This window comes from Pseudomonas sp. (assembly GCF_035554175.1).
GTDB lineage: Bacteria > Pseudomonadota > Gammaproteobacteria > Pseudomonadales > Pseudomonadaceae > Aquipseudomonas.
In genome coordinates this window covers 57,672-288,357 of record NZ_DATMIV010000050.1, presented here as the reverse complement: position 1 = coordinate 288,357, position 230,686 = coordinate 57,672, and the positions used below count along the sequence as shown (strand labels likewise).

General features: G+C 60.6%; 172 protein-coding genes and 4 pseudogenes (2 of these 176 only partly in view). 79 read left to right on the top strand and 97 right to left on the bottom strand.

Translation table 11 applies throughout. The features are described 5' to 3' along the window. From VNV36_RS22710 to VNV36_RS25860, 10 genes and pseudogenes are all read right to left on the bottom strand, one after another. Positions 1-1,862, bottom strand: the 5' portion of a protein-coding gene (locus VNV36_RS22710) for a malto-oligosyltrehalose synthase (protein WP_325720770.1). The gene continues 913 nt to the left of window position 1, outside the view; 1,862 of the gene's 2,775 nt are visible here — the first part of the coding sequence; its start codon is at positions 1,860-1,862; its stop codon lies off the left edge, out of view. Beyond that, positions 1,859-3,937, bottom strand: a complete 2,079-nt coding sequence (malQ, locus tag VNV36_RS22705) for a 4-alpha-glucanotransferase (RefSeq protein ID WP_325720768.1) — start codon at positions 3,935-3,937, stop codon at positions 1,859-1,861. Before malQ ends, VNV36_RS22710 begins: the two co-directional genes overlap by 4 nt. Continuing rightward, positions 3,934-5,736, bottom strand: a complete 1,803-nt coding sequence (treZ, locus tag VNV36_RS22700) for a malto-oligosyltrehalose trehalohydrolase (RefSeq protein ID WP_325720766.1) — start codon at positions 5,734-5,736, stop codon at positions 3,934-3,936. The genes malQ and treZ overlap by 4 nt, the downstream gene beginning before the upstream one ends. A 17-nt stretch (positions 5,737-5,753) precedes the next feature. Beyond that, positions 5,754-7,340 (bottom strand): glycogen synthase GlgA, encoded by a 1,587-nt coding sequence (gene glgA / locus VNV36_RS22695; protein ID WP_325720764.1) that lies wholly within the window; start codon positions 7,338-7,340, stop codon positions 5,754-5,756. A 589-nt stretch (positions 7,341-7,929) separates the two neighbouring features. Beyond that, positions 7,930-8,883 (bottom strand): D-2-hydroxyacid dehydrogenase family protein, encoded by a 954-nt coding sequence (locus VNV36_RS22690; RefSeq protein ID WP_325720762.1) that lies wholly within the window; start codon positions 8,881-8,883, stop codon positions 7,930-7,932. A gap of 12 nt (positions 8,884-8,895) precedes the next feature. After that, on the bottom strand, positions 8,896-9,942 hold the full coding sequence (locus VNV36_RS22685) for an alpha/beta fold hydrolase (RefSeq protein ID WP_325720760.1): 1,047 nt from the start codon (positions 9,940-9,942) through the stop codon (positions 8,896-8,898). 86 nt (positions 9,943-10,028) lie between these two features. Further along, positions 10,029-10,463 carry a YqaA family protein gene (locus tag VNV36_RS22680; protein ID WP_325720758.1) on the bottom strand — a complete coding sequence of 145 codons (435 nt, stop codon included), beginning with the start codon at positions 10,461-10,463 and terminating at the stop codon, positions 10,029-10,031. Further along, positions 10,463-10,909 (bottom strand): DUF411 domain-containing protein, encoded by a 447-nt coding sequence (locus VNV36_RS22675; RefSeq protein WP_325720756.1) that lies wholly within the window; start codon positions 10,907-10,909, stop codon positions 10,463-10,465. The genes VNV36_RS22680 and VNV36_RS22675 overlap by 1 nt, the downstream gene beginning before the upstream one ends. Positions 10,910-11,146: 237 nt before the next feature. Further along, positions 11,147-11,674 (bottom strand): annotated as a pseudogene (locus VNV36_RS25865) (methyl-accepting chemotaxis protein); the annotation flags it as partial. 333 nt (positions 11,675-12,007) lie between these two features. Further along, positions 12,008-13,138 (bottom strand): annotated as a pseudogene (locus VNV36_RS25860) (HAMP domain-containing protein); the annotation flags it as partial. A gap of 367 nt (positions 13,139-13,505) precedes the next feature. Between VNV36_RS25860 and VNV36_RS22665 the strand changes: the two are divergent. Continuing rightward, positions 13,506-14,033 carry a hypothetical protein gene (locus VNV36_RS22665; RefSeq protein ID WP_325720752.1) on the top strand — a complete coding sequence of 176 codons (528 nt, stop codon included), beginning with the start codon at positions 13,506-13,508 and terminating at the stop codon, positions 14,031-14,033. A 45-nt stretch (positions 14,034-14,078) separates the two neighbouring features. On the opposite strand, the gene VNV36_RS22660 is transcribed toward VNV36_RS22665, so the two are convergent. From VNV36_RS22660 to VNV36_RS22640, 5 genes are read right to left on the bottom strand one after another with little or no spacing between them, the layout of a single operon-like run. Further along, complete coding sequence (locus VNV36_RS22660) at positions 14,079-15,014, bottom strand: GNAT family N-acetyltransferase (RefSeq protein WP_325720750.1); 936 nt, start codon at positions 15,012-15,014, stop codon at positions 14,079-14,081. Further along, positions 14,983-16,293, bottom strand: a complete 1,311-nt coding sequence (locus VNV36_RS22655; protein WP_325720748.1) for a phenylacetate--CoA ligase family protein — start codon at positions 16,291-16,293, stop codon at positions 14,983-14,985. The genes VNV36_RS22660 and VNV36_RS22655 overlap by 32 nt, the downstream gene beginning before the upstream one ends. 44 nt (positions 16,294-16,337) lie before the next feature. Then, positions 16,338-18,740 carry an aldehyde dehydrogenase family protein gene (locus VNV36_RS22650; protein ID WP_325720746.1) on the bottom strand — a complete coding sequence of 801 codons (2,403 nt, stop codon included), beginning with the start codon at positions 18,738-18,740 and terminating at the stop codon, positions 16,338-16,340. 1 nt (position 18,741) lies between these two features. Beyond that, the gene (locus VNV36_RS22645) at positions 18,742-19,863 is read right to left on the bottom strand and encodes a LuxE/PaaK family acyltransferase (protein ID WP_325720744.1); all 1,122 of its coding nucleotides are present in this window, start codon (positions 19,861-19,863) and stop codon (positions 18,742-18,744) included. 9 nt (positions 19,864-19,872) lie between these two features. After that, the gene (locus VNV36_RS22640) at positions 19,873-21,120 is read right to left on the bottom strand and encodes an MFS transporter (RefSeq protein ID WP_325720742.1); all 1,248 of its coding nucleotides are present in this window, start codon (positions 21,118-21,120) and stop codon (positions 19,873-19,875) included. A gap of 358 nt (positions 21,121-21,478) precedes the next feature. On the opposite strand from VNV36_RS22640, the gene VNV36_RS22635 reads away from it, so the two are divergent. Then, positions 21,479-21,667, top strand: coding sequence for a hypothetical protein (locus VNV36_RS22635; protein WP_325720740.1), 189 nt, complete (start codon positions 21,479-21,481; stop codon positions 21,665-21,667). A gap of 18 nt (positions 21,668-21,685) precedes the next feature. On the opposite strand, the gene VNV36_RS22630 is transcribed toward VNV36_RS22635, so the two are convergent. Then, positions 21,686-22,063, bottom strand: coding sequence for a fe2+ zn2+ uptake regulation protein (locus VNV36_RS22630; protein ID WP_325720738.1), 378 nt, complete (start codon positions 22,061-22,063; stop codon positions 21,686-21,688). 243 nt (positions 22,064-22,306) lie between these two features. On the opposite strand from VNV36_RS22630, the gene pvdQ reads away from it, so the two are divergent. Then, positions 22,307-24,652 carry a bifunctional acylase PvdQ gene (gene pvdQ / locus VNV36_RS22625; protein WP_325720736.1) on the top strand — a complete coding sequence of 782 codons (2,346 nt, stop codon included), beginning with the start codon at positions 22,307-22,309 and terminating at the stop codon, positions 24,650-24,652. 49 nt (positions 24,653-24,701) lie between these two features. On the opposite strand, the gene VNV36_RS22620 is transcribed toward pvdQ, so the two are convergent. Beyond that, entirely contained in the window at positions 24,702-25,703 is a 1,002-nt protein-coding gene (locus VNV36_RS22620; RefSeq protein ID WP_325720734.1) for a FecR family protein, read from the bottom strand. A 152-nt stretch (positions 25,704-25,855) separates the two neighbouring features. Here VNV36_RS22620 and VNV36_RS22615 point away from each other — a divergent pair, with 152 nt between their 5' ends. Beyond that, positions 25,856-26,125: a PepSY domain-containing protein gene (locus VNV36_RS22615; protein ID WP_325720732.1), complete on the top strand. Its 270-nt coding sequence runs from the start codon at positions 25,856-25,858 to the stop codon at positions 26,123-26,125. A 63-nt stretch (positions 26,126-26,188) separates the two neighbouring features. On the opposite strand, the gene VNV36_RS22610 is transcribed toward VNV36_RS22615, so the two are convergent. After that, positions 26,189-31,045 (bottom strand): dermonecrotic toxin domain-containing protein, encoded by a 4,857-nt coding sequence (locus tag VNV36_RS22610; protein WP_325720730.1) that lies wholly within the window; start codon positions 31,043-31,045, stop codon positions 26,189-26,191. Positions 31,046-31,250: 205 nt separating this feature from the next. Between VNV36_RS22610 and VNV36_RS22605 the strand changes: the two genes are divergently transcribed. Then, on the top strand, positions 31,251-32,279 hold the full coding sequence (locus VNV36_RS22605) for an Ldh family oxidoreductase (protein ID WP_325720728.1): 1,029 nt from the start codon (positions 31,251-31,253) through the stop codon (positions 32,277-32,279). A gap of 60 nt (positions 32,280-32,339) precedes the next feature. On the opposite strand, the gene VNV36_RS22600 is transcribed toward VNV36_RS22605, so the two are convergent. Continuing rightward, the gene (locus VNV36_RS22600) at positions 32,340-32,657 is read right to left on the bottom strand and encodes an ElaB/YgaM/YqjD family protein (RefSeq protein ID WP_325720726.1); all 318 of its coding nucleotides are present in this window, start codon (positions 32,655-32,657) and stop codon (positions 32,340-32,342) included. 154 nt (positions 32,658-32,811) lie between these two features. Here VNV36_RS22600 and VNV36_RS22595 point away from each other — a divergent pair, with 154 nt between their 5' ends. Then, on the top strand, positions 32,812-33,066 hold the full coding sequence (locus VNV36_RS22595; protein ID WP_003224595.1) for a hypothetical protein: 255 nt from the start codon (positions 32,812-32,814) through the stop codon (positions 33,064-33,066). A 6-nt stretch (positions 33,067-33,072) separates the two neighbouring features. Here VNV36_RS22595 and VNV36_RS22590 read toward each other — a convergent pair whose 3' ends face one another. Next, positions 33,073-33,987, bottom strand: coding sequence for a LysR family transcriptional regulator (locus VNV36_RS22590; RefSeq protein ID WP_325720714.1), 915 nt, complete (start codon positions 33,985-33,987; stop codon positions 33,073-33,075). An 84-nt stretch (positions 33,988-34,071) separates the two neighbouring features. On the opposite strand from VNV36_RS22590, the gene VNV36_RS22585 reads away from it, so the two are divergent. Then, positions 34,072-34,995 (top strand): carbon-nitrogen hydrolase family protein, encoded by a 924-nt coding sequence (locus VNV36_RS22585; RefSeq protein ID WP_325720712.1) that lies wholly within the window; start codon positions 34,072-34,074, stop codon positions 34,993-34,995. Positions 34,996-35,133: 138 nt separating this feature from the next. On the opposite strand, the gene VNV36_RS22580 is transcribed toward VNV36_RS22585, so the two are convergent. Both VNV36_RS22580 and VNV36_RS22575 read right to left on the bottom strand, forming a co-directional pair. Next, entirely contained in the window at positions 35,134-35,607 is a 474-nt protein-coding gene (locus VNV36_RS22580; protein ID WP_325720710.1) for an LEA/WHy family protein, read from the bottom strand. A 69-nt stretch (positions 35,608-35,676) separates the two neighbouring features. Beyond that, entirely contained in the window at positions 35,677-37,143 is a 1,467-nt protein-coding gene (locus tag VNV36_RS22575; protein WP_325720708.1) for a nucleobase:cation symporter-2 family protein, read from the bottom strand. A gap of 274 nt (positions 37,144-37,417) precedes the next feature. Between VNV36_RS22575 and zapE the strand changes: the two genes are divergently transcribed. Beyond that, positions 37,418-38,536, top strand: coding sequence for a cell division protein ZapE (gene zapE / locus VNV36_RS22570; RefSeq protein WP_325720706.1), 1,119 nt, complete (start codon positions 37,418-37,420; stop codon positions 38,534-38,536). Between the two features lie 17 nt (positions 38,537-38,553). Next, the gene (locus VNV36_RS22565) at positions 38,554-39,135 is read left to right on the top strand and encodes a DinB family protein (protein ID WP_325720704.1); all 582 of its coding nucleotides are present in this window, start codon (positions 38,554-38,556) and stop codon (positions 39,133-39,135) included. A 225-nt stretch (positions 39,136-39,360) separates the two neighbouring features. On the opposite strand, the gene VNV36_RS22560 is transcribed toward VNV36_RS22565, so the two are convergent. The 3 genes from VNV36_RS22560 to VNV36_RS22550 all read right to left on the bottom strand — a co-directional run bounded on the left by VNV36_RS22560 (position 39,361) and on the right by VNV36_RS22550 (position 41,847). Beyond that, a complete protein-coding gene (locus VNV36_RS22560) occupies positions 39,361-39,561 on the bottom strand; it encodes a hypothetical protein (RefSeq protein WP_325720702.1) in 201 nt (66 codons plus the stop codon). A gap of 150 nt (positions 39,562-39,711) precedes the next feature. Beyond that, positions 39,712-41,454 carry a phosphoethanolamine transferase CptA gene (locus tag VNV36_RS22555; RefSeq protein WP_325720701.1) on the bottom strand — a complete coding sequence of 581 codons (1,743 nt, stop codon included), beginning with the start codon at positions 41,452-41,454 and terminating at the stop codon, positions 39,712-39,714. Positions 41,455-41,664: 210 nt separating this feature from the next. Then, complete coding sequence (locus VNV36_RS22550) at positions 41,665-41,847, bottom strand: DUF6026 family protein (RefSeq protein ID WP_325720699.1); 183 nt, start codon at positions 41,845-41,847, stop codon at positions 41,665-41,667. A gap of 275 nt (positions 41,848-42,122) precedes the next feature. Here VNV36_RS22550 and gnd point away from each other — a divergent pair, with 275 nt between their 5' ends. From gnd to VNV36_RS22535, 3 genes are read left to right on the top strand one after another with little or no spacing between them, the layout of a single operon-like run. Beyond that, entirely contained in the window at positions 42,123-43,103 is a 981-nt protein-coding gene (gene gnd / locus VNV36_RS22545) for a phosphogluconate dehydrogenase (NAD(+)-dependent, decarboxylating) (RefSeq protein ID WP_325720697.1), read from the top strand. Next, a complete protein-coding gene (gene zwf / locus VNV36_RS22540) occupies positions 43,100-44,623 on the top strand; it encodes a glucose-6-phosphate dehydrogenase (protein ID WP_325720695.1) in 1,524 nt (507 codons plus the stop codon). Before gnd ends, zwf begins: the two co-directional genes overlap by 4 nt. After that, complete coding sequence (locus tag VNV36_RS22535) at positions 44,620-45,441, top strand: HAD family hydrolase (RefSeq protein ID WP_325720693.1); 822 nt, start codon at positions 44,620-44,622, stop codon at positions 45,439-45,441. Before zwf ends, VNV36_RS22535 begins: the two co-directional genes overlap by 4 nt. A 124-nt stretch (positions 45,442-45,565) precedes the next feature. Here VNV36_RS22535 and nhaB read toward each other — a convergent pair whose 3' ends face one another. The 3 genes from nhaB to VNV36_RS22515 all read right to left on the bottom strand — a co-directional run bounded on the left by nhaB (position 45,566) and on the right by VNV36_RS22515 (position 49,232). Beyond that, positions 45,566-47,068, bottom strand: coding sequence for a sodium/proton antiporter NhaB (gene nhaB, locus VNV36_RS22525; RefSeq protein ID WP_325720691.1), 1,503 nt, complete (start codon positions 47,066-47,068; stop codon positions 45,566-45,568). A 342-nt stretch (positions 47,069-47,410) separates the two neighbouring features. Further along, positions 47,411-48,700: an NHL repeat-containing protein gene (locus VNV36_RS22520; protein ID WP_325720689.1), complete on the bottom strand. Its 1,290-nt coding sequence runs from the start codon at positions 48,698-48,700 to the stop codon at positions 47,411-47,413. Between the two features lie 265 nt (positions 48,701-48,965). Next, complete coding sequence (locus tag VNV36_RS22515; RefSeq protein WP_016774677.1) at positions 48,966-49,232, bottom strand: hypothetical protein; 267 nt, start codon at positions 49,230-49,232, stop codon at positions 48,966-48,968. A gap of 378 nt (positions 49,233-49,610) precedes the next feature. Here VNV36_RS22515 and VNV36_RS22510 point away from each other — a divergent pair, with 378 nt between their 5' ends. After that, positions 49,611-50,936, top strand: a complete 1,326-nt coding sequence (locus tag VNV36_RS22510; protein WP_325720687.1) for a sigma-54 dependent transcriptional regulator — start codon at positions 49,611-49,613, stop codon at positions 50,934-50,936. Between the two features lie 99 nt (positions 50,937-51,035). Here VNV36_RS22510 and fapF read toward each other — a convergent pair whose 3' ends face one another. From fapF to VNV36_RS22465, 9 genes are all read right to left on the bottom strand, one after another. Next, positions 51,036-52,352 (bottom strand): fibril amyloid transporter FapF, encoded by a 1,317-nt coding sequence (gene fapF, locus VNV36_RS22505; protein ID WP_325720685.1) that lies wholly within the window; start codon positions 52,350-52,352, stop codon positions 51,036-51,038. A gap of 45 nt (positions 52,353-52,397) precedes the next feature. Then, complete coding sequence (gene fapE / locus VNV36_RS22500) at positions 52,398-53,144, bottom strand: fibril amyloid subunit FapE (protein WP_325720683.1); 747 nt, start codon at positions 53,142-53,144, stop codon at positions 52,398-52,400. A gap of 43 nt (positions 53,145-53,187) precedes the next feature. Further along, the gene (fapD, locus tag VNV36_RS22495) at positions 53,188-53,868 is read right to left on the bottom strand and encodes a fibril amyloid maturation endopeptidase FapD (protein WP_325720681.1); all 681 of its coding nucleotides are present in this window, start codon (positions 53,866-53,868) and stop codon (positions 53,188-53,190) included. 65 nt (positions 53,869-53,933) lie between these two features. Next, positions 53,934-54,923, bottom strand: coding sequence for an amyloid-like fimbrin subunit FapC (fapC, locus tag VNV36_RS22490; RefSeq protein WP_325720679.1), 990 nt, complete (start codon positions 54,921-54,923; stop codon positions 53,934-53,936). Between the two features lie 69 nt (positions 54,924-54,992). Continuing rightward, positions 54,993-55,565 (bottom strand): fibril amyloid subunit FapB, encoded by a 573-nt coding sequence (fapB, locus tag VNV36_RS22485; RefSeq protein WP_325720677.1) that lies wholly within the window; start codon positions 55,563-55,565, stop codon positions 54,993-54,995. Position 55,566: 1 nt separating this feature from the next. Then, positions 55,567-56,016 carry a functional amyloid chaperone FapA gene (gene fapA, locus VNV36_RS22480; RefSeq protein ID WP_325720675.1) on the bottom strand — a complete coding sequence of 150 codons (450 nt, stop codon included), beginning with the start codon at positions 56,014-56,016 and terminating at the stop codon, positions 55,567-55,569. 339 nt (positions 56,017-56,355) lie between these two features. Beyond that, on the bottom strand, positions 56,356-56,880 hold the full coding sequence (locus tag VNV36_RS22475) for an ATP/GTP-binding protein (protein ID WP_325720674.1): 525 nt from the start codon (positions 56,878-56,880) through the stop codon (positions 56,356-56,358). Further along, a complete protein-coding gene (gene pnuC, locus VNV36_RS22470) occupies positions 56,877-57,440 on the bottom strand; it encodes a nicotinamide riboside transporter PnuC (RefSeq protein ID WP_325720673.1) in 564 nt (187 codons plus the stop codon). The genes VNV36_RS22475 and pnuC overlap by 4 nt, the downstream gene beginning before the upstream one ends. A gap of 149 nt (positions 57,441-57,589) precedes the next feature. Beyond that, positions 57,590-59,224, bottom strand: coding sequence for a methyl-accepting chemotaxis protein (locus VNV36_RS22465; RefSeq protein ID WP_325720671.1), 1,635 nt, complete (start codon positions 59,222-59,224; stop codon positions 57,590-57,592). A gap of 306 nt (positions 59,225-59,530) precedes the next feature. Here VNV36_RS22465 and VNV36_RS22460 point away from each other — a divergent pair, with 306 nt between their 5' ends. Beyond that, complete coding sequence (locus VNV36_RS22460; RefSeq protein WP_325720669.1) at positions 59,531-60,361, top strand: undecaprenyl-diphosphate phosphatase; 831 nt, start codon at positions 59,531-59,533, stop codon at positions 60,359-60,361. After that, positions 60,358-60,786, top strand: coding sequence for a DUF1294 domain-containing protein (locus VNV36_RS22455; protein ID WP_325720667.1), 429 nt, complete (start codon positions 60,358-60,360; stop codon positions 60,784-60,786). The genes VNV36_RS22460 and VNV36_RS22455 overlap by 4 nt, the downstream gene beginning before the upstream one ends. A gap of 135 nt (positions 60,787-60,921) precedes the next feature. Here VNV36_RS22455 and VNV36_RS22450 read toward each other — a convergent pair whose 3' ends face one another. Both VNV36_RS22450 and VNV36_RS22445 read right to left on the bottom strand, forming a co-directional pair. Then, positions 60,922-61,281: an MmcQ/YjbR family DNA-binding protein gene (locus VNV36_RS22450; RefSeq protein WP_325720665.1), complete on the bottom strand. Its 360-nt coding sequence runs from the start codon at positions 61,279-61,281 to the stop codon at positions 60,922-60,924. Beyond that, on the bottom strand, positions 61,278-62,186 hold the full coding sequence (locus tag VNV36_RS22445) for a LysR substrate-binding domain-containing protein (protein ID WP_325720663.1): 909 nt from the start codon (positions 62,184-62,186) through the stop codon (positions 61,278-61,280). Before VNV36_RS22445 ends, VNV36_RS22450 begins: the two co-directional genes overlap by 4 nt. Positions 62,187-62,313: 127 nt before the next feature. Here VNV36_RS22445 and VNV36_RS22440 point away from each other — a divergent pair, with 127 nt between their 5' ends. Both VNV36_RS22440 and VNV36_RS22435 read left to right on the top strand, forming a co-directional pair. Beyond that, complete coding sequence (locus VNV36_RS22440) at positions 62,314-62,925, top strand: FMN-dependent NADH-azoreductase (RefSeq protein ID WP_325720661.1); 612 nt, start codon at positions 62,314-62,316, stop codon at positions 62,923-62,925. Between the two features lie 168 nt (positions 62,926-63,093). Continuing rightward, a complete protein-coding gene (locus tag VNV36_RS22435; protein WP_325720659.1) occupies positions 63,094-64,131 on the top strand; it encodes an alpha/beta hydrolase family protein in 1,038 nt (345 codons plus the stop codon). Positions 64,132-64,270: 139 nt separating this feature from the next. Here VNV36_RS22435 and VNV36_RS22430 read toward each other — a convergent pair whose 3' ends face one another. Further along, positions 64,271-65,455, bottom strand: a complete 1,185-nt coding sequence (locus tag VNV36_RS22430) for an MFS transporter (RefSeq protein ID WP_325720657.1) — start codon at positions 65,453-65,455, stop codon at positions 64,271-64,273. A 309-nt stretch (positions 65,456-65,764) separates the two neighbouring features. Then, on the bottom strand, positions 65,765-67,351 hold the full coding sequence (locus VNV36_RS22425; protein WP_016774693.1) for an ABC-F family ATPase: 1,587 nt from the start codon (positions 67,349-67,351) through the stop codon (positions 65,765-65,767). Positions 67,352-67,724: 373 nt separating this feature from the next. On the opposite strand from VNV36_RS22425, the gene VNV36_RS22420 reads away from it, so the two are divergent. The 4 genes from VNV36_RS22420 (at position 67,725) to VNV36_RS22405 (ending at position 72,337) form a co-directional block, all read left to right on the top strand. Next, the gene (locus tag VNV36_RS22420) at positions 67,725-68,951 is read left to right on the top strand and encodes a zinc-dependent alcohol dehydrogenase (RefSeq protein ID WP_325720650.1); all 1,227 of its coding nucleotides are present in this window, start codon (positions 67,725-67,727) and stop codon (positions 68,949-68,951) included. Between the two features lie 19 nt (positions 68,952-68,970). After that, entirely contained in the window at positions 68,971-69,900 is a 930-nt protein-coding gene (locus VNV36_RS22415; protein WP_325720648.1) for a ZIP family metal transporter, read from the top strand. A 110-nt stretch (positions 69,901-70,010) separates the two neighbouring features. Beyond that, complete coding sequence (locus VNV36_RS22410; protein WP_325720646.1) at positions 70,011-71,378, top strand: iron-containing redox enzyme family protein; 1,368 nt, start codon at positions 70,011-70,013, stop codon at positions 71,376-71,378. A 14-nt stretch (positions 71,379-71,392) separates the two neighbouring features. Next, positions 71,393-72,337 carry a methyltransferase gene (locus VNV36_RS22405; RefSeq protein WP_325720644.1) on the top strand — a complete coding sequence of 315 codons (945 nt, stop codon included), beginning with the start codon at positions 71,393-71,395 and terminating at the stop codon, positions 72,335-72,337. 33 nt (positions 72,338-72,370) lie between these two features. On the opposite strand, the gene VNV36_RS22400 is transcribed toward VNV36_RS22405, so the two are convergent. Then, positions 72,371-72,805 (bottom strand): short chain dehydrogenase, encoded by a 435-nt coding sequence (locus VNV36_RS22400; protein ID WP_325720642.1) that lies wholly within the window; start codon positions 72,803-72,805, stop codon positions 72,371-72,373. A 310-nt stretch (positions 72,806-73,115) separates the two neighbouring features. On the opposite strand from VNV36_RS22400, the gene lpxO reads away from it, so the two are divergent. Beyond that, the gene (lpxO, locus tag VNV36_RS22395) at positions 73,116-74,015 is read left to right on the top strand and encodes a lipid A hydroxylase LpxO (protein ID WP_325720640.1); all 900 of its coding nucleotides are present in this window, start codon (positions 73,116-73,118) and stop codon (positions 74,013-74,015) included. 158 nt (positions 74,016-74,173) lie between these two features. Here lpxO and ku read toward each other — a convergent pair whose 3' ends face one another. Then, complete coding sequence (gene ku / locus VNV36_RS22390) at positions 74,174-75,040, bottom strand: non-homologous end joining protein Ku (protein WP_325720638.1); 867 nt, start codon at positions 75,038-75,040, stop codon at positions 74,174-74,176. Positions 75,041-75,230: 190 nt separating this feature from the next. Between ku and VNV36_RS22385 the strand changes: the two genes are divergently transcribed. The 4 genes from VNV36_RS22385 (at position 75,231) to nudC (ending at position 78,603) form a co-directional block, all read left to right on the top strand. Beyond that, positions 75,231-75,551: a hypothetical protein gene (locus VNV36_RS22385; protein WP_325720636.1), complete on the top strand. Its 321-nt coding sequence runs from the start codon at positions 75,231-75,233 to the stop codon at positions 75,549-75,551. Between the two features lie 52 nt (positions 75,552-75,603). Then, a complete protein-coding gene (locus VNV36_RS22380; protein ID WP_325720634.1) occupies positions 75,604-76,749 on the top strand; it encodes a PQQ-dependent sugar dehydrogenase in 1,146 nt (381 codons plus the stop codon). A gap of 204 nt (positions 76,750-76,953) precedes the next feature. After that, positions 76,954-77,766, top strand: a complete 813-nt coding sequence (locus tag VNV36_RS22375; protein ID WP_325720632.1) for a crotonase/enoyl-CoA hydratase family protein — start codon at positions 76,954-76,956, stop codon at positions 77,764-77,766. A gap of 6 nt (positions 77,767-77,772) precedes the next feature. Then, positions 77,773-78,603 (top strand): NAD(+) diphosphatase, encoded by an 831-nt coding sequence (nudC, locus tag VNV36_RS22370; protein ID WP_325720630.1) that lies wholly within the window; start codon positions 77,773-77,775, stop codon positions 78,601-78,603. Here the strand turns inward: nudC and VNV36_RS22365 are convergent. Then, positions 78,571-79,350, bottom strand: coding sequence for a TSUP family transporter (locus tag VNV36_RS22365; protein ID WP_325720627.1), 780 nt, complete (start codon positions 79,348-79,350; stop codon positions 78,571-78,573). The two genes, nudC and VNV36_RS22365, sit on opposite strands and share 33 nt — an antisense overlap. Positions 79,351-79,602: 252 nt before the next feature. Here VNV36_RS22365 and VNV36_RS22360 point away from each other — a divergent pair, with 252 nt between their 5' ends. Then, a complete protein-coding gene (locus tag VNV36_RS22360) occupies positions 79,603-79,806 on the top strand; it encodes a hypothetical protein (protein ID WP_325720626.1) in 204 nt (67 codons plus the stop codon). 154 nt (positions 79,807-79,960) lie between these two features. Here VNV36_RS22360 and VNV36_RS22355 read toward each other — a convergent pair whose 3' ends face one another. After that, positions 79,961-80,440 carry a nuclear transport factor 2 family protein gene (locus tag VNV36_RS22355; protein WP_325720624.1) on the bottom strand — a complete coding sequence of 160 codons (480 nt, stop codon included), beginning with the start codon at positions 80,438-80,440 and terminating at the stop codon, positions 79,961-79,963. A 54-nt stretch (positions 80,441-80,494) separates the two neighbouring features. Continuing rightward, a complete protein-coding gene (locus VNV36_RS22350; protein WP_325720938.1) occupies positions 80,495-81,058 on the bottom strand; it encodes a TetR/AcrR family transcriptional regulator in 564 nt (187 codons plus the stop codon). Between the two features lie 214 nt (positions 81,059-81,272). On the opposite strand from VNV36_RS22350, the gene pssA reads away from it, so the two are divergent. Further along, complete coding sequence (pssA, locus tag VNV36_RS22345; RefSeq protein ID WP_325720622.1) at positions 81,273-82,616, top strand: CDP-diacylglycerol--serine O-phosphatidyltransferase; 1,344 nt, start codon at positions 81,273-81,275, stop codon at positions 82,614-82,616. 105 nt (positions 82,617-82,721) lie between these two features. Here pssA and efeO (VNV36_RS22340) read toward each other — a convergent pair whose 3' ends face one another. From efeO (VNV36_RS22340) to efeU, 4 genes are read right to left on the bottom strand one after another with little or no spacing between them, the layout of a single operon-like run. Next, complete coding sequence (efeO, locus tag VNV36_RS22340) at positions 82,722-83,546, bottom strand: iron uptake system protein EfeO (RefSeq protein WP_325720620.1); 825 nt, start codon at positions 83,544-83,546, stop codon at positions 82,722-82,724. A gap of 26 nt (positions 83,547-83,572) precedes the next feature. After that, complete coding sequence (gene efeB, locus VNV36_RS22335; protein ID WP_325720618.1) at positions 83,573-84,871, bottom strand: iron uptake transporter deferrochelatase/peroxidase subunit; 1,299 nt, start codon at positions 84,869-84,871, stop codon at positions 83,573-83,575. 15 nt (positions 84,872-84,886) lie between these two features. Beyond that, positions 84,887-86,086: an iron uptake system protein EfeO gene (efeO, locus tag VNV36_RS22330; RefSeq protein ID WP_325720616.1), complete on the bottom strand. Its 1,200-nt coding sequence runs from the start codon at positions 86,084-86,086 to the stop codon at positions 84,887-84,889. 8 nt (positions 86,087-86,094) lie between these two features. After that, positions 86,095-86,934, bottom strand: a complete 840-nt coding sequence (efeU, locus tag VNV36_RS22325) for an iron uptake transporter permease EfeU (RefSeq protein ID WP_325720614.1) — start codon at positions 86,932-86,934, stop codon at positions 86,095-86,097. Positions 86,935-87,224: 290 nt separating this feature from the next. On the opposite strand from efeU, the gene VNV36_RS22320 reads away from it, so the two are divergent. From VNV36_RS22320 to VNV36_RS22290, 7 genes are all read left to right on the top strand, one after another. Then, a complete protein-coding gene (locus tag VNV36_RS22320; RefSeq protein WP_325720612.1) occupies positions 87,225-88,241 on the top strand; it encodes an AraC family transcriptional regulator in 1,017 nt (338 codons plus the stop codon). Between the two features lie 295 nt (positions 88,242-88,536). Continuing rightward, a complete protein-coding gene (locus VNV36_RS22315; protein WP_325720610.1) occupies positions 88,537-90,201 on the top strand; it encodes an AMP-binding protein in 1,665 nt (554 codons plus the stop codon). 18 nt (positions 90,202-90,219) lie between these two features. Then, positions 90,220-90,981 carry an SDR family NAD(P)-dependent oxidoreductase gene (locus tag VNV36_RS22310; protein WP_325720608.1) on the top strand — a complete coding sequence of 254 codons (762 nt, stop codon included), beginning with the start codon at positions 90,220-90,222 and terminating at the stop codon, positions 90,979-90,981. 12 nt (positions 90,982-90,993) lie between these two features. After that, on the top strand, positions 90,994-92,187 hold the full coding sequence (locus VNV36_RS22305) for an acetyl-CoA C-acyltransferase (RefSeq protein ID WP_325720606.1): 1,194 nt from the start codon (positions 90,994-90,996) through the stop codon (positions 92,185-92,187). A gap of 128 nt (positions 92,188-92,315) precedes the next feature. Continuing rightward, complete coding sequence (locus VNV36_RS22300) at positions 92,316-93,443, top strand: acyl-CoA dehydrogenase (protein WP_325720604.1); 1,128 nt, start codon at positions 92,316-92,318, stop codon at positions 93,441-93,443. A 15-nt stretch (positions 93,444-93,458) separates the two neighbouring features. Continuing rightward, on the top strand, positions 93,459-94,232 hold the full coding sequence (locus tag VNV36_RS22295) for an enoyl-CoA hydratase (protein ID WP_325720602.1): 774 nt from the start codon (positions 93,459-93,461) through the stop codon (positions 94,230-94,232). A gap of 154 nt (positions 94,233-94,386) precedes the next feature. Then, complete coding sequence (locus tag VNV36_RS22290) at positions 94,387-95,262, top strand: NAD(P)-dependent oxidoreductase (RefSeq protein WP_325720600.1); 876 nt, start codon at positions 94,387-94,389, stop codon at positions 95,260-95,262. A 128-nt stretch (positions 95,263-95,390) separates the two neighbouring features. On the opposite strand, the gene VNV36_RS22285 is transcribed toward VNV36_RS22290, so the two are convergent. From VNV36_RS22285 to VNV36_RS22265, 5 genes are all read right to left on the bottom strand, one after another. Continuing rightward, positions 95,391-96,542: an acyl-CoA dehydrogenase family protein gene (locus tag VNV36_RS22285; RefSeq protein WP_325720598.1), complete on the bottom strand. Its 1,152-nt coding sequence runs from the start codon at positions 96,540-96,542 to the stop codon at positions 95,391-95,393. Between the two features lie 3 nt (positions 96,543-96,545). Beyond that, positions 96,546-97,652: an enoyl-CoA hydratase/isomerase family protein gene (locus tag VNV36_RS22280; protein ID WP_325720596.1), complete on the bottom strand. Its 1,107-nt coding sequence runs from the start codon at positions 97,650-97,652 to the stop codon at positions 96,546-96,548. 242 nt (positions 97,653-97,894) lie between these two features. After that, entirely contained in the window at positions 97,895-98,581 is a 687-nt protein-coding gene (locus tag VNV36_RS22275; protein ID WP_325720594.1) for an HPP family protein, read from the bottom strand. A gap of 156 nt (positions 98,582-98,737) precedes the next feature. Beyond that, complete coding sequence (locus tag VNV36_RS22270; protein WP_325720592.1) at positions 98,738-99,916, bottom strand: MFS transporter; 1,179 nt, start codon at positions 99,914-99,916, stop codon at positions 98,738-98,740. 243 nt (positions 99,917-100,159) lie between these two features. Beyond that, positions 100,160-101,539: a UDP-glucose dehydrogenase family protein gene (locus VNV36_RS22265; RefSeq protein WP_325720590.1), complete on the bottom strand. Its 1,380-nt coding sequence runs from the start codon at positions 101,537-101,539 to the stop codon at positions 100,160-100,162. Positions 101,540-101,784: 245 nt separating this feature from the next. Here VNV36_RS22265 and VNV36_RS22260 point away from each other — a divergent pair, with 245 nt between their 5' ends. Continuing rightward, complete coding sequence (locus VNV36_RS22260) at positions 101,785-102,723, top strand: site-specific integrase (protein ID WP_325720588.1); 939 nt, start codon at positions 101,785-101,787, stop codon at positions 102,721-102,723. Positions 102,724-102,729: 6 nt separating this feature from the next. Here the strand turns inward: VNV36_RS22260 and VNV36_RS22255 are convergent, their stop codons facing one another. The 5 genes from VNV36_RS22255 to VNV36_RS22235 form a co-directional block, all read right to left on the bottom strand. After that, entirely contained in the window at positions 102,730-103,281 is a 552-nt protein-coding gene (locus tag VNV36_RS22255) for a PqiC family protein (protein WP_325720586.1), read from the bottom strand. A gap of 17 nt (positions 103,282-103,298) precedes the next feature. Beyond that, a complete protein-coding gene (locus VNV36_RS22250) occupies positions 103,299-104,954 on the bottom strand; it encodes a PqiB family protein (RefSeq protein ID WP_325720584.1) in 1,656 nt (551 codons plus the stop codon). Positions 104,955-105,194: 240 nt separating this feature from the next. Next, the gene (locus VNV36_RS22245; RefSeq protein ID WP_325720582.1) at positions 105,195-106,496 is read right to left on the bottom strand and encodes an NAD(P)/FAD-dependent oxidoreductase; all 1,302 of its coding nucleotides are present in this window, start codon (positions 106,494-106,496) and stop codon (positions 105,195-105,197) included. Next, the gene (locus VNV36_RS22240; RefSeq protein ID WP_325720580.1) at positions 106,493-107,581 is read right to left on the bottom strand and encodes a polyamine ABC transporter substrate-binding protein; all 1,089 of its coding nucleotides are present in this window, start codon (positions 107,579-107,581) and stop codon (positions 106,493-106,495) included. The genes VNV36_RS22245 and VNV36_RS22240 overlap by 4 nt, the downstream gene beginning before the upstream one ends. 157 nt (positions 107,582-107,738) lie before the next feature. Beyond that, on the bottom strand, positions 107,739-109,097 hold the full coding sequence (locus tag VNV36_RS22235; RefSeq protein WP_325720578.1) for a glutamine synthetase family protein: 1,359 nt from the start codon (positions 109,095-109,097) through the stop codon (positions 107,739-107,741). A gap of 162 nt (positions 109,098-109,259) precedes the next feature. On the opposite strand from VNV36_RS22235, the gene VNV36_RS22230 reads away from it, so the two are divergent. Next, the gene (locus tag VNV36_RS22230) at positions 109,260-110,156 is read left to right on the top strand and encodes a helix-turn-helix domain-containing protein (RefSeq protein ID WP_325720576.1); all 897 of its coding nucleotides are present in this window, start codon (positions 109,260-109,262) and stop codon (positions 110,154-110,156) included. Between the two features lie 87 nt (positions 110,157-110,243). On the opposite strand, the gene VNV36_RS25940 is transcribed toward VNV36_RS22230, so the two are convergent. The 4 genes and pseudogenes from VNV36_RS25940 to VNV36_RS22215 all read right to left on the bottom strand — a co-directional run bounded on the left by VNV36_RS25940 (position 110,244) and on the right by VNV36_RS22215 (position 113,641). Further along, complete coding sequence (locus VNV36_RS25940) at positions 110,244-110,330, bottom strand: small membrane protein YohP (RefSeq protein ID WP_442087941.1); 87 nt, start codon at positions 110,328-110,330, stop codon at positions 110,244-110,246. Positions 110,331-110,597: 267 nt separating this feature from the next. Continuing rightward, positions 110,598-111,134, bottom strand: a pseudogene (locus VNV36_RS25855) (methyl-accepting chemotaxis protein); the annotation flags it as partial. Positions 111,135-111,458: 324 nt separating this feature from the next. Continuing rightward, positions 111,459-112,541: pseudogene (locus tag VNV36_RS25850) on the bottom strand (cache domain-containing protein); the annotation flags it as partial. Positions 112,542-112,789: 248 nt separating this feature from the next. Further along, a complete protein-coding gene (locus tag VNV36_RS22215) occupies positions 112,790-113,641 on the bottom strand; it encodes an NmrA family NAD(P)-binding protein (RefSeq protein ID WP_325720570.1) in 852 nt (283 codons plus the stop codon). A 110-nt stretch (positions 113,642-113,751) separates the two neighbouring features. On the opposite strand from VNV36_RS22215, the gene VNV36_RS22210 reads away from it, so the two are divergent. The 4 genes from VNV36_RS22210 to VNV36_RS22195 all read left to right on the top strand — a co-directional run bounded on the left by VNV36_RS22210 (position 113,752) and on the right by VNV36_RS22195 (position 118,126). Continuing rightward, positions 113,752-114,657 (top strand): LysR family transcriptional regulator, encoded by a 906-nt coding sequence (locus tag VNV36_RS22210; RefSeq protein ID WP_325720568.1) that lies wholly within the window; start codon positions 113,752-113,754, stop codon positions 114,655-114,657. Positions 114,658-115,875: 1,218 nt separating this feature from the next. Further along, entirely contained in the window at positions 115,876-116,391 is a 516-nt protein-coding gene (locus tag VNV36_RS22205) for a GNAT family N-acetyltransferase (RefSeq protein WP_325720566.1), read from the top strand. A 36-nt stretch (positions 116,392-116,427) separates the two neighbouring features. Then, on the top strand, positions 116,428-117,468 hold the full coding sequence (locus tag VNV36_RS22200; protein ID WP_325720565.1) for a GSCFA domain-containing protein: 1,041 nt from the start codon (positions 116,428-116,430) through the stop codon (positions 117,466-117,468). Further along, on the top strand, positions 117,437-118,126 hold the full coding sequence (locus VNV36_RS22195; RefSeq protein ID WP_325720564.1) for a hypothetical protein: 690 nt from the start codon (positions 117,437-117,439) through the stop codon (positions 118,124-118,126). The genes VNV36_RS22200 and VNV36_RS22195 overlap by 32 nt, the downstream gene beginning before the upstream one ends. 43 nt (positions 118,127-118,169) lie before the next feature. On the opposite strand, the gene VNV36_RS22190 is transcribed toward VNV36_RS22195, so the two are convergent. The 7 genes from VNV36_RS22190 to VNV36_RS22160 form a co-directional block, all read right to left on the bottom strand. Beyond that, positions 118,170-119,039 (bottom strand): TauD/TfdA dioxygenase family protein, encoded by an 870-nt coding sequence (locus VNV36_RS22190; RefSeq protein WP_325720562.1) that lies wholly within the window; start codon positions 119,037-119,039, stop codon positions 118,170-118,172. Between the two features lie 15 nt (positions 119,040-119,054). Next, positions 119,055-119,261, bottom strand: a complete 207-nt coding sequence (locus tag VNV36_RS22185; protein WP_325720560.1) for an MbtH family protein — start codon at positions 119,259-119,261, stop codon at positions 119,055-119,057. Continuing rightward, entirely contained in the window at positions 119,254-119,937 is a 684-nt protein-coding gene (locus tag VNV36_RS22180) for a hypothetical protein (RefSeq protein ID WP_325720558.1), read from the bottom strand. Before VNV36_RS22180 ends, VNV36_RS22185 begins: the two co-directional genes overlap by 8 nt. Then, a complete protein-coding gene (locus VNV36_RS22175; protein ID WP_414705533.1) occupies positions 119,934-129,029 on the bottom strand; it encodes a hybrid non-ribosomal peptide synthetase/type I polyketide synthase in 9,096 nt (3,031 codons plus the stop codon). The genes VNV36_RS22180 and VNV36_RS22175 overlap by 4 nt, the downstream gene beginning before the upstream one ends. Beyond that, positions 129,029-133,141 (bottom strand): non-ribosomal peptide synthetase, encoded by a 4,113-nt coding sequence (locus VNV36_RS22170; RefSeq protein WP_325720554.1) that lies wholly within the window; start codon positions 133,139-133,141, stop codon positions 129,029-129,031. The genes VNV36_RS22175 and VNV36_RS22170 overlap by 1 nt, the downstream gene beginning before the upstream one ends. Next, positions 133,138-142,146 carry a non-ribosomal peptide synthetase gene (locus tag VNV36_RS22165; protein WP_325720553.1) on the bottom strand — a complete coding sequence of 3,003 codons (9,009 nt, stop codon included), beginning with the start codon at positions 142,144-142,146 and terminating at the stop codon, positions 133,138-133,140. Before VNV36_RS22165 ends, VNV36_RS22170 begins: the two co-directional genes overlap by 4 nt. 826 nt (positions 142,147-142,972) lie before the next feature. Beyond that, positions 142,973-143,617 carry a dTMP kinase gene (locus VNV36_RS22160; protein ID WP_325720552.1) on the bottom strand — a complete coding sequence of 215 codons (645 nt, stop codon included), beginning with the start codon at positions 143,615-143,617 and terminating at the stop codon, positions 142,973-142,975. Positions 143,618-143,719: 102 nt separating this feature from the next. Between VNV36_RS22160 and VNV36_RS22155 the strand changes: the two genes are divergently transcribed. The 6 genes from VNV36_RS22155 to VNV36_RS22130 all read left to right on the top strand — a co-directional run bounded on the left by VNV36_RS22155 (position 143,720) and on the right by VNV36_RS22130 (position 148,863). Continuing rightward, entirely contained in the window at positions 143,720-144,781 is a 1,062-nt protein-coding gene (locus VNV36_RS22155) for an SDR family oxidoreductase (protein ID WP_325720550.1), read from the top strand. Positions 144,782-145,297: 516 nt separating this feature from the next. Further along, a complete protein-coding gene (locus VNV36_RS22150) occupies positions 145,298-145,813 on the top strand; it encodes an HvfX family Cu-binding RiPP maturation protein (protein ID WP_325720547.1) in 516 nt (171 codons plus the stop codon). A 105-nt stretch (positions 145,814-145,918) separates the two neighbouring features. Further along, on the top strand, positions 145,919-146,338 hold the full coding sequence (locus VNV36_RS22145) for an organic hydroperoxide resistance protein (RefSeq protein ID WP_325720545.1): 420 nt from the start codon (positions 145,919-145,921) through the stop codon (positions 146,336-146,338). Positions 146,339-146,452: 114 nt separating this feature from the next. Continuing rightward, the gene (locus tag VNV36_RS22140) at positions 146,453-147,337 is read left to right on the top strand and encodes an HvfB family MNIO-type RiPP peptide maturase (protein WP_325720543.1); all 885 of its coding nucleotides are present in this window, start codon (positions 146,453-146,455) and stop codon (positions 147,335-147,337) included. Beyond that, positions 147,330-148,121, top strand: a complete 792-nt coding sequence (locus VNV36_RS22135; protein WP_325720541.1) for an HvfC family RiPP maturation protein — start codon at positions 147,330-147,332, stop codon at positions 148,119-148,121. Before VNV36_RS22140 ends, VNV36_RS22135 begins: the two co-directional genes overlap by 8 nt. A gap of 274 nt (positions 148,122-148,395) precedes the next feature. After that, positions 148,396-148,863: an HvfA family oxazolone/thioamide-modified RiPP metallophore gene (locus tag VNV36_RS22130; protein ID WP_325720540.1), complete on the top strand. Its 468-nt coding sequence runs from the start codon at positions 148,396-148,398 to the stop codon at positions 148,861-148,863. A 105-nt stretch (positions 148,864-148,968) separates the two neighbouring features. On the opposite strand, the gene VNV36_RS22125 is transcribed toward VNV36_RS22130, so the two are convergent. Further along, positions 148,969-151,563, bottom strand: a complete 2,595-nt coding sequence (locus tag VNV36_RS22125) for a bifunctional diguanylate cyclase/phosphodiesterase (protein ID WP_325720538.1) — start codon at positions 151,561-151,563, stop codon at positions 148,969-148,971. 279 nt (positions 151,564-151,842) lie between these two features. Between VNV36_RS22125 and VNV36_RS22120 the strand changes: the two genes are divergently transcribed. After that, positions 151,843-152,646, top strand: a complete 804-nt coding sequence (locus VNV36_RS22120; protein ID WP_325720536.1) for a DUF1206 domain-containing protein — start codon at positions 151,843-151,845, stop codon at positions 152,644-152,646. Positions 152,647-152,688: 42 nt separating this feature from the next. On the opposite strand, the gene VNV36_RS22115 is transcribed toward VNV36_RS22120, so the two are convergent. Further along, positions 152,689-153,981: an Nramp family divalent metal transporter gene (locus VNV36_RS22115; RefSeq protein ID WP_414705537.1), complete on the bottom strand. Its 1,293-nt coding sequence runs from the start codon at positions 153,979-153,981 to the stop codon at positions 152,689-152,691. Positions 153,982-154,369: 388 nt separating this feature from the next. On the opposite strand from VNV36_RS22115, the gene VNV36_RS22110 reads away from it, so the two are divergent. Together VNV36_RS22110 and VNV36_RS22105 are read left to right on the top strand one after the other, a co-directional pair. Then, positions 154,370-155,611 carry an MFS transporter gene (locus VNV36_RS22110; RefSeq protein WP_325720532.1) on the top strand — a complete coding sequence of 414 codons (1,242 nt, stop codon included), beginning with the start codon at positions 154,370-154,372 and terminating at the stop codon, positions 155,609-155,611. A 153-nt stretch (positions 155,612-155,764) separates the two neighbouring features. Next, positions 155,765-156,541 carry an alpha/beta fold hydrolase gene (locus tag VNV36_RS22105; protein WP_325720530.1) on the top strand — a complete coding sequence of 259 codons (777 nt, stop codon included), beginning with the start codon at positions 155,765-155,767 and terminating at the stop codon, positions 156,539-156,541. Between the two features lie 15 nt (positions 156,542-156,556). Here VNV36_RS22105 and VNV36_RS22100 read toward each other — a convergent pair whose 3' ends face one another. Together VNV36_RS22100 and VNV36_RS22095 are read right to left on the bottom strand one after the other, a co-directional pair. Beyond that, complete coding sequence (locus VNV36_RS22100; protein ID WP_325720528.1) at positions 156,557-157,477, bottom strand: LysR family transcriptional regulator; 921 nt, start codon at positions 157,475-157,477, stop codon at positions 156,557-156,559. 155 nt (positions 157,478-157,632) lie between these two features. Then, positions 157,633-158,262 (bottom strand): glutathione S-transferase family protein, encoded by a 630-nt coding sequence (locus tag VNV36_RS22095; protein ID WP_325720526.1) that lies wholly within the window; start codon positions 158,260-158,262, stop codon positions 157,633-157,635. 283 nt (positions 158,263-158,545) lie between these two features. Here VNV36_RS22095 and VNV36_RS22090 point away from each other — a divergent pair, with 283 nt between their 5' ends. Further along, entirely contained in the window at positions 158,546-160,597 is a 2,052-nt protein-coding gene (locus VNV36_RS22090; RefSeq protein WP_325720524.1) for a 2Fe-2S iron-sulfur cluster-binding protein, read from the top strand. Positions 160,598-160,615: 18 nt separating this feature from the next. Next, positions 160,616-160,828 carry a hypothetical protein gene (locus VNV36_RS22085; RefSeq protein WP_325720522.1) on the top strand — a complete coding sequence of 71 codons (213 nt, stop codon included), beginning with the start codon at positions 160,616-160,618 and terminating at the stop codon, positions 160,826-160,828. Here VNV36_RS22085 and gabP read toward each other — a convergent pair. Both gabP and VNV36_RS22075 read right to left on the bottom strand, forming a co-directional pair. Beyond that, complete coding sequence (gabP, locus tag VNV36_RS22080; RefSeq protein WP_325720520.1) at positions 160,825-162,231, bottom strand: GABA permease; 1,407 nt, start codon at positions 162,229-162,231, stop codon at positions 160,825-160,827. The two genes, VNV36_RS22085 and gabP, sit on opposite strands and share 4 nt — an antisense overlap. Before the next feature lie 235 nt (positions 162,232-162,466). Next, the gene (locus tag VNV36_RS22075) at positions 162,467-164,593 is read right to left on the bottom strand and encodes a TonB-dependent siderophore receptor (protein ID WP_325720518.1); all 2,127 of its coding nucleotides are present in this window, start codon (positions 164,591-164,593) and stop codon (positions 162,467-162,469) included. 241 nt (positions 164,594-164,834) lie between these two features. Between VNV36_RS22075 and VNV36_RS22070 the strand changes: the two genes are divergently transcribed. Beyond that, positions 164,835-165,158, top strand: coding sequence for a hypothetical protein (locus tag VNV36_RS22070; RefSeq protein WP_325720516.1), 324 nt, complete (start codon positions 164,835-164,837; stop codon positions 165,156-165,158). A gap of 379 nt (positions 165,159-165,537) precedes the next feature. Here VNV36_RS22070 and curR read toward each other — a convergent pair whose 3' ends face one another. Further along, entirely contained in the window at positions 165,538-166,122 is a 585-nt protein-coding gene (gene curR / locus VNV36_RS22065) for a TetR family transcriptional repressor CurR (protein WP_325720514.1), read from the bottom strand. Between the two features lie 211 nt (positions 166,123-166,333). Between curR and VNV36_RS22060 the strand changes: the two genes are divergently transcribed. The 3 genes from VNV36_RS22060 to VNV36_RS22050 all read left to right on the top strand — a co-directional run bounded on the left by VNV36_RS22060 (position 166,334) and on the right by VNV36_RS22050 (position 169,950). Next, the gene (locus VNV36_RS22060; RefSeq protein ID WP_325720512.1) at positions 166,334-167,011 is read left to right on the top strand and encodes a type 1 glutamine amidotransferase domain-containing protein; all 678 of its coding nucleotides are present in this window, start codon (positions 166,334-166,336) and stop codon (positions 167,009-167,011) included. Between the two features lie 87 nt (positions 167,012-167,098). Beyond that, on the top strand, positions 167,099-168,220 hold the full coding sequence (locus tag VNV36_RS22055; RefSeq protein ID WP_325720510.1) for an alkene reductase: 1,122 nt from the start codon (positions 167,099-167,101) through the stop codon (positions 168,218-168,220). A gap of 191 nt (positions 168,221-168,411) precedes the next feature. Further along, the gene (locus VNV36_RS22050) at positions 168,412-169,950 is read left to right on the top strand and encodes a cryptochrome/photolyase family protein (RefSeq protein ID WP_325720508.1); all 1,539 of its coding nucleotides are present in this window, start codon (positions 168,412-168,414) and stop codon (positions 169,948-169,950) included. Positions 169,951-169,956: 6 nt separating this feature from the next. Here VNV36_RS22050 and VNV36_RS22045 read toward each other — a convergent pair whose 3' ends face one another. The 3 genes from VNV36_RS22045 to VNV36_RS22035 form a co-directional block, all read right to left on the bottom strand. After that, positions 169,957-171,459, bottom strand: coding sequence for a sensor domain-containing diguanylate cyclase (locus VNV36_RS22045; RefSeq protein ID WP_325720506.1), 1,503 nt, complete (start codon positions 171,457-171,459; stop codon positions 169,957-169,959). A gap of 142 nt (positions 171,460-171,601) precedes the next feature. Then, positions 171,602-172,516 (bottom strand): LysR family transcriptional regulator, encoded by a 915-nt coding sequence (locus VNV36_RS22040; protein ID WP_325720504.1) that lies wholly within the window; start codon positions 172,514-172,516, stop codon positions 171,602-171,604. A 240-nt stretch (positions 172,517-172,756) separates the two neighbouring features. Further along, entirely contained in the window at positions 172,757-173,959 is a 1,203-nt protein-coding gene (locus VNV36_RS22035; protein ID WP_325720502.1) for an MFS transporter, read from the bottom strand. A gap of 178 nt (positions 173,960-174,137) precedes the next feature. On the opposite strand from VNV36_RS22035, the gene VNV36_RS22030 reads away from it, so the two are divergent. The 5 genes from VNV36_RS22030 to VNV36_RS22010 all read left to right on the top strand — a co-directional run bounded on the left by VNV36_RS22030 (position 174,138) and on the right by VNV36_RS22010 (position 180,073). Next, positions 174,138-175,523 (top strand): c-type cytochrome, encoded by a 1,386-nt coding sequence (locus tag VNV36_RS22030; RefSeq protein WP_414705532.1) that lies wholly within the window; start codon positions 174,138-174,140, stop codon positions 175,521-175,523. Continuing rightward, positions 175,520-175,993, top strand: coding sequence for a (2Fe-2S)-binding protein (locus VNV36_RS22025; protein ID WP_325720500.1), 474 nt, complete (start codon positions 175,520-175,522; stop codon positions 175,991-175,993). The genes VNV36_RS22030 and VNV36_RS22025 overlap by 4 nt, the downstream gene beginning before the upstream one ends. After that, on the top strand, positions 175,990-178,224 hold the full coding sequence (locus tag VNV36_RS22020) for a xanthine dehydrogenase family protein molybdopterin-binding subunit (protein ID WP_325720498.1): 2,235 nt from the start codon (positions 175,990-175,992) through the stop codon (positions 178,222-178,224). The genes VNV36_RS22025 and VNV36_RS22020 overlap by 4 nt, the downstream gene beginning before the upstream one ends. A 171-nt stretch (positions 178,225-178,395) precedes the next feature. Continuing rightward, positions 178,396-179,508 (top strand): alkene reductase, encoded by a 1,113-nt coding sequence (locus tag VNV36_RS22015; RefSeq protein WP_325720496.1) that lies wholly within the window; start codon positions 178,396-178,398, stop codon positions 179,506-179,508. A gap of 88 nt (positions 179,509-179,596) precedes the next feature. After that, on the top strand, positions 179,597-180,073 hold the full coding sequence (locus tag VNV36_RS22010) for a helix-turn-helix domain-containing protein (RefSeq protein WP_325720494.1): 477 nt from the start codon (positions 179,597-179,599) through the stop codon (positions 180,071-180,073). Positions 180,074-180,423: 350 nt separating this feature from the next. Here the strand turns inward: VNV36_RS22010 and VNV36_RS22005 are convergent, their stop codons facing one another. Next, on the bottom strand, positions 180,424-185,583 hold the full coding sequence (locus tag VNV36_RS22005; RefSeq protein ID WP_414705536.1) for a trifunctional serine/threonine-protein kinase/ATP-binding protein/sensor histidine kinase: 5,160 nt from the start codon (positions 185,581-185,583) through the stop codon (positions 180,424-180,426). A gap of 351 nt (positions 185,584-185,934) precedes the next feature. On the opposite strand from VNV36_RS22005, the gene VNV36_RS22000 reads away from it, so the two are divergent. Next, positions 185,935-186,924, top strand: coding sequence for a response regulator (locus VNV36_RS22000; RefSeq protein ID WP_325720490.1), 990 nt, complete (start codon positions 185,935-185,937; stop codon positions 186,922-186,924). Then, positions 186,921-187,310, top strand: a complete 390-nt coding sequence (locus VNV36_RS21995; protein ID WP_325720488.1) for a response regulator transcription factor — start codon at positions 186,921-186,923, stop codon at positions 187,308-187,310. The genes VNV36_RS22000 and VNV36_RS21995 overlap by 4 nt, the downstream gene beginning before the upstream one ends. Positions 187,311-187,315: 5 nt before the next feature. Here VNV36_RS21995 and VNV36_RS21990 read toward each other — a convergent pair whose 3' ends face one another. Beyond that, positions 187,316-187,918: a TetR/AcrR family transcriptional regulator gene (locus tag VNV36_RS21990; RefSeq protein ID WP_325720486.1), complete on the bottom strand. Its 603-nt coding sequence runs from the start codon at positions 187,916-187,918 to the stop codon at positions 187,316-187,318. A gap of 138 nt (positions 187,919-188,056) precedes the next feature. On the opposite strand from VNV36_RS21990, the gene VNV36_RS21985 reads away from it, so the two are divergent. The 15 genes from VNV36_RS21985 (at position 188,057) to VNV36_RS21915 (ending at position 206,017) form a co-directional block, all read left to right on the top strand. Next, a complete protein-coding gene (locus tag VNV36_RS21985; RefSeq protein ID WP_325720484.1) occupies positions 188,057-188,845 on the top strand; it encodes an SDR family NAD(P)-dependent oxidoreductase in 789 nt (262 codons plus the stop codon). A 55-nt stretch (positions 188,846-188,900) separates the two neighbouring features. Next, on the top strand, positions 188,901-189,917 hold the full coding sequence (locus tag VNV36_RS21980) for an NADP-dependent oxidoreductase (protein ID WP_325720482.1): 1,017 nt from the start codon (positions 188,901-188,903) through the stop codon (positions 189,915-189,917). A gap of 172 nt (positions 189,918-190,089) precedes the next feature. Then, on the top strand, positions 190,090-192,495 hold the full coding sequence (locus VNV36_RS21975) for a glucose/quinate/shikimate family membrane-bound PQQ-dependent dehydrogenase (protein WP_325720480.1): 2,406 nt from the start codon (positions 190,090-190,092) through the stop codon (positions 192,493-192,495). Positions 192,496-192,590: 95 nt separating this feature from the next. After that, the gene (locus tag VNV36_RS21970; protein WP_325720478.1) at positions 192,591-193,886 is read left to right on the top strand and encodes a carbohydrate porin; all 1,296 of its coding nucleotides are present in this window, start codon (positions 192,591-192,593) and stop codon (positions 193,884-193,886) included. 368 nt (positions 193,887-194,254) lie between these two features. Further along, positions 194,255-195,760: a glycine betaine/L-proline transporter ProP gene (gene proP, locus VNV36_RS21965; protein WP_325720476.1), complete on the top strand. Its 1,506-nt coding sequence runs from the start codon at positions 194,255-194,257 to the stop codon at positions 195,758-195,760. Positions 195,761-195,919: 159 nt separating this feature from the next. Beyond that, positions 195,920-197,623: an amidase gene (locus VNV36_RS21960; protein WP_325720474.1), complete on the top strand. Its 1,704-nt coding sequence runs from the start codon at positions 195,920-195,922 to the stop codon at positions 197,621-197,623. Positions 197,624-197,861: 238 nt separating this feature from the next. Beyond that, positions 197,862-199,157: an OprD family porin gene (locus tag VNV36_RS21955; RefSeq protein WP_325720472.1), complete on the top strand. Its 1,296-nt coding sequence runs from the start codon at positions 197,862-197,864 to the stop codon at positions 199,155-199,157. A 263-nt stretch (positions 199,158-199,420) separates the two neighbouring features. Continuing rightward, positions 199,421-200,074, top strand: a complete 654-nt coding sequence (locus VNV36_RS21950) for a hypothetical protein (RefSeq protein WP_325720470.1) — start codon at positions 199,421-199,423, stop codon at positions 200,072-200,074. Next, on the top strand, positions 200,071-200,592 hold the full coding sequence (locus VNV36_RS21945; protein WP_325720468.1) for a hypothetical protein: 522 nt from the start codon (positions 200,071-200,073) through the stop codon (positions 200,590-200,592). The genes VNV36_RS21950 and VNV36_RS21945 overlap by 4 nt, the downstream gene beginning before the upstream one ends. After that, complete coding sequence (locus tag VNV36_RS21940) at positions 200,589-201,110, top strand: hypothetical protein (protein WP_325720466.1); 522 nt, start codon at positions 200,589-200,591, stop codon at positions 201,108-201,110. Before VNV36_RS21945 ends, VNV36_RS21940 begins: the two co-directional genes overlap by 4 nt. A 118-nt stretch (positions 201,111-201,228) precedes the next feature. Then, positions 201,229-202,383: a MalY/PatB family protein gene (locus VNV36_RS21935; RefSeq protein ID WP_325720464.1), complete on the top strand. Its 1,155-nt coding sequence runs from the start codon at positions 201,229-201,231 to the stop codon at positions 202,381-202,383. Positions 202,384-202,597: 214 nt separating this feature from the next. Next, positions 202,598-203,455 carry a glucose 1-dehydrogenase gene (locus tag VNV36_RS21930; RefSeq protein WP_325720462.1) on the top strand — a complete coding sequence of 286 codons (858 nt, stop codon included), beginning with the start codon at positions 202,598-202,600 and terminating at the stop codon, positions 203,453-203,455. A gap of 86 nt (positions 203,456-203,541) precedes the next feature. After that, positions 203,542-204,153 carry a Yip1 family protein gene (locus VNV36_RS21925; protein ID WP_325720460.1) on the top strand — a complete coding sequence of 204 codons (612 nt, stop codon included), beginning with the start codon at positions 203,542-203,544 and terminating at the stop codon, positions 204,151-204,153. A gap of 42 nt (positions 204,154-204,195) precedes the next feature. Beyond that, a complete protein-coding gene (locus VNV36_RS21920; RefSeq protein ID WP_325720458.1) occupies positions 204,196-205,539 on the top strand; it encodes a cation:proton antiporter in 1,344 nt (447 codons plus the stop codon). Between the two features lie 184 nt (positions 205,540-205,723). Beyond that, positions 205,724-206,017 carry a hypothetical protein gene (locus VNV36_RS21915; protein ID WP_325720456.1) on the top strand — a complete coding sequence of 98 codons (294 nt, stop codon included), beginning with the start codon at positions 205,724-205,726 and terminating at the stop codon, positions 206,015-206,017. Positions 206,018-206,140: 123 nt separating this feature from the next. On the opposite strand, the gene VNV36_RS21910 is transcribed toward VNV36_RS21915, so the two are convergent. The 4 genes from VNV36_RS21910 to VNV36_RS21895 are packed head-to-tail and all read right to left on the bottom strand — an operon-like array spanning position 206,141 to position 212,640. Next, entirely contained in the window at positions 206,141-206,671 is a 531-nt protein-coding gene (locus tag VNV36_RS21910; RefSeq protein ID WP_325720454.1) for a hypothetical protein, read from the bottom strand. Between the two features lie 56 nt (positions 206,672-206,727). After that, positions 206,728-208,668, bottom strand: a complete 1,941-nt coding sequence (locus tag VNV36_RS21905; protein WP_325720452.1) for a hybrid sensor histidine kinase/response regulator — start codon at positions 208,666-208,668, stop codon at positions 206,728-206,730. Further along, entirely contained in the window at positions 208,661-210,991 is a 2,331-nt protein-coding gene (locus tag VNV36_RS21900; protein WP_325720450.1) for a helicase C-terminal domain-containing protein, read from the bottom strand. The genes VNV36_RS21905 and VNV36_RS21900 overlap by 8 nt, the downstream gene beginning before the upstream one ends. Further along, positions 210,988-212,640 (bottom strand): VRR-NUC domain-containing protein, encoded by a 1,653-nt coding sequence (locus tag VNV36_RS21895; RefSeq protein ID WP_325720448.1) that lies wholly within the window; start codon positions 212,638-212,640, stop codon positions 210,988-210,990. The genes VNV36_RS21900 and VNV36_RS21895 overlap by 4 nt, the downstream gene beginning before the upstream one ends. 195 nt (positions 212,641-212,835) lie before the next feature. Here VNV36_RS21895 and VNV36_RS21890 point away from each other — a divergent pair, with 195 nt between their 5' ends. Then, a complete protein-coding gene (locus VNV36_RS21890; RefSeq protein ID WP_042610041.1) occupies positions 212,836-213,060 on the top strand; it encodes a YgdI/YgdR family lipoprotein in 225 nt (74 codons plus the stop codon). Positions 213,061-213,157: 97 nt separating this feature from the next. Here the strand turns inward: VNV36_RS21890 and VNV36_RS21885 are convergent, their stop codons facing one another. From VNV36_RS21885 to VNV36_RS21835, 10 genes are all read right to left on the bottom strand, one after another. Next, complete coding sequence (locus VNV36_RS21885; RefSeq protein ID WP_325720934.1) at positions 213,158-215,011, bottom strand: polyurethane esterase; 1,854 nt, start codon at positions 215,009-215,011, stop codon at positions 213,158-213,160. A 232-nt stretch (positions 215,012-215,243) separates the two neighbouring features. Next, a complete protein-coding gene (locus tag VNV36_RS21875; RefSeq protein WP_325720445.1) occupies positions 215,244-216,932 on the bottom strand; it encodes a polyurethane esterase in 1,689 nt (562 codons plus the stop codon). Between the two features lie 58 nt (positions 216,933-216,990). After that, positions 216,991-220,068, bottom strand: a complete 3,078-nt coding sequence (locus tag VNV36_RS21870; RefSeq protein ID WP_325720444.1) for an autotransporter domain-containing protein — start codon at positions 220,066-220,068, stop codon at positions 216,991-216,993. Between the two features lie 186 nt (positions 220,069-220,254). Continuing rightward, entirely contained in the window at positions 220,255-223,200 is a 2,946-nt protein-coding gene (gene eprS, locus VNV36_RS21865) for an autotransporter serine peptidase EprS (RefSeq protein WP_325720443.1), read from the bottom strand. A 191-nt stretch (positions 223,201-223,391) separates the two neighbouring features. Continuing rightward, entirely contained in the window at positions 223,392-224,762 is a 1,371-nt protein-coding gene (locus VNV36_RS21860) for a TolC family outer membrane protein (protein ID WP_325720441.1), read from the bottom strand. A 2-nt stretch (positions 224,763-224,764) separates the two neighbouring features. After that, positions 224,765-226,114 (bottom strand): HlyD family type I secretion periplasmic adaptor subunit, encoded by a 1,350-nt coding sequence (locus VNV36_RS21855; protein WP_325720439.1) that lies wholly within the window; start codon positions 226,112-226,114, stop codon positions 224,765-224,767. Next, positions 226,111-227,886, bottom strand: coding sequence for a type I secretion system permease/ATPase (locus VNV36_RS21850; RefSeq protein WP_325720437.1), 1,776 nt, complete (start codon positions 227,884-227,886; stop codon positions 226,111-226,113). The genes VNV36_RS21855 and VNV36_RS21850 overlap by 4 nt, the downstream gene beginning before the upstream one ends. 178 nt (positions 227,887-228,064) lie before the next feature. Further along, the gene (locus VNV36_RS21845) at positions 228,065-228,487 is read right to left on the bottom strand and encodes an AprI/Inh family metalloprotease inhibitor (RefSeq protein ID WP_325720435.1); all 423 of its coding nucleotides are present in this window, start codon (positions 228,485-228,487) and stop codon (positions 228,065-228,067) included. A gap of 91 nt (positions 228,488-228,578) precedes the next feature. After that, positions 228,579-230,024 carry a serralysin family metalloprotease gene (locus tag VNV36_RS21840; protein WP_325720434.1) on the bottom strand — a complete coding sequence of 482 codons (1,446 nt, stop codon included), beginning with the start codon at positions 230,022-230,024 and terminating at the stop codon, positions 228,579-228,581. 456 nt (positions 230,025-230,480) lie between these two features. After that, a protein-coding gene (locus VNV36_RS21835) for a polyamine ABC transporter substrate-binding protein (protein WP_325720432.1) crosses the window boundary here: on the bottom strand, positions 230,481-230,686 show its final stretch. It continues 880 nt past the right edge of the window; 206 of the gene's 1,086 nt are visible here — the last part of the coding sequence; its start codon lies beyond the right edge, outside the window; the stop codon is at positions 230,481-230,483.

Sequence of the window (230,686 nt, the reverse complement as noted above, 5' to 3'; positions counted from 1 at the left end):
TCGACCTGTTCGGCGTACCAGTGGCTGCGTTCACTGAGCACCGCAAGGCGTGCACGGGTGTCTTCGCCGCGTTTGTGGTCGTGGGTCGCGGTAGCCAGCAGGTTGTCGGGAAACTGCGCCATGCGTTGCTGAGTGACTTCGTGGAACTCGCTGATCGGGGCGCTGAATTGCTCGGTGTTGTAGCCGACATCATTACGCGACAGCAGCACGGCCGAGCGATACAGCGCCGTGTCTTCTACCGCTTTAGCCGCCGCCGGCGAGGTCAGCTGCTGGAAACGCACGCACGCATGCTTGAGGATCTTGCGCGAGCGCCCCCGGGGTTTGAGGCGCCATGGCGTGCCGCCGAGCCAGCCGGCGACCGAATCGAGCACTGGCCAATCGGCCTCGCTGAGGGTTTGCCGCGCACCGTCCATGGCGTGCTGAAAAATCGCTTCATCCTGCTCGGAGCGGCCCATGGCAGTGATGTAAGTGCGGTAAACCGGGAAGTGCACGATCAGCGCGTGCAGGACCCTGCGAATCGCGCCCAAGGTCAGATCGCGGGTCATCAAGTCATCGCGCGCTACCTGCAGCAGCGCCTGCGCGACACTTTCAAAATCGCTGGCCAACGAGCCATTGAGGATCTGCTGACGGGCCAGCTGCGCTTCTTCGATGAACGCAGCCGGACGTTCAGTGCGGCGCTGCCAGAGTTCACCGAGCACGTGTTCGCCGTCCGGGTCGTGCTGCAGCAACGACAACTGGTTCATGAACTCGTAACCGGTGGTGCCGTCCACGCTCCAGTCGCGGCGCAGGGTTTCGCCTTCGCCGAGGATCTTCTCGACATAGATCGGCAAGTGCCGGCCTGGTGCCAACCGGTCGAGACGACGGCGCAATTTGCGGCAGTACGCGCGCGGATCGGCAAGGCCGTCGATGTGGTCGATGCGCAAGCCGTCGACCAGACCTTCTTCGACCAACTCAAAGATCTTGCCGTGGGTGGCTTCGAAGACTGCCGGTCGTTCGACGCGCAGACCGCCCAGCTCATTGATGTCGAAGAAGCGCCGCCAGTTGATGTCATCCGCCGCTGTGCGCCAGCTGGCGAGGCGATAGCTTTGCCGCTCCAGCAATTCGTGGAGTTTGTGGAAGCCTTGTTCGCTAGTGGAATCGTATTGGGTGAGATTGCTTTCGATGGTCTCGAGAACGCGCGGATCGCTCGCCAGTTGCTGCAGCTCTTGCTTGAGCGGGATAGCCAGCGAGTGCGCATCGGTCTGGTAACTGAGCGTGCTGAACCGATCAGCGAGGGGCTTGAGCGCATCATCCGATTTAAGCAGCTCGCCGTAATTGCTCGGGCAGATCGGGAAATGATGATCGTAGTGCTCGACGTAGAACCGGCCCTTTTGCGCGTCGAATCTGAGCTTGAGCGTGCCTTCCTGCAACGCCGCGCCATAATCGCTGCCGAGAAACGGCAACAGCAACTGGCCCTCCATCAGCGGATCCGGCGAATGCCACTGGATGTCGAAAAACTCGCCGTACGGGCTCAGGCGCCCCCATTCCAGCAGGTCGAGCCACCAAGGGTTATCACTGCCGCCGACGGCCATGTGGTTGGAAACAATGTCGAGGATCAACCCCATGTCGTGTTCGCGCAGGGTGTTGACCAGCCGACGCAGCGCGGGCTCGCCGCCCAACTCAGGGTTGACCTGAGTCGGATCGACCACATCGTAGCCGTGCATGGAACCGGCGCGCGCCGCGAGCAGTGGCGAGGCGTAGATATGGCTGATGCCGAGGCGGGCGAAATACGGTACCAGTGGCACCGCTTGGTCGAGGGTAAAACCTTTATGAAATTGCAGGCGCAACGTGGCGCGCAATGGCTGGATAAGCTGTTGATTCATTGGTCACGCTCAGTGGCTTGCAGTCGCGCGCAGGCCAGCAGTTCCAGGCGGCGGGCGGCATCGGGGCCGTCCAGCAACGCTTCGCTGGGACCTGGCAAACGTCGCGACCAGTTCGGGTGGGAATCGGTGGTGCCGGGCAGATTCGCCTGTTCATCGATGCCGAGGGCGTCTTCCAGTGGCAGCAGCACCAGCGGCGCGCGGGTGTGGCCGAGGAAACGCAGGCTGGCATCCACCACTTGATCGGCTTCGTGGGATTCCTCGCGGAAATTCTGCGGATCCTGGCGCAAGGCGTCGCGCAGGCCTTCGCGTTCGCGCTCGCGATGCCGACGCCAATCGATTTCGCCGTTGGCATCGACCAGACCCAGGCGTGCGTTCCAGTCGATGTCACGACCGTGCCACCAGCCGTTCAATGTCGGCAGATCATGGGTGCTGGTGGTGGCCAGTGCGTCGTCCGGCCAGTCGAGAATCGGTTTGAAGCGGGTGTTGTCCTGTTCGAACAACAGCACGCGCATGCCCAGAATCGAGCGCGCGGCAAGTTTTTCCCGCAGACCTTCGGGCACCGTGCCGAGATCTTCGCCCAGCACGATCGCTTGATGCCGATGCGACTCCAGGGTCAGCAGGCGCAACAGGTCATCGAACGGGTAATAGAGATAAGCGCCGTCGGCAGGCTCAGCACCGTTGGGAATCACCCACAAACGTTGCAGACCCATGACATGGTCGATGCGCAGACCACCGGCGTGGGCGAAGTTGGCGCGCAGCATGTCGATGAATGCGCGGAAACCGTTGCGGATCAGGCCCTCCGGCGAGAACGCGGAAATGCCCCAGCCCTGGCCGCTGCGGTTGAGAATGTCCGGCGGTGCGCCAACGGTCAGCGAAGCGAGCAATTCATCCTGAAAACTCCAGGCCTGACTGCCGGCACCATCCGCGCCGACAGCAAGGTCAGCGATCAGGCCGATGCCCATGCCGGCGCTGCGGGCGGCGGTCTGCGCACGTTCCAGACAACGATGAATCAGCCATTGGCAAAACGCGAAGTAGCCGATGCGATCTGCGTATTCCTCGGCAAATGCGCCCAACGCTGCGCCGCGTGGATCGCGCCAGTGCTCTGGCCATTCGCGCCAGTCGAGGCTTTCGCCACGGGCGGCGCGCATTTGCTGGATGGCTTCGAAGCGGCAGTGATTCTCCAGTGCTTCGCCGCCGGCATGGCGGAAACTGGCGAAGTCCGCATGCAGCGGGTGCTCGCCTGCGATAAAACCTTCGTACAACGCTTGCAGCAGTTTCTGCTTGGCGTCGGCAGCAGCGGGCCAGTCGATCAGCTTGAGATTTTCCAACTGCTCGAACTGCCCAGCCAAACCGCTGGCATCGATTGCGTCACGCAAGGCGCGTTCGCCGAGAATGCTCCCCGGCGCCGCATAGAGCGAGTTCAGAAACAAGCGACTGGATGGTGAATACGGGCTGTAGCGAGTGGTGTCGGCGCTGAACATGGCATGCATCGGGCTGATCGCCAGCGCATCGGCGCCACGTTCGCCAGCCACACGCACCAGTTCTTCCAGCGCTTGGGTGTCACCGAAACCACCATCGCCCGGGCGACGCAGCGCATACAACTGCGCGCTCAGGCCCCAGGCGCGGGGAATCGGGCTGTCCACTGCGTCGCCGACGCTGAAGCAGCGCTCGGGCGCCACGGCCAGGGTGAAATACTGATCGCCGATGTGGACTTGTTGGTAACCGACCGGAATCAGACCCGGCAACATCGCTTCGTTGTCGAGTTTGAGATCTATCCGCGAACCGTCTTCGAGGTGGATCTCGCAGGGGGTCTCCGGAGAAAAGTAGCGGCTCAGGTCGAGGGCGACGCCCACGTCGCAGGTCAGCAGCGGCGGCAGATGGCGGTCTTGCTGGACTTCTTGCAGTTCCAACAGGCTGGCATCGATTTCTTGCGCGGTGCTGGCGGGGTGGCCGAGTCCGATCAGGACATTGCGCAACACAGCAGGAGCGACTTTTTGCTGACGCCCGTTGGCGTCGATCCAGTCGACGGCGAGGCCGGCTCGGCTGGCGAGTATTTCCAGTTGCGCATCGCTCATAGGCGCTCTCCATCCAGGGGGGGCAAAAGGGGTGCGGCCGTGAGGCTGACGAGCGCTGTGTACGCCGGCAGTTGATTCGGGTCCGACAACTCGACTGCGGCTGGCTGTTGAAACAGCCACTCGGTATCGGTCTGTGCAGGGTTGACCACTGGCGTGTCACTGAGGTTCAGGTCAATTCGCAGCTCACTGCCGTTGCCTAAACGCCAGCGCGCGCTGACCGCGCCATAGCCGAGCATTTGCGCGCCCAGGGCCTGGGTGCCGGAGAGATTGGGAATGATGTACTGGTGGCGCAATTTCAGCAGTTGGCGGTACAGCTCCTGGATTTGCTGCTGCAACGGCGTGCCGCTGCCCACCAGGCGCGGCTGCGAGGCGCGGAAGGTGTCTTCGGCATTCGGATCAGGGATTTGCTCGCGTTTGTGCGGATCGGTAAATGCACTGAATGCGGCAAATTCATTGCGTCGACCTTCGCGCACCAGTTTTGCCAGTTCCCCGTGGTGACTGGTGAAGAACAGAAACGGTTGTTCGGCGGCAAATTCGTCGCCCATGAAGATCAGGGGAATCATCGGCGACAGCAGTAACAGCACGGTTGCCGCTTGCACTGCGCGCGGGTCGGCCAGTTGATGCAGGCGCTCGCCAAAAGCGCGATTGCCGATCTGGTCATGGTTTTGCAGAAAAAGCACAAATGCGGTGGAGGGCAGATGCTCACTCGGCTCGCCGCGCGGTTCGCCGTGGCGGGTGATGTGCCCCTGGAACACGAAGCCCTGGCTCAGGCAACGAACCAGTTGCTCGGTCGGCTGCGTGGCGTAGTCAGCGTAATAAGCGTCGGTTTCGCCGGTCAGCAGCACATGCAGGGCGTTATGACCATCGTCGTTCCATTGCGCGTCGTAATCGGTTTCCAGCAGGCTCGACTGATTCAGTTCGTTCTCAACAGTCAGCCAGACGTGGCGGGTCGGGTCATTTTGCTGGCGGATCCGGCGCGCGAGATCGCTGAGAAAATCGGGGTCTTCAATCGCATGCACAGCGTCGAGGCGCAGACCGTCGAAGCGATATTCCAACAGCCACATCAACGCGTTTTCAATGAAGAACTCGCGCACTTCCGGACGGCGAAAGTCGATCGCCGCACCCCATGGCGTGTGCTTGTCTTCGCGGAAAAAGCCTTTGGCGTAGCGGTGCAGGTAATTGCCATCCGGACCGAAGTGGTTGTAGACCACATCGAGAATCACTGCCAGACCATGGCCGTGGGCGGTGTCGATCAGGTGTTTGAGTTGCTCGGGTGTGCCATATGAAGCTTGCGGCGCGTAAGGCAGAACCCCGTCGTAACCCCAGTTGCGATCACCGGGGAATTGCGCCAGCGGCATCAATTCGATGGCGGTGATACCGAGCGCAACCAGTCGCGCCAAGTGCTGTTCGACCTCGGCAAAGCCACCGAGCGCCCCGACGTGCAGCTCGTAAATCACCGCTTCGCTCCACGGCCGACCGTTCCACGCCGTGTGTCGCCATTGGTAGGCGTGGGGGTCGACCACCACGCTGTGGCGGTCGAGGTCACCATCCTGCGCCCTGGAGGCCGGGTCCGGCACCTCCAGTTCGCCATCGATGCAGTAGCGGTAGCGGCTGCCCGCGGGGCAGCGGGACTTGATTACAAACCAACCCTCGCCCTGGGGCAGCATTGGCAACGATTGTCCATCTTCCAGTTCCACACTGACGTAGAACGCGTCAGGCGCCCACAGCGCAAATTGCGTGTGCTCGGCATCCAGCATGATCGCGCCGTGGGGCCAGGTTTCTTGGGTCCTTGACGGCATTTTTTGCAAACTCCTGGTTATTTATGGCTGGCTTTACCGAGTGCTTTGGCCACCAGTTTTTCGTAGAGGTCAGCGTAAGGTTCAACGGCTTTGCTCCAGTTGAACGGTGCGGCCATGGCTCGGCAACGCATGGCGTTGAGCAGTTCCGGAAAGGCGAAGACCTTGAACGCGCGGCTCAGGGCTTCTTTGTAGCTGTCAACGGTGGATTCATCGAAGAGGAAACCGGTGACGCCGTTTTCAATGGTGTCGGCCAAGCCGCCCGTGTTGCGAGCAACCGGCAGCGAGCCGAAGCGCTGGGCGTACATCTGGCTCAGGCCGCATGGCTCATAACGCGATGGCATCAGCAGGAAATCGCTGCCGGCGAACATGCGTCGGGCATCGGTTTCGTTGAAGCCGATACGTACGCCAATCTGCCCGGGGAAACGCAGGGCCAGTTCGCGCATGGCTTGCTCTTCTTCCGGCTCGCCGCGACCGATGATTGCGATCTGCCCGCCGTTCTGCACGATGAATTCGGAAACCGCCTCGGTGAGGTCCAGGCCTTTCTGATACACCAGTCGCGAAACCACGGCGAACAACGGGCCGGTCGACTCATTCAGGCCGAACAGCTCACGAACATGGGCGGCATTGACTGCTTTGCCTTCCCAGTCGCCGATGGCGAACGGGGCAAACAGGTGTGGATCAGTCGCCGAGTCCCAGCTTTCGTCGATACCGTTAGGAATACCGCTGAGCAAACCTTGCTGGGTCTTGGCGGCGAGGAAGCCGTCGAGGCCGCAGCCGAAATCCGGGGTGGTGATTTCCTGCGCATAGGTGGCGCTGACGGTAGTGATATGGCTCGAATAGGCCATGCCGGCCTTGAGGAACGACATCTTGCCGTAGAACTCCATGCCTTCCTGCTGCAGAGCGTGGGCGGGAATCCCAAGCTCCGGGCAGGAACCGAGGCTGGTCACGCCCTGGTAGGCAAGGTTGTGAATGGTGAACAGGGTCGGCGTGCGCTGCCCGCGCCAGTGCATGTAAGCGGGGGCGAGGCCGGCCGGCCAGTCGTGGGCGTGCACCAGATCCGGGCGCCAGTGAATTTGCGCGAGGTTGGCGGCAATATCGGCGGCGGCAAGGCCGAGGCGGGCGAAGCGGATATGGTTGTCCGGCCAGTCGCGACCGTTGTTGGCGCCGTATGGCCCACCTTCACGCTCGTACAGTTCAGGGCAGATCAACACGTAGATCACCAGGCCATCGGGCATGTCCATGCGCCCGATCTTGCATGGAGGCAGCGCCGCATGACCGCCCAGCTCACCGATGATGTGTATCGGGTTTTCGCTGTGCATCACTTGCGGGTAACCGGGGATCAACACGCGCACATCATGCAGATGGGCCATGGCCCGGGGCAGGGCAGCGGAAACGTCGCCCAGGCCACCGGTCTTGACCAGATCGGCAATTTCCGAGGTCACGAACAACACTTTTTTCTTGTTGGGATTCTGGCTTGCTACCGGAGCAAGCGTCTTGGTGCCGGGTACGTTGATCTGTCGGCTGCCGGGAACACTGATGGTGCTCGATTCTCCAAGCGATTGGTGAGCACGCTCTCCCTGAATATCCAATGCCGCACTGATCATATGTATCTCCCGTGTGTGATCTGATTCTTGTCTCGAACAAGCGATTTCATGGCCAAGTCCTGTGGCCGGGCGCTGACGCGCCACGCATCGGTGAGCAAACGCTGACCCAACACGCGCAAGCAGAATGGGTGGTGAGGCCGTTGCAAGGATTACACCAGTCGCTTTCGCCCAGTTGTTCTGATGACCTGTGGCGTGAAGCAAAAGTTTCGACTTTTTTTCTGCGGTATGACCGAGTGGTTTTGCCACCAGAAAATCAGTCTAGGCCAGATCCTAGAGCGGGTCGGGGCGAAGGGGTAAATTGTTCGACAATCGGTTGTGTCGGGATGTGAGCGAGGGTTTGTGCGGGGGTATGCTCCGACGAAGGGCATGTTTTTCGTCTGGAGTGGGCTAAAACGGTGACTGATAGGTCATAATTTTGTGCTAGGGGACAGGAAGGGTGCACCAGTTTGGTGCGGGCGCATCTTAGGGGGGCCGGTGATCGCCCCTTCGCGAGCAGGCTCGCTCCCACATGAGAACGCGTACACCCCTGTGGGAGCGAGCCTGCTCGCGAAGAGGCCGATTGAAGCAACACAACTTTAAAGCGAAAGACTCAATTCAACAGCCGCAGCGGCTCTCCGGCCGCCCAACCCTGAATGTCCTCGATCATCTGCCGGAAAAACTGCTCATAGTTCTGCCGGCTGACATACCCCACGTGCGGCGTGGCCAGGACGTTGTCCAGCGTGCGAAACGGGTGCAGCACCGGCAAAGGCTCCCGCTCGAACACATCCAGTGCCGCACCGGCGATGCGCCGCTTCTGCAATGCTTTGATCAGCGCCGCTTCATCGACGATAGGCCCGCGAGCGGTGTTGACCACCAGCGCGCTGGGTTTCATCCAGGCCAACGCTTGCGCATCGACCAGCCCGCGACTGCGCTCGCTGAGCACCAGATGCACCGACAGCACGTCGGCCTGTTCGAACAATTGCTGCTTGCTGACGTAGGTCACGCCGACCTGTTCAGCGCGTTCGACGGTAAGGTTTTCGCTCCAGGCAATCACGCGCATGCCGAACACCTGACCGAACTGCGCGACCCGCTGGCCGATGCTGCCCAGGCCGAGAATAGCGAGGGTCTTGCCGTATAGATCGCCGCCAAGCCCTTGTTGCCACTGACCAGCGCGCAGGGCGTTGGCTTCTTTCACCAGATCACGCGTAGCGGCCATGATCAGCGCCCAGGTCAGCTCCGGCGCGGCGTGCTTGTAGCTGTCGGTGCCGCACACCTGAATGCCCAACGCCGCTGCGGCCGGCATGTCCAGGGCCGCATTGCGCATGCCACCAGTGACCAGCAACTTAAGATTGGGCAACCGCCGCAGCAGATCGGCGTCGAAACGCGTGCGCTCGCGCATCACGCAAATCACCTGATACTTGCCCAGGCGCTCGGCCAGCACGGTGTTGTCCGCCGGATAGTCATGCTCGAACGTTACTTCACCGATGCCATCGAGCGCGGACCAGTCGACCACGTCCCGCGCCACGTCCTGCCAGTCATCGATCACTGCAATCTGCACCGTCATTGCCGTACCTCGTCAAGGAGCGGAAGGGGTTTTATCCAGCCAGCCGAGCAGCGCCTGATGAAATTTTTCCGGCTCTTCCATTTGCGGCGCGTGGCCCAGGCCCGGGAACTCCACCAGCGTCGACTGCGGAATCAGTTTGGCGACCTGTTTACCCAGCACCTCGTAGTGGCCGATTTTCGCTTTCACCTCCGGTGGCGCCAGGTCCTTGCCGATCGCCGTGGTATCGGACGTGCCGATCAACAGCAGGGTCGGCATCTGCAGATCCTTGAACTCGTAGTACACCGGCTGGGTAAAGATCATGTCGTAGATCAGCGCCGAGTTCCACGCGACCTGGGTCTTGCCCGGGCCTTTGCTCAGGCCGGCGAGCATGTCGACCCAGCGATCGAATTCCGGCTTCCAGCGGCCGTCGTAATAGGTGCTGCGTTCATAGTCGCGAATGCCCTGGGCCGTAACCTTCAGCTCACGCTGATACCACTGATCGACAGTGCGGTACGGTACGCCGAGGGCTTTCCAGTCCTCCAGACCGATCGGGTTGACCATTGCCAGTTGATCGACCTGCTCGGGAAACTGAAGCGCATAACGGGTGGCGAGCATGCCACCGGTGGAGTGACCGAGCAGGGTGGCTTTCTGAATGCCCAGCGCTTTGAGCAATTGCTGGGTGTTGGTGGCCAATTGCTGGAAGCTGTACTGATAGTGTTCAGGTTTGCTGGAGGTGCAGAAACCGACCTGATCCGGGGCGATCACGCGGTAACCGGCGTCACTCAAGGCCTTGATCGAAGTGTCCCAGGTTGCCGCGCAAAAGTTCTTGCCGTGCATCAGCACCACGGTGCGGCCGTTGGCCTTGCCATTCGCCGCAACGTCCATGTAGCCCATTTGCAGCTTCTGGCCTTGGGATTCAAAGGCAAAGTGTTTAAGCGTGTAGGGATACTGGAAGCCTTGTAGTTGCGGGCCATAGGCAGGCCCTTCGGCGGGTGCGGTTGCAGTGGCTGCCTGCGCCAGCATGGGCAGGGCAGCGCTGAGGACGAGGCCGGGCAGCCAGCGGGAAAGCGTGACGGACATAAGCACAAACTCCTTGAAAATTGGCCGACTCTGTAAGGCGGGGATTACGCCGACGTTAAACAAAGGCAATCCCACGGGCGGTTCGTTCAACCAAGCCAGCCGAGGGTGAGCATCGCCAGTACGCCATAACGCGCGCCTTTGGCCAACGTGACAATCAACAGGAAACGCCCCAGCGGTTCGCGCATCACGCCAGCAACCAAGGTCAGAGGGTCGCCGATCACCGGCAGCCAGCTCAGCAACAAGGACCAGTGTCCGTAACGTTCGTAGTGCTTGCGCGCCTTGGCCATGTGCCGGGAGCTGACCGGGAACCAGCGCCGCTGCTGAAACCGCTCGATGCCACGGCCCAGCCACCAGTTGACCAGCGAACCGAGCACGTTGCCCAGCGTCGCCACCGCGAGCAGACCCCATAGCCAATTGCGCTCGCTGAGGATCAGGCCGACCAGCACCGCCTCGGACTGCAGGGGCAACAGGGTCGCCGCGCCGAAGGCTGCAAAGAACAGCCCGACGTAAGCGGTTCCCATCAATGGGCCGGATAATCCGCCACAACGACGTCAGCGCCGTCCTTCTTCAAGCCGATCACTTGATACGCGTCGCTCATGCCGTCCATTTCCATGCCCGGCGAGCCCATTGGCATGCCCGGTGCCGCGACGCCCAGCAGATCGTCGCGCTTGCTCAACACGAGTACCTGATCGGCCGGCACATGGCCTTCGACGAATTTGCCGTTGATGATCGCTGTGTGGCATGACGCCAGACGCGGTGGCACGCCATGTTTCTGTTTGAAACTGCGCATGTCGCTTTCGACGTGATCTTCGACTTTGAAGCCGTTGGCTTCGAGATGGCTGATCCATTTTTTGCAGCATCCGCAATTGGCATCGCGGTGTACTTCGATCGGAATCAGTTGGGCGGCTTGCGCCAGGGAGGAGATGAACAGAGTGCTCAAGGCGAGCAGACGCAGTTGGGTTCGCATGGGAATGGGCTCTCGACTCGACGGGTCAGAAAGAACGCATTTTGACCGGTTTTTCCGCCCCGGCATCAACTGAGTGTTTCCAGTTGCTACAAGAGCGGCGAACCATTGTGGGAGCGAGCCTGCTCGCGAATGCGCTAGATCAGGCGCAAATCCGGTGTCTGAAGAATCGCTTTCGCGAGCAGGCTCGCTCCCACAGGGGGGCGGGCGATGCCCGACATCCCCATGAGCGCGCATGACTCAGCTGACCTTGAACCGCCCCATGATCGCACTCACGCGGCTGTTGGCTTCGAGCAACTGGCGGGTGTTGAGTTCGCTGGCCTGGCCGCTCTGTACCAGCTCATCGACCATCTGGCGAATCTGCACCATGCTGCGGTTGATCTCCTCGGTCACTGCGCTTTGCTGCTCGGCGGCGGTGGCAATCTGCGTGCTGAGGCTGTTGATGTGGCTGACCGAGCCGGCCATTTCATCCAGACCCGAGTTGACCCGCGCGGTGGCGTCGGCGGCGGACTGGCAACTGGCCTGGGTGTTTTCCATGGCACTGACCGACGAACTCACGCCTTGGGTCAGGCGAGTCAACATCTCGTTGATTTCCGAAGTGCTGGCCTGAGTGCGGGCGGCGAGGGCGCGGACTTCATCCGCCACCACTGCAAAGCCGCGGCCCTGTTCACCGGCGCGCGCCGCCTCGATTGCCGCGTTGAGGGCGAGCAGGTTGGTCTGCCCGGCAATCGCGCCGATCACCCCGAGAATTTCGGTGATGCGTTGAGCGTCCTGCTGCATGTTTTCAACTTTGTGTGTAGCGCTGGCCACTTCGTCGATCAGCGCCACCACGCTGTTGGTTGCTTCACCAACCACTACCCGCGAGCGATCGGCGTTTTCGTTGGCGCGCTGGGTGAATGCAGCAGTTTCAGCGGCGTTCTGCGCGACGCTTTCGGCGGTCGAGCTCATTTCGGTAATGGCGGTCACGGTTTGGTCGGTTTCCGACGCGTGACGCAGCAGAATCTGGCTGGTGTGTGCCGAGGTGCGTTGCAGGTTATCCAGACTGGACGCCATGGCCCCCGTGGCCTGGGTAACTTCACCGATCATGTTCTGCAGATAGGCAATGAAGGTGTTGACCGAGTGGCCGATGGCGCCCAGTTCGTCTTCGGCACGGATGGTGATGCGTCGCGTCAGGTCGGCGTCGCCGCTGGACAGCGAGTCGATGTTGGCCTTCAGCGCCTTCATGCGCTGTACCAGTTTGCGAATGGCATAGACCTGCAACAGCACCAGCAGGATCACCAGCGGAACCTGGATCAGGCTCAGGCTGCTGAGCACATCGTCACGCTGGGCGGTGAGCATTCTGGTCGGCAGTGCGGTGGCAAGGAACCACGGCGTACCTTCGATCGGGCGCATGAAGAAGGTGCTGGGTTCGCCGTTGTTATCGAACTCGACACGCTGCGCCTGATCGCGGTTCTGCAGGCCGGCCTTGATCTGATTGACGAAGGTCGAGCTGGCCGCCAGTTCACTGATGTTCTTCAGCACGATGGGGCCGCTGATGCGCGAGCTGTTGCTGATGATCTTGCCGTCAGCCTCGATGATGAGCATTTCGGCGTGCAGGTCTTTTTCCTTGCGCGCTACCAGATCATTGAAGAACCCCAGGGTCACGTCGATGGTCGAGACACCCCAGGCACTGCCGTTCTTGTAGATCGCCATGGCGCAGTTGGTGCGCGGTTCGGCGCTGGCGTCGTCCTTGTAGGCAGCGGCCCAGGCACATTGGCCGCGCGGGGTGGCCATGCCGCCCTTGTGCCAGCTCTGGTCGTAGTAGTTCGGTGCGGCATCGCTGTTCCAGAAGGTATTGACCTTGAGCTGGCCTGACGTGTCACGGTGCCAGAAGGTGCTGAATTTGTTGCGTCCGGCTTCACGCTGACCCGGCAATGGCCAGATGCCGCCGCCGAAGACTTTCAGTTCGCCGTACTGATCCACCAGCCCTGGCAGCACCGCGTCGATGGCAGCGCTGTCGAGCAACGGGATGGTCTGAGTAATGCTGCGCTGCTGGGCCTGCACCTTGTTCAGTTCGCCCTGAATCTGCACGGCGACCTCGGCGATCCGATTGAGCACGACCTTTTCTTCGGTGTCACGCAGGGTTGGCGCCACCAATTGGCTGATGCCGACCACGGTCAACACGGACAACAGCAGGATGAACAGAACCAGAAACAGCGTGTAGCGAGCCTGAATAGTGCGCAGTGCGGGCATGGAACTGATCCTTGAGCGGCGTTTTCTTGTTGGAGGGCAGGAATAAAACAGGGCGGGTATCACAGCGTATCGTCGTTCCGGGCGGAAGCTTTAGGTACGCCGGTGCCGAAACCCATGCATGACGATGACCGGTTGGTATCGGCACCGTTACATTTGTGCGGGTTCACTCTCGCGAACGTCTTTCATCACATTGTCATGACAGCTCTGGCGCAACGTTTGCGGACCTTCGCCTTTGTGTCGCGAATGTACGAGATTTGTAAAAAACCGCATAAAGGGGTTGGAGCGAGCAGGGGACGAGGCCGATACTTGCACCCATTCAAATTGCTGAACAAGGACAATTCATGCCCACCGCACAAGGAATCTTCGCATGACTATCGGCTATACCGGCGCCTGGGAAAGCAAGGCTGGCGTCCTCGTCCGTGATACCGGCGCGAAGAAACAGGTATCGCAAAGCGTGAAGGTGCAGCAAATGCTGACGCTGGTCGGCAATGATCCGAACGCGTTGAATGTCGCTGAAATGGATAAACAGGGGTTGCGCAAGCAAATCAAGGGCTTCGACCCGGCCAACGTCTCCGTAAAGCAATTGGGCAACCTCAGCGAGTTCTTGCGCGGGCGCGGACTGATTTCCGAAATCACCTCGTTTACCCTGCTCAATGCCGGCGATAAATTCGACCGCTTCGGCGTGAAGAAAGACCCGGAAGCCAAATTCAACGCACTGGAATACTTTGCCACGCAGCTCGATGCCCTTCAGACCAACAGCCTGAATGGCAACACCTACGGCAAGAGCCTGATCCCCGAGTTCAAGAAAGCCATCTACGTCTTGCAGAATCTCAAGACCTACGGCGAAGGCAACGCCGCCGTGCCATCGGACAAGGGCATCAAGGCCAAGGCTTGAACCCGCTCGCCGTTGAGCGGGCTCATGGCTGGCGGCAGTGGTCGATCACACCGGCGAAAAATCCCGACTCGCAACCTGCCGTTGAACTTGATCATGCAAACTCTGCATATGCGTGCAATGCAAAGTCAACTTGCGCGCGCTGTAGCCGCGATGAAAGAGCGCCAGCCAGCCACCTCGGTTGTTTTGCGCAGGCGCAAGGCCAGTGAAGGCAAAACCAATGGCGTTAAGGCTGTGTAGATCCGCGGCAAAGTGGCAAGACAGCTGCAGACGAATCGAAATCAGCCAGTGCCGGGGCAGCGTTCTCAACTGGTTGAGCAGTTCCGGGTCGAGTTTTTCCAGCATCACGTCATGACGATGACCATGTTGTTCAACCTGAACCGCCGCGCCGCGCCAGTGAGATTCGTTGGCCCCGCTGCCAAACACTTTTGTCAGACGCTCCATCAAAGGACGGCAACTGGCTGGCCACGGTTGCTCGGGCAATGGCCGTTGATAGCCATCGATGGCGCGAACGCCCAACACGATCGACTCCGGTTTTTTGCAGCCGAACGGTGAGCGGACATAGTCCGGCAGCAGTCCGGTGTTGTGGAAACCCAGGTTGATCGCCATGCGCTGGGTGTAAGGGTGCTGGGTGACCTGTTTGATCGAAACGCTGCGACAGCCCAACGCCTGCGCGTGAGTCAGCAGTTGCTCGCCCAGGCGCGTGGCAATGTTTTGCCCGCGGGTATCCGGATGCACGGCGCTCAGGGCCAGTTCGGCATCGTGCGATTTATCTGTTTGCCGGTACAGGGTAGCGTGGCCACGAATCCGCTCACCCTCGACCGCAACCAGTGAATGCCAGCGTTTGTCGACGTGGTTCTGACTGATCACGCAGGGCAGATAGACGTCGGTTTGCACGTAATGATCGCCATAAACCTCGCGAAAGAGTGCGCTGACTGCAATGGCGTCGCTGTCACGGTAGTTGCGCAGAATCAACGATTCCATCAGGCACCTCCCTGTCCAGTTGGTCATAGCGGCGCAGATCAACCACCCGCAGACGTTTGCCTGCGCGAGGGTGACGCGCAAGATCCTCGAATCCGCAGTACTGGATGCGTAGTTCCAGCAACTGAGCAGCCTGCAGTTGCAGTATTTGCGGGTACAGCTCGATCAACCGGGCTTCCAGTTTCTGCCGGGCGTGAGCCGGTTGTCCGTCTACCACGCATTTCATCGTCAATACATCCGTGCAATTGATCTGCTCGATCAATAATTGCCAATCGTCGCTGCCAGTGATGCGTCGTACGTTGGCGCCGATCTCGTCCGGCATCAGCGACAGAATCCCGACCCGCACACGCTGGCTGCTACCGCAGCGCCCCTTCAAGGCGAATTTGCGCTGCGCCGTTCCCACCGGCTCTCGCCAGCAGGCCAGGTCACCGACGGGATAGCGGATCAACGGCATCACGCGGCGCTGGAGATTGGTCAGTACCAACAGCCCGGATTGATCGCAGGCGTCAATCGTTTCTCCGCTGTGCTCGTCGATAATCTCCAACAGAACGTGACCGTCAGGCGTGCGATGCTCTCCTTCGCCGCAGTCACGGTGACTGGCACCGATGAATCCACCGTCGACGCTGGCGTAGCCGATGGAGGCAATGCGCGCGTTGGGCAGCACGTCTTCGAGGAGTTGACGTTGAGAGGCGAACAGGCTTTCGCCGCCGTACAACACCGTATCGACAGCGGCCAATGTACGGTTGCGTTGCTTCAGCCAACTGGCGAAGGTCAATAATTGCGCCGGCACGCCAGCCAGCACATTGATGTGATCCAGGGTGAGGGCATCGGCCAGGCGAGGCGAATCGACATCACCGGTAAACGGAAACTCGGTGACGGCCGGTTCGACATGGGCCAGTGAGTCGTGAATGAACAGGAAACTGGCATAGAGATCGCCCGCGAAGAACAGATTGGCGACCCGATCGCCCGGACGCAATTGCTCGCTCATGCTGCGACCGAAGTCCTCGACGGTGCGCTGCCATTCCGCTCGGCTATACACAGAGTGCCTCCCGCCCCCGGTTGATCCGCCGGTCTTGAAGACCAAGGCAGACTCCAGTGGGCCAGTCAGTACCGGCCAGTGGTCAAGGTTCTCGCTGCCAGTCCAAAAGCTGGCAGGATCAAGCAACGGCAGTTGGTGCAGTTGGTCTATCGCCTCGGGAACATCGGCGAGATGGTGCTTGTAGTACGGCGAATGCTGACGAGCGAAGCTCATCAACTGGTTAATCGGCTCGGTTTTTTTCACGATGTATTCTTCTTGATACGAATGATCCAGCTCACGCTCGAACGTCAGCGGCGTGAGTCGATGACCAGCGGCGTCTTGCCGCTGTGTTTGTTTTGAATGAAGAGCGCGGGCGAACATTGCTCGATCTGCAGGACCAGCAATCCGGTATCGATAACGGTCATCAGGGTCGAATAATCCGCGAGCCGTACTTCAACTGCGCCGACTGCAAGTTCGCTGTGCAGCTGCATGCGCTCTACGCCTTGTTCGGTGTGATCCAGGCGCAATTGAAACGGTACTTGCAGCCGCGCCGCCAATTCGCTCAATGAAATGAAGTCGGTGCCGATGCGCAGCAACTTGCCGTGGCGTTGCAACAGTTCGAAGCGCGGTGAAATCAGCCCACAAGTGCAGGGGCCCGGCAGCCAGCGTCCGGTGTCGCCAATCTCATAACGTTGCACCTGCTGACCACCGTCGCGGGCGATCGAGGTCACCAGTAGCCGACCGATTTGATCGTCGACAACCGCCACGTCCTCATCGAACGCGACAATTTCCAGCTGCTGGATATCGCTCATCAAATGGAAAACCCCATTCGCCGAGGCCTGGCAAGCGTGGCCAAGCGGGCCGGCATCGACACTGCCGTAAATCGCCGAGCGGATAGTCGACACGCCACAACTGCGCAACAGATCACGGTTCTGCTCGCTCAGGTGCTCGCCACCGAGGAAAACCTTTTCAACGCCACCATAAGCGCGCAAGCGCTCTTGTTCGTTGAGGAACAGGCGATGCAGAGTGCCGGGCATGCCCACCAGAACGTTGACCCGCTGACCGACGATCAGTTGGGCGATTTCGCGGTAATCGTCATCGGCCGGTGCGGCCATGGGCAGATGCGTCACTCCCAGCAGTTCGAGCGCCTTGGTGAAACTGAGAAAGCCGCCGTACAGCCCGCCGCAGAAGAACAGGTTCATGACCCGATCCCGCGCCGGATCAAGGCCGGCGGCGAACAGCCCGTCAGCCGTCGCACGCATCTGGCGCTCAAAGTCGCGATAGCTGTAACCGGCCAGAGCAGGCGTGCCGCTGCTGCCTCCGGAGCGGAAATACAATTGCGCCCGGTCGTTGATGGGGTGGGCGACGAAAGCCTCTTTGTCGCTGATCGGGCCGCACGGCTTCACCGCTGTTGGCGCTAAATCCAGGCTGGCCTGATGCGCCAATTGCGTGGGCCCAAGACTCACCGAAACCCGACGGCTCAGGCGTTGCAGCGCGTAGACACCGTCATGGGGCTCACCGTCGTAACCGTCGTGAATGCGGCTGACAGGCGCGATACGGGTAACACCGGCTCTGATCAGCGTGTCGGTCAGCTCGACGATCCGCGGTTGCGCGCAAACCAGCGCACAACTTTGCAATACGTTGCGCCACGGCAACAGGGTGGCGGTCAGCAGCGACTGCGGCACGGGATGCAGCATAACGCTGCGAAACAGCGGCGAGGGCGCGAGTTGCCGGTCATGCGTCCAGATCACTCGCCAGCCTGCGCCGTCCCAGACCTGCCCGGTGTGGGCGGCAAAACTCTGGCCGAGGCGGGCCATCTGCATGTGCGTGGTGATCTGGGCCGCTTCCTGCAACGTCGGCATCAAGGCTGGCCAATGCGCGGCACGGCGCGCCAGGGCTTGCGCCAAATGCTCACCCACGGTGCGCAAGACCTGCGGATCATCGCTGTCCACCAGCAGCCATTGCGGGCTCGAACAAGCTTGTTGATCCAGTCGGCAGACTTCATCGGCGACCCCATCGAGCGCCTCGGGTGTGGCGGCTTCGGGCGTGAGATAGACAAAACTGATGCGATGCCCCCAATCGATCCAGCGACAACCCGGTGCGAGCTGTTGCCGAATCGCTTGCAGGGCCGCGTCGCCACCCCAGGCTGCGACACCATTGGCCTGTTTGCACAATTGCCCGATCTGCTCGGTACCCGCTGGTATGACCGCCACGTAACCGGCCATTTGGCCGCTTTCATCGCACGCTACCAACGCGCACAGCAGTCGTGCGGTCAGCCCTTGATCGCTGCGGCTGGGGCGCAGCCAGTTAATGTTGCCGGCGAGCAGACTTTCGACCACCGCACAGAAGGCCAGCAGCGGCGCATTGGCGGGGGTGATGTGCACCACCAGCCCGAGCGGGCGCCAGGCTTCGAATCGCGCGTGGCGATAATCGAAACGGCGGAGCGAATCAGCGTCGCTGCCCAGTTCGCGCTGGCGTTTGTAAACCAGGGCGTCGGGCTGGCAGAAATCGATCAGCGCCTGTCGTTGTTCAGTGTCGAGGGGTAGATCCGTTTGCGCATCAAGCAGATGCTCGGCAAAGCGTGCAACTGCGCTGATAACCGTGCCGCTGTCAAGCGTCGTCGCCAGGTGTTGCGGCAGTTGCGTTTGCAGACGTTGCAGTGCTTCATCGAGGCCACAGGTTTCGTGCAGTTGTCCGTTGATCAAGTACATATCAGTGACTTCCCAGTAATTCGGCGGCGGCCATGGCGCAGCTTCTGCCCACCGTAGTCCCGGCGCGGCCGTGCAGTTCAAACCAGTCGCTGCTCAACCCGCAGTCGCAACTGGCGCCGGGGTGCAGAGTGGCCAGATCGCTCATCACCACGGCGTGGGCGGGGCTGGAAGAGATGTAAGGCGAGACGAACCCGAGCAGGCCTTGCCGACCATAGGGCAGCAGGGAAAAATCCGCCGCATCACGGATCAATACCCGCGAATACACCGGGACATGAAAACGATGACAGGCGCATTCGATGTAAGGCACGGCGTGCTCGACAGCGCCGTATCCGTCGCGGCAGCGCGCGGGTTCGATCCCCAGTTGCCGGTGGATGTGGGCATAGAGCTGCGGTTTGGGGATTTCGTGCGCGGCCCGCGTTTTCCAGCCTCCGCCAAAAAATGCCAGCGAACCGGCCGGCAATTGCAGATCCGGCACGCCGGTGTCCTGCATGCGTTGCAGGGTCTGCCAAAGAAACGCCGGGAAGCCGAAGATCCGCACCGGCAACCCTTCTGCGGCGAACGACTGCAACGCGGCGATCACGCCGAACACATCGAACTGATGGCCGCTCCCGGTGTTGCGCAAGGCGTAAACCACGCGATTGACGGGGGCGAACTGACAGAGAAACTGGTCGGTGAACGACGTACCAAGGGTAATGCGACCCTCGGGTTCGTAGCTGAGCAGCAGGTAGTTGCAGGGCGTGTCTGGGGTGTCCCAGCCGTAATGGCGGAAAATCTGCGCGACCATGAATTGTGCGCGCGCCAGGCTGCGTCCGTCGTAGCGCATCCGGCTTTTCTGCCCGCTGGTGCCCGACGACGTCAGTTCGAGGGCGTTCGTGCCGGTGCTGCTGAGCAGCAGATGTTGCTTGAAGAAACTGGCGAATATTGGCGGCAGGCGCGACCAGTCGTCCAGGCCATCGAGATCCTGCGGCGCAAGACCATGGGCACTGAGCCAATGGGCGTAACCCGGGGTGTGTTCGCAGTGAAAGCGGCTTGTTTCGGCCATCGCCTGATCGAACAGACCGGCCGCGGGACAATAGGGTTGCGTCAACGCGCAGAGCGCGTCGGCAAAGGGTAAGTGAGTCATCAATGATCCTTATTGAGTCGAGGCCAAATCAGGCGAGGTGGTTTGCAGGAGTCGGTACATCAACGGCAGGCACGTCAGCCCGCCGAACCCGGCCCAAAGAGCAAAGAATTCAAGACGGATGCCGCCCCCGATGGCCGCAACCAGCGCCCCGCCCGAGCCCATTACGGCAATCGAGATCATGCCGGTCAGCGCCGACACCAGGCCTTTACTGTCGTCATTGGAAAACAGCGCCAGGCGATACACCGCCGCGTTGCTCATGCCCAGCCCGACGGCGTACAGCGCCAGACTGGCCACCACAGGTCCAAGACCCGCCCCGAGCAATGCGCACGCCACCAGAAGCACAAGACCCAGACAGAACGGCCAGAGCGCCAGTTGAATCACTTGCGCCAGCGAATGGCTCTGCAACAAGCGATCGAGCATCAGATTGCCGGCGATAACCGCCGAAAAAACCGGTATCTGCCACAGCCCATACTGCAATGGCGTCATTTCCAGAACCCGCACCAGCAGCAATGGTGCAAGGCCGATCCAGGCAATCAACGGCAGGCTCATCAGGCCCAGAGCCAGACTGGCGCAGAGAAAACGCAGGTTGGTAAGCAGCGCGCCGTAGCGCTGGGCAGTGCGACGCCAGGCGAAGGGCACTCTGGCAATTGGCTGCCCATCACGACGCTCCACGTTCACCGTTTCCGGCATCCATAGAAACAGGCCGAGCCAGACCAGTGCTGCGACGCAGCCGAGCAGCAGGAAGATTTGCCGCCAACTCAGCCATTCCAATAGCAGGATGCCTAGCAGCGGCCCAAGCAATGGCGACAACAAGGCAACATTGCCGAGCAGGGCCATGAGCCTTACGGCGTCGGCTTCGCAGAACACTTCCTGAAGAACCGGGTAACTGACCGCGACGACGAACCCCAGACCCATGCCTTGCAGCAGACGTAACAGGTTGAAGGCTTCAATACTTTGAGTCAGGAAAGCCGCCGCACACGACACACCGAAGAGTGCGCTGCCGATCAATAACAGCGGTCGGCGCCCGAACTGATCGGATAAAGGTCCCAGTAGCCATTGCAGGCAGACGCCGCCCAACAGGTAAAGGTTGAATGCGTTGGGAACATGCCGTGGATCCGCCTGAAGTTCAGCCGTAACGTCCAGCATCGCCGGCATGATCACATCGCTGGCCATATACGTGAGCAGTTCGAATGCGGTCAGCGCCAGACAGAAACCTGTCACTTGGCGAGGGCCGATGTTTATTAGTGTTCTCTGCATGAACATCCCTGTTTATCAGTTGAAGGAAGTTCGCAGAGCCTAGGCGCAGACGTTCGGCACACCTAGTCGTTTGCTGCGTCAGCAGATTTCAAAAACTTGCGACATGTTTAAAAGTCTGGCGCAACACACAATGCGTTTACCAGGCTTCCAGAGCAGCACAAACGAAAATGCCCGCGACAGCACGGGCATTGTTTTTCGGTAGATCGGGTGGGCAGGCCGTGTCTTGTGGATCAGCCATCATGCTGCCAAAACGCTTGTACGGCGGTAACATGAGACCCCGTTTGCAGCGGCGCATCCCGGCAATCCGGTCAGCGCACGACAAGCAAGCGGATACATTCCACCGTTTCAGGAAGCCGTAATGACCCAGAAGCAACGCTTGATTTATTCGATTCTGATCGCTCTGTCCGTACTGGCGATCATGCTTGGCCTGTCCTGGCTGCAAAACGCCGGCATGATCACTGAGAAAACCTTTCAGTACATTGCCATTGGCGTGGCAGTCGTCGTGGTGGTGATCAATGGCGTGATGCGTCGCAAGGTCAAACCCTGACGGCGACAGCCGTGGTCTTCATTCGTTGCTGAGGACCGCTGCCGCCTGTGGGTGCAGGCTGTAACTCTTGTCGGCGTTGAAGGTGATCACGCCTTCGGCGCACAAGCGTTTAAGCACTTCCCGGACACTGAGAAAGGACAGTGGCACATCCAGCTCGAGCAACTGGCTATGTACGCCGCGCACGCCCAGACGCCGATTACTGTGTGCCGCTACCAGCAGGGCATCGATCACCTTCAGGCGGATCAGGCTGGTGCGCAGCCCGAAGCTCTTCAATAAAACCCGGATACGCTCATTCCCCGGGCGCTCGCCGCGCTGGGTGAAGTCGCCTGTGTGCGAGTTCATGGACGCGCCCTGTGGCGTCTGGCTACCGTCCGTGGGCAGTTGCGGGTTGTACATGCGATTACTCCTTTTCAGAGCCAGATCGGGAAAGGTTTGGTTGCGCTCTCAAAACAAGACGTTTCAACACGACAAATCATGAAAGAAAAGATGTAGAAATTTCGTCGCTGATTTGTCCCTACCGTGTAATGACGACTTTGGCGCGCTACGTGGCGCGCTAAATTTTTTTCTCCGGCTTCGTTTCTTCGACAGGCTCAATGCGCGTGAACGCATGGGCAATCGACCTTTCGATCAGGAGCGAGCGTGATTATTTCCAGGCAACTCACCGGGCTGACCCTGGCCGGCACCTTATTCGGGCTGAGCCTGTCGGCCCATGCGCTGAATCCGGCTGCACAGACCAGTGCAGACATTCGCCGTACCAGCTTCGGCGTGCCGCACATTCGTGCCGACAACGAACGTGGCCTGGGTTTTGGCATCGGCTACGCCTACGCTCAGGACAATCTGTGTCTGCTGGCCAACGAGATTGTGACGGTCAATGGCGAGCGCTCACGTTACTTCGGCCCCGAGCAGTTCACGGTCGAACAGCGGGAAAACCGCGTCAGTGACGTATTTTTTACCTGGCTCAATACCGCCGAGGCAGTCAAAACCTTCTGGCAGGCTCAACCGGTACAGGTGCGCGATCTGGTCGAAGGCTATGCCGCCGGTTACAACCGCCATCTGGCCGAACGCCGTCAACAAGGACTGCCGCAGCAATGTCAGGGAGAGTGGGTCCGTGACATCAGCGCCGAAGATCTGGTCAAGCTGACGCGGCGCCTGCTGGTAGAAGGCGGGGTGGGCCAGTTCGCCGAAGCGCTGGCCGGCGCCACACCACCGCAAGCCACGGCCCAGGTTGAGCACAACGCCCGTGCTTATCAATTGGCCGAGGCGCGGCAACAGCGTTTCGCCCTGGATCGAGGCAGCAATGCCGTGGCAGTCGGCAGCGAGCGCTCGTTCAACGGTCGCGGCATGTTGCTGGCCAACCCGCATTTCCCGTGGGTCGGCGGGATGCGGTTCTATCAGATGCACCTGACAATCCCCGGCAAACTCGATGTCATGGGCGCTGCATTGCCGGGCTTGCCGATGATCAACATCGGCTTCAACCAGCATCTGGCCTGGACCCACACCGTCGACTCGTCGAAACACTTCACGCTGTATCGCCTGCAACTCGATCCGAAAGATCCGACCCGCTATCTGCTCGACGGCAAATCCGTACCGCTGCACAAACAGACAGTCACCGTGCAGGTCAAGCAGGCTGACGGCCAGCTCGTGTCGGTTGCGCGGGACGTTTACAGCTCGCAGTTCGGCCCGATTGTGCAATGGCCGGGCAAGCTCGACTGGGACACGCAGTACGCCTACAGCTTGCGCGATGCCAACCTCGACAACGATCGGGTGCTCAAACAGTGGTATGCGATGAACCAGGCCAGCAATCTGAAGGATCTGCAGGATGCGGTGCACAGGATTCAGGGTATTCCGTGGGTCAACACCCTGGCGGTGGATGACAAGGGCCAGACGCTGTACATGAACCTGTCAGTGGTGCCGAACGTCAGTGCCGACAAGCTGGCCAGATGCAGCGACCCGCGCATCGGTCTGCGCATGATTGTGCTGGACGGTTCCAACAGTGGCTGTGCCTGGGATATCGATCCGCAAGCGGCGCAGAAGGGCATTTTTGCTTCCAGCCAATTGCCGCAGCTGCTGCGCAAGGACTTTGTCCAACACTCAAATGACTCTGCGTGGCTGGCCAATCCGGCACAACCGCTCACCGGGTATTCGCCGCTGATCAGCCAGGATGGCCAGCCACTGGGCCTGCGCTCGCGTTTCGCGCTGGATCGCCTGGGCAATCTGAACAAAAAAGGTCCAGTGGCGGTTAGGGATCTGCAGCACATGGTGATGGACGATCAGGTGTATCTGGCCACGCAGATCATGCCGGATCTGCTGAAATTTTGCCGGTCCGACCTGGGCGGCGACGCAGCGACACTGAAACCTGCCTGTGCCAGCCTCAAAGCCTGGGACGGTCGCGCCAACCTGGCTTCGGGGCTCGGTCTGGTGCATTTCCAGAACATCATGCAGAAGCTGCTCGAGACCCCGGACATCTGGCGCGTCGCGTTCAACCCGGCAGATGCACAAAACACCCCGCGCGGCCTGGCGGTTGAGCAGCCGGCTGTCGCCAGGGCGCTGCGGGAAGCGATGCTTGCCTCTGTCGCGCAGACCGACAAAATGGGCCTGGAGCCGGACATGCGCTGGGGTGATATCCAGGTGGCCAGCAGTGGCGGGCGGCAAACGCCGATTCATGGCGGGCCGGGTACGCTGGGCATCTACAACGCGATGCAAAGCGTGCCCCGCGAAGACGGCAAACTTGAGGTGGTCAGCGGTACCAGCTACCTGCAAGTGGTGAGCTTCGATGAAAACGGGCCGCATGCCCAAGGACTGCTGGCATTCTCACTCTCAAGCGACCCGGCTTCGAAATACTCGCGCGATCAGACCGAAGCGTTTTCAAAGAAGCAGTGGAGTGTCCTGCCATTCACAGAGCAGCAGATCCAGGCCGACCCGCAGTATCAAGTGCAGACCATTCGGCAGGGGCAGGATCAGGCTGGGAAAGTGGCGGCGCAGTAAAGCCTCAACCTGAAAGCAGAAAGGCCGCTTCCCGCAAGGGACGCGGCCTTCAGCTTTTGGGCGGGCGCTGCGGCATCGAGTTGATCACCGGGTTGCCTTCCTTGTTACGCGTCAGGTAGACCGGCAGCACCCTGGGCAGGCTGTTCGCCAGGTTGTTCAGCTCTTTGATGTTGTAGACACCGCCCACCCGGATCGCGCCGGTGCTGGTATCGGCCAGCATCAACGGTTTGTCGAGATAGCGATTGATCAATGGCAGGGCATCGTGAAGTGCAAGATTGTCCAGCACCAGCCTGCCGCTGCGCCAGGCCAGTGAAGTGTCGCCGGGCGAGGTCTGGCTGATTTGCGGCGTGTAGTCGCCAGTGCGGTAGCCCGCCTGCATCGATAGCCCGAGACGCAGGCCTTCACCTGGCAAGTCGCGATTGCTGGCGACCAGCACTGAACCCTCGATCAGGTTGACGCGAACCTGATCTTCGTACATCCACACATTGAAGCGGGTGCCGGTGACCCGAATCCGGCCTTCACCGGCGCGAACCACGAACGGATGAGCCGTGTCGTGGCTGACCGTGAAGAATGCCTCGCCCTTGTTCAGGGTGACGCGACGTTCATGCCGGTAATTGCTGAAGGTCAGGTCGGTGTTCAGGTTGAGCTCCAGCTGGCTGCCGTCGCTCAGGGTGACCTGACGCACACTGTCGGTGGCGGCGTAATGCTGATAACTGTTGGGCAACCAGCCCAGAGCCCAGCTGCTGTAAGCCGCCAGCGGCAAGGCGAGGGCACAGGCCCCGACGATGACCGAAAACTTGCGCCACGAGCGTGGCGGTTTGCGTTGTGCCGCAAGGGCATCAGGCGCGGTTCCAGGCAGATCGCCGGCCACTTCCCAGATTTCCTGCATCGCCTCGTATTCAAAGGCGTGCAGCGGATGCGCATTGTGCCAGTCCTGGAATGCGCGACGCTCCTCGTCCGTGCAGTCAGCGGCGTGCAGACGCATGCACCAGTGCGCGGCGGCATCGGTGATCGCATCGTATTCGGCTTCCGAGAGAGTGTCTTGGGTCATTGACTCGTCCTGATTTCGCCCATTCTAACCTCGACGCGACATCGCCGAGAACATCCGTCATGGCATTTGCCCATCAACGTGGAACTTATTTTTCCCCTGGCACCCCAAAAAACAGGACGCACTTGCCTACTATCCATAAATGGAGTGAAAAAATGATCAAAAAGACATTCGCAGCCCTGATTGCCACCGCCGGTTTGCTCAGTGCCGGCGCCGCCCTGGCGGACAAGCCAGGCGCAGGCTGGATCACCATCGAAAAAGCCATTGACGTCGCCAAGACCAAGGCCGGTTATGTCGAGCTCTACGAGATCGGTGCCGACAATGACGGTTACTGGGAAGGTGAGGGGCGCAAAGCCGATGGCAGCGTCTATGAATTCCGTATCGACGGCGCCTCGGGCAACGTGTTGCGCGACCAGAAGGACTGATTCGCGCAGCATGCGTTAAACGTCCTGAATGCGCAGGTTCAACCTGCGCATTTTTTTATGCACTCACCCGGCAGTGGAAACCGGGTCCAGTCGCCGTCCTACCTCACAAATCAGGCGGGCGATCGAATCGGCATTCTGCAAAATCACATCTATGCGAACCTCTGGTGAGTTTTCATCCAGAAACGCGTCACGAGCCTCTTCAATGGTGGGTTTGCGCGTTATTTCCAGAATTTTCTTGCTGAGCGTCGCGGCTCCACTGTCTGAACTTTTATCCAGGGTGATATAGGCTCCTTTCTTTTTACTCCATCGCGCAAACAGCTCATCGCGCGGTGTATCCAGTGACAGCGCCTGTTTCTGAAATGTGTCCTGTTCACTCTTCATCGCCAATCCTTGCACCGTGCCGGTATTGATCAGATCAGCAAACGGTCGCCGCGCTTCCAGCGACGCGATATCAAGAGCCTCTGCAAATTGGTGAGCGAACTCGTGGATCAGCGTCGCTGCCTGGGCGTGGCCATCGATATCGAACGGTTCCGACAAGAACGATTCATAGAAATCCAGACCCGGGCTGAAGAAAAGCTCGGTGAGGTGGACTGTTTTCTTGTTGTCATTTCCCAGAACGAACGCGACGGTGGTCGAGTTATTGTCCAGGTTGGAGCCGACAACGAAACGACCGGTGTCCAGCAAGTCGTCGGAAGGATCCACCAAGGCGTTGCAAATGGGAACAATCGTTTTCTTGATGCTGCTGAGCAGCCCGGCATCGACTTGCTGAACACCAAAAAAATCCTTGAGAAAGCTGGTCACACGATCATCTGCGTTGTGACTTTTGACCAGCGCCAGGTTATGCAGACAATTGAATGCATAGAACCGAGCCATGTCGACCGCCTGCTCGATCATCCGGGCTTTTTCGGGATGGTCGCGGCGAATCTCTTTCATGCCTTCGGCTTCCACGCTCAGCATTGCCCACCTGTTCAGCGTTATGGCGGTGCGGTTGTGAAGTTTCGACATCGCCTTGCCGTAATGAACGGCATGACGATCAGGAGCCAGCACAAGTCGCGAACCGCTCAAGCACAGTGACGGCCCGGGCATTTCATCATTCAGGACCTGCCAGACGGCGCCGGGTTGTTCAACACGAACGACCTTGCCGGCGATGGGGGCGTACGTACGCTTGCTGATCGGATCCTCGTACGTGCCGTTGCTTGTGTCACGTTTGAGATCTTCAAGCGCCACCACCGCCGTTTCAAAAGGCTTTAACCCGGTCCGCAATGGCGAGGTTATTTTGATCCGGGACCAGCTCGGGGCCTGTGGGGCGGAGGCATTCGACGTTGAAACAATGTCCTTGGCACTCTTGTCCGAAGTGCTGTCTGGCGTGCTGGTTGGCGTTTCATCACTGAGCTCTTCATTGGCGGCCAGGCGCCCCAGGCTGAGCATCTGGACTCCGCCGGAGATAAACGACTTGAGCGCCTGTGTCCAATGATGATCCTGAAGGTCCTGCGCCGAATCCTTGAAGTGTTTGTAGGCTTGCCAGAGGAACGTCAGATAGGAGAGCTTGCCCGGCAGCAGACGCGAGCCGAGCGCAATGCCACGACTGAACAGCTGTTTCGCTGCCTCCCAGTCGGATTGAGCGGTGCTTTGCGACTGACAGTTCAATAACCTGGACAGCAATTGGCGGTTGTCACTGAAAAGCCGGATCAGCAGGTTGCCAGTGATTAGATTAACGGCCAGTTTCATTTCACTGGTCTCGCCGACGCTCGACTGCAACAGTCCACGAAAAACCGATTGCTGTGCCGCCGGAAGGCGGCGAATCACCAGATCCTGCAAGTTGCCCGGCGTGTTCACCGCTGCAATCAGGCTTGCCTCGTTGGCGAACTCGTGGAAGACCTCATCGGCATAGGGGGTATACAGAACCAGCGGTCCCTGGTGGCCGCTGCCCGGAGCGATGATATACAACCCCAGGGTTTCTACAGCTGTTGAGCCTTGGGTTTTGATCAGCGACAACGGATAGACGATGGCATGAGCTCCCTCCACCGTTGTCCGTGCTATGCCGTCGGGAATATCCAGCACCTGACAGATGAAATCAAAGGCGCTGGCTGACAACTTTTGCTGCAATTTCATGCCGTGCGCATGTTGCAGCAATTGCCAGGGGAGCTGGCGAATAAACCGTTGCTTGCGCTCTGCGGCCTGAGCATGGCCATCCGAGAGCGCCTCGGTGATTCGTTCGGCGAAAGTTGTGGGTATCGCCAGTGACAGCACCAGTTGCCTGACGCTTGTCTGATCCAGACCGACCGGTAGCGCTTCGGTGGTTTTCGAAGCGACGGTAAAGCCGCTGCCTGGGGCAGTACTGACAGGGTCCAGCGCAAATTCGGTGAGCGAGCGGGCAGGGGCCGCCCAAGCCGGGTCGGGCGTGATTTCGATGTCTTGCGGGTCGGGTTTGTTGCCCGCGAACCGAGTGCTGAGCAGTGTCTTGAGTGTCTCATTGACGTAGTCGGTCAGGGAGGGCAGGCCGCTCAGGTAATCCATGTGGTCGATCACGCTGTGTCGCCATTGCTCAAGCAACTCCAGGTGAAATTGCTGCTGCGCCATGGGCGCCATGCCTAACCAGGCGGGAAGCGATTGTTGTTGATTGATGGCCTCGGCCAGTTCAATGGTGCGCACGAGATTGGTATCGATCACCGTTCGTTTCAGTATGTTCAGGGCCGACGTCAATTCTGCCCGCCCCTTGAGGCGCTCGCGCACCGTATCGCAACGTGCGAGGAAGTGCTCAATACCTGACTGCATGCGGTTTTGCAGCACATTGTCCTCGATCAAACGCAAGGCACCCAACGTGTATTGCTGATGGAACCGGCGCTCTTTGCAAAGCAGATTTTCCAGCAGTGACAAGCGCGCCACACGATCCTTCAGCCGCTTCTCCAGCGTTTGACGTGCGATGACGATGCTGACGAACACTTCAAGTCCCAGCGCAGGCGTCCACAAAATCACTCTGCCTGAATGCAGGCCGTCAAGGCCGCCCCTTTCCGTCACCAGAACGCAGTGGGCCAGAGACAGCGGCTCCTTGACCTGCGGACTGTCAAGGGTGAGTGACCAGGCGTCAGGGATAAAGCCGTTGAGTGAGCGCCGATTGTTGCGACTGGGCTGATCGGCGTGGAACACGGTGTCGACAATCGCCTGTTCGGCGGTTTTGAGTGAGCCACTGAGCACGCGCAACGCTGCTTCGCCGGTCACCCCCATGAAGAGCGCATGGGCCAATTGCGATTTCATCGACTCAAGGTAATGGCGTTGCCCGGACGCCTCGCTGGTGGGCTGAGCGCGGAACGCGCCGGTCAGCAAAGCATCGATATTCTTGCAGGATCTTGCCAACGCTCGCGCCTTGTCTGCCAGGACTTCGGACGGATGCGCGGGACCTGCCAGCACCGGGCGCGTCGACCAGCGCTCTGCGGCATCGAGATTCAGCAAACGGGCATGAATCATGGTGCGGATATCCAGGGCTTTATCGAACAAGGCGTGGATGTCCACGGTGCCATCGCTCAGGCGAAATACTTGCAAAGCGTATTCGATGTTCTGTCTTTGCTTGGTGATAATCGCCTCGAACAACACGTTGAACAGGTCGCCGCCAATGCGTTCACCGGTCACTTGGGGGTGATCGAAGCCGATAAAGCGTTTGCGCTCTTCCAGACTCAACAATCCATACAGCTCGTCCTGGTGGCCAGCGGCGCGGAACTTGCTCAGTATGGTGTCTTTCAGGTCGCTGTAGTCCTTGAGCACCTGCAGGCCCATGGTCGGCGTGTAAAGACAGGCGCCCGCATGGCTGATCATCAACGAGCCGGCCAACTCGACATAGTTGGGTTCGTATTCCCACAGACGCACGTTTTCGAGGCTCAGACGGCGGGTCGGCGCGTCGGCGCAGCGAATCATCTGATGCAGGCCGGTAAACTGACGGGCATCGATGATGCCACTTTCGCGTTTGATGATCAGTTCGGCGCGTGCCTGTTCCTTGAGAACCTCACCGAAGAACGTGCGGCGTGAGGACCCGGCCTTGGCCGGGGTGTCCCAATAACCTTCCATTTCATGAAACAGCAGCATCAGCAGTTTGCCCGCGGCCTTCTTGAGCGCCTCGTCCCACAGCGACTGATCGCCGTCGCGGCTGACATGCCTGGGATTGGAAAACTCGTACAGTTGGTCAACCGGCCAATTCTGCTGCCGATGAAGCATCAGCACCGCCTCACTCAGACTCGCTGAATCATGCCAGTTCCGGTGCCGCCCCGACGCCGTAACGCCGTCGCTGTCAGGGGACGCCGTGTAGAAGTTGACACGGGTTTGTGCCTGCCTGAGGTTCGGGAAACGGCTTTTCAACAGGTCATCAAGGATTGTGTCCAGCAGAGACGTGATCGATGGCAAGCGCTTCAACTCACTGAGCAGCTGCTCGGCGTTCAATTGCTGGGCTTTCAGGATCGTGTCTTTCTGGTGTTCGAAAACATCGCCGTCGATGATTGCGTACTCCAAGGAGAGACTGCTTTGCCCGACAATCGTCTTGCGTTGGGATAATGCAAGAAATGCCAGTATCGAGTCCTCCTCCCCAGCGTTCTCCAAACGTTTGACGAGTAGCGTCTCAAGGGTCTTGCGAGTGTCGTATTTCTTGATGCCGTCGTACGGGGTGTACAGGATCGAGCCCTTGTCATCGGGCGTTGCACTGAGAATAAAACACCCGGCCAGTGTGATGAGAGGGGGCGTGCCGATGTTGATCTGAATGCTCTCGGCGATCATCGGCGGTGATTGTTCGCTGCGTAACGCGTGCGTGGTGATGCTTACATGGCTCAGCCAAGCGAAGTCCTTGTCGTTGAGAGCATGGACCTTGCGTAATTCTTTCCACTGGCCGGGAATATTCAGGATTTCGTGGAAAAGCAGTGGGGCGGGTGTTTCAGGCATCGTCGAGTCTCTAAGGCGCGCTTCGGCGCGAAGCGTTGGCCCGAGATTAAGCGCCAGGGTCGACACACGGGTGGTAGCCAGTTATCGCACACGGGCGCCGGCGTTGTGGTTGAAGGGTTGACAGCTGACAGCTCTGGCGCGGTTAATCGGTAGGCAAATCGACCGTACGCTGTTGTTCCCTCCAATAATCATTCTGGAGCTTCAGATGTCTGCGCCACACGATCATGGCTCGTCCTCGTTATCCCTCGAAGCACTCACGCAACTGCTTGAAACGATTTTCCTGCGCCACGGCACTTCCAGCGAAGTCGCTCGGGTGCTGGCTGCCAACTGCGCCGGCGCCGAACGCGACGGGGCTCACAGCCATGGTGTGTTCCGCATTCCCGGCTATGTCTCGACCCTTAAAAGCGGCTGGGTCAGTGGTCACGCCGTGCCGCAGGTCGAAGACGTCGCTCCGGGGTTTGTCCGCGTCGACGCCGGCAATGGTTTTGCTCAACCCGCGTTGGCTGCCGCGCGGCCATTGCTGGTGGAAAAGGCGCGTCATGCCGGCATCGCGGTATTGGCTATTCGCAATTCCCATCACTTCGCCGCGTTGTGGCCGGATGTCGAGCCGTTCGCCGACGAAGGTCTGGTCGCGCTGAGCGTGGTCAACAGCATGACCTGCGTGGTGCCTCACGGCGCAGATCGGCCGTTGTTCGGGACCAACCCGATTGCCTTCGCCGCACCACGGGCCAATGCCGCGCCGATCGTTTTCGACCTGGCGACCAGCGCCATTGCCCACGGCGACGTGCAGATCGCTGCGCGCAAGGGCGAATTGCTCCCGGCCGGCATGGGCGTCGACAGCCTCGGCCAGGCGACGCAGGATCCCAAGGCGATTCTCGAAGGCGGAGCCTTGCTGCCATTTGGCGGCCACAAGGGTTCGGCGCTGTCGATGATGGTCGAATTGCTGGCGGCGGCGTTGACCGGAGGCAATTTCTCTTTCGAGTTCGACTGGTCCAATCACCCCGGCGCGAAAACTCCGTGGACCGGGCAGTTGCTGATCGTCATCGATCCGAGCAAAGCGGCGGGCCAGAGCTTTGCCCTGCGCAGCGAGGAGCTGGTACGGCAGATGCACGGAGTTGGGCTCAAGCGCTTGCCGGGTGACCGGCGGCATTGGCAGCGTGCGCGATCGCTGGCGGAGGGGATTGCGTTGGATGAACAGACGTTGGCGCAATTGCGGGAGTTAGCGGGAGAGTGAATGGGTGTGCAGGTATAAAAAAGGCGAACCCTGAGATTCGCCTTGTTCTCAGTGCCTGATTCAGCGACGGCCGAGCAGCAGGCCAACCACCAGACCGAAACCGGCGGAGACCGCCACGGTTTGCCATGGATGGCCGCCGATGTAATTTTCAGTGGCCTGGACGGCGGGTTTGGTGCGCTCGCGCACGCTGGACACCGAATCGAGCGCCTGCTGCAATTTCAGCGCGATTTGTGCGCGCAGCGTTTCTGCTTCTTCGCCGACCAGAGAGGCGCTGCTCTTGAGCAATTTGTCCGATTCTTCGATCAGGGCCTGGAGCTCGCTGAAGGCTTGATCCTTGATTTGCTCTTCGGCGGCTTGCGAGGCGGTTTTACGGGCCATTGGGTGACTCCTTGCAGGTGAATGGACACTGACCAATGGAGTGTAGCGGCAGGTGAAAAGTTGCACGTCATTCGCGCAGAAGGGAAAAACCTGCAACGGAGATTTCCGTCGAGCGTGTAAGATGTCGCCATTTTACGCAGCAGGATAATTCCCCATGAGTTTCAATCTGGCCGACAAATCCCTCGCAGAGCGCGCAGCGCTGGAAGACGAGAAATCCCGTCTGTTCGAACTCTGGCAGAACAATCTGGGCAAAGCCAAAGGTGAAGCCGCGCGTCTGTTTGGCGAGCGCTCCAAGCGCAAGGGCAAATGGGCCGAGTGGGTCCGCGCCGAGCTGGACGGCATGTCGCCCCCGGAGTTCGCCAACATGGTGCGCAGTGAAGTCAATCGCTTGATGGCGGCCAACAAGTAAACCGCGTCACGTCTGGCTGAACGTGGCGGCAATCGCCTCCCGCACCTTGACCAGCACCGGATCGATCTGTGTGCTGGTGCGCCAGCCCAGCTCGACCGGATAGCGCGGCAACGCCAAAGGGCAGGGCAGTAACGCCAGCCCACTCAGCGCCGCAATGTTTTCGGCGGCGTGGGTCGGGATAGTCGCCACGGCCTGGCTGCCCTTGAGCAGCCAGGGCAGTGCGGCGAAGTGCGTAGTCGAGGCGCACACTCGGCGGCTCAGTCCGACCGCCGCCAAGCCTTCATCGGTAATACCGATAAAACCGCCGGACGAGACCAGAATGTGTTCGCGGGCGACGAATTCTTCCAGGGTGATGCGTTGCTGGCCCGGCGCAAGACTGGCCGCATCGACCAGACACGCGTATCCGCCTTCACCCAGCACCTGACGGCTGAGCAAGCGCTCGGCGAATCCGCCGGCAGTGATCGCCAGATCAATGCTGCGCTCCATCAATGCACGGGCGACGATCTGGCTGTGGGTCTGACGGAAAATCAGACGCAGCTTTGGTGCGTGGCGGGCGATCTCCTCGATCAGTCGACGGCCGTAAGCAATTTCAAAATCATCTGACAGACCAATCGCCACCGAGCGTCCTTCGTAGTGATTGGCCGCCGGATCGAGCATGGCCAGACTTTGCCGGCATTTGTTCAGGGCATCGCTGATCACCGGTTTCAACTGGTTGGCTTGCAGCGTCGGCGCCAGGCCACGTCCGGTGCGCACAAACAATTGGTCGCCATACACCTCGCGCAACCTGCGTAAAGCGGCACTGACCGCCGATTGCGTCACGCCAAGACGCAGAGCGGCGCGGCTGGCGCTGGACTCCTCGTGCAGCGCTTCGAAAACTTTCAGTAAGTTGAGGTCGACATCCGCGATATTCATTTGGCTCATATCATTCAGCAGCATTTGGGGCTTTATTCATGATCGCGTGGCGCTGGAGAATCAGCAACACCTGAACCTGATGGAGTTAACACGATGGCCAAATCCATTGTCGCTGCACTGCAGATTGGCGCCTTGCCCGGCGGCAAAAGCGCAACCCTCGAACAGATCCTTGGCTGGGAAAGCGCGATCACTGAATCTGGCGCGGCGCTTGTAGTAATGCCGGAAGCCTTGCTGGGTGGCTATCCGAAAGGCGAGGGGTTTGGCACCCAGCTGGGCTATCGTTTGCCTGAGGGTCGCGAGGCCTTTGCACGTTATTTCGCCAACGCCATTGATGTACCCGGGGCGGAAACCGACGCGCTGGCCGGACTGTCCGCGCGCACCGGGGCCAATCTGGTGATCGGTGTAATCGAACGCGCAGGCAGCACTTTGTATTGCACCGTGTTGTATTTCGACCCGCAGGCCGGCCTGACCGGCAAACACCGCAAACTCATGCCCACCGGCACCGAGCGGTTGATCTGGGGCAAGGGGGACGGCTCGACCTTGCCGGCGTTCGACACCCAGGTCGGCAAGCTTGGCGCGGTGGTCTGCTGGGAGAACATGATGCCGCTGCTGCGCACGGCGATGTACGCCAAAGGCGTCGAGGTGTGGTGCGCGCCGACCGTGGACGAGCGCGAAATGTGGCAAGTCAGCATGCGCCACATCGCCCATGAAGGCCGCTGTTTTGTGGTCAGCGCTTGCCAGGTGCAGGCCTCACCGAATGAGCTGGGGGTGAGCATCGCCAACTGGCCGGCCGATCGGCCGTTGATTGCCGGCGGCAGCGTGATCGTCGGGCCGATGGGCGACGTGCTGGCGGGGCCTTTGCGCGGAGAAGCAGGGTTGCTCACGGCTGAAATCGACACCGATGAACTGATCCGTGCGCGCTACGACTACGACGTGGTCGGTCACTATGCGCGGCCGGATGTGTTCGAGTTGACGGTCGATGAACGCGCGAAGCCGGGGGTGCGGTTTAACACGTAGCTACCAGCCTGGGAAAATTCCTGTGGGAGCGAGCTTGCTCGCGAAGGCGATTTTTCATCCGCCGACGATGGTGGCTGGGATGCCGCCTTCGCGAGCAAGCTCGCTCCCACAATCTGTTTCAGACCCGGCGGGATGTGCTTACCACGTCGCCGCACTCGCCTTGGGCAGACTCAACTTGCCGCTATCGGTAAAGCGCATCGTGCCAAACAACCCGCCCGCCAGTTTGCCGCGCAGCACGTAGGGCAGGTTATCGAGGCTTTGCGTCTGGCTCAGGCCCAGGGTCTGGCGCAGGAACGAGAACGCCGAAACGCTGACCGGCACCGTGACAATCGCTTCAGAGAAACGCGCTATCGAGCCGCTCTGATCGCTTACGCCCGAGGCCAGTGAACGGCCATTGACCTCCAGATCCAGGGCGATGCCGTTGTAGTCGATCGCCGTTTCATTGGGATTCTGCACGCGCAGCTTGATGGCGAAGCGCACTTCCAGTTCCTGGCTCGGCAGCGGTTCGAGGCCGACCACGTTGATGTTCACCGGGTCGCGGTGGGGAAACAGCGCACAGGCACTGAGCGACAGCAGCAGGAGTGACAGGATGACGGCGTGGACGCGGCGCATAAAAAACTCTCGACAAAAAAGGGCTGAACCGTTGGCGGCGCAGCCCTTTTGGATTGCCAGGGTCGGACGTCAGCGGTTCAACTGTGCGACAGCCGCCGGTTGGCCAGGTTCACCTTTGCCGGGCAGGTCGGGGTTTTCCATGACCTGCAGGATCGAGGCTTCCGGGTCGAAATCGTCTTCTTCCAGCTCGATGAACTCTTCCGGCAGGAAGATGTTCAGCACGATAGCGCACAACGCGCCAACGGTGATCGGTGATTCGAAGATGTTGCGCAACGCTTGCGGCAACTCGCGCAAAACTTCCGGTACGGCGGCGATGCCCAGACCCATCCCTAAGGAAATCGCCACGATCAGCATGTTGCGCCGATGCAGGCCAGCCTCGGCGAGGATTTTGATCCCGGCCACGGCGACGGTGCCGAACATCACCAGCTCAGCACCGCCAAGCACCGGTTTCGGCATCAGTTGCAACACCGCGCCAATCATAGGGAACAGGCCCAGCAACACCAGCAGGCCGGCGATGAAAAACGCCACGTAACGACTGGCGACGCCGGTCAGCTGGATCACGCCGTTGTTCTGCGCGAAGGTCACCATCGGCATGCTGTTGAACACCGCCGCCATTGCCGAATTAAGGCCGTCGGCGAGCAGTCCGGATTTGATCCGGCGGATGTACAGCGGGCCTTTGACCGGTTGCCGCGAGATCATCGAGTTGGCGGTCAGGTCGCCGGCAGCTTCCAACGGCGATACCAGAAAAATCACCGCTACTGGCACGAATGCCACCCAGTCGAAGTTGAAGCCGTACTTGAACGGCACCGGCACGCTGACCAGCGGCACTGCGGGCATCGAAGCGAAATCCACCGTGCCCATCAGCCATGCCACCACGTAGCCCAGGGTCAGGCCAATGACGATCGCACCGAGTCGTAGAAACGGCACGTCAACCCGGTTCAACACAACGATGGTGCCAATCACCAGCGCCGCCAGAAACACATGGCTTGCTGCGCCAAGATCCGCCGCACCGAAACCGCCGGCGATGTCGGTCATCGCTACTTTGATCAACGACAGGCCCATCAGCGTAATGATCGTGCCGGTGACCACCGGGGTGATCAGCATGCGCAGTTTGCCGATGAACTGGCTGAGCACCACTTCGATGAACGCGGCGAAAAAACACACGCCGAAGATCGTCGAGAGGATTTCGTCGGTACCGCCGCCGCGCGCCTTGACCATGAACCCGGCGCTGAGGATTACGCTGATGAAGGAAAAACTGGTGCCTTGCAGGCAGAGCAAACCGGAACCCACCGGGCCGAAACGCCTGGCTTGCACAAACGTGCCCAGGCCGGAGACGAACAGCGCCATGCTGATCAAGTAGGGGATTTCACTTTGCAGGCCCAGCGCGCCGCCCATGATCAGCGTCGGCGTGATGATGCCGACGAAACTCGCCAGCACATGTTGCAGTGCGGCGAACACCGTAGCGGTCAGGTGCGGACGGTCGTCGAGGCCGTAGATCAGATCGTTGTTGCGCGGGGCTTTTTCAGAGGCGGTCATGGTGATGTGCGGGCCGCAAAAGCGGGGCCGGGTCAGAAAATGGACGCGCAGGATGCCGCAAGCGAGCGTCGAGGGCAACGAGCAATAACTGCCTGAAAGGTCAGGTTTTACTGGGCGCAATGCCCCCTGTGGGGGAGCCTGCTCGCGAAAGCGGCGGGTCAGTCTGCCTCTCGGTCACTGACAGACTGCCTTCGCGAGCAGACTCGCTCCCACCTGCGGATCATTCACGCGCCTCGACCAGCAACGGGAAATCGTCCATGGCATACTGCCGCGCATGACTTTCGACTCCCCCCTCAGTGCCTGGCAATACGCCGTTGAACACAAGGGCTTCATCCAGGATGAAGCCCAGGAACACGCGGTCCGGGCCTTGCAAAAATGCCATGAAGGTTTGCACGCCGGTACCGGTCGGGTCAGCGGCGTGTACTTGTGGGGCCCGGTAGGGCGCGGCAAGACCTGGCTGATGGATCAGTTCTATCAAAGTCTGCGGGTGCCGGCGCGGCGGCAACATTTCCATCACTTCATGGGCTGGGTGCACCAGCGCTCGTTTCAATTGAGCGGCATTGCCGATCCGTTGCGTGCGTTGGCCAAAGAGCTGGCCGGCGAAGTGCAGGTCCTGTGTTTCGATGAACTGTTCGTCAATGACATCGGTGACGCGATCATTCTCGGGCGACTGTTTCAGGTGATGTTCGACGAAGGCGTGGTGGTGGTCTGTACCTCCAACCTGCCGCCGGACGATCTGTACGCCGATGGCTTCAATCGCGACCGCTTCACCCCGGCGATTGCCGCGATCAAGGCGCACATGCAAGTGGTCGCGGTAAATGGCGCCGAGGATCACCGCTTGCATCCGGGGGTGATCGAGCAGCGCTTCTTTGTCAGCGCTGCCGATTCGCCAAGTGCCTTGAGCGAGGTGTTCGCGACGCTGATTTGTGACGAAGCCTGTTGCGATGAACCCGTCGCCGTTGGCCATCGAATACTCAATGTGGTGCAGGCCAGTGACTCCGTGCTGTGGTGCCGTTACAGCGATTTGTGCGAACAACCTTTCGCGGCGATGGACTTCATCGCCCTGTGCGACCGCTACCGAGCTATTCTGTTGAGCGAAGTGCCGAACCTCAGCGCGCAGAAGCGTGAGGGGCGTATTGCACGGGGCACCGAAGACGGCGCCGCGCGGGTGGTCGCTGGCGATCGTGAGTTGCCGCAGTTGTCGGTGCACGACGACGGCGTTCGCCGCTTCATCGCGTTGGTCGACGAATGCTACGACCGCAAAGTGCCGCTGTACGTCGAAGCAGTGGTGCCGATGGACGCGCTGTACACCGAGGGCTATCTGCAATTCCCGTTCCGCCGCACCCTCAGCCGTTTGCAGGAGATGCAACTGCAGCGCTTTGCCGAAGCCTGAAAGAAGAGGGCGCCGACATGAGTCAACCGCTGTCCCATCATTTGCTGACCATGGCCTACCAGAATGCCTGGGCCAACCATCGATTGGCCAAGGCCTGGCTTCAGCTAGACGCCGCCGAACTCGCCGCGCCACGGTTGAGCTTCTTCCCGAGCATCCGCTTGACCCTGAACCACATCCTCACTTGCGACTGGTTTTACGTCGATGCGCTGGAGCGCGAGTTGCGCGGTGACGAGCCGCACCCGGACTGTTACGTATTCTTCAAGGCTGATGAGCCGTGTACCGAAGCCACCGCGCTGCGGGAACAACAGGCTCGCGTCGATCGTCGTCTGATCGCCTATTGTGAGCAACTGCGCGATGCCGGTCTGCCGAGAATCGTCACCATCGCCCGCGACCCGCCGCAACATGACAGTCGCGTGCGGATGCTGTCGCATTTGTTTGAGCACCAGATCCACCATCGCGGCCAGGTACATGCAATGCTTAGCGGCACCGCGGTAAAGCCACCGCAACTGGATGAGTTTTTCTGTGTGGGCGAAAGTGCATTGCGCGCCGAAGACTTTGCCGAACTCGGCTGGACCGAGGAACTCATCTGGGGCCACTGACCGCAAAAGATCGCAGCCTCGTTGCACTCGTCAGCTCCTGCAACCCGGTACATGTAGGAGCTGACGAGTGCAACGAGGCTGCGATCCCTTGATCTTCCGTGAGCGGCGAATCCACCGCAAACCAAAAGCCGACCATAAAAAAAGGCGCCCCGGGCAGGGCGCCTCAACTGTCATCTCCCGGGCCAGAGCGGAGCCACGGGAGGTCCATCGGTTGCTCGTTAAAGCTCAGTCGCGATAAGACTCCGTAACCTGCGCCGTCTGGTCGGCAGGAACGCGAATTTCTTTCGCATCGGGATCGGCCTTTTGCGCGTGCTGGACCGGGAAATTGTCGTAGTAATAATGCATCCGCTCGGCACCGCCTTCGGCGAAGACGCTGGTGGAACCGAGGGTGAGCAGGGTGGTGAAGATGATAATAGTGATTTTCATGGTGCCTCCTACTGAACAAGTCGGAGTCGGTTCGTCCGTGAAGCAGATCTCGGGGCAGAGTCTGTCCGGCGCCGATTAACACCTGGTTAACATTCAGTTATTGCGGACTTTGCACGCACAAAAAAGGGCCTGTTTCAGGCCCTGTTCGTTTTACTTTTGCGCCACCTCTGCCGGTTGAGGCGGCTTGGGTTTCATCAAGCTGAAATCGATCAACGCACGTTTTGCCGTCTGATACGGATCACCAATCAACAGCTTGCGCGGCACGAAGCTGTCGCTGACCAGACTCTTGCTGCGGTCCAGCTCATCCGAACTCAACCCGGCCAGATCGGCCCAGGTATGAATGAACTGCGAGCTGCTGTACGGGCGGCTGAGGTCGCCGGCGAAATTCCAGTCGTGATTTTCCTTCCACTTTGGCGATGCCCAGGCCATGAACGGGATGGTGTACATCGGCGCGGTCGGTTTGTTTTCGTTACGGCCCAGGGTGTTGTGGCCAGCCGAGTCGAAGACATCTTCACCGTGGTCGGAGAGGTACAGCAGGAAGCCGTTCGGATCGGACTTGGCGTAATCCTTGATCAGGCTCGAGACCACGAAGTCGTTGTACAGCACGGCGTTGTCATAGCTGTTGTAGGTCGGCAGCTGATCATCACGCACACCGGCCGGTACGCCCTGGCGATCCTGAAACTTGTCGAAACTCGGCGGATAACGGTACTGGTAGCTCATGTGCGTGCCGAGCAAATGCACGACGATCAGTTTGCGCGGCGCCGCATCGGCCAGAGCCTTGTTGAACGGCTCGATGACGTCGCCGTCGTATTGCGCGGCGTTCTGGTTGCGGTTGTTGTTCAGGTACACCTGCTCGTCAGCCTGTTCGGAAAAGGTCGTGAGCATGGTGTTGCGCTTGGTCATGGTCTGCTGGTTGGTGATCCAGAACGTCTTGTAACCGGCCTGTTTCATTACGCTGACCAGCGAAGGGGTAGACAGATAGAGGTCCGGATTCTGCTCATCGGCGAAGGTCAGCACTTGCTGCAACGCTTCGATGGTGTAGGGGCGCGGGGTGATGACGTTGTCGAAGATCGCCAGTTGATCCTTGAGCTTGTCCAGTTCCGGTGTGGTCTTGCGCGGATAACCGTAGAGGCTCATGCGCTGGCGGTTGGTCGATTCACCGATCACCAACACCAAAGTCGCCGGCTGCCCGGCCGAGGCGTCCTTGAGGTTTTTCAGTGGCGGGATCTTGCTGGCGCTGTCGAGCATGCCTTGCATGTCGGCCAGGGTTTCCTGATAGCGATGATAGGCCACGGCCATCTGCCAAGGCACGGCGGGCTCGATGCGCGTTTCGAATTTCTCGAAGCCCTGGGCGAAGGTGCCCATGCGCATGGTTTGCTTGACCAGCGGGTAGCCAACCACGGCAACGACAATCGCCGTGGCGGCGACCAGTGCGCGGCCACGGGGCATGTACACCGGGCGCAGGCGCGTCCAGAGGAACCAGGCGAACGCGGTATGGGCGAGAAACGCCGGAACCATCCACCAGGCAAAATACTGCGTCATGTACTCGCCCGCTTCAGACACGTTCGATTCGAACATGATGAAGATGACGCTTTGGGAGAATTCCTGCTGATAGATGAAGAAGTAGCCCAGACTGGCCATCGAGCAGGCCCACAGCACCACGCCGATAATCGCCGCCAGTACCCGAGTGTGTTTGGGGAACAGCAGCATCGGCGCCAGCCACAAGGCGCTCATCACAAATGCCTGACGGAATCCGGTGAAGCCGGAAGTGCCCGTCAGCTGGATCAGCAGTTGGGTGATGCCCGAGAAGTACCAGAAAAAAACAAACAGCCAGAGAAATCCGGCCCAATCGAAACCAGTCGCAGCAGTTTTGCTGCGTTTGAACAATGCCATTGCGCGCTCCAGCTCAATCATCAAACCCACGCCGGACGCTTCCATGACACCGACGAACAGAGGCCGTACGCGCAGGTACGGCCAGAATGGGGCGGAGTATCCCCAAGGGCGTGTGAAAGATTTGTTAAAAACCGCTCTTGGCGTGAATCAAGCGGTCAGAGGTGCAACATGTCGGGAACGACGGTGGTCGTTCCCGAAACAGGCGGGGGATCAGGCGTGAGGCGCGCGCTGCACAACCGGACGCGGTTGCGGCTGCGAGCCCAGGGTCAGTGCGCGCAGTTGCGCCAATTCGTGCTTCAACTGGTCACGCTCGTCTTTCAACTGGCGCAATTCATCGCGACGGATCGTAACGTAGAGGGTTTGTGGCGGCATTGCTGTGTGTACTGTGCCCATTGCTCACCTCGCAAATGGCGTGCATCAACTGTAAGTCACTCCTCGTTCCGAGGCGCTTGACTTACTATCGGCGCCAATTTTGATTTCTTTTGCCCTGGAAGGGAACTTTTTTATTTTTCATGGTCGGTGTGTCTTCGGCAGGATTCGGGGCGTTATCACTCTGGATCGGGCACAATGCCCGGAAACTTCATCGCAACGCTCTGGACTAACCTCCATCAGTCGCGTTGGGCTATAACCAATGACACACATTTATTTGTAGTAAGGAGCATCAGCACATGCAACTCGGGATTATTGGACTGGGCCGCATGGGCGGCAATATTGCGCGACGTCTGATGCTCAACGGTCACACCACCGTTGTTTACGACCGCAATACCGCTTTCATCGAAAACCTGGTCGCCGAGGGCTCCACCGGCGTCGCCGACTTGCCAGCCCTGGTCGCCGGCCTCGACAAGCCACGCGCTGTCTGGGTCATGCTGCCGGCCGGCGCACCGACCGAAGACACCATCAACACCCTGAGCGAACTGCTCGAACCCGGCGATACCATCATCGACGGCGGCAACACCAACTATAAGGATGACATTCGCCGGGCCAAGAGCCTGAATGCGAAGGGCCTGCATTACATCGATGTCGGCACCTCCGGCGGCGTCTGGGGTCTGGAGCGCGGCTATTGCATGATGATCGGCGGCGACGCCGAAACCGTGCAGCGCCTCGACCCCCTGTTCGCCGCACTGGCGCCGGGCATGGGCGACATTCCGCGCACCAGGGATCGCAAGTCCGATGACCATCGTGCCGAGCACGGCTACATCCACGCCGGTCCTGCCGGTGCCGGGCACTTCGTGAAGATGATTCACAACGGTATCGAGTACGGCATGATGGCCGCGTTCGCCGAAGGCTTCGACATTCTCAAGACCAAATCCAGCGAACGCCTGCCCGAAGATCAGCGTTTCGACCTGAACGTGGCCGACATCGCTGAAGTCTGGCGTCGTGGCAGTGTGGTGTCGTCCTGGCTGCTCGACCTGACCGCCGATGCGCTGGCCAGCGACCCTAAACTGGACGGTTTCTCCGGCTCCGTCGCCGACAGCGGTGAAGGTCAATGGACCATCGAGGCAGCCATGGAGCAAGCGGTGCCGGTACCGGTGCTGTCCAACTCGCTGTTCTCCCGTTACCGCTCGCGCGGGCAGGGCACCTTTGGTGACAAGATCCTGTCTGCACAACGCTTCGGCTTTGGCGGCCACGTGGAGATTGCCAAGAAATGACCCGGACGATCCGCAGAAAATCCAAGGCAGAACCCGCCCCACCGACCACGCTGTTTTTGTTCGGTGCCCACGGCGACCTGGTCAAGCGCTTGCTGATGCCGGCGCTGTACAACCTCAGTCGCGACGGCCTGCTTGACGAGAATCTGCGGATCGTCGGCGTTGATCACAACGCCATTACCGATGAAGCGTTCGCGCAGAAGCTCGAAGACTTCATCCGCACCGAAGTGGCGGCGAAGGTCGGCAAGGGTGATCAGATGCTTGATCCGGCCCTGTGGGCCAAGCTCGCCAAAGGTATCAGCTACGTCCAGGGCGACTTTCTGGACGACAGCACCTATTCAGCCCTGGCGGCAAAGATCGCCGACAGCGGCACCGGCAATGCGGTGTTCTACCTGGCCACCGCGCCGCGTTTCTTCAGTGAAGTGGTGCGCCGCCTCGGCAGCGCCGGTTTGCTTGAAGAAACCCCGCAAGCGTTCAGAAGGGTGGTGATCGAGAAGCCGTTCGGCTCTGATCTGCAAACAGCCGAAGCCTTGAACGCCTGCTTGCTCAAGGTCATGAGCGAGAAGCAGATCTACCGGATCGACCATTACCTGGGCAAGGAAACCGTGCAGAACATTTTGGTCAGCCGGTTTTCCAACAGCCTGTTCGAAGCGTTCTGGAACAATCACTACATCGACCACGTGCAGATTACGGCGGCGGAAACCGTCGGCGTCGAAACCCGTGGCAGTTTTTACGAACACACAGGTGCACTGCGCGACATGGTGCCCAATCATCTGTTCCAGTTGCTGGCGATGGTTGCCATGGAACCGCCGGCCGCGTTCGGCGCCGACGCAGTGCGCGGCGAGAAAGCCAAAGTGGTTGGCGCGATTCGGCCATGGTCGACCGAAGAGGCGCGGGCCAACTCGGTGCGCGGCCAGTACAGCGCCGGCGAGCGCGACGGCCAGCCGTTGAAGGGTTACCGCGAAGAAGCCAACGTCGCGCCCGACAGCACCACCGAAACCTACGTGGCGCTGAAAGTGATGATCGACAACTGGCGCTGGGTCGGTGTGCCATTCTATCTGCGCACCGGCAAACGCATGAGCGTGCGCGACACCGAGATCGTCATCTGCTTCAAGCCGGCGCCTTATGCGCAATTCCGCGACACCGAAGTGGACGAATTGCAGCCGACCTACCTGCGCATCCAGATCCAGCCGAACGAAGGCATGTGGTTCGACCTGCTGGCCAAGCGGCCGGGGCCGGCGCTGAACATGGCCAATATCGAGCTGGGCTTTGCCTACAAGGATTTCTTCGAAATGCAGCCATCGACCGGCTACGAAACGTTGATCTACGACTGCCTGACCGGTGATCAAACGCTGTTCCAGCGTGCGGACAACATCGAGAACGGTTGGCGCGCAGTGCAGCCGTTCCTCGATGCCTGGCAGCAGGACGCCAGCGTCCAGACCTATGCGGCTGGCGAAGATGGCCCGCAAGCGGCCGAAGATTTGCTGACTCGCGATGGCCGCGTCTGGCATGGCCTCGGATGAGTGACTTGGCGAAACAACCCATCCGTTTTTTGCTAAGTGACATGGACGGCACGCTGTTGTTGCCCGATCACACGCTCAGCCAACGCACTATCGATGCGGTGCGCTCGCTGCGCGAGGCGGGCGTGTTGTTCAGTCTCGCCACGGGACGTCCACCCAAAGCCATGTTGCAGCAGATCGAAGCCTTGGGCGTGGATCTGCCGACAGCAGCGTTCAATGGCGGCACCATCGTCAAGCCTGACGGTACGCTGTTGGCTGCGCATTATTTGCCGGCCAGTACAGCGCTGATCGCACTGGCGCTGTTCGCCGATCAGCCGGATGTAGAGATATGGGTCTTCAGCGGCGGCAACTGGCTGCTCAAGGACCCGCATGGGCCGATGGTTGCGCGCGAACAGAGCGGTCTCGGGTATCCGCCGGTGGTGGTGGAGAGTTTTGAGCCCTATCTGGAGCGGATCGACAAGATCGTCGCGACCAGCAACAACACTCAGTTGCTGATTGAACTGGAAGCGCAGCTGTTGCCGAAGGTCAACGGCATGGCACAGGTGTCGCGCTCACAACCGGTGTACCTCGACGTCACCGCGCTGGAGGCCAACAAAGGCACCGCCCTGACCACGATTGCCGACTATCTCGGCGTGCCGCTGGAGCAGTCTGCCGCCATCGGCGACGGTGGCAACGACCCGGCGATGTTCAAATGCGCAGGGCTCTCGATTGCCATGGGCCAGGCGGATGAGGCGGTCAAGCGCCAGGCTGACGTCGTCACCGCGCCGAATACCGAAGATGGCGTGGCACAGGCGATCGAAAAGTACATCCTCGCGTACTGACCCAACCCAAAAACCATTGTGGGAGCGAGCCTGCTCGCGAAAGCGGTGTGTCATTCAACAGATTCGTTGCCTGACACGGCCTCTTCGCGAGCAGGCTCGCTCCCACAGGGTATTCAGCGTTCTGTTATAGCCAGTAGCTCACCGCATACCAGCCCAGCAGGCCCATCACAACGGTATATGGCAGCGCCATCCACACCATCCGCCCGTACGACAGCCGGATCAGCGGTGCAATCGCCGAGGTCAGCAGGAACAGGAAAGCCGCTTGACCATTGGGCGTCGCCACGCTGGGCAGATTGGTCCCGGTATTAATGGCAATCGCCAGTGTCTCGAAATGCTCGCGACTCATATGCCCGGCCAGGAACGCTTGCTTGACTTCGGTGATGTAAATGGTCGCGACGAATACGTTGTCGCTGATTGCCGAAAGCAAGCCGTTGGCGATAAACAACATGCCCGGCTGTTGATCCACCGGCAGGGCGAGTACCCACTGGATCAGCGGCGCGAACAGTTGCTGATCGTGAATCACCGCCACCACCGCAAAAAACACCACCAGCAACGCGGTAAACGGCATCGCATCCTTGAATGCACTGCCCAGGCGATGTTCGTCCGTGATCCCGGTAAACGCGGTGATCAACACGATTACCATCAAACCGATCAGGCCGACCTCGGCGACATGGAATGCCAGGCAGCCAATCAGAATCAGTGCCGCTGCACCTTGCACCAGTAGGGCCGCCGTTTGGCGCGGCGTGCGCTGGGCATTGTCTTCGGCGGCATAGTTCGCCAGTACGGCGCGCACGTTTTCTGGGAGCAACGTGCCGTAACCGAACCAGCGCAGCTTCTCCAGCAGCACACACGTCACCAGACCCGCTGCCAGCACTGGCAGGGACACGGGCGCGACTTTGTGGAAAAACTCGGCGAAATGCCAGCCCATCTCATGGCCGATCAGCAGGTTCTGCGGCTCGCCAACCAACGTGCAGACACCGCCAAGGGCCGTGCCGACCGCGCCATGCATCAACAGGCTGCGCAGAAAAGCGCGAAATTGATTGAGGTCTTCGTGGTGCAGCGTCGGCAGGTGGCGGTCGTCACTGAACTCGCTGTCCTGACGCGGATCATTGCCCGAGGCGACCCGGTGATAAACCGAATAAAAACCCACCGCCGCACTGATGATCACCGCCGTCACGGTCAACGCATCCAGAAACGCGGAGAGGAATGCCGATAAAAAGCAGAACATCAACGCCAGGATGGCTTTCGAGCGCACGCCCAGCAGCAGCCGCGAGAACAGAAACAGCAGCAGATCCTTCATGAAGTAAATACCGGCCACCATGAACATCAGCAGCAGGATCACGGGGAAGTTGTGCAGCAACTCGTCATACAGCGCTTGCGGCGTGGTCATCTTCAGCAACAGCGCCTCAATCAACAACAGGCCGCCCGGCATCAACGGATAGCATTTGAGCGCCATGGCCAGGGTGAAGATGAACTCGATGACCAACAGCCAGCCTGCGGCGACCGGGCCAATGGCGTACAGCACCACGGCATTGAGGATCAGAAAACCGACGATGGTCGCCTTGTACCAGCGTGGCGATTGCCCGAGGAAATTGTGCGCGAACGCCTGGGCCATTGAACCGGACATCGGCTGCTCCTTTTATTTAGAAGCGCGAAAGTTGCCGGATGTTTCAGGGAAGATCAAGGTTTCGGGAAGCGATTGCTTGAGAACGATCGTGCGTTGCCAATCCGTGGCGATCACCCTGTAAGAGATCCACAGCGCCGTGGCGTCGTGGATCTCTGATTACCTCAGAGCTGATGCAGTGAACGACGCTTAGAGCTTCGATGAAACGACTCTGATCGCCCAAGGTGCAGACAGTCGCCCCGTCTCGGATTTACAGCGCAAAGTATGCACGTGATTAACGGCCAGATCCGTGATGGTCGCGCTGTAGACACCGTGTTCATCGACTGCGAAGGGGGAGGTGTCGATTTAGTGATTCAGATAACGCGCAACCATTGCGCGGTAGTTGCCATCCAGCGAATACCCGCCGACCACAACGGCGCCGTCGACTTGCACGGCCAGTGAGTTAGCCGTATCGAGGCTTCGGCCAAGTCGCGTGCGGAGCCAGCCGTGGCCTTGGCCGAACGCCGGATCGAGGCTTCCATCGCATAGATAGCGGGCGACCATGAAGTCTGCTTCAACCCCACCGATGGTGGCGCCTACGGCGATCATGCGGCCGTCGCTCATCAGCCGGGCGGCGTTCCACTGGCAACCGCTGGGGCCGATGTCCAATACCTGTGGCAGGCCATGGTGACAGTGCAGGTCCGGCCGGCCGTTGGCGTGTAATACGTAGCTCAAACAGCGAATCGGATCGCGACTGCTGCCAAAACAATACAGCCTGTCGTCGAACTCGATGATCTGACTGACCTGAGCGCTTTTGCCGTAGGCTTTGAAGGCCATGAAGCCATCCACGGCAAACCGCTCGTCCAGCCGCCCATCGGGCAGATAAACAGCCAGCAGCCCATGCTGGGGAAAGTCGATGGAACCCGCCACCACGATTCGACCATCGTTCTTCAATAACAGGGTGCTCAGCCAGGTATTGAGCAGCAGGTGGCGGATCATCACGAAGCCGCGCCCGTTGAAGGATTCATCCAGACGGCCATCGGGCCGCAGACGAATCAGCATCCCGGCGTGGTCGGCAAAACTGAAATGATGGTTGGCGATCAGCAGAATGCAGCCGTCCTCCTGCACCGCAAAGTCACACGCTTCAACGCCCGGAACGCCCGGCGGTAGCCAGTTGTCGCGGGTGCCCATGGACAGGTCGCCCGGCAGCCGCACCACCTGCGAACCCTGATCTGCGAAAGATCGGTCGAGCTCGCCTTGTTCATCGAACAGCGCGAGAGCGGGCAGGGTGTGATGAGTATTTTCATAATGAAGACCGGCCAGCAGGATCCTGCCATCAGGCAGCACCTGAACCTTGCCGGCCCGGGCTTCGAAACCCTCGACGAACGTACCGATCACGCTGCCCTGCAGGCCAAAGGACAAATCGGCCGAGCCATCGGCAAGCAGGCGGGCGACGCCAAAACGACTGCCTTTGGCCGTGCCGACTTTGGCCGCCACCAGAATTCGGCCCTGCGCATCAATGGCGACATGTTGGGTCAGGCTGGACAGACTGCCGGCAAAGTACACCTGCGCAACGCCACAAATCGCGAAGCTTGGGTCAAGAGAACCGGATTCATTCCATGCGGCAGGCAGCGCCAAAGTGTTCAGGGTAGACATGCACGCGTCTCCTTGCGAGTAAACCGATACCCAGTGATTGGGAGGCTGACTGCACGAGCGGAACATTCAATCCCTGAACGGCGGGAAGTACAACTGCAAGAGCCACCAGAACGACGGTCGCACTGTGCCAGAACAGTGTCTTTTTGAACCAGTGGAAAGCGAGCCAAGTACTTTAAGCGAAACTTGCGGGCGGCAAGTCCGCGGTCGAGGCGACAACTAATGTGAAAAAGGCGGATGACTTAACGTCATCCGCCTTTCTGGTGTATCAGTGTGGCATCGACCAGGATTGCAACTTATGGCCGTCTTCGCTCAGTTCGGCGCGCGCCTGTTGCAGGAGTTGTTCGAGTTGGGCAGGGTCGGAGTAGGCGCTGCTCGGAATCTGTTTGCGACCGATGTGGGAATTGGTGCGGTCGACGACGGTCAGGCTCAGTTCGCCATTGCCGTCCTGTGGCGCCCAGGCCACGCACTGGAAAGGCTTGAAGGCGTGGTTGGCAATCAAAAGAGCTTCGTTGATACGCAGCGGGGCAGTCATGGGGTCTTCTCTCTATTGGCGCCCAATCAAGTGATGTGCCGTCGGTTGGGCTTACCGTGCGGCGGGTTACTTGTACTGATGCACGCAACCAGGGATCGGGTCACAAGTGAAACAAAGAAATTTCAAGTTCTTTACATGATCCGGGTTCAGTTGAATGATTCGGTACATGTCTGGACACCGCGCTGAATTCACCCCTCAGCCTGACACGCCACAAATAGTCGATAGCTAACTAACAACCAGCTTTCTTATAACTCTTTTGGCAGCCTTCCTATAAGCAATCGATACAAGCCTCCGTCAAAATCTTGCTAGTGTTACAACCGGGTCTGCCAAATGACTGTTTTTACAATCATTTATAAAATTTGGCGCCAAGGAACAGTTATGAGCGAAGCGCCTGCGTCGAGACGTCTACTGGTGGTCGATCCCTGCGATGACTGCCATCGCTTGTTGCCCGGATTGCGGGCCGTGGGCTGGGATGTTGCCAGTTGCAGCCTGGAGCACGCCGCCGACCGCGCCTGTGATGTCGGCCTGTTGCGCTTGCAGCCGTTTCATCTGGAGCGCCCCGAGGCAGTCAAAGAGCTGATCAGCCGCAGCGGCACCGAATGGATCGCCGTGCTCAATCAGGAAGTCCTGCGTTTACAAAACGTAGGTGACTTTGTCTGTGAATGGTTTTTCGACTTCCACACCTTGCCCTTCGACGTTTCACGGGTACAGGTTACCCTCGGCCGTGCCTTTGGCATGGCAAGACTGCGCGGGCAGGGCACAATCCATGTCGATCAGCCGGAACACGAACTGCTTGGCGACAGCAAACCGATCCGCGAACTGCGCAAATTGCTCAGCAAACTGGCACCCACCGAATCCCCAGTGCTGATTCGCGGCGAAAGCGGTACCGGTAAAGAACTGGTCGCGCGCACTTTGCATCGGCAGTCACAGCGCCACGGCAAACCGTTTGTGGCGATCAACTGCGGGGCTATTCCCGAGCATCTGATTCAGTCCGAATTGTTTGGTCATGAGAAGGGTGCATTTACCGGCGCGCATCAGCGCAAGGTCGGGCGCATTGAAGCGGCCAATGGCGGCACGTTGTTCCTCGATGAAATCGGCGATTTGCCGCTGGAGCTGCAGGCCAATCTGCTGCGCTTTCTTCAGGAAAGGCACATTGAGCGCGTCGGTGGCAGTCAACCGATTCCCGTGGATGTGCGGGTGCTGGCAGCGACTCACGTTGACCTGGAGGCGGCGATCGAGAAGAAACGGTTTCGTGAAGATCTCTATTACCGCCTGAACGTTCTGCAAGTGGTCACCGCGCCATTGCGTGAGCGCCATGGTGATCTGTCGATGCTGGCCAACCATTTTTCGCACTTCTACAGCCATGAGACCGGACGGCGGCCGCGCAGCTTCAGTGAGGACGCGTTGATCGCGATGGGCAAGCATGACTGGCCCGGCAACGTGCGCGAACTGGCGAACCGGGTGCGGCGCGGATTGGTATTGGCCGAGGGACGGCAGATCGAGGCGCGGGATCTGGGGTTGATCAGTCAGCACGCGATAGCCACGCCGATGGGCACACTGGAGGACTACAAGACCCGGGCGGAACGGCAGGCGTTGTGTGATGTGTTGAATCGGCACAGTGACAACCTCAGCGTCGCGGCCAAGGTGCTCGGTGTATCAAGGCCGACGTTCTACCGGTTACTGCACAAGCATCAGATTCGTTAGATCGCTGAAGATCAAAGGATCGCAGCCTTCGGCAGCTCCTACATTCGGATTGCGTAATCCCTGTAGGAGCTGCCGAAGGCTGCGATCTTTTGCTTCGCTTTAGAAGTAATACGGGAATTTCAGACTGAAGGAAAAGTCCGGCGCATCGTCGGTCATGCCGATCGACAAGTTAGGCACGATCGTCAGGTTGTCGGTGGCCGCAATGGTCATGCCGACGTTGAAGTAACCGGCGTTGGCATCGCTGGAAACTACCGATTCCCAATCGCCGCCGTCCTGTTTCAGCTTGCTCTTGCGTTGCACCAGGTCGGAGACCGAGAACGACATACTCATCTTCTCGTTGAGCGCGAAGGCGATGCCGGCGCCGATCTGGAAACTGTCGCCGATGCGCACTTTACCTGGGGTTTTCTGGTTGACGGTGGAGCTGATGTCGTCGAACGATTCCTCAAGGTTGTGGGTGTAGGAGAGGCTGCCGAACAGCACCGCGGGGTCAAACGTTTTGACCAGCGAGATGCCCGGGGTGATCGACCAGACGCCGTTGCCGGTCGGCAGGGTGTCGGGCACGAACAGGTTGGAGTTGGCATCGGTCTGGCGCAGTTTGATGCCGAACGGGTCTTTGCCGGTTGGCGCCTTCACGCGCAAGGTGACGACGGCGTCCGGGGTGTTGACCGATTCGTCGAGGAACTTGTAGGCGATGCCGAAGTTGACGTCGCCAATGGTTGGGTCCTTGGTGACGGTTTCTTCGGTGGTGACGCCAGCCGCGCCCTGGTTGCCGCCGCCCGACTGATAAGTCGACTCGCGATAGACCACCGGCACGTTCAGATCGAACTGCCAGCGGTTGTCGAAGTTGTAGCGGCCCGTCAGGTCGAGGGTCCAGGTGTCAGCCTTGATCCGGTCGAGGTTGATGTTGCCGAGGAAGATCGAATCCAGTGCAAGGAAACCGTTGAGGATCAACTGGCGGGTGTCGTAGCGCGAATAAGTAAGGCCGGTTTCAACGCTGAACTTGCCGCCGCCGAAGAAGCCGCTGGCTTCGTCGTACAGGTTGGAAACGCTTTGCGCCGGTTGCGAATCATCGGCCAGCGACTGACCGTAAGAAGCGCCACTGCCCCCCGCAGCACCTCCCGATGCGGCGGCTGCGCCGGTGCCCGTGGCGGCTGCGGCGGCGACTCGATTGCCTTTCATGTCGGACGGCGATTTGGCCAGCCGTTTTGGCGGTGGGGCGGCGGGCTGTTCTTCTACCTGGCGGACCCGTTGTTCAAGTACCGCCAGTGCCTGTTGTTGTAATTCGTATCGTTGTTTCAGTTCCAGAAGTTCCCGTTTCAGGGCTTCAACATCGGCGTCGGGCGCTGCGTGCAGCAGCGCCGCCGGAAGAAGGGTACTCAAACACACTGCAGCACGCAGTGATACTGATCGATACATGAATAAGCCGTCCCTTTAAGCCCAATGATCGAGACTCAGCGTAGTTCAATATCCGATATTGCGTAGGGCCCCGAGTTGGGTCAGGTTGCAATCCAGTGCGCCGGCGCTTCTGCCGTTATTGTTAAGTACGACGTTGAGTTGCGTAAGGTTGTTGACCACGTTGGCACTGCCGAGCAAGCGGGTGTTCTGCAGCAGCCCGCCCTGGGCGACCTGTTGCAATGCCGTGCCCTGATTGCCGCTGGCCTGAATGGCCATTTGCACGCCGCCGCCATTGGCCGACACCGCGACACTGCCGGCGCCGTTGCTGCCGGTGATGGTCTGCCCGGCGACGAGGGCCTGGCCTTGCGACGGCACCAGAGCCGGCGCCTGACTGGCTTCGCTGACGTTGATCGCGACGTTGTTATTGGCGGTGTTGCCATCACCCGCCGCGCGCACGCTTTGTGTTACGCCTTGCGTACTGTTGAGGCCGGCGCCACCGATCACGGTGCCGGTGCCCAACGCGGGTGTACTGCCATTGCCCGACTCCTTGATGGTCGAGACGTAAAATTCCGGTTTGACCGTTGCGGCCTGGATCTGCATCGATGTAGCGGCCCCGATCAGATCGCCGCTGGCGTTGCGCCAGGTACTGCTCATGACAATGCCGAAGCTGATGATCCGGCCCGGCATGACGTAACGACCGCGCAGCTCGGCGAGCTCCTGGTCCTTGATTTCGATGGGTTTGAATCCGGCATGGGCAAAGCCTGACGCACTCGCTGCCAGGCAGGCGGCGGCCAGCCAGTATGAGCTTTTCATCTGCTGCTCCCGGGACATCCAGTCCCATTCTCTAACTCGGCGATTAAAAGAAGTCGCTCTGAATGAACCCGAAATCCATCAATTCCGCATCTTTGACCGGGTTGAAACTGTCCAGTGAGTTCTTCGCCGTCAGTGGCACCGGAGGGCTGCGCAAGGCGTTGGCCTTGTCGTAACCGGGGCCGACGATGGCAAAGACGATACCGTTCCAACCTTTGACAAAGTCGTCATGTTTGTAGCGTTTGTGGCCGAGAACCGGATCTGCGATGTACACCCAGTCCTTGTCCGAACGCTGCAGCACAACGAAATGCTTGTAGCCGCGAATGTCCATCAGAACCACCACCGGAATGGTCACCGCTTCGAGTTTCTCGGGCGGGATCCGGTAGCCTCGGGCACGCATGCCGATGCTTTCTACGTAGCGCTTCATGTCGAGCATGGAGAAACCCTGGGTTCGCACCAGGTCCTGGTCAGCGTTGACCAGCATGCCTTTGATGATGTGCTCTTCATCGACGTCGAGCCAATAAGCCTGGCGCAGGACCGTCGCCAGTGCAGCAGCGCCGCAACTGAAATCGGTCTTCTGTTCGACGATGTCGGCAAACTTGCGCTCACGAATGCTTTGCACGTCCTTGTAGACCAGCACGCCACCCGGCAGGGCAGCCACGGGCATCTGCGCCGCCTGAGTCAGGCCGCACAGACAAAGCAGAGCGAGGAGGGCAGGAGTCCGCATGATCGGATACGCCTTCGTGGGTCCGAGGAAAAGCCCCGTTGCCGGGGCTTTCGTTTCGATTGCGATTACATGCAGGCCTTGCAACCTGCGGCGATGGACAGCGAGTTGCTTTGTTGGTTGCCCACACCGGCCGAGACGTTGGCTCCACCGTTGCCGGAGAAGTTGTTCATCGAATTGGTCATGTTGGCATTGTTGACGACAGGGGTTTTCCAGCCATCTTTGGTCAGCACTTGTTGGGTGGTCACACCAGCGAGGCCAAAAGTACCCACGGCTTCGAACTTGGCTTTCTGATCATCGTTGCCGCCGTGGCCGCCGCCACGGTTACCCCAACCGCCGTGGTGGTCATCGTCTTCGATGGTCGCGGTGCCTTTGGCTTTGAACACGCCAGCGGCTGCATAAGTCCCGGTGAGGGTGTCGGTTTTGTAAGCCTGTACGCCTTTGTTTTCCACGACCAGGCCAGTGGAGGACTGGTTGGCAGAGGCAGCAGCGGTGGCTACGCGACCACCGGAAACGGCGATGGCGAGGTTGTTTTTCTGTTGGTTGAAGTTGCCGGCGCTGACGTTGATGCCGATGTTGCCGGAACCGTTGTTGCCTGCGTTGTTGAGCGTGGCGTTGTTGAAGGTCGACGAGTTTTTCACGTAGTTGTTGTTGTTCACCTGAGTCGCGCTCGAGGCTGCAACAGCATTGCCGAAGATGAAGCTTTCGTCAGCGGTGGCCAGCGCAGCAGCGTTGTCCTGCTGGTTGCCGTCGCCGGCTGCAACGTTGGCGCCCATGTTGCCGTTGGAGCCGTTGAGCGAGTCGCTGGCATTGGCGTTGTTCAGGGTGCCCTGGTTTTTCACCACGTTGCCGTCGCTGTTTTGCGCGTCGAGTACAGCGGCGCCGGCGCCTGCGGTGATCTGCAGCAGTTGTTCCAGATTAGGACCCTGAGGATGGCCGTGACCATTACCGTGTCCGTTACCATGACCGTTGTCGCCACGGCCGCCAGCCTGTGCTGCCATTGCCATCACTGCTGCGAGTGCGAAAACCAGTGGTTTGAGAGCCATTGTAGGTTTCATGGTTGTTTCTCCGTCGTGCTTATTAGTTGGGTTAAGTGTTGTTACTTTTCCAATTGCACTTTGTTTGGGTCAGTCAGCGACCCGGATGCTCAGGGTGTTAGCCATTCGGTTCCCCACCCCGGCACTCTGGTTCACCTGGATCACCCCTCGGCTGCCGGTGAAGGCCTGATCACTTGTCGTGACCTGGCGACTGCCGGGTGCGGTGCCAGTTGCTCCTGAGCTCGGTAAAAACGCCACGTTCTGTTGTGAAAGGGCGCTGTCGTCAACGCTCTGCGGGCCGGCACTGATGCTGACGCGCGTAACGTTGGCCATTTGATTGTTGGCACCCGCGCCCTGGTTTACCCCGAGAATGCCGTTGCCATTGCTGAAAGAGTTGCCGCCGATGTTGGCGCTCGCGTCGATGGCGCGGCTGGCGGGCGTATCGATGTCTTGCCGGACGCTGGTAGTGGCATGGGATTCGGTGCCGATGGCAATCGCCTTGGTGTTGGCTTGTTGCATCTGGTCACCGGCGGCCTGGTTGACGTTGAAATTGCCGCGGTATTGCGCGCCGGAATCCTGAATATTCGCTTTGTTGACTGAAGCCGAATCGGCCATGGCGCTGGTGCAGCCGAGCAGGGCGAGAAGCAGCAGGGTGCGATTCATGTCATTGGCCTCCGGCCATGCGAGTCAGAGGCGCCAGCCCGGTGCTCATCGCCCGGTTGACGGTATTGGAGATCGAGCCGCCCGCGCCGCCGCCAGTGCCGGTGCGCATGCCGGGCAGGCCGTTCTGGTTGGTCAGGGTATTCATGCCGGGCAGGTTGGAGCTGGGCGTGGTCATGTTGCCGCGAATCGAAGAGCCGCTGGCGACACTGGCGAAATCGCCGTCGCTGAGTTCAGTACTGCTGAGGGTTTGATTGATCCGTGCCGATGGGTTGGCATTGACCGTGGTTGGATAGGGGTCTTTGCCGCCGTTGCGGCCGATCGGGATCGGTTGAACGTCGCGGTTGAGGACGATCACCCCATTGCCTTCGGCTTGCGCGCTAATGCTGATGAATGCACTGGCGGCTGATCCGATCAGCAGAAGGCAGGTCAGGCTCTTGTTGAAATTCCCCACGGCTGCAATTCCTTCTTCAGTGGGCTGGAATGTTCAGCGTTGGGAAGGACAGAGCTAAAGCTGTGCCGGTTTTGGGTTATGTTGTGATTTCAATGGCTTGCATGGTCAGGGCAAGCACAGACAGCGACTACTGTTTCAGCCGTGATACAGCACAGGACCCGCTGCGATGGCAATGGGCGCTGGAAAGCTCTGGAACAAGGGTTTGCGCCGAGGTGTTTCATCGACGTAACAGTTCAAATGACGGGATGATGAACAGCGCTTGGCTGGGGCTTTGCGCCGTCAGGAGTGTTTCAAAAACGGACAGATCCGTCCCGGAACAAGGGATAAAACATCCAGCGATCAGCAGGACATCAAACGTTCGACCGCCGCAAAGGCTTGCACCTGGCGGTCGGCCCAATTGCCTTCAATGATCTGCATCGGCTGCCGATGTTGCATCAGCCAGGCGCGAGTGGCTTCGTAGAAAGCCATGCGATCCGCGAGATCGGGTTGGCAGCGCTGACCGTCTTGCGTCCAGTCGATCTGTCGCGGCGATAGCAGCAGGTGCAGGTCGTAATGGCGCGCCAGCAATTCGCTTTCCAGCCAGCTCGGGCAGGCGCCGAACAGGGTCTGGCTCCAGAGGATGTTGCTCAGCAGGTGAGTATCCAGAATCAGCAGGGCAGGTTGTTGCGCGCGCGCCTGATCTTCCCATTGCAACTGCCCACGGGCGATCGCCGGGATGTCGGCCAGGCAGGTATCGCGTGGATTTTCCTCAATGAACCGGCGCACATATTCGTCGACGCGCGCACCGCCAAAACGCTGTTCCAAGCCTGCGGCCAGCCAGCTCTTGCCAGTGGATTCCGGGCCGGTGAGGACGACGACCTTCATGTGCGCAGCGCCGGATCCGCGCGCCATGCACGCCAGCCTTGCACCGCAAGCAGGGTAAACAGCGCGTAAAGGGCGGCGGTCAGGTACAAGCCTTTATAGATGAACAGTCCGACAAAGATCACGTCGAGGACAAACCACAAGGCCCAGCATTGCAGACGCTTGTGCGCCATCCACAATTGCGCAACCAGGCTGAAACCAGTGAGCGCAGCGTCGAGCCACGGCTGCGCGGCGTCCGTCCAGTGCGCCATCGCCGTGCCCAGCAACAGGCTGCCGATTGCACCGAGGCCGAGGCCGATGAGAATCGAGCGTGCGTCGAGGCGGCTGACTTCGCGGCCGTCGTGCATCGTCCCGGCGCGGGTCCATTGCCACCAGCCGTAGACTTGCAGCGCGGCGTAGATGACTTGCAGCAACATGTCCGAATACAGCTTCACCTCAAAGAAGATCCAGCTGTAGAGCAACACCATGACCAGCCCGATCGGCCAGCACCACGGATTCTGTTTAACCGTCAGCCACACGGCGATTACACCGAGAGCAGCGGCAAACAGTTCGAGCCCGGACATGAGCGATCCTTGGGGAATGAAAGAAGGGGGCGGATTGTACCCAAAAACATGTAGGAGTGAGCCTGCTCGTGATAGCGGTGTGTCGGCCAGACTTATATTGTCTGAAACACCGCTATCGCGAGCAGGCTCACTCCTGCAGGGGATGGTTGCTAGACGCGGAACTGGCGCAGCAACCCGTTGAGCTGTTCGCTCAGTTGCCCAAGGCGCAGACTGGCTGCACTGGATTGTTCCGCCGCCAACGCAGTGCTATGCGAAAGCCCGGCCGCCTGGGTGACGTTCTGGTTGATGTCTTCGACCACATGCGCCTGTTGCAACGTAGCGCTGGCAATCGAGGCATTCAGCCCGTTCAAATTGCGCAAAGCCTGGCCGATCGCGTTAAGACTCGCACCGGCCAGGCCCGCTTGCTCGATGGTCAATTGCGAAGCCCTGCTGCTGTCACTGATCACCTTCACCGCAGCCTCCGAGTGGTTCTGCAAACGCTCGATCATCGACTGAATCTCCGCCGTCGATTTCTGCGTACGCTGAGCCAGCAAGCGCACCTCATCCGCGACCACGGCAAATCCGCGGCCCTGCTCACCCGCGCGCGCCGCTTCAATCGCGGCGTTGAGTGCCAGGAGATTGGTCTGCTCGGCAATCGAGCGAATTACCTCAAGTACGCTGCCAATCTGCGTGCTCTCGGCAGCCAGTGTGCGGATCACTTCAACCGCCTGATCAATCGTCCCTGAGAGCTTGTCGATCTGCTGCAAGCTGCCATCAATGTTGATCTGCCCCTGTTGCGCCTGCGCTTCGGCATCGCGCATTTCAGCGGCGGCGTGTTCAGCGTTTTTCGCCACGTCCTGCACGCCATAAGTGACTTCGTTGATCGCCGTGGCCACCAGTTCCATCTGCTGTGACTGTTGTTGACTGCGCAGCTGCGCCTGCGAGGCGTCGTTGCCCAACTCGCTGGACGACTGACCCAAGGCACTGGCCGATACCTGCAGATCACCAATCACCCGCCGCAACTTGGCCGTGAAGGCATTGAAGTGATGGGCGAGCTCGGTGACCTCATCCTTGCCGTGGGTGTCGAGGCTGCGGGTCAGGTCGCTTTCGCCGCTGGCGATGTTAGCCATGGCATTTACCGTTTCCTGCAACGGACGGACGATGCTGCGTGCGATGAGAATCACCAGCAGGGCCATGATCAGCGCAATCGCCAGACCGATCAGCGACGCCTTGATCATCTGCCCCTGGAACTCTGCCTGCACATCGTCCACATACACACCCGAACCGATGACCCAGCCCCACGGCTCGAACAGTTTTACGTAAGAGGTCTTGGCCACCGGATCTGTGGCCCCCGGTTTCGGCCAGCGATAATTGACCATGCCCGCGCCTTTGGCCTTGGCGATGGCGACCATCTCGTTGAAAACCGCAAAGCCGTCCGGGTCGCGGATCGCCGAAAGGTTCTGGCCCTCGAGTTTGGGGTTGGTCGGATGCATGACCATCACCGGGGTAAGGTCGTTGATCCAGAAATAATCACTCTGGTCGTAGCGCAGGCCACGGATCGCAGTCAGGGCCTGTTTCTGCGCCGCTTCCCTGGTAAGGGTGCCGGCGGTTTCCAGCCCTTGGTAATACGTGAGCAGGCCACTGGCGGTCTGCACCACGTGCTGGGTTTTCTGTGCCTTGGCGTGGTAGAGGTCGTCGTGGATCTGCTTGAGCATCAGCACGCCCAAGGTCAGCAACATGCCCACCGCCACAATCAAGATGAGCCACAAGCGTCGGCTGATCGACACACTGCGCAAGCTGTTCATAACGCTGTCACTCCTGATTCTTGTTCTTGTAATAAACGATCGCCAGCATCCAGCCACCGCTGTGTGCTCGGAACGGCGCTAGGCAAGCCAGCCAGCGCGAAGAGCGCTATTAAGGCTTGTCTGTTAGGATTTCGGCCCCGCGCGCGAAAACCTGAATCCGGTTTGAAAATTTCACGGAATTTTTACCGTTTCGTGTAGATCCTGTGCGCGCGGAATCGGTACACCTTTTACCGGCTACGCTGAACGCAGTGAACGTTTAGAAAAACTATCGGAGCATGCCCGCGTGCATCGCTCTCTGGGGGATTGATGGATCTTTGGACCGCCTTGCAGGCACTGATACTGGGAGTTGTAGAGGGGCTGACGGAGTTTTTGCCCATTTCGAGTACCGGACACCAGATCATCGTTGCCGACTTGCTGAACTTCGGCGGCGAACGGGCCATGGCGTTCAACATCATCATTCAGCTCGGCGCGATTCTCGCGGTGGTCTGGGAGTTTCGCCGCAAGATTCTCGACGTGGTGATCGGCCTGCCGACCCAACCGAGCGCACGGCGCTTTACCGTCAACCTGCTGATCGCTTTTCTGCCGGCCGTGGTGCTCGGCGTGATCTTTGCCGATCTGATCCACGAATACCTGTTCAACCCTATTACCGTGGCGGCAGCGCTGGTGATTGGCGGCGTGATCATGTTGTGGGCCGAACAGCGCCAGCATGAGGTGCACGCCGAAACCGTCGACGAGATCCGCTGGAGCGACGCCTTGAAGATCGGTTTCGCCCAGTGCCTGGCGATGATCCCCGGTACTTCGCGTTCCGGCTCGACCATCATCGGCGGTTTGCTGTTCGGCCTGTCACGCAAGACGGCCACCGAGTTTTCGTTCTTTCTGGCCATGCCGACCATGGTCGGTGCAGCGGTGTACTCGGGCTACAAATACCGCGACCTGTTCGTACCGGCTGATTTTCCGGTATTCGCCATCGGTTTCGTCACCGCGTTTGTCTTCGCCATGATCGCTGTGCGCGGTTTGCTCAAATTCATCGGCAGTCACAGTTACGCAGCGTTTGCCTGGTACCGGATTGCCTTCGGCCTGGTGATTCTGGCGACCTGGCAGTTCGGCTGGGTGGACTGGGCGGCAGCGAAGGCATGAACGATTCCCGCACGCGCCGTCCTGAAACTCGACCCTCCCACGGGCGTTTTCAGCATCTGAAGTTGAAACTGCTGGTGCTGCTGATCGTCTGTGCGCTGCCGCTGTCCGGCTCATTGTCGATGTGGCTGAGCGGCATCTCGGGGCTGCCGCTGGCGGCGTACGGGGTTGTCAGCGTGCTGGCGTTCTTTCTGTACTGGGCCGACAAACGCAAGGCCCGCGCCGATGCCTGGCGCACGCCGGAGAATATTCTGCATGCCGTGGAACTGGCGGGCGGCTGGCCGGGTGCGCTGGTGGCTCAGCAGGTGTTTCGGCACAAGACGCGCAAAGTGTCGTTTCAGATCTTGTTTTGGGCGATCGTGCTGCTGCATCAGGTGTTCTGGATTGACCAGATTTTTCTCGGGTCGAACTTGCTATCCCTTATTTAACAGCCTCCGCAGATCCCCTGTGGGAGCGAGCCTGCTCGCGAAAGCAATCTCATGCTCGCTGATGAGTCGCCTGACAAACCGCCTTCGCGAGCAGGCTCGCTCCCACAGGTTTTGCGAGTTTGCGGGTTTGCGGGTTTACAGGAGCAGGCCGATTTGAGTCTTTTTCGGCAGCTTGCCCACGACCAGTTGATGCGAACGCTGCAACAACCCCTGCAATTCCTCGGCACCCAACGGGTAGGGCGGATGCATGATGATCCACTGAGCCCGCGCCAGATAGGGCGCCGGATGAATGCCCGGGCGGTCGCAATGGCCGAGAAACAGATCCTTGTCGACCTTGAATGCCAGCGAATCCCCGCGCAGGCCCTGCAGAGCAAACATCTTGTTGCCGGCAATCGAGAACACCCGCACGCCACCCCATTTGTAGTCTTCGCGCGCGCCGGGCAGGGCCAGGCAGAATTCGGCGACCTGGGCTTCGCTCATCTTCCGGTGTTTCATAACAACCGCTCCCCGCAGGCATTGAACGATTCGACCAGATGATCGATCCATGCGCGCACCGCCGGCATCACCCCGCGCCGGTGCGGATACACCGCTTGCAGCCAGCCGCCTGGCAGTGACCACTGAGGCAGCACCTGTACCAGCGTGCCGTTACGCAATTCGGTTTCACAGAACATCATCGGCAGCACGGTAAAGCCCTGGCCGGCCAGCACGCAGGCCTTGCGCACCACAAAATCGTCGATACCCAGCCGCGCTTCCATGCTCAGATCGGCGCTTTTGCCCTGCTGATCGAGCAGGCGCACATGCACCATGCGATCGGCCTCCAGCGCGCCCAGCACCGGCAGGTTTTTCAGGTCCTGCGGATGGTTGATGGTCTTGCCCTGCATGAAGGCCGGACTGGCGATCACCACCGCCTGCGCCTGACGCAAGCGACGAGTGACCAGCAACGGATCCTCATCGCCGTGATCGCGCACGCGCAAGGCAACGTCGATGCCTTCGGTGACCAGATCGACCCGGCGGTTGAGCAGCACGACCTCCAGTTGCACCTGCGGATACTTGCCGAGAAAGTCGCTGATCACCGTCGGCAACATTTCATGAGCAAGGCCGGTAGGGCAGGACACCCGCAAACGCCCGCGCGGCTCGCTGGACATGCTGGCCACGGCTTCGTCAGCCATCTCCGCTTCCAGCAGCATTGCCTGACAGTGGCGCAGATAACGCTCGCCGACGGCGGTGAGATTGAGCTGGCGGGTCGTACGTTGCAGCAGCCGTGCGCCAAGGCGTTCTTCCAGTTCGGCAATGCGCCGCGACAGGCGTGACTTGGGAATACCCAGCAAGCGCCCGGCGGCGGCAAACCCGCCGGCTTCGACCACTTTGGCGAAATAGTAGAGATCGTTCAGGTCTTGCATGTGGGTATCCGGCTGTTCTATCTGTGGGACGAACTATCGCATTGTCAGCGACTAATCAGCTATTGGTTTGTTGCGTAGGATTGTCTCCATTCCGTCGCCGCCGGCGATTCTTTGCAGGAGAACCCACATGAAACTGTTGCACATCGATTCGAGCATTCTGGGCGACAACTCGGCTTCCCGTCAGTTGAGCCGTCAGGTCGTCGACGCCTGGCAAGCTGCCGAGCCAAGTGCCGTGGTGACTTATCGCGACCTGGCCGCCGATGCCATCAGCCACTTCTCGTCGACCACAATGCTTGCGGCCGGCACCACCACCGAACTGCGCGACGCTGCGCAACAGCACGAAGCCGAACTGAGCGCGTCGACCTTGGCCGAATTCATCGCAGCCGACGCCGTGGTCATTGCCGCGCCGATGTACAACTTCACCATTCCGACCCAGCTCAAGGCGTGGATCGACCGCATTGCCGTGGCCGGCCAGACCTTCCGCTACACTGAAGCCGGCCCTGAAGGCCTGTGCGGTGGCAAGAAAGTGGTGATCGTGTCGACATCCGGCGGTATTCACGCCGGTCAGGCCAGCGGTATTGCTCATGAAGAATATCTGAAGCTGGTGCTGGGTTTCCTCGGTATCACCGACATTGAAATCGTTCGCGCTGAAGGCCTGGCCTATGGCGAAGAAGTGCGCAACAACGCGATGACCGCTGCGCAAGCGAAGATCAGCGAGCAACTGTTCGCCGCCGCATAAGGCTTGCGTAAAGAACAGCCGCTGTTCAGGTAATCGCAAAAAAACTCTGTATTCTGGATCCGCAAGGGCCGAATACGGAGTTTTTTGTTTCTGGCTGTTACATAATCTGGCCCAGGTTATGCAGTTTCAGCACATCCGGTGATTTGGTCCAACAGGGTGGGGCATCCGATGCGGCGACTTTGTGCAGTGATGGTGATTTGCCTGCTGAGCAGCCTGAATTCAGTGCAGGCTGCGCCGGGGCGACACCCTGTATGGAGCGTCGGTTATCACGAGATGACCTTTCTCGACCCGCTCGATCTGCAACCCATGCGCGCCATCGCTTTTTATCCTTCCAGCGACCGCGAACACATGAGCTTGCTCGAGGGCTATTCGGTCGAGGCCGGCGCGGACACCAAAGTCGCGATTGGCCGCTTTCCGATGTTGATGTTGTCCCATGGCAACACCGGCACGCCGCTGGCGCTGCACGACCTGGCGACCTCGCTGGCGCGCAAGGGCTTTGTGGTGGTGGCGGTGATTCATCCCGGCGACAACTCCCGCGATCACAGCCGACTTGGCACATTGAGCAACCTCTACGGGCGGCCGATCCAGATTTCTCAAGCCATCACCGCGACGCTCGGCGACAGCATGCTCGCGCCTTTCGTCAACGCCGATCAGGTTGGCGTGATTGGATATTCGGCAGGTGGCGAGACGGCGTTGATTCTCTCCGGCGCGCAGCCGGATCTGGATCGCCTGCGTCGCTACTGCCAGGAGCGCCCGGACGATCACGATGCCTGCAACACCCAGGGCGAGCTGATCGTTGATCGCGACGATCTGCAGCCGGTACCCGATCCCCGCGTACATGCGTTATTGCTGATGGCGCCGCTGAGCCTGAAATTCGGTCGCCATACCCTGGCGGATGTGCATGTGCCGGTACTGCTCTACAGCGGCGACGGCGACAAACTGGTGGCCTTCGATAAAAACGCCGCCGCCCTGGCGCGCAAACTGCCCACCGCGCCGGACTTCAAATTACTGGCCGGGGCAGGGCACTTCGTGTTCCTGGCGCCGTGCACTGAAGAGCAGATCCGCGCCATGCCGGCGCTGTGTACCGACGCTGACGGGGTGAATCGCGAGGATATTCACCGCAACCTGATTTCCGAGGCCGGACGGTTTTTTGCCCATGCGCTGGGGAAATCGACGCGGGCGGGAATGCAGACGGCGGATCAATAAATCCATCACCAACACAAATCCCCGTAGGAGCTGACGAGTGCAACGAGGCTGCGATCTTTTGATCTTGATCTTCAAAGCAAAATCAACAGATCGCAGCCTCGTTGCACTCGTCAGCTCCTACATGGGAATGCGTTGATTTTCAGGTCGCGCGACGCTTGAGCAGGAGGGTCAGGCCCAACCCGGTCACCGACAACACCGCCGCGCTGAAGAAAATCCATGAATAACCCAGATTCAACGCCACCGCGCCCATCAACGGCCCGGCTATCGCCAGCGCGAGATCGAAGAACACCGCATAAGCGCCCAATCCTGAGCCGCGACTGGAGCTCGGCACCTGTTTGATCGCTTCAACGCCCAGCGCCGGGTACACCAGTGACAGGCCGAACCCGGCCAGCCCGGCGCCAATCAGTGCGTACGCGGTGGAAGGCGCCAACCACAACATAACCAGCCCGACGGTTTCGACTGTCATGCAAGCGATGGCCGAGGCGAACCCGCCAAACCGCGCAATCGCCGAGATAAACAACAGCCGCGACAGAATGAAACACACGCCAAACACCGTCAGGCAATACGCCGCACCGGTCCAGCCGCGGTTGAGGTAATAAAGGGTGATGAACGTGGTCAGCGTGCCATAGCCGATGGAGGCCAGGGTGAGACTGGTGCCGTACGGCGCAATCTTGCCGAACACCGCCCAGAACGATAGGCGTTCACCACGAATCACCGGCACCGATGGTTTGTTGCGGATCAACCACAACGCACCGGCCGCCAGCGCCGACAGCGCGATGCCAAGGCTGACGAAGCCATATTCGCCGACCATCACCACGCCCAGCGGCGCACCAATGGCGATCGCCCCGTAAGAGGCGATGCCGTTCCAGCCGATGGATTTGGCCGTGTGCTCGACACCGACCTGGCCCATGCACCAACTGATGGTACCCACGCCGATCAAGCCTTGAGCGATGCCGAGCAGCAGACGTCCGGCAATCAGAATCAACAGACTGGTCAGCGCAAAGCTCTGCAGCAATGTCGACAGCAAGGTCAGCGCGCCACTGAGGACGATCCCCCACAAGCCAAAAATGATCGTACGCTTGGTACCCAGCGTGTCCGACATGCGCCCGGCCATCGGCCGGCTGAGCAGGGTGGCCAGGTACTGTGAACCAATTACGAGTCCGGCGATGATTGCGCTGAATCCCAGTTGTTCGTGGACATAACCTGGCAACACTGCAATCGGTAGGCCGATGCAGAGAAAGGCAATGAAGGTATAGAAAACGATGGAGACGATCTGCAGGGTGATCGCCAGGGAGCTTTGCGGTGGCATTGGCTGCGCAGACATGAGCACTCGTTCGCGGGCGGCGGTGGGAGAGTTGCCGACATCATGGCGCGGGGTTGGGAGAAAGGAAAGCAGGCTAACGATCAGAAGATCGCAGCCTTCGGCAGCTTCTGCCAGGGATTGATGGCGCTGCTTATGGCCCCTTCGCGAGCAGGCTCGCTCCCACAGGGAGTGCGCATTGCAAATGTGGGAGCGAGCCTGCTCGCGAATGTCTGCGCACCAGCAACTTCCTGAACCCTGAAATGCAAAAAGCCCTGTCACATGGACAGGGCTTTCAACTTGCAGCTTGCCGCTTGAAACTAAAAGCTGCCCTTAAAACACGACGCCCTGGCTACGCAGGTAATCGTCATAAGTGCCGCTGAAGTCGGTCACGCCATTCGGGCTCAGCTCGATGATGCGTGTGGCCAGGGACGATACGAACTCACGGTCGTGGCTGACGAAGATCAGCGTGCCCGGGTAGTTTTCCAGCGCCAGGTTCAGCGCCTCGATCGACTCCATGTCCAGGTGGTTGGTCGGTTCGTCCATGATCAGCACGTTGGGCTTTTGCAGGATCAGCTTGCCGAACAGCATGCGACCCTGCTCACCACCGGAGATGACTTTGACCGACTTGAGAATCTCGTCGTTGGAGAACAGCATGCGCCCCAAGGTGCCACGGATCATCTGCTCGCCCTGAGTCCACTGGCCCATCCAGTCGAACAAGGTCACATCGTCTTCGAAGTCATGGGCGTGATCCTGAGCGTAGTAGCCCAGCTCAGCGGCGTCGGTCCACTTCACGCTACCGGCATCCGGAGTCAGTTCATTGACCAGGGTGCGCAGCAGGGTGGTCTTGCCGATACCGTTCGGGCCGATGATCGCTACACGCTCGCCGGCTTCGACCTGGAAGCTGAAGTCCTTGAACAGCGGCTTGCCGTCGAAACCCTTGGCCATCTTTTCAACCATGACCGCCTGACGGTGCAGCTTCTTGTTCTGTTCGAAACGAATGAACGGGCTGACGCGGCTGGAAGGCTTGACCTCGGCCAGCTGGATCTTGTCGATCGCCTTGGCGCGGGAGGTGGCCTGCTTGGCTTTCGAGGCGTTGGCCGAGAAGCGGCTGACGAACGATTGCAGCTCGGAAATCTGCGCCTTCTTCTTGGCGTTGTCCGACAGCAGTTGCTCGCGGGACTGGGTCGCCACGGTCATGTATTCGTCGTAGTTGCCCGGGAACAGACGCAGCTCGCCGTAATCCAGGTCAGCCATGTGCGTGCACACGCTGTTCAGGAAGTGACGGTCGTGGGAGATGATGATCATCAGGCTGTTACGCTGGGTCAGGATGTTTTCCAGCCAGCGAATGGTATTGATGTCCAGGTGGTTGGTCGGTTCGTCGAGCAACAGCACTTCCGGATCGGAGAACAGTGCCTGGGCCAGCAACACCCGCAGTTTCCAGCCTGGCGAGACTTCGCTCATCGGGCCAAAATGCTGTTCCAGCGGAATGCCCAGACCCAGCAGCAATTCGCCAGCGCGGGATTCGGCGGTATAGCCGTCCATCTCGGCGAATTCGGTTTCCAGCTCGGCGACGGCCATGCCGTCTTCTTCGGACATTTCCGCCAGCGAGTAGATGCGATCACGCTCGGCCTTGACCTTCCACAACTCTTCGTGACCCATGATCACGGTGTCGATCACGGTGAATTCTTCGTAGGCGAACTGATCCTGGCGCAGCTTACCCAGACGCACGTTCGGCTCAAGCATGACCTGACCGCCGGACGGATCGAGATCGCCGCCAAGGATTTTCATGAAGGTCGACTTGCCGCAACCGTTGGCACCGATCAGGCCGTAGCGATTGCCTGCGCCGAATTTGACCGAAACGTTTTCGAACAGCGGCTTGGCGCCAAACTGCATCGTGATGTTAGCTGTGGAGATCAATTACCTTACCTATCAATGGGTTAGAGCTGGTCTGTGGTGCCTGGTACAAACTTGAGTACCAATCTGGAGCTTTACCAGCTCCCCCCAGTCTGTGCTTGAGTTGAGCCAACGCGCATAAGCCGTCCGCAACTGGGGCCTTTGAGGGCAAGCTGCTGAGCGACGAGTACGGGGTTCTTGTTGGACATTGGCGCGCATTGTCGCATAACTCAGACAGCAGTTATATGGCAGGCACAGGGGCATCAGTGTTGGCTGGTCGCAGAAGCGCTCGATACCCGCTGATCACAATCTCGCAAACCGGAATGAACTCGCTTGGGCATTTGCTCTTCGGAAAGGAAGCAGCAGCGAATTAATTTAATCGAGTGAGGATCAAGCCATGCGAGCAATGACCTACCACGGCGCCAATGATGTGCGCGTCGAAACCGTCCCGGACCCGAAACTGGAAGCCGCCGACGACATCATCCTGCGGGTCACCGCGACCGCCATCTGCGGTTCGGACCTGCACCTGTACCGAGGCAAGATACCTACCGTCGAACATGGCGACATTTTCGGCCACGAATTCATGGGCATCGTTGAAGAGACCGGCTCTGCGGTGACGGCAGTGCAGCGTGGCGACCGTGTGGTGATTCCATTTGTGATCGCCTGTGGCGATTGTTTCTTCTGCCAGCAAGAGCTTTACGCCGCTTGCGAAACGACCAACGAGGGGCCTGGCGCGGCGCTGAACAAAAAGCTGATTCCGCCACCTGCCGCGTTGTTCGGCTTCAGCCGCCTGTACGGTGGGATTCCCGGCGGCCAGGCGGAGCTGGTGCGAGTGCCGAAAGCCAATACCGGCCCGTTCAAAGTGCCGGGCACGCTATCGGACGAGAAGGTGCTGTTTCTTTCCGACATCCTGCCGACCGCCTGGCAAGCGGTAATCAACGCAGGGGTCGTGCAAGGTTCGAGTCTGGCGATCTATGGCGCAGGCCCCGTCGGCCTGCTTACCGCAGCCTGCGCCAGAATGCTGGGTGCCGAGCAGATCTTCATGGTCGATCACCATCAGTACCGACTCGATTACGCCCAGCGCACTTATGGCGTAGTTCCGATCAACTTCGATGAGGACGATGACCCGGCCGATACGATTATCAGCCAGACTGCCGGGCATCGCGGTGTCGATGCGGTAGTCGATGCAGTGGGCCTTGAAGCCAAGGGCAGTACCACCGAAACCGTAATGGCTACACTCAAGCTCGAAGGCAGCAGCGGCAAGGCCTTGCGCCAGTGCATCGCCGCCGTTCGGCGCGGCGGCGTGGTCAGCGTTCCGGGCGTTTATGCAGGCTTCATTCATGGCTTCATGTTTGGCGACGCCTTCGACAAAGGCCTGACCTTCAAAATGGGCCAGACCCACGTGCAGCGTTACCTGCCGGAACTGCTTGGCCACATCGAGACCGGCAGGTTGCAGCCCGAAGCGATCATCACCCACAGGCTGTCGCTGGAGCAGGCGGCCGAGGGTTACAAGATCTTCAATAAAAAACAGGAAGAATGCCGCAAGGTGATTCTGACGCCGGGTGGCAGCGATGTTCCGCTGGCGCAACTGGATGAAACCACGCCGTTCGCACCGGCGACCTGATCGCGACTGAGGAGTTTTCATGGCGCTACCGTCATCTTCGTTTGCCGCCCCCGTACGCGCTTGGTTGCTGCAGCTGTCGCGTACGGGCTGGGGAGGGCGCATCTTCTGGTTGACCCTGGCCGTGGTGACGCTGTTGCTGCTGGTCAGTGGCTACACCGGCCTGGTAAGTACGGGTCGTGACACTCTGCACCTCGCCACACTCGGCGGGTTGTCGGGGTTTGCGGCCACGGCGGTCGGTGCGTTGCTGGCCTTGGCGCTGCGTGCGATCACTTCGCGAACCCAGGACACCATGCTCGGGTTCGCCGCAGGGATGATGCTGGCCGCCAGTTCGTTTTCGTTGATTCTGCCGGGCATCGCGGCGGCGAAGGAGGCGGTGAGCAACCCGATGCTTGCCGCCGCCGTCGTTGTCGCCGGCATGGCGCTTGGCGTGGCGCTGATGGTCGGACTCGATTGTTTCGTCCCGCACGAACACGAAAAGAGCGGTCGACGCGGGCCGGAGGCGAAGCGCTTCAACCGGGTCTGGCTGTTTGTGCTGGCGATTACTCTGCACAACCTGCCCGAAGGCATGGCGATCGGTGTCAGCTTCGCCACCGGCGACATGAAAATCGGCCTGCCGCTGACCACCGCCATCGCCATTCAGGATATCCCTGAAGGTCTGGCAGTCGCTTTGGCGTTGCGGGTGACCGGCATCTCAGCCGTGCGTGCGGCATTGATTGCCGCCGCGTCAGGGCTGATGGAGCCTTTGGGCGCCATTATCGGTTTGGGCATCACCAACAGTTTTGCGCTGGGCTTCCCTGTAGCGCTGGGGCTGGCGGCGGGCGCGATGATCTTTGTGGTGTCCCATGAAGTGATTCCCGAAACGCACCGCAACGGACATGAAACCCCGGCCACCCTGGGCCTGATGCTCGGGTTCGGCGTGATGATGTTTCTCGATACCGCTTTGGGGTAGATCACCTGAGCAAACCACTGAGCGAGTAACCAAGAACAAAAAAGGAATTTTTTTCAGCGCCAGTCACTCTTTCCTTTACTGGCAGTGCCAATTACGTAGGGGAAAGAGTCATGTCGCTGATCGAAATCCCGACCAGGAAGTCTTCGGGTAAAACATCCATACCGGCGGATACCGAGCGCCGGCTCTATGACCGGCTATTGGCAGAAGACTCGACGGTTGACCGCGTGGCGCTGGACTTTCTGCGTCGGCAATTGAGCAAAGCGTCGGCACTGCCTGACGACCTGCCGGGCAGCGCTGAAGAACTGTTGCAATGGTCGGAACACCGCAGTGCGAGCGTCGCTGCCCAATACGCTGAATATCTCGAGGCACGTCAGCAGGGCGCGCCGCGACGCTATTTCCGCAACAAATCCCATGCGTTGTATTTCATTTACCACGTGGCACCGACCAAAGAGGTCGACGGCGCCTGGCTGGCGGGGTTATTGCCGCAGTGGCAGGATCCGCGTTTCGACAATTTGCTCGACACTTACCTGGAAGAATTGGGCGAAGGCGTTCCTCGCCAGAACCACGTAGTGATCTACCGCAAGTTGCTGGCCGAGCACGATTGCTCGGACTTGACCGGTCTCGCGGATGAATATTTCCTGCAAGGTGCGGTGCAGTTGGCACTAGGGCGTTTCGGCGACCAATTCATGCCGGAAGTCATCGGCTTCAACCTGGGCTACGAGCAACTGCCTTTGCATCTGTTGATCAGTGCCTACGAACTGGCGGAACTGGGCATCGACCCGCATTATTTCCGCCTGCACGTGACCATCGACAACGCCAGCACCGGCCATGCGCGCAAGGCTGTGCAATCGATGCTCGATTTGATGCCGCTGGGCACTGAGCGTGATGAGTTCTATCGGCGCATGGCCGTCGGTTATCGCCTCAATGATGTGGGCAAGGGCACCACTGACGTCATCAAGGAATTCGATTTGCAGCACGAAGTCATCGCCATGCTTGAGCGCAAAGCCGTGTTCGGCCGGCACATGCATTCCGATTACTGCCGCATCGAAAACCGCACGATCAACCAATGGCTGGCTACGCCGGGGCAGATGGGCGAATTTCTTGCTGCGCTGGAGCGCAAGAGCTGGATCAAACGCGGCGAGGCGGTGGAAGAAAGTCGCTTCTGGCGCCTGATCGACGGCAGCGATGCGGCGATGTTCGGCGTATTCAGCGGCTATGAAAAACAACTGTTGCGCGACTGGATCACTCAGGATTGCCCGGCCTCCCGGCCTCGGCCGTATGTCCGTCGCGAAGCCGCCGTTGAAGAAACCTTCGATGACGATGCCGATCAGCTCAATCTCGAAGCCGCGCTGGCTGACAAGCCTTGCGCCGAACAGATGTCGCTGCTGACGCCTTGGTTGCAACCACAGCGGCACTGGCGTCCGGCCGGACTTTTCGCAACCCGTCGCTTCATGCAATTGCGCGCCCGCTTACGTTGAAACAAGGAGGCTTCATGTCGGCACAGGAAACATCAGACAGAATCCTGTTCGAGCTGGGCAAACGCCTGCTCGACAGTAACTACCATTTCATCACGCCAACCCCGTTGACCCACGAACGCTTTTTGCAGCGCTTTGCCACGCCACTGGCCAAGGATCTGCGTGACGTGTTCGGCTGGTCGATGCCGTTTGCCGAAGAGTTGTTCAGTGCCGATGAGCTGGCCAGCCTGGAACAGGCCGGTGTCGTCGAACGCGACGGTACGTCATGGCGCAGCCGTGTGCGCTGGTCGACGCTCAACGACCGCTTGTTCGTGCATTCGGCATTTCCCACGACGGCGAGTGATGCCGTGTTTTTCGGGCCGGACACCTACCGTTTTGCCCAGGCTATCGAAACGCAGTTGCAGCAGCGCTTCTCGCCGATCAGGCGCGCGGTGGATATTGGCTGCGGCAGTGGCGCCGGTGCGGTAATCATCGCCAAGGCACGCCCGGATGCTCAGGTACTGGCAGTGGACATCAATCCGCAGGCGTTGCGCTTGAGTGCGGTAAATGCCGAGCTGGCCGGCGCCAGCAACGTGTCGGTGTATCACAGCGACCTGCTCGGCAGCGTCGAAGGGCAGTTCGATTTGATCACCGCCAATCCGCCGTACATGAATGATCAGCAACAACGTGCTTATCGTCACGGCGGCGGGGCGCTGGGGGAGGGCCTGTCGGTGCGCATCGTCCGTGAGGCGCTGCCGCGCCTCGCAATTGGCGGCACCTTGCTGGTTTATACCGGCGTAGCGATCGTTGCAGGGCAGGATCCGTTCCGCCAGGCCGTGGCGCCAATGCTGACCGGCGGGCGTTTCGGCTGGACCTATCGTGAACTCGATCCGGATGTGTTCAGTGAGGAATTGCTCAAGCCCGAATATGAGCGTGCCGAGCGAATCGCTGTGGTTGCGCTGACAGTAACCCGCGAGCAGTGACTGACGATTGGGTCACTGCTCGCGTGGTGGCCGTTATCGATTTCTGATGCGAGAGATCGTCAACAGACAAACCCCTACCAACATCGCAGCCCCGGCTACCAGCAACGGCGAAGGGCGTATCGGCTGACGCGAGATACGCTCGACGCGACTCTGGAACGAAGAGCGCAGCGGCGCAACGGCTTCGGCCTGATAGGGCGCTTCTTCAATTTCAAGACGTAAACCATCCGCCATTACCAACGTCAGTGCCTCAATGGTGCCGGCAACCCTGTCCGGATAAACCGGCTCACCGGTCGGGTCGAGCTGATCGTAGAAGAATCTCTGCCCTTCGAGCCAGCCGACGGCGGTCTGCAATTCAGGTCCCAGGTAATACTTTCCATCGAGAAAAAAGCCAGAGAATTGCGGCGCGCGCTCGACGCTTTCGATGCGATAACGCTGGCCCGGTTTCATGCCGGTTTCTGGGGCGATCATAGGGGTTCCTCCCGTTGTTGGTAAGCGATAGAGGCGCGTACGCGAAGCGGGGTTCCATCGAAGTGAGCAACGGGCAATCCCTTGCGCAGGCAGCCGGGCAAACTTTACCCACCAGAGATGCAAGACAGTTTTTCACAGTTGAGGATTCACTATCGGTTACAAAGTGTGGCTAAAATGCCACCCTTCACCGAGCGCCCGGAAACGGCGCGGGCCAAGGACGTGCCCTGTGCATTCAGACCGCTGCATAAGACGCTGGGCCCCAGGCCGCCACGCGCGCAGTTTGTTCACTTTTGACGTGTGACCCTTTTCCGTGAAACTCATCATTGCCGCTGTTTATGTCATTTCCATTGCCTACGTTCACCTGCGTGGACGCGTGCGCCACAAACTGGGGCGGCAATTGAGTGACCACTCGACGTTTCTCGCGCCGATCAATTGCTTTCTGTATCTGTTTTCGAAAATTCCCAACAAACCGTATCTGAACCCGGCTGACTTTCCAGATCTGAGCCCGTTGCAGGCCCATTGGCAAGAGATCCGCGAAGAAGGTCAGAACCTGCTGCGTGCCGGCGAGATCAAGCGCTCTAATCAGTATGACGACGTCGGTTTCAATTCCTTCTTCAAAACCGGCTGGAAACGCTTCTACCTCAAGTGGTACGGCGACAGTCACCCATCGGCTATGAAGCTGTGCCCCCGCACCACTGAGCTGGTGCAGAGCATCGGCTCGATCAAGGCGGCGATGTTTGCCGAGCTGCCACCGGGCTCGAAACTGGTACGCCACCGCGATCCTTATGCGGGCTCCTATCGCTATCACCTGGGCCTGGACACGCCGAACGATCCTGGCTGCTACATCAATGTCGACGGTGAGAACTATCACTGGCGCGATGGCGAGGCCGTGATGTTCGACGAGACATTTATTCATTACGCGGAAAATACTACGGAGCAGAACCGCATCATCCTGTTCTGCGACATCGAGCGGCCGTTGAAATATCGCTGGGCGGCGGCATTCAACCGCTGGTTCAGCCGCACCGTGATGTCAGCGGCGGGCGCACCAAATGATGCGGGTGACAAGACGGGCGGGATCAACCGTTTGTTTACCAGGATCTACAAGATTCGTTTGCGTGGCAAAGAGTTGAAGAAGCGTAACCGCACGCGGTATTACCTGGAGAAGTGGGCGATTTTTGCGGCGTTGTTGGCGATCTTTATTTTGATCTGAAGATTTGCGGTGATATCGCTGGCCTCTTCGCGAGCAGGCTCGCTCCCACATTTGATTGGGGTGAATGCGAATTTTGCATCCAGCCCAACACCCCTGTGGGAGCGAGCCTGCTCGCGAAGGGGCCTTCCGCTTCAGACCACTTCCGTCTGACTCAGCACTTACTCCCCAGAAGCCTTCCTGGTCTTCTTCGCCGGCGCTGCCTTGCTGGTTGATTTGGCCTTGGCCTTGGCCGGTGCTTTCCCTCCGAGACTGCGTTTGAGCAGCTCGGTCAAATCGATAACGTCGGCTGTCTTGCGTTCTTCCTCGCCCGTGGCGGTCTCGACATCCTCGATCTTGCCCTCGTGTGCCTTCTTCTCGACCAATGCCATGATCTTGTCTTCGAACTCGTCCTTGTAATCCTCTGGCGTCCACTCCGACGTCATGTCTTCAACCAATCGTTTGGCCATGTCCAGCTCACCCTTGGCCAGTTGCGGCTTGGTCACTTCACTGCCCAATTCCAACTCGTCGAGACCGCGTACTTCTTGCGGCCAGCGCAGTTTGACCAGCACCAGCGCCGATTCCAGCGGCATCAGCGCGGCCAGGTATTGGCGTGTGTGCAGGACGACGCGGGCAAGGGCGACCTTGTTGGTTTTGCTCAGGGTCTCGCGCAGCAAGGCGTAGACCTTGCCGCCGCGCTTGTCTGGGGCCAGGTAGTAGGGCGTATCGATGTTCTGCAGCGGGATCTGATCGGCGTCGACGAAAGAGAAAATGTCGATGGTCTGCGTGGAAACAGGGTGCGCCGATCGGATTTCTTCCTCGCTGAGGACCACGTAGCGGCCCTTTTCGTAGGCCACGCCTTTGACGATATTTTCTTTGGTCACCTCCTTGCCGGTGACCTTGTTGATGCGTTTATAACCCACTGGGTCCATGCTGCGGCTGTCGAGCCAATCGAAGTCCACGCCTTGGGACGACGTCGCTGAAACCAGCGCCACGGGGATGTGTACCAGTCCAAAACTGATTGCGCCTTTCCAGATTGCCCGAGCCATGACCTGTCCTCCGAGTGATGATCAGGTGACCCTTGGCGCGGCGAGAAAGTTTCCAGCGATTGCGGGGACTTCCGGCGCCACGGTCAAGCCGTGTTACATGTTGTTTAAGGCGTCAGGGTTAACAAATGCGAACCCACGGCGTAGCGTGGGCTCCAAGGCTCTAGTCCAGGCCAATCGAGAGGAGTTTCCCATGAACCGGTTTCTTGCAGGTCTCGCCGTGCTGGCCCTCAGTGGCGGTCTGGTTCATGCGGACGTCGCGCTGGCGCAAAGTCCCACCGGCAACAGCAACAATCCCTACAACAACCCGATCCGCCGGGCCAACCCCAACAGCATGCAGGGCACCCAGCCCAGCGCTCCACCCCTTCGCGGGCCGAACACCGTTCCCGTACCCCGTCAGCCGACCGTCGAGAATCGCGGCATCGGTAACGGCCAGCCGATTCGCTCGGTGCCGAGCAAACCACCGATATTCATTCCCAACCCGCCCCCTCGGGGCACTGGCAGCAACCGTTGAACGGCAGGACTGAGGTTCTGTCAGCCATTCAATCGAACAAAAGGAATCGTGCATGTTGCGTAAAACCCTTCTAGCCACCTGTTGCACCGCCGCGCTGATAAGTGCCCCATCGTTTGCTGCCGTGCCCCAAGAGCTGCAAAGCGAACAGGGCACTCTCGAAGTCACTACTATTGCTCAGGGCCTGGACCATCCGTGGGCACTGGCGTTTCTGCCCGATCAACAGGGCATGCTGGTGACCGAACGCCCGGGCCATCTGCGCGTCGTGGACAAAAATGGCAAATTGTCAGAGCCCATCAGTGGCGTGCCGAAGGTCTGGGCCAAGGCGCAGGGTGGTTTGCTGGATGTAGTGCTGTCGCCGGACTTCAAACAGGACCGCATGGTCTACCTGTCCTACGCAGAAGGCGGAGGCGAAGGCGGCAAGGCTGGCACAGCGGTAGGGCGCGGCCGACTGTCGGATGACCTGAAGACGCTGAAGGATTTCAACGTGATCTTCCGTCAGGAACCGAAACTGTCGGTGGGCAACCATTTCGGTTCGCGGTTGGTCTTCGATCGGGACGGCTATCTGTTTGTCACTCTGGGTGAAAACAACGACCGACCAACCGCGCAGGATCTCGACAAGCTGCAAGGCAAGGTCGTGCGCATCTTCCCCGACGGCAAGGTGCCGGACGATAACCCCTTTGTGGGGCAATCGGGCGTTCGACCGGAAATCTGGTCTTATGGTCTGCGCAACCCGCAGGGTGCGGCGCTCAATCCGTGGACCGGCACGTTGTGGGAGAACGAGCATGGGCCTCGCGGTGGCGATGAAGTGAACATCATCGAGCGCGGCAAGAACTACGGTTGGCCGTTGGCAACCCACGGTATCAATTATTCGATGACGCCGATTCCGGAGGCACAGGGCAAGACTGCCGAAGGCACGGTTGCGCCGCACCATGTCTGGGAGAAGTCACCCGGTGTCACGGGCATGGCGTTTTACGATAGCGATCGCTTCAAGCCATGGCAGCACAATGCGTTTATCGGCGCGCTGGTGACGCAGGAGTTGATTCGCTTGCAGTTGGATGGCGACAAGGTTGTGCATGAAGAGCGCTTGCTGGGTGAGTTGAAACAGCGCATCCGGGATGTGCGTCAGGGGCCGGATGGTTATCTGTATGTGCTGACGGACGAAGAGAATGGCTCGTTGTACAGGCTTGGGCTGAAATAAGTTAACAGGCCGTTGTGTTCGGACGGCTTCGCGAGCAGGCTCGCTCCCATATTGAAATGCGTTCCAAAGGTGGGAGCGAGCCTGCTCGCGAAGGGGCCGTCACATCTTGCGCAAACCCGAGCAGTCCCGCATTTGGCCGAACCGCCACCCCATTGCCTTGTTATAGTTCGGGCCTCATTTTCAGCCCGGTAAAGGATCACTGCCATGACTCAATACTCTGCCTTCAGTGTCGAATTGGCCGACAACATCGCGCATGTGCAAATCAATCGACCGGAAAAGATCAACGCGATGAACGCGGCATTCTGGAGCGAAATCATCGAGATCTTCCAGTGGATCGATGACACCGATGAAGTGCGCGTGGTGGTGCTCAGCGGCAACGGCAAACATTTTTCTTCCGGCATCGACCTGATGATGCTCGCCGGCGTCGCCAATGAGCTGGGCAAGGATGTCGGCCGCAACGCCCGCCTGCTGCGGCGCAAGATCCTCAACCTGCAGGCATCGTTCAACGCCGTCGATAACTGCCGCAAACCAGTGCTCGCCGCCATTCAGGGCTATTGCCTGGGTGGGGCGATCGATCTGATCGCTGCGTGTGACATGCGCTACGCCGCCGAGGACGCGCAATTCTCGATCAAGGAAATCGATATCGGCATGGCCGCCGACGTTGGCACATTGCAACGGTTGCCGCGAATCATCGGAGACGGCATGCTGCGCGAACTGGCTTACACCGGTCGCACCTTTGGCGCCGAAGAAGCCCGTAGCATGGGCTTGGTCAATCGCGTCTACGACGATAAGGACACGCTGCTCGAAGGCGTTTTCGAGATTGCCCGAGACATTGCCGCCAAGTCGCCGATTGCCGTGACCGGCACCAAGGAAATGATCAGCTACATGCGCGACCATCGCATCGACGACGGTCTCGAATACGTTGCTACCTGGAACGCCGCCATGCTGCAATCCACCGATCTGCGCGTGGCCATGGCCGCCCACATGAGCAAACAGAAACCCGAATTTCTGGATTGAGTAACCATGACCTCTCGCTGGACCACTGCAGTACTCGACACCGATCAACCCGGCGGCTGGGCCGTAGCGCGCAGCCCGGAAGGCTTTCTGTTCGATGACAACGGCGCGCTGTTCCCACGCGAATGGCTCAAGCGTCAGGACCTCGCGATCCTCGCCGAGCATGGCATTGGGCATCTCGATGGCGAACCGGTGTATCTGCTGGAACTGCGCAGTGTCAGCGAAGTGCCGGGCTGCGGCTGGAAAGGTCTGCGGGCGTTCATGCTCGAAGGCGATCACACCCTCTACAAGGTTCTCGGATATGCCGCACAGATCGGTACCTGGGCCCGCGAGCATCGCTTCTGCGGCAACTGTGGCCAGCCGATGAGCCAAGTGCCGCGCGAGCGGGCGATGTATTGCCAGCCCTGCGATCTGCGCAGTTATCCGCGAATCTCACCGAGCATGATCGTGCTGATCACCCGTGGCGACGAAGTTCTTCTGGCGCGCTCGCCGCGTTTCGTCACTGGCGTTTATAGCACGCTGGCCGGTTTCGCCGAGCCGGGGGAGTCGGCCGAGGATTGCCTGATTCGTGAAGTGCGCGAAGAAGTGCAGATCGAAGTGAAGAACATCCAGTACGTCGGCAGCCAGTGCTGGCCGTTCCCGCACTCGATGATGCTCGGCTTCCATGCCGAATACGCCGGCGGCGAGATTGTCTGTCAGGAAGACGAAATCGAGGATGCTCAGTGGTTCAACGTGCACGACCTGCCGCCGTTGCCGGCGTCGCGTTCGATCGCCCGTTACCTGATCGATCTCTATGTGGCGCGCCGCTTAGGCCACGCTGAACCAGTGCTGCCAGGCTAGGCGCACGGTCAGACCGAGTACCACGGTGATGAACACCGGTCGAATGAATTTGGCGCCGCCGCTGATTGCGGTGCGCGCGCCAAAGAAAGCCCCGACCATCACCGAAAGGCCCATGGACAGGCCAATGATCCAGTCGACCTGTCCGGAGAAGATGAACACCGACAGCGCGGCGATGTTGCTGACGAAGTTCATGCTGCGCGCGACACCACTGGCCTTGACCAGATCGATCGGATACAGCAGCAGACTGCTCACCGTCCAGAATGCGCCAGTGCCGGGGCCGGCCACACCATCGTAGAAACCGAGGCTGAAGCCTTGGGTCGATTGCCATTTCTTTTTGATCGGTGCATCGCTGTCCAGCGGCGCCTTCGGCGTACCGCCAAACAGCAAATACAGGCCGCAGGCGAAAACGATCACCGGCAGCATCTTGTTCAGCCACTCGGCGGGCAGGTAATGCGCAACGATCGCACCGGTCAGCGCGCCGACCAGGGTGCCGACAATCGCGTGCGTCCATTGCCGTGGATGGAACAGTTTGCGTTTGTAGAAGGTGAAACTGGCGGTCGCCGAACCGAAGGTCGAACTCAGCTTGTTGGTGCCCAGCACCAGATGCGGCGGCAGGCCGGCGGTCAGCAGCGCTGGTGTGGTCAACAGACCGCCACCGCCAGCGATGGCATCGATGAAGCCGGCAAGGAAGGCAACAGCGGCCAAAATGGCCAGGGTGGTGAGGTCAACGCTGAGTTCGAAAGGCATGGAGTCGGCTTATTCGGCAAGGCGCAGAAATTGGGCTGCGGGGAGGGCCGTCATGTTACTCATTTCCGAGTGTTGCGGCGAGCTATCGCTTTACCCGGATCGCGTCATTGAAATGTCTGATTAGCAGCGGTGGCTAGTTCGAATCAATATAAAAAACTGTCAGGTTTAACAGGTGCCAGATTTTGTATGGAAAGCGAGCATTGACCCTTCTCGCTGTTGTGCGAGGGAAAAGCACTTAAAGGAGAATGGGTGATGGAAATCATTGTTGACCTGCACGGAACTGCCGGAACCGAACAAGACGCTCGGGACAAAGCGATCAAACACCGAACTGAGGCTGGAAAGATCCTGGTGATTACGAAGGTTCAGATTCACCCGGAATCACACTCGGCAACGGTTACCTACAAGTATGAGACGGATCCGAATTTTGATTGGGAGGAAAAAACTGCGGAATATTAAGGCAAGGACAGGTGGGGCTCGACATGGTAACCGGTCAGGAAAACTGATAGGGACAGGCCTGCTGGCGATGCCGATCGCGTATTCAACACATTTGTTGAATGACGATCCGCTATCGCCAGCAGGCTAACTGCTCCCACAGGGGATTTATGTGAATTTACAGGCCGAGTTCGGTCAGACCCGGATGATCATCCGGACGGCGGCCCAGCGGCCAATGGAATTTGCGCTCGCTTTCCTTGATCGGCATGTCATTGATGCAGGCATAGCGCTGGAACATCAGGCCGTTTTCATCGAACTCCCAGTTCTCGTTGCCGTACGAGCGGAACCAGTTGCCCGAATCGTCGTGCCATTCATAGGCGTAACGCACGGCGATGCGCGTATCGGAGTAGGCCCAGAGTTCTTTGATCAAGCGATAATCCAGTTCTTTCGCCCATTTACGTGTCAAGAAAGCTTTGGCCTCCTCACGGTTGTTGGCGAATTCGGCGCGATTGCGCCATTTGGTGTCGAGGGTGTAGGCGAGCGAGACCTTTTCTGGATCGCGGGTGTTCCAGCCATCTTCGGCCAGGCGCACCTTCTCGATGGCTGAAGCATGGTTGAACGGTGGCAATGGCGGGCGTACCTGGGCTGCAGTAGACATATTCAATCTCCTGATTCATTTGATGAAATAAACAACGATTCCGGCTTATCAGAGTTACAGGCCCAATAACTTTCGCGCCATGCATTGCGCATTATCGGCGGCACTGTGATCACCCATCACAAGCGCTACGGTAATGGCACCTTCAATCAGAATCAGCAACTGTCTGGCCAACAATTGCGGATCCTCGGCACCATATTCGGTACACAGCTCGCTCACGTAATCGAGGAGCTTCTGTTTGTGTTCTTTGGCGACCAGTCGCACCGGGTCTTGTGGGTCACCGGTTTCGCCGCTGGTATTGATAAAGGCGCAGCCGCGAAAGCCGTCCGAGTCGAACCAGTCCTTGAGCACGGTAAACAGATTCAGCAGGCGACCGGCCGGAGTTTCGGCCTGAACGACAGCATTTCTATACCAGTGCATCCAGCGGATATCGCGCCTTTGCAGGGCGGCGACAACGAGCGCGTCCTTGTCGGCAAAATAACGGTAAATACTTTTTCTGGAGACGCCGGCGGTTTTCACCAGAAGATCCATGCTGGTGGCAGCGATGCCACTTTTGTAGATCAACTTTTCGGTGACATCCAGAATGATGTCGCGTGTGTCGTTGCTTGTGATTTCGTTCATGTGGCGAACAGTAGAACGTTTGTTCTCCTTGGTCAAGCGCCTATTTTTAACTCCTGTCAGATCGCTTTCGCGAGCAGGCTCGCTCCCACAAGGGAATGCGTTTCTTTGTGGGAGCGAGCCTGCTTGCGAAGGGGCCGCTACCGACACTGACGAGACCCGACGCAGACGATGGTGTAAGCTCTCAAACTCTTCGGAATCGAACCTTGCGAGCCTTATGCCGTTGCTTTTCAAACGTTCTCTGCTGCCCAAACTGCGCAGCTTCGCGCTGACCGCCGAGGCGGTCAGCATTCTGTCCAGTGCTGCCGAATTCCGACGCTGCCTGCTCGAGCAAATCGCCGCAGCGACCCAGCGCATCTATATCGTCGCGCTGTACCTGCAGCAGGACGAAGCCGGCCAGGAAATCCTCGATGCCCTGCACGCGGCCAAGCTCAAGCGTCCCGAGCTGGAAATCGCCGTGGTGGTCGACTGGTTGCGTGCGCAGCGCGGCCTGATCGGCGCGGGCAAGCAGCCGGGCAACGCCGCCTGGTATCAGGAGATGACCCGCACGCATCAGAGCGAAGTGCCGATCTACGGCGTGCCGGTGCAGACCCGCGAATTGTTTGGCGTGCTGCACCTCAAAGGCTTCGTGATCGATGACAACGTGGTCTACAGCGGCGCCAGCCTGAACAACGTCTATCTGCACAAACTCGACAAGTACCGCTTCGATCGATATCACGTCCTGCACAGTCGCGAGCTGGCGGATTCGATGCACCATCTGGTCAAGCATGGCCTGATCGAATCCAAAGCCGTGCATCGCCTCGACCTGCCGAACCTGCCGAGCACACGCAGCCTGCGCAACGACATCGGCGACCTGCGCAGCCGCCTCAAATACGCTACTTACGACACCGGTGCCGGCAGCACGGACAAAGAAGGGCTGTCAGTCACACCGCTGCTCGGCGTCGGCAAGAACAACGCGCTGAACCGGGCGATCCTTGAACTGATCGCCAGCGCGCAACAACAGCTGACCATCTGCACGCCGTATTTCAACCTGCCGCTGGGCGTGATCCGTGAGATCAATCGCGCGCTGGCGCGTGGGGTGAAGATCGACATCGTGGTCGGCGACAAGACTGCCAACGATTTCTACATTCCGCCGAGTGAGCCGTTCAAAGTGATTGCCGCGCTGCCGTATCTGTACGAAATCAGCCTGCGCCGCTTCGCCAAACGCCATCAGCGCAGTATCGACAGCGGTCAGTTGAACCTGCACCTGTGGCGCGATGGCGACAACACCTATCACCTCAAGGGTATGTGGATCGACCAGCGTTACACCTTGCTGACCGGCAACAACCTCAACCCGCGCGCATTCCGCCTGGATCTGGAAAACGCGCTGCTGATCGAGGATCCGCGAGGCGAATGGCTGGAGCCACGGGCGAAGGAGCTGGAAAACATCTTTCGCCATACCACGCGGATCGACAGTTTCCAGACGCTGGAGACACTGCCGGATTACCCGGCGGGGGTGGCGAAGTTTCTCAAGCGGGTGAGCCGGGTGAGGATCGAGCGGTTGCTCTACCGGATTCTCTAGCGCGTCCGGAATTGCTTTCGCGAGCAAGCTCGCTCCCACAGGGAAATGCATTCCAAATGTGGGAGCGAGCTTGCTCGCGAAGGGGTCAGACCAGACGCTAAAAAACTAGTTCAGACCCAGCTTCCCGCGCATCATCGACAAATCTTCCGCCAACGTATTCACCGGCCCGACCAGCGCCTTGCGGTCGTTGTCCTTGACCTTGTCGTAGGTTTCAAACCCGCCATCCGCTGTCTTGTACTTGGCCAGGATCTTGTCGACCGTGGCGAAGTTCTTGTCGACCTTGGCGACGAATGCCTTGTCCTGCTGTTCGATCTGCGGCCGGAACAAATCGACGATCTTCTTTGCGCCGTCGATATTGCCCTGGAAGTCGTACAGGTCCGTGTGACTGTAGCGGTCTTCCTCGCCGGAAATCTTGGTTGCCGCGACTTCTTCCAATAGCGCCGCAGCGCCGCCGACGACTTTCTCTGGCGGGAAGGTCAGACCGGCAACGCGGGTTTGCAGATCCTGCACGTCTTTATTCAAACCGTCGGCCAAGGCATCCAGGCCCTTGGTGGATTTCTCCGCGAACAATGAATACTCGAGGCGGTGGAACCCGGTGAAGTCTTCGGCTTTCACACCCTTTTCGTGGTCGTCGACGCGCGAGTCAATCGACGCATCGAGATCACTGAACAGCTCGGCAATCGGTTCGATCGACTCGTAATAAACCCGTGTCGGCGCGTAGAGCTTCTGCGCGGTGACCAGATCGCCTTTCTTTACTGCATCGGTGAACTGTTGGGTATGGCTGGCCAGTTCATCGAGTTTTTCGGTGACGTAAATCTTGTAATCCGACACCGGCCCGACCAGGTCCAGCGGGGCGGTGGCGGCGAACGCCGACAGTGGGGTGTTGAGCAAACCAAGGGTCAGCAATAACGCGAGTGGCGTTTTTTTCATGGGGCGGCTCCAGTGTCGGTGGGTCGTCATGCGGTTTTGTTGTGGGAAGTGGCAGCCAGCAACGAGCGTCCGATGAAATCCTGATCGCCCGTAACCCCTGGCAGGGTGAAGAAGTAACCGCCACCGACCGGCTTGAGGTATTCCTCAAGAGGTTCGCCGTTGAGGCGGGTCTGCACGGTGATAAAGCCTTTTTCCAGATCGGCCTGGTAGCAGATGAACAGCAGGCCCATGTCGAGCTGGCCGTTCTTGTTGACGCCGTTGGAGTAGTTGAACGGTCGGCGCAGAATCAGGTTGGCCTGACTGGCGGCAGTGCGCGGGTTGGCCAGACGAATGTGCGCGTCGAGTCTGGTCAGCTTGCCGGCCGGGTCTTTGCTGTAATCCGGCACTTCGCTTTCGCTGTGGCCACCGATCGGCGCGCCGCTGCTCTTGACCCGGCCGAGGATGCTCTCCTGCTCTTGCAACGGCGTGCGATCCCAGCGCTCGACAAAGTTACGAATGATGCGCACCGCTTGGTAACTGCCGTGGGCGGCCCATGCCGGCTCATCGCTGCCCGGTTGCACCCAGACGATGCGGTCCATGGCCCTGGCGTCATTGGAATCCGGGTTGGCCGAACCATCGCGAAAACCCAGAAAGTTGCGCGCCGATTGCGCCGGTACACCGGGTTTCACCGGAGCTTGCGGCGGTACGCTGCCTTCCTGTTTCCAGCGCACCAGCAGCAGGTCAGGCAGGTTCTTGACGATGTCACGCAGGGCGTGAATGTTGGTGTCGGCGGTATTGGCGCAGAACTGCAGGCTCAGGTCACCATGGCAGCAATCGGCATCCAGTGCGTCGTTGGGGAAACCGACCATGCGCTGCAGACGCTTGGGTTTTACCGCCGCCAGGCCGAAACGCTCGTCGAACAACGATTCACCGACCGAAACGGTGATGGTCAGGTTATCCGGGGTGACCACCGGGCCGAGGATGCCGGAATCCGGCGGCGGCAGTTTCGGGTCGATCTGTGCTACCGGGCCCCCCGTCATCAGAAAGGCGATGCGCTCGTTGAGAGTGCGGAACAGCCGCTCGAGATCTTCGCGATCCGTGGCCAGCACATCGAATGCCACCAGCATGCCCGAGGCCGGGCGCGGGGTGACGATGCCGGCCTGATGCACACCGTGAAAATCATGGCGGTCCTGGGTCTTGTCGCTGCTTGGCGCTTCGGTGACTTGCGCCGGCGCGGCGGCCATGGCCGGGCAGCTCAGGGCCGATCCGGCCAGGGCAACACCGGCGGCGCCCATGCCCATCAGCACACGGCGCCGTTGCAGGTTGAGAGGTTCTGAATCGTTCATCGGGTCGTCTTCTGCTTACAGGCCGGAGAGGCCGAGGGCGGGATCGATGCCATCCAGCGCCGTGGCCAGAGCTTTGGCTTTGTCGGCGATCTGTTGGCGTTGCGCGGCGGGCACCGTGGCGTAACTGACGTAACCTTCGCCGGACTTGAAAGCGATGAGCTGGCTGTCTAAATCGGCCAGCGCCTGGTCGATCTTCGGTAGCAAGTCAGCTGCGGATTTGCTCAGCATTGGCCGCAGCAGGTCGACGATCTTGTGCGCGGTTTGCGCGTTGCCGGCAAAACCGTTGAGATCGCTGTGGCTGTAGCGTTCTTCTTCACCGCTGACGGCACGCACGTCGGCAACGCTGTTGAGGTTGCGCACGACGATGCTCACCAGTTGCTCCGGTGGCAGGGGCTGCGCGAGCAACTGCTGTCTGAGTGCGGTAACGTCGCTGAGCAAGCGTTGGGCGATCGGCGCGAGGTCATCGATTCTGCGCTGCTGGAACAGGGCATATTCGAGGCGATGGAAGCCCACGAAGGCCGGATCCTGCTCGCGTTTTTCAAAGTAATCGGCGCGGGCATTGATGTGATTGTCCAGCTCGGCCAGACGTTGCGCCGCAGGGGCCAGGCGTTGATAGGCAGCACGCGCCGGCAGATACAACGCTTGCGCCTGTTTCAGGTCGCCAACGGCGATCGCCTGATTCAGCGCCGTCACTGCTTTGATCAGGGCGCTGCCCTGAACGGCCAGATACACGCGAAATTCCGACAACGGCCCGACGAAAGCGACCATCGATGGCTTGGCCCTGGCGGCCGCATCGGAGGCTGCGGTCGGGGTGACGTGCAAGGTGCCGCGCGGGTTGCTGAGCAAGCCGCAGGTGATCGCGTAGTCGCCCGGCTGCAGGTTGGCATTGATCACCTGGCTCAGGCCCGGCGCAATGTTTTCGCGTTCTTCGACCACCAGCACGCCGTCAAGAATTTCCCATTCGACTGCACGCTCGGAGCGGTTGACGATGCGGAAACTGGCGCGGCCGGCCGGCACCGTAAGGGCATTCGGCTCGCAACTGTGCGGATGAATGTTGACGACGATTTCGTCATGGTTGAGCTGACGCTTGGCCGCGGCCATGTGCGAGGCGTACCAGAACAGCCCGCCGGCGGCGGTCATCAGCACCACCGAACCGGCCAGCGCCCAGCGCAATGCGCGCGCAGGCGCAGCCTGAGAATTTTCAGTGTTAGACATGGGTGCCCTTATTGGCTGGAAACAGTAGTCGTTGGCGCCGGTTGGCGGGGCGCGGGCAGGAAGAACATCACCAGCGCCACCAGCAGATAAATCAGATACGCGCCGAGGGTGCTGACGGTCGGCGCATCCTGATAACCGAACATGCCGGCCAGCACCGAGCCCAGCGGGCTGTCCATCGGCAGCGTCGCGCTGAAGTCGAAGAGCACGGTTTGCAGGTGATTCCACAGCCCGGCTTCATGCAGCGCCTGCACCGAATTGGCGAGAATCCCGGCGGCGACCACCAGGATGAACAAACCGGTCCACTTGAAGAACGCCGATAGATTGAGGCGCAGGCTGCCGCTGTAGATCAGCAGACCGACTATCACCGCCAGAATCATGCCGAGCAGGGCGCCGATCGGCGCGCCCGGGCCTTCGCTCTGCTGGAACACGGCGAGCAGGAAGAACACGGTTTCCAGGCCTTCGCGAGCAACTGCGAAAAACACCATGGCGATCAGTGCGATGACCTGGTGTTTCGACGCGGTCAGCGCCTGGTCCAGCGAGGTCTGCAGCGAATGCTTGATCGACCGCGCGACCTTGCGCATCCAGAACACCATCGAACTGAGAATCCCCATCGCTACCAAACCGACCACACCTTCGAACAGTTCCTGCTGCTTTTGCGGGAATTCGGCACTGACCAGTTCCAGCCCTCCGCCTACCAGCAGGGCGAGGGCGGCGGCAAGGAAAACGCCGATCCATACCGCCGGCATCCATTGGCCGCGGCCGGTCTGCTGCAGGTAACCGGCAATGATGCCGACAATGAGCGCGGCCTCAATGCCTTCGCGCAGCATGATCAAAAAGGGAACGAGCATTCGGCAACCACAGCGATTTAGATAGGTGGCTAAGTTGTAACATAATGACACTCATTCCCAAATGGCATTCATTGACATTTAGCTGAACGCGAGCTGAACAGCTGCGATGTTTGAACCACCGTATTCGCTGTGGGAGCGAGCCTGCTCGCGAATGCGCTATGCCTGTGACATTTCCATGTCTGACACACCGCTTTCGCGAGCAAGCTCGCTCCCACATTGGCCCTGCGGTGAATTCAGCAGCTGAGGTAAGATGCCCACCATCCAAAAAACAATAAGGCTCATCTCGCTCCATGGCGGAAAAAGACACCATTGCCATTCAACTGGTGCGCCAAGCGCTGCTGCAGAGTTGCGCCCCCGGCGCCGCCACCGATGAGGCATTGAGCAAAGTCGGCATTGATCCGGCTTTGCTCATGGCTGACGAGGGTAGGGTGCCAGCCTCGCAATACGCCAAGCTCTGGCGCTTGCTGGCCCGGCGCGGCGATGACGAGTTCTTCGGCATGGACCCGCGCAAGCTCAAGTCCGGCAGCCTCGCGTTTCTGTGTCGCAGCGCGATGGCGCAACCGACGCTGGCGGCGGCGCTGGACACGGGGCTGAATTTTCTCTCGCTGATGCTTGAACGCTTGCCCGCGCAACTGGTGCACCAGCAAAGCCTCGCCGAAATCGTTCTGCTCGAGGACGATGCCGAACCGCGCCGAGCTTTCACTTATTTCACTTACTGGATGATCGTTCACGGCGTGGCCTGCTGGCTGGCCGGGCGACGAATTCCGATTCTGGCTATCGAATTGCGCTGCGCCGCACCGGATTTCATCGAAGACTACCGAGTGATGTTTTCGGAAAACCTGCGTTTCGACCGTCCGCGTACACGAATGATCTTTTCCGCCGACTGCCTCGACCTGCCGATCAAACGCAGCCCGGAAGAGCTCAAGCGCTTTCTCGCCCAGGCGCCGGCGAACATTCTGGTCAAATACCGCGACCCCGACAGCCTTGCCAGCCGGATCAAGCAGGATCTGCGGCAACTGCCCGCCGAGCTATGGCCGGAAACCGAAGCGCTGGCCCAGCAACTGTGCATGTCCGCTTCGACCCTGCGTCGCCGCCTGGCCGAGGAAGGGCAGACTTACCAAGGGCTCAAGGACAGCGTGCGCAAGGAATTGGCAATCACCTGGCTGGCGGAGCCTTCGATCAGTTTTGTCGAGATCGCGACACGGTTGGGCTTTGCCGATGCGAGTTCGTTCTACAAGGCGTTTCGCAAATGGTCCGGATCGAATCCGGGGCATTACCGGACACTGATCCTGAATGAGGTTGTCTGACCCGACGCTTTCACGAGCAGGCTCGCTCCGACTTTCTGGAATGCGGCCCCCTGTAGGAGCTGCCGAAGGCTGCGATCTTTTGATCTTGATCTTGATCTGGTGGTGAAAATCAAGATCAACAGATCGCAGCCTCGTTGCACTCGTCAGCTCCTACAGGGGATGCGGCCCCAACGCCTTGTTCAAACCAGTCAGCCACTTTGATGGCTTTGACCATTGCCCCAAGCCCCGCGCGGCGCGACTATCCCTGTGTTGTTTACGGTTCCCAGCCTAAGAAAAACACCGAGGGATTCTGGCAATGCGCGATTACTTGTCTGCCACCGAACAGTTCAATTATCAGCACACCGTCGACGCGTCGCTCAGCGGCACGCTAGCGGCTCTGAATGCCTGCGTCGAATGCTGCGATCGCCACGCATTGCCTGGGCGTATTGCGTTGTTCTGGGAAGGCCGCGACGGCTCCAGCGCGACCTACACCTTCACCGAGCTGCAGAACCAGGCCGCGCGCTTCGCCAATTTCCTCCTCGCCCAAGGCGTGCAGAAGGGTGACAAAGTCGCCGGCCTGCTGCCGCGCAACGTCGAATTACTGATCACCGTATTCGCTACCTGGCGCATTGGCGCGGTGTATCAACCGCTGTTTACCGCGTTCGGTCCCAAGGCTCTCGAACATCGCCTGAACAGTTCCGGGGCGAAAGTGGTGGTGACCGACGCCGTCAATCGTCCGAAGCTCAGTGAAGTCAACGATTGCCCGACCGTGGTCACGGTTGGCGGCGTTAAAGGTCAGGGCATCGTTCGCGGCGATTTCAGTTTCTGGGCCGAGCTGGCCAACCATTCCAATCTGTGCGAACCGCTGTTGTTGACCGGCGAAGATCCGTTCCTGCTGATGTTCACCTCGGGCACCACCGGTCCGGCGAAAGCATTGTCGGTGCCGCTCAAAGCCATCGTCGCTTTCCAGAGCTATACCCGCGATGCGGTGGATCTGCGCCCCGAAGACGCCTTCTGGAATGTCGCCGATCCGGGCTGGGCCTACGGCATTTATTTCGGTGTGACCGGGCCGATGGCACTGGGTCATCCCATTACCTTCTACGATGGCCCGTTTACCCTCGAAAGCACCTGCCGAGTGATCAACAAATACGGCATCAGCAATCTCACCGGCTCGCCCACCGCCTATCGTCTGTTGATCGCCGGCGGCGAGGAATTCGCCAAATCGATAAAAGGCAAGCTGCGCATCGTCAGCAGCGCCGGCGAGCCGTTGAACCCGGAAGTGATTCGCTGGTTCGCCGACAACCTCAATGTGGTCATTCACGACCATTACGGCCAGACCGAGCTGGGCATGGTGCTGTGCAATCACCATGGCCTCGACCACCCGGTACACATTGGCGCGGCCGGTTTCGCCTCGCCGGGCCACCGCATCGTCGTACTCGATGAGCAGTACAACGAACTCGGCGTCGGCCAGCCCGGCATTCTCGCCATCGACCGGCCGCAGTCGCCGATGTGCTGGTTCGGCGGCTATGAAGGGGCGCCGACCAAAGCCTTCGTCGGCAACTACTACCTGAGCGGCGATACCGTCGAATGGAATCCGGACGGCAGTATAAGTTTCGTCGGCCGCAGCGATGACGTGATTACCACGTCCGGCTACCGCGTCGGCCCGTTCGACGTCGAAAGCGCATTGATCGAACACCCGGCCGTGATTGAAGCGGCGGTCGTCGGCAAACCCGACCCGGAGCGCACCGAGCTGGTCAAAGCCTTTGTGGTGTTGAGTGCGCAGTACCGCGCCGCGCCGGAGCTGGCCGAAGAGCTGCGCCAACATGTGCGCAAGCGCCTGGCCGCGCATTCGTACCCGCGTGAAATCGAATTTGTCAGCGAATTGCCCAAGACCCCGAGTGGCAAATTGCAGCGCTTTATCTTGCGCAACCAGGAAATCGCCAAGGCTCAAGAGGCCGCGGCGCACAACGTTTCAGCTTGAATCCAAGGGAACACCGTCATGCAGATCGAGAACAAGGTTTTTATCGTCACCGGCGGCGCCTCCGGCCTCGGCGCGGCCAGCGCTGAATTGCTGGTCAGTGCCGGCGCGAAAGTGATGCTGGTGGACATGAACGCCGAAGCGGTCGCCGCTCAGGCCCAGCGCCTCGGCGCACAAAGCGTGGTCGCCGACATCAGCAACGAAGCCGCCGCCGAAGCCGCTGTGCAAGCGACCATCGCCGCATTTGGCAGCCTCAACGGCTTGATCAACTGCGCCGGCATCGTTCGCGGCGAGAAGATTCTCGGCAAGAACGGCCCGCACGCGCTGAGCAGTTTTGCCCAGGTGATCAACGTCAACCTGATCGGCAGTTTCAATATGCTCCGCCTGGCCGCGGCGGCGATTGCCGAGAGCGAAGCGAATGCCGACGGCGAGCGCGGGGTGATCATCAACACCGCCTCGGTCGCGGCATTCGACGGCCAGATCGGCCAAGCCGCGTACTCGGCGTCGAAAGGTGCGATCGCCAGCCTCACCCTGCCGGCCGCGCGTGAACTGGCGCGCTTCGGCATTCGGGTGATGACCATCGCCCCAGGCATTTTCGAAACGCCGATGATGGCCGGCATGACCGCGGAAGTGCGCGACTCGCTGGCCGCTGGCGTGCCGTTCCCGCCGCGTCTGGGCAAGCCGGCCGAGTACGCCGCGCTGGTTCGCCATATCATCGAAAACAGCATGCTCAACGGCGAGGTGATCCGTCTCGACGGCGCCTTGCGCATGGCCGCCAAGTAAGGAGGATTTGTCATGAGCCTTTCCAACGATCCGATTGTCATCGTCAGCGCCGTCCGCACCCCGATGGGCGGTTTCCAGGGCGAGCTGAAAAGTCTCACTGCTCCGCAACTCGGCGCTGCTGCGATCAAGGCTGCGGTCGAGCGCGCTGGCGTCGCCAGCGATTCGGTCGATGAAGTGCTGTTCGGTTGTGTATTGCCCGCCGGCCTCGGCCAGGCCCCGGCGCGCCAGGCCGCGTTGGGTGCCGGGCTGGATAAATCGACGCGCTGCACCACTGTGAACAAGATGTGCGGCTCGGGCATGCAGACGACCATCATGGCCCACGACATGCTCCTCGCCGGCAGTGCCGATGTGGTGGTTGCCGGCGGTATGGAGAGCATGTCCAACTCGCCGTACCTGCTTGATCGTGCCCGCGCCGGCTACCGCATGGGCCATGGCCGCGTGCTCGACTCGATGTTCCTCGACGGCCTTGAGGACGCTTACGACAAGGGCCGCCTGATGGGCACCTTCGCCGAAGATTGCGCCGAGACCAACGGCTTCAGCCGTGAAGCGCAGGACGCTTTCGCCATCGCCTCGACCACGCGCGCGCAACAAGCGATCAAGGACGGTAGCTTCCAGGACGAAATCGTTCCGCTGACGGTGACCGTCGGCAAAGAGCAGGTTGTCATCAGCAACGACGAGCAACCACCGAAAGCCAAACTCGACAAAGTTGCCTCGCTCAAACCAGCATTCCGCGAGGGCGGCACGGTGACGGCGGCCAACTCCAGTTCCATCTCCGACGGCGCGGCGGCGCTGGTGTTGATGCGTCAATCTCACGCGCAGCGATTGGGCCTCAAACCACTGGCGGTGATTCATGGCCATGCTGCATTCGCCGACACCCCAGGCCTGTTTCCCACCGCGCCGATTGGAGCGATCAAGAAACTGGTGAATAAGGCCGGGTGGGTGCTGGATCAGGTGGATCTGTTCGAAGTCAACGAAGCGTTTGCCGTGGTCGGCATGGCGGCGATGACTCACCTGGAAATCCCCCATGACAAGCTCAACGTGCATGGCGGCGCCTGCGCGCTGGGCCATCCGATCGGTGCGTCGGGAGCGCGGATTCTGGTGACGCTGCTGGCGGCGCTGCGGCAGAAACAGCTCAAGCGCGGCATCGCGGCGATCTGTATTGGCGGCGGCGAAGCCACGGCGATGGCCGTGGAATGCCTCTACTGACCCACACAAATCCTTGTAGGAGCCGACGAGTGGAACGAGGCTGCGATCTCTTGATCTTGCTTTCAAGATCAAGATCAAAAGATCGCAGCCTCGTTGCACTCGACAGCTCCTACAATCAAGGAATCACCATGATCCCCAACCAAGACCAAACCCAGATCCGCGACATGGCCCGGCAGTTTGCCGAGGAGCGGCTCAAGCCGTTCGCCGCCGAGTGGGATCGCGAGCACCGTTTCCCCAGGGACGCCATCGCCGAGATGGCCGAACTGGGCTTTTTCGGCATGCTCGTGCCGGAGCAGTGGGGCGGCTGCGAGACCGGCTATCTGGCCTACGCCATGGCTCTCGAGGAGATCGCCGCTGGCGACGGAGCCTGCTCGACGATCATGAGCGTGCACAACTCGGTCGGTTGCGTGCCGATTCTCAAGTTCGGCAATGACGACCAGCGCGAGCGCTTTCTCAAACCGCTGGCCAGCGGCGCCATGCTCGGCGCCTTCGCCCTGACCGAGCCGCAGGCCGGTTCCGACGCCAGCAGCCTGAAAACCCGCGCGCGGCTGGAGGGCGACCACTACGTATTGAACGGTTGCAAGCAGTTCATCACTTCCGGACAGAATGCCGGCATCGTGATCGTGTTTGCCGTAACTGACCCGAATGCCGGCAAACGTGGGATCAGCGCGTTTATCGTGCCGACCGACTCGCCGGGCTACAAGGTCGCGCGGGTCGAAGACAAACTCGGCCAGCATGCCTCGGATACCTGCCAGATCCTCTTCGAAGAGCTGAAAGTGCCGGTCGCCAATCGACTGGGCGAGGAGGGTGAGGGCTACAAGATCGCCCTGGCCAACCTCGAAGGCGGCCGCGTCGGTATCGCCGCGCAAGCCGTCGGCATGGCCCGCGCCGCATTCGAAGCTGCCCGCGACTACGCCCGCGAACGTGACACCTTCGGCAAGCCGATCATCGAGCATCAGGCGGTCGCTTTCCGCCTCGCCGACATGGCCACGCAGATTGCCGTTGCCCGGCAGATGGTGCATTACGCAGCTTCCCTGCGCGACAGCGGCCAACCGGCGTTGGTCGAGGCATCGATGGCCAAGCTGTTCGCCTCGGAAATGGCCGAGAAGGTCTGCTCCATGGCCTTGCAAACCCTCGGCGGTTACGGTTACCTCAACGACTTCCCGCTGGAACGCATCTACCGCGACGTGCGCGTCTGCCAGATCTACGAAGGCACCAGCGACATTCAGCGCATGGTCATTTCGCGCAATCTCTGACAAGGAATTTTATTCATGACTTACGAAACGATTCTGCTGGAAATCCGTGACCGCGTTGGCCTGATCACCCTGAACCGGCCACAGGCGCTCAATGCCCTGAACGCGCAACTGGTCCGCGAAGTGAACCATGCCCTCGATGCGCTGGAAGCCGATGCGAACATTGGCTGCATCGTCCTCACCGGTTCGAAAAAAGCCTTCGCCGCCGGCGCCGACATCAAGGAAATGGCCGAGCTGACTTATCCGCAGATCTACATGGATGATCTGTTCAGCGACAGCGACCGCGTGGCCAACCGACGCAAGCCGATCATTGCCGCCGTCAACGGTTTTGCCTTGGGCGGCGGTTGTGAATTGGCGTTGATGTGCGACTTCATTCTGGCCGGCGATAACGCCAGATTCGGTCAGCCGGAAATCAACCTCGGCGTGCTGCCGGGCATGGGCGGCACCCAGCGCCTGACCCGCGCGGTAGGCAAGGCCAAAGCCATGGAAATGTGCCTGAGCGGGCGCATGATCGACGCCGTGGAAGCCGAGCGCTGCGGCATCGTTGCGCGCATCGTGCCGAGCGACGAATTGCTTGATGAAGCGCTGAAAGTCGCGGCGGTGATTGCCGGCAAGTCGCTGCCGATTGCGATGATGGTCAAGGAGAGCGTCAACCGTGCGTTCGAGGTCAACCTGAGCGAAGGCGTGCGATTTGAGCGTCGGGTGTTTCACGCCGCGTTTGCCACCCAGGATCAGAAGGAAGGGATGGCGGCGTTTGTTGGAAAGCGGGAGGCGGTGTTTCAAGGAAAGTGATGTAGCGTTCGGGCTGGCGCTTTCGCGAGCAGGCTCGCTCCCACAGGGATCTTCACCGTCCAATGGGGGAGCGAGCCTGCTCGCGAAGCTTTTAAAGGCCCACTCACTAGCGCTAGTCTGTTGACCTTCTTGCACATCAAGAGCGGAGGTCAACATGCGTATCGGATTTATCGGGCTGGGTTCCATGGGCAAGGGCATGGCTGCCAACCTGCTCAAGGCCGGGCATGAAGTGCGGGTGTGGAACCGCAGCCAGCCTGCCGTCGAACAACTGGTCAGGCAGGGCGCAACGGCCGCCGGCGATCCCGGCGAAGCCTTCGATGCCGAAGTGGTGATCAGCATGCTCGCCGACGACGCGGTGACACGCGCGGTGCTGATCGACAGCGGCGCGTTGGCCTCGAGCAAACCGGGGCTGATTCACCTGAGCATGGCCACACTGTCGGTCGAGTTCATCAAAGAGCTGGCAGCGCTGCATGAAAGCGTCGGCGCGAAACTGATTGCCGCCCCGGTATTCGGACGCAACGATCTGGCCGAGGCCGGCAAGCTCAACATCGCCGTCGGCGGCCCGGCCACCGCGATTGCCCGGGTTCAGCCGCTGCTGGATGTGATGGGGCAGAAAACCTGGCCGATGGGCGAAGACCCGGTCAACGCCGCCATCCTCAAGATCGCCATCAACATGATGCTGATCAGCGCCATCGAAGCCACCGGCGAAGCAATGGCGTTGACCCAGAGTTATGGCGTGGGCAATAGCGATTTTGTCGAGTTCATTACCAACACCCTGTTCGCAGCACCGGCTTATAGGGTTTACGGGCCGAAGATTGCCGAGCGGGAGACTGAGGGTGCCGGGTTTACCTTGCGCTTGGGTTTGAAGGATGTCGGGCTGGCGTTGAAGGCCGGCGAGCCGAATCATGTGCCGTTGCCGGTGGCCAGTGTGCTGCGCGACAACTTGCTCGATGCGGTGGCGTTGGGCGAGGGGGAGCGTGATCTGGCGGCGCTGGGGGTGAGGGCGATTCGGCGGTCCGGGCAGGATTGAAAAAGATCAAAAGATCGCAGCCTTCGGCAGCTCCTACATTGGAATGCGCTCTCCTGTAGGAGCTGCCGAAGGCTGCGATCTTTTGCACTGCAAGGCGCTATCCCCAGCCTGCCAGGGAAGCTTTACCTTTAGAGTTGGTAGTTCTTCAGATCCCGCGCAATCACCATCCGCTGAATCTCACTCGACCCTTCATAAATCTGGGTGATCCGCGCATCGCGGTAGTACTTCTCGACCGGGTAATCCTCCAGATAGCCATAGCCGCCATGGATCTGGATCGCCGACGAACAGACCTTTTCAGCCATTTCAGACGCAAACAGCTTGGCCTGCGAGGCTTCGGACAAACACGGTTTACCCGCCGTACGCAGCCGCGCCGCGTGCAATATCAGCAAGCGTGCGGCGTTGATCTGGATGTGCATGTCTGCCAGCAGATTGGCAATGCTCTGGTGCTCGATGATCGGCTTGTCGAACTGCACGCGATCCTTGGAATAAGCCAGTGCCGCCTCAAACGCCGCCCGGGCGATGCCCAGTGCCTGCGCCGCGATGCCGATGCGTCCGCCTTCCAGGTTGGACAGGGCAATCGCCAGGCCTTTGCCGCGCTCGCCGAGCAAGTTGGCCTCAGGAATGCTGCAGTTGTTCAGCGTCACCGCGCAGGTGTCGGAGGCGCGGATGCCCATTTTGTGTTCAGTGCGATCGACGATGAAACCCGGTGTATCGGTCGGCACCAGAAACGCCGAAATACCTTTTTTGCCCAGTTCCGGGTCGGTCACCGCAAACACGATCGCCAGTTTCGCCCGCTTGCCGTTGCTGACGAATTGCTTGGCGCCATTGATCACCCATTGACCGTCGCGCAGCTCGGCGCGGGTACGCAGGTTGTGTGCTTCGGAACCGGCCTGGGGTTCGGTCAGGCAGAAGCAACCGATGGTCTGCCCGCTGGCCAGATCGCCCAGCCAGGTACGCTTCTGTTCGTCGCTGCCATAGTTGAGCACCGGGCCGCAGCCTACCGAGTTGTGGATGCTCATGAACGCGCCGGTCGCGCCATCACCGGCAGAGATTTCCTCGACGGCCAACGCGTAGGCAACGTAGTCGACGTAGGTGCCGCCCCATTCTTCGGGCACGACCATGCCGAGCAGGCCCAATTCGCCCATCTTCGCCACCAGGGCGTCGTCGATCCAGCCGGCCTTTTCCCAGGCCTGCGCATGAGGGGCGATTTCGCCACGGGCAAAATCCCGGGCCATGTCGCGGATCATCACTTGTTCTTCAGTCAGTTCGAGATCGTGCATGGCTCAGCTCCCGCTCTCATCAAAACCATGGAAGAAACTGGCGACCTGCGTAGCGTCCAGCTCCGCGACGGTCGGTGGGTTCCAGCGCGGTGACTTGTCCTTGTCGATCAGCAGGGCGCGCACGCCTTCGATCAGATCGCCACGGGCGAACCACTGACGATCCAGGTGCAGCTCCAATGCAAAGCACTGCTCCAGACTCAAATGGCGGCCGCGACGCAGCATCTCCAGAGTGACGGCCATGGCCAGCGGCGAGCGGATTTCCAGCAGATCCGCCGTGGTGGTCGCCCACTCATGGCTGTCGGCAACGGTGACGGCACGCAGTTGCTCGACCATGCTTGGCAGGTCGGGCAGGGCGAAGAAGTGGTCGATGGCCGGGCGCAAAGCCTGGAGCGGCGCGTCGGGCAAGGTCTGCACGGCGCATTTGGCCAGCAGGTTCTGCAGCGACTTGAGCGGCGTGTCCTGCCATTCCATCCGGTCGAGTCGTTCATCGAGCAGCGCCAGTTTGCTGCTGTCCAGATACCAGTCGGCGAGGCCGCAGTACAAGGCATCGGCGGCGCGAATCTGCACGCCGCTGACGCCCAGATAAATCCCCAGTTCACCGGGAATGCGCGGCAGGAAATAGCTGCCGCCGACATCAGGGAAATAACCGATGGCCACTTCCGGCATTGCCAGACGGCTCTTCTCGGTGACCACGCGCAGGTCGGCGCCTTGCACCAGGCCCATGCCGCCGCCGAGGACAAAACCGTCCATCAAGGCCAGCACCGGTTTGCGATAGTGATGAATCGTCAGGTCGAGGGCGTATTCCTCGACGAAGAAATCTTCGTGCAGCGTGTCGCCGCTTTTATAGCTGTCGTACAGCGAACGAATGTCGCCGCCGGCGCAGAAAGCTTTCTCACCGGCACCGCGCAGTACCACCGCGTGCACATCGGCGTCAGTCGCCCAGGCGTCGAGCTGCCGTTGCAGTTGGCGCACCATGTCGAGGGTGATTGCATTGAGGCCCGCAGGGCGGTTCAGGGTCAGGTGGCCGATATGGTTGCGTACCTCGGCCAGCACATCGTTTTGCATGGCATCCATGGACGGGGTCCGCCGGGATGAAGCCTCAGCTGTCATCAGTAACTCCCTGCTTTTATTGTCTTTATTCGAAAAGCCCGCGCGCGGGCGTTAGCGGATCGTAACAGTGCAAATTTGCCATGTACAACGGGGATATGTGCAGGGGGAATCTGCGTTTTTCCCTTAGGCCGCGATCTGTGTGTGTAGGAGCTGACGAGTGCAACGAGGCTGCGATCTTTTGATCTTGTTTTTTTAAAATCAAGAGATCGCAGCCTCGTTGCACTCGTCAGCTCCTACAGGGCTCATCTGAACGTCTCGGTAATGCTGCGCCGCTTGGCGTGCAGTTCGCTGGCGTGGATCAAACGTTCGAGGTCTTCCGGGGTGACGTCGATGAACGCTTCCATGTCGGCCAGCGCCAGTTTCAGGTCTTCGGCGGTAATCGCCTGGCTGTCGACCGGAACCACCGGTGGCGCCGGGTCGGCGGGGCGTTTCGGGTAGCGGATGCGGGTCAGATTGTTGTATGCCAGCGCGCTGGCCAGCATGCACACGGCGCCGAGCATCACCGGCTCCATGGCTTTCCAGTCCATGGCAATGGTCGCAGGGTCGGCCAGCACCAGCGTCAACGCCAGTGCGCCGGCCGGCGGGTGCAGGCAACGCAGCCAGCACATCAGAATCAACGCCATGCCGGCGGCAAGGCAGGCGCTGCCCAGAGTTCGACCGAGGACGTGGGCGACCAGTAAGGCGACCACGCCGGCGCACAGGTAGCCGCCGACAATCGACCACGGTTGGGCGAGAGCGCCGGAGGACACGGCAAACAGCAGCACCGCCGAAGCGCCGAGCGGGCCGATCAGGTGATAGGCCACGTCATGACCGAACACCTGCGCGCATATCCACACGCTGAACAGCGTGCCCAGGCCCATGCCGATCGCGGCACGGCTCCATTCGGTGGGGCGGGTGTTGATGGCGGCGGGCAACCAGCGAGCGAGCATGTAGAACCGATCCTTTACAAAATCCGAGGCAAAAAAAAGGACTTGTCCGGCATATCCGGAAAGCCCTCGAAGCGTTCCAACATTGGGGGAGGAACGCGCGTAGTTTGCCGATCAAACTCTATGCTGACAAATTCATATAAATGCAGTTTTAGTGCACTATTTTTGCACTGAAGCAGCGCGGCGCGCACTGACGAAGCACAAATAGCCGCCCAAAGCGGCCAGTGCGCTCAAGGCGTAGAACATGCTCGGCGCTGGCGTGTGCATCAGCAGGAACCCGCACATCACCGGGCTGGCCGCGCCGCCAAGCGCAGCCAGATTCTGCGCGCCGTAATAGCTGCCGCGCAGCGCCTCCGGGGCCAGGGTATCAACGAACAGGAAGTCCGCCGGGTAAATGATCATCTCGCCCAGGGTGAAGATGAACATCGCCACGCACCAGCCGACCAGGCTGTCGGCCACACTGAAACCGATCAATCCGACGATGAACAGCGCAGTGCCGCCAGCGATCCACTGGCGCAGGTGTTCGCGGCTGAGCCAGCGACCGACCTGGTATTGCAGCACGATCACCGTGATCGCGTTGCAGGCGAGCAGGGCAGCCATGGTGTCCAGCGTCTGTTGCTGGGTGTGCGTGACCAACAGGTATTGCGACAGGTACAGGGTAAATCGGCCGTGCACCAGTGTGCTCAGCAGGCAGCCGAGGGTGAACAGCACCATGGTTCGATCGTTTTTCAGGATCACCAGAGTATTGAGAAAACTTTGCGGAGCGTTGCCAGTTGATATCGGACGGGCATCTCTGGCAGCGCCGAGCAGCAGAAAAATACTGCCGATGGCAATCGCACCGGCGACGATGAAAGGCGCGGATGGTTGCACGCCGGCGATCACCACGCCAATCATCGGGCCGACCGCGTAACCGATATTGGTCAGCGTGTAGTTGAGGGAAAACGCCTTGACGCGCTGGCCTACCGGCAGGTTCTCGCTGAGGGTCGCCTTGGAGCCGATCAGGAACAGCGCCGACGCGGTTTCACTGATGATCAGCACCACGGTGACCAGATACAGGTTCTCGGCGAAGGTCAGCAGGATCAGGCCGATACCGCTGGACAGCATGCTCAGGATCAGCAACTGGCGCTTGTCCAGTTTGTCGATGATGTAGCCGCCGTAAAGCGACAGCAACGTGGCACTGAACACGGCGATGCCCAGCAGCAGCCCGACATCCTGCGGATTGAGGCCGAGTTTGTTGCTCAGGAACAGCGTTAGCAGCGGACTGATCAGGGCGCGGCTGATGACCACGGTCAGCGAGCTGATCATCAACCGGCGGATGAAAGGCGAATAAATGGCCACGGAAGGTGAATGTCCTTATTCGGAATGCCTGGGGCGAACGCCATCCTCTATGCACCCACGGCACCGGTCAAGCTGATACACCACCGTCCCTCGGTGCGCACGGTTTCCCTGTGGGAGCGAGCCTGCTCGCGAAGGCGGAGGATCAGATGCCTGCGATGTCACTGACACACCGCAATCGCGAGCAGGCTCGCTCCCACAGGGTCTGCGTTCCTCGCAACTACTACTGACTCCCACAGGGCCAGTTCAGGCCACATCCGAAGCCGCCGGCCACTGCCGCAACGAGATCGGCAGCTTGCGCGATTCGCCACGGCCCATCGGGAAGTACAGGAAGCCATTGCGCGCCAGCCGTTCGGCGTCGTACAGGTTGCGACCGTCGAAGATCACCGGGCTGTTGAGGCGCTGTTTGATCAGGTCGAAATCCGGGGCCTTGAACTGCTGCCACTCGGTGCAGATGATCAGCGCATCGGCGCCGCTCAGCACTGACTCGGGCGTGCCCATCAGCATCAGCTTCGACTCGTCCGGATAAAGATTCTGGGTTTGCTGCATGGCTTCCGGGTCAAACGCACGCACGCTGGCACCGGCCGCCCACAATTGCTCGAGCAGCACCCGGCTCGGCGCGTCGCGCATGTCATCGGTGTTGGGCTTGAACGCCAGCCCCCACAGTGCAAACGTCCTGCCGCGCAGTTCGCCCCGGTAGAAGGCGCTGATGCGTTCGAACAGCTTGTGCTTCTGGCGCTGGTTGATCGCCTCGACTGCTTGCAGCAAATCACTGGAGCAATGCGCCTGTTCGGCACTGTGAATCAACGCACGCATGTCCTTGGGAAAACACGAGCCACCATAGCCGCAACCCGGATAGATGAAGTGATAGCCGATCCGCGTATCGGCACCGATGCCCTGGCGCACCGATTCAATGTCTGCGCCCAGGTGCTCGGCGAGTTCGGCGATCTGGTTGATGAAGCTGATCTTGGTCGCGAGCATGCAGTTGGCGGCGTATTTGGTCAGCTCGGCGCTGCGCAGATCCATGAACATGATGCGGTCATGATTACGGTTGAACGGCGCGTACAAATCACGCATGACATCGCGTACTTCATCGCCTTCGCAGCCGATGACGATGCGATCCGGACGCCGACAATCGGCAACCGCCGAGCCTTCCTTGAGAAATTCCGGGTTGGAAACGATATCGAACTGCAGCAAGCGGCCGACCTTGATCAAGGCCTTTTCGATGTGGCTGCGCAAGGCGTCTCCCGTGCCCACCGGCACCGTGGATTTTTCCACCACAATCAACGGCTGCTCACGATGCCGGGCAATCGCCTCGCCGACCGCCAGCACATAACCCAGATCCGCTGAACCGTCTTCGCGCGAAGGTGTGCCCACGGCGATAAACGCCACACGCCCGTGCACCACTGCAAAGCGTTCATCGGTGGTGAATTGCAGGCGTTTCGACTCCAGCCCCTCGCGCACAAGACTGGCCAGCCCCGGTTCGAAGATGCTGACGTGGCCCTGGCGCAACAGCTCGACCTTCCTTGCATCGACGTCCATACACACGACATCGTGACCAACCTCGGCCAATACCGCCGCTTGCACCAGACCGACGTAACCGCTGCCAAACACTGTGATTTTCATGGCGCACTCCTGAGGGCTGTGTCCTGCTTCAGGATAAGAAGGCCATGTTTCAGTTCGCCTACCGGGTTGTTCGAGCCAGCAAGGGCAGACCGTTCGGGGAATGCCCGATTGACTTTTGCAGCTTCGAACGGCAGGTTGTCGGCCTTTCGCGGCAACCGTTGTTACTGAGTCATGCCGTTTTTTGTGTCTGATTTTCTGCGTTTATTGTTTTTGTTGATTCGTTTTCCATTTCAAGGCCGTTTCGTTTGAGTGATTTGTCGAGTACCCACCCCGCACCGTCCAATATCAATCCGCTGACCGTTTATCTGGCGCGACTGGCGCCTTCCAGCCAGTTGACCATGCGCTATGTTCTGCAAGATGCCGCCGACCGCCTCGGTTTCGAAGACGTCGATATCGAAGAGATTCCCTGGCACGGTTTGCAACCGGAAGATGTCGTCGCACTGGTCGCAGCACTGCGCGCCGACGGTTACGCGCCCAATACCTCATCGCTCTACGTGAATGCGGTGCGCGGCGTGATGAACGAAGCGTGGCGCATGAGCCTGATCACTCAGGATCACTTGCTGAAGATGCGTTCGGTGAAGGGCATTGCCGGCACGCGTCTGTCCCAGGGGCGCAATCTCAAGCGCACCTTGATTCACGAATTGATGGAAGTCTGCGCCGCCGACCCACGGCCGCAGGGTTTGCGTGACGCCGCGGTGATTGCGCTGCTGTACGGCACCGGCATGCGCAAGTCGGAATCGGTGGATCTGGATTTGAGTCAGGTCGACTTCCGCGAACGCAGCCTGACTGTCACCGGCAAAGGCAATAGACAGCTGATCAAATACGCCCCGGCCTGGGCGTTCGCCAAGCTCGATGCCTGGCTGGAGCTACGCCGCTCCCAGCTCAAGGAAGGCGAGGGCGACGATGCGTTTCTGTTCAACCGCATCCGCCGCGGCAACCACATCACCCGCGAGCGCATCACCAAACACGCGATTTACTACATCGCCCGTCAGCGTGGGACGCAGGTCGGGGTGAAAATCATGCCGCACGATTTCCGGCGTTCGTTCATCACTCGGGTGATCGAAGAACACGACCTGTCGATTGCGCAGAAGCTCGCACATCACAGCAATATCCAGACGACCGCCAGCTACGATGTGCGCGATGACAACGAGCGGCGGCGGGCAGTGGACCGCTTCGACTTGTGACGTGCATCAGCCCGGCGAAGGGCAATTGCGTGAACCCGTGGCGGCCTGAGTGATTTGCGCGGCAAGACGTTTGACGTTGTTCTGTTGCGCGGTCACCAGTTCCTCGATGCTCGGCCCCGAGGGGGTCTGCAAGACCGAGCGACAGGTCAGCAGCGCCGCGTCCGCCGCACCGAGTGGGCGCACCCGCCATTTCACGTCGATCAGTGCGTATTGGCCGGGCAGCGAATCGAAGCGCTGTACATCAAGGCGCACGGAGGCTCGCTGCTGGCCGACACCGCTGCTCAATTGATCGGTCAGCGCACCGCGCAATTCATCGGCCAGGGTGGCGCTCCACCAATCGGTTTCCAGAATCGCCACGCCGCTGTTGCCTTCGCGTATGACAATCTGCGCGCGATCGACCTGCGGCGGCACGCTGAGGCTTTCCACGGCGATGTCGACGCCGGTGCGGCTGGGGCCCGGTTGCGCCGGGGTCAGGGTGTGAAAGCTGATCGGATCGCTGCGGCACGCCGTCAGCAGTACGAACGCGGCGAGCACGGTGATCTTCAACGGTAAAACCATGGATGCAGCTCCTGTGCTCAATTGCGGGGCGGCCCTTTGAGGTCCAGCGGCGCGGCGTTGTCCGGGCGCCCGCGAATCAGTGATTCCGGGTGGCGACCGAGGTAATCCGACAGCTCACGCAAGGAGCGCGACATGCGCCCGAGTTCGTCGAGGGTCTCGGTGAGTTGCTCGCGTTGCGGGGAATCCTCGGCCAGGGTCGAATTGGCGGACTGCAAGGTCTTGCTGACGTCGGCGAGGGTGCTCTGCACGCCCGGCAGGGTCTTGCCGTTGAACTGCTGCAGACCTTTGCGCAGCTCGACCAGATTGCCGTCGAGGTTGCTGGCAATGCGTTCCACTGGCAGGGCATTGATCTTGTTGACCATCGCTTCGAGTTTTTCCTGCAATTGTTCCAGACTGCCGGGCACGGTCGGAATCGACACCGGACGCGCCGTTGGGTCGAAGGTCACTTTTTCGGCTTTGGGGAAAAAATCCAGCGCTACGTACAACTGCCCGGTCAGCAGGTTGCCGTTGCGGGCCTGGGCGCGCAGTCCATTGTCGATGAATGTACCCATCAGACGCACGCCGGCGGCTTCGTCGTTGGGGTCGTGTTTGAACGCCGTGAGCATTTTGCCGTAGGCCTGACCGAGCCGTTGCGGGTAAATGACGATGCCGACGTTCAGCGGGAAACTGCGTTTTTTCGCATCGAAATCCAGATTGATCGCCACTACCCGGCCAATCTCCATGCCGAGGAATTCCACCGGCGCACCGACCTTGAGCCCGCGCAGGGACTGGTCGAAACGCAAGCTCAGGTATTGCGCCTTGCCGTTGGGCGGGGCGAGGGCGGTTTGCTGGTCGGCGAACAGCTCAAAGTCCTTGTCCTCGGCTGCCGCCACATCGTTGGGGCTGTAATCCGGCGCACGGAAGGCGATGCCGCCCACCAGCATCGATGACAACGATTCGGTTTTGACCTGGAAACCGTTGGCACCGACGCTGACATCAATGCCGCTGGCGTTCCAGAACCGGGTGTTTTCGGTGACGAAAGCATCGTTAGGCGCATGGATGAACACTTCGATGTTCACGCCTTTACCATCCGGCGCCAGTGCGTAGGTGACGACCTGGCCGACCGGAATCTTGCGGTAGTAAACCGGCGAACCGATGTCCAGCGAGCCGAGATCCTGAGTGTGCAGCATGAAGCGCTTGCCGGGTTCGCCGTAAGTGATCGGCGGCGGATTTTCCAGTCCTTTGAAACGCTTGGCACGGTTGTTGGCCTGGCCAATGTCGGCGCCGATGTAATCGCCGGAGAGCAGGGTATCGATACCCGATACACCGCCGGCGCCGATACGCGGGCGCACCACCCAGAACTGCGAATCTTCGCGGGTGAAGCTCTCGGCCTGCTTGGCCAGTTTGATGGTGGCGTTGACGCTCTTCTGGTCATCGCTCAATTCGACATCAGTGACGTGACCGATTACCACGCTGCGGTACTTGACCTCGGTCTTGTTCGCCACCAGTCCGCTGCCGGTCTTGAAGTTGATCGTGATCGATGGCCCTTCCTGCATCGCGTTGTGCACCACCAACGAAATGCCCACCAGCACCGCCACGATCGGCACGATCCACACCAGCGAAATGCTGAAACGGCGGGTTTTGACCGGCGCCTGACCGGGTGCTCGTGTCTCGTCGCTGGCTGACGACTTCATCCATGTCCTCCTTCATTGATTTGGGCACTGAGCGTCAGGAACGCGAAAGCACTTCATCAATATAGAAGCGCTTGGCAATAGAGCAAATCTGTACACGCCTACGTCATTGACGCCTGTAGGAGCTGTCCAGTGAAACGAGGCTGCGATCTTTTGATCTTGCTTTTATAAGAGCAAGAGATCGTCCGATCGCGGCCCGAGCCTTCGGCAGCTCCAAGGCGTGTTGTCGACGCGGATTGCGGATTAACCAAGCATTTCCCGCAACCGATACCAGAACATACCCAACGCCAGCAGCGGCGAGCGCAGCGCCGGGCCGCCGGGGAAGGTCATGTGCGGCACACTGCTGAACACGTCCATGCCCTGGCTGTGCCCGGCATGAATCGCTTCGCCGAGCAATTTCGCGCACCAATGGGTGACGTTGAGCCCATGGCCGGAATAGCCTTGTGCATAGAACACGTTCGGGTGTTGCTTGAGCCGGCCAATCTGGGGGAAGCGGTTGGCGGTGATGCCGATTTTGCCGCCCCATTGGTAATCGATGCGCACATCGGCCAGTTGCGGGAAGACTTTGAGCATCTTCGGCCGCATATACGCGGCGATATCCGCCGGGTCGCGGCCTGAGTAATGACAAGCGCCGCCGAACAGCAAACGACGATCCGCCGAGAGTCGGTAGTAGTCGAGGCCGACCTTTTGATCGCACAGAGCCAGGTTCTGTGGGATCAACTGCGCGGCGCGGGCTTCGTCCAACGGCTCGGTGGCGATGATGTAACTGCCGGCGGGCAGCACTTTGCCGCTGAGTTTCGGCTCAAGCCCGTCCAGATGCGCGTTGCACCCGAGCACCAGACTGCCGGCACGAACCGAGCCCGTGGCGCAGCGCACCTCAGCGGTCGGGCCATGAAGGATTTCCAGCACCGCACTCTGCTCGTAGATCCGCACGCCAAGCGCTGCAGCGACACGCGCCTCACCTTGCACCAGATCCAGCGGATGTAAATGGCCCGAGCCCATGTCGACCAACCCGCCGGCGTATACACTGGCGTCGACCACTTGCTGGCGAATCTGCTCAGGCCCGATCAGGCGAGTTTCGTGGACGTAGCCGAGTTCATCGAGGCTGGCCTGTTCATGTGTGAACGCGGCGAATTGCGCGGCGGTGTTGGCCAGTTCGCAGAAGCCCCAGCGCAGTTCACAGTCGATGTTGTTTGCGGTGATGCGCTGGCGCACCAGTTCCACCGAATCGACGCCGGCGCGCTGCAGAGAGCGCACGCCGTCCTCGCCGACGTATCGGGCAAAGCCCTCGACCTCATGGCCGATGCCACGAATCAACTGGCCGCCATTGCGCCCACTGGCCCCCCAACCGATGCGCCGCGCTTCAAGCAACACCACCGACAGGCCGCGCTGCGCCAGTTCGATCGCCGTGTTGACGCCGGTGAAGCCGCCGCCGATCACGCAGACATCGGCACTCAAATCACCGTCCAGCGCAGGGTAGGGCACAGTCGCCCGTGCGGACGCGGCGTAATAGGAGCGCGCATGTTGTGAGCTGTACTGATTCATTTGTTCGACTTCACTTTGCTCCACGACCGGGTCATCAGTCGCATGATTGCCTGGGGCGAAGTAGAGGAAATGTAGAGTTTGTCGAGCACCGACTGCGGTGGATAAACCTCAGGGTTATTGACCAGTTCCGCATCCATGAACGGCTTGGCCGCCGGGTTCGGGTTGGCGTAGCCGACGGTGGCGCTGACCTTGGCGATCACTTGCGGATCGAGCAAGTAATTGATGAACGCGTGGGCCTCTTTGGCATTGCTCGCATCGGCTGGAATCGCCAGCAGATCGAACCACAGGTTGGCGCCTTCCTTGGGAATGGAATAGGCGATGTTGACGCCGTTCTTCGCTTCTTTCGCACGGTTGGCAGCCTGGAACACATCGCCGGAATAACCGAACGCTACGCAGATATCGCCGTTGGCCAAGTCCGAGACGTATTTGGAGGAGTGGAAATAGGTGATGTACGGGCGGATGCTCAGCAGCTTGGCTTCGGCCTTTTTATAGTCATCGGGATTTTCGCTGCGCGGGTCCATGCTCATGTAATTGAGGATTGCCGGGAAAACCTCGTCGGCGGAATCCATCATCGACACGCCGCACTGGCTGAGCTTTTTCAGGTTCTCGGGCTCGAACAGCACGGCCCAGGAATCGATGTGATCGATGCCGAGCACTTGCTTGACCTTGTCAACGTTGTAACCGATGCCGTTAGTGCCCCACAGGTAGGGAACCGAATGCTCGTTACCCGGATCGTTTTTTCCAAGCAATTCAAGCAGTTTCGGGTCGAGATTCTTCCAGTTTGTTAACTGCGAGCGATCCAGTTTCATGAATGCGCCGGCCTTCACCTGGCGGGCGAGGAAGTGGTTGGACGGCACCACCACGTCATAACCGGTGCGCCCGGCGAGGAGTTTGCCTTCGAGGGTTTCGTTGGAGTCGAAGACGTCGTAGATCACCTTGATCCCGGTCTTGCTCTGGAAGTCGGCGAGAGTGGTCTCGCCGATGTAGTCGGTCCAGTTGTAGACGCTGACCTGCGGCTCGGCGTGGACTGTGACGCTGAACAGCACGCTCAGCGCGACCGGGAGTATGGATTTCAATAGACGCATATCGACACCTCTTGGATTGTTGGATTTTTCAGGTGGTTCGCTATTCCTGTGGGAGCGAGCCTGCTCGCGAATGCGGTGCCTCAGGTGACATTGATAGTGACGGTGCTGACGCCTTCGCGAGCAGGCTCGCTCCCACAGGGTTTTGTGCAAATTTTGATTAGACGCTGAGCAGCAGGAACTCCCGTTCCCACGAGCTGATCACACGCTTGAAGTTTTCATGCTCGGCGCGCTTGACCGCCACGTAACCGCGGACAAATTTGCTGCCCAGGTACTCGGCCACTGTCGGGCAGTCCTCCATTTGCGTCAGCGCTTCTTCGATAGTGATCGGCAGGCGCAAATTGCGTCGCTCGTAAGCCCGGCCCTCGACCGCTGCGCTCGGTTCGATCCTTTCGACCATGCCGATGTAACCGCAGAGCAGGCTCGCGGCAATCGCCAGGTAGGGATTGGCGTCGGCGCCGGGCAACCGGTTTTCCACGCGCATCGACTCCGGTCCGGAAGTCGGTACACGCAGGCCCACAGTGCGGTTCTCTTCGCCCCATTCGACGTTGACCGGCGCCGAGGTGTCCGGCAGGAAGCGGCGGAACGAATTGACGTTGGGCGCGAACATCGGCAGGACTTTCGGGATGTACTTTTGCAAGCCACCTATGTGGTGACGGAACAGCTCGCTCATCTTGCCCTCGGCATCGGCGAAGATCGGCTGGCCGGTGGCGATATCCACCACGCTCTGGTGCAGGTGCATGGCGCTGCCAGGCTCGTCGCCAATTGGCTTGGCCATGAACGTCGCAGTCACGTTGTGCTTGAGCGCCGCTTCGCGCAGCGTGCGTTTGAACACGGTGATCTGGTCGGCCAGATCCAGCGCATCGCCGTGGCGGAAGTTGATTTCCATCTGCGCCGGGCCGTCTTCGTGGATCAGCGTGTCGAGATCCAGGCCTTGCAGTTCACACCAGTCATACACGTCTTCGAACAGCGGATCGAATTCGTTGGCGGCATCGATCGAGAATGACTGTCGACCGCTCTCGGCTCGGCCGGAACGCCCCAGCGGCGCCTTGAGCGGCAGATCAGGGTCTTCACAGCGCTGGGTCAGGTAGAACTCCATTTCCGGCGCGACAATCGGCTTCCAGCCTTTGTCCGTATACAGCTGCAGAACTTTCTTCAGCACGTTGCGCGGCGACAGTTCGATCGGGTTGCCGAACTTGTCGAAAGTGTCGTGGATAACGATGGCCGTCGGCTCGATCGCCCATGGGATGACATACACCGCATCCGAAACCGGCTTGCAAACCATGTCGATGTCGGCCGGATCGAGCAGATCGTAGTAGATGTCGTCGTCGACAAAATCCCCGGTTACCGTTTGCAGCAGCACGCTCTCCGGCAGTCGCATGCCGCGCTCGTGCAGGAACTTGTTGGTCGGTGCAATCTTGCCGCGGGCAATGCCGGTCAAGTCGCTGACCACACATTCGACTTCGGTAATCTTGTGATCTTTCAGCCACGTGAACAGCTGATCGAAAGGGGCATTCATAAAGACCTCGTTAGTGGTTTTGTAGACGCCGGGGAGGGCGGGTTTCATCTTCCGCCCCTTCCCCTGTGGCGCGTTGGCGACTATCTTGAGCGCGGCTTGGTTTTCCATCTATCCACTTTCAGCAGCACCAAAGCGCACCAAAAGAGTGCGCAAGGTCATCCCATGACAACGTGCAATCCGCTTCAGGTACAAGCGTTCAACACTGCCGATGTGGCCGAGCAAGTCCGCGCCACGCCGGGCTGGGTCCAGCATTACCAACAGATGTCGCCGGGCCATTTCGCCGGGCAGATTCGCTATCTCGATCTGCAAGGCGTCGAGGTCTACGAAGAGCAGATGAACACTCGGGTCGAGCAGAATTTCAGGGCGCCATCCGGTGCTCTGGCGTTCTGTTTCGATCGCAGCGACAACGCGCTTTATCTGCTTAATGAAGAGAGCCGCAACATCTGGATCACCCCGGAGAACTACCAGGAAATCGCCGTGGTATTCGGGCCGGAATTCGTCCGCGAGCAGGGTTTGCAAGTGGCGAAACTGGAAGGTTTGTTCATGGCGCCGCTAAACTGCGGGCAGAACGCTTTGTTCAGTAGCTGGTTAAGCTCGGTTCTCACGAAGTTGTCGCGAACTGCTGATCCACTTGATCAAGATCGCCTGACTCAGCAGTTGCTTGAGGACTGCCTGTTCATCCTCGATCACGCTCAAACCAGTCTCGATCGGGGCGGATTGCAGCGGCGCAACGACGAACGCCAAATCATGAAACGAGTAGGGGAGTGGGCGGCTGATTCGCCGGAAGACACGGTCAATCTGCTCGAACTTTCCCACGTTGCCGGCGTATCGCTGCGGCAGTTGCAACAGGCCTTCAAAGCCTATACCGGGATGACCCCAAGTCATTGGCTGCGTCTGCGCCGCCTGAACAGCGCGCACCGCGAATTGCTCAAACGCAAACCCACTGAAACCACGGTGGCTGAAGTGGCGATGCGCTGGTCATTCTGGCATCTGGGACGATTTTCCAGCAGTTACCGGGCGCTGTTCAAAGAGCTGCCGAGCGAGACGCTCAAGCGTTGATCAGTGCTAACAGCATTGATAATCCGGTGCAAAGAATCGGTGTTTGTCCTTGAAAGAGCGGCACCGGCACCGGCACCGCTGCAATGTTCAGAAGATGAACTTGAACAAGGCAATCACCACGATCAGGCCGATCAGGAAAATGATACCAACGGTGCCGCCAAGGAATTTCAACATAAGAACGCTCTCATCGAATGGGCTTGATTTTTCTAGACCACCATCGAATACGCTCGTTTCGTAAATTTTCGCTGAATCGCGCGGAGGGCTACCGGCAAGCCGTGTTTGTCTCCGCTGAGTTTCCTGACACCTGGCAGATACTCAGCAATCCTCGTGGGAGCGAGCCTGCTCGCGAAGAGGCCGGCACAGTCGATATCTTCATCAATTGTGTCATCGCACTCGCGAGCAGGCTCGCCCCGATTTGATCTGCAGCGGACATAGACTCGTTTAGAACTTGAAGCGTCCCACCAGGCCCTTGAGCTGCCCGGAAATATCGGTCAAACGACCTGAGCCGGTCTGCGCCGAGTGCGCATATTCTTCCACGAGCTGGGCATCGGTATGGATCTGCGCGATGTGCCGATTGATGTCTTCGGCCACCTGGTGTTGTTCTTCGGCGGCCGTGGCAATCTGGGTGTTCTGGTCGCGAATCGAGTCCACCGAGTGGCGGATTTTGTCGAAACTGTCGCGGGCCTGCTGGATGCGATCGACACTGGTCTGCGACACCTGCAGGCTGCTTTGCATCTGTTGGGTCACTTCCTGGGTGCGGCGGGCGAGGTTGCCCAGCAGGCTGTCGATCTCGCCGGTGGAGTCGGCGGTGCGGCGCGCCAGGGCCCGGACTTCGTCGGCCACCACGGCGAACCCGCGGCCCTGGTCACCGGCGCGGGCGGCTTCGATGGCGGCGTTCAGGGCCAACAGGTTGGTCTGTTCGGCAATCGAGCGAATGGTGTCGAGGATGGTGTTGATGTTCTTGCTGTCCTGTTCCAGCGCCTGCATGGTCTGGGTCGACTTTTGCAGATCCTCGCTCAGGCGCAGCACGCTGCCAGTGGCTTCGCCGATGTGATGCTGGCCGTCGTGCACGTCGCGGTAGCCCTCGTCGGCACTCGAGGCGGCCTGGCTGCAGGAGCGGGCCACTTCGTTGGCGGTAGCGACCATCTCGTTGAACGCGGTGCTCACCAATTCCACTGCCTGCCGCTGGCGCCCGGCAGCGTCGTTCATGTTCCGGGCCACGTGGCTGGTGTCGGCCGCGGCGGTTTGCAGGTCGGAAGAGGCGCTGCCGATGCGTTGCATCAGTTGCGCGATCATTCCCAGGAACTGGTTGAACCAGCCCGCCAGGGTGGCTGTTTCGTCCTTGCCTTGCACCGTGAGTTTGCGGGTGAGGTCGCCTTCGCCTTCGGCGATTTCCTGCAGGCCATTGGCGACGCCGCGAATCGGCCGCACGATCACGCTGGCGAAACTGGCACCGACGATAGCGAAGATCACGGCCAGCGCGAAGGCGATGCCAGCGATCAACCAGGTCAGGCTGGAGGCCTCGGCCATCACTTCGTCGCGCTTGATCAGGCCGATGAAGCGCCAGCCCAGGCCTTTGGAACTGACCACATTGGCCATGTAGGGCACGCCGTCGATTTCGATCTGGGTCACGCCATCGCTGCTTTTGGCCAGCTCGGCATAGTTGGGGCCCAGGTCGGCCAGGGGCTTGAAGTTGTGCTTGGCATCGCTGGGATCCACCAGGACGTTGCCGCTGGCTTCCACCAGCATCAAGTAGCCGCTGTTGCCCAACTTGATGTTTTTGACCAGTTCGGTCAGTTGTTTGAGCGAGACGTCCAGGCCGACCACGCCCACCAGCTTGCCGGCGGCATCGGAGACCGTGTGGACAATACCGATCAGCGACACATCGTCCGGTGCCCAATAATAGGCGTCGGTGCGCACGGTATTGCCCGGCGAGGCGATCGCCGCCTTGTACCAAGGGCGCGCACGCGGGTCGTAGTTGGAAATTTTTGGATCATCCGGCCAACTGGCATAACCGCCATCAGCCAACCCGATGGACAGGTAGGCAGTGGTGGGGTGGCTCTTGGCGAACCGGTCGAAGATATCCAGCAGTTGCTTGTTGCTCTCGGGCAGCGGGATTTGGGCCGCGTCGGCGCTGGAATAGTTTTTCAGGTCCTTGGCCGCGACGATCCGCGGGTCCTTGGCGAAGAATTCGACGTTCTGGCTGATGCCATCGAAGAACTGCTTCATGCCGTTGTCGATCTGGCGGATTTCCCGGCCACTGCTATCGAGGAAGCTGGCTTGTGCCGCATCGCGCAGGTTCAATACCACCAGCACGGCCACCAGGATAACCGGCAGGCAGGCAATGGCCGCGAACGCCCATGTCAGCTTCTGTTTGATATTCATGACTTCTCCCGCAGGTTTTATAGGTATTGGAACGGCAGAAAAGCAGTAGGGGTGAGCATCAGAAAATTCTGAAGGGGAATTCGACCATGCCTACCTTGAGCGTATCGACTGAATCGCGGCGCGCTTTAGGCCGTTCGGCGCTTGCCGGGTCAATTGGTTCGCCGCGCCGAGGCAATGGCAGCCAGCGCGACGAGTCTGGGGGGATATTGCGAGGCAGCCTCAGCGCAAAACATGCTGCGCCAGCGCTGTCAGCGTGAGACAAGCTGCGCCAAAACTTCTTTCAATGACACCCGGCCTTTGCGCGGGATGCCTTCAAAGCGAATCCAGCCCTTATTGAAACCATGGAGCATCTGGATGCGCGGATGGGGGTTGCTCATGCCCTGAGAGCGAAACAATGCCTCCCAGCTCTCGCTGGGTATCACGTCCATTTTTACCGGCTTATTCAGCAGATCGGATAATGTCGCCGCGATGTCATTTGGCGTGACCTGCTGCTCGGATTCCAGCTCCACGATTCGTTTGCCATACCAGTTCTCTTGCAGCAACTCTGCGCTAACTCTACCGACGTCAGCAGTCGCGATCATGGGAACTGGCTTATCCAACGGCTGAAGGAAGCTCGGGATCACGCCATTGCTCTTTGCTGGCTCAATATCCCAAAAACTGTTTTCCATAAACCAGGCTGGACGCAAGAATGTGATCGGCAGATCCAACGTGGCCAAGCGTTGTTCCAGGATTTGAAGCTGATTCAGCAAGTTAAACTCGGGCGCTTGTGCGCCAATTGTGGAGATACACACTATCTTTTCAGGCTTGGTTATTTCCAGCGCTGAGCGCAGGTTCTCGATGATATAGCGGGATTCAGTAAAGCCGTCGGATGGATCGAAGTTGGGAGGCAGTAAAATAAAAACGCCGGTGCTGTCAGTAAATGCGCCGGTCAGTGCACTCAAATTATTAGCGTCTGCAACCGAGACCTCACATCCCTTGGCAGCCCATTCTTTGCCTTTTTCAGCGTCACGGACCAAAACCCTGACTCGCTTATTGGCAGCCAACAAATGGCGGGCAACTTCCGCACCTACCTGGCCCGTTACGCCCATTATCGTATACATAGCAATTTCTCTGAAAGAGCGGCCCATTGCCGCGATGAGCGAATTATCGCGTTAGTTTCGAGCTTCTTCGATATCATGAGTATCATTGGATTTATGACGGAGATTCATTAATGAGTTTTGACGGGCGCTTGGTCAGCGGTATGGGCGTGCTCTCAGCCGTGGTTGATAGCGGGAGCTTCGTGAAAGCAGCGCAGGCCTTGGATATGACCCAATCGGGCGTTAGTCGGGCCGTCGCACGTCTAGAAGCGAGATTAGGCATTCGCTTGTTTGACCGGACAACACGCTCAGTAAAACTCACAGATGAAGGGCGTCGGCTGTATGAAGAAATAGCGCCACTGCTCGCCGGATTGGAGGAAGCGGCGACGGTGGCCTCTGGCAGTGCAACCGCAGTGCGTGGAAGGCTTCGCGTGAACGTCGACCCCTATTTCTCCAGACTTATCCTGGCCCCCGCCCTCGGAAGTTTCATGGCTACCTACCCCGACATCGAGCTCGATCTCGTGACTCGAGATCAAATGGGGGATTTGATTGCAGACGGGGTTGACTTGGCTGTGCGCTTTGGCGAACAACCATCTTCCACATTGATAGGCAGGCAGTTGCTGCAAACACGAGTACTCACGGTAGCTTCCCCGGCATATCTTAAAAAGCACGGTCGCCCCCTACACCCATCAGAGCTTGAAAGCTCGGACCATGTGTGTGTCGATTTTCGAAACCCTCAAACCGGCAAACCGTTCATTTGGGAATTTCATCGAGGGCAAGAGCGTGTAAGTGTCAAAACGCACGGAAGGCTAATGGTCAATGACGTAGGCACAATGCATCGAATTTGCGAGGAGGGGCAGGCGGTAGCCCAGGTTTTGGAATTAGGTGTAGAGGCCGCGCTGCGCGAGGGACGGCTTATCGAAATGTTTCCGAATTGGTCCGATGAATATTTTCCACTCTACGCTTTGTACCCGTCACGGCACTTGCCGCCAGCAAAGGTGCGGGCATTTCTTGAGTTTGTGGTAGCTCTTAGTCGGTGAGAAAACCTCTATGATTGAAATCTCTTGATGTCCGCTTGAATCGTAGAATTAACAGTGACGTTAATAGGTAGGTGGGGGCAGGGCACTGGGTGCTGTGGAGCACAACCCTTCATCATCCGTTGATCCTTAATAATTTTCCGTGCGGCAAATCAGCATATAACTCAACTAAATTACCATTTAGTCTAGTTATAATCAGAGCGCATATGAAAGAAGGGGAGATAAAGCTTACCGGCTGATCCGCCCAACCACTAGAAGAGCCTGAAAATCAGCCTGAGCAGCTTTCTGGGCTCTTCGATCTGGTAGAACCGTCATTAAATGGACGTCAATAACGTCCTGTGTCTCTTTAGCTGCCAGATCTCCGAACAACCCGACGAACTGTTTCAAGCGATTCACTTCGGAAAACCGTTTGCCAGGCTGCGGCTCGTAGCTTCACTGAAGAAGTCGGCTTTGTCCAAGAACTGGGATGGGAGTTCGAACGTAATAGCCGATGCCAATCAATTGAGCTAGAAGCCTAGCGCTGGACTTGCGTCCAAGCTTCCTTTGGCGTTTGTCGTTGAGCCAAACGGAATTGTGATGAGTGCGGCTGCGGCAGTAGCCACGGCGCTGATTGCATCCCAGTCGATTATTCCATTCTGTACAAAGCCACATGCGATTTTTCCGTCAACTGGTGAAGCAAAGTTTGTCGGGCCGTATTCAAGCATGCGGTGGCAAGCATCGCTAAGCTGAAAGCAGGACGCGTCGCAGGCTTGAAATCTGATCACCAGACCACCCCAACTCCGCATATAATGGTACGCATAATGTATATTATGTTAAATTGTGTATCACACTACTCGCCACTGTATTTGTCGTAGCCGCCTCCACCAACCTGTAGCCTCGGTTTCAGAAATCCAGAGCTTCAACCCAGAATACGAATTCAAAACAAGGCTTTCGGCACATGAGTGCTGCCTCAAGAATCAGGAAAAACAGTTGATTGGATTCATAACCCTCAATCATCAAGCCGTCGTGGGTGATGTCGTCGAGACTGCGAAATCCGGATCACTTTCGATCCTGCGGATCATCCACCGCGAGGACCCAACCACACTGATTTGTGAAAAGTCCATGGAATAGCCTAGCCCTGTCGGCTGTCGGCTGTCGGCGCCAATGTGCTGCATCATTGATCTTTCGTCCCACAACCAGTAAAAAACTGTCTTCCCTTTCCGCCCTTGCAAGGAGCTGCGGATGCTTGAGCTCACCACGCAACGCCTGGACCTGCGCACGATGGTCGAATCCGACTGGCCGCTGTTCCTCAGGCTGCATTCCGAGCCGCAAACCATGCAGTATGTGTTCGGTGAAATCGCCGAGGACCAGGTGCGCAAAGGCTTCGAGCACCGGCTTCCGGTCTGGGGGCCGCAGTCGGATCACTGGTTGTGTCTGGTGGTGATCGACAGGGCCAGCGGGCAGGAACTGGGCGTGACAGGATTCCGCATCCTGTCGCCGGGGCATGCCGAGGTGGGTTGCCTGCTGTTGCCCGAGCATCAGGGCAAAGGCTTTGGCACCGAGTCGCGGCAGGCGATCATCGAATATGCCGCCGCCATCGGCCTGGACTCGTTGGAGTCGACCGTGACCGACGGTAATATCGCGTCCTGCAAGGTTTTGGAGAAATGCGGTTTTGTATTCGAGCGCCGCGTGCCGCAGGCCTATCAGATTGGAGATCGGTGGTTTGACGACCTGATCTACCGTTATCAAATCAGCTGACCCGTTTTATCAGCGACCGCCAAGGAGTGCCTCGTCGTGAATCCTTATCAGTGCCTGCCACCCCGCGCTTTCTGGCGCACCGCCGTGGCTGACAAGCCCGGGCTGAACATCGATCAACTGTGGACGCCACAATTCGAGATCGGCAACAAGGACGCCATCGTCACCGCCGGCTCGTGTTTCGCCCAGCACATCGGCCGGGCGCTGGTGGAGCGCGGCATGAACTGGCTGGATGCGGAACCGGCCCCGGCCGAATTGCCCGAAACGGACTGGAAGACCCGCAACTATGGGATTTTCTCGTTTCGCACCGGCAATCTGTACACCCCGGCGATGCTGTGCCAATGGCTGAAATGGGCGCTCGGCGTGAGCCTGCCACCTGACGAAACCTGGGCCCATGACGGGCGTTTCTTCGATCCATTCCGCCCCGCCGTGGAACCCGACGGTTTTGCCAGCGAGGACGCGCTGTTCGCCTCGCGCGAAGCCACCCTCGATGCCATCCGCACCGCCCTGCGCCGCGCCAAAGTGTTCGTGTTCACCCTGGGTCTGACCGAAGCCTGGCAGAACCGCCAGACCGGTCTGGTGTATCCCATGTGCCCCGGCACTGTGCGCGGCACCTTCGATCCGCAGCTGCACAGCTTCTGCAACTTCGGCTTCATGGACACCTATGGCGACATGGTCAGGGCGCTGGAGTTGATGCGTTCGATCAACCCGCAACTGCGTCTGCTGCTCACCGTGTCACCGGTGCCCCTGACGGCAACCGCCACGGGCGAGCATGTGCTGAGCGCCACCACCTATTCCAAATCAGTCCTGCGCGCCGTCGCCGGGCAGCTGTGCGAAGACCTGCACGACGTCGACTATTTCCCCTCCTACGAAATCATCACCGGCACACCTTTCAAAGGCGCGTTCTACCAACCGAACCAGCGGGAAGTCACGCCTGAAGGCGTGGCGTTTGTCATGCGGCAGTTTTTCGCCGGGCTCGATGCGGTTCAACCGCTGCAGACGCCGGCCAGCGTTGCCTCCACCTGCGTGTCCAGTGAGGAGCTTGTCTGTGAAGACGCCGTGCTCGATTATTACGCCTAGGTTTCTGCTGCTGGGCGATTCCCATGCCGGGGTCATCGGCAAGGCGGCGCAGGCCCGCGAGTTGCCTTTCAGTGGCGGCCCGCTGGGCACCGGCCGGGATTTCGCGGTGGATTTTTTCAGCCTGACCCGTCATGACGTGGTGTTTCGGGACGTGGAGATGGAGCGCCTGTATCGCCAGGCCCTTGAGCCATTCGAAGTACCGCAACTGGCGGAGGTCGGGGTGCCGCTGGTGAGTACCATCGGCCTGAGCCTGCACTATCTCGCCACTGCGCCGAACTGGACCTGCTACCAGACGCCGGACGGCCAATTCGACGAAGGTTTTCTCTGTGGGCCGCTGTTCGAGTCCATCATCGACACCTTGTCCCGGCCTGCGCTGGCGTTCTATGAACAGGCCCGGGCGATGAACCTCAAGGTGTTCGCCGTGCTGCCGCCGCAGCGGGTGCCGGAGCTGGCCGACCGACGCGTGTTCATGGCCGCGCAGGCGCTGCTGATCGAGCGCCTGCAAGGAGTCGGCGTCGAGCTGATCGACGTGCGCGCGGCGGCGAATGACGAGCTGGGTTTTCAGCTTGCGGCGTACTGCGAGGTGGATGACCCGTTGCACGGGAATCTGGCGTTCGGCAAGTTGATCGTTGAGCAACTGCTCAGACAAGGCCTGTGAATCAGCGGTGGGAACGGCGCCCTCTCCCACCGGTTTTTTAGACTCAAGCCTTGGGCTGCGTCCCCAGAATCGTCACCCGCTCGCCATACCGCGAGTGCGGGAAATAATCCCAAACCGCATGGTGCTGGGTGCAGCGGTTGTCCCAGAACACCAGGCTGTTCGGCGTCCAGCGCACACGGCAGCTGAGGACCGGTTCGCGGGCTACCAAATCGAACAGCATGTTCAACAGCACCTGGCTTTCACCACCGGACAACTGAACGATGTGGGAGGTGAACCCGGAATTGACGAACAGCGACTTGCGCCCGGTTTCCGGGTGGCGAACCACCACCGGGTGTTCGGTTTTCGGCAGATTGGCCGGCGCCTCATAGCCCTTCCACGGAATCGCACCGTCATGGATCGCGGTCAATTCGCCAAGAAACTGCTGCATCGTCGGCGACAGCATTTCCAGCGCCAGGTGCATGTTGGCGAACAGTGTGTCGCCGCCGGTGCCGATGGCCGGGGTTTCCTTGATGTACAGCATCGAGCCCATGGACGGCGCCAAATCGGCGGTGCCGTCGGTGTGCCAGGTTTCGCCGGCCACGTAGCGCGATTGCGCATTGGCGCGGATCACCACCAGCTCCGGGTCATCGCCATCGATGTCTTCCACCGGCAGGGCCCTCAGTTCACCGAACAGCCGGCCAAACGCCTTGTGTTCGTCCACCGTCAGGTGCTGATCGCGGAACACCACCACGTGGTTCTCCAGAAAGGCCCGGCGGATTTCCGTGAGCTGCTCGTCGCTCAGCGGCTGCGAAAGATCGACGCCGCCGATCTCGGCGCCGATGATCGGCGTGATCCGCTCGACCGTGATGTGCTGATACGGCGCGCGCCGTTCGGCGGCGATGCGTTCGATTGCCTTGAGTGCCAACTGATCCATGTTCCCTCACCTTTTCTATTGGAACGACGCCGATGACTGCTCGCGCAGCGAACTCGGGCGCATGTCGATCCAGTGTTCGTTGATGTAATCCAGGCAGACCTGGCGTTCGCCACGCATCCCCGCCTCGTTCCAGCCGGCGGCCATCGGCTTGCCCGCCGGCCACAGGGAATATTGACCCTGGGCATTGATCACCACATCGAATTGCAGGTGTGCGTCATTCATGTCGTTCTCCTGTTGAACGGGATTGCAGCGTGGCCAGACTCCGGTCGAGCCCGGCGGCGAGATGGTTGAATACGGCATGTCGCTGTTCGTCACTCGAAGCGCAGGCCCCGACGTAAACCCGCACGGACGCCCCGCAGATCTGCGCGCAGGTGTCTGCATCGTCGGCCGCAAAGGCCCGGGCCGACACCTCGGCATTGGCGCTGGCATGAGCCTGGGCAAACGCGGTGGCGGCGGCCTCGGTATTGAGTTGCGCGTAGTACTCAGCGAACGCCTCGGCATCACCGAAGTGTTCGGCAATCATGGCGCTGTTGGCCGGTGCCAAGCCGTAGGTCATCGCACTGGCGTGGGCCTTGGCGTACGCCGCGTCGTAGGCGTAGGCCTTGCGGTACAGCGCCAGCAACACCGGTTTGAGCGTGGCCCGCCACTCGCCCTGACGCCCGATCAGGCCAAGCGCCGCTCGCTGATGCAGGCTTCGCAACCCGAGCAGCGCCTGCTGATGTTCCGGCAAGGCTTCGCAGAGCATCGGCATGACCACGTCGGCCTGCCAGAGATGAAACAGCTTAAACGGCACCTGACCCCGCCATTGCCTCAAGCGCAAGGCCGTGTTCGAATCGGCTTCGCACAACACCTTGGTCAAGGCCAGCCACCATCGCGGCATCAAGATCGGATCATTCATGGCGCAGGCTCATCCGTACCGATCACCTCGGCCAGCAACCGCGCCCAGCGGCCCGCCACGATGCCGTAGTGATCGGTGTCGAGGGTTTGCCAGCTGCGCAACTGCGGCAGCAAGGCCTGCCAATTGCGTTGCAGGTCGTCCTGGTTCCAGGCGTTGCCCAGCCCGTAAGGATTGGCGTGCCCGGCGATGAACAGTCGCACCGCCGTGGTCGCCAGCGCCGGCGGCTGGAAGTCGATCATGCTGGTCATGTTGTTGCGACAGCACACCGTCAGCCGTTGCAGATACGCCTGACGTTCCTCGGCCATGCCCTGCCCTTCGACCTCGGGCCAGCGCTGGGCAAACTCGCGCTGGAACACCTGCTCGATCGTCTGTTCGTCGATGCCGGCCAGTTCCGCACCGGCATCCGGCGCGGGCGGGTCGATCAGGTACAGCAACGGCTGCCTGAAGCCGTCGACCCGGGCCTGATGACTCAGCGCCTGCGCCACCCATGCACCAAATGACCAGCCTCCCAGACGCCAGGCGCTGCCTGGCGGAAGGTGAGCCTTGATGGCCTCCAGATACCGGCGTGCACGTTCGTCCACGCTGATGTTCGGCAACTGCGGCACGCGCAACGCCGGGTCGGCGATCACGCACACGCCCAGCTCCGCCGGCAGTGCCGACACCAGTTCCCGATAGGCCTGAACATCGCCACCCACCGGGTGAATCAGGTACAGCCAATCGCGGCCGGCACCGGCATGCCATTGATCAATCCGCACCGCATCGTGCCAGCCGTGCGGTGCAGCGGGGGACGCCTCTTCAACCGTGGCGGTCGACACCAGCCCGAGCACTTCGCTCAGGCTGACCCTGTGGCTGAATTGCGACAGCTGGAATACCTCACCAGTGGCCGCTTGCAGTTCGTCGATGAGGTCGAGCAGCGTCAGCGAATCCGCGCCCAAGTCGTACAGCGAATCGTCGTCCTCCAGCTCGGCCACACCGAGCCACTTGCACAAACACTCACGCAGGCGCGTCGACAGGTCCACGCCCTTCGGTGCCTCGACCACCGCGGCCACGGCACCATGGCGAACCGGATAGAACCGCCGCGCCGTGTCAATGCCGGTGGTGGAGATCAACAGCTGCGGCAACTGCGTCGCCATCGCCAGATCGAACACCCGACAGCCCTCTTCGGCGGACAGGCCAACCGTCAGATGCTCCAGATGTGCAGCGTCCCCGCCATTACTGGTGGTGGCCATGCCGATGTCGCGCCAGATGTCCCAGTTGATCCCCAAGCGCAGGCAAGCGTCGGTCGCGTTCGGGCGATAGTGGGTGAAGCCGTCGAGCACCCCGCTGGCCGCTGCGTAGTCCAGATGCCCCGCGCCGCCAAACAGTGCTGACATCGACGAGCAGTACAGGACAAAACCCGGCGCCAGGTGCTCGATCAAGGCCTCGACCGCCAGCATGCCGCGGGTCTTGGCGGCCATGGCCTCGGCCATTTGCTGAGCATCGCGGTGACGAATCAGGCTGCCTGCGCCGACGCCCGCCGCATGAATCACCCCGCTCAGGCGACCATAACGAACGGCCAGTTGATCGAGGATCTGCGGCCAGCGCGGCAGGTCGGCGATGTCCGCTTTGATGCAGTCGATGCGCGACGCGTACGCCGTCAGTGACGCCGGCAATTGCCCCTGACGCGAGAGCAGCACCACCCGGCGGGTAGGTGCCTGCAGTAGGTGTTCGCACAAGGTCCGGCCGATGCCGCCGCTGCCGCCCAGCACCAGGAACGTGCCGTCTTCCGGCAGAAGCCCCGATGTCGTTGCCGGGCCGGTCAATGGCTGAGGCATCAAACGTGGCTGCCAGAGATAACCATCGCGCACCGCCATTCGCCGAGGCAGTGAAGCCGGATCGCCAAGCAGCGCAGCCAACTCGCCGGCGTGGGTTTCAAGTGGTAATGCCGGCCAGTCCAGCCAGTGGCAACGCACCGGGTATTCCTGCGGCACCACTTCGGTGATGCCGGCCAGCGCTGCCAGTTCGGGCCGTCGCACCTCGCCGTTCACCGGGCATGCCTGCCACGACATCAACCACAACCGCAGAAGGGTCGTGCGCGGGGTTTGCCCCCAGGCCTGCATCAGCGCACTGACCGTGTCCAGACAGGCCCACTGCGCCAGATCCAGCGATTGCTCGTTGACTGCGCCAGACACCGCCAGCGGCAAGGCATGCAGCCAATCGAGCTCGCCGAGTGCAGGTTCTGCGACCTCAGCGAGCAAACGGTTGAGGGCTTGAGTGTCCAGCGGATCAAGTTCGAAACGGTCCGTGCTCAGGCGCTTGAAGCCATTGCCAGTGCGTACCTGAATCACCCGTCGATACACCACGTCCAGGCTCGCCAGCAACGTCGAGTCCGGCGCTTCATGGCTGCACAGAATCAGCACCTCACGGGATTCCGCCGCCGCTGTCGCGCTCAGGCGACGGGTGCGCACCCACTGTCGCTGGTGGAACCAGTCCGCCAGCGGTTGTCGCTCAAGGGTTGGCGCATCAGGTTGAACAGCTACAGGTGGCTGGAAACGATACGGCTGAAGATCGAACGACGACGGCGGCAAATCCCAGGGCGGCGGTGCCGAGCGTTGTGGCCACTGGATATTCGCGCCTTCGTACCAAGCTTCCAGCAGCTCCTGCGGCGATTGATCAATGACTTTAAGTTGCGCGCTCGAAACGGTGACTTCCTTGATCGCTGTCGGCTGCAATGGAATGTCGTCACCCGGCTGGCAGACCATCGCGAAGCGCCAGCGCAGTTGCCGGCGACCTGACTGCAAGTGCCGCAGCAATGCGGTCCGCTCCTCAGGATGGGTTTGCAGATATTCGCGAATCGTCGCGACATCGCGCAGCAACTCCACCCGGCTATGCGCAGAAATCATCAGCAGCGGCAACGTTTCCTCGACACTCTCCTGCGCCGTAGGCGCAGCACCAACGATGACATGCGCGTTGGTCCCGCCGATCCCGAAACTGCTGACACCGGCCAGTCGCCGCCGCCCTTGCGGCCATGGCCGGGACGTGGTCGGCACATAAAACGGCGAATGCTCCAGGTCGATCTGCGGGTTGATCCGGCCAAAACCCAGGTTCGGCGGCAGTACGCCATGGAACACCGCGAGGCTGGCGCGAATCAGCCCGACCACCCCCGCCGCCGCACCCAAATGACCGATCTGGCTTTTCACCGAGGCCAGCGCGCATTGGCCGGCCGGCGCCTCGCCGAACGCCTTGGTCAACGCCGCGACCTCGATCGGATCGCCCAGTAAGGTGCCGGTGCCGTGGGCCTCGATGTAGCCGATGTCGGCACCGGTCAATCCGGCCCGGTTCAAGGCATCGCGGATAACCGCGCTCTGCCCCGCCACCGACGGCGCGGTGTAACTCATCTTGGCCCGGCCATCGTTGTTCAACGCCGAGCCTTCGACCAGCGCGTAGATCCGGTCGCCATCGGCCCGCGCCTTGGCCAGCGGTTTGAGCACCACTACGCCGTAGCCGCTGGCGCCAAGGGTGCCGCTGGCGTCGTCGCTGAACGGACGACACAAACCGTCGGCGGAGAAAATGTGCTGCGAGCGGTGCCGGTAGCCCTCGGTCAGCGTCGGGTCGATAAGCACCCCGGCTGCAAGCATCACGTCACTGTCGCCCTGGCGCAGCATCGAACTGGCCAGGTGCACGGCGATCAATGAGCTGCCGCAAGCAGCCTGCACGCTCAGGGCGGGGCCGTTGAGGTCCAGGTGATACGCCGCTTTGGTCGCCAGAAAATCCTTGTCGTGATGCAGCGCCAGTTGGAAGCCGTCCGGCAGATCGTCCTCGGCGGTTTCGCGCAGCATCTTTTGAAAGTATGTGGTTTCGCCGCAACTGGCGATCAGTCCGATGCGCGGACCATCCGCCGACGGGACGATGGCCGCGTGTTGCAGGGCCTGTACGCACGCCATCAGCAGATGCCGCTGTTGCGGGTCCATCAGGCGCGCTTCCTGGCGGCTGATGCCGAAGTACTCGGGATCGAAATCGAGCATGCCCGCCAGTTGACTGCGGGCGCCGACCAGCCCCTCGTCGGCGGCAAAGTGCTCGATGCCCAGCCGATTGCCTTGCACCATCGCCCAGAATTCGGACAGGTTCTGCGCCCCGGCCACATTGACCGCCAAGCCGATGATCGCCATCGGCTGATGGCCTGCATCGGCCTGCCGTACACGCTCCGCCGCTGCCACCGGCGCCGTCGACAGGTGCGCAGCCAGACGCCGCACCGTGACGTGTTCGAACAGATCGGCCATTGTCACCTTGTGCTGCAGTTCTTCGGCGTAACGGCCATGCAAACGCATCAGGCCGAGGCTGGTGGCGCCGGCCTCGAAGAAGGTCTGCTCCGGTTCGATGTCCCGTCCGATCACGGCCTGGAACAACTCGCTGAGTTGCCGTTCCAGCGCGGTCAATTGAACAACCGGTTGTGGCGTGCTGCGCCGCTCCAAAGCCTCGCCCAGATTGGGCAAGGCCTTGCGGTCGATCTTGCCGCTGGGCGTGCGTGGCCAGAGGTCGATCCGTCGGTATTCATCGATTCGCACATGGGCCGGCAGCCGCCGCGCGACCTGACGATCCAGCTCACCGGCTGTCGCAGGTTCGCCTTCGAGCTGCAGCCAGGCGATCAGCCGTGGTGGATCGGCCTGCACCGCCACCACCGCGTTGACCACTTCCGGCACCTGCATCAGCGCCGACTCGATCTGACCCAGTTCCAAACGATGGCCGCTGAGTTTGATCTGCTGATCGTCACGTCCCAGATAATGCAGGCAGCCCAGGGCATCGGCCCACGCCAGATCGCCGGTGCGGTAATACAAACAGCCATCTGCCAGCTCGACGAACCGCGCAGCGTTCAGCGCAGGATCAGCCAGGTAGCAACGGGCAACCATTGGCCCGGCCACCAGCAGGTAGCCACGGCAGCCGTTGGGCACCGGGCAATCATGCTCATCGACCAGCAACAGCCGCGCATTGCCAACGGCATGGCCGATCGGCGCGCGCAACGGCCAGTCCCGCGCCACGGGCGGCAGGCGCAAGGCGCTGACCACGTGGGTTTCGGTCGGGCCGTAATGGTTGAACAGCGAGGCGTGCGGCATGCCGCCGAACCAGTTGCGCAGCGCATCGGTGCAGAGCAGTTGCTCGCCGGCCGTAATCACCTCGCGCAACGCCGAAGGGTAAATGCCTCGGGCCACGGCGGTTTGCGCCAGATGCTGCAAGGCCACGTACGGCAGAAACAGGCGCTCGATCCGCGCCTCGACCATGTACTCCAGCAACGCCTCGGCGTCCTGACGCCAGCGCGGCGTGATCAGGTGATAGCAACCGCCGCCGCACAGGGTGCTGAAAATCTCCTGAAACGACACATCGAACGACAGCATCGAGAACTGCAGGGTTACCGCTTCCGCCGGCAACTGCCCTTCGGTGCGCTGCCATTGCAGCAGATTGCACAGGGTGCGCTCCGACACTTGCACACCTTTGGGCGTGCCGGTCGATCCGGAGGTGAACAGCGTGTACAGCGGCCGTTCGCCAGCGTGGCGTGGACGTTCGAACGTAACGGCATTGGCGCTCAGATCGACCCGATGAGTGGCGAATCGTCCGGCGTTCAGGTCATCCAGCACTGACTTCGTCATATCGCTGAACAGCACGCAATGCGGTTGCGCCTGTTCCAGCACCTGACGCTGGATCGCCAGCGGATAGGCAGGATCCAGCGGTACGGCCGTCAGATTGAGTTTGGCCAGCGCCAGCAAGGCGACGATGTGTTCCACCGAGGCATCGAGGAACAGCACGACATGCAATGGCGCGTTACCGGCCGGCAACGGATGGTGCTCGATCAGGTTTGCCGTCAGAGCATCGGCCAGCGCATTCAGTTCGCTGTAGGTAAGGCGCCGCTGGCCTTGAACCAGCGCAACCGCCTCCGGCGTGCAATGCACTTGATGCTCGAACCCCTCCGCCAGTGTGTTGAACGGCAGCGCAGTCCGAGGGCCCTCACTGGCCGGGGGCAGACCACGTCGATACGGACCGAGCAAATCGTTGAGATTGGCCGCCGGGGTTTCCAGCAACAGGTCCAGGCCTCGGCGAAACAGCGCATTCACGGCGCGCATCTGTTCGCCATCGAAGTAGCTGCACTGATATTCCCACCAGCATTCCAGTTGCGACCCGCTGCCCACCATCAACAGCGTCAGCGGGCACTTGGCGTGCAAGTGCTGGTTGAATTGCAGCGTCGCGTGCAGGTTCGAATCGGCCAGCGCTGCGTAATCGGTGTTCTCCAGCACGAACATGAAATCGAACAGTAACGGGCTCGACGACAGCCGCAGGTCTTCCACCAGATCCGCCAGCGCCACGTCCTGCAACGCCAGCACCTCGCGCACCGTGGCGGTCTGCTTGCGCAACTGTTCTTGCAGGGTCGATGCCTGCTCGACGGCGGTCGGGATCAGCACGGTGTTGGCAAACATGCCGACCGTGTCTTCGAACTCCGCCAGTGGCCGGTTGGACACCGGACTGGCGATCCTTGGCCGCTCGCACCCGGTCAGGGCGTACAGGCTCCAGGCGAAGACGCTGAACAGCACTTCGAAACGGGTCAGCCGTTGTTGAGTGCAAAAGCGTTCGAGGGCCGCGCTGCGCAGGGTGCCCAAGGGTTCGCGGTGCAACCGGGCGTCGGGGCTGATTTCGCGCATTGGCATCAATGCAGGTGATGGTTCTTCCTGACGGCGATGCAACTCGGCGAGGGCGCGGCGCTGGTCGCGATAATGCGGATCGACGCTCCACTGGCGCTGCCATTGGCCAAACTCCAGCGTCGTCAAGCGGCCCGCGGGTTGCAGGCTGTCGCGGCCTTGCAGGACATCGCTGTAAAGCTGCGCCAGGTCGTCGAACAGCAGGTTCACCGACCAACCATCGACGATGATGTGATGCAGGTTCAGCAACAGCCGGCAGCTGCCATCAGCGAACGGCAACAGCCAAGCCTGAAACAGCTTCGGGGTGGTCAGGTCGAACGGCGCGGCGAACACCAGCTCGGCGAAGGCCTGCCAGTTGTCCTCGGTGAAATGCCCGACCGCAAAGGTGCGACAGGTCGAGCCCTGCTCGGCGATTACCTGATCCAGTCCATCGGCACCCGCCACGAATGCCGTGCGCAACCCCGGATGACGCTGCACCAGACGCCCCAAAGCCTCGGCCAGTGCCGCGACTTCGACACCTGCCGCCAGATGCAGAATCAGCGGCACGCTGTAGGCGGTCGAGGCCGGCGAGCGTTGTTGCAACAGCCACAGGCGGCGCTGTTCGGCGGTGGCCGGTAGGCGTTTGGCGCTGCTGATCGGAGGCGCGGGTGGGTAGATCGACGCGCCGTTCGTTTCACCGCTCAGTTGTGCGGCCAATAACGAGAAAGGCTCGTTGAGCAACGTATCGATCGCGATCTCTTGCTGCCAGCGGACACGGATCGCCGAACGCAGACGCATCGCCTTGAGCGAGTCGCCGCCACTGCCCAGCCAATCGTCCTGCGCACTCAGAGCGGGTTGGCTGAGCAGCGAACGGGCCTGACTCAGCAACCAATCCAGCGCCGGTGATGCGTTTTCGTTATCCGTAGCCGTCAGGGCTGGATGCCACGGACTCAACCCTTGGGCCAGCAAGCCATCACGATCGATCTTGCCATTGGCCGTCAGCGGCAGGCGCTCCAGCAGGAACAGCTGATTAGGCCGCATGTAAGGCGGCAGTTGTGCCCGCAGATGGTTTTCGAAGGCGTGATAGTCCAGATCCCCGCGAGGCACGATGAATGCCTGCAACAGATGATCTTCCGCCGCCTGACGCCGGGTGCAGACATACACCTGCGCCACGCCCGGATGCTCCAGGATCCGTTGCTCCACCTCCCCCGGCTCGATCCGGAAACCCCGGATCTTCACCTGCCGATCGACCCGCCCCAGGTACTCGATCAAGCCTTCGGCATTGCGCCGCACCAGATCGCCGGTGCGGTAATGCACCTGCGCGCCACCGTCGAGGTTGGGCAAACGGACGAACTGGCGGGCGGTTTCTTCGGGCCGGTTGCGGTAGCCACGGGCGATACCACTGCCACTCAAATACAGCTCGCCGACCTCGCCTGCCGACACCGGACGTTGCAGCTCATCCAGCACCTGCACGCCGGTATCCGGCAACGGTCGGCCAATGGGCGCGGCGTCACCGGCAAAATCGCGGCTGATCGGCCAGCACAGGGCAAACGTGGTGCATTCGGTGGGGCCGTAGACGTTGAAGATCCGGCAACGGCTCTCAGGGTTGGCCCGATACCACCCGCGCACAGCGGCAGCGCTGATCTGCTCACCGCCGATCAGCACCTGACGCACGCTGGAAAAGCACGACGGCCACTCGGCAATCAAGGTGTTGAACAGCGACACCGTCATGAACAGGTTGTCGACCTGCGTGCGCTCGAGCACCTCGGCCAGTCGGCGCGCATCCAGCACGTCCTCGTCAGCGATCATCACGCAGCAACCGCCGTTGAGCAGCGGCGCCCACAGTTCGAAACTGCACGCATCGAACGCCGGGTTGGACAGGCAGGCAAACCGGTCCGTCGGGCGAATCTCGATATAGCCGTCGGTGGACGCCAGCCGCAGCAAGCCGCGCTCGCCAACCTCCACCGCTTTCGGCGTGCCGGTGGTGCCCGAGGTGTAGAACAGAAACATCACCTCGGCGAAGTCTTCGGCCAGTGTTTGCGGCGCAGCGTCCGGCTGATCGAGCAAGGCCTCGACGCTGGTTTGCCACAGTGAAGGCGACCACAACGGTTCTTCATCCAGGGTAATCAGGCCGATACACGCCGCATCCGCCAGCATCAGTTCCCGGCGTTGGCGCGGGCTGGCCCGATCCAGCGGTACCACCACCGCGCCGACCTTCAACGCGCCGAGAATCGCTGCCAACCATTGCCAAGAGCGCGGCATGCACAACGCCAGCGATTGGCCGGGCTCGACGCCGCGTGCCAGCAACCCTCGGGCGATGCGTTCGCTGGCGCTGGCCAGTTTGGCGTAAGTCAGCGTGACCGATTGATCGATCACCGCCGGGGCTTGCGGATTACGCGCCACTTGCTCGGCAAAGCGCGCGAGCAACGGCATGTCCTTGGACGCACTCATCATTTCGCCTCCTGCGCGTCGAAGCGTTGCAGCTCCCGACGGATTATTTGCGAGACCCGGTGGATTTCCGCGCTTTCGAGCATGTCCCAGTGCCCGCCGCTGACCAGTTTCGCCAGATAACCGCTGCCCGCGCGCCGACGCCAGAAGCCGCGCAGTTCATGCAACTGATGGCGGCTGAAATCTTCCCGCGCTTGGATCAGCACCACACGACCGGCGCGCGGCGCGCACTCATAAGCGGCCATGGCCAGCCGGTTGTGGTTATAGATGTTGAAATAGCGCTCGACCTGGGCGTCTTCGATGCCGGGGTACATGCCGTTGAAGCGCACCAGTTTGTCGCGAAACTCGGCCATGTCCACGGTGCCGATCTGCTCGCGGAAACCGGGGTCGTCGCTACCCTGAGTGTCAAGCAGCACCACCGTCACCTGACGATGCCCCGCCGCCGTCAACCGTCGAGCCATTTCATAGGCTACGAGGCCGCCGAACGACAACCCGGTGAGGATCAGCGGTTGCTGTGTCAGCGGCTCAATCTGGCGCAAGTAGGCCACGGCCATCGCTTCGACCGTCGGCTCGGCGCTCTCCCCCGGATTCAGCCCCGGCGATTGCACGCCGTAGACGCCGGTTGTATCCGGCAGCACCTTGGCCAGCGACAGGTAACAGAACGCCGTGCCGCCCGCCGGGTGAATGCACACCACGTTGTGCTGGCCGCTGCCGCGACGGAATTCGATCAGGTTGCTCTGCGCCAGCGCCGGGTTGGCCCCGACCCGCAGCCAGCCGCCCAGCGCTTCGATGGTCGGGTAGCTGAGCACCACGCGCACCGGCACTTCGACCGCAAACTGCTGGCTGATTTCATGGGCCATTTTGATCGCGGCGATGGAGGTGCCGCCGACATTGAAAAAGTTGTCGCGAATGCCGATCTGCGGCGCCAGCAACAGGCTTTTCCAGATCTGGTACAACGCCAGTTCGATGTGATCGCGCGGGCTGCTCAGGTTGACCTGGCGGTTGGTCATCTCTTCATCCGCCAGTGCTGTCAGCGCGGTTCGGTCGAGCTTGCCGTTGGCGGTCAGTGGCAGCGCCTCGAGCCACAGATAGCTGCCGGGGATCACCGCTCTGGGCAGTGTCGTCGCCAGATGGGCGTGCACCGCTGCTTCGTCCACGGTCTCGGCCACCACGCAACAGGCCACCAGCCGCTGATCCTGCGCTGCTTCGCCGACCATCAGCACCACGGCGCTGCGAATGCCGGGAAACCCTTCGAGTCGGGCTTCGATCTCGCCCAGTTCCAGGCGCACGCCGCGCAACTTGACCTGAAAGTCGTTGCGACCGAGAAATTCCAGCTGACCGTCCGGGCGATAACGCGCCAGATCGCCGCTGCGATAGAGCCGATCGCCTGTCACAAACGGATTGTCGATAAAGCGTTCGGCACTGAGCTGCTCCAGCCCCAGATAGCCACGGGCCACGCCCACGCCGCCAATGTGCAAATGCCCGGTCACGCCCACCGGTACCGGCTGGTCGCGCTCATCGAGCACGTAAAAACGGTTGTTGGAAATCGGCCGGCCGATCGGCAGCTGCCGGGCCGGCACCTCGGCGCCGGGCTCCAGGGTCCAGATGCTGTTGATCACCGTAGTCTCGGTCGGGCCGTAGACGTTGTGCAGCCGCGCATAGGGCAGGCGCTCCTGAAAGCGCCGGGCCAGAGCCGGTGGCAGTTCACCGCCGCCGCTGAATACGTCAGTCAGCGACGCACACTGGCTGACCTCGTCGACCTCCAGGAACAGCTGCAACATCGCCGGCACGAACACCAGCGCCGTGACCTTCCGTTCGCGCACCTCGCGCGCCAGATACGCTGGTTCGTAATGCCCGCCGGGCCGCGCGATCACCAGCCGCCCGCCGGTTGCCAGCGGCCAGAAGGTCTCCCACGCCGAGGCATCGAAACCGAACGGAATCTTGTGCAGCATCGCCCCCGCTTCGCCGCAGACCTGCAAACACCACAGCAGCAGGTTGCTCAAGCCACGGTGGGCGACCATCGCGCCCTTGGGCAAACCGGTGGTGCCCGAGGTGTAGATCACGTAGGCGAGGTGGTCAGGGGTGACGCCGACATGGCGCGGATCAAGATTGTCCGCCGGCAACGACGCCCAGCTCGCGGCATCTTTTTCGAGGTCGAGAATCGGCGCTTCCCAGGTCGAGCCTTGCACGGCCTGCCGCAAGATTCCGTGCGCCGAGCCGAGGGTCAACAGCACCGCCGGCGTGCTGTCGCCGAGCATATGGCTCAGGCGCCCTAACGGATAATCCGGATCCAGCGGCACGTAGGCGCCGCCGGCCTTGAGCACTGCCAGCAACGCGACCGGCAATTCCAGCGAGCGCTCGATGCACACCGCCACGCGCACCTCCGGGCCGACGCCCAAGGTGCGCAAGTGCCGCGCCAGGCGGTTGGCCCGGGCATTGAGTTCGGCGTAGTCAAGCGACTCACCCTCGAACACCACTGCGCAGGCCTGAGGGTTGCTCGCCGCCTGCGCTTCGACCAGTTGATGCACGCAGGGCGCCGCTGGCGTCAGTGGCGCGGCGCGGTTGAAGTCGACCAGCACCTGCTGACGCTCAGCCTCGTTCATCAACGGCAGGGCATTGATCGGTTGCTTGGCGTCGGCGGCGATCGCCTCGAGCAAGTGGCGGTAGTGCCCGCTCAGGCGTTCGATGGTCGCAACGTCGTAGAGGTCGGTGTTGTATTCCACCAGCAAGTCCAGCCGCCCTGCCCGCTCGACCCATTCGAATGCCAGATCGAACTTGGCCGTGGCACTGCTGGTGCCGTACGGCGCCAGTTCCAGGCCAGGCATCTGCACCGCGTTGCCCGGCGTGTTCTGCAGCACCAGCATCACCTGGAACAACGGCGAATGACCGGGATCGCGCGGCGGGTTGACGGCCTCGACCACGCGGTCGAACGGCACGTCCTGATGGGCGTGGACGTCGAGCATCTGCCCCCGCACGTCACGCAGCAGTTCAGCGAAGGTCTGCTGCGGATTCAGGCGCTGACGCAGCACCAGCGTATTGACGAAATGACCGATCAGCGGCTCGACTTCCGGGCGATTGCGATTGGCGAACGGCGTGCCAATGCACAGATCCTGCTGACCGCTGTGGCGCCACAGCAGCACCGCCAATGCGCCCAGCAACACGTTGAACAGCGTGCCCTGGGTCTGCCGGGCCAGCGCGGTGAGTTCACGCAAGGTGCCGCCATCGACGGACGAACTGAACGTGGCCCCGACATAGCGCTGCACCAGCGGTCGCGGCCGGTCGGCGGGCAAAGTCGATAACAGCGGCGCGTCGTCCAGGGTGCGGCGCCAGTAATCGAGCTGCGCGTCCAGCGCCGCGCCACCCACCCGCTGTTGCTGCCAGCAAGCGTAATCGGCGTATTGCACCGGCAACGGCGCCAGGCTCACGGTTTGGCCGCGCAGATAATCGCCGTACAGTGTCGCGACTTCGTGCAGGATCACACCCATCGACCAGCCGTCGGCGATGATGTGATGCACGCTGTACAGCCACAGGTATTCATCGTCGGCCACGCGCAGAACCGACGCCCGCAGCAATGGACCGGTGGCCAGATCGAACGGCGCCCGGGCATCCTGTTCGACGGTGATTCGCACCTGTTGCACACGCTCGTCGGCAGGCAATTGGCGCAGATCCGTCACTGACAACGACAGCGGCATCGACGAATGCACCACCTGACGCGGTTCACCGTCCACGCTGCAAAACGTCGTGCGCAGGACTTCGTGGCGGGCCACCAGTTGGTTGAGCGCCCTTTCCAGCTGCGCAACGTTCAACTGCCCTTTTAGCGTTACCGCCGTGGGCACGTTGTAGAACGGGTTGCCGGGTTCCAGTTGATCAAGAAACCACAGTTGCCGTTGCGAGAACGACAATGGCCAGGAACTGTTAGCGCCGGCACGACGGGGAATCCCAGCGTCATCGTGCCCGCCGAGCAAGGTGATCAGCTCCTGCTTGTGACGCTTGAGCGCCTGGGTCAGTTCTTCGGTGAGAACCCCGCGCGGCGCCTTGCAGCGCAGCTTGTCACCGTCCACCTCGAGCACCACGCCATAGCGAGCGAACAACCCCAGCAATTGATCGGCATTCATACTTCGAACTCCTCCATGTCTTCATCGTCCAGGCTGGCGATCACAGGCTCGATGGCAAACGCCTCGACTGACGCGCGGTGTTGTTCATCGGCCGTGCGCAGGCCGCCGATCATCGAGTAGATCAATTCATGGCTCGGCCCGAGGTCGAACAGCGTGGTCAGTTGCTGTTCTTCGACCGAACCGATGCCGCACAGGCCCAGGCCGTGCTCGACGGCGGTCATGCTCAGCAACTGGGCCATGGCGCCGCTTTCGATGTGGCAGAAGTCGCGGCTGCGCTCGCCGTACAACGGACGAATCGCCGCCATGTCAGCGATGAAGAACAGCGAGAACGCGGCGTTCTCGTACACCGGACGATTGACGAAATAGTCGTAGGTGTCCGGGTCGAGTGCTCCGCTCTGGAGCGCCAGCAGACGATGCTGGCGGGGATCGTAGTAATACGCGCCGCCGGGCACGCCGAGCACGCGATCCGGCTTGACGTAGAGGTACGCCTGAATCGGGTACAACCCGCCCGCCGACGGGAACTGGTATTTCACCTCGCCGTCGAGTTGCCCTTGAGCCATCGCCGCCAGTACGTGCGCGAAGGCCTGGGTGGCGATCGGTTGCCGATCGTATTGACGCACCGAGCGGTAATCGCTCAAACGTCGGGCGAAGGCCGGGTCTTGCGGCAGGTCCAGCGCCAGCGCCGGCAGGGTCTGAGCGAAGTCGCGGCGTCCGCGCTGTTCGGCCTTGAACTGCGCCCGCTGCCGGGGATCTTCGATGATGTCCTGCACCGGCTCTGGAGCCTGCTGAACATTGCCGAGCAGATCCTGCCGCGCCCGGTTCTGGCGGTACATGCCAAGCAGATGCAGCAACGTCGGTTGGGCCAGCAGTTGCGCCACGTGCGGGCGGAACTGCAAGGCGCCGGACAAGGCGTTGCTGATCCTGACGATATCGATCGAAGTCGCGCCGAGGTTCAGCAGATTGGCGTTGGCGGCAATGGAATCGCGCTTGAGCACGCCCTGCACGATTTCCACCAGCCGTTGCTCCTGTGGGCCCTCGACTTCGAGCGCCGGCCCTTGTTCCTCGATCTGCTCCGGTTCCGGCAGGCGTTTCTTGTCGACCTTGCCGTTGGACGACAACGGCCACGCTTCAACAAAGGTGAACGACGGCGGAATCATGTAGGCCGGCAGTTTGTCGCTCAGGTACGCGCTGAAATCGCTGGCCTGCAACGCCGGATCGGCCTTGAGCACATAGCCCGCCAGACGCTTTTCGCCCAGCGTGCTGCCCAAAATCCGCACCACCGCGCTCTGCACGCCGGGATGGCGATTGAGCGCGGCTTCGATCTCGCCCAGCTCGATGCGATAGCCCTGGACCTTGACCTGATTGTCTTCGCGACCGAGGAACTCTATGTTGCCGTCCGGCAGCAAGCGCCCCAGGTCGCCGGTGCGATACAGCCGCTCGCCGGTCAGTGGATGATCGAAGAAACTGCCGGCGCTGAGCTTTTCATCGCGCCAGTAACCTTTCGCCAGACCGATACCGCCGATGTACAGCTGCCCCGCGACCCAGGTCGGGCGCGCCTGCAGCGCTTCATCCAGCACGTAGAAGCGTTGATGATCGAGGGCCTTGCCGTAGGGAATGCTGCGCCACGCCGGATCGACATGCTGCACCGGGTAGCAGATCGACCAGATCGACGCTTCGGTGGCACCGCCCAGGCTGATCAACTGCAAGTCCGGCTGCAAGGCCCAGGCCCGCTCGGGCAGAGTCAATGGAATCCAGTCACCGGACAGCATCGCCACCCGCAGGCTGGCGGGCAAAGCACCGCCCTCGCCCTCTACGTACTCGACCAGCATGCCGAGCAGCGCCGGCACCGAGTTCCACACGCTGACCTGTTGACGTTCGATCAACGCCAGCCAGTGCGCCGGATCAAGTGACAGTTGCGGTTCGAGGATGACCACCGCCGCGCCCACGGCGAGGGTGCCGAAGAAGTCATAGACCGAAAGATCGAAACTCAGCGACGAAATCGCCAATACGCGGTCGCTCGGGCCGACGGCAAAGCGTCGGTTGATGTCGAGCAGCGTGTTGACCGCGCCGCGATGGTCGATCACCACGCCTTTCGGCTGGCCGGTGGAGCCCGAGGTATAGATCACGTAAGCCAGGTCGCTTTCGTTCACCTGCACCGGTTGCAGTGGCATTACAGCGTTTGAGACTTCATCGGTCACCGCGATGGCCGTGACCTGCGCCGGCCATTCGATTTTGTCGAGCAGCGCCGGTTGGGTCAGGGCGAGACTCGCCTCGGCCCGTTCCAGAATATGCCGCAGCCGTTCCGCCGGCTGAGTCGGCTCGATAGGCAGGTAAGCGCCACCGGCATACAGAATTGCCAGGGTCGCGACCACTTGCTCCCAACCGCGCTCCATCACCACCGCGACCAAGCGGTTCGGCAGCACGCCCTGCGCTTGCAGTCGGGCGCCGAGTTGCCGCGCCTCAAAGCGAAGCTGGGCGTACGTCAGCTGTCGCGCACCGATTACCGCCAGTGCATCCGGTGTGGCGAGGGCCTGACGTTCGAACAAGTCGTGCATCAACGGCAGCGTTTGCTGGTTGTCGACCGGTGCCGGCAAGCGTGCCTGCGGCAGCAGTTGTGGCGTGTTCGCGCCCCAGGCTGCCGGCTCGCACAGGCTGTCGAGCAGCTGGTTATAGGCGACGAACATCTGCTCGATCATGCCTTGCGGGAACAGTTCGTCGATGCTGTCCCAGTTGAACAACAGCCGTCCTTCCAGCTCCAGCAACGTGTGGTCGAGCCACACTTGCGGGGTCTGGGTGATGCTGTGCATGTGCCTGGCATTCAACGCGTCGGCGAGATTGAACTCGGCCAGTTCCGGCGCCGCTTCCGACAGCGTGCTGTTGAACACGATCGGCATCGCTGTCTGCTGTACGCCCCGGGCCTGGGACAATTCGCGCAGTACTCGCACGCCGCTGACCACCGAATGGTCGATATCGCGCCACAGTTGCGCCTGCACCGCGCGAGCCTTGTCGGTGAAACTCTGCGAACCGTCGATGCCGACTTCCAGCAGTACCAGCGAGGTGAAGTCGCCGATGATTTCGTCTACATCGGGATGCAGCGGCATACGGTTGAACAGCGGCAGGCTCAGGGTGAAACGCGGCGTGCGGCTCCACAGTGCCAGCACTTCGCTGAACGCGGTCAACAGCATCACCGACGGCGTCACGGCAAACTGTTTGGCCACGGCTTTGAGCTGCGTCCACTGCGCCGCCGACATGTCGCGGTCGCGGCGGGTGAAGTGCGGGTTGGCGATGCTTTCCGGCTGGCGCACCAGCGGCAGGTCCGGCGCCGGGGCCAGAGTGGTCACCCGCTCACGCCAGTAGCCCAGCGCCTGCTCGTAGCGGCGGCCATTGCGCAGTTGCTGTTCGGCCAGTACATAGTCGCGGAAGGCCAGGCCTGGTTCCGTCAGTTCCAGCGTCGGATCGACGTAGAACGCCATCAGTTCGCGGGCGAGAATCTGCGTGCTCGCGGCGTCGACGATCAGCGCGTCGAGGCTGATGTGCAGATGAGTGATGCCGTCATCGAGCAACGACAGGCTGAACTCGAACAGCGGCCAGCGACTGGCATCCAGGACCTGATGGGACTGGCGTTCGCGGGTCGCCTCAAGGGTGCGTTGCGCTACATCAGCGGGCAACCCGCGCAGGTCGCTGCGCGGCATATGGTAGGTCGGCACCTGCGCCAGCACCTGTTGTGTGCCGTCGCTGAGGAACACCACGCGCAGCATGTCGTGGCGCTGGATCATGCGGTTCAGCGCACGCTCGAAACGCTCGGCGTCGAATTCGGGAATGCGCAGTTCTTCGTAGCCGTGGGCACTGACGCCGCCGAGACTGACCGTGGCCTCGCGACCGAACCAGTAGGCTTGCTGGATATCGGTCAGAGGGAACGGTTCATGTCGATTGCCGTGATCCGGCTCGATCTGGATGAATGCCGGTTCAACGCTTTGCTCTTCACGCGACACCTGCGCCGCCAGATCCAGCAACACCGGGGTCTGGAACAGGCTGCTCAGGGACAGTTGTGCGCCCATGCGCTGGTTGATCGCGTAGATCATCCGCGTCGCCAGCAACGAGTGGCCGCCGAGGTCAAAGAAGTTGTCGTGGATGCCGACCCTTTCGCACTTGAGCACTTCGGCCCAGATCTCGGCCATCTGACGCTCAATGTCATTGCGCGGCGCCTCGTAAGTCGCCCCGGCGCTGCGTTCCGGCGCTGGCAGCGCCTGGCGGTCGAGCTTGCCGTTGCGGGTCAGCGGCAATTGCGACAGGCGAACCCAGGCACTCGGGATCATGTGTTCGGGCAACTGGCGTTGCAGTTCGGCACGCAGGCATTCAGGGGTCGCGGTGCCGACCACATAGGCCACCAGACGTTTGTCCCCGGCCACGTCCTCACGCAGCAAAACAACGGCTTCCTGCACGCCGGGTTGTTGATGCAACAGGCTGTCGATCTCGCCGAGTTCGATGCGGAAACCGCGCAATTTCACCTGTTGGTCGATGCGCCCGAGGTACTGTACGTTGCCGTCGGCCAGGAATTTTGCGAGGTCGCCGCTGCGGTACATCCGCCCGCCCGGCTCGGCACTGAACGGGTCCGGCAGGAAGCGTTCGGCGGTCAGGTCCGGACGGTTCAGATAGCCACGGGCCAGGCAAGCGCCAGCGACGTACAACTCGCCCGCCACGCCAACCGGCACCGGATTCAGATATTCGTCCAGCACGTACAGCCGCGCATTGGCGATGGGGCGGCCAATGGGCGGCGCGTCCGGCCAGGATTCGGCCTCGTTGCAATCGAGGCTGAATTGGCTGACCACATGGGTTTCGGTCGGCCCGTACTGGTTGTGCAACTGCGCGCCGCCGAGCCCACGGACAAAGCTACGCAGCTCGTCATTGATTTGCAGGGCTTCACCGGCGGTGATGATCTCGCAACCACCGGCCGGCATCGGTGCATCGGCCTCGGTCAAACCGGCGAGTTGCTGCAATACAGCGAACGGCAGGAACGCCCGCTGCACGCCTTCGGAGACCAGGGTCGGGCGCAGCGCGGCGAGGTCCTTGCGACTGTCTTCGGTCATGAGCAACAGGCTGCCGCCCTGGCACAGCGTGCTGCAGATTTCCTGGAACGAGACGTCGAAATTCAGCGAGGCGAATTGCAGCACCCGCTGCGGTGTCGTGGCCTGATCGAGTTGCCAGGTGATCAGGTTGTCCAGCGCACGACGGCTGTGGGCCACGCCTTTGGGGCGTCCGGTGGAGCCGGAGGTGTAGAGCACGTAGCCAAGGTGTTCCGGGCTCACCGTGACCTGCGGATCATCCGTTGGGTGTTGCGCCCATTGCAATGCGTCAGTGTCCAGGCAGCAGATTTTCGCCTCGTTAGCCGGTAGCCCGGCCATCAGGCTCGATTGCGTCAGCAGCAAGGTAGGCGCTGCATCACTGAACATGAACGCCAGACGCTCGCTCGGGTAAGCCGGATCGAACGGCACATATGCCGCGCCGGCCTTGAGGATCGCCAGCAGGCCGATGACCATTTGCGGCGAACGCTCCAGGCACAGGCCGACGCGATGTTCGGGGCCGACGCCTTGTTCGATCAGGTAACGCGCGAGGCGGTTGGCAGCGCGATTCAGTTCGCCGTAGCTCAGTTGCTCACGGTCGGCGAGCAACGCCACGGCGTCGGGTGTTTGCCGGGCGAGGTTTTCGAAACGCACCACGCAGCCGGGTAGCGACGCGGTATCTCGCGCGGTACGGTTCCAGTCATGAACGATCTGCTGGTGCTGCTCGGCGTTCAGCAGCTTGATCGCCGCCAGCGACTGCTCGCTGTCCTCGACCATCTGCGTCAGCACCCGACGCAGGTACTCGCCGAACTGCTCGACGGTGCCGCGTTCGAACAGGCCCGAGGCATATTCCAGACCGCCGACAATCTGCCCGTCACGCTCACTGAGGGCCAGTTGCAGGTCGAACTTGGCCACGTGATGGCTGCTCTCGACCGGCGTAACGTCGAGCCCGGTCAGCAGCAGGTCGGAATCCTGATCCTGCTCCCAGGCAAACAGCACCTGGAACAACGGACTGTGGGCCAGACTGCGCGGCGGATTGAGCAATTCCACCACTTGCTCGAACGGCAGGTCCTGATGTTCCTGAGCCTCCAGCGCCACTCGCCGCGCCTGTTGCAGCCATTGCGCCACTGACGGCGTCCCGGACTGAGTCAGGCGCAGCGCGAGGGTGTTGACGAAGAAACCGATCAGCCCTTCCAGTTCCTGCTGTGGACGGTTGGCCGACGGCACACCGATCACCACGTCGCTTTGCCCGGAAAGACGCGACAGCAACAACGAAAAACCGGCCAGCAAATTCATGAACAGCGTGGTGCCTTGCTGCATGCCCAAGGCTTTCAATCGCGCGGTCAAAGCTTCGTCGAAGACCAATGGAACAAAGCCGCCGAGGTAATCCTGCACGGGCGGGCGCTTGTGATCGGTCGGCAACTCCAGCAGCACCGGCGCGCCGCTGAGGGTTTCGCGCCAGTAACGGCTTTGCTGCTCCAGCACGTCACCGGACAGCCACTGTTTTTGCCACACGGCGTAATCCACGTACTGCACCGGCAATGGCGGCAGCGGATCGTCGCGATCCTGCAACGCCGCTGCGTACAGCTGACCGAGCTCGCGGGTGAGCACGCCCATCGACCAGCCGTCGGAGATGATGTGGTGCTGGGTCAGCAACAGCACATGGTCATCCGCCGCCAGCCGCACCAGGTTCACCCTCATCAGCGGGCCCCGGCTCAGATCGAACGGTCTGGCGCCTTCCTCGTCGATCAAGCGGCTCAGGCGTTTTTGCGCATCGTGCCCCTGCACGTCAGTCACCGACAGCCGGATACCGTGCGCAGGCGGCGAAACCAATTGCCGCCCTTCCCCTTCAACGGCAATGAACGTCGTGCGTAGCGCCGCATGGCGCGCTACCAGTTGATTGAAGCTGCGTTCGAGCGCCGCCACGTCCAGCGAACCGCGCAAACGCAGGTTCAACGGCATGTGATAGGCGGCGTTGCCACCCTCCATTTGCGCCAAAAACCACAGCCGCTGCTGAGCAGACGACAACGTTTGCGCGCCCGAGCGTTCAAGGGTTGTGATGGCTGGACGAGCCGCCGCCTGACTGGCTTGCAGCCGTTCGGCGAACTCCGCCAGAACCGGTGCAGCAAACAGCGTCGAAGCCGCCACTTCCAGCCCCAGCGCATGACGAACCTGCGCCAGCACGCGCATCACCAGCAGCGAGTGACCGCCGAGGGCGAAGAACTGATCCTGACGCCCTACCCGCTCGACGCCGAGCACGTGCGCCCAGATTGCGGCGAGCGCTGTTTCCAGCGGGCCTTGTGGTGCCTGATACTCCTGCTGATCGAACGCCTCGACGTCCGGCGCCGGCAGGTTTGGCCGATCGACCTTGCCGTTGGCGGTCAGCGGCAACGCATCGAGACGCACGAAGGCGCTTGGCACCATGTAGTCCGGCAGACTGGTTTGCAGCTGTTCACGCAACGAGCGCGGGCTTAGCGTTGAGTCTGGCTTTTCGCAGTAGTAGGCCACCAGACGCGGTTCACCGCGACTGTCCTGGCGCAGCAACGCCACGCTTTCCCGCACGCCCGGAATGTCCGCCAGCCGGGTTTCGATTTCCCCCAGCTCCAGACGCAGGCCGCGCAATTTGGCCTGGGAATCGTTGCGGCCGAGGAATTCCAATTGGCCGTCGGCCCGATAGCGCGCCAAGTCACCGGTGCGGTAAAGACGCTCGCCCGCCACGAACGGGCTGTCGATGAAACGCTCAGCGGTCAGTTGCGGCAGGTTCAGATAACCGCGCGCCACGCCGGCCCCACCGATGTACAGTTCACCGGCGCCCCCCTCGGCAACCGGTACACCGTCAGCGTCGAGCAGGTAAATCCGGGTATTGGGCAGTGCCCGGCCGATGGGCAGCACCGCGTCGATCAGGCTGCCTTCGGTGAATTCAAAACAGGTGCTGTCGATGCTCGCCTCGGTCACGCCATAGGCCTGGACGATCTGCACCTGCTCACCGCAGAGCCTGCGTAATTGCCGGGCGCTGTGGGCGGTCCAGATGTCGGAGCCGCAGACCACGGTGCGCAGGAACGACAGGTCGTGGCCGGTCTCTTCGACCCACGCCAACAGTGGATTGAGCAGCGCCGGCACGAAGTCGGCAAAGCCGATACGCGCGTCACGTATCAGGCGATACAGGGCCGGCGGATCCATCAGGGTGTCCCGTGGACACAGCACCAGCGTGCCGCCAAAACCCAGCGCACGGATCAGGTCGGCGCTGAACACGTCGAAGGAAAAACCGGCCATTTGCAGGTGGTTGATCGGCTCGCCCAACTCATAGAGTTGCGCCCAGTCAGCACTCACCGCAACCAGCCCGCGATGCTCGACCATCACGCCTTTCGGGGTGCCGGTGGAGCCGGAGGTATATATCACGTAAGCCAGGTGACGGGGTGTCAGGCCGATCGCGTGAGGATCAAGGTTGTCAGCCGCAAGCGCAGCCCAATCACTGGCGTCGGCCAGATCCAATATCGCGGGTGCAGTCGCCGACTGTTCGAGCGCCGCCCGCAAAACATCGCGCGCCTGGCCATGGGTCAGCACCACCGGCGGTGCGCTGTCGGCCAGCATGTGCGCCAGCCGCGCCTGCGGATACGCCGGGTCCAGCGGCACATAGGCGCCGCCGGCCTTGAGCACCGCGAGTACGCCGACCAGCATTTCCAGCGAACGCTCAAGACACAGTCCGACTCGCACGTCCGGCCCGACCCCGAGCTTGCGCAGGTGATGGGCCAACCGGTTGGCGCGGGTGTTCAGTTCACGATAACTGAGCGCCTCTTGCTGCCAGCGTGCGGCGACGGCCTCGGGGTTGCGCAGCACCTGCGCCTCAAACAGACCGTGCACGCACAGGTCTGCATCGAACGGTTTCAAGGAGCAAACGTCGGGCTGCGCGGGATTCGTCCCACGCAAGGAAGTGTTATCGAGCATCGGAGGCTACCGTCCATGACACTTTATTTTTGTGATCAGGCCGGGACAGAAATGCCCCGCCAGTCAGGCCCCGGCATCAGATGCCGGCACGGTCATTCGAATTCAGCAGGATGGCGCGGCGCGCGCGTGCAGACTCGCGTTGAACGCGGGCACACGCAGAAATTCGGGGGGAGACAGGCTGGAGAAAAACACCGCCGCGCGGTCGGCGCAGGCACCTGGAAAGTGGGCCGCATCATTGGCGACAGACGTCGCCCCGTTCATTGCATCGACGATTGCAAACCGCGTGACCAATTGAAACCTCGACTTCCATTTGAGGGTCAACGACGAGGAACAACCTGCGCGGGGATGACAGCGCCAGGGTGGTCCCGATCGGCTGCGACTGCCGGGTCTGTGGACACACGGCAATCTTCTGGCGCCGGGTTTGTGACCCGAAGCGCCGGCGGATAATAACCACGTTTTTTGCTGGTGAGGCAAACAAAATGTAGGAATTCTGCGAAATAAATATCAGCCGTTTCCTACATGGTGGTGACGATGGCAAAGAGACAGGCATGTCAAAAATGCTCGTACACCGTACCGCCGTTTCCTGCAGGCCACGTGCATCGAAAACCGGTGCAGCGTCTTGAGTGGCCAGCGAAAAGTCAGCACGCGACATACGTCGGTAGCCGGGCGCTAACAAGCCCTAACAACGCATAACTGACAGTCACTCGGCTGTGAAGGCAAGCTTGAATCTCACCGCTGAACGCCAGGCCATCTGCAAAATCTTTTCGGGTGCCGCGCTCAGTCGAACGATGGTTTTGCGAGGGATTCGAGATCAAATCCGCGCCGCTCAGCCTGGTGGACTGATACTTAGGACATCGAGACTTATAGACACCCGATTAATCTCCACCACCACCCGCCTCGCCGCCTCCTCGATCGTTCCCTCATTCCGGCACAAAAACCAACCCTGGTCGGCAGCCGCTTGCTCAAACGTCTGGGTACAAGCGACATGCTCTTCGAGTCCGCGAAGCACAGTGCTGTTCAAGCCGCGCCGTCGTGCCCCCGCCCTGTACCACGAAATCTCCGCCGCGGTGACCACCCCGACATGCAGGTCTGGCACTTGGACGTTGCGATCAAGGTTCAACTGCAGGATTTCTGCGAACGGGACTAGGCGGCGAAACGCAGCATCGGACGGGTACCAGCGATCAATCAGGATGATGCTGTCGGCCGGTTGTTTGTTCAGCACGTTTTGAGAAATCCAGCGGCGGCTATCAGCCAGGCGCTGGCAAACCTCCAGCTCCAGACCCCGGTCAGGATGTCGGACGAGTCGGTTCACCAAGCGCATTGTTTCGCCCCTGAACGGGTCGCTTTTTTTCTCGCAAAGTCGGATGACTTTCTGGTTGTCTGCCCTCAGGGATTCAGTAATGGCCTCCAGCAGCGAGGTTTTACCGACGCCTTTCGGGCCATCCAGAGAAACAAACAGCGGACGATTCATTATTGACAGGTTCGACGGAAAAGTAGTGAACACTCTAACGGATTTTCAGGTTGAACCTCTGATGCTCTGGCGTACTCCGAAATCTGAATCCAGGAGAAACGTATGACTCAGACAGCTTTGGTCGTGGGCGCCAGCGGCATCGTCGGCAGCGCCATCACTCAGTTACTCATCGACAACAACTGGCAGGTCGCCGCGCTGTCGAGGCATCCATCGCAAGCGCAAGGCGTGATCCCTATCGCGGCAGACCTTCAAGACCCAGCCTCGCTGGAGCAGGCGCTGGCGGGTTTGAAACCCACTCATGTGTTCATTACCACTTGGTCACGGCAAGCCACGGAAGCCGAGAACATTCGCGTTAATGCCGCGATGGTACGTAACGTGCTCGCCGCTATTCGCCCAGCCAAAAGCGTTAAACACGTAGCGCTGGTGACCGGGCTGAAACACTACCTCGGCCCGTTCGAAGCGTATGGTAAAGGCAGCCTGCCGCAGACGCCTTTCCGCGAAGAGCAGGGTCGTCTGGATGTCGAGAACTTCTATTACGCCCAGGAAGACGAACTCTTCGCTGCTGCTGAAAAGGACGGCTTTACCTGGAGCGTTCATCGGCCGCATACCGTCACCGGGATCGCGGTGGGCAATGCGATGAACATGGCAACCACCCTCGCCGTCTATGCCTCGATTTGCAAACAAACCAATCGGCCTTTTGTGTTTCCCGGATCACGAGTGCAGTGGGAAAGCCTCACCGATATGACGGACGCGCGGCAGTTGGCGAAACAGCAACTGTGGGCGGCCACCACGCCGGCTGCGGCCAACCAGGCATTCAATGTTACGAATGGCGATGTATTTCGCTGGAAATGGATGTGGGGCCGAATTGCTGAATACTTCGATTTGCCTGCTGCCGATTATCCCGCTTCGCTTTCACCGCTTGAGAAGCAGATGGCTGACGACCAGGCCGTATGGACGCAAATAGTTGCGGATCACGGCTTGAAAGAAGCTGATATCGGTCGCCTGATATCCCCATGGCATACCGATGCAGATCTCGGGCGACCCATTGAAGTTGTCACTGATATGTCGAAAAGCCGCGCAATGGGTTTCACTGCATACCAGGCGAGCGATCAAGCATTTTTCGACGTGTTCGACAAACTACGTGAGATGCGCTTGATACCTTAGATCGCTCCAGAATAGGTATTAAACGGTACTTGTCGGCAGCCCCTGAATTGCTATAACGAGAGGTTCATCAGGTCACCTCGACTTGGTGAACCAAAGCGCCGCATCAACACGTTAAACCCAAACGCCTCCGCCCTGCCCTCATCTGCGGCATTTAGTCATTCCCCTGCTCCATAGCCTTCGCCGCTGCGCATGGGAATGACTGCGCCCTGCTGGAAATCCTCCCGCGTATCGCCGGCAGAACGACGCCGATCAACCACGCAAACTCCAAGCAAAACCAAATACTCAGACCAACTGCCTGGCTCGTGTCTTTAACAGGTCTCACTCTGTATCCAAGTGTGTACGGATGCAGGCGCGTTACAAAACATTGAGCTTGCAGCAGCGCAAGACACAAGCGAGATACACCGACACGATCAACTACGGTCACGGCCAGCGCAGGGGGTCCCACGCCTGCCACCTCTCATTGGAAGCAGCTGAACTGTTTCCATTTTCTTGACGACAAGTCGGAGGATTAAACCAATGCAAGCAAACGTGTCATCTGTCTTGAGTCGGCTGCAACTTAACCTCGATCGCGTTGGACACTGGATCGCTCCTTTAAGCCTGCGCATTTTTCTAGCCTGGGAGTTTTTTGAAGCTGGGTGGGAAAAGTGGAACGGCGAGAACTGGTTCCCAAGCATTCAAGGTGCCTTTCCTTTTCCCTTCAATCATCTGCCGGCTACGTTCAATTGGCAGTTATCCATGTGGGCAGAACTGCTCTGCTCGATTGCTTTGCTTATAGGTCTGGGAACACGCCTTTCGGCACTCATCCTCATCGTGGTCACCGTCGTGGCAACTGCCGCAGTTCATTGGCCAGCAGACTGGTCGACGTTGAGCGAACTGGCCAAGGGTTACTCCATCAGCAATAACGGCTACGGCAATTTCAAACTGCCCTTGATCTATCTCGTAGCACTTGTGCCGCTGCTGTTCACAGGAGCCGGCAAGCTGAGCCTGGATGCATTCATCGATCGGTATTTCAAGCGTTTGAATGCAAGCTGAATCGTGATCACGGACGTCAGTCGTCACCAAGGTTATCGCTTTTAAACCCCGCTAGTTAATCGCAAAGAAATGGCGATTACTGGATTGTTAATCAGGAGTTTCATCATGACCCATATTGATAAAGTGCTGTACACCGGCAAAGTCCATACCTCCTCGGGTGGACGAAATGGCACCTCGCTTAGTGACGATGGCCGACTGAATATAAAGCTGTCATCTCCTGGCACCTCTGGCGCCGGTACCAATCCAGAGCAGTTGTTCGCGGCAGGTTGGTCGGCTTGTTTTATCGGTGCAATGGGACTTGCGGCGAGCAAGATGAAAGTCACTCTCCCGGTTGATCTTGCCGTCGACGCCGAAGTGGATTTAGGCACAACCGATAGTGCTTATTTCCTCCAGGCTCGCCTCAACGTCCACCTTCCCGGGCTGGATCAAGAGGTCGCTCAAGCCCTGATCGATACCGCACACCAGACATGCCCGTACTCCAAAGCGACGCGGAACAACATCAACGTGGTGATCAACCTCGTTTGAGCAGAACCGTGGCGGGTTTCCGTCGCCAGATCCACGGCCCGCCCGGCTGCCCAAGGTGACTGGGAAGGTGCTGTGGATCGGAGATTCCAAACGTCGAATCGGAGTATTGAACTCATGCAAACGAGCGTTTCACCATCAGTGCATTTAGCTCCACAGCCACCACTTGAACCGACCGTCGGGCTCGGATTGCGCCGCGCGCTGCTCAACACGCTTCGTGACGCCCCCGCTGGGGATTTCGATTTTCTAGAGGTGGCTCCAGAGAATTGGATCGGTATCGGCGGCGCTCATGGAGATGCCCTGCAGTCGCTGGCTGAACGCTATCCGCTGTCATGCCATGGCCTGTCACTGTCGCTGGGTGGCAGTGCGCCTCTGGACGAGTCTTTTCTTGAGCAGGTACGCGGGTTTCTCGATCGCTTCAACGTGCCGTTTTATAGCGAACACCTAAGTTACTGTAGTGACGACGGCCATTTATACGACCTGCTGCCGTTGCCTTTTACTGAAGAGGCGGTTCATCACGTTGCTGGGCGCATCCGTCGTGCACAGGACATTCTTGGCCGCCGTCTTGCCGTAGAGAACGTCTCTTACTACGCCGCTGCTCATCAGGATATGGACGAACTTGCTTTTACCAATGCAGTTCTTCGCGAGGCCGATTGCGACCTGTTGCTCGACGTTAACAATGTGTACGTCAACTCAGTGAACCATCGGTTTGACCCAACGGTTTTCCTGGCCGGCCTGGAACCAGAACGCGTAGTGGCCATGCACGTGGCTGGGCATTATGACGAAGCCGATGACCTGATAATCGACACCCATGGTGCCTCGGTCAAACCGGTAGTCTGGTCATTGCTGGGGCAGGCTTATAACCTCTTCGGTGTGAAACCAACGCTGCTGGAGCGCGATTTCAACTTTCCGTCCTACGACGAACTTGTGGCTGAGCTGAATACCATCAGGCGGTTGCAACGCGACGCGGATGCTTTGGTGCGGGTGGCCGTCGATGGCTGACTCCACTGCAAGTTTGCACAGTCAGCAGCTCGCGCTGACCCGTTACCTACGTGATCCGGACAGTTATGCGCCTCCTGCGCAGATGAATCCCGCAAGAGCGCAGGTCTATCTGAACCTGGTGTTCAATAATCTGCTGAGTTTGTTGGGTGGAACGTTTCCGGTACTGGTTGCCGTGCTGGGTGATGCCGGCTGGCGTGCGCTGGTGCGACGATTTTTACGTGACTACCGCGCGCAAACGCCACGCTTCGGGGAAATTGCACGTGAGTTTGTAGACTTCATAGCAAGCCTGGAGGACTCGCCTGGTCGCGAGCATCCCTGGTACCCGTTCTTACCTGAATTGGCCCATTACGAGTGGGTCGAGATGGCGCTGCAACAGTTGGACGCTGCGCCGTTAAAGGCCAGTGACGCGACGCAGTTGCTCGACCGCCCCCTCAGGCTTTCCCCGCTCGTCTGGCCGCTGGCTTACACCTGGGCCGTACATCGTCTCGGGCCAAGCCACCTGCCTTCTGAACCGCCAGAACAACCAACGTTATTGCTGCTCAGCCGTGTGCCGAGTGGCCAAGTGCAGTTCTCGCAGGTCAGCTCCTTGGCATTCCGTTTGTTGCAGCGGATCGAGCAGTTCCCAGACATGGATGGTCGAGCGCAGCTGCATGCTTTGGCTGTAGAGGCTGGTGCTTCAGACGTGACCCGCTTCGTTGCCGACGCATTGGTTCTGCTGCGCCAGTTGCATGAGCAAGCGGCCGTCGGCGTAGCAGCGAAACCCGTTTCAGGGCGGTTGTCCTGACTGGCTATCAAAGGCCTGGATCAGTTTTTGTATCTCTATGTACCCATACGTGAAGTCTTGGGATTGGCTTACAAATGCTCCTCTCGGCAGATACATCGTGGATACATAACCCCGGCTAAATAAGCCTTACCCGAACAAGGTCGCCCTGTCGAAGTGGAAGACGCTTTGCGCGCATTTCCGGGCTTTTCCCACTCCGCCTACAGCTTCCTTTTGGGTCTATCCGCCCTGTGGCATGAACCGCGGCCTGGCCGCGCAAAGCATCTGGAGAATCACCATGCACCGTAAATCATTCTCGAACAAAAACGCCCTTGGCCTGGCCGCTATTGCTTTGGCCGGTGGCATGAGCCTGGCATCGTCTGCAGCTTTTGCTGTCGAGCCATTGCCCCAAGGCTATCAACTGGCATCGGCCGATAAGGCCGGCGAAGGCAAATGTGGTGAAGGCAAGTGCGGTTCCAGCAAAGCCAGCGACAAGTCCGCTACTGCCGAAGGCAAGTGCGGTGAAGGCAAGTGTGGTGACGACTCTTTCGCTCGCACAGATACCGACCATGATGGTCGCGTCTCTCTTAAGGAACTCCTGGCTGTGGCACCTCAGGGCGGTGAAGAATTTCAAGCCATGGACACCAATCACGATGGTTTTCTCTCGGAAGGTGAGGTCTACAAGTTCAGAAGCAACCAGTACCTCTCCAACGGCAAGAAAGTACCCACCGAGCTTTTCACCCGCATGAGCAAAGCGCAGAACTGATTGCTGCTGCCGTAATATTCGCCCTCCCTACGGCTACGGCCAGGGAGGGCGATTTACTTTCAGATAAGCGCCAATGGCGTACACTCGAATCCGACTACCGACTGTTCACGAAACGCGAGTCGGACTGAATCCAGGTTCAGTTATCGCTTTGCCCTTCATCAGCCGGTTGAAAGCCTCAGTGTCAATTGGCCGACTGAGAAAGAAACCCTGTCCTTCATCACATGACACCGCTTTCAATAACGCCAGGTGTTCTGCAGTTTCAATCCCTTCTGCGGTAACAGTGAGTGATAAAGCACGGCCCAGGCCTACAATCGCCTGGATGATCGACTCATCATCGCTTTCGACAAGCTTTTCCAAAAAGATACGATCTATCTTCAGGCCATCGAACGGAAAGGTACGCAAATAGCTCAGCGAGGAATAACCCGTACCGAAGTCATCCATGGAGATGCGCACGCCCAGCCGTTTTAATGTATGCATCAACTCCAAGGCACCGGGCGCATCGTCGAGCATGACGTTTTCGGTAATCTCCAGCTCCACCCTGGTAGGCGCGATACCGGACTCGCGAAGTGCTTTTTCCACGCGCTCGATCAAATTGCCTCGCTTGAATTCGCTGGGCGACAGATTGACCGACACAAACATCGCTTCCGGCCAATGCACCGCGCACTGGCAGGCTGTATTAAGGACCCAGTCACTCAGGGAAAGAATCAGCCCGGACTCCTCGGCAATCGGAATGAACGTATCGGGGGCGATCAAGCCTCGCTCTGGATGTTGCCAACGCACCAACGCTTCGGCACCCACCATCTGCCCGTCGGAGATACGAAAGCGCGGTTGAAAATGAAGTCGCAGCTCCTCGTGCTTGATTGCGAAGCGCAGATCACTCTCCAGACGTCGACGCTCAATAATCCTGGCATTCATATCCCCCGCATAAAAACGCCAGGTATTCCGGCCTCCAGCTTTTGCTTCGTACAACGCGATATCGGCATACCGAAGCAAATCGGCTGCCTCGCAGGCGTCATTTGGCGCCATGGCGATGCCGATGCTTGCGCTGACGAAGACTTCTTGCTCGTTAAGCTGGATTGATTGCTCGATGGACTCTATGAGTCGGCGGCACAGTATCTCGACTTCTTCTTGCGAATTGACATCAGTGATTATCAGTACAAACTCGTCGCCGCCGACTCGAGCGACAAGGTCGCCATGCCGCACGCAATCTGCGAGACGGCTCGACACCTGGTTAAGCACCAGATCGCCTGCGGCATGCCCGAGCAGGTCGTTCACCGGCTTGAATCGATCAAGGTCAAGACTGAGCATGACCAAGGGGCGTTCTGCTGTCGGCAAAGCTTTGAGTTTGCCATCAAGAAACTCTTGCAGACGTGTACGGTTGGGCAGGCCCGTGAGGGCATCATGTTGTGAAAGAAATTCAATTCGCCGCCGGGCTTCCACCTCATCGGTGACGTCTGTTGCCGTTCCTCGAAAACCTCCTTGCGTCATTGCTCGCGCCGACAGACGGGTGATTCGTTCCTCGCCATTTTTATCGACATAGCGACATTGGGCGCTGATATCGGGGCGGCGGTTGGGAATACCGAGCCATTGAGACAATGTGCCTGATTCGGTGCGCAGCAGATCATCTATTGGCGCCCCGATCCATTCCCCTCTGGAAAGTCCCGTGACATTTTCGAACCGCTCGGACAGATAAGTGAAATACCCGGCGCCGTCGATCTCCCATACCCAATCCGAGCTGGCCTCAACCACATCGCGAAAGCGCGCCTCACTGGTCGCGAGGTCGGCCTGACTGCTTTGCAGTGAAGAGTAACTGGCGTCCAGCGCCTGTGCCGCGGCGGTGGTACGGCGCAAAATGAACCAGGTCATCAGGCAGATCAACAACGCAGCAATGCCTAACAGGGGCAATCCAAAGGCTAACAATTGCAGACCAGGTTTGCGCGGATTCCAGTGCAGGCTGCCGGCGGCTCCCTCCTCTCCCAAGGGATAAACAGACACCGAGGGTATTTCGTCGGGAGTGGCCATGTGAAGGCCGTCTACACCGAAATCCAGCCCCATGGCAGCGAGCTTGGCGCTATCCAGAATGTCGACAAAAATCAGCACAGACGCTTGCCGGTCATCCGCTACGACCGTTGGATCAGTTCCTGGTGTGATCCCGGCAGCACCGACAATGGCGGGTAGACCACCGACATTGATGAACGTGGTTATCGGCGTTTCGACCTCGGCTCCTTCGCGCGCCTTATGAAGGATCGCGTCGATGGGCTGACCCAGCCATTGTTCAATTTCAACCGATGCCATCTCGCCGTTGAGCACGGAATAGACAGTGCGATCGACATCGTTGACAACGAATACGCCGCGCAATCCAAAGTCGGTGTAGAGCGTGGGCCCCAGATTTTGTCGTACGTACGCCCAGTCAACGTCCAGACCCGTATGCAAGTGCTTGTAAGCATCACCCCAGAATGCGTAATCCTTGACGGTCGATCGCAGGGATTTTTCCAATGATTCCACGGCTTTCCTGGTGTAGAAGGCACTTTCGGCCTCCTCCGCTCGGTCCAGATTCCGGGCCACATAAACCAGTGAGTAACTGGCAAGCAGGAATATCGCGGCCAAAAGGGCAACAAATTTGAACAGCGAAGCGCGGGTCAAAGCCACGCTTGAACGATTGCTGGACGAGCAAGAAATCGTGGGGAGGTCGTTGGGCATAAATTCCCGCTGGTCGTCGAGGCGATTCCTCTATGAATAAGGTGTCGGCAGCCAACGGCAAACCGTGAGTGTCCATCGCGGGCACAGATGAAATTCGAAGTTGCGCCAGCGTGGCCGCTCTTTTCACTCGACCGGCATCCCCGTGCGGCCGATCTTCGACTCCGCATCAGGGTTCAGTCAGTTCGCGCTGAAGCTCGCACGGCGCAGTTCGGCGACCTTTATCGAACCCTTCTCCCACCGACAGGTCTGCTCCAGAACGAATCTCTGGAAATAACCCCCATGTCCACTCAACACACCCTTGTCCTACTCGCCCGCGGCGGATACGCCGCACGAGGTGTTCTGTATCTGATCATCGGCATCTTCGCGCTGCTCGCAGCTCACGACTCCACCAAACCGAAAGACAGTCACAAAAGTCTGGAAGCGCTCCTCAGCCAGCCGTTCGGTTATGTTCTGGTCGGCGTGGTGGTCGCTGGTCTGCTGGCCTTTGCCGCATGGCGCGCGCTGCAAGCGATTCGCGACGTCGATCACCACGGCACCGAGCTGAAAGGCCTGGTGATTCGTGCCGGTTTGCTGGCCGGGGGGCTGGTCAATGCGGCAGTGGCCTTCTTTGCCTTGGGCCTGCTGGTGAGCGGCGTCAGAAGTTCGGGCGGTTCCGGAGATGCCAAGACCAAGGATCTGCTGGCGAATCTGCTGTCTTTCGAGCACTCCAACCTGTTGATCTACCTGATCGCTTTGATTCCGCTGGGTGTAGGTATTGCGCACATCATCAAAGGCTGGAAAGCCTCATTCGAGAAGTACTTTGAGGCCGATGACGAAGTCATGCGTTATGTACGCCCGGTGTCGCGCTTTGGCTTGATCGCCCGCGGCGTGGTGTTTATCGAAATTGCGCTGTTGATGGCGGTCAGCGGCTCGGTTTACCAAGCGACGAATCCGCCCGGCATGAAGGAAGCGCTCGATGCTGTGCAGAATCTGCCGGCCGGCGCTGTGCTGCTGATGGTAATGGCGTTGGGGTTGATCGCATTCTCGGTCTACAGCTTTTCCGAAGCCGCCTGGCGCAGCATCGAAATGGATGTTCCGTTGTAACCCGCGATTCGAGGGGGCGCGTGCCCCCTCGACTGCTCGTCATCAAGTGAACAGATCGACGCCCAGCTGAAAGGCCACCCAAAGCGCAAGACCGGTGGCAAACAACAGCGCAATGTTTTCAAACAGGTTGTTGCGATATTGCTTGTCCAGCAGCGATTTCTGGTTGGACATGATCAGCAAGCCCAGGGAAATGACCGGCAAGCCAATGATGTTCAACGCGCTGACGCCGATGGTCAGGGTCACGAAATCCGGCATGCCCGGCATCGACCAGATCAGCGGCGTAACCAGGATGAACAGCATGAACCACTTGTGCATCGGGTCGTGATGAAACTCTTTGCCGTACTTCTCGCGGCGCTCAGGACGAACATGCTGGAAGGCGTCGGTGATCAGCATCGGAAACGCCGTGGTCTTGCCTGAAATACTGGCGAACAGCGTGGCGAACACGCCGATGAAGAATACATACCAGCCGATCGGGCCGAAGTAGATTTCCAGTGCCTTGCCCAGGTCACCCAGAGTTTTCACTTCGATGCCGTTGGGGCGCAGGATTTCTGCACCGACGATCCAGATAGCCAGGTTGATGATGATCCCGACGAACACCGCAAACAGCAGATCGTTGCGTTGAATGCGCTTGTGCTGCGGCCCGGTCCAGCCTTTCTGACGCATGACATAGGGGTGCACGAAGTTGGCGATGGAACCGGCGACCGCGCCGATCACCGAAACCGCCACCAGCAACGCGCCATGCACGCCTTCATCAGGCGGAATGCTGAAGCCGATGGTGCCTTTGATGATGCCACTGACATCCGGGCCGGACATCACCGCCAGGGCGATGAACGCCAGTGTCATGATCGCCAACAGCAGCTTCATCACGCCTTCGATCATCGTGTAGATGTTGCGCCCGACCAGCATCCAGACCGCCAGCACCACCGCCACTGAGCACAGCAAGGGCTGATCGATCTTGAACAGCATTGCCAGCGACTCCCCTGCCCCCTTGATCATGTAGGCGTTCATCAAATGCCCCATCAACAAGGCATAAACCAGCATGAACCAGGCAAACACCGGGTTGAGCTGGGCGTAGCCCTGAAGAATGGTCATGCCCTGGTTATTGCACAACTGGAAACGGGCAATGATGTTGACGATCAGGTACCTCAACAGCAACGAGACCGCCAGCACCCACATCATTGCGTAGCCGTAGTTCGCGCCGGCCACTGACGACGTGATCAAGTCGCCCGCGCCGAGCCACGACAGCACGGCGATAATTCCGGGGCCGAGCAGTTTGAGCATGCGCAAGAATCGGTTTTGCGGTTTCGCAGCGGCCTGATGATCGAGTGAAGGCATGCTCGTCATAGGGGTATCTCCATTATTGTTTTTTTGAGAATGAATGCAGCTGTGCGCATTAGGTAGGATGTCGTACAACAACGCTATTGGGAGAGTATGTAAAAATGTTTCAGCAGCATGTGGCCACGTAGCTTGCGATGATTCTGTCTCGACCATAGCAGCGTTTTTACAGCATCTGGAGACATGGTCGGTAGACAAAAACGGTCACGAGTGTGCTGAAACCAACTTATAGGATGACCGATAACATTGATTGAACGCGTATGCACAACGGGAACCTGCGAAGCGACATCGTCCCCGACCTCCTGCAACTAACCTCCCGCCCCTCTGGTCATTAGGTTTGCCGAGGTCGCTTAACCTACGCGAAGCTCACAATCAAGGGTCTGGCTCCGTGATCCACCCTCTCGTCCGTCGCAACAACCGCTCGCTGGACAGTCTGAATTTCTTCCTCGCCGATGTCCGCGATGGTCTCGGGCCGTACCTCGCCATCTATCTGCTCGCGGTGCACCACTGGGATCCGGCCAGCATCGGCGTGGTCATGACCCTCGCCGGCATTGCTGCGCTGGTCACGCAGACACCCGCCGGTGCGCTGGTGGACAGCAGCCGGGCGAAACGTGCGCTGATCATCATCGCCGCGCTGCTGGTCACGGCCAGTTGTCTGGTGCTGCCGTTGATTACTTCATTCAGTCTGGTGGCGTTGACTCAGGCTTTGAGTGCTGCGGCGGCGTCGATTTTCGCCCCGGCCATTTCTGCGATCACTCTGGGCATCACCGGCCCACGGGCATTCACCCGGCGCATCGGTCGCAACGAGACGTTCAACCATGCCGGCAACGCGTGCGCGGCGTTATTGGCCGGTCTGTTTGCGTATCTGTTCGGTCCGGTGGCGGTATTTTATTTGATGGCGGTCATGGCGCTGGGCAGCGTGATTGCGGTGCTGTTCGTCTCGGCCGAAGCGATTGATCATGACCTCGCACGCGGCCTGCAGCCTGGCGATCAACGTCATCAACCGTCCGGTTTCAAGGTGCTGCTGAGCAATCGCCCTCTGCTGATGTTTGCGCTGTGCTGCGCGCTTTTCCATCTGGCCAACGCGGCGATGCTGCCGCTGGTAAGCCAGAAACTCGCCCAAGCCAACTTGCACATGGCCACGCCACTGACGTCGGCATGTATCGTCGCCGCGCAACTGGTGATGGTGCCGATGGCGCTACTGGCCGGCGCGAAAGCCGATGTCTGGGGGCGCAAACCTTTATTGTTGGCAGGCTTTCTGATACTGCCGCTGCGTGGCTTGCTCTACACGTTTTCGGATGATCCGTACTGGCTGGTCGCCGTGCAGTTGCTGGACGGCGTCGGTGCTGGTCTGTTCGGTGCGCTGTTCCCGGTAATGGTCAAGGATCTCACCCTTGGCTCCGGGCATTTCAATGTCAGCCTCGGCGCGCTGACGACTGCGTTTGGTCTGGCCGCGGCGCTGAGCAATGGGCTGGCCGGGTTTGTCGTCGAGGCCGCCGGTTACAGCGCGGCATTCCTGACGCTTGCGGCAATTGCAGGGGCAGCGTTTCTGCTGGTGTTGATCGGTGTTCCGGAAACGCTGCAGCGCAGTGAAAAACTGGAGTCCGCTGCATTGGTGGAGCGAGGCTGAGCTGCCGGGACTTTGTATCAACATGTAGCTTTGCCCACCCCATATACACGTGCATGCGAAGTCAAACCGTTCAAACACACAACTGACACATTTAGCGCGCTAAATACCACTGTCGCTTCCATTCCTACCCTAATCAATCGACAGGACACCACCATGAACAAAGTCTTCGCAACCCTCGCCCTCACTGCCGCCATGTTCGGTGCCACTGCTGCGTTCGCAGCCCCGGTCAAACCCACCGTGGTGCTGGTGCACGGTGCCTTCGCCGATTCGAGCAGTTGGAATGGCGTGGTCAGGATTCTCGAAAAGGATGGTTACCCAGTGATTGCAGCCGCCAACCCGCTGCGCTCGGTCAAGGGTGATGCGCAATCGGTGGCGGATGTGCTGGCCAGCGTGAAAACTCCCGTGGTGCTGGTCGGCCACTCCTACGGTGGCCCGGTGATCAGCGAAGCTGCTTACGGCAACGCCAATGTCAAAGCGCTGGTGTACGTTGCCGCGTTCGCGCCGGAAAAGGGCGAAACGGCGGCTGAACTGTCCGGACGTTTCCCCGGCAGCACCCTTGGCCCAACCCTCGCGCCCCCGGTGGCGCTGGCCGACGGCGGTAAGGACTTGTACATCCAGCAGGACAAATTCCACGATCAGTTCGCTGCCGATGTGTCCCCGGCCGATGCGAAGCTGATGGCCGCGACCCAACGCCCGGTGACCGTCGCCGCACTCAACGAAGCCGCGACCGAGCCTGCGTGGAAAACCGTGCCGTCGTACTTCGTTTATGGCGATCAGGACAAGAACATCCCGGCGCAAGCGCTGGCGTACATGGCCGAACGGGCTCACGCGAAAAAGACTGTAGTGGTCAAAGGCGCGTCGCACGTGGTGATGGTGTCCAACCCGAAAGTCGTCGCCAGCCTGATCGAAACCGCTGCTGCGGCGAATTGACAAATCGCTGATGCGTCAGCCGTGAACCCTGTTCACGGCTTTCAGCGCAGCGTTGTGCTGCAGCCGTTCGCTGAGAAAATCGACAAACGTACGCACCTTTGCCGGTACGCGCGGATGCTTCAGATAAACCACCTGCACCGGTAGCGCCGGTGGTTCGAAAGCCTGCAACACCAACTCCAGTTCACCCGCAGCCACTTGGCTGGCGACTTGGTAAGACAACACCCGGGTAATTCCCCAACCGGTGCTGGCGATGTTGATTGCTGCCTGATTCGCGGTCACCACAAGGCGCGGCTCGAAGCGAAAGCTCAACGGGCCGTCGGCATGGGCAAACTGCCAATCGCTGAGCAAATGACTGGCGCACGACATGACGATATTGGCGCGACTCAACTCGGTTGGATGTTGCGGTCGGCCATAGCGGGCGAAGTAATCCGGCGTGCCGCAGATTACCTGGCGGACCTCACCGACCTTGATGGCATGCTGATTGTTCTCGTGCAGATGACCGATGCGCACGGCAACATCAATACCCTCCTCGGCCATGTTCACCACCCGATCAACCAGCAAAGCCTTCAGATGCACCGAAGGAAATGCATCCACGTATTGCGCCAGCAACGGCGCAATGAACAACTCACCAAACAACACCGACGCGGTCACGCTCAAATGCCCACTCGGCTCTCGATAACTGCCAGCGGCAGCCTCTTCGGCTTCATCGATATCGCAGAGTATCCGCCGGCAATCTTCCAGGTAACGGTGCCCCGCTTCGGTCAGGTGCAAGCTGCGTGTAGTGCGCGACAACAAACGAGTGCCGATGCGTTGCTCCAGTGCAGCGATGGCGCGGGTCACACTGGGCGGCGAGGTGTTCAAGCGCCGGTCCGCAGCAGCGAAGCCACCCTCCTCGGCCACGGCCAGGAACATGCGCATTTCCTGAAAACGATCCATAAATGCAGACCTGTTAAAAATCTCGAAAACACAGTGCCCCCCTGTGGGAGCGAGCCTGCTCGCGAAAGCGCTGTGTCATTCAGCTGTGATGCTGACTGATAGAAAGCCTTCGCGAGCAGGCTCGCTCCCACAGGGGATTTGCGTTTGTGTGTGAATCAAGCGCTTTGCAGGCCCACCGCTGTGCGCTGCATGCCGACGAATCCAGGCAACGCTTCTACCCGCTGCAACCACGCACGCACATTCGGGTATTCATCCAGCGAGACGTTGCCTTCCGGTGCGTGGGCGACGTAAGTGTAGGCAGCGACATCGGCAACGGTTGCCTGGTCGCCGGCGAGGAATGCGCTGTTGGCCAACTCGTCTTCCATCACTTGCAACAAGGCGTGGGAACGTTTGATCGCGTCGGCGGCGTCGTAACCGGCGCCGAACACCGTGATCAAGCGCGCCGTGGCCGGGCCAGAGCTGATCTGACCAGCAGCGACCGATAACCAGCGCTGCACTTTGGCTTGCTCGATCGGGTCGCTCGGCAACCATTGACCGTTGCCGTATTTGCCCGCGAGGTAGACGAGAATGCCGTTGGAGTCAGCGAGCACCGTGCCGTTGTCATCAATCACCGGCACCTGGCCGAATCGGTTGAGAGCGAGGAATTCCGGCGTTTTGTGCGCGCCCTTCATCAGGTCGACGAACACCAGTTCGGTCGGAACCTTCAGCAGGGACAGCATCAACTCGACGCGATGCGAGTGGCCGGACAACGGATGGCGGTACAGTTTGACGGCTGACTGGGACATGACGTGCTCCTGAATTATTTGAGTTCGACCCGCTGATCGTGTCGATGGGCTCATCCTGCTCCCGTGCCGCAAATCGCGGAATCCTCAGCAAATACAATCGAGCATTTCAGCCAGTGAAATAATCCCCCACGCCCTTAGACGCACGTAGGGATCATTTCACCGACTGAAACAGTGGATTGCAGTTTCTGGCCATTCCCTCGCAACCGGTTGAAGGCGAACATGAGCCCACTTGAGCTTCAGCCCTCGGCGGCTCAACGGCCCGTTGCACAGTAGGAGAATCGAAATGGACACAGCGTCGAAACCACAGATTTCGCCCTGGCATGAAGGTGAGCTGACCCTGCAACGTGCGGTCGGCGCGGTGGAAATGATGGTCGGCGTTGGCCAGCGGCAATTGGCTCGCGACTGGATGCCGGATCAGCACCGCGAGTTCTATGCACAGCTGCCCTTCGTCGTGCTCGGCGCTGTCGATAGCCAGGGCGATCCGTGGGCAACCCTGCGCACCGGTCAACCGGGATTCATGGACTCGCCGTCGCCGCAGGTTTTGAAGATCAAACTCGACGCCCAGCCCAACGATCCGGCGAATCAAGGCCTGCAGCCCGGCGATGCGATCGGCATGCTCGGCATCGAACTGCACACCCGTCGGCGCAATCGCATGAACGGCAACATCAGCCGCCGCGCTGACGACAGCCTCGAAATCGCCGTGACCCAGGCTTACGGCAACTGCCCGCGCTACATCAATCTGCGCCACTACGCCTTCGTCGACGAGACCACCGACACCGCACTTGAATTACCCGTCAGCGAACCGCTGGTGCGCGACATGATCACCGCCGCTGACTCGTTCTACGTCGCCACTTACGTAGTGCGCGACGGCGAGCGGCAAGTCGACGTGTCCCATCGCGGCGGCAAGTCCGGCTTCGTCCATATGGATGAAGACGGCACCCTGACCATTCCCGATTTCTCAGGCAATCTGTTCTTCAACACCCTCGGCAATATCCTGCTCAACCCGCGCGCCGGACTGACCTTCATCGATTTCGCCAGCGGCGATCTGTTGCAGTTGACCGGCAACGCCGAAGTGCTGCTGGACGACCCGCAGATCGCCGCGTTCCAGGGCGCCGAACGGCTGTGGCGCTTCAAGCCGCAGCGCATCGTTTACCGTCAGGCGGCGTTGCCATTGCGCTGGGCCGAGCAACCGGACGGCGATTCGCCCAATTCGCAAATGACCGGCAGCTGGGAGCAGACCCGCGAGCGTCTGCAGGCCGAAGCGTTGCGCAATCAGTGGCGTCCACTGCACGTAACGCGGGTGGTCGATGAGAGCCCGCAGATCCGTTCCTTTTACCTGCAAGCCAACGACGGCTTTGGCCTGCCGCGCTTCGAACCGGGCCAGCACTTGCCGATCAAGGTTTTGCTCGATGGACAGGACGCCGCCTCGATCCGCACTTACAGCGTTTCCAGCGCGCCGTCGGACGAATTCTTGCGCATCAGCGTCAAACGCGATGGCTCGGTTTCTTCACACTTGCACGACCGAGTTCAAGCACTGGATTTGATCGAAGCCCGCGCCCCGCAAGGCGACTTCACCGTCGACGCTACCGAGCGCCGTCCGTTGGTGCTGCTCGCCGCCGGGGTCGGGGTGACGCCGTTGCTGTCGATGCTGCGCGAAGTGGTCTATCAAGGAAAACGCATCAGCCGCATGCGCCCGACCTGGGTGGTGCAAAGCAGTCGCACCGTTGAAGACCTGGCCTTTCGCGAAGAAATCGATGCCCTGGCTGCGCGTGCCGGCGACAAGGTCAAAGTGCTGCGGGTGGTCAGCCAGCCGCCGCTGGAAGCAACAGCGCAGGGTTACGATCACGCCGGGCGCATCGACATTGCCTTGCTGAAAAACCTGCTGCCGCTGGATGACTACGATTTCTATCTGTGCGGGCCGGGCAGCTTTACCCAGGCGCTATACGACGGCCTGCGCAAAATGCGCATCCCCGACGATCGTATCCACGCTGAAACCTTTGGCCCGTCAACGCTGGTCCGCGATGTCGAAATCAGCACCCCGGCGCCGCCGCAAGTGCCGGTCGCCGAAGAGCCGGTCAAAGTGTTGTTCGCCCCGTCCGGCAAGGAAGCGCGCTGGGAACCGGGCAGCGGCACCTTGCTGGAACTGGCCGAGGCGCGTGGCTTGAATCCGGAGTTCAGCTGCCGCGGCGGTTCGTGCGGCACCTGCAAAACCCGCCTGAGCAGCGGCCAGGTGCATTACCTCACCCCGCCGGCCATGCGCCTGGCGGACGACGAAGTGCTGATCTGCTGCGCCGCCCCGGCGCAGGGCAGCGACACCCTGGTGCTAGACGTTTGAGTTACGAGGAGGTGTGCCATGAATCCATTTGCCGAAACCAACGTCGTTTGGCCGCCGGAAAAAACCGAACTGTCCGCCAGCGAATGCGAACGCAGCTTCCTGCTGCCGCAACTGCTGGGCTCGCTCGCCGGTGAAACCTGCGCGATGGCTGGTTCATACAATCAACGTGAGCATCTGCCTTTGAGCCCGAACAACTGGTTTTCCCGTGGGCTCAAAGCGTTGTTCTCTTAGGCCTTGCCCACCGCCGCCACACGGCGCGCCGGCCGGTGCTGGCGGCTGCTGATCAATCCGACGAAGGAAATCAGCAACGCCAGACCAATCGTCGAGCTGACTTCCATGCGATGTTCCGGGGTGATCATCATCACCGCCAATGCCGCGCAGATGAAAGCGATGACCAGCCAGGTGAGCCAGGGAAACAGCCACATGCGCAGGGTCACTTCGACCTTTTCCCGTTCCAGTCGGCGGCGCATGCGCAACTGCGAAATGGCGATCACCAGATACACCAGCAAGGCAATCGCGCCGGAACTGGCGAGCAGAAACTGGAACAACCCGGCAGGCATGAAATAACTGAGCAACGTCACCCCCGCGCCGATCACCGTGCTGGCGATCACCGCAGCCCGTGGCACGCCGGCAGCCGAGGTCACTTTCAGCGCCGGCGGGGCATCGCCGCGTCGGCCCAGTGAATAGAGCATGCGCGAGGAAATGTAGATCGACGAATTCATGCAACTGGCCACGGCGATCAGCACGACCACGTCGACGAGAAATTTGGCGTTGGGGATGTTCATCAGCTCCAGTGCACGCTGGTATGAGCCGACCGAGGCGAGTTGCGGGTCATTCCACGGCACCACGGAAATCACCACGAAGATCGACAGCAGATAGAAGATACCGATGCGCCAGATCACCGAGCGGGTGGCCTTGGCGATGTTCTGCGCCGGGTTGTTCGATTCCGCTGCGGCGATGGTTACCGCTTCGGTGCCGATGAAACTGAACATGATGGTGATGAAAGCACCCACCACCGCCGACAAACCGTTCGGGGCGAAGCCGCCGTGCTCGGCCATCAGCGTGCTCAAGCCACTGGCTTCGCGCTCGGGAATCCAGCCCAGCAACACCGCAAAGCCCAGGCCAATGAAACCGATGATCGCGACGACCTTGGCCATGGCGAACCAGAATTCGAACTCGCCGTATTTCGACACGCTGAACAGATTGGTGATCACCAGCAAGACGATCGACAGCAAGGCGAACAACCACCCATCGACCTGGGGAAACCACTGGTTGAGCACGTGCCCGGCGGCCAGCGCTTCGATCGGAATCACCAGCACCCAGAACCACCAGTAAAGCCAACCGATGGTGAACCCGGCCCAGCAGCCAATGGCTTGATCGGCGTAGGTGGAAAACGAGCCGGTGTCGGGATGCGCCACGGCCATCTCACCGAGCATGCGCATCACCAGCACCACCAGCAGACCGGAGAACAGATAAGCGAGCAGTACCGCTGGACCGGCGGCGGCGATGGCGTGGCCTGAGCCTACGAAAAGTCCTGCGCCGATGATGCCGGCAATGGAGAGCATGGTGACGTGACGCGGTTTGAAACCTTGCGCCAACTGACCGTTGGAGTCCTTGGGATTCAGGCTGTTCATGGGTTCTTATTGTTCTCATGATCGACGTTTGGGCCACTGACTGTGCGTCAGGCGATCATCATTCCCTTGAGTCGACTCGGGCGAAAGCAGCGACGCAGACGCTTTGCCGACGAAATGATGCTTCACCTTACGTGGCCCGACCGCAGCGCAACTAGCCTGAGTGCGGCATGCCGATGCCTGATCTCGACATGCCACTCTCAGGCCACCATCGAAGCGGCGGCGACGGATACGCCGATTACAGCGTGTAGGAAATCCCCACCTGCACTGTTCGCGGCGCGCCCGGATAGGCGTAGACGTTGCCGAATGCGCCTTCTTCGTAGTCGCGATCGAAAATGTTTTTCACATCGAGATTGAGCCGAACCTTGTCGTTGACCTTGTAGAAGCTCAGCAGGTCGACCACGGTGTAACTGCCCATGGAAAACGCGGTGTTGGCGGTCTGCCCGGCACGCTCATCCACGTACTTGAGACCGGTGCCGAGGCCGAGACCTTTGAGCGTGCCGTCCTGGAACTCGTACATGTTGAGCAGGCTGAAGCTGTTCTTGGGAATGTTCAGCAAGCGTGTGCCGGAACGCAGGGTGTTGTCCTTGGTCACCTCGGCGTCGACGTAAGCGTAACCGCCGATCACTCGCCACTCCGGGGTGAGATTGCCGGTGACGTTCACATCAAAGCCACGGCTGCGTACTTCGCCGGCCGCGACGCTGAACGTCGAATCCACTGGATCGGTGGTCAGCACGTTGCGTTTTTCGATCTGATAGATCGCTGCGTCGACGCTCAACTGTTGCTCCAGCGCTTCCCACTTCACGCCCATCTCGTAGGACTTGCCTTTCTCCGGGGCGAAACCACCGCCCTCGCGACTGGCGCCGGTGTTGGGCTTGAACGAGCGCGCGGTGTTGGCGTACACCGCCAGGGTTTCGCTCAAATCGTAGGTCACGCCGATACGCGGCGTGACGGCGTTGTCACTGGCCTGCCAGCTCTTGCCGCCGGGCACGTAGGTTTCGTAGTCGTGCTCGAAGCGCTCGAAACGCGCGCCGGCCAGCACTTTCAGCTTGTCGGTCAACGCGACCTGATCCTGCACGAACGCCGCGTAGGTCTTGAGGTTTTCTTTGTCGTGAGTCGGCGTGCGGGTCAGCGCCGGACGCGGCTGGCCGTAGACCGGATTGAAGATATCGATCGGATAGGTACCGACCGCGCCGCTGGAACGCTGGATGATTGACTTGTAGTCGTAGTCTTCGTATTCGATGCCGGTGAGCAAGGTGTGCTGCAGACCGCCGGTATCGAAATGCCCGGTGAGGTTGAGTTGGGTGTCCTTGTCGGTCCATTCCAGTTTGCGGTAGTTGAAATTGCGCCCCAGCGTGCGGCCATCAGCGGCGATGCCGTTGGCCTCGATCGCATCGCCCTTGAGCGAACCGTCGAGCCACTGGAACCCGCCGCCCAGGGTCCAGTCGTCATTGAGCATGTGCTCGAAACGCAACTGCGCCATGTTGTTGTCGTTGTGCAGTTTGCCGACGTCTTTCTCGCCGAAGAACGTATCGCGCGAGGCGGTACCGATCTGCGCCGGGTAGCGCGTGACGCCACGATCGAGCGGCGCGTTGTTGCGCATGAACTCGCCTTCGAAAATCAGTTTGGTCGCATCGGTGGCCTGCCAGGTCAGCACCGGCGTGATGCCGTAGCGTTCGGTCTCGACATGATCGCGAAAGGTGTCACCGCCCTCACCCACTACGTTGAGGCGATAGGCCAGGCGACCTTCTTCGTCGAGCGGGCCGGACGCATCCAGCGTGCCGCGCTTCATGCCCTGGTCGTTCAACTGGCTGCCCAGGGTCACGGTGCGTTCGGGCAATGGCTGCTTGGACACGACGTTAAAGGTGCCGCCGGGATCGCCACGGCCATAGAGCATGGTCGCCGGGCCGCGCAGCACTTCCAGACGCTCGATGGTGTTGGCGTCGGGCATGTTCGGGTAGCCACGGTTGATCGGGAAACCGTTGCGGTAGAACTCACCGGTGGTGAAACCGCGCACGGTGAAGGTGGTCAGGCCCTGGCCACCGAAATTGTTGGCCCGGCCGACGCCACCGGCGTAATCCAGAGCGTCCTGCAAACGGGTCGCGCCGAGGTCTTCGACGGCGTCTTTGGGCACCACGCTGATCGACTGCGGGGTTTCATGAATTGAAGTATCGGTGCGCGTAGCGCTGGCCGAGCGGGTGGCGCGATAGCCTTGCACCGGGCCGTCTGCCCTTTCGTAATCCGCAGTGCCGACCACATCGGTGGCTTCCAGCTCAAGCTTTGATGAAGTCGGATTGGCTGGCTCAGCCCACGAGGAAGAAGACAACGCCTGCAGCACACAAATGGAAAGCAGAGTTCGACGCATGAGGTGAAAACCTTTACGAATAGGCCAGAACGAAGGGCAAAACCGCCAGTGAAAACGCCGCGCATGGTATACCGTCGTCTTCGTAATTGAAACTTATTCTTATTTGTCATATAGGTCAGGATTGCTGCTCAACGTTCGGGCCATCCAGGGAACGTGCAGTGTTGAGGCGGCGTCGAAGGGGTAATCAGGGAAGATGAGCAGATTTGCGCTTTCATTAATCGGCGAGACACGGGAGTTATCGATGCACCCCACCACCCCCGATGGCCGCTATTTTGTGGTCAGGCAGCAGCTGTGGCGCTGCAGTAATCCATCACTGCCAGACGCAGAGCGCGAGGCGCTGGTTGCAGATCTTATGGCGGCGCGGCGTTCGGTCAAAAAGGCGAAAGGTGCGGAGGACGCCCAGGCATTGAAGTCAGCGCGAGCTCGGGTGAACGAGGCCAAAGTCGCGCTGGGCGAGCGCGGGCCGGTGTGGTGGGAGGACGGCAGCCCGGATTACAACCGCCACAAGGTAAGCAACACGCCTTATGCGCAGTGGTTTGCGCAACTGTTCGACGATGATCATTGAATCCCTGCGGGAGCGAGCTTGCTCGCGAAGGCGTCTTGTCAGGGGACGGATCGGTTGACTGACCCACCGCTTTCGCGAGCAGGCTCGCTCCCACAGGGGTTATGTGTGTTGCCGTGCTTTTGCACACGCCGCGAAAACCTGTGGGAGCGAGCCTGCTCGCGAAGCATTGGTTCAGGCGATGAAGATGTTGAACGTGCCGCCGCTTTCGCGAGCAGGCTCGCTCCCACAGGGGTTATGTGTGTTGCCGTGCTTTTGCTCACGCCGCGAAAACCTGTGGGAGCGAGCCTGCTCGCGAAAGCATTGGTTCAGGCCATGAAGATGTTGAATGTGCCGCCGCTTTCGCGAGCAGGCTCGCTCCTACAGAGGCCCCTTGGCAGGGTCAGACACGCAACAACTGCCGGGTCATCGCCATCGAGGTCTGCAGCGACTGCCCGGTGCGCTGCAATTTGTTCAGCAGACTCGCGCCGAGCCAGAGCTGATACAAGGTCTCCGCCAGGTGCCGCGCATCGCCTTCGGGCAGGCTTTTGTCAGCCTGGCCTTGCTCGATGCACTCGGTGATGCGCGCAACGATGCGTTCGGCGCCATCGCGCAAGGTCAGGCGCATCGACTCGGACAGGTCGGCGACTTCGGCGCTGAGTTTCACCACCAGACATTCGTCGCCGTGGCCTTCCAGGGTGCAGCGGTTCTGCCAGCCCTGCCAGTAATCCATCAACCGCTCATATGCAGTCAGCCCGGGTAGCGTCAGGCGACGCTGCATGTCGGCGAGGTAGTCGACGAAGTAATCCTCCAGCAACGCCTGGCCGTACAACTCCTTGGATTTGAAGTAGTGATAGAACGAGCCCTTGGGCACGCCGGCGGTCTGCAGGATCTCGTTGAGGCCGACACTGGTGAAGCCCTTCTCGGCCATCATCCGGTGACCGGTGTCGAGCAAGTGTTGGCGGGTGTCGTCGTAAGTCGGTTTCATCGGGCGCAAAATTCCAGACATAGACCAGTCGTATAGTTTTCAGGACCGCGAGTTTGCCATATCTGTCCATGGAAAACCTGTGCTGAAAAAAATACTAGACGACTGGTCTAATTGGAAACTATGCTGCGCCCCGACACAGCAAATTCATGCGGTATCGACAGTCGATGAATTCCTCACCTTCTGCCGCTGCCTGACCAACCCAGGGTGCTCTATGAAAATCTTGATGGTTCTGACTTCCCACGATCAACTCGGCAACACCGGCAAGAAAACCGGCTTCTGGCTGGAAGAGTTCGCCGCGCCCTACTACGCCTTCAAGGACGCCGGAGCCGACGTCACACTGGTGTCGCCGGCCGGTGGCCAGCCTCCGCTCGATCCGAAAAGCGATGAGCCCGGTGCGCAGACGGCCGAGACCGATCGCTTTCGTGCTGACCCGGCCGCTCAGCAGGCACTGGCCAACACTGGTCGCCTGGCAGATGTCCGCGCCGAGGATTTCGATGCGGTGTTCTACCCAGGCGGCCACGGCCCGCTATGGGATCTGGCCGAAGACAAGAAGTCGATTGCGCTGATCGAAGCATTCGACCGCGCCAACAAGCCCCACGGTTTTGTCTGCCACGCTCCGGGCGTGTTGCGCCATGTGGTGCGGGCTGACGGCCAGCCGATCGTCAAAGGGCGCGACGTCACCGGTTTCACCAACGCCGAAGAAGCGGCGGTCGGCCTGACTGATGTAGTGCCTTTCCTGATCGAGGATGAGTTCCAGCGTCTCGGCGGGCGATACTCGAAAGTAGCTGACTGGCAGGTGCATGTGGTGGCTGACGGGCAACTGGTCACAGGCCAGAACCCGGCGAGCTCTGCTGCCGTTGCAAAAGAGCTTTTGAAGCTGCTGGGCTGAATCCCTCGCTCCATCCGATCAACGCCGCGCGCGTACAGCCCGGCGTAGTTTTTTTATCCAAAATCTAGTCGACTGGTCTAATTATCCATGAACAACGCTTTCTTCACTCCCGTTAAATTGGGTAGCCATACCATGAAAAACCGCATCGTCCTGCCGCCCCTCACCCGCCAGCGCAGCACGCAACCGGGCAATATTGCCAACGCGCTCATGGCCGAGTATTACCAGCAGCGCGCCGGGGCCGGTTTGCTGGTGACCGAAGGCACGCAGATCGAACCGCGCGGTCAGGGTTATGCCTGGACACCGGGCATTTACTCCCCGGAGCAAATCGCCGGTTGGCGCCAAGTGACCGAAGCGGTGCATGCGGTGGATGGTGTGATCTTCGCCCAGCTCTGGCATGTCGGTCGGGTGTCCCATACCGCGTTGCAACCCGACGGCGCCGCGCCCGTGTCGGCCTCCGCCGTGGCCACTGACCGCGTCAGCGTGTTCATCGAAACCGCGCCGGGTGCCGGTGAACTGGTGCCGCCGTCCGCACCGCGCGCGCTGAGCACCGATGAAGTGCAGGAGCTGGTTCAGCTGTACATCCAGGCCGCACGCAATGCCATGGACGCGGGTTTCGACGGCATCGAGTTGCACTGCGCCAATGGTTATCTGGTCAATCAATTCATCTCCGCCCACAGCAACCTGCGCACGGATCAGTACGGCGGCTCGCTGGATAATCGTCTGCGTTTCCTGCGTGAAGTGGTGGCCGGTGTCGCCGAATGCATCGGCAAGGATCGGGTCGGTGTGCGTTTCGCACCCTTGTTCACGACGACCGATGAAGCGCGGACTTATTTGGGCATGGTCGAGGACGATCCGCACACCACCTACATTGCAGCGGTCAGGATTCTGCAAGAAGTGGGCATCGCTTATTTGTCGATTGCCGAAGCCGACTGGGACAACGCGCCGGCGCTGCCGCAGACATTTCGCCAGGCCGTGCGCGATACGTTCGGCGGCGCGATCATTTATGCCGGGCGCTACAACGCTGAAACGGGTGCGCAATTGCTCGAATCGGGCCTGGCGGATCTCGTCGCGTTTGGCCGGCCGTTCATGGCCAACCCGGATTTGCCGGCGCGGATTGCCAATGGCTGGCCGTTGAATCGGCTGAACCCGGCGACTGTGTATGGCGGGGGTGCCGAGGGTTATACCGATTATCCGACGTACCCCGCCTAAGAACCCAGCACAAATCCCTGTGGGAGCGAGCCTGCTCGCGAAGGCGGTGGGTTGGTTGATACATGAGTGAGCTGACACACCGCTTTCGCGAGCAGGCTCGCTCCCACATGGGGAGTGCGTTGCCGCCTCTAACCTGTACAAAAACGTATATATGTATAACTATTGAAGCCCCCGTGACCGGCTCCTCTTCAATGAACGCTGCCCACCGCTTATTCCTGATCCTCGGCGACCAGCTCTCATTCGACCTGGCGTCCTTGCACCAACTCGCCCCCCAGCATGACCTGCTGCTGATGGTCGAGGTCATGGAGGAAGCGACCCACGTCGCCCATCATCCGCAAAAAATCGCGCTCATCTTCAGCGCCATGCGCCACTTTGCCGAGGCCTTACGCAATAAAGGCTACCGCGTCCAGTACGTCACCCTCGACGATCCGGACAACAGCGGCTCGATCCCGGGCGAACTGCAACGCTGGCAAACGCTCACCGGCGCGCAAGAAATCCATATCACCGAATGCGGCGACTGGCGTCTCGAGCAGTCGATCAACGATTCGGGTTTGCCCGTGCATTGGCATTCGGACAGCCGTTTCCTCTGTTCCCGCGAAGAATTCCGCAACTGGGCCAGCGGCAAAAAGCAATTGCGCATGGAGTTCTTCTACCGCGAGATGCGCCGCAAGAGTCGACTGCTGCTCAACGGCGACGGCACGCCGGTCGGCGGCGCGTGGAATTTCGATGCCGAGAATCGCAAGGCCCTGCCCAAAAACGCCAAGGCGCCCTACCCGGCGCGTTTCGCCAATGACGCGATCACCGGCGAAGTGCTCGCCCTGGTTAGCAAGCGCTTCGCCAGCCATTACGGCACGCTGGATGATTTCAACTACCCGGTGACCCACACCGATGCCCAGACCTTGTGGCAATACTTTCTCGACTACGCGTTGGCCGGGTTCGGCGATTATCAGGATGCGATGGCCAGCGACGAACCGTTTCTGTTTCATGCACGGATCAGCGCGGCGTTGAACATTGGCCTGCTCGATTTGCGCCAGCTGTGCAGCGATGTCGAGGCGGCATACTGGTCGGGCCGCATCGGCCTCAACGCCGCCGAAGGCTTCATTCGGCAATTGATCGGCTGGCGCGAATACGTGCGCGGCGTGTACTGGTTGAAGATGCCGGAGTACGCCGAGGGCAATGTCTTTGCCAATTCACGCCCGTTACCGGAGTTCTACTGGACCGGCCAGACGCAGATGAACTGCATGCGTCAGGCCATCGGCCAGAGCCTGCAACATGCCTATGCGCACCACATCCAGCGGCTGATGGTCACCGGCAATTTCGCCTTGCTGGCCGGGATTGCCCCGAAGGACATCTGCGAATGGTACCTGGCGATCTATATGGACGCCTTCGACTGGGTCGAACTGCCCAACACCCTAGGCATGGTCATGCACGCCGACGGCGGTTATCTCGGCTCCAAGCCTTACTGCGCCAGCGGCCAGTACATCAACCGGATGTCGGATTACTGCGGCGATTGCGCCTATAGGGTCAAGGAAAGCAGCACTGACGATGCCTGTCCGTTCAATGCACTTTACTGGCATTTCCTGATGCGCCACGGCGACATTCTGCGTGGCAATCAGCGCATGGGCATGATGTACAAAAACCTCGATCGCATGCCACTGGCCAAACAGGATGCGCTGTGGCAACGCGGGCAAATGCTGCTGGCGAAACTTGATAACGGCGAGGCCTTCTGACGCGCCTCAGGCAGGCCCGGCCAAACCGTTGCGTCCCGCCGCTTTGGCGCGGTACAGCGCCTGATCGGCTGCCTCGATCAGCGCGGGCAGCGTTGCCAGCCCTGACCCCGTCGCCACCGCCAGGCCGATGCTCACGGTTACCCGGCCGAACGTACTGCTCGGGTGGGCGATATTCGCCTGCTGCAAACGCTCAAGCATCAGCTGCGCCACCACGGTCGCGCCGTCGCTGTCGGTGGCCGGCATGATCACCGCGATTTCCTCGCCACCGTACCGCGCAACCAGATCCGACGGGCGCCGCACGCAGCTTTCAAATATCTTGCTGACCGCTTGCAGGCAGGCATCCCCAGCGACGTGGCCAAGGGCATCGTTGAATAATTTGAAGTGGTCGATATCGATCATCAGCAAGGCCAGCGAGGTGCCGTCGCGCTGCGCCCGCCGCGCTTCAACCGCGAGGGTTTCGTCGAAGCAGCGCCTGTTGGCAAGGCCCGTCAGCGCATCCTTCAACGCCAGTAATTCCAGCTGTCGATTGGAAGCGAGCAACTGCTGCTGAGCGTCGCGCAACGCTTCTTCAGCCTCGGTGCGTCGACGGATGTCGAGTATCAGAAACCAGCCGATGAGGCCGGTCAGGCCCAGCAGCCCGACCACCACCACCGCCGACAAAGCCGCTTCGATGCGCCACGCCGCCAAGGCTTCGTCCTTGCCCAGCGCCACGGTGGTGATCAGCGGCAGACTTTCGCTCTTGCGGAAGGCATATAAACGCTCGACGCCGTCAAGGCTGGAGGTATACGAAGCGGTGCCGACGGAGCGGTCGACCAGATATTTGGCATAGATCGGCGACTTGGAGAAGTTGCGACCCATGTCCTGCTCGCGAAACGGATAACGCACCAGCAGCGTGCCATCGGTGTACGACAGGCCGATCGCGCCGTCCTGACCGACGTCGAGTTTGCCGAAGACGCGCAAAAAGTTCTCCACCCCCAGCGTCACCGCCACCACCCCGGCGAACTGGCCATCGGCGTTGTTGAAGCGGCGACTGATGGTCACCACCCATTCGTGATTGGAACGGCTCTGAATCGGCGGACCAATGAACGGCTCGGGGCTCGGATCGTCACGGTGATGAATGAAATAAGCGCGATCGCTGCTGTTGGCACCTGCTGGAATCGGCCGGTTGGAAGACATCAGCCAGTGTCCGTGCTGGTCATAGATGGTGATGCCACTGAGTTGCGGCATCAGCGGCTGCTGGCGGTCGATCAGGGTTTTGATGCGCTGGATCTGCGCCGGGCCGTAGCCCTGGGTTTCCAGACGCTCGGTCAGCCCGAGCAGGAGCAGCGAGCTTTGCCGGACAATGCCCTCGGTGTAGGTATTGAGTGCCTGGGTCAGGTTCAGGCCGTGCACATTGACCTCGGCCAGCGCGCGTTCACGCGACGACCAGACTTTCCAGATTGTCAGCGAAGTCAGGGAACAGCCAATGACCAGCAGCAAGAGCATTACAAGGCGAGTATCACGCTTCACGTCAGTACCTTAAGGAAGTCCGGTATCCATTCCAGCCATCATTCGAACGTCGGCACTCACGGCGGCCACGTGTTCCGGGGCGCAAGCATACAAGCAGTGTGAAGCGGCTGCAGCAACAGAGTGAGCAGCCGCTTGAGCGGCGCTACACGGTGGGTGCAGCGGGTTTGAGGATTTCCACGAGAAAATCGATGAACACGTTGATCCGGCTCGAGCCACGGTGGTTGGGCAAGTACAAAGCGTTGATGCAACTGCTGGCGCTGCCGGGGTTGACCTCATAGTGCTCGAGCAAACGGGTCAGGCGCCCCGCTGCCACATCGTCGCGCACCAGCCAGTCGGCCAGCAGTGTCACTCCGCCACCGCCGATGGCGGCTTCACGGAGGATGTCGGCATTGTTGCTTTGCAGACGCCCCTGAACGTTGAGCTGAATCGGCTCTTCGTCACCCTGAAAGGTCCAGTGATGATGGCTGCCGCCGTAGTCGAAACGCAGGCACTGGTGCTCGAGCAGATCCCGGGGATGGCTCAGCTGCGCGCTGCGCGCCAGGTAATCCGGACTGGCCACCACCCAACGCTGAAAGTGCCCGACGCGTTTGCTGACGATGTCTTCGCTGACCACCGTCGAGCCGAGCCGCACCGAAACGTCGATCTGCTCGCTGAGCAAATCGCTGACCTGATCGCTCAGCGACAGGCTGATCTCCAGCCCCGGATGGCGCTCGAGCAGGCGGCTCAGGTGCGGTGCGATCAGCCGGCGGCCGAACTCCACCGGCACGCTGATGCGCAGCCGACCCTGAGCTTCGCTGCCACGATCAGCGACCACCGCGTCGGCTTCGTCGATGGCATCGAGAATCGCCACGGCCTTCTCGAAATAGGTCTGGCCGGCGACGGTCACGCTGGTATTGCGGGTGGTGCGATTGAGCAGGCTGGCGCCCAACTCGTTTTCCAGCCCCGCCACTTGCCGTGTCACCGAAGACGTCGAGATCCCGAGTTTGCGCGCCGCCGAGGAATAGCCCCCGCAGCGCACGGTTTCAACAAACATCTTCAAGGCCAGCAACTTATCCATAAGCGGGATCCGGTGGTGAGGGAACGCCGCTGATTGTGCATCAGCGTTCGTCACACGTCTTGTACCGTCGTGCTTGAGGGCGCTCTTTGCAGAATGCATGTTCATCTACCCCTGGAAAATCTGCAATCACACCGTCCCCTGCAGGAGTGAGCCTGCTCGCGATGGCGGTTTGTCAGTGCCATTTGTATTGGCTGATACACCGCCATCGTTCCTACATTGGTTTTGTGTAGATCCGCAAATTCAGCTGCGGTCAGCCTTGCGCCCCAGGAATAACACCAGCGCCAGCGCCGGCAGCACCGCCACCGCGACGGCGGCCAGGTTCCAGCCAAAATGCTCATACAGGGGGCTGGCGATCAGTGAACCGAGGGCGCCGCCGACGAAGATGCTGGTCATGTACACCGCATTCAGGCGTGCGCGGCTATGAGGGTCGAGGGCGTAGACCTCGCGCTGGCCAAGCACCATATTCAGTTGCACGGCAAAATCCAGCAGCACCGCACACACCACCAGCCACACATAACCACTGCCCGGCAGCGCCGCGATCAGCAGTGACAGAGGCGCCAGCAGCAACGCCACCAAGGTGCCGCGACGACCGTGCCCCGCATCGGCCAGGCGCCCGGCAATCGGCGCGGCGATTGCACCCACCGCACCGACCAGAGCGAAGATCGCCACTTGTCCCTGGGTGAAGCCGTGATGACGCATCAGCTCGATCGGCGCGAGGGTCCAGAACAGGCTGAAACTGGCGAACAGCAAGCCTTGATACAAGGAACGCTGACGCAATACACGAAAGCGCCGAGCCAGGGCGAACACCGAACCAATCAACGCGACATAGGTGGCTTTATGCGTCGGCACCCGACGCGGCAATGCCACAGCGGTAATCAACGCGATCACCGCCATCAATGCCGCCGCGCTGTAAAACACCCCGCGCCAGCCGAACACTTCTACCAACAGACTCGAGAGTGGCCGCGACAGCAGGATCCCCAGCAGCAAGCCACTCATGATGTTGCCGACCACGCGGCCACGACTGGCTTCCGGCGCCAGGTGCGCGGCCAGCGGCACCAGAATCTGCACCGCCACCGAGGTCAGTCCGATCAGCAACGACAACAGCAGAAACAACGATGGCGAATGGGTCAGGCCAGCGCACAGCAGCGTGACACTCGCCGCCAGGGTGAAGCCCACCACCAGACGGCGGTTTTCCATCAGGTCAGCCAGCGGCACCAGCAGCAACAAACCCAGCGCGTAGCCAAATTGCGTGAGCGACACGATCAGGCTGGCATTGGCGTTGGACAGGCCAATCTGCGGCGCGATCAGCTCGACGATGGGCTGCGCGTAATACAGGTTGGCCACGACCGCGCCGCAGCAGAAGGCCAGAAACGCGACCATCAGGCCGGAGAGTGAAGCAGGCTGTTCGGCCGGGGCCGCAACGGCGGGGTTGCCCGTAAGCATGGTGACACCTCGTTGAGTTCGGGAAAGTTGTGCCAAGGCTACGGTCACCCGGCGGCAGCGAGAATCCGTGCCAGGGGCAACGCACTCATGCGCCGAACGCAACGTTGCTCTTGGCGCAACGCGCTGTTGCGCGGGCCGGTGATTCTCCGCCATCGGCGTCTTCTCTACGCTTTGGCTCTTGGCGCAGACGTCTGCATCGGCGCCCTTCCCCGGCTGCTACAAGGAGCGTTTCCATGACCCGCACTTCATCCGTCCTGCCACTGCCCGCCGCGTTTTTCTGCCGACCATGAACAGCCATTTGCTCAAATCCAGAACCCTGTGGATCAGCGTGGCCGCGCTCGCGCTCATCGGCCTGATCGTCGCCGTTGCGCTGATGTGGCGCCCGGCAATTGCACCGATCAAACGCCCCGGCTCATTCGATAGCGCCCAGTTGCAACGCGGCGCGCGGGTGGTCGAGGCCGGCGACTGCGCGGTCTGTCATACCCGCCCCGGCGGCGAATACCTGGCCGGCGGGCTGCCGCTGGTGACGCCATTCGGCACGCTGTACAGCACCAACATCACCCCGGATGCGCAGACCGGCATCGGCGAGTGGTCATTGCCGGCGTTTGAACGGGCGATGCGCGAAGGTATTGCCCGCGATGGTCACTTTCTCTATCCGGCGTTTCCGTATGTGCATTACCGGCGCATGAGCTCGGCGGACATCGCCGACGCCTACGCCTACCTGATGAGCGGCCCCGCCGTAAATGCGCCGGCCCGGCAGAACCAGATGAATTTCCCGATGAACATCCGTCCGCTGGTGTCGTTCTGGAACCTGCTGTTCCTGCAGGGCGAGCCACTGACGCCGCTGGCCGAGCACAGCGCGGCATGGAATCGCGGACGCTATCTGGTCGACGGCCCGGGCCACTGCGCCGGCTGCCATTCGCCGCTGAACCTGATCGGCGCGGAGAAATCCTCGGAATATCTGCAGGGCGGCAGCGTCGATGGCTGGGAGGCGCCGGCATTGGTTGGCCTTGGCCAGCGCGGCAACCCTTGGAATCGCGAGCAATTGGTCGGCTACCTGCGCGCTGACGTGGTCGATGGTCACGGCACACCCGCCGGGCCGATGCGCCCGGTCAGCCTGAGTCTGGCGCGCTTGCCGGCCAGTGAAGCCGAGGCAATTGCCGACTACCTGCTGAGCCTGCAAAGCCCACATTCGGTGACGGAAACCACGCCGAACAAGCCAAGCAATCCAACGGATCACAGCAGCGGCGCCCTGCTCTTCAGTAGCGCCTGCGACGGATGTCACGCTCCCGCCGCGCCGATGCGTGAGATCGACAGCCGCCCTGGCCTGCAGAGCACTTTGGCGCTGCAAGCGGCCAGTTCGCGCAACTTTCTCAAGACCGTACTCGAAGGTGTGCCCGCCATTCCCGGCGCGCCCGGCCCGGTGATGCCACCGTTCGCCGCCAGTCTCGACAACGCGCAGCTCACGGCACTCGCCGCGTATCTGCGCCAGCAAGCCAGACCCGAGCAGCCGTGGGCCGACCTCTCTTCCATTATTGAAGCGTTACGTCAGGAGACGAAATGAGCCAGATTACCCTCACCGTCAATGGAGCCGCCCAAGCGCTGGAGCTGGAACCGGACATGCCGCTGCTGTACGCGCTGCGCAATCACTTGAACCTCAACGGCGCCAAGTACGGCTGCGGCCTTGGCCAGTGCGGCGCGTGCACGGTGATCGTCGACGACCAACCGGTGTTCGCCTGCCTGACGCCCTGCACAGGACTGGAAGGCAAAAAAATCCGCACCGTGGAAAGCCTCGGCAGCGCGGAAAAACCCGGTCCATTGCAAGCGGCGTTCATCGACAAGCAGGCCGCGCAATGTGGTTACTGCATTGCTGGCATGCTGATGCGCGCGCAGTCGTTGCTCGAGCGCGATCCGCATCCGGACGAGCAAACCATCCGCGAGCACATGGCCGGCAATCTGTGCCGCTGCGGCACGCACTTGCGCATCATCGAGGCGATCAAGCAAGTGGCCGGGCACAACGGGAGCCTGACATGAGCGAATCGAACGGCTTGAATCCCAGCCGCCGGGCGTTCCTGCGCGGTGGCGCACTGCTGATGGCGTTCACCCTGGTGCCGGCGGCCCGACGCGCATTGGCTGACACCGAAGTCGACACCCTCGGCACCGTGGTGTTGGCGCCCGATCTGCCCGGCAGTCTGCGCACCAACCCTTACCTTGACGCCTGGATTCGCATCGGAGCCGACGGCATCACCGTGTACACCGGCAAGGTCGAGTTGGGTACCGGAGTGAAAACCGCATTGCTGCAAATCGCCGCCGAGCGTCTGCAGGTGCCGGCGAGCGCGATCAACTTGCTCACCGCCGACACCGCCTTGACCCCCAATGAAGGCTACACCGCCGGCAGCCACAGCATTTTCGACAGCGGCACCGCGCTGTTCAACGCCGCCGCACAGGTGCGGGAAATGCTCGTCGACGCTGCCGCGCGCAATTGGCAAGTCGATGCGGCGCAACTGAGCACCCGCGACGGCATCATCGAAGGCCCGAGCGGTCAGCGCCTGACTTATGCCGACGCAGTCAAGCATGTCGATGTGCACCAATACGCCAAGGCGCAATCGCCGACGATGGCGGCGGCCGACTTCAAATTGATCGGGCACAACCTGCCGCGTCTGGACATTCCGGCAAAAGTAAGCGGCGGTGCGGCGTTCGTGCAGGACATGCGCCTGCCGGGCATGCTCCACGCGCGGGTGATCCGCCCGCCGCGCCCCAGCTGCACGCTGCAAGCCTTCGATACGGCCTCGATTGAAGGGTTGAACGGCGTGGTCAAGGTCATTCGCGACGGCAACTATCTGGCAGTGGTCGCCCGCGATGAATGGCAAGCGATCAAGGCCATGCGCAGTGGCATGGAGAGTGCGAAATGGATTGGCGGCGAGGCAATTCCCGAGGCTGCCGAGATTCACGACCTGCTCAAACGCCTGCCTTCGCGGCGCTATCCGATCAGCAACAACGGCAATCCCGGCGGCGCAACCGAGACCAGATTCAAGGCGCGGGTGACCAAGCAATACCTGATGCACGGCTCGATCGGCCCGTCCTGTGCGGTGGCCTGGTTCAACGATGGCCTGCTCACCGTATGGACGCACACTCAAGGGGTCTATCCGTTGCGCGCCGGCATCGCCGAAATGCTCCGTCTGCCGCCGGAGCGGGTGCGCTGCATTCATACCGAAGGTTCGGGTTGCTACGGCCATAACGGCGCCGATGATGCCGCCGCCGACGCCGCATTGATCGCCATGCGCCTGCCCGGCACGCCGGTGCGCGTGCAATGGATGCGCGAGCAGGAAAATCTTTGGGAGCCGTACAGTTCGGCGATGGTCACTGAGGTCGACGCGGGTCTTGCGCAAGGCCGGTTGCAGGACTGGAACTACGAGCTCTGGACCACCCCGCACAACGAACGCATCGTCAATGCCGGGCGGCTGTTGCCGGCGCGCTTGCTGGCCAAACCCTTCGCTTCGGCGCCGTCGGTGCCGATCGCCCAGCCCGAAGGTGACGGCGATCGCAACGCGGTGCCTCTGTATGAACTGGGCGCGACGCGGATCAACATGAACTTCGTCACGACGATGCCCTTCCGCACCTCGGCCATGCGCTCGCTCGGCGCGCACATCAATATCTTCGCCATCGAGGCGAGTATCGATGAGTTGGCGGTTAAGGCCGGGCTCGATCCGGTGGCGTTGCGTCTCGCCCATCTGAGTGACCCGCGTGCCCGCGCCGTGATCGAGCGCGTGCGTGACGAAATCGGCTGGCCACACAAGAGCAGCGAGCCCGGCGCCGGCATCGGTTTCGCCTTCGCCCGCTACAAAAACATCATGGGTTATTGCGCCCTCGCGGTGAAACTGCGCGTGCATCCGCAGACCGGCGAGATCCGCGTCGATCATGTGGTGACGGCGGTCGACGTCGGCCAGATTGTCAGCCCCGATGGCCTGCGCAATCAGGTCGAGGGTGGCATCGTGCAGTCGGCGAGCTGGACGCTCTTTGAGAAAGTCGCCTACGACGCTGGCGGCATTCGCAGCTACGACTGGAGCGGTTATCCGATCCTGCGTTTTACGCAATTGCCGAAAAAAGTCGATGTGCACTTGCTCGATCAACCGGGCGAACCTTTCCTCGGTGCCGCTGAAATCGTCCAAGGGCCAATGGCCGCCGCCCTCGGCAACGCCGTCAGCAATGCCACCGGCCGGCGCTGGCTGAACCTGCCGCTGACCCGCTCCAGCCAACCTGTCTGAACCGCGCCCGCGTCCGTCATGGATGAGCGCGGGTGCCATTGCGCGACGCGCAAAACTGCGTAGCGCCGGCCACGGATTATCAGCCCCGCTGCCCCCGGTTAAGTTACCTGCACAGCGAGCGGCCCCTGGCTGCCGCGCCTGAAACCTACTCATCGAAATCCGGAGCTACCCATGACCCGTCGCCTGTTCCAACCCATCGCCCTTGGCCCTTACACCCTTGCCCACCGCGTAGCGATGGCCCCCCTGACGCGCTCTCGCGCCGGTCAACCGGGCGACGTGCCGACCGCGATGAACGCCGAGTATTACCGCCAACGCGCGAGTGCCGCGCTGATCATCACCGAGGCCACGCAGATTTCTCAGCAAGGCCAGGGTTATGCGTGGACGCCGGGCATTTACACCGATGCGCAAGTCCAGGCCTGGCGCAAAGTCAGCACGGCGGTGCACGAGGCCGACGGTCTGATCTTCATGCAACTGTGGCACGTTGGCCGGGTCTCGCATCCCAGCTTCCAGCCTGACGCTGGCTTACCGGTTGCACCGAGCGCACTGCCAGTGCCGGGCAAGACCTTCATCGTCGATGAACAAGGCAATGGCGTGTGGGGCGATGTACCGGTGCCACGCGCTCTCGAAACTGCAGAAATCGCCGACATCGTCGAAGACTATCGCCGCGCCGCGCGCAACGCGTTGAACGCCGGCATGGATGGCGTGGAAATTCATGCCGGCAACGGCTATCTGCTCGACCAGTTTCTCAACAGCAATAGCAACCAGCGTGACGACGCTTATGGCGGCAGCGTGGAGAACCGCGCGCGCTTTCTGCTCGAAGTGGTAGCCGCCGTCGCTGATGAAGTCGGCGCCGAGCGTGTTGGCGTGCGCCTGACGCCGATGGGCCGCTTCATGGGCATGGGCGATGACACGCCCGAAGCGACCTTCGGTTATCTGGTCGAGGCGCTCAACCAGTGGAATCTGGCCTACCTGCACCTGGTCGAGCCGGCCATGGTCGGCACGGTCAAGGACGAAAACTTCGACCCGCGCTGGGACGCGATCATCGCCCGGTTGCGCCAGACCTGGAACGGCGTGCTGATCCTCGCCGGCGGTTATGACGCCGAGTCCGCCGAACAGGCACTCAACGCGGATCGCGCCGACATCATTGCCTTCGGCCGGCCATTCCTGGCCAACCCGGATCTGCCACGTCGGTTGCACGATGGCCTTGAGCTGAACACGCCGGATCCGAGCAGTTTCTTCGGAGGCGATCAGCGCGGCTACGTCGATTACCCGTTCCACGCCTGAGGTCTGCGCTTCATAACTTTTAAGGTTTGCTTAAGGACTTTAAATGTCGCCGGCGGCCAGACTTTGCCCATCGATCAGGAGAGCCGCCATGAACCCACAATCGGTGAAGTCAGACCATCCGTGCCACCTGGCGCGCCCACTGGGTGCGCTGTCCGGCTGGCAGGAACGCCGCGCCAAGGCCTACATGCTGCGCGACCTGAGCCGCAGCCTGCGCGTCAGCGAAATTGCCGAGCACTGCAATCTGTCGCGCAGCCATTTTTCCCGGGCGTTCAAAATTGTGACTGGCTGTTCGCCGCAGGAATGGATGCTGAAGATGAAGATTGAAAAGGCTCAGGGGTTGCTGCTGACCTCGATGGCGATTACCGACATTGTTTACGAATGCGGGTTTTCCGATCACTCGCACTTCACGCGCACGTTTGGACGCCTGGTGGGGATGCCGCCGAAGGTCTGGCGACAGGCGATGGGCCAGGCGCGGGTGGCGATCGTTGATGCGGATGTCTGGCGGCTCAGCGATGGGTTGCTGAACTCGACGATGGGCACGCGGTTGACGGAACTGCGACCCTGAGTCGGATTCCAAAGAGTTTTGTTCACTCCTCCCTTTTGGCCGCGATTTTTCGCGGCTTTTTTTGCCAGCGAATTGGCGGTAGACGTTGGTACCGCGGTGAATCCACCCCTCACCCCAGCCCTCTCCCCAGGGTGAGGGAGCCGATTTGTGGGCTTTCCAACACCGGGGTTCGGCTAGATATCCCAGGTCGGCATAGCTCGACCAAACACCGCGGTCAATCCCTTCTCCCTCCGGGAGAGGGTTAGGGTGAGGGGCTTTTGTTTTTGCCAAATCTGAATTCAACTCGGTATTGCACGTCGGCGTACCTCGACCAAACACCTCAGTCAGTCCCCTCTCCCTCCGGGAGAGGGTTAGGGTGAGGGGCTTTTGAGCTTGACGTCCGGTGCCAGCGGCAGTCTGAAACAGATCCGCGCGCCCTCTTCGCTGTCCTCCACGCGCAACGTGCCGCCATGGGCGCCAATCACCGTTCGGCAAATCGCCAGGCCCATGCCCATGCCGCTGCCCTTGGTGGTGAAAAACGCATCAAAAATTTCTTCACGTTGATGCTCGGCAATTCCCGGCCCGTTGTCCTGCACAGACACACAGACCTGCCCATCGCAGACCGATGATTCGATAACCACCCGCCCATCCACAACACCCTGCCCGGCCATCGCCTCCAGGGCGTTGATGATCAGGTTGTAAATCACCTGCTGGATCTGCACGCGATCCGCCAACACTGAGCCAGCGGCATTGAGTTGCGTGTGCAAGGTCACCCTGCGACTGTGCACATCGCTGGCCGTCAGTTGCACCACCTCGCCGATCAACCCGTCAATCGATAGCGGCAGCCGTTGCAGCGGCGCCTGTTTGGCCAAGGCGCGCAAGGCCTGGACAATCTCGGTGGCTCGGGCGCTGTCGGCGCGGATGTCCTCCAGTCCTTGAATCGCTTCGTCGAGATCCGGTGTGTCGCGCTTGAGCCAGCGCAAACTGGCCGAGGCGTTCGATGAAATCCCCAACAATGGCTGGCTGATTTCGTGGGCAATCGAGGCCGACAGTTCGCCCATCATTTTCAGGTGCGAGTTGCGCGCCAGTTCCGCCCGCGAGCTGCGCAAGTCGGCTTCCATCTGCGCGCGCAAGCGGTTGTCTTCGACCAGTTGCGCATACAGGCGCGCAGTCTGCAGTGACACCGCCGCCTGCGAGGCGAGGATTTCCAGCATCGTCAGGCGTTCGGCGCTGAACAGCTTCGGCACCAGGCTGTTTTCCAGATACACCAGACCGATCAGCGCACCTTGCTTGAGCAGCGGCAGGCACATCATCGAGCGCGTCTGCCGCTGGTGCAGGTCGGCGCTGTAGGCTTGCGGGCACTCGGCGCGGGCATCATCAAGCACCAGCGGCGTGCGCGTGCGCATAGTCGAATTGAGCACTGAAACCGGCGCGATCTGCTCAAGCGAGCGCTCGTTGTCCTGACTGACCCGCACGTTACCCGCCTCGACGTGCGCGGCGGCGGCCAGTTGCAACTCAGCGTCGGCGACCAACAGCAGCGCACCGCGATCGGCACCGGACTGAATCATCAAGTGATTCATCAAGGTTTCGACCAGCCGATCGAGCAACACCTCTTGCGAGACCGCGCGCGCCGCTTCGATGCCGACCTCCAGATCAAGGCGCACCCGCGTCACCGGAGTCACGGATTGCAGAGAATGCTCGCGAGCCAGAAATGGATGCACGGCTTCGAGCTGGCGCGCCTTGGCCTGCGCGCCCCACTGCACATAACAATCACGGGCGACGCGCAGGTGATGATGCGTTCCCGAGACCAAACCATCTGCCAGACAAACCTCGGCCAGTTGTTCATGAGCCAACGCCTGCTCATGGGTAAAACCGGCAGCAGCCGCCGCGATTTGCGCCTGGTCGAAGCAGCGTATCGCGACCAGCCCTTCCCCGCGCACGCGGGCCATGGCGCCTTCGATCAACAGCAGTTTGTTGCTGAAGGTTAAAGGATTGAGTTCAGCCCATGGCACAAACCGCTGACGTTGCTGCTCCAGCTTGTGTGTTTTTTCGCTGGCAGAGCCCGGCGCCTCGGGGTTGGCCAGCGCCAGGCTGTAGAACAGGTAGTAATGGGCCAGATCGATGTGGGCCGGCAGCGACCAGGTCAACGCCTCGGCCTCTTCGAAGCGGCGCAGCGCGTAACGCACATCGCCAAAAAAGAACGCCGACATGCCCGAGTACAAGCCTCTCCAGAACAGCGTCGGCTGCGAAACGCGATTGCGATCCAGCGGGCCAAAGCGGTCGTGCTCCAGGGCATCAAACTCTGTAATCGAACGTGGCTCAGGCCCATTGCGCAGGTCACTGGCAAACGCCTGTTGCGCCAGCAAAATGCGCTCGATGTCGATGTAGTGAAACTGCCGGACCCAGCTCAGGCCGATTTCCAGCTCGTTCAACACGTTTTGCAGTGGTTCACCCATGAACAGCAGATCAGAGCCGATGTGGTTGCAGGCGTAACACGACATGCCGAGGTCGCCGCCCGCCTGACCACATTCGAACGCGGCGAAAGCCTTCTGCCGGGCGTAGGTCATCGGTTTGGTCCACGCGCTGACCTGATCCAGCGCCACCAACGTGCCGGTGCGTCCCGCTTCGTAGCCATGCAGATCGGTGAGTTCCAGTGCCAGTTCGGCAAAAGCGACACCGTTCAGATATTCACCATAGCGGTCGGCGATCATCACGCCGTACCAGGCAAAACCGTAGCCGCTGCTCGGCGTCGTGCCATGCAGCAAGGTCAGTTCGACCATCTTCGCCAGGTGCAGAAAGGCAATATCGTCCTGCACGAAGAATGAGGCGATCAGCGTGCTCAGCAGCTCCATCGCCAGTTCGATTCGCGGCTCGTCGGCCTTGGGCAATCCGCTCAGGTCAGCAATCTGCCGTGTGCCGATCAATTGCCGAACCCGCTCGAACGCTTCGCCCAGTTGCGCTTTCGAGGGTTGTCGCTGCAGGTCGATATCGAGCAAGGCAAGACCGGCCAGCGCTTCGCTGATCGCGCCGTGATAATCGGAGTGCAAGGTGCGCAGACTGGCGCGCAGGCGAAAGGTTTTCGCTCGATCCAGTGCGGACGCGGCGTGGTCGAGGCAGTCATCGAGGCGCTGTTGCGCGCCGGGCAGGTCCGCCAGCAACATCGCGCAGTCGGCCGCCAGCCAGCGCGCTGCGAAGGCTTGCGGGTAGAGCTGCGTCCAGCCGCTGTCGCCGAGCAATACCTCGGCGCTGCGCAGATAATCCACAGCCTGCTCGACCGCGGCGCTATCGCGGGCGCGCTCGGCAGCCTCGACCAATAGCTGGATGAAATCGGCGCGCCGAGGTTGTTGCAGCGCGTTGACATCGCTGCGCTGAATCTGACTGGCAATGTCGAAGACCCGCGCCTGGCGCTGCTCGCCGCATTGATCGAGCATGACGGCGGCAATGCGCGCATGTTCGACGGCGCGCCCGGCTGGCGCCGTCAGGGCAGCGGCCGCCTCGAGTACGCGGTCGTGGGGAAACACCAGATGACCCGGCTCGCGCAGAAGAAATCCGACGCTGACCAGATAATCCACATCACGCTGCAACTGCGATGAATCTGCCGGCAGCAATCGCTGCAACAGCGCTTCGTCACAGCGCCCGCCGACATAACCCGCCGTACGCAGCACTTCGCGGGCACTGACCGGTAACCGCTGCACGCGGTGCACCATCAACTCGGCAACGTTGTCGGCGTACCGATAGCCGTTCAGCTCGGTCTGATCCCACACCCAGCGCCGCGTCGTTGCATCGAAACGCAGCAGACGCTCATCCACCAGAGCGCGTGCCACCTGGCTGACGAACAACGGATTGCCGGCAGTCTTGAAATGCACGATGCGCGCCAGCGCTTCGAGGTCGTCGACGTCGGCATCGAGTTCGACCGCGATCAATTGCGCGACGGCCTGCGCCGACAGCGGCCCTAACGCGAGATCGCAGACTGGCAATGTCGGAGCGGCGCGCAGGTCATCGAGCCAGCCGCCCGGAGCTTGCGGCAACTCGCCCTCGCGATACGCCAGAACCAGCAACAAATGCCGCGTCGACCGGGCGATGAACGCTTTGAGAAACGCCTGGGTCGAGTCGTCCGCCCACTGCACGTCATCGATGAACAACAGCAGCGGATGCCCCGGCTGCGCGAAGACCTCAAGCACATCGAGCAGCGCCCGATTGGCTCGGTCGAGGGCATGGCGGGCCGGCATGTCCGGTAATTCGGCGGTGGTACCGATCAGCAGTGCGGCGTCCGGCGCCAGATCCACCAGCAAGCGGCCGCGACCCTTGAGGGTTTCGCTCAATTGCGCGCCGAGCGCCTGCAGGGCCAGCGCGGGTGTGGCCAACGCCTGGCTGATCAATGAGCGGAAAATCTGCGCCAGCGGCGCGAAGGGCCGATCGTTTTGCAGCAGTTCAACCTTGCCGCTGGCGCAGTAACCGGGTGCTTGTGTGCGCAGGACTTGCTGAATCAGCGTCGACTTGCCCGCCCCCGGCGCGCCGGCGACCAGCAGCACGCGGGCGATGCCGTCGCTGCGCACGCGCTGGATCTGTTCGAGCAGTTGCTTGCGTTCGGCATCACGGCCAAACAACACATCGCCACGCGTGGCTGTTGCGCGCGCATCGAAGGCACCGAGGCGGAACGCTTCGATCTGGCCTTTTTTCTGCCATTGGCGCAGGCACCAGGTCAGATCGGCGGCCAGCGATTCGATGCTCTGGTAACGCGCGTCCGGCTCCTTGGCCAGGCCTTTGAGCAGCACATGGCAAATGCCTTGGGGCAGCTCGGGGATGTACTGCGCCGGCGACAATGGCTCGACGGCGGCGTGCACATGCAACCATTGCGACGCGTCACGGGCAGTCAGCGGCGGCCGCCCGGTCAGGGCCTCGTAAATAATTGCCGACAGCGCATACACATTGCTGCGTTCATCGCACCCGGCGGCATCGCGCTGCAGCTGTTCCGGTGCCAGATAGGGCCAGTGTTCGAGGCTCGGCAGGTCGGTCGCCGGGGTTTCCTGTACCTGGGTGTGAAAGCCCATCAGCCTGACGCTGTCGTCAGCATCGACCAGCAGATGCCAAGGCAATAAAGAACCCTGTGGGAGCGAGCCTGCTCGCGAAAGCGGTGGGTCAGTCAAGGGTGATGTCGGCTGGAATGACGCTTTCGCGAGCAGGCTCGCTCCCACAGGGTTTTGCGGTGTTTCCGGATGGCGAGAGTGGGCCAGCGCATTGGCGGCGGCGACGGCGATATTCAGCACGCGCCCCAGCGGCAGGCCGGCGGCGTCGATCAATTCAGCCAGTGGCGTGCCCCATCGCGGATAGATCAACAACGGGCCGTCCGCCGAACGAAGCAGCGCGAGCGGGTTGATCGCCCATTGCGAAGGCAGCTGCACATGGAAATCGCGCTCCAGCCGCTGGCACAGCGCCGGGCGCTGAATCGGCGCGCGGACGGCGAACCACGTCTGGCCCGAGTTGCTGTCTTCAAAGCTGAACCAGGTCAGTTCATGGTCGCGACGCAGCAGGCTGAACCGGCAGTTCTCCAGCCATGCGTCATCGAGCATCGACGCATCGGTCGCGCGGGAAATTGCAGATGAGGATGGCTGGCCGGGCATACACATTCACCGCTGGAAATGGGATTCAGGCTGGTGGCGAAGTATACGCAGCGTTTTTTGTCAAAGGGCCAGCCGCTGCGCTGATGTCCGTCTGCGACCTCAACATGGCCGTCCAGAGCCTTGCGCCGTGGTTTTTGACGCAATGAAAGCGCGTGACTTATCCCTCGGGATAATTGCTTTATGCCAGGCCGTCCCCTAGCGTACGAGCCTGATAACCCGGCGCCCGCGCCTTGTCCTTCTCAACGTAACGCAGAGGCCTGCATGATCCGACTCGGCCAAGCCACGATTTCTCTGGAACGGCGCGAAGCCTTTCTCGATGGCCGGCCCTTGCGCGTGGGTGGGCGGGCGTTCGAAATTCTGTCGGTGCTGATGCAGGCCGACGGGCGCATCGTCAGCAAGGACGAACTGATCAATCAGGTGTGGCCGGACATCGTCGTCGAAGAGAACAATCTGCAGGTGCAGATTTCCTCGCTGCGCAAACTGCTCGGGGAAAAAGAAATCATCCAGACGGTTCCCCGTCGAGGTTACCGATTATTGAAAGACCGCGAACCCAAACTGCCGCTGTTCAACGCACTGGCCTCGGCGCCGATCGTGGCGCAACCGCCGCCGGTCGATGCGCAATCGGTGCCAGTGTTCATTGTCGACGATGAGGCCTGCGTGCGTACCGCGCTGAGTCGCTTGTTGCGCGCCGAAGGCATCGAGCATCGGATCTTCCAGTCGGCCGAGGAATTGCTCGATACCGAGATCGCCAATGGCCCGGCGTGCCTGCTGCTGGACGTCAGCCTGCCGGAAGCCACGGGTTTGCAATTGCAGGCGGCGCTGAACGAGCGCGGCTTGCCGTGGCCGGTGATCTTCATGACCGGCCACGGCACGATTCCAATGTCGGTGCAGGCCATGAAGGCCGGCGCGGTGGAGTTTCTGACCAAGCCATTCAATGACGATGAACTGCTCGGCATTCTGCGCAGCACTCGCCAACACGCGGCGACGGCGTACGATCAATGGCAACGGGTTCAGCACGTGCGGCAATTGGCGGCGCAACTGACGCCGCGTGAGCGCGAGGTGCTGCCGCTGATCGTCGGCGGTCTGTCCAACAAGCAGATTGCCAACCAACTGGGCACCAGTGAAGTGACCGCCAAGGTTCACCGCAAACACATCATGGCGAAAATGCAGACCCGCTCGCTGGTCAACCTCGTCGAACTCTATGGACTGATCAGCGCTGCGCCTTCGCCTGGCCCATCGAGCCTGTCGTGAGCGGCCCGACGGCAGCCGACAGCACCCGCCCCACGATCGTCTGCATCGTTGATGACGACGCATCCGTGCGCAAAAGCCTGTCGAATCTGCTGCGTGCGGTCGGTTATCGCGCGCAGGTGTATGCCAGCGGCGAAGCGTTTCTCACCGACGTCGACTTTGACGAGATAGCTTGCCTGCTGCTGGATTTGCGCATGCCCGGCCTGTCCGGCATCGACGTCATGCGCGAGCTGCCGCGACAGATTCCGGTGATCTGCATGTCGGCTCATTGGGACGAGGCGACACTGGCCGAAACCGGGCATTACCAGGCGTTCGAATGCCTGTGCAAACCTTTCGAGGAAGAGGTTTTGCTCGCGGCACTGGACAAGGCTTTGCAGCGCCAGCGCTGATTGCTTCAGCAGTCCTGCGTGGTTTCTTCCGGCGCCTCGATGACCGGTAACGAAACGGTCATCTGCGCGTGACACACCGCCAGAATCTCATCGGCCAGCGCCGAGTCATCAGGGCAAGCTCGCGAGAGCATGATCGCACCGACGGCGCGGGCCAGCAGGTCGAGCATTTTGCTTCTGCCCTCACCCTGCGGCGCATCGGCGGCGGTCGGGTATTTCTCGCCAAGCGTCTGCAAGAGGCGCTCGATGCCTTCGGCGAATGCCGACTTGACATCGCCTGACTGACGCGCCGCATCGCCGCACAGCGCCGCCATGGTGCAACCGGTGGAACGGCCGTCGCGATGGTCGCGCGAGACGTACACATCGATGAAATCCTGCACGCTCATCGTCTCGGCGCTGGCCAGCGACTGCGCCAGGCTGTTGGCCGACGCTTCGGCCATCAGGTCGGCCTTGGAGCCGAAGTGTTTGTAGAAGCCGCCATGGGTGAAACCGGCGGACGCCATCAGGTCAGCCACGCCGACCCCGTCATAACCGCGTTCGCGGAACATCACCGACGCCGTTTCGACAATGTGCTCGCGATTGGCCTGAGCCTGAGCCTTGGATACGCGCATGTTGAATCCTCCAGCGCTGAAAAATCATGGCTCGATGATACATAGATGTTGGACATAATCAAAACCGTTGACAGTTTAGATTTCGCTCATCATCCTAAAAACCGCTTCCTGTCCTTCCATCGAAATGAGATTCACACCATGACTACTCGCCCTGCTGTTCTGATCACTGGCGCCTCCACCGGCATCGGCGCGGTCTACGCCGCACGTTTCGCCCAACGCGGGCACGATCTGGTGCTGGTCGCCCGTGACCAGTCTCGTCTGGACACCCTCGCCGCCGGTTTGCGCGCTGAACACAACGTCAATGTCGAAGTGCTGCAAGCCGATCTGACCCGACTCAGCGACCTGCAAACGGTCGAAGCGCGTCTGCGTGACGATGCGCGCATCGGCATACTCGTCAATAATGCCGGCGCCGCGCAGTCCGGTACCTTCATCGAACAAAGTACCGACAGCGTGGCGCAACTGGTCGCGCTCAACACCACGGCGCTGGTGCGTCTGGCCAGCGCCATCGCCCCGCGTCTGGCCAAGGCCGGCGACGGCGCGATCATCAACATCGGTTCGGTGGTGGGCCTGGCGCCGGAGTTCGGCATGTCGGTGTATGGCGCGACCAAGGCGTTCGTGCTGTTTCTCTCCCAGGGCCTGAGCCTGGAACTGTCGCCACAGGGCGTGTATGTACAAGCGGTGTTGCCCGCCGCCACCCGCACGGAAATCTGGGACCGCGCCGGCATCGACATCAACACACTGACCGACATCATGGAGGTCGGCGACATGGTCGACGCCGCGCTGGTCGGTTTTGATCGTCGCGAAGTCGTCACCATCCCGCCGCTGCATGAAGGCGAACGCTGGGATGCCCTGCAAACCGCGCGGCAGGGCCTGTTGGGGCAGATTCGCCAGTCGGCCGTGGCGCCACGTTATCTGCCTCAAGCCTGACTTCAACCGGCCCCGGCGCCAGTGCGGCGGGGTCCTACCGACAAGAGCATCCGCAATGAAGGCATTTTTCATCGAGCGCTACGGCAAGCAGAACGGCCGGATTGGCGACGTACCTGAACCGCTGATCGGGGAAACCGACGTGCTGATCGGAGTGCACGGCAGCAGCATCAACCCGCTTGATCTGAAGATTCGCAGCGGCGAATTCAAGATGATCCTGCCTTATCAAATGCCTTTGATATTGGGCAACGATGTCGCCGGTGTGGTGCTCAGCACCGGTGCGGCGGTCAGGCGTTTCAAGCCGGGCGATGAGGTTTACGCGCGTGCGCCTGAAAACAGGATTGGCACGTTTGCCGAACGCATCGCCGTCAACGAACAAGCGCTAGCGTTGAAACCCGCCAATCTCGCTATGACCGAGGCGGCTTGCATGCCACTGGTGACATTGACGGCGTGGCAGGCACTGGTCGAAGTCGCCGGACTGCAAAAAGGTCAGAAAGTGCTGATTCACGCCGGCTCAGGTGGCGTCGGCACGGTTGCCATTCAACTGGCCAAACACCTCGGCGCTTTCGTTGCGACTACCACCAGCACGGCGAATGTCGATTGGGTCAAGGCGCTGGGCGCTGATGTGGTGATTGATTACAAGCAGCAGGATTTCGCCAATGAGCTGCGCGACTACGACGTAGTGCTTAACAGCCTCGGCGGCGATGTGCTGGAGAAATCGTTGAAGGTGCTGAAACCGGGCGGGCTGCTGATTTCCCTGTCGGGGCCGCCGACTGCGCAGTTCGCCCAGGATCAGGGTTTGTCGTGGCTGCTCGGGCTGGTCATGGGCCTGCTCAGCAGCGGCATTCGCCGTAAAGCACGCAAACACGGAGTGGGTTATTCGTTTCTGTTTATGCGTGCCGACGGCATCCAGTTACAGAAAATCACCGCGTTGATTGAGGCCCGGGTGATCAAACCGGTGATCGACCGTACCTTCCCGTTCGATCAGATAGATGACGCCCTGCACTATGTCGAACAAGGTCGGGCCAAGGGCAAGGTCGCCATCGCGGTCGGCCGCAAAAGCCCCTCGTCCTGACCGTTTCGCGCAGGAGCTGCTGATCTGCCGTGAAAGCCGTCTCGACTTGCGTTTTGCTAATCCTGCACCACGCTTGATTCACAGAAGTGCACGGTTTCATGGCAAAACTGCGGTTAACTGAATGGTTAGTTACCGCTATAATCCCGCGCTTCAGTCAAACGGGACTTTCAATGTGAACCACAGTCAACGCGTCTCAGGCGTTTCAACGTTCATTCTGGTCGGCCTTGGCGTGATCATCGCCCTGCTCGGTCTGGCGCTCGCGGCCGGCGGTGTGAAGCTGGTCAGCCTGGGCGGTTCCTGGTACTTCCTGATCGGCGGTCTGGCGATGACCGTTTCCGGCGTGCTGATCGCACTGAAGAAAACCGCAGGCGCCTGGCTGTTCGCCGCGTTTCTCGTGGCCACCGCAATCTGGGCCGTGGCTGACGCCGGGCTGGTTTTCTGGCCGGTGTTCTCACGGCTGTTCATGTTCAGCGCGATCGGTATGGTCGTCGCCCTGGTCTACCCGCTGCTGGCGCGCGCCAATGGCCGCGCTGCCGGGCGTGGCGCGTATGCCGTGGCCGCTGTGCTCGCGGTGGGTGTAGCGGTTGCCGCCGGCAACATGTTCGTTGCGCACCCTACGGTTGCCGCCTCTGGCACTGGCCCGGGCCTGACTCCGGTCGAGCCGGCCAAGGCGCAGAAAGACTGGGCGCACTACGGCAACACCGAGGGTGGCAGCCGCTTCGCCGCGCTCGATCAGATCAACCGCAACAACGTCGACCAGTTGAAAGTCGCGTGGACCTACCACACCGGTGACGTCGCCGAGAGCGATGGCAACGGCGCCGAAGACCAGCTCACCCCGCTGCAGGTCGGCAACAAAGTATTCATCTGCACCCCGCACAACAACCTGATCGCCCTCGATGCCGACACCGGTAAAGAGCTGTGGAAGAACGCGATCAACGCGCAATCGAAAGTCTGGCAGCGCTGCCGTGGCATGGCCTATTTCGACGCCACCGCGACCATCGCTCAGCCGAGCAACTCTTCGATCATCGAAGCCAAACCGGCGCCGGCTGCCAACTGCCAGCGTCGCCTGCTGACCAACACCATTGATGCCCGCCTGATCGCGGTCGATGCTGACACCGGCGAGTTCTGCCAGGGTTTCGGCAACAACGGCCAGGTCGATCTGAAGGCCGGTCTGGGTGATGTCCCGGACAGCTACTATCAGTTGTCGTCCGCGCCATTGATGGCTGGCACCACCGTAGTGGTTGGCGGTCGCGTGGCTGACAACGTGCAGAGCGACATGCCGGGCGGTGTGATTCGTGGTTTTGACGTGATCACCGGCGCCATGCGCTGGGCGTTCGACCCGGGCAACCCGCAGGACCGCAACGCGCCGGCCGACGGCAGTACCTACGTGCGCAGCACGCCGAACAGCTGGGCACCGATGTCCTATGACGCGGCGACCAACACGGTGTTCCTGCCGATGGGCAGCTCGTCCACCGACATCTATGGCGTCGAGCGCAGCGAACTGGACCACAAGTACGGCGCCTCGATCCTCGCGCTGGATGCCAGCACGGGCGAAGAACGCTGGGTGTTCCAGACCGTGCACAACGACCTGTGGGACTTCGACCTACCGATGCAGCCGAGCCTGATCGACTTCGACAAGGACGGCCAAAGCGTTCCGGCGCTCGTCATCGGTACCAAGGCCGGGCAGATCTATGTGCTCGACCGCGCCACGGGCAAGCCGCTGACCGAAGTCAAAGAAGTACCGGTGAAAGCCGCGAACATCCCTGACGAGCCGTACTCGCCGACTCAGCCGAAATCCGTGGGCATGCCGCAGATCGGCGCGCAGCACCTGACCGAGTCGGACATGTGGGGCGCCACGCCGTACGACCAGTTGCTCTGCCGCATCGACTTCAAGAGCATGCGCTACGACGGTCTGTACACCGCGCCGGGTACCGACAAATCGCTGAGCTTCCCGGGTTCGCTGGGTGGCATGAACTGGGGCAGCATTTCCACTGATCCGGTGCACGGTTTCATTTTCGTCAACGACATGCGCCTGGGCCTGTGGATTCAGATGATCCCGTCGCAGAACAAAGGCCAGGCCGCTGGCGGTGGCGAAGCGCTGAACACCGGCATGGGCGCTGTTCCGCTCAAAGGCACGCCGTACGCAGTGAACAAGAACCGCTTCCTCTCGGTGGCCGGGATTCCGTGCCAGGCGCCGCCGTTCGGCACGTTGACCGCGATCGACATGAAGACCCGGAAAGTCGCGTGGCAGGTTCCGGTCGGCACCGTTGAAGACACCGGCCCGCTGGGCATCCGCATGCACCTGCCGATCAAGATCGGTCTGCCCACCCTCGGCGGCACGCTGTCGACGCAAGGTGGCCTGATCTTCATTGCCGGCACTCAGGACTTCTACCTGCGCGCTTTCAACAGCGGCAATGGCGAAGAAGTCTGGAAAGCCCGTCTGCCGGTCGGCAGCCAAGGCGGGCCGATGACGTACGTTTCGCCGAAGACCGGCAAGCAGTACATCGTCGTCACCGCTGGCGGCGCACGCCAGTCGACCGATCGTGGCGATTACGTGATGGCCTACGCGCTGCCGTAATTCGCTGCTGCACTCACCCTCCCCCCAGCGCGCGGTGCCCCAAAGCACCGCGTCGCCGTTTTATTGCGTTGAAGATTTCAGCAGGAAGGATTCACATGTCATCGGCTGTTCGCTTTTCCCGTCCCGGGCTTTTCACCGGTCTGTTGTTGGGCCTTGGCTGCATCACCCTCCCCGCGCTGGCCGCCAGCGACACCGATCTGCTGACCCGCAGCACCCTCAGCGGTGACTGGGGCGGCTTGCGCCATCAACTCAATGAAGACGGCATCACCTTTACCGGCGATTACAGCGGCGAAACCGCTTACAACGCCGACGGCGGTCTGCACCGTTCGGCGCGTTACTCGCAGAACATCAAGCTCGGCGTGCAGTTTGATCTGAGCAAACTCTATGACGTCGACAACGCCGGCAAGGTGCAACTGACCATCAACGACCGTCGCGGCAACAGCGCTTCGGAAGATCTGGTCGGCAACCGCTTGCCGATTCAGGAAAACTACGGAGGCCTGTACACGCGCCTGACTGAACTGAGTTACGAGCGCAGCCTGTTCACCCCGGCGCTCAACGTGAAGCTCGGCTACATGGCCATGGGCAACGACCTCGGCGGCCTCGACAGCGGCATTCTGTGCAACTTTATGAACGCCGGTTTTTGCGGCCATCCGCTGAACATGTCCGGCGGCAGCGGCTGGACCAACTACCCCAACGCGCACCTGGGCGTGCGGGTCAAATACGACCTGTCGTCATCCTGGCAACTGCGTGTGGCGGCATTCAATGTCGACCCTGAAAGCAACGGCAACTCCAGCCGCGCCTGGCATTTGGGGCCAAAGCACACCTCCGGCACCGTGGTGCCGATCGAGCTGGTGTACAAGCACGCCGGCGATCTGCCGGGTGAGTACAAGGTCGGCTATTACTACGACAGCTCCGACGTCAAACGCATCGGCAGCGACGATGAAGTCTCCGGTCGTGGTGGGCATTACCTGCTGGTTGATCAGGCGGTCTGGCGCTCGCCGACTTCCGAGGGCCGCAGCCTGCATGCGTTCGGTCAATACTCGGCGGCCAGCGAAGCGGCCTCGCCGTTCAGCAAGTGGTACGGCACCGGCGTGGTTTTGTACAAACCGTTCGAAGGCCGCCCGCGTGACACCGTGGCCCTGGGCTATGGCCGCGCCGTGCCGAACCCGCGCAGCCGTGATGTTCAGCAGGATGCCGCGCTGGCGAACGGTGCCGCGTTCGCGCATCTCGATAGCGCCGAACAGCTGATCGAGTTGGGCTACGGCTACCAGGCCACACCATGGCTGACCCTGCGCCCGAACCTGCAATACATCATCGAACCGGGGGCGTTCTCCGGGCAGGACATCGACAATGCGCTGGTGGTGGGTTTGCAGGTGAAGGCTGCGCTTTAGGCCTGATGGCGCCTGTACCGCCGTCATCGCGAGCAGGCTCGCTCCCACAGGGTTTGGCGGCGGGCACAAAATCCCGACAATACACAAAACCCCCTGTGGGAGCGAGCCTGCTCGCGAAAGTGCCGGGTCAGGCGACTGCGATGTTGAATGTAGCGCCGCCTTCGCGAGCAGGCTCGCTTCCACAGGGGATTTGTGTCAGGTAGGAGGATTGGATTCGCCGCTCCCACAGGGATGGGTGTCGGGTGGGAAATTAATTCCAGCCATCGGTGAATTATTTCGTGTCCGCATGTATCTGAGCCAGAAGAGCCGGCGCCATCATGGAGATGGCATCGCAGCGGTAATCTGGATCAGCGAGCGGGAACATCGCAATGAAATCACGCAAGAACACCGTCAAACCGATCGGTTTGAAAGACATCACCATTGTCGACGACGCCAAGATGCGCAAGGCGATCACCGCCGCCGCACTGGGCAACGCCATGGAGTGGTTCGACTTTGGCGTCTATGGCTTTGTCGCCTACGTGCTCGGCAAGGTCTTCTTCCCCGGCGCCGATCCCGGCGTGCAAATGATCGCCGCCCTGGCGACCTTTTCTGTGCCCTTTCTGATTCGTCCACTTGGCGGTTTGTTCTTCGGTGCGCTCGGCGACAAGTACGGACGGCAGAAAGTCCTTGCCGCGACCATCGTCATCATGTCGCTGAGCACCTTCGCCATCGGCCTGATTCCTTCCTATGCCTCGATCGGCATCTGGGCGCCGATCCTGCTGTTGCTGGCGAAAATGGCCCAGGGTTTTTCGGTCGGTGGCGAGTACACCGGCGCTTCGATCTTCGTTGCTGAATACGCGCCCGATCGCAAGCGCGGCTTCCTCGGCAGCTGGCTGGATTTCGGCTCGATTGCCGGTTTCGTTTTTGGCGCCGGGGTGGTGGTACTGATTTCGACGATTCTCGGTGAACAGCGCTTCGAGGAATGGGGCTGGCGGATTCCGTTCTTCCTGGCCCTGCCGCTGGGCATGATCGGCCTGTATCTGCGCCACGCGCTGGAAGAAACCCCGGCGTTCCAACAGCACGTAGAAAAACTCGAACAGGGCGACCGCGAAGGCCTGGCCGGTGGCCCGAAAGTGTCGTTCAAGGAAGTGGCGACCAAACACTGGCGCAGCCTGATGACCTGCATCGGGGTGGTCGCGGCGACCAACGTCACTTATTACATGCTGCTCACCTACATGCCGAGCTATCTCACCCACAACCTGCACTACAGCGAAAACCACGGCGTGCTGATCATCATCGCGATCATGGTCGGCATGCTCTTCGTGCAGCCGCTGATCGGCTTCATCAGCGACAAGATCGGGCGTAAGCCGTTCATCGTCATCGGCAGCATCGGCCTGTTCATCTTCGCCATTCCGGCATTCATGCTGATCAACAGCGGCAGCACCGGCCTGATCTTTTCCGGCCTGCTGATCCTCGCGGTGTTGCTCAATTTCTTCATCGGCGTGATGGCCTCGACCCTGCCGGCGATGTTCCCTACCCACATCCGCTACAGCGCTCTGGCCAGCGCTTTCAACGTCTCGGTGTTGATCGCCGGCCTGACCCCGACCGCCGTGGCCTGGCTGGTGGAAAGCACCAACAATCTGTACATGCCCGCCTATTACCTGATGGTCATCGCTGTGGTCGGCCTGGTCACCGGTGTGACCATGAAGGAAACCGCCAACAAACCCCTGCGCGGCGCGGCACCAGCGGCTTCCGATCTGGAAGAAGCCAAGGAACTGCTGCAGGAGCACCACGACAACATCGAACAGAAAATCGAAGACATCGATGCCGAGATTGCCGAACTGGAGGCCAAGCGCAAGCTGCTGGTTCAGCAGCATCCACGTATCAACGAATAACTCGTCAGACGCAGAAAAAACCGGCGGGGCCATCACCCCGCCGATTACTCCGCTCGCCGCTTGGTGTTAAATAGGCGCCAGTCTTAACCTTGTCGCTTAAAGCCGTGCACCGAGAACCGCTATGAATACCCCTGCCGATCACGTTCAACGGGTGACCCCATGATCGAAGTCACCGAAGTTTCCATCGCCCAACTGCGCGCCGCCCTCGAATCCGGCCAGACCACCGCTGTCGAGCTGGTGCAGGCCTATCTGGCGCGCATCGATGCCTACGACGGCGCCGACACGCCGACGGCACTCAACGCCGTGGTCGTGCGCAATCCCGAGGCCTTGAACGAGGCCCGCGCCTCCGACGCCCGTCGCGCCAGAGGTGAAACCCTGGGCCCGCTCGATGGCATTCCCTACACCGCCAAGGACAGTTATCTGGTCAAGGGCCTGACCGCTGCTTCGGGCAGCCCGGCCTTTGCCGATCTGGTTGCTCATCGCGACGCCTTCACCATCGAACGTCTGCGCGGCGCCGGGGCGATTTGCCTGGGCAAGACCAACATGCCGCCAATGGCCAACGGCGGCATGCAGCGCGGTGTTTATGGCCGCGCTGAAAGCCCGTACAACGCCGCTTACCTCACCGCCCCCTTCGCTTCCGGCTCGTCCAACGGTGCCGGTACAGCCACCGCTGCGAGTTTCGCCGCGTTCGGTCTGGCGGAAGAAACCTGGTCAAGCGGTCGCGGCCCGGCTTCGAACAACGGCCTGTGCGCCTACACCCCTTCGCGAGGGGTGATCTCGGTACGCGGCAACTGGCCGCTGACGCCGACCATGGACGTTGTCGTGCCATTCGCCCGCACCATGGCTGATTTGCTCGAAGTGCTCGATGTGGTAGTCGCCGAAGACCCGGACACCCGCGGCGACCTGTGGCGCTTGCAGCCGTGGGTGCCGATCCCGCGCGTCAGTGAAGTGCGCCCGGCGGCATACACCGAACTGGCGGTCGACGCCAAAGCCTTGGCCGGAAAACGCTTTGCCATTGCGCGCATGTACATCAATGCCGACCCGGACGCCGGCACCAGCGAAGCGCCCGGCATCGGTGGCCCGACCGGCCAGCGCATCAACACCCGCGCTTCGGTGATCGAACTCTGGAAGCAGGCACGCCAAGCCCTCGAAGCCGCGGGCGCCGAAGTCATCGAAACCGACTTCCCGCTGGTCTCCAATTGCGAAGGCGACCGCCCGGGCGCGCCAACCGTATTCACTCGCGGCCTGGTTTCGAAAGAATTTCTTCACCATGAACTGTGGGATCTGACTGCCTGGGCGTTCGACGACTTCCTGCAGGCCAACGGTGACCCGAAACTCCATCGCCTGGTGGACGTCGACGGGCCGAAAATCTTCCCCCACGACCCCGGCACCCTGCCCAACCGTGAAGGCGATCTGGCCGCTGGCATGGACGAATACGTGCGCATGGCCGAGCGCGGTATCACCCCTTGGAATGAAATCCCCACCGTGGCCGATGGCCTGCGCGGCCTGGAGCAGACCCGGCGCATCGACCTCGAAGACTGGATGGACACACTCGGCCTGGACGCCGTGCTGTTCCCGACCGTCGCCGACGTCGGCCCGGCGGATGCCGATGTCAATCCTGCGTCGGCCGACATTGCCTGGAGCAATGGCGTCTGGGTGGCCAACGGCAACCTGGCGATCCGCCACCTCGGCGTGCCGACCGTCACCGTTCCCATGGGCGTGATGGCCGACATCGGCATGCCCGTCGGCCTGACCTTCGCCGGTCGCGCTTACGACGACTCGAATCTGTTGCGTTTTGCCGCCGCATTCGAATCCATCGGCAGCAAACGCCAGATTCCACCGCGTACGCCGCCGCTGTCTTGATGCGCTGTGTCAGCCAACAGAAATGTGGCTGACTCACCACCATCAATGGTGGGAGCGAGCCTGCTCGCGAATGCGGTGTGTCAGTCAACATTTTCGTTAGCTGACACACCGCTTTCGCGAGCAGGCTCGCTCCTACAGGGGTTTTATGTAAAGGCTGCCAACTGAGCACACCGGCCCAATCCTTTCCCATCTGGTCCCGCGATCATCAGCGCCATTCACATCGCCACCGGCCCTGACCATGATCAACCGCGCCCCATCCCGCCTCACCCTGCTCGCGCTGCTCAGTAGTCTGACCGGCCCGGCAAGCGCCAGCGGCTTCTTCGACGATGCCAAAAGCGACGTGCTGCTACGCAACTTCTACTTGAGCAACGATTACCGCTCGCCCACTCCCTCAGGGAAAAACTACAAACAGGAATGGGCACAAGGGTTTATCGGCAACTTCTCATCCGGTTTCACTGAAGGCGCCGTCGGTTTCGGCATCGATGCCCACGCCTTCGCCGGGCTCAAACTCGACGGCGGCAAAGGGCATTCGGGCACCGGTCTGCTACCCGTCGACAGCGATGGCCGCAGCGAAAATGACTACTCCAGCGCGGGCGGTGCGCTCAAATTGAAAGCCTCGCGCACAACCCTGGCCTTCGGCGAAATGACCGTGGAAACCCCGGTCTTCGATACCTCCGACAAACGCCTGCAACCGGAATACGCCACAGGTTTTTTGCTCAACAGCGCCGAGTTCGACAACGTCAATCTGGTCGCCGGGCACTTCACTGCGTTCAAGAATCAGGACAGCTCATCGGGCAAAGGCGATTTCTACGGCTACGGCGCCAATACCGAAGCGGGAGGCATCAGTTTCGTCGGCGCCGATCTGTTCAACGCCAGCCCTATAGGTGGCTCGCTCTACGCCTCGGAACTCAGCGACACCTGGCACCAGTACTACGGCAATCTGCATTACAAACAATCCGGCGTGCTGCTCGATGCCAATCTCTATCACACCCGTGACACTGGCCGCGCACTGGCCGGAGAGATCGACAACACTGCCTTCAGCCTCTCTGGCAAGTACACCTTCGGCCCGCACGCGATGATGCTTGGCTGGCAGCGAATCAATGGCGACACGCCGTTTGATTTTGTCGGCGGCGACTCGATCTACCTTGCCAACTCGATCAAATACGCCGACTTCAACGGTGCCAACGAACGTTCCTGGCAAGCGCGCTACGACCTCGACCTCGGCGCCTTCGGCATCCCCGGCCTGAACTTCATGACCCGCTACGTCAGCGGCAGCCACATCGACGGCACCCACGCGCCCAGAGGCGGCGCCTATAACCCCTTCGATGCCGAGAGCGACAGTTATCAGCCGCAGCAAGGCGATGGCGGCAAGCATTGGGAGCGCGATATCGATTTGAAATACGTCGTCCAGTCCGGCGCGGCGAAGGATCTGTCGGTGCAACTCTCGCACGTCACCCACCGCGCCAACGAAGCCCAGGCCGGCGATGACATCGACCGCATCTACGTAGTCATCCAGTACCCACTGGGTTTCTGAATAACCCGCTCATCACGACTTGAAACGCAATCCCCTGTAGGAGTGAGCCTGCTCGCGATAGCGGTGTGTCAGCCGCTCTTGCATCGACTGTCAGATCGCTTTCGCGAGCTCGCTCCCACAGGGAGCAGGCCACAAGTCAGCGATCGCTAGCCAAGTGCCATCACCTCGTTTATCCTGCGCGCCCGCAAAAAACGCCAGGCCAGGAAGGCATTGATTGACCTTCCTGTCTGCGTCAATCAGTACATGCAGGTTCAGGGATGTCTATGTTTCAGTTATTCAAACTCGGCGCAGCGCTTGCGCTTGCCGCGTCGCTCAGCGGCTGTATCACCGAGAGCGCCTCGTGGGTCAGCGAACCGTTGCAACCGAAGGCCAACGAGCCTGTCAGCTACCTCGTTGGCTCGATCGGACCACAGTCACTCAAGCAGTCCGCCGCCGACAACCAGCGCATCTTTTTCCGCAAGCGCGGCTCCGAATACGGCGCCGCCGGCGTGTGGAAACTGGCCGGTGCCTACTCCACGCCCCAGGATATTCAGGACGGTACCGGTGCGGCGAGTGTGTTCGTGCTGCCGCTCAAGCCGGGTGATTACGAGTTCTATGACTTTCAATTCTTCTCCGCGCGTTACCAGCCGGGGCTTGGCACCGTGTTCAGTTCGGCCGAGGCACGGGAGAAATTCAACCTGCCGCTACGCCTCGAACCGGGCAAGGCCTATTACATCGGCGAATTCCGCTCGTTTTGCCTGACCGCCGGGTTTTGCGCGTTCCGCTGGAGCAACCAGAGCGCCCGCGATGCGCTGGTCGCTCAACGTCTGAGCCCTGGTCTGCCAACGCTGCAACCGCTGAAACTCGACCTGAAAAGCGCCGAACCCTACATCTTTGCCGGCCCCACTGCAGGTGTGGCCGTGGACGCCAAACCATGAAAAAGATCATCGCTCTCACCACCGCTGCGCTGTTGACCGGTTGCACGGCCACCAACACCCTGCCTGAGCGCACCCTCGCCGACGGTCAGGATTATCTGGTGCCGATCCACGTCATGGTCGATGACCCGATGAACTCGTCGACGCTGCGCAACTATTTGCGCCAGACCGGGGTATTCCGTGACGTCCAGACGGGTACCGCCAAAGGTGATGAGTACAGTGTTCAGGTCAAACTGAACATGCAACGCGAGTTTCCGCCGTTCCCGGTGGTGCTGCTCAGCTGTGCCACATTGTTCATGCTGCCGTTATCCAAGGAATACAACACCCAGGCCGAGTTTTCCGTCTATCAGGGTGATAAACGCCTGAAGCAATACAGCTACCGCAACACCACACAGAAATACACCTGGTTGCTGGATCAGGGTGGCGAACTGGAAGGCCAGAACCTGAGCCGCATCGCCCGCGCATTTGCCCAGGACGTCCAGCATGATCGGCTGATCCCTGCCGCTGGGGTGGCGCAATGAACTTCGCCTTGATCAGGCCCGCCGCCCTGCTCTGCGCTTTGCTGACGCTCGGTGGTTGCGCCAACACCCTGCAACCGCTCGATTATCGGGCCAGCAAAACTTATGTTCCGGTCACCCTCGGACTCGGACCGGCCTATACCCGAATCGACGAGCAGCACCAACGCGAAACCATCAGTGCTCTGAAAAACACCGGTGCGTTTTCCATGCTCGATGGTGGCTACAGCCGCCACGGTTACAGCCTGCTCATCACCGAACCTCACGACGGCAAGGTCAACTGGCTGGCGCTGGTGAATATCTTCACCCTGTTCACCTTTCCGATGCCTTACCACTATCAGGACAACCTGCGCGGCTCCGTCTTCAAGGACGGCGAACTGCTCAAAACCTATAACTATTCCCGCGAAGGCTGGAGCGTGATGACCTGGTACGTGCCGATTCCCGGCGTCGAGAACAAGCGCCAGATGCTCGATCAGTTGCTGGTGGAAATGGACAGGGACAAGGTGATTCCCTATCAGCGGTGACGGCAACCCCGCTGTCGCGGGCAATTCGCGCCTGTAAGGGCCGCAGGTTTTGTGTGCCCCGCCGGGGCCTTGGGCTTATCATGGCGGCCATGAACAACCCGCCGCCACGAGACCGCGCATGACTTTCGATTTTGATCAGCTGTTCGACCGCCATCACACTGGCAGCACCAAGTGGAGTCGCTACCCGGCCGATGTGTTGCCGATGTGGGTCGCTGATATGGATTTCGCCGCCCCGCCGGTGATCATCGAAGCCTTGCAACAGCGCTTGCTGCACCCGTTGCTGGGCTACAGCGTAGCGCAGGACAACCTGCGCGAGGCCATTGTCGCCGACCTGTGGAACAAGTATGCGTGGCAGGTCAAACCGCAGGAGCTGATCTTTCTGCCGGGTGTCGAGTCGGGCTTCAACATGGCTTTGAACGCACTGGTGCAGCCGCAACAGAATGTCGTGGTGCAAGTGCCGAACTACCCACCGCTGCGGCAAGCGCCGGGGCATTGGGGGCTGAACAAGGTCGAGCTGGAATTCGACGCCCAGGCCGACGGCACCTACGCCACGCCACTGCAGGTACTGTGTGAATCGCTCAACGGTGGTGGCGCGCTGCTGCTGAGCAATCCGCACAATCCCATCGGCAAGGTGTTCGGCCGCGAAGAACTGCAGGCTGTAGCGGACATCTGCGTGGCCCAGGACGCGTGGATCATCTCCGACGAAATCCACGCCGAACTGTGCTTCGATGGCCGCTTGCACATTCCCACCGCATCCTTGAGCCCGGAAATCTCCAAACGCACGATTACCCTGATGTCTGCGAGCAAGGCTTACAACATTGCCGGCCTCAAGACCTCGTTCATGATCATTCAGGACGCCGCCCTGCGCGAGCGCGTCAACCACGCCCGCTGCGGCATGGTCGACAGCGTCAATCCGCTGGGCATGGAAGCCACCCGCGTGGCCTACAGCCAGGCCGCGCCGTGGCTTGCCGAGCTGAAAACCTATTTGCAGGGCAACCGCGACTGGCTGGTGGACGCCGTACGCACGCGCCTGCCTGGCGTGACGATTAACGTACCGCAGGGCACTTACCTGGCGTGGCTCGATTGCTCGGCGCTGGACTTGCCTGATCCGCAGCGCTTTTTCCTGGAGCAGGCCAAGGTCGGGTTGAGCGCCGGGCTGGATTTCGGTGACCGGCATCAGCAGTTCGTGCGCTTGAATTTCGGCTGCCCGCGGGCGTTGCTGGAAGAAGGGATTGCGCGGATGGAGCGGGCTCTGGCGCAACGCCATCCCTGACCGCGATGTAGGTGGCCCCTGTGGGAGCGAGCCTGCTCGCGAAAGCGCAGTGTCAGTCGACACATTTATTGTCTGACACACCCTCTTCGCGAGCAGGCTCGCTCCCACACTGGTTTTGCATACGCCAGCAGAAATCCATCGCAAATCCGATCGAACTCAAGGCAAACCCACCGGGTCAACCCGGAACACTGGCTTGAAATCAGGAGAACCCGCGATGACTGACTATCCAAAACCACCCTTCCCGAAACAAGCCCAACCGGTGCCCGGTTCGCAACGCAAAATGGAACCGTATCCAGACTGTGGCGAGCAAAGCTACGTCGGCTCCGGCCGGCTGGCCGGCAAGATTGCGTTGATCACCGGTGCCGACAGCGGCATTGGTCGTGCAGTCGCAATCGCCTTCGCCCGTGAAGGCGCCGACGTTGCCGTGGCTTATCTGAATGAACACGAAGACGCTCAGGAAACCGCGCGCTGGGTCGAACAGGCCGGGCGTCAATGCCTGCTGCTACCCGGCGATATCGCCGAAAAAGCCCAGTGCCAGGCGCTGGTCGACAAGACCGTCGAGCGCTTCGGCCGCATCGATGTGCTGGTGAACAACGCTGCATTCCAGATGACCCATGAAAACTTCGAAGAGATCCCCGATGACGAATGGGTGATGACCTTCGACGTCAACATCACCGCCATGTTCAGGATCTGCCAGGCGGCGCTCAAACACATGCGTCCCGGTTCGTCGATCATCAACACCAGTTCGGTCAACTCGGACATGCCCAAGCCCACCCTGCTGGCCTACGCCACCACCAAAGGCGCGATTGCCAACTTCACCGGTGGTCTGGCGCAGATGCTGGGGCCGAAGGAAATCCGCGTCAACAGCGTGGCCCCGGGGCCGATCTGGACACCGCTGATCGTCTCGACCATGCCTGACGAAGAAGTGCAGAACTTCGGCGGCAGCACCCCGCTCGGCCGTCCTGGCCAACCAGTGGAAGTTGCACCGATTTACGTGCTGCTGGCCTCCGACGAAGCCAGCTACATCACCGGCCAGCGCTACGGCGTCACCGGTGGCAAACCGATGCTGTAACCGCGCAGCAGAAAAACTGAACCCCGCGGCATGACATGCCTCCATACCTGTAAGCGCCTACGGGCCATCAGGAACAGGAGGTTGTCATGTCCGCCCCCCTCGTCAAATTATTCACCCAACCCAACTTCGCCTGGACCGATATCCGCCGCGAAGAAGAAACCCATCCCCGCCACTACCTTGCCCACCTGTTGATACTTGCTTTGATTCCCGCCGTGTGCCTGTTCATCGGCACCACCTACGTCGGCTGGAGCCTCGCCGTCGGTGAAAACGTGCGCCTGAGCACGGCCAGCGCCCTGCAATTGAGCGTGTTGCTGTACGTGACGATTGTTGCCGGTGTGGCGATCATCGGCGGCTTCATTCGCTGGATGTCGCGTTCATTCGATGCGCGGCCGACGCTGAATCAATGCATCGGTTTTGCCGCTTATACCGTGACGCCGTTTTTCATCGCCGGGATCGCCGGGCTGTATCCAAGCCGTTGGCTGGCGATTCTGGTCCTCGGCGCGGCGTCGGTGTATTCGACGTTCCTGCTCTTCGTGGGCCTGCCGACCTTCATGCATGAACGCAAGGAGCAAGGCCTGTTGTATTCGGCCTGTGTGTGGGGCGTCGGCCTGCTGGTGCTGGTCACCATGCTGGTGTCGATGATCCTGCTGTGGTTTAACGTGCTCATCCCCGAGTACCTGCGCACGACCGTAGGCTGACCCGGTGCGCCTGTCCTTGAAAATTCAGCGCAGTGAGCGGTCATGAGCTTTGGCGTGTGGGTCGCGGTGCTCGGCGCCGTACTGTTGACGTTGGCCCTGACGTCGTCCTGGTTACGCTGGATGCCGGTCACCACTTCAGCGGTGTGCCTGCTGATCGGGGTCGCAATTGGTCCCAGTGGGCTGGATCTGCTGAAACTGTCGCTCGAAGAGTCGTCGTTGTGGATGGAGCACCTGACGGAAGTCGCGGTGCTCTTTTCCCTGTTCGTTTGCGGTTTAAAGCTGCGTTTGCCATTGCGCAACAAGACCTGGCGCATCGCCTTTGGCCTGGCGGGGCCGGTGATGATCCTGACGATCATCGGCGTGTGCCTGCTGTTGCATTGGGGCCTGCAATTGCCGTGGGGGCCGTCGTTGCTGATCGGCGCGATCCTCGCACCGACCGATCCGGTGCTCGCTGCCCTGGTGCAGGTCAACGATGCACAGGACGTCGACAGCGTGCGCTTCGGTCTTTCAGGCGAAGCCGGGCTCAACGATGGCGTGGCCTTTCCTTTCGTGATTCTCGGTCTGCTGTTGCTGCACAGTGACGGCAGCGCCGGCGAGTGGCAGCACTGGGTACTGCGCAGCTTGCTATGGGCGGTGCCGGTGGGCCTGCTGACCGGCTACTGGATGGGCCGAGGCATCGGCCGCATCGCCCTGTCGCTGCGCATTCACAACGAGGACAGCACCCTCGGCCCGAATGATTACCTGTCCCTGGCCCTGATCGCGCTGTCCTACGTAGTGGCAGACGCTATCGGCGGTTACGGTTTTCTCGCAGTGTTTGCCGCCGGCCTCGGTCTGCGTCAGGAAGAAGTCAAATCCACCGGCATCACCCAACCGCCCGCCGAGCATATGGTGCAGCCGGTGGTCGGTCACCAGAACGTCGAACCGCAGAACGCCGTGCATGGCAACACCGAACAACTGGAAGACAGCCAGGTCGCGGCTGGAATCATGATGGGCGACATGCTGGCGTTTGGCAGTCTGGTGGAACGGGCGATGGAAGTATTTCTGGTGACCCTGCTCGGGGTCGTGCTGATCACGCACTGGGACTGGCGGGCGCTGTGGATCGGCGCGGTGCTGTTCTGCGTGATCCGTCCGCTGAGTGTCGCACTGATGCCGTGGGGCAGCTTGCTCAGCCGGCCACAACGTCTGCTGATTGGCTGGTTTGGCATTCGCGGGATCGGCAGCCTGTTTTATCTGTTCTTCGCGTTAAACCATGGCCTGGATTCCGATGTGGCCAAGGTCTGTACCGATATCACCTTGTCGGTGGTGGCCTTGAGCATTCTGCTGCATGGCATCAGCACGCAGCCGATGCTGGCGCGGTATGAACGTTTGAAACAACGAAAAAGCTGATTTTTCAACCGCTTCGATTCGCTGGGAATAATCGAAGTTTTTTCTGCAAAAAAATGGATCGCCTGGTGTACTCCATGGGTCACAACTTTAATCGTGCTGATCATCCAGCGCCGCCCGAAAGGCCGGGTAGCGTCGTGGTGAATAGCCTGTTTAACGCAACTTCGACAAGATTAAGGTCACGGTCATGAATGAATGCTCGACTCCTGCGCAAATCAAGGCTTGCAGAGCACTGGCTCTGGAACGCAATCGTCAACTGTTTGCAGAAGCCCATGAACTGAACCGAGCGGCCAACGCGCTGCTGGAACAGACTCCGACGGACTTCGAACGCTTTGAGCAATACCGGGCATTGCGCAAGAAAGCCGATGCAAAGTTCGAAGACGCGATTGATCATCTGTGCGTGCTGAATGAGGATTTCCCGCCGATTCCGGCGGCGGTGCAGAATGTGGTCAGTACGCGGCGTGAGCTTGAGACTGCGTGATAAAAGTCAAAAAGCTCCTCACCCTGACCCCCTTGGGAGAGAGGGTTGGGGTGAGGGGGTAAAGTCTCACTGACACTAAAATATTCAACCCCTGCCCCCTACCCCCTACCCGGCCAGTCCACCTCAAGGATTGGTCACCTGAATAAACACCGCATAAACCCCCAACATCACCCAGAACGTCGCAAAGATCCAAGGCGTGCGCACTGAGAACAGCAGCGACTTGCGATAGCCCTTGTGGCTCGACTCCATCTCGCTGAAAAGCGGCGATTCGTCATAGGCCGCGCCCATCACCGGTTCGCTTTGCAGCAGCTGGCTCTGCTTGAAATGCCAGTGATCGATGATGTCGTACGCCGCGCGAATTCCCGGCCAGGCATTGAGTGAGCTGAGAACGCCCAGCATCGCCAGAAACGGCGGCACGACGAGGGTGAACATCTTGCCCCATTCCGGATTGAGGTTGGCCATGCACGAGGCGAAGGCGATTACCAGGAACGACTGCGCCGCCAGATAGGCGTCGGTGCGGTTGGCGAGGATGCTGGTTTCGTACTGGATCTCCCGGCGGTAGAAATCCAGCCGTTCCTTGGGTGAGCCGAACATCTTCGCGTTGTGTTCGGTCAGGGTTTCTTCAGCGGTCGGCTGGGTCAATATGCGAGGCAAGAGACGCGCCCTCCAAAAGTGGGTAAGACTTTTGGAAAGGCGCGCGTCGGGACAGTTCAGCCGGATCGACCAGCGCGTCGTTTCATCGACTGGGCGATGATCTGCACCAGATTCAACTGGGTAAACGGTTTCGGCAAACGCGGCAGCTGTGCAGCGAAGCCCTCAAGGCGTTCGGCGTAACCGGTGGCCAGAATGATCGGCAGATCCGGCTTGAGCAGGCGCACGCTGTGGGCCAGCTGCGCGCCGCTCATCTGCGGCATGGCCATGTCGGTGATCATCAGATCGACCACTTCACCCTGATCGAACAGTGCCAGTGCCTGAGCGCCGGAGGTCGCACCGATGACCCGGTGGCCGAGGTCTTCGAGCAGCAGACTGGTGGCGGTCAACACCAGCGAATCATCGTCCACCACCAATACGCTGAGTCTTGGCACCGCGATTGGCGCCGCGTTGCTATAAGCCGGACGGCTGACCGCACGCTCAAGCGCCACCGGGATCCACAGCTCGGCCGCCGTGCCTTGGCCCTTCTGGCTCTTGAGAATGAACCGCCCGCCCAACTGCTCCATAAAGCCGTGCACCATCGACAGACCCAGCCCGGTGCCTTTGCCTACGCCCTTGGTGGTAAAAAACGGGTCGCGGGCGCAGGCCAGCGTGGCCTCGTCCATGCCCTCGCCGGTGTCGATCAGGCTCAGGCAGACGTAGCGACCCGCCGGCAAACTCGAGTGGCTTTGTTCCAGCACCACTTGCGCTTGCGCCTCGATGATCACCGTGCCGCCCTCGGGCATGGCATCGCGGGCGTTGGTCGCCAGATTGAGGATCGCCAGTTCCAGTTGGTTGTTGTCGGCGAGCACTGGCTGCAGATCTTCGGGGAAACGTGTTTCGATGCGAATCCCCGGCCCCAGCGAGCTGCGCAGCAGCCCGGTGATGCCTTGCACCAGTTGCGGGATGTCGACCGATTCGGTCTTGAGTTCCTGACGGCGCGCGAAGGCCAGCATGCGTTGGGTCAGCGAGACACCGCGCAAGGCGCCTTGGGTGGCGTTTTCCAACAGACGGGCGATCTTCGGGGCGTCGCCAATGCGCTTCTGCACAATTTCGAGGTTGCCGAGAATCACCGTCAACAGGTTGTTGAAGTCATGGGCGATGCCGCCGCTGAGTTGCCCGATCGCCTGCATCTTTTGCGCCTGGAACAACGCCTCACGGGTCTTCTCCAGCGCCTGCTGCGCCTCGTGCGCCTCGGTCACATCGCGAGTGATCTTGGCAAATCCCAACAAAGCCCCGGTGTCACCGCGAATCGCATCAACGACGACGTGGGCGAGAAATCGCGTGCCGTCCTTGCGCATCCGCCAGCTACGGTTCTCGAACCGGCCCTCGCGGGTGGCAATTTCCAGGGAGCGCTGCGGCTCGCCGAGCTCGCGGTCTTCGGGGGTGTAGAAAATCGAAAAATGCTGACCGATGATTTCTTCCGGCAAATAGCCCTTGATCCGCTGCGCGCCCTGGTTCCAGTTGCTGACGCAGCCTTCGGGGCTGAGCATGTAGATCGCGTAGTCGGTGACGCCCTGCACCAGCAGGCGGAACTGCTGTTCGCTTTGCTTGAGGGTTTCCTCGGCCATCTTGCGGTCGGTGAGGTCACGGGTGATTTTGGCAAAGCCCAGCAGCTTGCCATTGGGGTCGATGATCGGATCGATCACCACGTGCGACCAGAAATGCGTGCCGTCCTTGCGTACGCGCCAGCCCTCGCCTTCGAACCGGCCTTCGCGGATCGCCGTGTCCAGCGCCCGTTGCGGCATGCCGTTGGCGCGGTCTTCAGGGGTATAGAAGCGTGAAAAGTGCTCGCCGATGATTTCGGCTTCTTCATAACCTTTGAAACGCTTGGCGCCGGAGTTCCAGCTGGTGATGGTACCGTCGGGATCGATCATGTAGATCGCATAGTCGACAACCGCGTCGATCAGCAGCCGGAAGCGGCTGTCCTCGATCGCTGCGGTTCTGTTGTTTTCACTCATCACACTCACCGGCCACTGTCATGGGCTGAAGTATGCGGGAATCCACCGAATTGAAAAGCACCGGGTCGTTTTTGATTGCCCACCAGCGCGGCAACAGCTGTTTGATGCGGCTTTCGGCAAAGCGATCGTCGATCAGCATGACCGTGCCGCGATCCTCGCGGGTGCGGATCACCCGCCCGGCGGCCTGCACCACTTTCTGCAAACCCGGGTACAGGTACGTGTAGTCGTAACCGGCACCAAAAATCGCCGCCATCCGCCGTTTCATCTGCTCGTTGACCGGGTTGAGCTGCGCCAGCCCCAGCGTCGCGATGAACGCGCCGATCAGCCGCGCGCCGGGCAAATCGATGCCCTCACCAAACGCGCCGCCCAACACCGCAAACCCGACGCCCTGGCTGTCGGCGCTGAACTGGTCGAGGAACGCCTGTCGCGCGTTCTCGGCCATGCCCCGCGATTGCTGCCACTGGAAGATGTGCGGGTGCCGCTCGGCCAGCAACGTGGCGACCTGTTGCAGGTAATCGAAACTGCTGAAGAACGCCAGGTAATTGCCCGGGCGTTCGCTGAACTGGCGGGCGATCAGTTCGACGATGGGCGCCAGCGAGGCCTGGCGATGGCTGAAGCGGGTGGAGATCTGGCTGACGATGCGCACCTGCAACTGCTCGGCGCTGAACGGCGATTCGACGTCGATGCACACCGTATCGGCCGGAGTGCCGAGCAGGTCGGCGTAAAAGTTGCGCGGGCTCAGGGTGGCCGAGAACAACACGCTGCTGCGGGCGGCGGTCAAGCGCGGGCCGATGAACGCCGCGGGTACCACGTTGCGCAGACACAGTTGCGACAGCGCACGTTTACGGTCGAGATCGCGTTTGCTGATATCGAACAGATAATGCTCGTCATACAGCTCGGCGACCCGGCCGAACTGCAGCAGATCGAAGTAGAAGTTCTGCAGGCCGGCGTCGAGGCCCTGCGGATGCTCGTTGAGGTAATCGCCAATCGCGGCGCAGCACAGGGCAATGGCTTGCAGGAGTTTGTCCGGTGCTTTGTCGTAGGCCTGATACGGCGCCAGCTGCGGCGCATGCAGCGCGTTCCATTCGCGGTTGACCCGTTGCAGGGATTTTTTCAGCGCGGCGGGTGCGCTCTTGCGCACGGTGGCGAGGCTGAACTGGTCGAGACTGGCGCTGTACATCTGCCGGCCGCGCTCGACCAGGTTGTGCGCCTCGTCGGCCAGCACCGCGACCTTCCACTGATTGAGCTGTGCCAGACCGAACAGCAAAGCGCTGAAATCAAAGTAATAGTTGTAGTCGGCGACCACCACGTCGGCCCAGCGGGCCATTTCCTGACTCAGGTAATACGGACAGACCGTGTGTTGCCCGGCGACTTCGCGCATCGCCGCCTGATCCAGCAGGTTGATGCGGCTGGCGGCTTCGCGAGCTGCCGGCAAGCGATCGTAGAAGCCCTGGGCCAGCGGGCAGGACTCGCCATGGCAGGCCTTGTCCGGGTGTTCGCAGGCCTTGTCGCGGGCGACCATTTCCATGACCCGCAGCGGCAAGTCTGGCGTCTGCCGGAATAAAACCTGGCTGGCATCCAGCGCCAGTTTGCGCCCCGGCGTCTTCGCGGTGAGAAAGAACACCTTGTCCAGTTGCTGTGGCGCCAGAGCCTTGAGCATCGGAAACAGCGTGCCGAGGGTTTTGCCAATGCCCGTCGGTGCCTGGGCCATCAGGCAACGACCGGTGCTGACGGCTTTGAATACCGACTCGGCCAGATGTCGCTGGCCCGGACGAAAATCCGCGTGCGGAAACACCAGTTGCTGCGCCGCCAGATTGCGCGCCTCGCGGTGGGCCATTTCCTGCTCGGCCCACTGCAGGAACAAGCCGCATTGCTGCTCGAAAAACCCTTGGAGCGCCTCGGCACTGTGGGACTCGACCAGACAGGTTTCCTTTTCGCTGACAACGTCGAAATACACCAGCGCCAGATTGATCTGCCCAAGCTGCAATTTCTGGCACAGCAACCAGCCGTAGATTTTCGCCTGCGCCCAGTGCAACTGGCGGTGATTGGCCGGTTGCTTGCTCAGGTCCCCACGGTAGGTCTTCACCTCTTCCAGGCAGTTTTGCGTCGGGTCATAGCCATCCGCCCTGCCCTTGACCTGCAGCTTGCCGAACTCGCCCTGCAGCGCCACTTCGCTCTGGTACTTCTCGCTGCGCCGCGAGGCCACGGTGCGATGCCCGGCAATGCCTTCCAGCGCCGTTGGCGACGGGGTGAAGCGCAGGTCGAGGTCGCCGCTCTTGGCGGTGAACTCGCACAGTGCGCGGACGGCGATGCTGTAATTCAAGCGCTCTGCTCCGCCCATTGCACGTAACACACGGCCACCGGCATCTGATGCTCGTGGCAGAACTCGAGCCAACGCAACTGGTTGTCCTGCAAGCGGTCGCCGGGGCCTTTGACTTCGATCATCCGGTAGGTTTTGTGCTGCGGCCAGAACTGGATCAGGTCCGGCATGCCGGCGCGGTTGGCCTTGATGTCGAGCAGCAGGCGGTTGAACCAGTGTTTGAGGTGTTCGGCGGGCAGACAGGCCAGTGCCTGCTCCAGCAATGCCTCATTGAGCGCGCCCCAGAATACGAACGGCGACTGAATGCCCCACTTGGCGATGAAACGCTGGCGGATCGTGTCGACATAGCGGCCATCGTCGAGTTCGCTCAGGCAGGCCTGAAACAGCTCGGCGCGGCGCTCGCGGAAGTCTTCGCTCAGCAGATCGACCGGGCCGCGCTGGAACGGGTGAAAGAACGCTCCCGGCAAAGGCGCGAAGATCGCCGGCCAGCACAACAGCCCGAACAGCGAATTGATCAGACTGTTTTCGACGTAATGCACCGGGCCATCGTCAGCATGCAGATGCGCTTGCACATGGTATTCCACCGACAGCGCCGCATCGGTGCGCGGCAGGTGCAAATCCAGACGCTCGACTGCGCGGGCCTTGGCACGCTTGAGCGGCGGCCCCCCAAGTTTGCGCCGCAAACGCGGCACGATGCGTTGCAGCCCTTGCTGCTCGGCGGCGCTTTGCGGGGCCTGCTCGGCCTGCAAGCCAAGCTGCAGCGCCAGCGCATATTCGCCGCAACGTTCGAGCACGCGGATCATGCGCAGTCGCGCGCCCGGATAGGCGCAGTCCCGATAAACGCTGAGCGCCAGGGTGAAATCACCGATGCGCTCGCCGTACTGGCCGATCTGGAACAACGCCTTGGCTTGCCGGCGTCGCAGCCACGGGTTGTCGAACTGCACGGCGTTGATCTGTTCGACGATCTCCTCCAGAGACTCACCTGCCTCGAAACGCAGTTGGCACTGATGCAGAAACAGGCAGGCGTCGACGTCTTCGCGGCTGCGCAGACCTCGCGAATCGGCGCAGAACTCGACTTTCTCGTAGGTGAAGATGCCAAGATCGGCCAGCACGAACTCCGACCAGTCCTGATACAGATTGCCGAAGAACATCAGGCGCAGGCGATCGCACAGATCCATGAGCGTGAGGCTGAACAGGCGATCCGCCAGTTGCGGCGCCCAATCGCGCAGGGTCTGCGGCTCGGTAAACCGTTCAGCCAGCAGCGGCAGCCACTCATCCTTGCGCGCTTTCGGTTGTTCGATGAAGGCACTGAATGTTTGCAGGAGCTCGGCTTTGAGCAAGACATCGAACAGTTCGGCCAGCGTCAGCGCAGCGCATTCGTCGAGCCAGCCGTGATCGAGCAACGGTTGCGCGGCCGCGGCGATATCGCCGATCTCCCCGTAATTTAGTTTGCTCGCGCGAAAATGAATACCCTTGCGCATGACCATACGCACCAGCAAGCCCTGCGAGGTTTGCGGTAGCGTGTGGAAAGCGCGGAGGAAGCGATGCTCGGATTCGCTCATCACATCGGCATAACGAAGCTCAAGCCAATCAAGCACTTGCCGGAAGTTGTTAAGGTAATAGAACGGATCGTCGAGAGGGTTGGAGGTCACGGGATTACAAAGCCACGGCAAGCGAACACTGGTTATGCGTACAGATACCAGCTCAGCCCTGCCCCGCGCAAACGGAAAAAGATCAGTGGCAATTTTTTGCGCCGCTATCGAACTTTTCCGCCGGTGATGGCACCAACCGCGTTAGAGGGCCGACAATGCCCGCAATCACATTGAATCAAGGAGTCAGAGGTGGGTATGAAAATCAAGATGCTGGGCATTCCTGTAGCGGTCGCGGCCCTGTTGGCGCTGGGCGGCTGTTCGACCCAGACCGTGGTCACGTTGCAGAACGGCACCCAGTACCTGACCGAGGACATGCCGAAGACCAAGACCGAAGATGGTTTCTATGAGTTCGAGGACATTTCCGGGGCCAAGGTCAAGGTTCGCGCTGATGAAGTCGCGACCGTTCGCAAGGAAGATTGATACACCGCAGCTCCTACCGGAGGATGTGTGAACGACGCAGATCCCGTGTGGGAGCGAGCCTGCTCGCGAAGGGGCCGGCGAAGGCCCCGCACCAACATCAGGCGATAACAACCCCATCGGCACTCAAACTCCCCAGCGCCACGCCCACCAACGTCACCGAATCTCCACCAAACGTCAGCACGGTGTCCTGACCCACTGTCGACGCATGGGCGCGCAAATCATCCCCCGGCAACACACCCTGCACGCCAAGAAATACCAGTTTGTCATCGGCCGTATAGCCAACGACACGATCCTGGCCGAACGCGCCGTGGAACAGAAACGTATCCGCACCGCCGCCCGACTCCAGCAGATCATTGCCCGCGCCACCGACAAACACGTCATTACCCACGCCACCGAGCAAATGATCATTGCCCTCCAGGCCGAACAGCCAGTCACCGCCCGCATGCGCCTTTAGCGTGTCAGCACCGGCCGTGCCTTTCATACTCGACTCGTAAGCGGTGACATTACTACCGACTTTCAAGCCCGTGGCAGTGACGCTGTGCAGTACATCGTCCTTGAATACGCCCCAGAGAAAGCCCGGCTCCTTGGTCACGATGCTGCCGATGTCACGGGTGATGCTGATCCCGCCGTTGGCATCGCGGATGTACAGGCTGCCGGCGCCGTCATTGGCGAAATCAAAGTTCTTCACCGTCTGTTGCAAGTCGAGCGTGTTGCTGCCCTGCCCACCCAGAATGACGTTATAGCCGCCGCTGTCGCGCAAGCTGTCATCGCCGGCGCGGCCTTCCAGATAATCGTTGCCGCTGCCGCCCTGAATCAGGTCGTTGCCGTCACTGCCTATGATGAATGTGCTGCCCTTGTGGGTTTCGGCGTTGCGGTTCAGATCCTGCACCCAAGTGTTGGTCCGGGCCGGGTCGGACAGGTTGGCGACGATGATCGTCGAGTCGCGGCTGGTCAGGTCGTAGAACTTCGATTCCAGCACCCGGGTCATGCCGTCGCCGTAGCCAGTCGGGAGGTGCGAAATCCAGGTCGGAATGTTCAGGATCGAATACGGCAGCACGTTCCACGCGTTCGAGGCGTAGTGGTCGTTGAAGCTGACAATGTTGTCGGTAGTCGATACGTGCGGCGCATCATGCACGCCCACCGAAGCACTGCTGAAGGTTGAACCGTCGAGGGCGCGAAACACCGGGTCGTTTTCATAGCCGATATTCAGCACCTTGTCGCTGCTGCTCTGGGTCGGCGAAGCGTAGGCGATGTAGTTGGAGTCGGCGAAGAATCCATCCCACTTGCCGCCACTCAAGTCAGCCATGCTGTTCACCGCCAGACCGCCGAGGCTGTGGCCGCTGACCAGCACGTCCTTGCCGCTGAGGCCGTTGGCCCGGGCGAATGCGACGACATCGTCGAGCAGATTGCCGAAGGCTTCGCCGACGTAGTTTTTCGCGTAATCGGCCGGGCCGAACGCTGCGAGCAGATCACTGATCACGTCGCCAATGGCGTCGCCGATAATGATTTCCCTTGGGCCGCTGGTACCGCGAAAGGCGATGCCCAGTTCGGTCAGATGACCCTGAGCGTCGTATTTGCCGAGGATTTCCACTTGCGCGCTGGTGTAGCCGGCCTTCTCGCCGAAGAACGTCCCACGTGCGTCGGTCTTGCCCTCGTAACCCAGTTGCGCGGCGGTGATCGGCGTCCAGCCGGCCTTTTGCACGGCCTCGAGGGCGAGTTTTTCCGAGTCGGGATTCCACGGAACGCCGGGAATCACCCCTTGCGAATCCGTGCCGCCGATCAGCGCGGTGACCAGCGTCGCCGGCAAGCCGAGGCCAAAGCCGTTGTGCTGGTAACCGACGGCGAAGCCGTTATCGAGATTGTGATAGGAATACAGCATGATCGCCATGGCATCGCTGAACAGCGCCGCGGAATCGGCCGTGCCGAAGTTCTTGTAATCGTATACACCCATTGCCATTGCCTCTCTTGTTGTTGGAATTGTCAGAGATAGCTCACAGCCAGAGCGCAGGGCTCCGGAGCATTTCATTTGTCGTTCAATGGTCCCTCAAATGTCATGTGTACGGCCGACCCGTGGGAGCGAGCCTGCTCGCGAAAGCGGAGTATCAGTCACTGAAGATGTCGACTGGACTGGTGCTTTCGCGAGCAGGCTCGCTCCCACAATGAGATCTTCTGCGCATTCGGAATCAGGCGAACACGAAACTCGAGTCCGTCAGATTAGCCATGCCCACGCCAATCAGCGTCACGGCAAAGTCGCCAATCTTCAGCACAGTGTCGGCCCCGGACTGCGCGGCGTGTTGCTTGTAGTCATAGCCCTGCCCTGCGCCTTCGACGCCCATGAACACCAGTTTGTCGCTGCCCTGATAACCGTTGATGGCATCGAAGCCGAAGGCGCCGCTGAACAGGAAGGTGTTGTTGCCACCCACCGCCGTCATCACGTCGTTGCCAGCGCCGCCGACGAAGGTCACCTGGGCCTTGTCGCTGATCAGTTGGTCATCGCCGCCTAACCCGAACAACCAGTCGCCGTCCGCCGTGGCGCGCAGGGCATTACCGTAACCATCACCGCTGAGCGAATGGTTGTACTGGGTCAATTCGCTGCCGTTACTCAAACCCTTGGCCGTGACGCCCCAAGTGATCTCCTTGCTGCCCCACCACGAACCAGCCTCCTGACTCACCAACGCGCCGATGTCGCGGGTCAGGCTGATGCCGCCATAGGCGTCGCGCACGTACAGCGTGCCGTCACCGTCGTTGGCGAAGCTGAAGTTCTGCAACGGCTTCTGCAGTTCGTAGGTGTTGTGGCCCTGACCGCCCAAAAGAATATTGAAACCGCCGTCATCGCGGAAACGGTCGTCACCGCCCAGGCCTTCAAGAAAATCACTGCCCGCCCCGCCCTTGAGCCAGTCGCTGCTCTGCGTGCCAATGATGAAAGTGCTGCCGGTGTGGGGCTCGCCGCTGCGGCCCAGATCCTCGACCCAGGTCTTGCCGCGTGAGGCTTCTTCCAGGTTGGAAATGATGATCGTCGAGTCTCGCTCGGTCAGGTTGTAGAACGCCGAGTCGATTACCCGATTCAGGCCGTCGGCGTACCCCAGGGAACTGTGCGCCGACCAGTTCAGCGGGTTGACGATGCTGAACGGCACCAGGTTCTGCGCCGTGGAGGCGTAGTTGTCGGTGAAATTGACGAGGTTGTCGGTGGTCGAATCGTGGGGCTTGTCGTGCTTGCCCATCGAGGCGGTGCTGAACGTAGTGCCGTCGAGCACGCGGAACACCGGATCGTTCTCGAAACCGATATTTAGCACTTGGCTGGCTACGCTGCTCTGGGTCGGCGAGGCGAACGCGATGAAATTGGCGTCCTCGAAGAATCCGCCCCAGTGGTCCGTGCTCAACTCGGCTACGCTGTTGACCCCAAGCCCACCGAGGCTGTGGCCGCTGATCAGCACATCCTTGGCAGCGAGACCGTTGGCAATCGCGAAAGCGGCAACGGCCTTGAGCAGATTGTCGAAAGCGTTTTTCGCGTAGTTGCTCGCGTAATCCGATGGCCCGACAGCCGCGAGCAGATTGTTTTTCAGATCACCGAAAGTGTCGCTGTAACCCAGCCCGCCGGTGCCACGAAAAGCAATGCCGAGGCCAATCAGCTTGCCGGCCGCGTCGTACTTGCCCAGCACTTCGGCCTCGGCACTGGTGAAGCCGTCCTGCTCGCCGAAAAACGTGCCCTGCGCCCCGACCCTGCCTGGATAGCCCAGCGCCGTCGCCGTTACGGGTGCCCACGCCGTGGCCGGCAACGGGTTGCCGGTGGGCGTGTAGGCATACAGCGTCAGGGCGATGGCGTCGCTGTATAACGCTTTGCTGTCGGCATTCCTGTAATCGAACAGTCCCATGTGTTGCGCTCCCTGTTTTTCGAAACCGGCAGCCCTGGCAAGAGCTGCCGGTCGTGCTTCAGAACTGCCAGTCGAGGGTCAGACCGACGCCATGATCCTTCTCGTTCGAGCCGAGCAGCCCGTTGTAATCGAGGTTGACCCGCACGTCACGATTGAGCGCCAGCCCGGCACGCACGCCGACCACGGCCGCGTCACGGTCCATCGACACGCTCTGCACGGTGAACGCGCTGTTGCCATTGGCGAAGGCCAGGTGGCTGTCGGCATCGACGCTGCTCAGGTTGTGCTGCCAGCCGAGGCTCGCGCCCAGTTCCAGTTGATGCTGATCCGACAAGGCGAAGCTGCGCTTGGCGCGCACGCCGAGGGTCGACAGCACCACGTCGCGGTTGTCCTCACCGCCTTTCAGCGCGGCGGCGTCACCCTTTTCGGTGAAGCTGTCGGTGTTGAGGTGGACGTAGGACAGATTGGCGAACGGCTCCAGGTTCATCGGTTGCAGGCCCAGGTCGTAAGCGGCCTCGGTGAACAGTTGCGCGGTGGTCGCATCGCGCTTGGTTTTCTGTTTGCCGCTGACGTCGCCGAGCTGCAAATCACGCTTCACGTCGATGCGATGCCAGCTGTAGGCGCCGCCGACGGTCAGGCGCAACGCATCGATTTCATGGCCCAGGTACGCACCCAAATGGTAGCTGTCGACCGACGCCGACGAATGCGTGCCGCTGCCCATGCTCAACGAGCTGTCGCTGTAGCCGGTGACGAAGCCGAGCCGGGTATCTTCAGCAATCAGACCGTCGACACCCGCCAGCAGCCCGCCGATGGAGCTGTTGGAGTCGGCATTCTCATGTCCACCGTCACTTTCGCCCCACGAACCGAGAACCTTGACCCAGACGTTGCTGCGATCATCCGTCGGCGCATCGGCGTTGAACAGATCGCGCTCACGCAGGCGCTCGCCGACGGCTTCGCGCAGGTAGCGGCTGTCGTTGATCAGCAGCGTGCCGATGGCCGGGTGGATTTCCCCGGACAACTGTTGGAAGGCCTGCTGCGCCGACGCCGCATTGGGCGACAACAACAGGGTTTCGAACAGCGCATTGCCCGCGCCCAGGCGCTCGGCCGCAGCACCCACGGCGCGCTGGTTCGGCGTCAAACCGACACTGGCGAACGACGCCGCGTTACGCCCTACCGCCAGTTGAACGCCGCCAGCCGAGTAATCGAGGGTGCCACCCAGGAAGGCGTAATCCGGCAACACCTGGCCGAAGCGCCCTTCAATGCCGCCAGCCGCCTGCAGAATGTTGTAGCGCGTGCCGAGCAGACTTTGCACTTCGCCGGTACTCAGCAAGGTCGGGCTGTTCTCCAGCGACATGCTTACCGTCGCCCCTTCGACGACCGCTTTACCGGTCGCAACGATTTGATCGCTGCTGGTCGGCGACAGTTCTACGGCGTAGGTCGAACCCGGCGCGAAGGTCACGTCACCGGCCACATTCAGGGTGCCGATCGAGTTGCCCGGCGCCACTGTACCGCCGCTGTTCACGGCCAGCGCGCCGATACGGCCATTACCACCGAGGATGCCGCCGTCATTTACGGTGACCGCCGATTGCAGCGAACCATTGATTGCCAATCGCCCCTGGTTGACCAGGGTCGGGCCGCTGTAGGTGTTGTTGCCGGTCAACACCAGCGTGCCAATGCCTTGCTTGGTCAGACCGCCATGGCCGCCGATGTCGTTGCGCCAGGTGTCGAGGCCGCAAGTGATGTCGCTGCACACCCGTTCGGTCGGTTTGCCCTTATCGATGATCGCGCCGATGCCCGGTAGATCGGCGACGAACTGGCCAGAGCCGTAGGCGCCCTGCACACGGAATTCCTCGGGAATGTCCTGCTCGGTGACGAACATCGCCGGGCCGTCGATGCCCTTGCGCAGGTTGATCATGCCCCAGCCGTACAAGGCGTCAATGCCCGGCGCGCCGAGATCGGTGGCGGTGGTGCGCAGCACGCTGGCGACCTGATCGCCGCTCATGTACGGAAAGCGCTCCATCAGCACCGCGATGGAACCAGCGACATGCGGCGCCGCCATCGACGTGCCGTTGTAGTTGGCATAGCTGGTAGTCAGGTTGCCAGCGTTGGTGCCTTCGATGATCGAGCTGTAGATCTTCGTGCCCGGCGCCGACACGCAGTAACTGGCGGTGTAGCCGCAACGCGAGGAGAACGTGCTGATCACATAGGGGTTGGCGCTGGCCGCGTCCGGGTTCTGCTGCAACGCGGCGACGGTGATCCAGTTCGGCGCGATGTCCGGCACGAAGTAGCCGAGACCAGCGATGGCGTCCGGGTTGTTGAGGTTGTAGTCGTTGCCGGCGGCGAAGATGGTAACGATGCCGCTGCGTGCGGCGGCAATCGCGCCGTCATAGGCGCCGCCGGGTTTGGTGCCGAGCAGTGTGCGGATTTCGTTGAACTGCAGTTGTGCGTCGTTGACGGTGAAGTGCGGGTACGCCGGATCGCGGCCGCCGAGGTCGAAGCGGTCGGTGATGCCGATACCCCAACTGTTGTTGATGATCCGCGCGCCGCTGGCGATCAGTGCATCCCAACCGGCCTTGTACACCGCGCCGTCGTTGCCGCGAACGATGCCGTCTTCCGGTCCCGGGTCGCCGTTGTCGGCGCTGATGATCTGCGCGCCGAACGCGACGCCGTGCATCACGCCGCCATCGCGGCTGCCCGCTGCGATGCCGCCTACGTGCGTGCCGTGGGCGCCGAGCTTGCCGTTGGAGCCGACCGAGGGCGAACCGTCGTAGAGAAATGCATCGCCGGCCTTCACCGGGATGTACGGGTCAGTGTATTCGCGGATGCCGCTGGTGACCAGGGTGACGACTTTGTTGCTGCCGGAGAACTCCGGATGCGCGGCGTAGACCGGCTGATCGAAAATGCCCAGTTTCACGCCCTTGCCGGTGTAGCCGGCGGCGTAGGCGTAATCAGCGCCGATCGCCCCCAGGCCCCAGTCGGCCCGGAACTCGCTGCTGCGCCAACTCGACGGATCGCCGTTGCGGCCGTTTTCCACATACGGCGCGGCGTGTGCCGTAGCACTGGCACAGAGCACCGCCAGCGTCAGGGTTTTCAGGGCAAAGCGACCACCCGATTGCGCGGGGGTATTGTTGTTATTCATCCACGACCTTCCTTAGTGATGTTGCGAAAAAATCCGATTGTCTGAGCTGCCGTGCACACCTTTTGTGGCGAGGGAGCTTGCTCCCGCTCGGCTGCGCAGCAGCCGTAAAATCAGTCAACGCGATCTGCCTGACGAAAGCAGAGGGCCGCTTCGCGCCCCAGCGGGAGCAAACTCCCTCGCCACAGGTCAGAATTGCCAGTTCAAACTCAGGCCCACGCCGTGCAGCTTTTCGCGGCTGGCCAGTTGGCCGTTGTAGTCAAGGTTGACCCGCACGTCCTTGCTCAAAGCCAGGCTGGCCTGCACGCCCAGCAGCGCGGCATCACGCACCAGCGCCGAACTCTCCACTGTGTACGGCGTGCCGCCATTGGCAAAACGCAAATGTTGCTCGGATTCAATATCGCTGAGGCTGTGCTGCCAGCCGAGACGGGCGCTGACATCCAGCGCTTGCCGGTTCGCCAGGTTGAAGGTTTTGCTCGTCCGCACGCCCAGGGTGCTCAACACCACGTCGCGCGTATCGCCCGAGCTTTTCAGCGCGGCGGCATCGCCCTTCTCGGTGAAGCCCTCGGTGTCAAGATGCAGGTAGGTCAGGTTGGCGAACGGTTCCAGCGCTAAAGGTTGCAGCTGCAAGCGGTACGCCGCCTCGCCGAACACCTGAGTGGTGGTCGCATCGACCTTGGCTTTTTGCTTGGCGCTGACCTCGTCGTATTGCAGATCGCGCTTCACATCGCCGCGATGCCAGCTGTAGGCCAAGCCTGTGCTCACGCGCCAGGCGCCGAGGTCGTGTCCGGCGTAAGCGCCGAGGTGATAGCTGTCGACTTTCGCCGAAGAATGCGTGCCCGAGCCCATGCTCAAGGAGCTGTCGCTATAACCGGTGACCAGACCGATGCGGGTCTGCTCATCCAGCGCGCCGTCGACACCCGCCAGCAGGCCGCCAATCGAGGTGTTGTAGCCCGCGGTGTCGTGGCCTGAGTCGGTGCTGCCCCAGGCGCCGAGGGCTTTGATCCAGCCGTTGCTGCGGGTCGCCGATTCATCATGCAGCCGCTCGCCGACCGCATCACGCAACTGGCGGCTGTCGTTGACCAGCATCGTGCCCAGCGCCGGATAAATCTCGCCGCTCAGTTGCTGGAAGGCTTGCCGGGCCGAGGCTTGGGTGGGGGCACGCAGCACACTTTCGTAGACGGAATTACCGGCGCCCAACGCTTCCACTGCCGCCGCCACCGAACGCTGGTTCGGCGTTTGCCCGACGCTGGCGAAGCTTGTCGCGTTGCGTTCGATGTTCAGTTGAATGCCGGTTGCGGCGTAATCGAGAGCGCCGCCGATAAACAGGTAATTCGGCAGTACCGCAGCGAACTGGCCTTGAATGCCACCGGCCGCTTGCAGGATGTCGTACTGACGGCCGAGCAGGCTTTGCGCTTCGGCGCTGCTGAGCAGGGTCGGGCTGTTTTCCAGCGCCAGGCTGACGGTGGCGCCGCTGACCGTGGCCGCGCCGCCGGCGACGATGCGGTCGCTGCTGGTGGGCGACAGTTCCACCGCGTAGGTCGAGCCTGGGGCAAGTGTCACATCGCCGGCCACGTTCAAGGTACCGATGGAATTGCCCGGTGCGACCCGCCCGCCGCTGTTGGCGGTCAACGCGGCGATGCGTCCGGTGCCGCCGAGGGTTCCGCTGTTGTTGACGGTGACGGCTGAGGTCAGCGAACCGTTTACGGTCAGCAGACCGCCATTGACCGTGGTCGGGCCGCGATAGGTGTTTGTACCGCTGAGCAGCAGCTGGCCTTCGCCGGACTTGATCAGGCTGCCCTGATACAGGCGACTGGCCGCCGCCGCGTCACGGAGCATGCCCACGGCGTAATCGGTCTGGTCCTGCTGACTGGCGCCGACCGGAACACCGTTCTGCCAGCCTTTGTCCTGCAGGGTTTGCTGCCAGGCGCTGTGCTCGGCGAGGTCTTCGCTCTGGCGCTGAATCAGCGCCTTGTCGGAGATGTCATTGCTCCAGACATCGCGCTGCCCCGCCCCCAGATTGGCGTCGAATGCGCCAAGCAATTGCCCCGGCCCGCGCATCGCCCGGTTGAGGTTGGCCACGCCCCAGCCAACCCGCTCGGTCGGTGCATCGGTGACCGAGCCATCGAGCTGCGTGGCGGTGGTCAGCAGCACTTCGAGCGCCTGCTGATTGGTCATGTACGGATAGCGTTCCATCACCAGCGCCAGGGCGCCAGTCGCGTGCGGTGCCGCCATCGAGGTACCGGACTTGATCCCATAATCGCCACCGGGCACGGTGCTGTCGATCTTCGCCCCCGGCGTGGTGATGCACCAGTATTTGGCGATGCCGCACTGGTTGTACTTCTGCTGATTGCTCTGATCGAGCCCTGACACCGCCAGCCAGTGGCCTTCCAGATCCGGCTGAAAGTACGGCAGCGCTGAACGGACGCTGGCATTCGGGTAACCGCTGTTGCCAGCGCTGAACACGTTGATCACGCCGCGTCGGGACACATCGGCAGCGGCGTCGAGCCAGGTGCCCTTGTTCCAGTGTTGCGCATAGGCGGCGTGCAGATCCGCCAGGGTGCGGTAGCTGACATCCGGCGGCTGACTGCCCCAACTGTTATTGATCGCCCGCACGCCAGCCTCGGCCAAGCTGTCGTAGACCGCTTTGAAGTAACGCGGATCGGGATTGGGGCCGAAGAGGAAACTGTCGTTCTTGTTGGTGTTGCCAACGTAGATTTGCGCGTTGTACGCCACGCCGTGCATGCCGCTGCCATCACGGGCGGCGCCCATAGTCCCGACCACGTGGGTGCCGTGGGAATCGTTGTTGGGGTTGAGCGTGCCATCGACGTTGAACGCCGAGCCGTCGAGGTAAGTGCCGCTGGCAGTTACGGGGTGATAGCGATCGGTGGCGAACTCGGGGTGGGCGGCATCGAAACCGGAATCGAGCGCGCCGATTTTCACGCCCTTGCCGGTGATGCCGGCAGCGTAGGCTTGATCGGCCTGCATGCGTTCAAGGCCCCAGTCACGCAGGAACTCGGCGCTGCGCCAACTGAGCGGATCGCCGGGCCGGCCGGATTCCAGGTATTGGGCCTGGGTTGTGCAGGTCACAAGCAACAGCGTACCGAGCGAAATCGGTTTGATGCGTACGTCCATGTTCATCACTCTCGTTTTTGTTGTTCTGTTCCGGGCTGAAATCGGTGTTGCCTGTTCCCCTCACCCCAGCCTTCTCCCCTAGGAGAGGGAGCCGATTTGTGTTGATTTCCAAACCTGAGTCCGACTCGGTCGCTCAGGTCGGTGCAACTGTCGCAAGCCACTCGATCGGTCCCCTTCCCTCTAGTAGAGGCTTAGGGTGAGGGCTGTTGCGCGACCACAAAGGCTTCGTCCACCCGCGCCAGATCCTGCTCGTTCAAGGTCCCGGCGTAGAAATGCAATTTGGTCCAGGCCATCAGATAGTCGTATCGCGCCTGCGCCAGATCGCGGCGGGTGGTGAACAGCTGCTGCTCGGCGTTCAACGCGTCGAGGTTGGTGCGCTCGCCACCCAGAATGCTTTGCCGGGTCGAGACCACCAGCGCTTCCGCCGACTTCAGCGCTTTCTGATAAGCACGTAACTTGCTGACCCCGGACAGGCAGGCGCTGAACTGTCGGCGCAGTTCGATCAGCGTCTCACGGGTTTTGCCGTCCAGTTCGTACTCGGCCTGTTCCATGGTGCGGCTGGCCTGACGGGTGGATGCGGATACACCACCGCCGGCATACAGCGGCACGCTGACTTCCAGGCCAATGGTGTTGGTTTCATAGCGCTGGTTGTAGGTGTTGCCGCTTTCCGACTCGTTGTCGCGCATCGAGGCGTAAGCATTGATTTTCGGCAGGTGGCCGGCGCGGTTGCGCTCGACTTCATAGCGTGCGACTTCCACGGCCTGACGCTGCGAGGCCAGGTTCGGGTTGTTGCTGATTGCCAGTTCATGCCAGGTATCGAAATTCGCCGGTTGCAGGATAAAGGTCTGGAACTGCTGGTCGAGCGGTGCGAGGTCGCCGATATCCACCGCCGGCACGCCCACCAGCGCCCCCAGCTCTCGCAGCGCTGCGTCCTGTTCATTGCGCGCCTCGATTTCCTCGGCGGTCGCCAGTTCGTAGCGCGACTCGGCTTCGAGGATGTCGGTGCGCGTGCCCTCGCCCTGCTTGAACATGTGTTCGTTCTGCTGGAACTGCTGCTCGTAGGCCTTCTTTTTCGCCTGAGCGATGTCGATCTGATCCTGGGCGAACAACGCCTTGGTGTAGTTGTCGAGGACCCGCACCAGCAGTTCCTGACTCTTGCCGCGAAAGGCCTCGTCGGCAAACAGCGACTGGGCGACACCTTTGCGATACGCCGCGTAAGCCTCGTAATCAAGCAGCGGTTGCTGCACCGTCAGCGCCGAGCCGTAACTGTTGTAGTTGCGCTCATCGGTGCGATTACGCGCACGATCATCCAGAGACGTAGCCTTGGACGAGTTACGGCCCTTGTTATAGGTGTAGCCGATCCGAGGCAGCAGCCCGGCGCGGCCGATGGCGCGGTTTTCCAGGCCGGCATCACGTTCCTTGATCGCACCGAGGAACACCGGATCATTGCGCAACGCCTGCTCGTAAATCTCGAACGGCCCCATGGCCGCAACTGCCGATTGGCTCGCGAGCAGCACCATTGCCGCCCCCAGCATTGAAAGCTTATTCATACAGCCGAACATCCTTATTCCTCGGTCAACGCGGAACCGGCGCGGTCGAGCAGCGGTTTGAACAGGTAGTTGAGGAGTGAACGCTCACCGGTGCGCACGAACATTTCCGCGGGCATGCCGGGTTTGATCACCAGGCCGTTGAGTTTTTCCATGGCCTGATCACTGACGCTGCTGCGCAACACGTAATACGGCACGCCGGTCTTTTCATCGACCATCTGGTCGGCGGAAATCAGGCTGACTTCGCCGGGCACGCGCGGGGTTTTGCTCTGGTTGAACGCGGTAAACAGAATATCGACCGGTAGATGCGTGCCGACCTTGTCGATCAGGTTGATCGGCAAATGCCCTTCCATTTCAAGGGTGGTGCCCTGCGGAACGATCTCGAGCAGGGTTTCGCCCTGACGCACCACCGCGCCCTCGGTGTGCACGCCAAGGTTCACCGCCACGCCATCGGCAGTGGCGAGGATTTCGCTGTGTTGCAGGTCGAAACCGGCGGAGGTCAGTTGCTCGGACAGGGTGACGCTCTTAAGTTGCGCATCGGCCAGCTGCGTGCGGACTTCCTTCTGATATTCCTCGCCGTGCTGCTGCAATTTCAAACGCGACTCAAGAATGCCCTGCTCCACGCGTCCGCTCTCGCCGGTGTTTTCCGCCAGTTGCTGCTGCACCTGCGACAGTTGTCGTTGGTAGTCCATCAAGCGGTTGCGCGGGATGTAGCCGTTGTCGGCCAGCGGTTGCAGGTTGCTCAATTGTTGCTGCAAGGAGCTGGCCTGAGCATTCAGGTCGCTGCGCGCGCGGCGCATGCCGGCCAGCTGCGCAGTCGCGCCTTCGATACTGGCGCGCAGTGCCGCTTGCTCACGCGAGAACGCTTCGCGGCGGCTGCTGAACAGTTGCCGCTGGCCTTCCAGCACCAGCGCCAGACGCGGGTCCGGGTCGTTGCTCAGCTCCGGCGGAAAGGTCACTTGCTTGAGATTGTCGCGCTCGGCCTGCCAGCGCGCGAGGCTGGCCCAGGCCATGCGGTACTGCGCCTGCAACGATTGCACGTCGGCAGCGACCTGGGTCTGATCGAGGCGGAACAATGGCTGGCCCTGCTTCACGATCTCGCCTTCGCGCACCAGAATCCGGCTGACCACGCCGCTGCTCATCGACTGCACAGCCTTGCGTTTGCCCGATACCACCACCGTGCCCTGCACCGGAATGCCCTGATCCAGCGGCGCCAGTGCCGCCCAGGTGAAGAAACTGCCAGCGCCGACGATGGCCAGGATCCAGCCCATGCGCGCGAAGAATTTCGCATCGCGTTCCGGACGCTCGGTGATGTACGCGTGCTCCATGCGCGCTTCGTTTTCTGTGTTGATGCTGGTGCTGCTCATACACCCGAATTCCTTGTCGTCGGCTGATACTGGCGGCTCATGCTGAGCCCGCCCGGTGCTTGTGCAGCTTTTTCGCGTTGCTGTTCGTGCTGGCCGGAAAGTGCCTTGAGCACATCCTGACTCGGGCCGAACGCCTGCAAACGACCATCGTTGAGCACCAGCAATTTGTCAGCCTGAGCCAGCACCGAAGAGCGGTGGGTGACCAGAATCACCGTGGTGCCCTGAACCTTGAGTTGCGCAATGGCGCTGGCCAGTGCGGCTTCACCGACGGTGTCGAGGTTGGAATTGGGTTCATCCAGCACCACCAGACTCGGGGTGCCGTACAGTGCGCGGGCCAGAGCGACGCGTTGCTTCTGCCCACCGGACAAGCCGCTGCCATCCTCGCCCAATTGCGTGTCATAGCCTTGCGGCAGACGCAGGATCATCTCGTGGACGCCAGCCTGTTGTGCGGCTGCGACGACTTTTTGCGGATCGGCTTCGCTAAAGCGCGCAATATTTTCGGCGATACTGCCGCTGAACAGCTCGATGTCTTGCGGCAGATAGCCGATGTAAGGGCCGAGCTGATCACGGTTCCAGCGGTGAATATCAGCGCCATCGAGGCGCACAGTGCCGCCCAGAACTGGCCACACACCGACCAGCACCCGGGCCAGCGTCGATTTGCCGGAGCCGGAAGCGCCGAGCACACCGAGCACTTCACCGGCACCGAGGTTGAAATTGACCATGTGCAACGTCGCGGTGCGTTGCCCCGGCGGGCCGGCGCTGACTTGTTCGAAGGTGATCTGGCCTTTCGGGGCCGGCAGGGCCATGGCCTCGTCGCTTGGCGGGAACGCTTGCAGCAGCGCATCGAGCCGCCGGTAAGCCAGCTTCGCCCCGCTCCACTGTTTCCATACGGCGATCAACTGGTCGATCGGGCTCAATACCCGGCCCATGAGGATCGAACCGGCGATCATCATCCCGGCCGTCATGTCGCCCTTGATCACTAGCAGCGCGCCGAGGCCCAGCACCAACGATTGCAGGCACAGGCGCAGGGTCTTGCTCAGCGAACTGATCACCGCGCCGGTGTCGCTCGCCTGGTTCTGCAAGCCGAGAAAGCGCGAGTGCACCGCAAACCAGCGTTTGCGCAGCGAACCGAGCATGCCCATCGCCTGAATGGTTTCGGCGTTGTGCAAATGACTGGTCGCCAACTGACTGGACTGCTGGGAAAATCCGGCCGCCTCGCCCAGCGGTTTTTTGGTCATGTACTCGTTCAGGCAGGCCAGTGCGATCAACAGCAACGCCCCCGCCGTGGCCAGCACACCGAGCCAGACGTTGAACAGATAAATCACAAACAGGTAGACCGGGAACCACGGCGCATCAAAGAAAGCGAACAAAGCAGGGCCGGTGACGAACTGGCGGATATGAGTCAGATCGCCCAGCGACTGTCCGGCATTGCCTTCGCCTTTGAACAGATTGCGCTCGAATGCGGCCTGATAGACACGCAGATTGAAGCGGCGCTCCAGCTGGCTGCCGATGCGGATGACGATAAAGCTGCGGATCACTTCCAGCAGGCCGATGAAGGCGAAGAAACCGACAACCATCAACGACAGCATTGCCAGGGTGGTTTCGTTCTGTGACGACAGCACCCGGTCATAGACTTGCAGCATGTAGATCGACGGCACCAGCATCAGCACGTTGATCAGCGCAGTGAAACAACCGACGCTGATCAGAATGCTCTTATAGTCAGCCAATGCCTTGATTAACGGAGCGGAGGCTGGGGCTTTCGCCATCTTCATTGATTCTTCCTGAATTCATGTTCTCGTCATTACCGCACGAGCATTCCATTAATATTCCGACTACTTGGCAGTGACTGCTTGCAAGTAGCGCTTACAATTTAATAACAAGTTGCATACCCGCCACATTTATAACGTGCATGCATTGCCTTATATCAACACACACAACTTCATCCACTGTTTAGTGCTCGACACGCTCCAGCGTAATCAGCAATCCCGCAGCCAATGTATTTGTATAGGACCCGTCTCGCTGGCGGCTGAAGAAGGCGATTTTTGAACCTTCCTTGCCTGTGATGGAAATCCCGTCGGGTTCTGGAAACCAGCCGATCGGCGCTTCGCTCAACCACGCGCCCAGGCAGTCGGCGCCCTCGCTCACGGTCTGGTTCTGAGCAAGATCGATAAGGCAAGTGTTCGACGGTTTGTCTTGCAGCGACCGCGTTTCGGCTGTGTCGTTGTGCGAGGTCAATGTGGCCTGCCAGCGCCCGGCGAATGCCGAGGGTTCTTCGAGTCTGAGGCTGCTTGCCATGCTTGTCGCTCCGCTCATCATCAGCGTGACTGCCATCAGCCATGCCATCGTTTTGTAAGTAAAAACATGTCCACGCATAGGAAATTTCGCTTCCGCTCGTAGCCTTGCCCGGCGATCAGACCGATGCAAGCGAAGAAAGCGACGCACCAGGCGCCGCTTTCCCTTCACATCACGCCACGATATCGCTGGTCGCTGCCTGGCCAACGGTGCTGACGATGAAGTCAGCCACGCCATGCCCGGAGAAATCCACCGACAGCAGGCTGTTGCCACCCGACGAGGTCAACACTGCATCGCCAGCAGAACCGGTGAAGCTGTTGACGAAGTGCAGGCCCGCACCGTTGGTGATACCGGTCAGGTCGATTTTGTCCAGACCGCTGACGAAATCGAGGATCTGATCGATTGCACCCGGCTTGGAGTCCGAGCTGGCAGCGAACACAAAAGTATCCGAACCGGCACCGCCCCACAGTTTATCGGCACCGCCAGCCCCGTAGAGGATGTCGTTGCCGGCACCGCCCTTCAGCTCGTTGGCCACGCTGTTGCCGATCAGTAAATCGCTACCCGAACCGCCGATGGCGTTCTCGATGATCGCGCCCTTGGCAATCGACACGTTGCCGACCAGGCCGCCCACGTCGGAGAACGATGCGTCATTGAGGTTGATCTTCTGGTTCTGGGTGAAACCGGAGAAGTCCAGGGTGTCCTTGCCGCCGGCATCCCACACCGAAAACACCACTTTGTCGCTCGACGACGAAGCGCTGAGGAAATCGCGGCCGGCGTTGGAATTGAAGCCGTAGGTGGTGTCGCCGGTGCGGGTGGTGGTGTTGGCGCCGTAGAGCTTCTGGATGGCTGCGATGTCGTCCATAAGCGGGCCGGACGAATAGGCTTCGACGCCGCCCTTGCTGAAGTTCTGGTTGGTGTTGCTCTCGCTCCAGTAACTCATGACGCTGTAGCCACGGGTGTCCTGGCCGTAGGTCGCGTCATTGTAGGTCGGGTTGCCATTGCCGGCGTTGTAGTCGCCAGGGTGCGCGAGGCCCAGGGTGTGGCCGATTTCGTGGGTCAGGGTCTGACGACCGTAGTTGTTCAGATCCGGGTTCTTGTTCTGCGTGTAACCGCTGTTGATCAAGTACCAGGAAGTACCGTCATAGCCGGCGCCGGTACCCGGCAGATAAGCGAACGCCGCAGCGCCGTCCTGGCCACCGCTGTAGTTACCGAAGGTCATGTGCCCGTCGCCGCCCGAGGCTCTCTCGGTAAAGGTGACATTGGCCACATCCGCCCAGGACTGCATGGCGAGCTTGGCCTGGGCCTGCTGCTGCGCGCTGAACTGACTGAACCCGCTGATCCCGTGCTTGTTCATCGTGCTGTTCGAGGCCGAGGTCAGGAACGTGTAGGTGAGCTCGATCTTGCCGCTGCCGTCCTTGTCCTGGTAGGCAGCGCCGTCACGCAGCAGCTGGTTGGCCGCCTGATCGACAGAGTACGAGGGTTTGCCATTGACCGTGAGGTTGCCGCCACGATCGTATTGATGGCTGAAGCTAGTGATCTGGTTGTATGCCGAGCTGAACGCCGCCAGCTGGAAGGCCTGTTCGGCAGTATCAATAGCGTTGGTCTTAACTTTTGACATAAACACACTTCCTTGTTTAGCAATGGAACAGTTTTTGTCCGACAGGACGATCTTTGGCGAGATCGTCCTATCACTCGCCCAATGAAGGCGTAACGAACCTGACACAATTTGAAATCTGTCGTAAAGAGTTTTTTTGCGATCCGATTTGGCGGTATCAGGAAACTGCCGCAAACAAAGCGTGCGGGGAGAGAAGAATGTTTTTAGTTGGTGAGACAGAGGGAATTGTCTGACGATTTTCTATTTAAATATTAAATATCGGTAAGTTTGGATTTGTTGGGCGAGTCACACTTTCGGCCAAGGGTGCCAGTGATTTGATATCAACTCTACGACGTCATTCGGACTGTAGGAGCTGACGAGCGCAACGAGGCTGCGATCTTTTGACTCTGACCTTTTGAAGATCAAGATCAAGAGATCGCAGCCTCGTTGCACTCGTCAGCTCCTACGGAGGACGGCAGGTCAGCTCCCCGTTCGGATTTTGTTCCACACCCGCGTGCGAATCCGGTCAATGTTCAACGGCATCGCCTCCAGCGCAAAAAGCTTGCCCATCATTTCCGCGCTCGGGTAAACCTTGGTGTCATTCTTGATCGCCGGGTCGATCAGTGTGTCGGCCTGTTCGTTGCCATTGGCGTAATGCACGTAGTTGGTAATCCCGGCCATGACGT

Coding starts and splice junctions, on each gene's coding strand:
- malQ (WP_325720768.1), bottom strand. CDS start 3,937: ATGAGCGATGCGCAACTGGAAATACTCGCCAGCCGAGCCGGCCTCGCC.
- treZ (WP_325720766.1), bottom strand. CDS start 5,736: ATGCCGTCAAGGACCCAAGAAACCTGGCCCCACGGCGCGATCATGCTG.
- glgA (WP_325720764.1), bottom strand. CDS start 7,340: ATGATCAGTGCGGCATTGGATATTCAGGGAGAGCGTGCTCACCAATCG.
- VNV36_RS22690 (WP_325720762.1), bottom strand. CDS start 8,883: ATGACGGTGCAGATTGCAGTGATCGATGACTGGCAGGACGTGGCGCGG.
- VNV36_RS22685 (WP_325720760.1), bottom strand. CDS start 9,942: ATGTCCGTCACGCTTTCCCGCTGGCTGCCCGGCCTCGTCCTCAGCGCT.
- VNV36_RS22680 (WP_325720758.1), bottom strand. CDS start 10,463: ATGGGAACCGCTTACGTCGGGCTGTTCTTTGCAGCCTTCGGCGCGGCG.
- VNV36_RS22675 (WP_325720756.1), bottom strand. CDS start 10,909: ATGCGAACCCAACTGCGTCTGCTCGCCTTGAGCACTCTGTTCATCTCC.
- VNV36_RS22665 (WP_325720752.1), top strand. CDS start 13,506: ATGACTATCGGCTATACCGGCGCCTGGGAAAGCAAGGCTGGCGTCCTC.
- VNV36_RS22660 (WP_325720750.1), bottom strand. CDS start 15,014: ATGGAATCGTTGATTCTGCGCAACTACCGTGACAGCGACGCCATTGCA.
- VNV36_RS22650 (WP_325720746.1), bottom strand. CDS start 18,740: ATGTACTTGATCAACGGACAACTGCACGAAACCTGTGGCCTCGATGAA.
- VNV36_RS22645 (WP_325720744.1), bottom strand. CDS start 19,863: ATGACTCACTTACCCTTTGCCGACGCGCTCTGCGCGTTGACGCAACCC.
- VNV36_RS22640 (WP_325720742.1), bottom strand. CDS start 21,120: ATGCAGAGAACACTAATAAACATCGGCCCTCGCCAAGTGACAGGTTTC.
- VNV36_RS22635 (WP_325720740.1), top strand. CDS start 21,479: ATGACCCAGAAGCAACGCTTGATTTATTCGATTCTGATCGCTCTGTCC.
- VNV36_RS22630 (WP_325720738.1), bottom strand. CDS start 22,063: ATGTACAACCCGCAACTGCCCACGGACGGTAGCCAGACGCCACAGGGC.
- VNV36_RS22620 (WP_325720734.1), bottom strand. CDS start 25,703: ATGACCCAAGACACTCTCTCGGAAGCCGAATACGATGCGATCACCGAT.
- VNV36_RS22615 (WP_325720732.1), top strand. CDS start 25,856: ATGATCAAAAAGACATTCGCAGCCCTGATTGCCACCGCCGGTTTGCTC.
- VNV36_RS22610 (WP_325720730.1), bottom strand. CDS start 31,045: ATGCCTGAAACACCCGCCCCACTGCTTTTCCACGAAATCCTGAATATT.
- VNV36_RS22605 (WP_325720728.1), top strand. CDS start 31,251: ATGTCTGCGCCACACGATCATGGCTCGTCCTCGTTATCCCTCGAAGCA.
- VNV36_RS22600 (WP_325720726.1), bottom strand. CDS start 32,657: ATGGCCCGTAAAACCGCCTCGCAAGCCGCCGAAGAGCAAATCAAGGAT.
- VNV36_RS22595 (WP_003224595.1), top strand. CDS start 32,812: ATGAGTTTCAATCTGGCCGACAAATCCCTCGCAGAGCGCGCAGCGCTG.
- VNV36_RS22590 (WP_325720714.1), bottom strand. CDS start 33,987: ATGAGCCAAATGAATATCGCGGATGTCGACCTCAACTTACTGAAAGTT.
- VNV36_RS22585 (WP_325720712.1), top strand. CDS start 34,072: ATGGCCAAATCCATTGTCGCTGCACTGCAGATTGGCGCCTTGCCCGGC.
- VNV36_RS22580 (WP_325720710.1), bottom strand. CDS start 35,607: ATGCGCCGCGTCCACGCCGTCATCCTGTCACTCCTGCTGCTGTCGCTC.
- VNV36_RS22575 (WP_325720708.1), bottom strand. CDS start 37,143: ATGACCGCCTCTGAAAAAGCCCCGCGCAACAACGATCTGATCTACGGC.
- zapE (WP_325720706.1), top strand. CDS start 37,418: ATGACTTTCGACTCCCCCCTCAGTGCCTGGCAATACGCCGTTGAACAC.
- VNV36_RS22565 (WP_325720704.1), top strand. CDS start 38,554: ATGAGTCAACCGCTGTCCCATCATTTGCTGACCATGGCCTACCAGAAT.
- VNV36_RS22560 (WP_325720702.1), bottom strand. CDS start 39,561: ATGAAAATCACTATTATCATCTTCACCACCCTGCTCACCCTCGGTTCC.
- VNV36_RS22555 (WP_325720701.1), bottom strand. CDS start 41,454: ATGGCATTGTTCAAACGCAGCAAAACTGCTGCGACTGGTTTCGATTGG.
- VNV36_RS22550 (WP_325720699.1), bottom strand. CDS start 41,847: ATGGGCACAGTACACACAGCAATGCCGCCACAAACCCTCTACGTTACG.
- gnd (WP_325720697.1), top strand. CDS start 42,123: ATGCAACTCGGGATTATTGGACTGGGCCGCATGGGCGGCAATATTGCG.
- zwf (WP_325720695.1), top strand. CDS start 43,100: ATGACCCGGACGATCCGCAGAAAATCCAAGGCAGAACCCGCCCCACCG.
- VNV36_RS22535 (WP_325720693.1), top strand. CDS start 44,620: ATGAGTGACTTGGCGAAACAACCCATCCGTTTTTTGCTAAGTGACATG.
- nhaB (WP_325720691.1), bottom strand. CDS start 47,068: ATGTCCGGTTCAATGGCCCAGGCGTTCGCGCACAATTTCCTCGGGCAA.
- VNV36_RS22520 (WP_325720689.1), bottom strand. CDS start 48,700: ATGTCTACCCTGAACACTTTGGCGCTGCCTGCCGCATGGAATGAATCC.
- VNV36_RS22515 (WP_016774677.1), bottom strand. CDS start 49,232: ATGACTGCCCCGCTGCGTATCAACGAAGCTCTTTTGATTGCCAACCAC.
- VNV36_RS22510 (WP_325720687.1), top strand. CDS start 49,611: ATGAGCGAAGCGCCTGCGTCGAGACGTCTACTGGTGGTCGATCCCTGC.
- fapF (WP_325720685.1), bottom strand. CDS start 52,352: ATGTATCGATCAGTATCACTGCGTGCTGCAGTGTGTTTGAGTACCCTT.
- fapE (WP_325720683.1), bottom strand. CDS start 53,144: ATGAAAAGCTCATACTGGCTGGCCGCCGCCTGCCTGGCAGCGAGTGCG.
- fapD (WP_325720681.1), bottom strand. CDS start 53,868: ATGCGGACTCCTGCCCTCCTCGCTCTGCTTTGTCTGTGCGGCCTGACT.
- fapC (WP_325720679.1), bottom strand. CDS start 54,923: ATGAAACCTACAATGGCTCTCAAACCACTGGTTTTCGCACTCGCAGCA.
- fapB (WP_325720677.1), bottom strand. CDS start 55,565: ATGAATCGCACCCTGCTGCTTCTCGCCCTGCTCGGCTGCACCAGCGCC.
- VNV36_RS22475 (WP_325720674.1), bottom strand. CDS start 56,880: ATGAAGGTCGTCGTCCTCACCGGCCCGGAATCCACTGGCAAGAGCTGG.
- pnuC (WP_325720673.1), bottom strand. CDS start 57,440: ATGTCCGGGCTCGAACTGTTTGCCGCTGCTCTCGGTGTAATCGCCGTG.
- VNV36_RS22465 (WP_325720671.1), bottom strand. CDS start 59,224: ATGAACAGCTTGCGCAGTGTGTCGATCAGCCGACGCTTGTGGCTCATC.
- VNV36_RS22460 (WP_325720669.1), top strand. CDS start 59,531: ATGGATCTTTGGACCGCCTTGCAGGCACTGATACTGGGAGTTGTAGAG.
- VNV36_RS22455 (WP_325720667.1), top strand. CDS start 60,358: ATGAACGATTCCCGCACGCGCCGTCCTGAAACTCGACCCTCCCACGGG.
- VNV36_RS22450 (WP_325720665.1), bottom strand. CDS start 61,281: ATGAAACACCGGAAGATGAGCGAAGCCCAGGTCGCCGAATTCTGCCTG.
- VNV36_RS22445 (WP_325720663.1), bottom strand. CDS start 62,186: ATGCAAGACCTGAACGATCTCTACTATTTCGCCAAAGTGGTCGAAGCC.
- VNV36_RS22440 (WP_325720661.1), top strand. CDS start 62,314: ATGAAACTGTTGCACATCGATTCGAGCATTCTGGGCGACAACTCGGCT.
- VNV36_RS22435 (WP_325720659.1), top strand. CDS start 63,094: ATGCGGCGACTTTGTGCAGTGATGGTGATTTGCCTGCTGAGCAGCCTG.
- VNV36_RS22430 (WP_325720657.1), bottom strand. CDS start 65,455: ATGTCTGCGCAGCCAATGCCACCGCAAAGCTCCCTGGCGATCACCCTG.
- VNV36_RS22420 (WP_325720650.1), top strand. CDS start 67,725: ATGCGAGCAATGACCTACCACGGCGCCAATGATGTGCGCGTCGAAACC.
- VNV36_RS22415 (WP_325720648.1), top strand. CDS start 68,971: ATGGCGCTACCGTCATCTTCGTTTGCCGCCCCCGTACGCGCTTGGTTG.
- VNV36_RS22410 (WP_325720646.1), top strand. CDS start 70,011: ATGTCGCTGATCGAAATCCCGACCAGGAAGTCTTCGGGTAAAACATCC.
- VNV36_RS22405 (WP_325720644.1), top strand. CDS start 71,393: ATGTCGGCACAGGAAACATCAGACAGAATCCTGTTCGAGCTGGGCAAA.
- VNV36_RS22400 (WP_325720642.1), bottom strand. CDS start 72,805: ATGATCGCCCCAGAAACCGGCATGAAACCGGGCCAGCGTTATCGCATC.
- ku (WP_325720638.1), bottom strand. CDS start 75,040: ATGGCTCGGGCAATCTGGAAAGGCGCAATCAGTTTTGGACTGGTACAC.
- VNV36_RS22385 (WP_325720636.1), top strand. CDS start 75,231: ATGAACCGGTTTCTTGCAGGTCTCGCCGTGCTGGCCCTCAGTGGCGGT.
- VNV36_RS22380 (WP_325720634.1), top strand. CDS start 75,604: ATGTTGCGTAAAACCCTTCTAGCCACCTGTTGCACCGCCGCGCTGATA.
- VNV36_RS22375 (WP_325720632.1), top strand. CDS start 76,954: ATGACTCAATACTCTGCCTTCAGTGTCGAATTGGCCGACAACATCGCG.
- nudC (WP_325720630.1), top strand. CDS start 77,773: ATGACCTCTCGCTGGACCACTGCAGTACTCGACACCGATCAACCCGGC.
- VNV36_RS22365 (WP_325720627.1), bottom strand. CDS start 79,350: ATGCCTTTCGAACTCAGCGTTGACCTCACCACCCTGGCCATTTTGGCC.
- VNV36_RS22360 (WP_325720626.1), top strand. CDS start 79,603: ATGGAAATCATTGTTGACCTGCACGGAACTGCCGGAACCGAACAAGAC.
- VNV36_RS22355 (WP_325720624.1), bottom strand. CDS start 80,440: ATGTCTACTGCAGCCCAGGTACGCCCGCCATTGCCACCGTTCAACCAT.
- VNV36_RS22350 (WP_325720938.1), bottom strand. CDS start 81,058: ATGAACGAAATCACAAGCAACGACACACGCGACATCATTCTGGATGTC.
- pssA (WP_325720622.1), top strand. CDS start 81,273: ATGCCGTTGCTTTTCAAACGTTCTCTGCTGCCCAAACTGCGCAGCTTC.
- efeO (WP_325720620.1), bottom strand. CDS start 83,546: ATGAAAAAAACGCCACTCGCGTTATTGCTGACCCTTGGTTTGCTCAAC.
- efeB (WP_325720618.1), bottom strand. CDS start 84,871: ATGAACGATTCAGAACCTCTCAACCTGCAACGGCGCCGTGTGCTGATG.
- efeO (WP_325720616.1), bottom strand. CDS start 86,086: ATGTCTAACACTGAAAATTCTCAGGCTGCGCCTGCGCGCGCATTGCGC.
- efeU (WP_325720614.1), bottom strand. CDS start 86,934: ATGCTCGTTCCCTTTTTGATCATGCTGCGCGAAGGCATTGAGGCCGCG.
- VNV36_RS22320 (WP_325720612.1), top strand. CDS start 87,225: ATGGCGGAAAAAGACACCATTGCCATTCAACTGGTGCGCCAAGCGCTG.
- VNV36_RS22315 (WP_325720610.1), top strand. CDS start 88,537: ATGCGCGATTACTTGTCTGCCACCGAACAGTTCAATTATCAGCACACC.
- VNV36_RS22310 (WP_325720608.1), top strand. CDS start 90,220: ATGCAGATCGAGAACAAGGTTTTTATCGTCACCGGCGGCGCCTCCGGC.
- VNV36_RS22305 (WP_325720606.1), top strand. CDS start 90,994: ATGAGCCTTTCCAACGATCCGATTGTCATCGTCAGCGCCGTCCGCACC.
- VNV36_RS22300 (WP_325720604.1), top strand. CDS start 92,316: ATGATCCCCAACCAAGACCAAACCCAGATCCGCGACATGGCCCGGCAG.
- VNV36_RS22295 (WP_325720602.1), top strand. CDS start 93,459: ATGACTTACGAAACGATTCTGCTGGAAATCCGTGACCGCGTTGGCCTG.
- VNV36_RS22290 (WP_325720600.1), top strand. CDS start 94,387: ATGCGTATCGGATTTATCGGGCTGGGTTCCATGGGCAAGGGCATGGCT.
- VNV36_RS22285 (WP_325720598.1), bottom strand. CDS start 96,542: ATGCACGATCTCGAACTGACTGAAGAACAAGTGATGATCCGCGACATG.
- VNV36_RS22280 (WP_325720596.1), bottom strand. CDS start 97,652: ATGACAGCTGAGGCTTCATCCCGGCGGACCCCGTCCATGGATGCCATG.
- VNV36_RS22275 (WP_325720594.1), bottom strand. CDS start 98,581: ATGCTCGCTCGCTGGTTGCCCGCCGCCATCAACACCCGCCCCACCGAA.
- VNV36_RS22265 (WP_325720590.1), bottom strand. CDS start 101,539: ATGAAAATCACAGTGTTTGGCAGCGGTTACGTCGGTCTGGTGCAAGCG.
- VNV36_RS22255 (WP_325720586.1), bottom strand. CDS start 103,281: ATGGTTTTACCGTTGAAGATCACCGTGCTCGCCGCGTTCGTACTGCTG.
- VNV36_RS22250 (WP_325720584.1), bottom strand. CDS start 104,954: ATGAAGTCGTCAGCCAGCGACGAGACACGAGCACCCGGTCAGGCGCCG.
- VNV36_RS22245 (WP_325720582.1), bottom strand. CDS start 106,496: ATGAATCAGTACAGCTCACAACATGCGCGCTCCTATTACGCCGCGTCC.
- VNV36_RS22240 (WP_325720580.1), bottom strand. CDS start 107,581: ATGCGTCTATTGAAATCCATACTCCCGGTCGCGCTGAGCGTGCTGTTC.
- VNV36_RS22235 (WP_325720578.1), bottom strand. CDS start 109,097: ATGAATGCCCCTTTCGATCAGCTGTTCACGTGGCTGAAAGATCACAAG.
- VNV36_RS22230 (WP_325720576.1), top strand. CDS start 109,260: ATGACAACGTGCAATCCGCTTCAGGTACAAGCGTTCAACACTGCCGAT.
- VNV36_RS25940 (WP_442087941.1), bottom strand. CDS start 110,330: ATGTTGAAATTCCTTGGCGGCACCGTTGGTATCATTTTCCTGATCGGC.
- VNV36_RS22215 (WP_325720570.1), bottom strand. CDS start 113,641: ATGTATACGATAATGGGCGTAACGGGCCAGGTAGGTGCGGAAGTTGCC.
- VNV36_RS22210 (WP_325720568.1), top strand. CDS start 113,752: ATGAGTTTTGACGGGCGCTTGGTCAGCGGTATGGGCGTGCTCTCAGCC.
- VNV36_RS22205 (WP_325720566.1), top strand. CDS start 115,876: ATGCTTGAGCTCACCACGCAACGCCTGGACCTGCGCACGATGGTCGAA.
- VNV36_RS22190 (WP_325720562.1), bottom strand. CDS start 119,039: ATGGATCAGTTGGCACTCAAGGCAATCGAACGCATCGCCGCCGAACGG.
- VNV36_RS22185 (WP_325720560.1), bottom strand. CDS start 119,261: ATGAATGACGCACACCTGCAATTCGATGTGGTGATCAATGCCCAGGGT.
- VNV36_RS22180 (WP_325720558.1), bottom strand. CDS start 119,937: ATGAATGATCCGATCTTGATGCCGCGATGGTGGCTGGCCTTGACCAAG.
- VNV36_RS22175 (WP_414705533.1), bottom strand. CDS start 129,029: ATGAGTGCGTCCAAGGACATGCCGTTGCTCGCGCGCTTTGCCGAGCAA.
- VNV36_RS22170 (WP_325720554.1), bottom strand. CDS start 133,141: ATGAATGCCGATCAATTGCTGGGGTTGTTCGCTCGCTATGGCGTGGTG.
- VNV36_RS22165 (WP_325720553.1), bottom strand. CDS start 142,146: ATGCTCGATAACACTTCCTTGCGTGGGACGAATCCCGCGCAGCCCGAC.
- VNV36_RS22160 (WP_325720552.1), bottom strand. CDS start 143,617: ATGAATCGTCCGCTGTTTGTTTCTCTGGATGGCCCGAAAGGCGTCGGT.
- VNV36_RS22155 (WP_325720550.1), top strand. CDS start 143,720: ATGACTCAGACAGCTTTGGTCGTGGGCGCCAGCGGCATCGTCGGCAGC.
- VNV36_RS22150 (WP_325720547.1), top strand. CDS start 145,298: ATGCAAGCAAACGTGTCATCTGTCTTGAGTCGGCTGCAACTTAACCTC.
- VNV36_RS22145 (WP_325720545.1), top strand. CDS start 145,919: ATGACCCATATTGATAAAGTGCTGTACACCGGCAAAGTCCATACCTCC.
- VNV36_RS22140 (WP_325720543.1), top strand. CDS start 146,453: ATGCAAACGAGCGTTTCACCATCAGTGCATTTAGCTCCACAGCCACCA.
- VNV36_RS22135 (WP_325720541.1), top strand. CDS start 147,330: ATGGCTGACTCCACTGCAAGTTTGCACAGTCAGCAGCTCGCGCTGACC.
- VNV36_RS22130 (WP_325720540.1), top strand. CDS start 148,396: ATGCACCGTAAATCATTCTCGAACAAAAACGCCCTTGGCCTGGCCGCT.
- VNV36_RS22125 (WP_325720538.1), bottom strand. CDS start 151,563: ATGCCCAACGACCTCCCCACGATTTCTTGCTCGTCCAGCAATCGTTCA.
- VNV36_RS22120 (WP_325720536.1), top strand. CDS start 151,843: ATGTCCACTCAACACACCCTTGTCCTACTCGCCCGCGGCGGATACGCC.
- VNV36_RS22115 (WP_414705537.1), bottom strand. CDS start 153,981: ATGCCTTCACTCGATCATCAGGCCGCTGCGAAACCGCAAAACCGATTC.
- VNV36_RS22105 (WP_325720530.1), top strand. CDS start 155,765: ATGAACAAAGTCTTCGCAACCCTCGCCCTCACTGCCGCCATGTTCGGT.
- VNV36_RS22100 (WP_325720528.1), bottom strand. CDS start 157,477: ATGGATCGTTTTCAGGAAATGCGCATGTTCCTGGCCGTGGCCGAGGAG.
- VNV36_RS22095 (WP_325720526.1), bottom strand. CDS start 158,262: ATGTCCCAGTCAGCCGTCAAACTGTACCGCCATCCGTTGTCCGGCCAC.
- VNV36_RS22090 (WP_325720524.1), top strand. CDS start 158,546: ATGGACACAGCGTCGAAACCACAGATTTCGCCCTGGCATGAAGGTGAG.
- VNV36_RS22085 (WP_325720522.1), top strand. CDS start 160,616: ATGAATCCATTTGCCGAAACCAACGTCGTTTGGCCGCCGGAAAAAACC.
- gabP (WP_325720520.1), bottom strand. CDS start 162,231: ATGAACAGCCTGAATCCCAAGGACTCCAACGGTCAGTTGGCGCAAGGT.
- VNV36_RS22075 (WP_325720518.1), bottom strand. CDS start 164,593: ATGCGTCGAACTCTGCTTTCCATTTGTGTGCTGCAGGCGTTGTCTTCT.
- VNV36_RS22070 (WP_325720516.1), top strand. CDS start 164,835: ATGCACCCCACCACCCCCGATGGCCGCTATTTTGTGGTCAGGCAGCAG.
- curR (WP_325720514.1), bottom strand. CDS start 166,122: ATGAAACCGACTTACGACGACACCCGCCAACACTTGCTCGACACCGGT.
- VNV36_RS22060 (WP_325720512.1), top strand. CDS start 166,334: ATGAAAATCTTGATGGTTCTGACTTCCCACGATCAACTCGGCAACACC.
- VNV36_RS22055 (WP_325720510.1), top strand. CDS start 167,099: ATGAACAACGCTTTCTTCACTCCCGTTAAATTGGGTAGCCATACCATG.
- VNV36_RS22050 (WP_325720508.1), top strand. CDS start 168,412: ATGAACGCTGCCCACCGCTTATTCCTGATCCTCGGCGACCAGCTCTCA.
- VNV36_RS22040 (WP_325720504.1), bottom strand. CDS start 172,516: ATGGATAAGTTGCTGGCCTTGAAGATGTTTGTTGAAACCGTGCGCTGC.
- VNV36_RS22035 (WP_325720502.1), bottom strand. CDS start 173,959: ATGCTTACGGGCAACCCCGCCGTTGCGGCCCCGGCCGAACAGCCTGCT.
- VNV36_RS22025 (WP_325720500.1), top strand. CDS start 175,520: ATGAGCCAGATTACCCTCACCGTCAATGGAGCCGCCCAAGCGCTGGAG.
- VNV36_RS22020 (WP_325720498.1), top strand. CDS start 175,990: ATGAGCGAATCGAACGGCTTGAATCCCAGCCGCCGGGCGTTCCTGCGC.
- VNV36_RS22015 (WP_325720496.1), top strand. CDS start 178,396: ATGACCCGTCGCCTGTTCCAACCCATCGCCCTTGGCCCTTACACCCTT.
- VNV36_RS22010 (WP_325720494.1), top strand. CDS start 179,597: ATGAACCCACAATCGGTGAAGTCAGACCATCCGTGCCACCTGGCGCGC.
- VNV36_RS22000 (WP_325720490.1), top strand. CDS start 185,935: ATGATCCGACTCGGCCAAGCCACGATTTCTCTGGAACGGCGCGAAGCC.
- VNV36_RS21990 (WP_325720486.1), bottom strand. CDS start 187,918: ATGCGCGTATCCAAGGCTCAGGCTCAGGCCAATCGCGAGCACATTGTC.
- VNV36_RS21985 (WP_325720484.1), top strand. CDS start 188,057: ATGACTACTCGCCCTGCTGTTCTGATCACTGGCGCCTCCACCGGCATC.
- VNV36_RS21980 (WP_325720482.1), top strand. CDS start 188,901: ATGAAGGCATTTTTCATCGAGCGCTACGGCAAGCAGAACGGCCGGATT.
- VNV36_RS21970 (WP_325720478.1), top strand. CDS start 192,591: ATGTCATCGGCTGTTCGCTTTTCCCGTCCCGGGCTTTTCACCGGTCTG.
- proP (WP_325720476.1), top strand. CDS start 194,255: ATGAAATCACGCAAGAACACCGTCAAACCGATCGGTTTGAAAGACATC.
- VNV36_RS21960 (WP_325720474.1), top strand. CDS start 195,920: ATGATCGAAGTCACCGAAGTTTCCATCGCCCAACTGCGCGCCGCCCTC.
- VNV36_RS21955 (WP_325720472.1), top strand. CDS start 197,862: ATGATCAACCGCGCCCCATCCCGCCTCACCCTGCTCGCGCTGCTCAGT.
- VNV36_RS21950 (WP_325720470.1), top strand. CDS start 199,421: ATGTTTCAGTTATTCAAACTCGGCGCAGCGCTTGCGCTTGCCGCGTCG.
- VNV36_RS21945 (WP_325720468.1), top strand. CDS start 200,071: ATGAAAAAGATCATCGCTCTCACCACCGCTGCGCTGTTGACCGGTTGC.
- VNV36_RS21940 (WP_325720466.1), top strand. CDS start 200,589: ATGAACTTCGCCTTGATCAGGCCCGCCGCCCTGCTCTGCGCTTTGCTG.
- VNV36_RS21935 (WP_325720464.1), top strand. CDS start 201,229: ATGACTTTCGATTTTGATCAGCTGTTCGACCGCCATCACACTGGCAGC.
- VNV36_RS21930 (WP_325720462.1), top strand. CDS start 202,598: ATGACTGACTATCCAAAACCACCCTTCCCGAAACAAGCCCAACCGGTG.
- VNV36_RS21925 (WP_325720460.1), top strand. CDS start 203,542: ATGTCCGCCCCCCTCGTCAAATTATTCACCCAACCCAACTTCGCCTGG.
- VNV36_RS21920 (WP_325720458.1), top strand. CDS start 204,196: ATGAGCTTTGGCGTGTGGGTCGCGGTGCTCGGCGCCGTACTGTTGACG.
- VNV36_RS21915 (WP_325720456.1), top strand. CDS start 205,724: ATGAATGAATGCTCGACTCCTGCGCAAATCAAGGCTTGCAGAGCACTG.
- VNV36_RS21905 (WP_325720452.1), bottom strand. CDS start 208,668: ATGAGTGAAAACAACAGAACCGCAGCGATCGAGGACAGCCGCTTCCGG.
- VNV36_RS21890 (WP_042610041.1), top strand. CDS start 212,836: ATGAAAATCAAGATGCTGGGCATTCCTGTAGCGGTCGCGGCCCTGTTG.
- VNV36_RS21885 (WP_325720934.1), bottom strand. CDS start 215,011: ATGGGTGTATACGATTACAAGAACTTCGGCACGGCCGATTCCGCGGCG.
- VNV36_RS21875 (WP_325720445.1), bottom strand. CDS start 216,932: ATGGGACTGTTCGATTACAGGAATGCCGACAGCAAAGCGTTATACAGC.
- VNV36_RS21870 (WP_325720444.1), bottom strand. CDS start 220,068: ATGAATAACAACAATACCCCCGCGCAATCGGGTGGTCGCTTTGCCCTG.
- eprS (WP_325720443.1), bottom strand. CDS start 223,200: ATGGACGTACGCATCAAACCGATTTCGCTCGGTACGCTGTTGCTTGTG.
- VNV36_RS21860 (WP_325720441.1), bottom strand. CDS start 224,762: ATGTTCGGCTGTATGAATAAGCTTTCAATGCTGGGGGCGGCAATGGTG.
- VNV36_RS21855 (WP_325720439.1), bottom strand. CDS start 226,114: ATGAGCAGCACCAGCATCAACACAGAAAACGAAGCGCGCATGGAGCAC.
- VNV36_RS21850 (WP_325720437.1), bottom strand. CDS start 227,886: ATGAAGATGGCGAAAGCCCCAGCCTCCGCTCCGTTAATCAAGGCATTG.
- VNV36_RS21845 (WP_325720435.1), bottom strand. CDS start 228,487: ATGCGTGGACATGTTTTTACTTACAAAACGATGGCATGGCTGATGGCA.
- VNV36_RS21840 (WP_325720434.1), bottom strand. CDS start 230,024: ATGTCAAAAGTTAAGACCAACGCTATTGATACTGCCGAACAGGCCTTC.